This is a genomic window from Halomonas sp. NyZ770 (assembly GCF_020616575.1).
Taxonomy (GTDB): domain Bacteria; phylum Pseudomonadota; class Gammaproteobacteria; order Pseudomonadales; family Halomonadaceae; genus Vreelandella; species Vreelandella hamiltonii.
Genome location: NZ_CP085143.1, coordinates 3,267,353 through 3,497,082, shown reverse-complemented (window position 1 = coordinate 3,497,082; position 229,730 = coordinate 3,267,353). Strand labels below are relative to the sequence as shown.

Annotated in this window: 211 protein-coding genes (2 of these 211 running past the window's edge); 104 read left to right on the top strand and 107 right to left on the bottom strand. The window is 61.1% G+C overall.

Annotated elements, in window-relative coordinates:
* Window positions 1-2,600, top strand: the 3' portion of a protein-coding gene (locus LG409_RS16140) for a bifunctional diguanylate cyclase/phosphodiesterase (RefSeq protein ID WP_227407128.1). It extends 481 nt beyond the left edge of the window; the window shows 2,600 of its 3,081 coding nt (coding positions 482-3,081); its start codon lies off the left edge, out of view; it ends in the stop codon at window positions 2,598-2,600.
* Here the strand turns inward: LG409_RS16140 and LG409_RS16135 are convergent.
* From LG409_RS16135 to LG409_RS16115, 5 genes are read right to left on the bottom strand one after another with little or no spacing between them, the layout of a single operon-like run.
* Window positions 2,574-3,575, bottom strand: coding sequence for a CobW family GTP-binding protein (locus tag LG409_RS16135; protein WP_264477611.1), 1,002 nt, complete (start codon window positions 3,573-3,575; stop codon window positions 2,574-2,576). The genes LG409_RS16140 and LG409_RS16135 overlap by 27 nt on opposite strands.
* A gap of 28 nt (window positions 3,576-3,603) precedes the next feature.
* Window positions 3,604-4,596, bottom strand: coding sequence for a GTP 3',8-cyclase MoaA (gene moaA, locus LG409_RS16130; RefSeq protein WP_039175137.1), 993 nt, complete (start codon window positions 4,594-4,596; stop codon window positions 3,604-3,606).
* Window positions 4,593-5,846 (bottom strand): molybdopterin molybdotransferase MoeA, encoded by a 1,254-nt coding sequence (moeA, locus tag LG409_RS16125; RefSeq protein ID WP_227407126.1) that lies wholly within the window; start codon window positions 5,844-5,846, stop codon window positions 4,593-4,595. The genes moaA and moeA overlap by 4 nt, the downstream gene beginning before the upstream one ends.
* On the bottom strand, window positions 5,843-6,463 hold the full coding sequence (gene mobA / locus LG409_RS16120; RefSeq protein WP_227407125.1) for a molybdenum cofactor guanylyltransferase MobA: 621 nt from the start codon (window positions 6,461-6,463) through the stop codon (window positions 5,843-5,845). The genes moeA and mobA overlap by 4 nt, the downstream gene beginning before the upstream one ends.
* The gene (locus LG409_RS16115; protein WP_039175140.1) at window positions 6,460-7,317 is read right to left on the bottom strand and encodes a formate dehydrogenase accessory sulfurtransferase FdhD; all 858 of its coding nucleotides are present in this window, start codon (window positions 7,315-7,317) and stop codon (window positions 6,460-6,462) included. Before LG409_RS16115 ends, mobA begins: the two co-directional genes overlap by 4 nt.
* A 144-nt stretch (window positions 7,318-7,461) precedes the next feature.
* Here LG409_RS16115 and LG409_RS16110 point away from each other — a divergent pair, with 144 nt between their 5' ends.
* The 11 genes from LG409_RS16110 (at window position 7,462) to LG409_RS16060 (ending at window position 18,182) form a co-directional block, all read left to right on the top strand.
* Window positions 7,462-7,893 (top strand): DUF3305 domain-containing protein, encoded by a 432-nt coding sequence (locus LG409_RS16110; protein ID WP_227407124.1) that lies wholly within the window; start codon window positions 7,462-7,464, stop codon window positions 7,891-7,893.
* Between the two features lie 4 nt (window positions 7,894-7,897).
* Window positions 7,898-8,488, top strand: a complete 591-nt coding sequence (locus tag LG409_RS16105; RefSeq protein WP_227407123.1) for a DUF3306 domain-containing protein — start codon at window positions 7,898-7,900, stop codon at window positions 8,486-8,488.
* A gap of 198 nt (window positions 8,489-8,686) precedes the next feature.
* Window positions 8,687-10,402: a 4Fe-4S dicluster domain-containing protein gene (locus LG409_RS16100; protein ID WP_227407122.1), complete on the top strand. Its 1,716-nt coding sequence runs from the start codon at window positions 8,687-8,689 to the stop codon at window positions 10,400-10,402.
* A gap of 4 nt (window positions 10,403-10,406) precedes the next feature.
* Window positions 10,407-11,018 carry a TorD/DmsD family molecular chaperone gene (locus tag LG409_RS16095; RefSeq protein ID WP_039175144.1) on the top strand — a complete coding sequence of 204 codons (612 nt, stop codon included), beginning with the start codon at window positions 10,407-10,409 and terminating at the stop codon, window positions 11,016-11,018.
* Between the two features lie 70 nt (window positions 11,019-11,088).
* On the top strand, window positions 11,089-11,292 hold the full coding sequence (locus LG409_RS16090) for a twin-arginine translocation signal domain-containing protein (RefSeq protein ID WP_052196293.1): 204 nt from the start codon (window positions 11,089-11,091) through the stop codon (window positions 11,290-11,292).
* 23 nt (window positions 11,293-11,315) lie between these two features.
* Window positions 11,316-14,168 carry a molybdopterin-dependent oxidoreductase gene (locus LG409_RS16085; protein WP_039175146.1) on the top strand — a complete coding sequence of 951 codons (2,853 nt, stop codon included), beginning with the start codon at window positions 11,316-11,318 and terminating at the stop codon, window positions 14,166-14,168.
* Between the two features lie 71 nt (window positions 14,169-14,239).
* Window positions 14,240-14,854 (top strand): formate dehydrogenase FDH3 subunit beta, encoded by a 615-nt coding sequence (gene fdh3B / locus LG409_RS16080; protein WP_016915147.1) that lies wholly within the window; start codon window positions 14,240-14,242, stop codon window positions 14,852-14,854.
* A gap of 20 nt (window positions 14,855-14,874) precedes the next feature.
* Window positions 14,875-15,969 (top strand): formate dehydrogenase subunit gamma, encoded by a 1,095-nt coding sequence (locus LG409_RS16075; protein WP_039175321.1) that lies wholly within the window; start codon window positions 14,875-14,877, stop codon window positions 15,967-15,969.
* Between the two features lie 101 nt (window positions 15,970-16,070).
* Complete coding sequence (locus LG409_RS16070) at window positions 16,071-16,433, top strand: DUF1244 domain-containing protein (RefSeq protein ID WP_227407121.1); 363 nt, start codon at window positions 16,071-16,073, stop codon at window positions 16,431-16,433.
* Window positions 16,434-16,438: 5 nt separating this feature from the next.
* On the top strand, window positions 16,439-16,957 hold the full coding sequence (gene moaB / locus LG409_RS16065) for a molybdenum cofactor biosynthesis protein B (RefSeq protein ID WP_044630039.1): 519 nt from the start codon (window positions 16,439-16,441) through the stop codon (window positions 16,955-16,957).
* Complete coding sequence (locus LG409_RS16060) at window positions 16,950-18,182, top strand: molybdopterin molybdotransferase MoeA (protein ID WP_227407120.1); 1,233 nt, start codon at window positions 16,950-16,952, stop codon at window positions 18,180-18,182. Before moaB ends, LG409_RS16060 begins: the two co-directional genes overlap by 8 nt.
* Here LG409_RS16060 and LG409_RS16055 read toward each other — a convergent pair.
* From LG409_RS16055 to LG409_RS16020, 8 genes are read right to left on the bottom strand one after another with little or no spacing between them, the layout of a single operon-like run.
* On the bottom strand, window positions 18,165-18,563 hold the full coding sequence (locus tag LG409_RS16055) for a hypothetical protein (protein ID WP_052196295.1): 399 nt from the start codon (window positions 18,561-18,563) through the stop codon (window positions 18,165-18,167). The two genes, LG409_RS16060 and LG409_RS16055, sit on opposite strands and share 18 nt — an antisense overlap.
* A 3-nt stretch (window positions 18,564-18,566) precedes the next feature.
* Entirely contained in the window at window positions 18,567-19,103 is a 537-nt protein-coding gene (locus LG409_RS16050) for a chemotaxis protein CheW (protein WP_144980705.1), read from the bottom strand.
* On the bottom strand, window positions 19,075-20,754 hold the full coding sequence (locus tag LG409_RS16045; protein ID WP_227407119.1) for a diguanylate cyclase: 1,680 nt from the start codon (window positions 20,752-20,754) through the stop codon (window positions 19,075-19,077). The genes LG409_RS16050 and LG409_RS16045 overlap by 29 nt, the downstream gene beginning before the upstream one ends.
* Before the next feature lie 4 nt (window positions 20,755-20,758).
* Entirely contained in the window at window positions 20,759-21,115 is a 357-nt protein-coding gene (locus LG409_RS16040) for a response regulator (RefSeq protein WP_096922032.1), read from the bottom strand.
* 26 nt (window positions 21,116-21,141) lie between these two features.
* Entirely contained in the window at window positions 21,142-23,313 is a 2,172-nt protein-coding gene (locus LG409_RS16035; protein ID WP_227407118.1) for a hybrid sensor histidine kinase/response regulator, read from the bottom strand.
* Window positions 23,313-24,686 carry a CheR family methyltransferase gene (locus LG409_RS16030; RefSeq protein WP_227407117.1) on the bottom strand — a complete coding sequence of 458 codons (1,374 nt, stop codon included), beginning with the start codon at window positions 24,684-24,686 and terminating at the stop codon, window positions 23,313-23,315. Before LG409_RS16030 ends, LG409_RS16035 begins: the two co-directional genes overlap by 1 nt.
* Entirely contained in the window at window positions 24,683-25,747 is a 1,065-nt protein-coding gene (gene cheB, locus LG409_RS16025; protein ID WP_144980695.1) for a chemotaxis-specific protein-glutamate methyltransferase CheB, read from the bottom strand. Before cheB ends, LG409_RS16030 begins: the two co-directional genes overlap by 4 nt.
* Window positions 25,748-25,769: 22 nt before the next feature.
* Window positions 25,770-27,800 (bottom strand): methyl-accepting chemotaxis protein, encoded by a 2,031-nt coding sequence (locus LG409_RS16020; RefSeq protein ID WP_227407116.1) that lies wholly within the window; start codon window positions 27,798-27,800, stop codon window positions 25,770-25,772.
* Window positions 27,801-28,105: 305 nt separating this feature from the next.
* On the opposite strand from LG409_RS16020, the gene LG409_RS16015 reads away from it, so the two are divergent.
* Complete coding sequence (locus LG409_RS16015; RefSeq protein WP_227407115.1) at window positions 28,106-29,053, top strand: hypothetical protein; 948 nt, start codon at window positions 28,106-28,108, stop codon at window positions 29,051-29,053.
* Between the two features lie 27 nt (window positions 29,054-29,080).
* On the opposite strand, the gene LG409_RS16010 is transcribed toward LG409_RS16015, so the two are convergent.
* From LG409_RS16010 to LG409_RS16000, 3 genes are read right to left on the bottom strand one after another with little or no spacing between them, the layout of a single operon-like run.
* Window positions 29,081-30,247, bottom strand: coding sequence for a glutathionylspermidine synthase family protein (locus LG409_RS16010; protein WP_227407114.1), 1,167 nt, complete (start codon window positions 30,245-30,247; stop codon window positions 29,081-29,083).
* Window positions 30,248-30,265: 18 nt separating this feature from the next.
* Window positions 30,266-30,856 (bottom strand): DUF1190 domain-containing protein, encoded by a 591-nt coding sequence (locus LG409_RS16005; protein WP_039175157.1) that lies wholly within the window; start codon window positions 30,854-30,856, stop codon window positions 30,266-30,268.
* Between the two features lie 10 nt (window positions 30,857-30,866).
* The gene (locus tag LG409_RS16000) at window positions 30,867-31,280 is read right to left on the bottom strand and encodes a DUF350 domain-containing protein (RefSeq protein WP_016915131.1); all 414 of its coding nucleotides are present in this window, start codon (window positions 31,278-31,280) and stop codon (window positions 30,867-30,869) included.
* Window positions 31,281-31,581: 301 nt separating this feature from the next.
* On the opposite strand from LG409_RS16000, the gene LG409_RS15995 reads away from it, so the two are divergent.
* Window positions 31,582-33,189: a solute:sodium symporter family transporter gene (locus LG409_RS15995; RefSeq protein WP_227407113.1), complete on the top strand. Its 1,608-nt coding sequence runs from the start codon at window positions 31,582-31,584 to the stop codon at window positions 33,187-33,189.
* Window positions 33,190-33,280: 91 nt separating this feature from the next.
* Here LG409_RS15995 and LG409_RS15990 read toward each other — a convergent pair whose 3' ends face one another.
* The 6 genes from LG409_RS15990 to LG409_RS15965 all read right to left on the bottom strand — a co-directional run bounded on the left by LG409_RS15990 (window position 33,281) and on the right by LG409_RS15965 (window position 38,991).
* A complete protein-coding gene (locus LG409_RS15990) occupies window positions 33,281-33,664 on the bottom strand; it encodes a hypothetical protein (RefSeq protein ID WP_189463478.1) in 384 nt (127 codons plus the stop codon).
* Between the two features lie 75 nt (window positions 33,665-33,739).
* Window positions 33,740-34,186: a phosphatase domain-containing protein gene (locus LG409_RS15985; protein ID WP_016915127.1), complete on the bottom strand. Its 447-nt coding sequence runs from the start codon at window positions 34,184-34,186 to the stop codon at window positions 33,740-33,742.
* Window positions 34,183-35,280, bottom strand: a complete 1,098-nt coding sequence (locus LG409_RS15980; protein WP_227407112.1) for an MBL fold metallo-hydrolase — start codon at window positions 35,278-35,280, stop codon at window positions 34,183-34,185. Before LG409_RS15980 ends, LG409_RS15985 begins: the two co-directional genes overlap by 4 nt.
* Complete coding sequence (locus tag LG409_RS15975; RefSeq protein ID WP_193461440.1) at window positions 35,277-36,323, bottom strand: ABC transporter ATP-binding protein; 1,047 nt, start codon at window positions 36,321-36,323, stop codon at window positions 35,277-35,279. The genes LG409_RS15980 and LG409_RS15975 overlap by 4 nt, the downstream gene beginning before the upstream one ends.
* Window positions 36,311-38,011 (bottom strand): ABC transporter permease, encoded by a 1,701-nt coding sequence (locus tag LG409_RS15970; RefSeq protein WP_227407111.1) that lies wholly within the window; start codon window positions 38,009-38,011, stop codon window positions 36,311-36,313. Before LG409_RS15970 ends, LG409_RS15975 begins: the two co-directional genes overlap by 13 nt.
* Window positions 38,012-38,013: 2 nt before the next feature.
* Window positions 38,014-38,991 carry an ABC transporter substrate-binding protein gene (locus LG409_RS15965; protein ID WP_096922042.1) on the bottom strand — a complete coding sequence of 326 codons (978 nt, stop codon included), beginning with the start codon at window positions 38,989-38,991 and terminating at the stop codon, window positions 38,014-38,016.
* Window positions 38,992-39,149: 158 nt separating this feature from the next.
* Here LG409_RS15965 and LG409_RS15960 point away from each other — a divergent pair, with 158 nt between their 5' ends.
* Complete coding sequence (locus LG409_RS15960) at window positions 39,150-39,902, top strand: DeoR/GlpR family DNA-binding transcription regulator (protein ID WP_227407110.1); 753 nt, start codon at window positions 39,150-39,152, stop codon at window positions 39,900-39,902.
* 3 nt (window positions 39,903-39,905) lie between these two features.
* On the opposite strand, the gene LG409_RS15955 is transcribed toward LG409_RS15960, so the two are convergent.
* Window positions 39,906-40,364 carry a DMT family transporter gene (locus LG409_RS15955; protein WP_039175164.1) on the bottom strand — a complete coding sequence of 153 codons (459 nt, stop codon included), beginning with the start codon at window positions 40,362-40,364 and terminating at the stop codon, window positions 39,906-39,908.
* 13 nt (window positions 40,365-40,377) lie between these two features.
* Window positions 40,378-40,716: a DMT family transporter gene (locus tag LG409_RS15950; protein ID WP_227407109.1), complete on the bottom strand. Its 339-nt coding sequence runs from the start codon at window positions 40,714-40,716 to the stop codon at window positions 40,378-40,380.
* A 178-nt stretch (window positions 40,717-40,894) separates the two neighbouring features.
* Here LG409_RS15950 and LG409_RS15945 point away from each other — a divergent pair, with 178 nt between their 5' ends.
* Window positions 40,895-41,836 (top strand): LysR family transcriptional regulator, encoded by a 942-nt coding sequence (locus LG409_RS15945; protein ID WP_144980667.1) that lies wholly within the window; start codon window positions 40,895-40,897, stop codon window positions 41,834-41,836.
* On the opposite strand, the gene rimO is transcribed toward LG409_RS15945, so the two are convergent.
* Window positions 41,823-43,190 (bottom strand): 30S ribosomal protein S12 methylthiotransferase RimO, encoded by a 1,368-nt coding sequence (gene rimO, locus LG409_RS15940; protein WP_039175167.1) that lies wholly within the window; start codon window positions 43,188-43,190, stop codon window positions 41,823-41,825. The two genes, LG409_RS15945 and rimO, sit on opposite strands and share 14 nt — an antisense overlap.
* Window positions 43,191-43,451: 261 nt before the next feature.
* Between rimO and LG409_RS15935 the strand changes: the two genes are divergently transcribed.
* Window positions 43,452-44,651, top strand: a complete 1,200-nt coding sequence (locus LG409_RS15935) for a GGDEF domain-containing protein (protein WP_227407108.1) — start codon at window positions 43,452-43,454, stop codon at window positions 44,649-44,651.
* A gap of 4 nt (window positions 44,652-44,655) precedes the next feature.
* On the opposite strand, the gene LG409_RS15930 is transcribed toward LG409_RS15935, so the two are convergent.
* The gene (locus tag LG409_RS15930) at window positions 44,656-46,347 is read right to left on the bottom strand and encodes a methyl-accepting chemotaxis protein (RefSeq protein ID WP_096922046.1); all 1,692 of its coding nucleotides are present in this window, start codon (window positions 46,345-46,347) and stop codon (window positions 44,656-44,658) included.
* 198 nt (window positions 46,348-46,545) lie between these two features.
* Here LG409_RS15930 and mtnK point away from each other — a divergent pair, with 198 nt between their 5' ends.
* Window positions 46,546-47,808 carry an S-methyl-5-thioribose kinase gene (gene mtnK, locus LG409_RS15925; RefSeq protein ID WP_193461433.1) on the top strand — a complete coding sequence of 421 codons (1,263 nt, stop codon included), beginning with the start codon at window positions 46,546-46,548 and terminating at the stop codon, window positions 47,806-47,808.
* A 501-nt stretch (window positions 47,809-48,309) separates the two neighbouring features.
* Here the strand turns inward: mtnK and LG409_RS15920 are convergent.
* Genes LG409_RS15920 through mtnB form a run of 3 tightly spaced genes read right to left on the bottom strand, consistent with a single transcriptional unit; the run spans window position 48,310 to window position 50,170 of the window.
* Window positions 48,310-48,858 (bottom strand): 1,2-dihydroxy-3-keto-5-methylthiopentene dioxygenase, encoded by a 549-nt coding sequence (locus LG409_RS15920; protein WP_193461432.1) that lies wholly within the window; start codon window positions 48,856-48,858, stop codon window positions 48,310-48,312.
* Between the two features lie 38 nt (window positions 48,859-48,896).
* Window positions 48,897-49,583, bottom strand: a complete 687-nt coding sequence (mtnC, locus tag LG409_RS15915) for an acireductone synthase (protein ID WP_096922047.1) — start codon at window positions 49,581-49,583, stop codon at window positions 48,897-48,899.
* Complete coding sequence (gene mtnB, locus LG409_RS15910; RefSeq protein ID WP_096922048.1) at window positions 49,580-50,170, bottom strand: methylthioribulose 1-phosphate dehydratase; 591 nt, start codon at window positions 50,168-50,170, stop codon at window positions 49,580-49,582. Before mtnB ends, mtnC begins: the two co-directional genes overlap by 4 nt.
* Before the next feature lie 105 nt (window positions 50,171-50,275).
* Here mtnB and mtnA point away from each other — a divergent pair, with 105 nt between their 5' ends.
* The gene (gene mtnA, locus LG409_RS15905) at window positions 50,276-51,295 is read left to right on the top strand and encodes an S-methyl-5-thioribose-1-phosphate isomerase (protein ID WP_144980649.1); all 1,020 of its coding nucleotides are present in this window, start codon (window positions 50,276-50,278) and stop codon (window positions 51,293-51,295) included.
* Between the two features lie 13 nt (window positions 51,296-51,308).
* Here the strand turns inward: mtnA and LG409_RS15900 are convergent, their stop codons facing one another.
* The 8 genes from LG409_RS15900 to LG409_RS15865 all read right to left on the bottom strand — a co-directional run bounded on the left by LG409_RS15900 (window position 51,309) and on the right by LG409_RS15865 (window position 60,411).
* Window positions 51,309-51,989, bottom strand: a complete 681-nt coding sequence (locus LG409_RS15900; RefSeq protein ID WP_188640496.1) for an RES family NAD+ phosphorylase — start codon at window positions 51,987-51,989, stop codon at window positions 51,309-51,311.
* The gene (locus tag LG409_RS15895) at window positions 51,986-52,387 is read right to left on the bottom strand and encodes an MbcA/ParS/Xre antitoxin family protein (protein ID WP_144980646.1); all 402 of its coding nucleotides are present in this window, start codon (window positions 52,385-52,387) and stop codon (window positions 51,986-51,988) included. Before LG409_RS15895 ends, LG409_RS15900 begins: the two co-directional genes overlap by 4 nt.
* Window positions 52,388-52,461: 74 nt before the next feature.
* The gene (recQ, locus tag LG409_RS15890) at window positions 52,462-54,582 is read right to left on the bottom strand and encodes a DNA helicase RecQ (protein ID WP_227407107.1); all 2,121 of its coding nucleotides are present in this window, start codon (window positions 54,580-54,582) and stop codon (window positions 52,462-52,464) included.
* A gap of 62 nt (window positions 54,583-54,644) precedes the next feature.
* Window positions 54,645-55,487, bottom strand: coding sequence for a carbohydrate ABC transporter permease (locus LG409_RS15885; protein WP_227407106.1), 843 nt, complete (start codon window positions 55,485-55,487; stop codon window positions 54,645-54,647).
* Window positions 55,484-56,368 (bottom strand): carbohydrate ABC transporter permease, encoded by an 885-nt coding sequence (locus tag LG409_RS15880; RefSeq protein ID WP_096922054.1) that lies wholly within the window; start codon window positions 56,366-56,368, stop codon window positions 55,484-55,486. The genes LG409_RS15885 and LG409_RS15880 overlap by 4 nt, the downstream gene beginning before the upstream one ends.
* A 68-nt stretch (window positions 56,369-56,436) precedes the next feature.
* Window positions 56,437-57,696 carry an ABC transporter substrate-binding protein gene (locus LG409_RS15875; protein WP_446719103.1) on the bottom strand — a complete coding sequence of 420 codons (1,260 nt, stop codon included), beginning with the start codon at window positions 57,694-57,696 and terminating at the stop codon, window positions 56,437-56,439.
* 77 nt (window positions 57,697-57,773) lie between these two features.
* Window positions 57,774-58,898: an ABC transporter ATP-binding protein gene (locus tag LG409_RS15870; protein WP_227407104.1), complete on the bottom strand. Its 1,125-nt coding sequence runs from the start codon at window positions 58,896-58,898 to the stop codon at window positions 57,774-57,776.
* A gap of 94 nt (window positions 58,899-58,992) precedes the next feature.
* The gene (locus LG409_RS15865; protein ID WP_227407103.1) at window positions 58,993-60,411 is read right to left on the bottom strand and encodes a sigma-54 interaction domain-containing protein; all 1,419 of its coding nucleotides are present in this window, start codon (window positions 60,409-60,411) and stop codon (window positions 58,993-58,995) included.
* Window positions 60,412-60,698: 287 nt separating this feature from the next.
* Here LG409_RS15865 and speB point away from each other — a divergent pair, with 287 nt between their 5' ends.
* The 4 genes from speB to LG409_RS15845 all read left to right on the top strand — a co-directional run bounded on the left by speB (window position 60,699) and on the right by LG409_RS15845 (window position 66,263).
* Entirely contained in the window at window positions 60,699-61,649 is a 951-nt protein-coding gene (gene speB / locus LG409_RS15860) for an agmatinase (RefSeq protein WP_227407102.1), read from the top strand.
* 137 nt (window positions 61,650-61,786) lie between these two features.
* A complete protein-coding gene (locus tag LG409_RS15855) occupies window positions 61,787-63,169 on the top strand; it encodes a YjiH family protein (RefSeq protein ID WP_227407101.1) in 1,383 nt (460 codons plus the stop codon).
* Between the two features lie 10 nt (window positions 63,170-63,179).
* Window positions 63,180-64,808 (top strand): 5-guanidino-2-oxopentanoate decarboxylase, encoded by a 1,629-nt coding sequence (locus tag LG409_RS15850; RefSeq protein WP_227407100.1) that lies wholly within the window; start codon window positions 63,180-63,182, stop codon window positions 64,806-64,808.
* Between the two features lie 9 nt (window positions 64,809-64,817).
* On the top strand, window positions 64,818-66,263 hold the full coding sequence (locus tag LG409_RS15845; protein ID WP_227407099.1) for an aldehyde dehydrogenase family protein: 1,446 nt from the start codon (window positions 64,818-64,820) through the stop codon (window positions 66,261-66,263).
* 16 nt (window positions 66,264-66,279) lie between these two features.
* Here the strand turns inward: LG409_RS15845 and LG409_RS15840 are convergent, their stop codons facing one another.
* Window positions 66,280-67,053: an SDR family NAD(P)-dependent oxidoreductase gene (locus LG409_RS15840; protein WP_039175184.1), complete on the bottom strand. Its 774-nt coding sequence runs from the start codon at window positions 67,051-67,053 to the stop codon at window positions 66,280-66,282.
* Between the two features lie 256 nt (window positions 67,054-67,309).
* On the opposite strand from LG409_RS15840, the gene LG409_RS15835 reads away from it, so the two are divergent.
* From LG409_RS15835 to LG409_RS15825, 3 genes are all read left to right on the top strand, one after another.
* Window positions 67,310-68,290: a TRAP transporter substrate-binding protein gene (locus tag LG409_RS15835; protein WP_039175185.1), complete on the top strand. Its 981-nt coding sequence runs from the start codon at window positions 67,310-67,312 to the stop codon at window positions 68,288-68,290.
* 89 nt (window positions 68,291-68,379) lie between these two features.
* Window positions 68,380-68,934 (top strand): TRAP transporter small permease, encoded by a 555-nt coding sequence (locus tag LG409_RS15830; protein WP_227407098.1) that lies wholly within the window; start codon window positions 68,380-68,382, stop codon window positions 68,932-68,934.
* Window positions 68,931-70,226 (top strand): TRAP transporter large permease, encoded by a 1,296-nt coding sequence (locus tag LG409_RS15825; RefSeq protein WP_227407097.1) that lies wholly within the window; start codon window positions 68,931-68,933, stop codon window positions 70,224-70,226. Before LG409_RS15830 ends, LG409_RS15825 begins: the two co-directional genes overlap by 4 nt.
* A 104-nt stretch (window positions 70,227-70,330) precedes the next feature.
* Here the strand turns inward: LG409_RS15825 and LG409_RS15820 are convergent, their stop codons facing one another.
* On the bottom strand, window positions 70,331-71,272 hold the full coding sequence (locus tag LG409_RS15820; RefSeq protein ID WP_227407096.1) for an exopolyphosphatase: 942 nt from the start codon (window positions 71,270-71,272) through the stop codon (window positions 70,331-70,333).
* A 431-nt stretch (window positions 71,273-71,703) separates the two neighbouring features.
* Between LG409_RS15820 and LG409_RS15815 the strand changes: the two genes are divergently transcribed.
* The 9 genes from LG409_RS15815 to LG409_RS15775 all read left to right on the top strand — a co-directional run bounded on the left by LG409_RS15815 (window position 71,704) and on the right by LG409_RS15775 (window position 78,715).
* Window positions 71,704-72,000, top strand: a complete 297-nt coding sequence (locus tag LG409_RS15815; RefSeq protein WP_039175189.1) for a hypothetical protein — start codon at window positions 71,704-71,706, stop codon at window positions 71,998-72,000.
* A 147-nt stretch (window positions 72,001-72,147) separates the two neighbouring features.
* Window positions 72,148-73,332 carry a heparan-alpha-glucosaminide N-acetyltransferase domain-containing protein gene (locus LG409_RS15810; RefSeq protein ID WP_227407095.1) on the top strand — a complete coding sequence of 395 codons (1,185 nt, stop codon included), beginning with the start codon at window positions 72,148-72,150 and terminating at the stop codon, window positions 73,330-73,332.
* 106 nt (window positions 73,333-73,438) lie between these two features.
* On the top strand, window positions 73,439-74,512 hold the full coding sequence (locus tag LG409_RS15805; RefSeq protein WP_446719102.1) for a serine hydrolase: 1,074 nt from the start codon (window positions 73,439-73,441) through the stop codon (window positions 74,510-74,512).
* Window positions 74,513-74,563: 51 nt separating this feature from the next.
* Window positions 74,564-74,842 carry a peptidylprolyl isomerase gene (locus LG409_RS15800; protein WP_039175191.1) on the top strand — a complete coding sequence of 93 codons (279 nt, stop codon included), beginning with the start codon at window positions 74,564-74,566 and terminating at the stop codon, window positions 74,840-74,842.
* 58 nt (window positions 74,843-74,900) lie between these two features.
* A complete protein-coding gene (locus LG409_RS15795) occupies window positions 74,901-75,845 on the top strand; it encodes an ABC transporter ATP-binding protein (RefSeq protein ID WP_227407094.1) in 945 nt (314 codons plus the stop codon).
* Window positions 75,842-76,603 (top strand): ABC transporter permease, encoded by a 762-nt coding sequence (locus LG409_RS15790; protein ID WP_016915096.1) that lies wholly within the window; start codon window positions 75,842-75,844, stop codon window positions 76,601-76,603. Before LG409_RS15795 ends, LG409_RS15790 begins: the two co-directional genes overlap by 4 nt.
* 35 nt (window positions 76,604-76,638) lie before the next feature.
* Window positions 76,639-77,661 carry a nucleoid-associated protein gene (locus tag LG409_RS15785; RefSeq protein ID WP_016915095.1) on the top strand — a complete coding sequence of 341 codons (1,023 nt, stop codon included), beginning with the start codon at window positions 76,639-76,641 and terminating at the stop codon, window positions 77,659-77,661.
* A 5-nt stretch (window positions 77,662-77,666) separates the two neighbouring features.
* Window positions 77,667-78,125 carry a tellurite resistance TerB family protein gene (locus tag LG409_RS15780; protein ID WP_096922064.1) on the top strand — a complete coding sequence of 153 codons (459 nt, stop codon included), beginning with the start codon at window positions 77,667-77,669 and terminating at the stop codon, window positions 78,123-78,125.
* A gap of 26 nt (window positions 78,126-78,151) precedes the next feature.
* On the top strand, window positions 78,152-78,715 hold the full coding sequence (locus LG409_RS15775) for a YqhA family protein (protein ID WP_084123705.1): 564 nt from the start codon (window positions 78,152-78,154) through the stop codon (window positions 78,713-78,715).
* A 31-nt stretch (window positions 78,716-78,746) separates the two neighbouring features.
* Here LG409_RS15775 and LG409_RS15770 read toward each other — a convergent pair whose 3' ends face one another.
* A complete protein-coding gene (locus LG409_RS15770; RefSeq protein WP_227407093.1) occupies window positions 78,747-79,760 on the bottom strand; it encodes a serine hydrolase domain-containing protein in 1,014 nt (337 codons plus the stop codon).
* A gap of 689 nt (window positions 79,761-80,449) precedes the next feature.
* Window positions 80,450-80,770 (bottom strand): hypothetical protein, encoded by a 321-nt coding sequence (locus tag LG409_RS15765; protein WP_039175200.1) that lies wholly within the window; start codon window positions 80,768-80,770, stop codon window positions 80,450-80,452.
* Window positions 80,771-81,240: 470 nt separating this feature from the next.
* Here LG409_RS15765 and fliD (LG409_RS15760) point away from each other — a divergent pair, with 470 nt between their 5' ends.
* From fliD (LG409_RS15760) to LG409_RS15735, 6 genes are all read left to right on the top strand, one after another.
* Window positions 81,241-82,596: a flagellar filament capping protein FliD gene (fliD, locus tag LG409_RS15760; protein WP_227407092.1), complete on the top strand. Its 1,356-nt coding sequence runs from the start codon at window positions 81,241-81,243 to the stop codon at window positions 82,594-82,596.
* Between the two features lie 159 nt (window positions 82,597-82,755).
* Window positions 82,756-84,147, top strand: coding sequence for a flagellar filament capping protein FliD (gene fliD / locus LG409_RS15755; protein WP_227407091.1), 1,392 nt, complete (start codon window positions 82,756-82,758; stop codon window positions 84,145-84,147).
* A gap of 140 nt (window positions 84,148-84,287) precedes the next feature.
* Window positions 84,288-85,121 (top strand): flagellin N-terminal helical domain-containing protein, encoded by an 834-nt coding sequence (locus LG409_RS15750; RefSeq protein ID WP_227407090.1) that lies wholly within the window; start codon window positions 84,288-84,290, stop codon window positions 85,119-85,121.
* 124 nt (window positions 85,122-85,245) lie between these two features.
* Window positions 85,246-90,324, top strand: a complete 5,079-nt coding sequence (locus LG409_RS15745; RefSeq protein ID WP_227407089.1) for an O-linked N-acetylglucosamine transferase, SPINDLY family protein — start codon at window positions 85,246-85,248, stop codon at window positions 90,322-90,324.
* Window positions 90,325-90,459: 135 nt separating this feature from the next.
* The gene (locus LG409_RS15740; RefSeq protein WP_227407088.1) at window positions 90,460-91,017 is read left to right on the top strand and encodes a hypothetical protein; all 558 of its coding nucleotides are present in this window, start codon (window positions 90,460-90,462) and stop codon (window positions 91,015-91,017) included.
* A gap of 103 nt (window positions 91,018-91,120) precedes the next feature.
* Window positions 91,121-91,714 (top strand): hypothetical protein, encoded by a 594-nt coding sequence (locus LG409_RS15735; RefSeq protein ID WP_227407087.1) that lies wholly within the window; start codon window positions 91,121-91,123, stop codon window positions 91,712-91,714.
* Between the two features lie 140 nt (window positions 91,715-91,854).
* On the opposite strand, the gene slmA is transcribed toward LG409_RS15735, so the two are convergent.
* The 5 genes from slmA to coaBC all read right to left on the bottom strand — a co-directional run bounded on the left by slmA (window position 91,855) and on the right by coaBC (window position 96,672).
* Window positions 91,855-92,463, bottom strand: coding sequence for a nucleoid occlusion factor SlmA (slmA, locus tag LG409_RS15730; protein WP_039175213.1), 609 nt, complete (start codon window positions 92,461-92,463; stop codon window positions 91,855-91,857).
* A gap of 21 nt (window positions 92,464-92,484) precedes the next feature.
* Window positions 92,485-93,384 carry an acetylglutamate kinase gene (gene argB, locus LG409_RS15725; protein ID WP_193461738.1) on the bottom strand — a complete coding sequence of 300 codons (900 nt, stop codon included), beginning with the start codon at window positions 93,382-93,384 and terminating at the stop codon, window positions 92,485-92,487.
* A gap of 82 nt (window positions 93,385-93,466) precedes the next feature.
* Complete coding sequence (locus LG409_RS15720; RefSeq protein ID WP_227407086.1) at window positions 93,467-94,855, bottom strand: phosphomannomutase/phosphoglucomutase; 1,389 nt, start codon at window positions 94,853-94,855, stop codon at window positions 93,467-93,469.
* 33 nt (window positions 94,856-94,888) lie between these two features.
* Complete coding sequence (gene dut, locus LG409_RS15715) at window positions 94,889-95,344, bottom strand: dUTP diphosphatase (protein ID WP_081136753.1); 456 nt, start codon at window positions 95,342-95,344, stop codon at window positions 94,889-94,891.
* Window positions 95,341-96,672: a bifunctional phosphopantothenoylcysteine decarboxylase/phosphopantothenate--cysteine ligase CoaBC gene (gene coaBC, locus LG409_RS15710; protein WP_227407085.1), complete on the bottom strand. Its 1,332-nt coding sequence runs from the start codon at window positions 96,670-96,672 to the stop codon at window positions 95,341-95,343. The genes dut and coaBC overlap by 4 nt, the downstream gene beginning before the upstream one ends.
* A gap of 157 nt (window positions 96,673-96,829) precedes the next feature.
* On the opposite strand from coaBC, the gene radC reads away from it, so the two are divergent.
* The 7 genes from radC (at window position 96,830) to ald (ending at window position 102,206) form a co-directional block, all read left to right on the top strand.
* On the top strand, window positions 96,830-97,504 hold the full coding sequence (gene radC / locus LG409_RS15705; protein ID WP_227407084.1) for a RadC family protein: 675 nt from the start codon (window positions 96,830-96,832) through the stop codon (window positions 97,502-97,504).
* 280 nt (window positions 97,505-97,784) lie between these two features.
* Window positions 97,785-98,021: a 50S ribosomal protein L28 gene (rpmB, locus tag LG409_RS15700; protein ID WP_016915065.1), complete on the top strand. Its 237-nt coding sequence runs from the start codon at window positions 97,785-97,787 to the stop codon at window positions 98,019-98,021.
* A 38-nt stretch (window positions 98,022-98,059) separates the two neighbouring features.
* On the top strand, window positions 98,060-98,215 hold the full coding sequence (gene rpmG / locus LG409_RS15695; RefSeq protein WP_009098622.1) for a 50S ribosomal protein L33: 156 nt from the start codon (window positions 98,060-98,062) through the stop codon (window positions 98,213-98,215).
* A 140-nt stretch (window positions 98,216-98,355) separates the two neighbouring features.
* Window positions 98,356-99,183 (top strand): bifunctional DNA-formamidopyrimidine glycosylase/DNA-(apurinic or apyrimidinic site) lyase, encoded by an 828-nt coding sequence (mutM, locus tag LG409_RS15690; RefSeq protein ID WP_100731437.1) that lies wholly within the window; start codon window positions 98,356-98,358, stop codon window positions 99,181-99,183.
* Between the two features lie 45 nt (window positions 99,184-99,228).
* Window positions 99,229-100,419: a class I SAM-dependent rRNA methyltransferase gene (locus LG409_RS15685; RefSeq protein ID WP_227407083.1), complete on the top strand. Its 1,191-nt coding sequence runs from the start codon at window positions 99,229-99,231 to the stop codon at window positions 100,417-100,419.
* A gap of 48 nt (window positions 100,420-100,467) precedes the next feature.
* Window positions 100,468-100,911, top strand: coding sequence for an acyl-CoA thioesterase (locus tag LG409_RS15680; protein WP_096922075.1), 444 nt, complete (start codon window positions 100,468-100,470; stop codon window positions 100,909-100,911).
* 179 nt (window positions 100,912-101,090) lie between these two features.
* Window positions 101,091-102,206 (top strand): alanine dehydrogenase, encoded by a 1,116-nt coding sequence (gene ald, locus LG409_RS15675; RefSeq protein WP_189462667.1) that lies wholly within the window; start codon window positions 101,091-101,093, stop codon window positions 102,204-102,206.
* 24 nt (window positions 102,207-102,230) lie between these two features.
* On the opposite strand, the gene LG409_RS15670 is transcribed toward ald, so the two are convergent.
* Window positions 102,231-102,479, bottom strand: coding sequence for a SlyX family protein (locus LG409_RS15670; protein WP_039175223.1), 249 nt, complete (start codon window positions 102,477-102,479; stop codon window positions 102,231-102,233).
* Window positions 102,480-102,589: 110 nt separating this feature from the next.
* Here LG409_RS15670 and LG409_RS18685 point away from each other — a divergent pair, with 110 nt between their 5' ends.
* Entirely contained in the window at window positions 102,590-103,117 is a 528-nt protein-coding gene (locus LG409_RS18685) for a cold-shock protein (protein WP_039175224.1), read from the top strand.
* 57 nt (window positions 103,118-103,174) lie between these two features.
* Here the strand turns inward: LG409_RS18685 and LG409_RS15660 are convergent, their stop codons facing one another.
* From LG409_RS15660 to map, 7 genes are all read right to left on the bottom strand, one after another.
* The gene (locus tag LG409_RS15660) at window positions 103,175-103,564 is read right to left on the bottom strand and encodes a hypothetical protein (RefSeq protein ID WP_039175225.1); all 390 of its coding nucleotides are present in this window, start codon (window positions 103,562-103,564) and stop codon (window positions 103,175-103,177) included.
* Window positions 103,561-104,733, bottom strand: a complete 1,173-nt coding sequence (gene dapE / locus LG409_RS15655; RefSeq protein WP_227407082.1) for a succinyl-diaminopimelate desuccinylase — start codon at window positions 104,731-104,733, stop codon at window positions 103,561-103,563. Before dapE ends, LG409_RS15660 begins: the two co-directional genes overlap by 4 nt.
* Entirely contained in the window at window positions 104,720-105,745 is a 1,026-nt protein-coding gene (gene dapD / locus LG409_RS15650) for a 2,3,4,5-tetrahydropyridine-2,6-dicarboxylate N-succinyltransferase (RefSeq protein ID WP_227407081.1), read from the bottom strand. The genes dapE and dapD overlap by 14 nt, the downstream gene beginning before the upstream one ends.
* A gap of 41 nt (window positions 105,746-105,786) precedes the next feature.
* Window positions 105,787-106,134: a Spx/MgsR family RNA polymerase-binding regulatory protein gene (locus LG409_RS15645; RefSeq protein WP_016915053.1), complete on the bottom strand. Its 348-nt coding sequence runs from the start codon at window positions 106,132-106,134 to the stop codon at window positions 105,787-105,789.
* A gap of 33 nt (window positions 106,135-106,167) precedes the next feature.
* The gene (dapC, locus tag LG409_RS15640) at window positions 106,168-107,364 is read right to left on the bottom strand and encodes a succinyldiaminopimelate transaminase (protein WP_227407080.1); all 1,197 of its coding nucleotides are present in this window, start codon (window positions 107,362-107,364) and stop codon (window positions 106,168-106,170) included.
* A 96-nt stretch (window positions 107,365-107,460) separates the two neighbouring features.
* Window positions 107,461-110,136, bottom strand: coding sequence for a [protein-PII] uridylyltransferase (locus tag LG409_RS15635; protein WP_227407079.1), 2,676 nt, complete (start codon window positions 110,134-110,136; stop codon window positions 107,461-107,463).
* Window positions 110,136-110,927 carry a type I methionyl aminopeptidase gene (map, locus tag LG409_RS15630; protein ID WP_039175230.1) on the bottom strand — a complete coding sequence of 264 codons (792 nt, stop codon included), beginning with the start codon at window positions 110,925-110,927 and terminating at the stop codon, window positions 110,136-110,138. The genes LG409_RS15635 and map overlap by 1 nt, the downstream gene beginning before the upstream one ends.
* A 322-nt stretch (window positions 110,928-111,249) precedes the next feature.
* Here map and rpsB point away from each other — a divergent pair, with 322 nt between their 5' ends.
* The 18 genes from rpsB (at window position 111,250) to tilS (ending at window position 131,923) form a co-directional block, all read left to right on the top strand.
* Complete coding sequence (gene rpsB, locus LG409_RS15625) at window positions 111,250-111,999, top strand: 30S ribosomal protein S2 (RefSeq protein WP_039175231.1); 750 nt, start codon at window positions 111,250-111,252, stop codon at window positions 111,997-111,999.
* Between the two features lie 216 nt (window positions 112,000-112,215).
* Window positions 112,216-113,085, top strand: coding sequence for a translation elongation factor Ts (gene tsf, locus LG409_RS15620; protein WP_039175232.1), 870 nt, complete (start codon window positions 112,216-112,218; stop codon window positions 113,083-113,085).
* Between the two features lie 122 nt (window positions 113,086-113,207).
* Entirely contained in the window at window positions 113,208-113,975 is a 768-nt protein-coding gene (gene pyrH, locus LG409_RS15615; protein ID WP_039175233.1) for a UMP kinase, read from the top strand.
* Window positions 113,976-113,979: 4 nt separating this feature from the next.
* Window positions 113,980-114,537 carry a ribosome recycling factor gene (gene frr, locus LG409_RS15610; RefSeq protein ID WP_039175234.1) on the top strand — a complete coding sequence of 186 codons (558 nt, stop codon included), beginning with the start codon at window positions 113,980-113,982 and terminating at the stop codon, window positions 114,535-114,537.
* Between the two features lie 105 nt (window positions 114,538-114,642).
* A complete protein-coding gene (gene uppS, locus LG409_RS15605) occupies window positions 114,643-115,428 on the top strand; it encodes a polyprenyl diphosphate synthase (RefSeq protein ID WP_039175235.1) in 786 nt (261 codons plus the stop codon).
* Entirely contained in the window at window positions 115,421-116,242 is an 822-nt protein-coding gene (locus LG409_RS15600) for a phosphatidate cytidylyltransferase (protein ID WP_227407078.1), read from the top strand. The genes uppS and LG409_RS15600 overlap by 8 nt, the downstream gene beginning before the upstream one ends.
* Window positions 116,239-117,450, top strand: coding sequence for a 1-deoxy-D-xylulose-5-phosphate reductoisomerase (ispC, locus tag LG409_RS15595; RefSeq protein WP_189462673.1), 1,212 nt, complete (start codon window positions 116,239-116,241; stop codon window positions 117,448-117,450). Before LG409_RS15600 ends, ispC begins: the two co-directional genes overlap by 4 nt.
* A gap of 26 nt (window positions 117,451-117,476) precedes the next feature.
* Window positions 117,477-118,835 (top strand): RIP metalloprotease RseP, encoded by a 1,359-nt coding sequence (rseP, locus tag LG409_RS15590; RefSeq protein WP_227407077.1) that lies wholly within the window; start codon window positions 117,477-117,479, stop codon window positions 118,833-118,835.
* A gap of 98 nt (window positions 118,836-118,933) precedes the next feature.
* A complete protein-coding gene (gene bamA / locus LG409_RS15585; protein WP_373294982.1) occupies window positions 118,934-121,285 on the top strand; it encodes an outer membrane protein assembly factor BamA in 2,352 nt (783 codons plus the stop codon).
* 19 nt (window positions 121,286-121,304) lie between these two features.
* Window positions 121,305-121,805: an OmpH family outer membrane protein gene (locus LG409_RS15580; protein ID WP_039175240.1), complete on the top strand. Its 501-nt coding sequence runs from the start codon at window positions 121,305-121,307 to the stop codon at window positions 121,803-121,805.
* Between the two features lie 55 nt (window positions 121,806-121,860).
* Window positions 121,861-122,898 (top strand): UDP-3-O-(3-hydroxymyristoyl)glucosamine N-acyltransferase, encoded by a 1,038-nt coding sequence (lpxD, locus tag LG409_RS15575; RefSeq protein WP_227407076.1) that lies wholly within the window; start codon window positions 121,861-121,863, stop codon window positions 122,896-122,898.
* Between the two features lie 136 nt (window positions 122,899-123,034).
* Window positions 123,035-123,478, top strand: a complete 444-nt coding sequence (fabZ, locus tag LG409_RS15570; protein WP_026001844.1) for a 3-hydroxyacyl-ACP dehydratase FabZ — start codon at window positions 123,035-123,037, stop codon at window positions 123,476-123,478.
* Window positions 123,475-124,242 (top strand): acyl-ACP--UDP-N-acetylglucosamine O-acyltransferase, encoded by a 768-nt coding sequence (gene lpxA / locus LG409_RS15565; RefSeq protein ID WP_096922082.1) that lies wholly within the window; start codon window positions 123,475-123,477, stop codon window positions 124,240-124,242. Before fabZ ends, lpxA begins: the two co-directional genes overlap by 4 nt.
* A gap of 27 nt (window positions 124,243-124,269) precedes the next feature.
* On the top strand, window positions 124,270-125,445 hold the full coding sequence (gene lpxB / locus LG409_RS15560; protein ID WP_227407075.1) for a lipid-A-disaccharide synthase: 1,176 nt from the start codon (window positions 124,270-124,272) through the stop codon (window positions 125,443-125,445).
* A complete protein-coding gene (rnhB, locus tag LG409_RS15555; RefSeq protein WP_193461746.1) occupies window positions 125,435-126,052 on the top strand; it encodes a ribonuclease HII in 618 nt (205 codons plus the stop codon). Before lpxB ends, rnhB begins: the two co-directional genes overlap by 11 nt.
* Before the next feature lie 39 nt (window positions 126,053-126,091).
* The gene (gene dnaE, locus LG409_RS15550) at window positions 126,092-129,595 is read left to right on the top strand and encodes a DNA polymerase III subunit alpha (RefSeq protein WP_227407074.1); all 3,504 of its coding nucleotides are present in this window, start codon (window positions 126,092-126,094) and stop codon (window positions 129,593-129,595) included.
* A 95-nt stretch (window positions 129,596-129,690) separates the two neighbouring features.
* Entirely contained in the window at window positions 129,691-130,647 is a 957-nt protein-coding gene (accA, locus tag LG409_RS15545; protein WP_039175245.1) for an acetyl-CoA carboxylase carboxyl transferase subunit alpha, read from the top strand.
* Window positions 130,628-131,923: a tRNA lysidine(34) synthetase TilS gene (tilS, locus tag LG409_RS15540; protein ID WP_227407073.1), complete on the top strand. Its 1,296-nt coding sequence runs from the start codon at window positions 130,628-130,630 to the stop codon at window positions 131,921-131,923. The genes accA and tilS overlap by 20 nt, the downstream gene beginning before the upstream one ends.
* Here tilS and ppx read toward each other — a convergent pair.
* A complete protein-coding gene (gene ppx / locus LG409_RS15535; protein ID WP_227407072.1) occupies window positions 131,920-133,464 on the bottom strand; it encodes an exopolyphosphatase in 1,545 nt (514 codons plus the stop codon). The two genes, tilS and ppx, sit on opposite strands and share 4 nt — an antisense overlap.
* 415 nt (window positions 133,465-133,879) lie before the next feature.
* Between ppx and rho the strand changes: the two genes are divergently transcribed.
* From rho to LG409_RS15505, 7 genes are all read left to right on the top strand, one after another.
* A complete protein-coding gene (gene rho, locus LG409_RS15530) occupies window positions 133,880-135,139 on the top strand; it encodes a transcription termination factor Rho (RefSeq protein ID WP_016915030.1) in 1,260 nt (419 codons plus the stop codon).
* 61 nt (window positions 135,140-135,200) lie between these two features.
* Window positions 135,201-136,694 carry a 4-hydroxy-3-polyprenylbenzoate decarboxylase gene (gene ubiD / locus LG409_RS15525; RefSeq protein WP_039175248.1) on the top strand — a complete coding sequence of 498 codons (1,494 nt, stop codon included), beginning with the start codon at window positions 135,201-135,203 and terminating at the stop codon, window positions 136,692-136,694.
* 41 nt (window positions 136,695-136,735) lie between these two features.
* Window positions 136,736-137,515: an FAD-binding oxidoreductase gene (locus LG409_RS15520; protein WP_144980459.1), complete on the top strand. Its 780-nt coding sequence runs from the start codon at window positions 136,736-136,738 to the stop codon at window positions 137,513-137,515.
* 66 nt (window positions 137,516-137,581) lie between these two features.
* The gene (locus LG409_RS18660; RefSeq protein WP_016915027.1) at window positions 137,582-137,710 is read left to right on the top strand and encodes a hypothetical protein; all 129 of its coding nucleotides are present in this window, start codon (window positions 137,582-137,584) and stop codon (window positions 137,708-137,710) included.
* 636 nt (window positions 137,711-138,346) lie between these two features.
* A complete protein-coding gene (locus LG409_RS15515) occupies window positions 138,347-139,411 on the top strand; it encodes a 3-deoxy-7-phosphoheptulonate synthase (protein WP_144980453.1) in 1,065 nt (354 codons plus the stop codon).
* A gap of 63 nt (window positions 139,412-139,474) precedes the next feature.
* Complete coding sequence (locus tag LG409_RS15510) at window positions 139,475-139,987, top strand: DUF3087 family protein (RefSeq protein WP_016915024.1); 513 nt, start codon at window positions 139,475-139,477, stop codon at window positions 139,985-139,987.
* 14 nt (window positions 139,988-140,001) lie between these two features.
* Window positions 140,002-140,730 (top strand): MliC family protein, encoded by a 729-nt coding sequence (locus tag LG409_RS15505; protein WP_189462681.1) that lies wholly within the window; start codon window positions 140,002-140,004, stop codon window positions 140,728-140,730.
* 30 nt (window positions 140,731-140,760) lie between these two features.
* Here the strand turns inward: LG409_RS15505 and LG409_RS15500 are convergent, their stop codons facing one another.
* Window positions 140,761-141,840 carry a metal-dependent hydrolase gene (locus tag LG409_RS15500; protein ID WP_227407071.1) on the bottom strand — a complete coding sequence of 360 codons (1,080 nt, stop codon included), beginning with the start codon at window positions 141,838-141,840 and terminating at the stop codon, window positions 140,761-140,763.
* A 75-nt stretch (window positions 141,841-141,915) separates the two neighbouring features.
* Here LG409_RS15500 and LG409_RS15495 point away from each other — a divergent pair, with 75 nt between their 5' ends.
* Together LG409_RS15495 and gloA are read left to right on the top strand one after the other, a co-directional pair.
* Window positions 141,916-142,371 (top strand): DUF411 domain-containing protein, encoded by a 456-nt coding sequence (locus LG409_RS15495; protein ID WP_026001843.1) that lies wholly within the window; start codon window positions 141,916-141,918, stop codon window positions 142,369-142,371.
* A gap of 55 nt (window positions 142,372-142,426) precedes the next feature.
* The gene (gene gloA / locus LG409_RS15490; protein WP_016915020.1) at window positions 142,427-142,867 is read left to right on the top strand and encodes a lactoylglutathione lyase; all 441 of its coding nucleotides are present in this window, start codon (window positions 142,427-142,429) and stop codon (window positions 142,865-142,867) included.
* Window position 142,868: 1 nt separating this feature from the next.
* Here gloA and LG409_RS15485 read toward each other — a convergent pair whose 3' ends face one another.
* The gene (locus tag LG409_RS15485; protein WP_227407070.1) at window positions 142,869-143,531 is read right to left on the bottom strand and encodes a hypothetical protein; all 663 of its coding nucleotides are present in this window, start codon (window positions 143,529-143,531) and stop codon (window positions 142,869-142,871) included.
* A gap of 117 nt (window positions 143,532-143,648) precedes the next feature.
* On the opposite strand from LG409_RS15485, the gene LG409_RS15480 reads away from it, so the two are divergent.
* The 3 genes from LG409_RS15480 to LG409_RS15470 are packed head-to-tail and all read left to right on the top strand — an operon-like array spanning window position 143,649 to window position 145,996.
* Window positions 143,649-143,981: a PepSY domain-containing protein gene (locus LG409_RS15480; RefSeq protein ID WP_052196303.1), complete on the top strand. Its 333-nt coding sequence runs from the start codon at window positions 143,649-143,651 to the stop codon at window positions 143,979-143,981.
* A gap of 3 nt (window positions 143,982-143,984) precedes the next feature.
* Complete coding sequence (locus LG409_RS15475) at window positions 143,985-144,647, top strand: response regulator transcription factor (protein WP_096922094.1); 663 nt, start codon at window positions 143,985-143,987, stop codon at window positions 144,645-144,647.
* On the top strand, window positions 144,632-145,996 hold the full coding sequence (locus tag LG409_RS15470) for an ATP-binding protein (protein WP_227407069.1): 1,365 nt from the start codon (window positions 144,632-144,634) through the stop codon (window positions 145,994-145,996). Before LG409_RS15475 ends, LG409_RS15470 begins: the two co-directional genes overlap by 16 nt.
* Here the strand turns inward: LG409_RS15470 and LG409_RS15465 are convergent.
* Complete coding sequence (locus LG409_RS15465) at window positions 145,993-146,769, bottom strand: hypothetical protein (protein WP_227407068.1); 777 nt, start codon at window positions 146,767-146,769, stop codon at window positions 145,993-145,995. The two genes, LG409_RS15470 and LG409_RS15465, sit on opposite strands and share 4 nt — an antisense overlap.
* Before the next feature lie 47 nt (window positions 146,770-146,816).
* A complete protein-coding gene (locus LG409_RS15460; protein WP_039175254.1) occupies window positions 146,817-147,530 on the bottom strand; it encodes a hypothetical protein in 714 nt (237 codons plus the stop codon).
* A 154-nt stretch (window positions 147,531-147,684) separates the two neighbouring features.
* Here LG409_RS15460 and LG409_RS15455 point away from each other — a divergent pair, with 154 nt between their 5' ends.
* Entirely contained in the window at window positions 147,685-148,137 is a 453-nt protein-coding gene (locus LG409_RS15455) for an META domain-containing protein (RefSeq protein ID WP_039175255.1), read from the top strand.
* A 17-nt stretch (window positions 148,138-148,154) separates the two neighbouring features.
* Here the strand turns inward: LG409_RS15455 and LG409_RS15450 are convergent, their stop codons facing one another.
* Together LG409_RS15450 and LG409_RS15445 are read right to left on the bottom strand one after the other, a co-directional pair.
* A complete protein-coding gene (locus LG409_RS15450) occupies window positions 148,155-149,315 on the bottom strand; it encodes an FAD-dependent oxidoreductase (RefSeq protein ID WP_227407067.1) in 1,161 nt (386 codons plus the stop codon).
* 36 nt (window positions 149,316-149,351) lie between these two features.
* Window positions 149,352-150,743 carry a GGDEF domain-containing protein gene (locus LG409_RS15445; RefSeq protein ID WP_227407066.1) on the bottom strand — a complete coding sequence of 464 codons (1,392 nt, stop codon included), beginning with the start codon at window positions 150,741-150,743 and terminating at the stop codon, window positions 149,352-149,354.
* Between the two features lie 173 nt (window positions 150,744-150,916).
* On the opposite strand from LG409_RS15445, the gene LG409_RS15440 reads away from it, so the two are divergent.
* Window positions 150,917-151,297 (top strand): transcriptional regulator, encoded by a 381-nt coding sequence (locus LG409_RS15440; RefSeq protein ID WP_227407065.1) that lies wholly within the window; start codon window positions 150,917-150,919, stop codon window positions 151,295-151,297.
* A gap of 33 nt (window positions 151,298-151,330) precedes the next feature.
* Here the strand turns inward: LG409_RS15440 and LG409_RS15435 are convergent, their stop codons facing one another.
* The 16 genes from LG409_RS15435 to LG409_RS15360 form a co-directional block, all read right to left on the bottom strand.
* Window positions 151,331-153,469 (bottom strand): FAD-dependent oxidoreductase, encoded by a 2,139-nt coding sequence (locus LG409_RS15435; protein ID WP_227407064.1) that lies wholly within the window; start codon window positions 153,467-153,469, stop codon window positions 151,331-151,333.
* A gap of 54 nt (window positions 153,470-153,523) precedes the next feature.
* Window positions 153,524-154,150, bottom strand: coding sequence for a TIGR04282 family arsenosugar biosynthesis glycosyltransferase (locus tag LG409_RS15430; protein ID WP_227407063.1), 627 nt, complete (start codon window positions 154,148-154,150; stop codon window positions 153,524-153,526).
* Window positions 154,140-154,859, bottom strand: a complete 720-nt coding sequence (locus LG409_RS15425) for a TIGR04283 family arsenosugar biosynthesis glycosyltransferase (protein WP_227407062.1) — start codon at window positions 154,857-154,859, stop codon at window positions 154,140-154,142. The genes LG409_RS15430 and LG409_RS15425 overlap by 11 nt, the downstream gene beginning before the upstream one ends.
* Entirely contained in the window at window positions 154,846-155,481 is a 636-nt protein-coding gene (locus tag LG409_RS15420; RefSeq protein ID WP_227407061.1) for an ATP-binding cassette domain-containing protein, read from the bottom strand. Before LG409_RS15420 ends, LG409_RS15425 begins: the two co-directional genes overlap by 14 nt.
* Window positions 155,481-157,169, bottom strand: coding sequence for an ABC transporter permease (locus tag LG409_RS15415; protein ID WP_227407060.1), 1,689 nt, complete (start codon window positions 157,167-157,169; stop codon window positions 155,481-155,483). The genes LG409_RS15420 and LG409_RS15415 overlap by 1 nt, the downstream gene beginning before the upstream one ends.
* Before the next feature lie 16 nt (window positions 157,170-157,185).
* Complete coding sequence (locus LG409_RS15410) at window positions 157,186-158,409, bottom strand: ABC transporter substrate-binding protein (RefSeq protein ID WP_189462690.1); 1,224 nt, start codon at window positions 158,407-158,409, stop codon at window positions 157,186-157,188.
* A 22-nt stretch (window positions 158,410-158,431) separates the two neighbouring features.
* Window positions 158,432-159,481, bottom strand: coding sequence for an aminoglycoside phosphotransferase family protein (locus LG409_RS15405; protein WP_227407059.1), 1,050 nt, complete (start codon window positions 159,479-159,481; stop codon window positions 158,432-158,434).
* 200 nt (window positions 159,482-159,681) lie between these two features.
* A complete protein-coding gene (locus tag LG409_RS15400) occupies window positions 159,682-162,576 on the bottom strand; it encodes a valine--tRNA ligase (protein ID WP_227407058.1) in 2,895 nt (964 codons plus the stop codon).
* A gap of 130 nt (window positions 162,577-162,706) precedes the next feature.
* A complete protein-coding gene (locus LG409_RS15395) occupies window positions 162,707-164,023 on the bottom strand; it encodes an HlyD family type I secretion periplasmic adaptor subunit (RefSeq protein ID WP_039175272.1) in 1,317 nt (438 codons plus the stop codon).
* Window positions 164,020-166,158 carry a type I secretion system permease/ATPase gene (locus tag LG409_RS15390; protein ID WP_227407057.1) on the bottom strand — a complete coding sequence of 713 codons (2,139 nt, stop codon included), beginning with the start codon at window positions 166,156-166,158 and terminating at the stop codon, window positions 164,020-164,022. The genes LG409_RS15395 and LG409_RS15390 overlap by 4 nt, the downstream gene beginning before the upstream one ends.
* On the bottom strand, window positions 166,145-167,596 hold the full coding sequence (locus LG409_RS15385) for a TolC family protein (RefSeq protein WP_039175276.1): 1,452 nt from the start codon (window positions 167,594-167,596) through the stop codon (window positions 166,145-166,147). Before LG409_RS15385 ends, LG409_RS15390 begins: the two co-directional genes overlap by 14 nt.
* Window positions 167,597-167,627: 31 nt before the next feature.
* Complete coding sequence (locus LG409_RS15380; protein ID WP_227407056.1) at window positions 167,628-168,419, bottom strand: SapC family protein; 792 nt, start codon at window positions 168,417-168,419, stop codon at window positions 167,628-167,630.
* 53 nt (window positions 168,420-168,472) lie between these two features.
* Window positions 168,473-169,648, bottom strand: coding sequence for an MFS transporter (locus LG409_RS15375; RefSeq protein ID WP_227407055.1), 1,176 nt, complete (start codon window positions 169,646-169,648; stop codon window positions 168,473-168,475).
* 82 nt (window positions 169,649-169,730) lie between these two features.
* A complete protein-coding gene (locus tag LG409_RS15370) occupies window positions 169,731-170,162 on the bottom strand; it encodes a DNA polymerase III subunit chi (RefSeq protein ID WP_039175280.1) in 432 nt (143 codons plus the stop codon).
* A gap of 70 nt (window positions 170,163-170,232) precedes the next feature.
* Window positions 170,233-171,354, bottom strand: coding sequence for a branched-chain amino acid aminotransferase (locus LG409_RS15365; protein ID WP_227407054.1), 1,122 nt, complete (start codon window positions 171,352-171,354; stop codon window positions 170,233-170,235).
* 151 nt (window positions 171,355-171,505) lie between these two features.
* Window positions 171,506-173,026: a leucyl aminopeptidase gene (locus LG409_RS15360; protein WP_227407053.1), complete on the bottom strand. Its 1,521-nt coding sequence runs from the start codon at window positions 173,024-173,026 to the stop codon at window positions 171,506-171,508.
* 148 nt (window positions 173,027-173,174) lie between these two features.
* Here LG409_RS15360 and lptF point away from each other — a divergent pair, with 148 nt between their 5' ends.
* From lptF to bfr, 5 genes are all read left to right on the top strand, one after another.
* Window positions 173,175-174,254, top strand: a complete 1,080-nt coding sequence (gene lptF / locus LG409_RS15355) for an LPS export ABC transporter permease LptF (RefSeq protein ID WP_084123716.1) — start codon at window positions 173,175-173,177, stop codon at window positions 174,252-174,254.
* A complete protein-coding gene (gene lptG / locus LG409_RS15350) occupies window positions 174,254-175,333 on the top strand; it encodes an LPS export ABC transporter permease LptG (protein WP_446719084.1) in 1,080 nt (359 codons plus the stop codon). Before lptF ends, lptG begins: the two co-directional genes overlap by 1 nt.
* Window positions 175,334-175,358: 25 nt before the next feature.
* Window positions 175,359-175,844, top strand: a complete 486-nt coding sequence (locus LG409_RS15345; RefSeq protein WP_039180489.1) for an RDD family protein — start codon at window positions 175,359-175,361, stop codon at window positions 175,842-175,844.
* A gap of 178 nt (window positions 175,845-176,022) precedes the next feature.
* Window positions 176,023-176,229: a (2Fe-2S)-binding protein gene (locus tag LG409_RS15340; protein WP_016914996.1), complete on the top strand. Its 207-nt coding sequence runs from the start codon at window positions 176,023-176,025 to the stop codon at window positions 176,227-176,229.
* A 170-nt stretch (window positions 176,230-176,399) separates the two neighbouring features.
* Entirely contained in the window at window positions 176,400-176,885 is a 486-nt protein-coding gene (gene bfr / locus LG409_RS15335; protein ID WP_016914994.1) for a bacterioferritin, read from the top strand.
* Between the two features lie 97 nt (window positions 176,886-176,982).
* On the opposite strand, the gene LG409_RS15330 is transcribed toward bfr, so the two are convergent.
* The 12 genes from LG409_RS15330 to phnC form a co-directional block, all read right to left on the bottom strand.
* Window positions 176,983-178,455 carry a carbon starvation CstA family protein gene (locus tag LG409_RS15330; RefSeq protein WP_227407052.1) on the bottom strand — a complete coding sequence of 491 codons (1,473 nt, stop codon included), beginning with the start codon at window positions 178,453-178,455 and terminating at the stop codon, window positions 176,983-176,985.
* Window positions 178,456-178,583: 128 nt separating this feature from the next.
* A complete protein-coding gene (gene sodC, locus LG409_RS15325; protein WP_227407051.1) occupies window positions 178,584-179,117 on the bottom strand; it encodes a superoxide dismutase family protein in 534 nt (177 codons plus the stop codon).
* A gap of 46 nt (window positions 179,118-179,163) precedes the next feature.
* Window positions 179,164-180,369 carry a M20 family metallopeptidase gene (locus LG409_RS15320; RefSeq protein ID WP_227407050.1) on the bottom strand — a complete coding sequence of 402 codons (1,206 nt, stop codon included), beginning with the start codon at window positions 180,367-180,369 and terminating at the stop codon, window positions 179,164-179,166.
* Window positions 180,354-181,775, bottom strand: a complete 1,422-nt coding sequence (locus LG409_RS15315) for a M20 family metallopeptidase (RefSeq protein ID WP_227407049.1) — start codon at window positions 181,773-181,775, stop codon at window positions 180,354-180,356. The genes LG409_RS15320 and LG409_RS15315 overlap by 16 nt, the downstream gene beginning before the upstream one ends.
* Before the next feature lie 13 nt (window positions 181,776-181,788).
* The gene (locus LG409_RS15310; RefSeq protein WP_227407048.1) at window positions 181,789-182,808 is read right to left on the bottom strand and encodes an ABC transporter ATP-binding protein; all 1,020 of its coding nucleotides are present in this window, start codon (window positions 182,806-182,808) and stop codon (window positions 181,789-181,791) included.
* Window positions 182,805-183,815 (bottom strand): ABC transporter ATP-binding protein, encoded by a 1,011-nt coding sequence (locus LG409_RS15305; RefSeq protein ID WP_039180475.1) that lies wholly within the window; start codon window positions 183,813-183,815, stop codon window positions 182,805-182,807. Before LG409_RS15305 ends, LG409_RS15310 begins: the two co-directional genes overlap by 4 nt.
* On the bottom strand, window positions 183,808-184,716 hold the full coding sequence (locus tag LG409_RS15300) for an ABC transporter permease (protein WP_227407047.1): 909 nt from the start codon (window positions 184,714-184,716) through the stop codon (window positions 183,808-183,810). The genes LG409_RS15305 and LG409_RS15300 overlap by 8 nt, the downstream gene beginning before the upstream one ends.
* Window positions 184,717-184,727: 11 nt before the next feature.
* Window positions 184,728-185,648, bottom strand: a complete 921-nt coding sequence (locus tag LG409_RS15295) for an ABC transporter permease (protein ID WP_227408135.1) — start codon at window positions 185,646-185,648, stop codon at window positions 184,728-184,730.
* Window positions 185,649-185,737: 89 nt separating this feature from the next.
* Window positions 185,738-186,733, bottom strand: a complete 996-nt coding sequence (locus LG409_RS15290; protein ID WP_086511882.1) for an NAD(P)-dependent oxidoreductase — start codon at window positions 186,731-186,733, stop codon at window positions 185,738-185,740.
* A gap of 2 nt (window positions 186,734-186,735) precedes the next feature.
* On the bottom strand, window positions 186,736-187,545 hold the full coding sequence (gene phnE / locus LG409_RS15285; RefSeq protein WP_086511883.1) for a phosphonate ABC transporter, permease protein PhnE: 810 nt from the start codon (window positions 187,543-187,545) through the stop codon (window positions 186,736-186,738).
* Entirely contained in the window at window positions 187,545-188,411 is an 867-nt protein-coding gene (gene phnD, locus LG409_RS15280; protein ID WP_086511898.1) for a phosphate/phosphite/phosphonate ABC transporter substrate-binding protein, read from the bottom strand. The genes phnE and phnD overlap by 1 nt, the downstream gene beginning before the upstream one ends.
* Before the next feature lie 19 nt (window positions 188,412-188,430).
* Window positions 188,431-189,306, bottom strand: a complete 876-nt coding sequence (phnC, locus tag LG409_RS15275; RefSeq protein ID WP_086511884.1) for a phosphonate ABC transporter ATP-binding protein — start codon at window positions 189,304-189,306, stop codon at window positions 188,431-188,433.
* A gap of 126 nt (window positions 189,307-189,432) precedes the next feature.
* Between phnC and LG409_RS15270 the strand changes: the two genes are divergently transcribed.
* Entirely contained in the window at window positions 189,433-190,314 is an 882-nt protein-coding gene (locus tag LG409_RS15270) for a LysR substrate-binding domain-containing protein (RefSeq protein WP_086511885.1), read from the top strand.
* Window positions 190,315-190,449: 135 nt separating this feature from the next.
* Here the strand turns inward: LG409_RS15270 and LG409_RS15265 are convergent, their stop codons facing one another.
* On the bottom strand, window positions 190,450-191,982 hold the full coding sequence (locus LG409_RS15265; protein WP_227407046.1) for an ABC transporter substrate-binding protein: 1,533 nt from the start codon (window positions 191,980-191,982) through the stop codon (window positions 190,450-190,452).
* A 193-nt stretch (window positions 191,983-192,175) separates the two neighbouring features.
* Here LG409_RS15265 and LG409_RS15260 point away from each other — a divergent pair, with 193 nt between their 5' ends.
* Entirely contained in the window at window positions 192,176-193,108 is a 933-nt protein-coding gene (locus LG409_RS15260) for a LysR family transcriptional regulator (protein WP_039180463.1), read from the top strand.
* Here the strand turns inward: LG409_RS15260 and LG409_RS15255 are convergent.
* From LG409_RS15255 to LG409_RS15240, 4 genes are read right to left on the bottom strand one after another with little or no spacing between them, the layout of a single operon-like run.
* A complete protein-coding gene (locus tag LG409_RS15255) occupies window positions 193,095-194,513 on the bottom strand; it encodes an ABC transporter ATP-binding protein (RefSeq protein WP_227407045.1) in 1,419 nt (472 codons plus the stop codon). The two genes, LG409_RS15260 and LG409_RS15255, sit on opposite strands and share 14 nt — an antisense overlap.
* Window positions 194,510-195,340: an ABC transporter permease gene (locus tag LG409_RS15250; RefSeq protein WP_227407044.1), complete on the bottom strand. Its 831-nt coding sequence runs from the start codon at window positions 195,338-195,340 to the stop codon at window positions 194,510-194,512. Before LG409_RS15250 ends, LG409_RS15255 begins: the two co-directional genes overlap by 4 nt.
* Complete coding sequence (locus LG409_RS15245) at window positions 195,337-196,272, bottom strand: ABC transporter permease (protein WP_096922117.1); 936 nt, start codon at window positions 196,270-196,272, stop codon at window positions 195,337-195,339. The genes LG409_RS15250 and LG409_RS15245 overlap by 4 nt, the downstream gene beginning before the upstream one ends.
* A gap of 20 nt (window positions 196,273-196,292) precedes the next feature.
* Window positions 196,293-197,828 carry an ABC transporter substrate-binding protein gene (locus LG409_RS15240; RefSeq protein WP_227407043.1) on the bottom strand — a complete coding sequence of 512 codons (1,536 nt, stop codon included), beginning with the start codon at window positions 197,826-197,828 and terminating at the stop codon, window positions 196,293-196,295.
* A 167-nt stretch (window positions 197,829-197,995) separates the two neighbouring features.
* Here LG409_RS15240 and LG409_RS15235 point away from each other — a divergent pair, with 167 nt between their 5' ends.
* Genes LG409_RS15235 through LG409_RS15225 form a run of 3 tightly spaced genes read left to right on the top strand, consistent with a single transcriptional unit; the run spans window position 197,996 to window position 199,841 of the window.
* The gene (locus tag LG409_RS15235) at window positions 197,996-198,769 is read left to right on the top strand and encodes a pseudouridine synthase (RefSeq protein WP_016914986.1); all 774 of its coding nucleotides are present in this window, start codon (window positions 197,996-197,998) and stop codon (window positions 198,767-198,769) included.
* A gap of 8 nt (window positions 198,770-198,777) precedes the next feature.
* On the top strand, window positions 198,778-199,626 hold the full coding sequence (gene tcdA, locus LG409_RS15230) for a tRNA cyclic N6-threonylcarbamoyladenosine(37) synthase TcdA (RefSeq protein ID WP_227407042.1): 849 nt from the start codon (window positions 198,778-198,780) through the stop codon (window positions 199,624-199,626).
* Window positions 199,623-199,841: a DUF1653 domain-containing protein gene (locus tag LG409_RS15225; RefSeq protein WP_039180446.1), complete on the top strand. Its 219-nt coding sequence runs from the start codon at window positions 199,623-199,625 to the stop codon at window positions 199,839-199,841. Before tcdA ends, LG409_RS15225 begins: the two co-directional genes overlap by 4 nt.
* Before the next feature lie 60 nt (window positions 199,842-199,901).
* Here the strand turns inward: LG409_RS15225 and chrA are convergent, their stop codons facing one another.
* Entirely contained in the window at window positions 199,902-201,368 is a 1,467-nt protein-coding gene (gene chrA, locus LG409_RS15220; protein WP_227407041.1) for a chromate efflux transporter, read from the bottom strand.
* On the opposite strand from chrA, the gene LG409_RS15215 reads away from it, so the two are divergent.
* Complete coding sequence (locus tag LG409_RS15215; protein ID WP_218313845.1) at window positions 201,357-202,319, top strand: chromate resistance protein ChrB domain-containing protein; 963 nt, start codon at window positions 201,357-201,359, stop codon at window positions 202,317-202,319. The two genes, chrA and LG409_RS15215, sit on opposite strands and share 12 nt — an antisense overlap.
* 107 nt (window positions 202,320-202,426) lie before the next feature.
* Here LG409_RS15215 and LG409_RS15210 read toward each other — a convergent pair whose 3' ends face one another.
* From LG409_RS15210 to LG409_RS15185, 6 genes are all read right to left on the bottom strand, one after another.
* A complete protein-coding gene (locus LG409_RS15210; RefSeq protein WP_227407040.1) occupies window positions 202,427-203,848 on the bottom strand; it encodes an FAD-dependent oxidoreductase in 1,422 nt (473 codons plus the stop codon).
* Complete coding sequence (locus tag LG409_RS15205; protein WP_227407039.1) at window positions 203,848-204,795, bottom strand: polysaccharide deacetylase family protein; 948 nt, start codon at window positions 204,793-204,795, stop codon at window positions 203,848-203,850. Before LG409_RS15205 ends, LG409_RS15210 begins: the two co-directional genes overlap by 1 nt.
* Window positions 204,796-204,799: 4 nt before the next feature.
* Complete coding sequence (locus tag LG409_RS15200) at window positions 204,800-205,753, bottom strand: polysaccharide deacetylase family protein (RefSeq protein ID WP_218313843.1); 954 nt, start codon at window positions 205,751-205,753, stop codon at window positions 204,800-204,802.
* 15 nt (window positions 205,754-205,768) lie between these two features.
* Window positions 205,769-206,434 carry an isochorismatase family protein gene (locus tag LG409_RS15195; RefSeq protein WP_039180438.1) on the bottom strand — a complete coding sequence of 222 codons (666 nt, stop codon included), beginning with the start codon at window positions 206,432-206,434 and terminating at the stop codon, window positions 205,769-205,771.
* A gap of 68 nt (window positions 206,435-206,502) precedes the next feature.
* Window positions 206,503-207,420, bottom strand: a complete 918-nt coding sequence (locus LG409_RS15190) for an isocitrate lyase/PEP mutase family protein (protein WP_096922121.1) — start codon at window positions 207,418-207,420, stop codon at window positions 206,503-206,505.
* Window positions 207,417-207,836, bottom strand: coding sequence for a nuclear transport factor 2 family protein (locus tag LG409_RS15185; RefSeq protein ID WP_016914976.1), 420 nt, complete (start codon window positions 207,834-207,836; stop codon window positions 207,417-207,419). The genes LG409_RS15190 and LG409_RS15185 overlap by 4 nt, the downstream gene beginning before the upstream one ends.
* Window positions 207,837-207,983: 147 nt before the next feature.
* Here LG409_RS15185 and LG409_RS15180 point away from each other — a divergent pair, with 147 nt between their 5' ends.
* From LG409_RS15180 to LG409_RS15155, 6 genes are all read left to right on the top strand, one after another.
* Window positions 207,984-208,787, top strand: coding sequence for a GntR family transcriptional regulator (locus tag LG409_RS15180; protein ID WP_039180436.1), 804 nt, complete (start codon window positions 207,984-207,986; stop codon window positions 208,785-208,787).
* Window positions 208,788-208,940: 153 nt separating this feature from the next.
* Window positions 208,941-210,374, top strand: a complete 1,434-nt coding sequence (leuC, locus tag LG409_RS15175) for a 3-isopropylmalate dehydratase large subunit (protein WP_096922122.1) — start codon at window positions 208,941-208,943, stop codon at window positions 210,372-210,374.
* On the top strand, window positions 210,371-211,009 hold the full coding sequence (gene leuD, locus LG409_RS15170; RefSeq protein WP_144980372.1) for a 3-isopropylmalate dehydratase small subunit: 639 nt from the start codon (window positions 210,371-210,373) through the stop codon (window positions 211,007-211,009). Before leuC ends, leuD begins: the two co-directional genes overlap by 4 nt.
* 212 nt (window positions 211,010-211,221) lie before the next feature.
* A complete protein-coding gene (gene dctP, locus LG409_RS15165) occupies window positions 211,222-212,157 on the top strand; it encodes a TRAP transporter substrate-binding protein DctP (RefSeq protein ID WP_227407038.1) in 936 nt (311 codons plus the stop codon).
* Between the two features lie 73 nt (window positions 212,158-212,230).
* Window positions 212,231-212,737 carry a TRAP transporter small permease gene (locus tag LG409_RS15160; RefSeq protein WP_016914971.1) on the top strand — a complete coding sequence of 169 codons (507 nt, stop codon included), beginning with the start codon at window positions 212,231-212,233 and terminating at the stop codon, window positions 212,735-212,737.
* Complete coding sequence (locus LG409_RS15155) at window positions 212,737-214,050, top strand: TRAP transporter large permease (RefSeq protein ID WP_081195190.1); 1,314 nt, start codon at window positions 212,737-212,739, stop codon at window positions 214,048-214,050. Before LG409_RS15160 ends, LG409_RS15155 begins: the two co-directional genes overlap by 1 nt.
* Before the next feature lie 87 nt (window positions 214,051-214,137).
* Here the strand turns inward: LG409_RS15155 and zigA are convergent, their stop codons facing one another.
* The 4 genes from zigA to LG409_RS15135 form a co-directional block, all read right to left on the bottom strand.
* A complete protein-coding gene (gene zigA / locus LG409_RS15150) occupies window positions 214,138-215,364 on the bottom strand; it encodes a zinc metallochaperone GTPase ZigA (protein ID WP_189462701.1) in 1,227 nt (408 codons plus the stop codon).
* Between the two features lie 97 nt (window positions 215,365-215,461).
* Complete coding sequence (locus LG409_RS15145; protein ID WP_016914964.1) at window positions 215,462-215,737, bottom strand: TIGR03643 family protein; 276 nt, start codon at window positions 215,735-215,737, stop codon at window positions 215,462-215,464.
* 41 nt (window positions 215,738-215,778) lie between these two features.
* A complete protein-coding gene (locus LG409_RS15140) occupies window positions 215,779-216,426 on the bottom strand; it encodes a class I SAM-dependent methyltransferase (protein ID WP_039180414.1) in 648 nt (215 codons plus the stop codon).
* A 181-nt stretch (window positions 216,427-216,607) separates the two neighbouring features.
* Window positions 216,608-216,970 carry a helix-turn-helix domain-containing protein gene (locus tag LG409_RS15135; RefSeq protein ID WP_026001833.1) on the bottom strand — a complete coding sequence of 121 codons (363 nt, stop codon included), beginning with the start codon at window positions 216,968-216,970 and terminating at the stop codon, window positions 216,608-216,610.
* A 476-nt stretch (window positions 216,971-217,446) separates the two neighbouring features.
* On the opposite strand from LG409_RS15135, the gene LG409_RS15130 reads away from it, so the two are divergent.
* A complete protein-coding gene (locus LG409_RS15130; RefSeq protein WP_227407037.1) occupies window positions 217,447-220,260 on the top strand; it encodes a putative bifunctional diguanylate cyclase/phosphodiesterase in 2,814 nt (937 codons plus the stop codon).
* Window positions 220,261-220,337: 77 nt separating this feature from the next.
* Here the strand turns inward: LG409_RS15130 and LG409_RS15125 are convergent, their stop codons facing one another.
* Window positions 220,338-222,008: a methyl-accepting chemotaxis protein gene (locus LG409_RS15125; protein WP_227407036.1), complete on the bottom strand. Its 1,671-nt coding sequence runs from the start codon at window positions 222,006-222,008 to the stop codon at window positions 220,338-220,340.
* A gap of 274 nt (window positions 222,009-222,282) precedes the next feature.
* The gene (locus LG409_RS15120) at window positions 222,283-223,230 is read right to left on the bottom strand and encodes a helix-turn-helix domain-containing protein (RefSeq protein ID WP_144980360.1); all 948 of its coding nucleotides are present in this window, start codon (window positions 223,228-223,230) and stop codon (window positions 222,283-222,285) included.
* A 212-nt stretch (window positions 223,231-223,442) separates the two neighbouring features.
* Here LG409_RS15120 and LG409_RS15115 point away from each other — a divergent pair, with 212 nt between their 5' ends.
* The 5 genes from LG409_RS15115 to aceK all read left to right on the top strand — a co-directional run.
* A complete protein-coding gene (locus LG409_RS15115; protein ID WP_016914958.1) occupies window positions 223,443-224,846 on the top strand; it encodes an ethanolamine ammonia-lyase subunit EutB in 1,404 nt (467 codons plus the stop codon).
* 1 nt (window position 224,847) lies between these two features.
* Entirely contained in the window at window positions 224,848-225,687 is an 840-nt protein-coding gene (gene eutC / locus LG409_RS15110; protein ID WP_039180406.1) for an ethanolamine ammonia-lyase subunit EutC, read from the top strand.
* A gap of 152 nt (window positions 225,688-225,839) precedes the next feature.
* Entirely contained in the window at window positions 225,840-227,273 is a 1,434-nt protein-coding gene (gene eat, locus LG409_RS15105) for an ethanolamine permease (RefSeq protein ID WP_039180404.1), read from the top strand.
* Window positions 227,274-227,369: 96 nt separating this feature from the next.
* Window positions 227,370-227,882 (top strand): CIA30 family protein, encoded by a 513-nt coding sequence (locus tag LG409_RS15100; protein ID WP_227407035.1) that lies wholly within the window; start codon window positions 227,370-227,372, stop codon window positions 227,880-227,882.
* Between the two features lie 97 nt (window positions 227,883-227,979).
* On the top strand, window positions 227,980-229,730 hold the 5' portion of the coding sequence (gene aceK, locus LG409_RS15095) for a bifunctional isocitrate dehydrogenase kinase/phosphatase (protein ID WP_227407034.1). 16 nt of this gene lie beyond the right edge of the window; the window shows 1,751 of its 1,767 coding nt (coding positions 1-1,751); it begins with the start codon at window positions 227,980-227,982; its stop codon lies beyond the right edge, outside the window.

Below are 229,730 nucleotides of genomic sequence, written 5' to 3'. Positions count from 1 at the left end.
TCACGCCGCTTTATTGGTCGGCCCTGGATCAGCGCTTCTATCTGTACCATGCGCGGCGGCTAGGCCCTGCCGAGGGGGCGTTCAATGGTGTGGTGGTTGCTCGGCTGTTGCCCGAGATGTTCAGCGCTGCGTTGAGCCACATGGGGGTCGAGGAGGGCGAGAGTGTTGCGCTGGTCGATGCCAGCCTGAAACTGATTGCGCGCCATCCGGAACCTGCCCAAGGCGTGGCGCTGGGGCGTGAGATCGATGCAACGGCCTATCGGGACTGGCTGGTCAGCGATGATCGCCTGCACGTCTTCACCATGCTGTCACCGCTGGATGACAAAGAGCGCTTGTTTCACGTCAAACGTGTGGCCGACTACCCGGTTATGGTAGTGGTGGGGGTCGATGTTCAGCGCCTGTTGGCCAGCTGGCGTCAGCGTGCCTGGTTGCTGTCGGGTGTCATGGCTTTGCTGGGGGCGTTGGGGGCGTGGGTGGCTCGGCATTACCTGCACCGCTTGGCGCTGGGCTATCAGCTTCAGGCTCGACAGGTTCGCCTGGATGCGTTGATTCATTCCGTCCAGGACATGATTTTCGTCTTCGATGGCCAGGGGCGGTTTACCTATATCCACGCCCTGGATGCCGATAAGCTGCTGCTGGACAGTGCCCAGGCCTTGGGTAAATCCTACGCCGAGGTACTGCCCATGCCGTTGGCACAGGCCTTTGATGACGTGTTCCAGCAGGTGCAGCGCACTCGTCAGGTGGCCACGTTCGAGTATTCGCTGCCATTGGGCCAGCAGTCGCGCGATTTTCATGCCACCTTGAGCCCTCTGGTGAGCAGTACCCAACAACCGGACGAATTGGAAGGAGTGCTTTCCGTGACCCGTGAGGTAACTGACGCAAAACGCGCCGAAGTGGAGCTGCAAATTGCTGCCGCTGCATTTCAGGCACATTTGGGCATCATGGTGACCGATGCACGGGGCACGATCCTGAAAGTGAACGACACTTTCAAGCGCATCACCGGCTACAGTGATGCAGAGGTCGTGGGCAGGAACCCACGCATGTTCAGCTCTGGGCGCCACAATGCCGCCTTCTACCGACGCTTATGGCGCAGCGTACTCTCCACGGGAAGCTGGGAGGGAGAAATCTGGAACCAGCGCAAGAACGGCGAGCTGTTTCCCGAGTGGCTGACCATCAGTGCCGTGCACGACCGCAACGGCAGCTTGACCCACTATGTGGCCACCATGAGTGACATCAGCGAACGCAAGGCGGCCGAGCAGGAAATTCATCAGTTGGCGTTCTACGATCCGCTGACCGGCTTTGCCAACCGTCGCCTGTTCATCGACCGAATCGGCGTGGCCCTCAAGGAGCTGAATCGCCACCAGCGCTGTGGAGCGCTGATTCTGCTGGACCTGGATAGCTTCAATCATGTCAACGATACCCTGGGGCATCATATCGGTGACCGGCTGTTGCAGAACGTGGCACGCCGTTTTGGCCAGATGCTGCGCGATACGGATACTCTGGCGCGACTGGGCGGCGACGAATTTGCCGTGTTGGTCGAGGGAGTGGACGGCAGCCCGCGTAAAACGCAGGCGCTGGCCGAGCATATCGCCAGCAAGCTGATGGCAGCGCTGGATACCCCGATCCAGGTGGGGGATGAGCAGGCGTCGGTCACGGCCAGCGTGGGCATCACCGTCATGGCCGACAGCCAGCGCAGTGCTGATGATTATCTGCAGCAGGCGGACATGGCACTTTCCCAGGCCAAGGCCAGTGGTCGACGCACGTTACGCTTTTTCGACCCCTCCATGCAGGCCGCGCTGCTGGCCAGAGTCAGGCTGGAGGCTGACCTGCGTCTGGCGCTGGATCATCAGCAGTGGCTGTTGCACTATCAGCCCCAGGTGGATGAACAGGGGCGCATCGTGGGCGTCGAAGCGCTGTTACGCTGGCACCATCCTGAACGCGGGCTGGTGTCGCCCGGTGAGTTCATTCCGCTACTGGAAAGCACTGGCTTGATCAACGACGTAGGTGAGTGGGTGCTGGAGGCAGCCTGCCATCAGTTGGCTGCGTGGCAGCACCAGCCGGGGTTCGAGCAGCTGACCATTTCAGTCAACATCAGCCCTCTGCAGTTCCGCGAGAGCGATTTTCTACATCGAGTGGAGCAGGTGTTCCAGCGCACCCGAGCCCCGCTCGAGCGGTTGAAGCTGGAAGTCACCGAAACGCTGTTCGTCGACGCCCGAGACGATGCCCGTGACAAGATGCTAAGCCTGAAGGCGCGCGGCGTTCGCTTCTCGCTGGACGACTTCGGCACCGGCTACTCGTCGCTGGCGTATCTGGCACAGCTCCCGTTGGATCAGTTGAAGATCGACCAGTCTTTCGTGCAGCAGGTGCTCGAGAGCAGTGCCAATGCTGCCATCGTCGAAAGTACCATTGCCTTGGCCAAGAGCCTGAATCTGGATGTCATCGCCGAGGGGGTCGAAACTTGGGCGCATCAGGCATGGCTCATGGCCCACGGATGCCATGCGTTTCAGGGGTACTTGTTCGGGCGGCCCCTGCCGGTGGAGGAAATGGAGCAGGCCGTACGCGCGCAACGTCCCTCACCGCCAGGCGCCCAGGGCGCGTAGCTGATCAGGAAGCGTAGCATCAGCCAGGGGCAGCGTGCCGTCAGGGGTAATCACTTCCAGCCGGGAGTCTTGTCGCCAGGCACTGGCGGCCACGCGCTGGGTGCCTTCGGCGCGGTTGAGCTGCTTCCAGCCATCGTCTGTATGAAAGACGCCCTTCACCCTGGCGGTGGCGGGTAGCTCGCTCATCCATAGCGCCAAACGGTCCAGGTCGAAACGCTCGGCGGGGTGCCAGCGCACGCCGGTGCTGGTATAGCCCAGGGCGCTGGCGGCCTGCTGCTGCGCTTTGCCTGGGGGCGGTGGGAAGTCGAAGAACGCCCCTTCGAGGCTGGGCCCCTGAGCAACCAGTGCCTGGTGCGCGGCGGGCATGGCGGCTGGCGCCGCAGCCCGAGGGGCCGAGGGGCTCAGCAGGCGGGCAATGGGCAAGGGGCCTTGCCGAGTGCTATGTACCCATTTGCGCGGCGGCCAGAGCGTGTCGATGAACTGCTCGGCCCGTGCATGCTGTTCGTCGCTGGCCATGTCGGCCAGAGTGATGACCACGGCATCGGCCATGGTCAACTGGTCTTGAAAAGTCTCATGCGCTCGCACGCGGGCTTCGTCCAGCCGACGCGGGTCGAGGGTGGCGATGATGTCCTGCACCGTTACCACGTCCTGGAAAGCCTCACCCTGCAGCAAATCCATCAGCCCGGCGGGGTGCCCAAGCCCCGAGGGCTCGATGATCACCCGGTCGGGTCTCTGGCGTGCCAGCAGATTGACCAGCGCCGCCTGCAGCACGAACGCCAGCTGGCAGCACAGGCAGCCGCCAGGCAAGCCCTTGACCACCACGTCATCACGGGCAGCGAACATGGTCTGGTCGATGCCGATCTGACCGAACTCGTTGACCAGAATGGCCCATTTTTCATGGGCGGGTTTCTGCTCGATCAGCTGATGAATCAGCGTGGTTTTCCCGCTGCCCAAAAAGCCGGTCACGATATGCACGGGTACGAGTGCCTCAAGCGCCAACGGCTCAACCTCCGGTCATGTTCATGAAGCGCACCACCTGAATATCACCATCGGTGGTGAAGTGGTGGCGCTCGGGTTTCAATGGCAGGGCGTCGATGATGGCCTGCTTGAGCGGCGCGATCTCGCCGGGATGACGGCGCAGCACCGCGCGCAGGTCCACCGAGTGTTCATTGCCCAGACACAGCAGCAGGCGGCCCTCCACGGTGACGCGTACCCGGTTGCAGCTGTCGCAGAAGTTATGGCTGTGGGGGGAGATGAAGCCCACGCGGCTGTCGCTGTCGGCCATCCTGAAGTAGCGTGAAGGCCCTGGCGTGCTTTCGGTGGTGGGGGTCAGCGGGTAGCGGGTTTCGATCAGCGCCTGCACGTCATCGCTGGAGTAGAAGGTCTCTGCTCGAGAGTGGTCCGATACATCCCCCAGCGGCATCTCCTCGATGAAGCTGATGTCCAGCTGCTCGCGGCGGGCAAAGCTCACCAGGTCGAGCACCTCGTCTTCGTTGCGCCCTTTCAGGATCACCGCGTTGAGCTTGATCCGAGTGAAACCAGCCTCTTTGGCAGCCTGAATGCCGTCCAGCACGCGGGCCAGCTCGCCCGTGCGGGTCAACTGCTTGAAGCGTTCGGGGTGCAGCGAGTCGAGGCTGATGTTGAGCCTGCGCAAGCCGCCGGCGTAAAGCCGCTTGGCATGCTTGCGCAGGCTCGCGCCGTTGGTGGTCATGGTGAAGTCATCCAGACCCGGCAGCGCGCCAATGTCGTCCACCAGCTGTTCGATGCCCTTGCGCACCAGCGGCTCACCGCCTGTCAGGCGAATTTTCTCCACGCCCAGTTCGGTAAACGCGCGGGCCACCAGGGCCAGCTCCTCCAGAGTGAGCACCTGGGCGCGCGGCAGAAAGGTCATCTCTTCGCTCATGCAGTAGACACAGCGAAAATCACAGCGGTCGGTCACCGATAGCCGCACATAGCGAACTCGGCGGCCAAAATCGTCGATCAGTTGTTCGGTCATTGCCAGCTCGTTATCGGTTGTATGCAGACCACCTCGCCTGGCTGGGCGCCTGCCTGGTCATCGCCAAGTTCGATCAGGCAGTTGGCGGCCACCATGGAGGTCAGAATCCCCGAGCCCTGGGCTCCGGTACTGCGCACATGCAGCGTACCCTGCGCATCGCAGTGGTAAACACCGCGGATGAAGTCAGTGCGTTGCAAGCGGCTCTTCAGCGTGGTTTGGGCAATTGCCTCAAGCCGGGGCGGCGGCGCCGGGGGCAGGCCCTGCAACTGCCGCAGCAGCGGTACCACGAATTGCAGGAACGTCACCATGACCGCTACCGGGTTGCCCGGCAGGCCGATCAGGGGCGTTTGTGTAGCGCCCAGCTGTCCGCAGGCCATGGGCCGTCCGGGGCGTAGCGCTACCCGCCAGAAGGCCAGGCGGCCAAGCTTTTCCAGCGCCGCCCGAGTGTAGTCGGCATTGCCCACGGAAACCCCACCGCTGGTGATCACCAGATCGCTCTGGGTGGCGGCGCTGGCCAGTGCGGTTTCGATGGCGTCGAGGTCGTCGGGGAGAATGCCCAGATCCAGCACCTCGGCCCCCTGCTCGGCGAGCAGGCCCATCAGGGTAAATCGGTTGGTGTCGTAGACGCCTGCGCTGGGGAGTGGGCCGCCCGGTGGCGTCACCTCGTTGCCGGTAGAGAAAATCGCCACCCGGGGGCGCCGATACACCGTGACGACGGCATGGCCCAGCGAGGCCACCAGCCCCATGCGAGCGGCGTCCAGTCGCGCGCCTGCGGCAAGGGCTACGCTGCCTTTGGCAATGTCTTCCCCGGCTTGGCGCACGTGTTGCCCGGCCGTCACCCGTTCGGGCGCATCGACGGTGGCGCTGGCGCCATCGTCGATCAGCTGTTCACGCATGATCACCGTATCGGCACCGCGGGGGATCGGCGCACCGGTGGTGATGCGCACGCACTGGCCCGCAGGCACCTCGCCGGCAAACGCCTGCCCGGCGAAGGCGTCCCCCACGATGGGGAAATGGGTGGTGTAGGGAGGCGCTTTGGGCCAGGCCAGGGCCACGCCATCCATGGCGGCGTTGGTGTTTTGCGGTACATCGATGGGCGCAATGATGTCCTCTGCCAGCCGACGACCAAAAGCGCTGCTCAAGGCGACCTGCTCGGTGGCCACCGGCGACGCCACCAGCGTCATCAGCGCCTCGCGGGCAGCATCGACGCTGAGCATCTGCTCGCCCAGCTCGAAACACGACAGGCTCATGTGGTCTCCCGTGAGGACGTTGCCAGCGCCTGTTCCAGACGGGCTTTTTCCTCTTCGGTATTGAGGTTGGCGAACGCCTCAGGGCAGTCGGACATGTCCACGCGGCACCAGGTGTGGCGAGCGTACCAGCGGTCGATCTTGCGTTCGCCCTCGGCCAGGGTGGCGGCCAGGTCGTCGGCCAGCGAGGTGCGCAGCAGCGCCACCACGGGGTGCAGGCGCTCGCCGTCGAAGGCCACGGCGATATCGTGCTCGCCATCCTGCGTGACGATGCCTGCCACCATGCGCGCCACCAGGTCATGGGGCAGCGCGGGGGAGTCGCAGGGGGCGACCAGCAGCCACGGCGTGCGGGCGGCGCGCAGGCCGCTGTAAATGCCCATCAACGGGCCCTTGAAGCCGCCTTCGGCATCGGCGATCACTCGATCGGCAAACAGTGCGTATGCATCGCCATTGCGGTTGGCGTTGATCATCAGCTCATGGACGTGGCCGTCGAAGCGCTTGACGGTATGCACCACCAGCGGCAGGCCTGCGAAGGGCTCGAGGCCCTTGTCACGGCCGCCCATGCGGCGGCCCTCACCCCCCGCGAGAATCATGCCGGTCAGGTCGTGTGTCGCGATCATATGCCTGCCTCCTTGGACGAGCGAGCGCTCGGCGGTTTGGGGGGAATGGCATCCAGCGTCAAGCGCCCTTCGGCGTTGATGGCCTGGAAGCTTTTGCCCTTGGCGCGGGCAATCAGCATCACGCCGAAGCGTTCGGCCAGTTCGACACCCTTCTGGGTCACCCCCGAGCGTGATACCAGCACGCTGATGCCCATTTGCGCCACTTTCAGCACCATCTCGGAGGTCAGCCTGCCGGTGGTGTAGAAGATGTCGGCCTGCTGGCTGTTGGCCTGATTCAGCCACTGGCGACCTGCCAGGGTATCCACGGCGTTGTGCCGCCCTACGTCCTCGACGAAATCGAGCACCTGGGCCTGCTGGCACAGCGCGCAGCCGTGCACGGCGCCTGCGCTACGATACGTCTCGTTATAGTGGTTCAGGTTGGTCAGCAACTGATAGAGGGTCGACTGGGCCAGCGGCGTGGCGGGCAGCGCCGTGAGCGATGTCTGCTCCAGCAGCTTGCCAAACACCGTGCCCTGCCCGCATCCCGTGGTCACCGTGCGGGTCCCCAGGCGTGCTTCCAGGTCGTCGGGCAGATGGCGCGTGACCACGGCGGCAGCCTCTACCTCCCAATCCACCTGCACCGCCGTGAGGTCTTCTGCCCGGTACAACAGCCCCTGGTTGCGCAGGTAGCCGACCACCAGCGCTTCGGGGTCATCGCCCAGGGTCATCAGCGTCACGATTTCACGCTTGTTGAGGTAGACCGTCAGGGCGCGTTCGGCGGCAATGGCCTGTTGGCAGGTCGCCCCGTAGGCATCCATCACGCTGATGGTGGTGGTGGCTGGCAGCCGGGCACGGCTTAACTGAAGGGCGGGCATGCGCAATCCTCACTGCTCCGCGTCACTGCCTCGCCCGATGGGCGCGGCGTTTAACGTAATAGTTGAGTAAAATAGTCTGAGTTGACGATGATGGCGCTCAAAAGGCTTACTTGTCTACCCGTTCAAGGTCTAAAGGGGCAACTCATGAGTGATAATCTGCGTGCCATTAGTGCCACCCTGGTGGCCGAACAAAAGACCATGGGGGCGTTTACCGTCACCCAGTGGCGTATCACCGAGCTGGTGCCCGGTGATCAGGGCGACCATGTGCTGCGTCTGCAGCTCTCCATGACCGAACGCGCGGCTTACCGCTTCAATCTGACCTCCGCTACCCCGCGGCTCTTCGTGCGCGCCGGGTTTACCGGGCAGCCAGCCAGGCCGGATGCCATTACCGCGAGCCAGGATGTGGCGGCGGGCTGGCTGGATGGCGAACAGCAGGTGCTGGAGGCACCCATGCCGCTGGCCATTCAGGTATGGATCGAACGCTATCTGGCCCGTCATGGAGAAGCCCCCGTGGAGCAGCGCAAGAAAAAACGCAAAGGGGCAGGCCGCGCCCAGACGCTGCCCGACAAGGAGTGATCCGATGAGCCGATTAGAGCGTTGGTCGCGCAAAAAGCGTGGCCTCGAGAGCGATGCCGTCATGGCACCCGAGCCTGCCCAGGCAAGCGAGGAAGCGTCTGTGCTGCCTGAAGCACACCAGCAGCAGGAAGCCCCGGCCGACCCCGCTGAGCCCCCGGCACCCGCGCCCGGCAGCCTGGACGATACGCTCCCCGACCCTGATACCTTGCCTGCAGGAAGCGACTTCAGTGTCTTCATGGCGGCGGGGGTCAGTTCGACGCTGCGCCGCCGTGCCCTGCGCCGACTGTGGGCCACCGGCAACTACAACGTGCGTGACGGACTGGATGATTACGATGCCGACTACACGCAGCAGTTGAAACCCATGGCCAGCGAGTTGGCAGGCAAGCTCAGGCGGTGGGCTCACCAAGCGGAAGAGGCCATCGAGGCGCCCCAGGAAGACGAGGCGCGCGCAGCAGAACCGCAAGAAACGCAAGCGACGTCCCTTGCCCAGGAGGAGACGACTTGCACAAGTGATGACAGTTTTGTACAAAGACCCGATCTAGACGACCAGTCTGATTTGCATCATCACGCTCACAGTGAGCGTCCTGAACGATAGTTGTCTTGTTTATCATAGAGTTAGCGTTGGCCTGGCGGGCCACCGTTGACAGTGATACGACCAATGAAAGTGGCAAAAGGCGGCATAGCACCATACGCTGAAGGCATAAGGGAGGTGGCGTTACACCGCACTTGTGTCAAAATGCCCATTAAAACGACCATTCAAATAATAAGAACGACCCATTGACCGTGAGCGTGCATGAATCAACGAATCCAACTGGCGTCGATTGACGACCAGCGCAACGCGGCCGCTCGTGAAGCGGTGCGTCGGCGTATCTCTTGGCCAGTCAATCTGACCCCCGCCAACGTTACCTACCATAGTCGTGGACATGTGGTGCTGATCGGTGCCGTTCAACCTGTGATAGCCGCCGCTCGCGCGCTGCAGCATCAGGGGCTGGCATCGCTGACGCTACTGACCCTGAACGACGCCGCCGAGCTGCCGGCGGGCAGTGAGCCCGTCATCGAGCAGCCCTTGAGTGCCGAGCAGCTGGCGCAGCTCACTATCACCGGGCATCTGGGCGCGTTTCATCTTCAGGTGCCGTTTTCACAGGGTGAAACGCTGGATCTGGCACAAGTGCTGGTCGAGCGTGACGCCTTCGATGTCGTGCTGGACCTGACGGCCCCCGACATGCTGCCCGCGATGCCATGGGAACTGCCGCCGCCTGGCTATTTACGACTCGCTCCCGAGGCTGCCGATGAGCAGCGCCAGCAAGTGCTGGAGAGTGCCGTCGAGCTGGTAGGCGAGTTCGACAAGCCTCGTTACTTTCAGGTCAATACCGACCTGTGCGCGCATTCGGCCAGTGGCAACGTCGGGTGTACTCGCTGCCTGGACGTCTGCCCGGCGGATGCCATCACCAGCATCAAGGGGCGTATCGAGTCCCGCATCGAGATAGACCCCTTTCTGTGCCAGGGCGTCGGTAGTTGCACCAGTGCCTGCCCCACCGGTGCCATCGAGTTCAGGCTGCCCGAAACGCGCCGTCAGCAGGATACGCTGGCAGCGTGGCTCGACGCCTACCGCGAAGCGGGGGGTGACGTGCCCGTGCTGCGCTTCGTCACCCACGATACCCTGGAGCAAGAGCGCCAAGCGGGCGTGGTCACGCCAGGCCATCTCATCGATGTGCCGCTGGAAGAGTTGGGCGCGGCTGGCCACGACCAGTGGCTGACGGCCTTGGCCAGCGGCGCCTCTGAAGTACGTATTCAGCTTCACGAGGGCATGCCGCCCCGTTTGAGCACCTTTCTGAACCATCAGGTAGCGCTGGCCCATGGGTTGCTGGCAGCGCTTGGCCACGCCGTCGAACGTATCCAGCTGGTGGCGGCCAATGCCACTGACGCGCGCGATGCTCTGCCCAGCCTGCTGCCGTTGAGTGACACTGCCGTCAGCTTCCGCGAGCCCAACAAGCGCACGCGATTGAATCAGGTACTGGCACGCCTGGCCGCGCTGGGAACCCCCAGCGGCGAGCGTCAAGCGCTGCCGGAGGGCGCGGCCTACGGCGGCATCGACGTGGATAGCAGCGCCTGTACGTTGTGCTATGCCTGCGTCAGCAACTGCCCGACACCCGCGTTGCAGGCAGGCGGCGATACGCCGGTGCTCAGCTTCCTGGAAGCCGACTGCGTGCAGTGTGGCCTGTGCGAACAGGCGTGCCCGGAAAATGCCATCACGCTGGCGCCTGGTTTTCTGGCCGCGCCTGCCCGTGAAACGCGCCACGTGTGCCATGAAGAGCCTGCCTTTGAGTGTATCGGCTGTGGCAAACCGTTCGCGACGGTCAGTACGGTGGCCGCCATGAAAACCAAGCTGGCCAATCACCCCTATTTTGCCGGCGATGCGCTGGCGCGTCTGGAAATGTGTGAAGACTGCCGCGTGAAAGACGTCTGGAAAACCATGATGCGCGACCCTGACGCGCAGTTGAAGGTGTAACGCCATGAGTGAAACCGAGGCGATGCTCAGCGAGGTCGATGCGCTGCGCGGGGATATCTACCAGCTGCTGGCACGGCTGTTGCGCCAGTCGCCCGACGTCGAGCTCCTGGCTTGGCTGGCCGAGCTGGAAATAGAACAGGACGGCACTCGCTTGGCCGAGTGCTGGGCCGACCTTGCCAAGGCAGCCGCTCAGGCCGACCCCGAGCGACTGCAGCGCGCCCACTTTCGCCATCTGGTGGGCGTCATTCAGGGCGATATCGTGCCCTATGCCTCCTGGTATCAGCAGGGTGAGCTCATGGAAGCCGCGCTGGTGGCGCTGCGCCGTGACCTGAGGGTGCTGGGCTTCGAGCGCAGTGAACGCACCCATGAGCCCGAGGATCACCTTGCCGCCGTGTGTGAAGTCATGGGCATGCTGGTAGAAGCCCAGGCACATGAGCAGGTAGCTTTTTTTCAGCAGCATCTTGCCCCCTGGGCAAAGCGCTGCTTCGACGATGTGGCTGACGTGGAGACTGCCTTCTATGCCGCGCTGGGCGCGCTAGGCAGTGCCTTCATGGAGAGCGAGCAGGCGCGTATCAGCGACCGAGCCGCCCATCAGCCAGTACGACTCGTGACCTGACCCTGGTTCGCGGTCAGTGAATAGCCGGGCCAGCGGCCCACGCATAACAAGCATGACAGTGGAGAACCCTATGCACACGTCACATAACCCTGAACGGCGTCGGTTCATGAAGACCGTTGGCCTGGGCACCGCAGCAGCAGGCGCGGCAGCGGCGGTCGGTCACGTTACCCTCGTACAGGCGAGCGACAAGACGCCCAGCCAACGTGAAGCCAAGTCGGTGAATTACCGCGAGACGGATCACGTTCGTGCCTACTACGCCTCGCTGCGTGACTGACGGCGACCATCAGGAGATTTGCCATGCGCTTAACTCGTAAAACTCAAGCTCCGGCCGCGTCTGGGCTGGGTATCTCTCGTCGTCAGTTCCTCAAGCGTACCGGCGCGGGTACGGCCGGTGTTGCGGCGGTCGGCTTCATGGGCGCGCCCATGATGCAGCGCACCGAAGCGGCGAACAAGACCCCGGTGCTCGACTCCCCCGTCGAAACCAAACGCACCATCTGCTCCCACTGTTCAGTGGGTTGTGGCGTGTATGCAGAAGTGCAGGAGGGCATCTGGACCAAGCAGGAGCCAGCCTTCGACCACCCGATCAACCGTGGCGCCCACTGTGCGAAAGGCGCCTCTCTGCGCCAGCACGGCCACTCCACGCGCCGCCTGAAGTACCCGATGAAGCTGGTCGCGGGTGAATGGCAGCGCCTGAGCTGGGACGACGCCGTCAATGAGATCGGCGACAAGCTGCTGGAGCTGCGGGAAGCCTACGGCCCCGATAGCGTCTACTGGCTGGGGTCGGCCAAGTTCAACAACGAGCAGGCGTATCTGATGCGCAAGCTCGCCTCCATGTGGGGCACCAACAACACCGACCACCAGGCGCGTATCTGCCACTCCACCACGGTAGCGGGTGTGGCCAATACCTGGGGCTACGGGGCGATGACCAACTCGCTCAACGATATGCACAACAGCCGCTCCATGCTGTTCATCGGCTCCAACCCCAGTGAAGCCCACCCGGTAGCGATGCAGCACATCCTGATTGCCAAAGAGCGCAACAACTGCGACATCATCGTTGCCGATCCGCGCTTCACGCGTACGGCCGCCAAGGCCAACAAGTACGTGCGCATCCGCCCTGGCTCCGATGTGGCCTACATCTGGGGTCTGTTGTGGCACATTTTCGAAAACGGCTGGGAAGACCGCGAATACATCAACCAGCGCGTCTACGGCATGGATGAAGTGCGTGCCGAAGTCGCCCAGTTCCCGCCCAGCGTCGTGGAAGACATCACCGGCGTCTCGGAAGCGGACATGTTCGAGGTGGCCAAGCGGCTTTCCGACAACCGTCCGGGCTGTGTGGTCTGGTGCATGGGCGGTACTCAGCACACCACCGGCAATAACAACACCCGCGCCTACTGCATCCTGGAGCTGGCACTGGGCAACATCGGCAAGTCTGGCGGCGGTGCCAACATCCTGCGTGGTCACGACAACGTACAGGGTGCCACCGATTTGGGCCTGGGGTCTGATTCACTGCCGGGTTATTACGGTTTGGCCGAAGAAGCATGGCAGCATTGGGCCACCGTATGGGATGTAGAGTACGAGTGGCTGAAAGGGCGTTTCGACGATACCGAGTACGCCGACGGCAAACCCATGTACACCAACGGCATCACCGTGTCGCGCTGGGTGGACGGCGTACTGGAAGAGGACGAGAACATCTCCCAGCGCACCGCGCTGAAAGCGATGTTCTACTGGGGCCACGCGGTCAACTCGCAAACCCGCGGCGTTGAAATGCAAAAGGCCATGCAGAAGCTCGAGATGATGGTCATCGTCGACCCGTATCCCACCGTCGCGGCCGTCATGCACGACCGCACCGACGGCGTCTACCTGCTGCCTGCCGCCACCCAGTTCGAAACCACTGGTAGCGTCACCGCCACCAATCGCTCGATCCAGTGGCGTGACCAGGTCATCGAGCCGCTGTTCGAGTCCAAGCCCGACCATGAAATCATGTACCTGTTTGCCCGCAAGCTGGGCTTCGGTAATGAGCTGGTCAAGAACTATGAAATGAACGGCGACGAGCCGCTGATCGAAGATATTCTGCGTGAAATCAACAGCGGCATGTGGACGGTGGGTTACACCGGCCAAAGCCCGGAGCGCCTGAAAGAGCACCAGCAAAACTGGCACACCTTCAGCTTTGAAAATCTGCGTGCCCAGGGTGGCCCCTCGGATGGCGACTACTACGGTTTGCCGTGGCCCTGCTGGGGCACCCCGGAATTCCGTCACCCGGGTTCACCGAACCTCTACGACACCAGTATTCCGGTCATGGAAGGCGGCATGGGCTTCCGCGCCCGCTTTGGCATCGAGCGTAACGGCGTCAACCTGCTGGCCGAAGGCTCGGCCCCGGTAGGTGGCGACATCGACGACGGCTATCCGGAGTTCAACGACCAGTTGCTGAAAGACCTGGGCTGGTGGGATGACCTGACGGCCGAAGAGAAAGAGGCTGCTGAAGGTAAAAACTGGAAAACCGACTTCTCCGGCGGTATCCAGCGCGTTGCTATCGAACACGGCTGTGCCCCTTACGGTAATGCCAAGGCCCGGGCCGTGGTGTGGACCTTCCCGGATGCCGTGCCCAAGCACCGCGAGCCGCTCTACACCACGCGGCGTGATCTGGTCGAGCGTTATCCCACGTGGGACGACTTCGACTCCATCATGCGCCTGCCCACGCTCTACAAGACCATTCAGGATCGTGACAACAGCGCGGACTACCCGATCATTCTGACGTCTGGCCGCCTGGTCGAGTACGAAGGTGGGGGTGAAGAAACCCGCTCGATGTCCTGGCTGGCGGAGCTGCAGCAGGAAATGTTCGTCGAGATGAACCCTGCCGATGCCAACGATATCGGCGTACGTGACGGTGACGATGTCTGGGTCGAAGGCGCCGAGGGCGGCCGCGTCAAGGTGAAAGCCCTGGTCACCCCCAGGGTGGATCGCAAGGTGGCCTTCATGCCGTTCCACTTTGGCGGCATCTTCCAGGGCGAGAACCTGCATGATCGCTACCCGGAAGGCACGGCGCCCTATGTTCAGGGCGAGGCAGCCAACACGGCGACCACTTACGGCTACGACCCGGTGACACTGATGCAAGAGACCAAGTGCACCATTTGTCGTATTGAGCGCGCTTGAACCGATAACGCGCGACCCGACCAGATAGCAGGCCGATGCGGCAACGTCCGCATCGGCAAGAGGAGAACACCATGGCTCAAATGAAATTCATGTGTGATGCCGAGCGCTGCATCGAATGCAACGGCTGCGTCACCGCCTGTAAAAATGCCAACGACGTCGAGTGGGGCATTCAGCGCCGCCGCGTGGTCACGCTGAACGACGGTGAAGCCAGCGAAATGTCGATTTCGGTGGCCTGCATGCACTGTGACGACGCCCCTTGCATGGCTGTCTGTCCCACCGACTGCTTCTACAAGACCGACGACGGTATCGTGCTGCACGACAAGGACCTGTGCATCGGCTGCGGCTACTGCCTGTATGCCTGCCCCTTCGGCGCACCCCAGTTCCCCAAGCAGAATGCCTTTGGCGAGCGCGGCAAGATGGACAAGTGCACCTTCTGCGCAGGCGGCCCGGCAGAGAGCAAGGAAGAGGAGTACCAGAAGTACGGTTCCAACCGTATTGCCGAAGGCAAGCTGCCGCTGTGCGCCGAGATGTGCTCGACCAAAGCGCTGCTGGCAGGTGATGCGCAGGACGTCGCCGACATCTTCCGTCAGCGTGTCGTCCATCGTGGCCACCCAGATGGAGCGTGGTCGAACAATCCCCAGGCCAGCACCGACAACCTTGCCTACGATGCTGCCCGTAAAGGCTAAGGAGGCGTGTCATGACCACAATGACCATGACCACCGTTGAAATGCCTGCATCGGCCAACGGGCATGCCGCCCGTGGGTTGAAGCGTATCTGGCACCTGTGCCTGATGCTGCTACTGCTGGTGGCCAGCCTCGGTGTGAGCCAGCTGGCCGTGGCCCAGGCGGACCCGCAACGGGAAATGTCCACCGCCGCCCCTGGCATTACGGCCGAGCAGTGGCGCCAGGTACGCAGCGGTGAAACCGGCCCGAACTATCGTGATTCGCGTCACGACAGCAACTACAACCTGATCAACGCCAGCGGTGAAACGTGGCGGATTCTGCGCAATCGCTGGGTCTCGCCATTTGGCCTGATTGCCATTCTGGGCATGGCCAGCGTGATCACGCTGTTCTACCTGGTGATTGGCCGCAAGCATCTGGACGAGCCGCGTACCGGCCGCAAGCTGCTGCGCTGGCCGCTGTTCATGCGCGCGCTGCACTGGACGGTGGCGACGCTGTTCATCACCCTGGCGCTGACCGGTCTCAACCTGCTGTATGGCAAGTTCGTCTTCCGCTCGCTGTTTGGCGACGCGGTATGGGCCTGGATGATTGCGGCCTCCAAGGTGCTCCACAACTACCTGGGGCCACTGTTCGGCATCCTGCTGATCGTGCTGCTGGTCAAGCTGCTGAAGGACAATATCCCCAAGAAGCATGACCTGCAGTGGTTCAAGCAGGGCGGCGGCCTGGTCGGTAAAGGCCACCCGGATGCAGGCTTTGCCAACGGCGGTGAAAAAGCCTGGTACTGGCTGCTGGCTACCGCAGGGCTGTTGGTCGTGGCCAGTGGCTTCGTGCTCGACTTCCCGAACTACGGGCAGAGCCGCGATACCATGCAGTGGGCCAACATCATCCATGCCGTGGGCGCGCTGGGCTTGACTGCCGTGGCGCTGGGGCACATCTACATCGGTACGGTAGGGACCGAAGGGTCGCTGGAGGGCATGACCACCGGCTACGTGGACGAAACCTGGGCCAAGGAGCACCACAACTTGTGGTACGAAGAGGTCAAGGGACAGTCGCTGAGCGAGGAAGAGGTGGCTGCTCAGAAGGCGGGCGACAGCAGCGAGCCATCGACAAGGCCGAGCTGACACCTCTGCCTGTCATTGCAAGAGAACGCCCCATGACACCGCCCTCGGGCGGTGTCTTTTGTTATGCTGCATATCAACCCTGTTTTGAAAAAGGAATCCGCATGGCTACGTTCGATGAACTGGATACCGCAACCCGCACGGAGCTGGAAGCCGCTGCATTTCGTCGCTTGCTCAAGCACCTGGATGACAACAAGGACGTGCAGAACATCGACCTGATGATTCTGGCGGACTTCTGCCGTAACTGTCTCTCCAAGTGGCTGGTCAGCGCAGCCGATGAGCGCGGCACGCCTCTGGAAATGGACGCTGCCCGCGAGTATGTCTATGGCATGCCCTACAGTGAATGGAAAGCCAACCACCAGGGCGAGGCCACTCCGGAGCAGTTGGCGGCACTCGACGCTCGCCAGGCGCGCAAGAAGGCCCCTTCACAGAACGAGCCCCCTTCACAGAACGAGCCCCAGGAGTAGCGCCAATGGATGCCATGGAAGCCCTGAATATTGCGGTGCTCACCGTCTCGGACACCCGCACCGAAGAGACCGACCGCTCGGGTCAGTCGCTGGTTCAGCGGCTGACCGAGGCCGGGCATACGCTGGCCGACAAGCGTATCGTGCCGGACGACGTGTACCAGATTCGTGCCGTAGTGGCCCAGTGGATCGCCGACCCCGGCGTGCAGGTGGTGCTGACCACCGGTGGCACCGGCTTCACCGGTCGTGACTCCACTCCAGAAGCGGTCTCGGTGCTGTTGGACAAGCGCATCGAGGGATTCGGCGAGCGCTTTCGCCAGCTGAGTGGCGACGAAATCGGCAGCTCCACCATTCAAAGCCGCGCCTTGGGCGGTTTTGCCAACGCCACGGTGGTGTTTTGTCTGCCGGGCTCCACCGGTGCCTGCCGCACCGGGTGGGACGGCATTCTGGCCGAGCAGCTGGATAGCCGCCACAAGCCCTGCAACTTTGCCAACCTGGTCATTCCCGGCCGGGGGCAGCATGGCTGAGCAACGCGCACAACATCAGCCACCGCCACTGCAACCTATCAGCGCCGCTCTCGATGCGCTGCTGGCGGGGCTGGTACCGCTGACCGCCGAGCAGGTGCCGCTTGAAGAGGCGGCGGGTCGGGTGCTGGCCGAGCCGGTGATGGCAACGCTGGACGTGCCGCCATTCGATAACAGCGCCATGGATGGTTACGCGCTGCGCGCCAGCGACGCGGGCAAGCGGCTGCCGGTCAGTCAGCGGATTGCTGCCGGAAGCCTGGCCCAACCGCTGGCAGAAGGCAGCTGCGCGCGGATCTTTACCGGGGGCCAGATCCCGGCAGGCGCGGATTGCGTGGTCATGCAGGAGCGCGTCACCCTGGACGACGGCCACGCGGTGATTCCCCATGACGTACCCGCGGGTGACAACGTCAGGCTCAAGGGGCGTGACGTGCAGCGTGGAGACGTGCTGCTCAAGGCGGGACAGCGCCTGGAAGCGGCTGCGCTGGGGCACTTGGCGGGGCAAGGGGTGACCGAGGTCAGCGTGCGCCGTCGTCCCCGGGTGGCGCTGCTCTCCACCGGCGACGAGATCGTCGACCCGGGCACGCCCTTGCAGCCTGGCCAGCTCTATAACTCCAATCGCCCGATGCTGACGCGTTTGCTGGAGCGCTTTGGTGCCGAGGTAGTGCAGCGGGTCAGCGTTCCCGACGACTATGCCCGCACCGTCGAGATTCTCGAACAGGCAGCCGCCGTGGCCGATGTGGTGGTCAGCACCGGTGGTGTCAGCGTGGGGGAAGAGGATCACGTCAAGGCAGCGCTGGAGTCGCTGGGGCAGCTGGATATGTGGAAACTGGCCATCCGCCCAGGCAAGCCGCTGGCGCTGGGACGCCTGCCGGCCGAGGCAGGGCGCGAGGCGCGCTTTGTCGGCCTGCCGGGCAACCCGGTGTCGGGGTTCGTCGGCGCCTGGCTCTTTTTACGCCCGCTGATGGGAGCGTTGTCGGGGTGCCCTGCGCTTGCGTCACTGCCAGAGATCACCGCGAAGGCGCAGTTCACCACCGAGACAGGGCCACGGCAACACTACATGCGCGTGGCGCTGCGCTTTGGCGTTCAGGGAATCGAGGCGGTGGCGTTTGAAGACCAGAACTCGGCGGTGCTCTCCTCGTGTATCGAGGCCGATGCGCTGGCCGTCATCGATGCTCACCAGCAGATAGCCCCAGGGGAGGCCGTGCGCTGCCTATGGCTGGAGCACTGACGGCGACAGCCGTTGGCCATCCAGCAGCAAGGTCAGACGTTGCTGTTCCAGCATCAGCCCGCACAGCGCGGGCATGCGCGTGCGAGCCGCCACCAGCGCGGGCAGTGGATGCAGCTGGACGACCGGCAGGCGTGCCAGCCGACTCTCCGAGCCAATGCCCAGTTGCCATGGGCCTGCGGCGTCGCGCAGGGTCAGCCAGCGGCTTGGGGAGCTGGCAAGCTGGAATAACAGCATGTCGGCATTGGCGTGACGCGGCTGACAACAGTGGCTATCGATGCGCTGAACGTAGCGCGCGTCGATGGCCACCTGATAACCGCCTGCCTGAAAGACCACGCAGGTCACGGTTCGAGTGCCATCGTGGCCTGTTTGCTCGCTGTTCACGGCTCAGCCCAGCCCCTGCTGGTAGGCTTTCAGCAGGGCATCGGGGTCGAGCAGGGCCGTGGCCACACGGGCCTCTTCGGGCTGCCAAAGCGCGCTGACGAAAGGGCGCAGTGCGTCAGGCAGCGTTTCGGGGGGCGCTTTGAAGGCGCTGAGGGGCAAGTCGCACACGTCGTTCAACTGGTCGATACGCACGGCGGTGCGTATTCCTGCACTGCGTACCATCAGCAGCATGCCTTCGGCGTTGCTCTCGGTCAGCCCCAGGAGCGGCTGTAGCCGAACCAGCGACTCGATGGTGCCACGCAGATGAATGACGCCTTCGGTAGAGGAGGGCAGGCCAGGCACGAAATAGACCGGCGTGTCGCCTTTGAGGATCTCCGTCACGGCCGTACCCGGCAACGCATAGGGTTGGCCGGACAGCGTGAACAGCACCACCTGCTGGCAGGGCTCTTCCACATCGACGATACCGCCATCCTCGGCATGGATGGCATCTTCAAGGGATATGCTTGCTTCGTCATGCCCCGCGGGGCGCGAATCCGTCATGATCCTGCTCCGTGCTGATGACCACCTGGTTGCGCCCTTGGTGCTTGGCACGGTACAGCGCCTGGTCGGCGCTGAGGCGCAACGATTCGGTAGAAGGGTGTTCGGGGAAGCTGCTGATGCCCGCGCTGAAAGTGCAGCGGAAGCGTTTGCCACCCGCGTGAAAGTCCACCTGTTCGAAGTCACGGCGCAGCTCGTCGATCAGTTCTCCTGCCCGCTGGTCGTCGACCCCTTTGAGCAGTACCACGAACTCCTCGCCGCCATAACGGCCAATGATGTCCGACATGCGCAAGCGTGTTTTCAGCAGCCGTGCCAGGGTGATGATGACTTGGTCCCCTGCCAGATGGCCGTGGGTATCGTTGACCGCCTTGAAGTGATCGATGTCGATCATGGCCATGGCATGCTGGGTCTTTTCTCGGTAAGCCTGAGCCAGTGCCTTGCTGATCATCTCGGTGGTGGTGCTGTGATTGTAGAGGCCGGTCATGCTGTCCCGGGTCATCAGAGAGCGTAGCAGCCGCAGGCGTTCGGCGCGCAGTTTCACCGCCGAGACAAGCTCGTCGGGCACCACGGGCTTGGTGATGAACGCCTCGACGCCAGCCGTCATGGCGGACAGCTGTTTCTGGCTGTCGGTCTCGCTGGAGAGATAGATGATCGGCAGGCCGACGTACTCGGGCTGCTGGCGGATGATGTTGGCCAGCTCTTCACCGGAGCACACCGGCATATAGACATCCACCAGCAGCAGGTCGGGGCTGAAGCGTTCGAGCGCGCTCAGTGCGTCGGCGGGGTGGTTCACCTGTTGCACCACCATGCCCGCTTCTTCCAGCAGCAGCGCATGATACGCGGCAACCTCCGGCTCGTCGTCTACCACCATGACACGTAGCGGCTCGTCTTCGGTGGGGGTGGTCAGCTCGTCCACGGCCAGCATCAGGTCAAGGGGCTTCACGGGCTTGGTGAAATAGCCGTTACAACCGGCGCGCACGGCGCTCAGACGCGACAGAAAATCGCCATGAGCCGACAGCACGATGGAGGGTAGCCGTTCGCCGGTGAGCTTGTTCAAGCTGGTGAGCGTTTCCGTGCCAGCCGTGTGGCCCTGGGGAAACTGCACATCCATGATGATGGCATCCGGACGACGCGTGATCACGGCGTTGAAGAACGCATCGGTCGTCTCGAAGTGCACCACTTCGTGGCCGAAGCAGCGCAAATGATGCAGCAGTTGACTGACCTGGTCAGGTTCGTCGTCGCACAGGTAAATCAGCCGTTGGCGTTTGCTGCGGGTTTGCGCTGGCGTCGGCGAGAACTCCACGCTCTGCTGCGCGGCCAGCGCTCGCTGCTGCCCCGGCATTGACTGCAAACGCTGCTGCTCTTCGGCCAGCTGTTCGAGTATCTGGACGATCAGCTCTTCCTGCGGTGACGCCTCGCTGAGTGCGGCTTCACCCTGGTCGGCCAGTACCGCAATACGCTCGAACCCCAGTGAACGCCCGGTCCCTTTCAAACTATGGAAGAAACGGTGCAGCTCGGGGGCCAGGCGTGCTTCCGCTTCTGCCGAGATGCGGCTTTGCTGCCACTGTTCGGCGGTTTGCTGAAGGCGGCCAGGCAGCTGGGCAATGAACCGTTGGCGCAACTGGTTGAGCTTGTCGTGCAGCGAAGAAGACATTGGGCTACCTGTTGAAGGCCTGGGCAACGGCCTGCCCTAGCGTCGTCTCTAGCTCGGCGTCCTTCTGCAGACAGGCGCTCAGGCCAGGTGTCTGCATCAGGGCTGCCGTCGGAGTATCGCCGGTGAGCAGGATGAACGGCAGGTCCACCTGCTGCTCGCGAAGCATGTCCAGGAGCTCGACGCCGCTCACCAGCGGCATGTGCATGTCGCTGACGATCAGTGCCACGTCCTCATGCGCTTCCAACTGACGAATGGCCTCCATGGCGTCCTCGGCCAGCACCGTCTCATGGCCTTGAAACTCCAGCAGTGCAGCGGTCATTTCCCCAGCTAGTGGGTCGTCGTCTACGACCAGTATTCGCATGATCACTCTCTGTCTTGTGGGGAAACCTAGCCCAACAGGGCTCGCAGGGTTTCCACTAAATTGTTTTGGTCAAAGCTGCCCTTGACGATATAGGCATCAGCGCCCACTTCGATTCCGCGCCGCCGGTCGGCCTCTTTTTCGCGGGACGTGATGATGATGATCGGCTTGTGACGATAAAGCTCATTTTCGCGCAGACTGGCAGTCAGCGCAAAGCCGTCCATGACGGGCATTTCAACGTCCGTCAAGACTGCGTCGAAGGAGTCGGCCAGCGCCTTGTTCAAGCCATCGCGCCCGTTTTCGGCCAGGGTGACCTGATACCCCCAGGCTTCCAGCACGTCCTTTTCGATTTCACGGGTGTTCAGCGAGTCATCGACCACCAGGATACGGTGACGTGGTGCATCCGTGGGTATCGGTGCCGTCTGGCGCAGCCCTGTCTGGCGGGAGCGCTCCAGCAGCGCAGGCACATGCAGAAGGCTGGCCAAGGTGTTGCGCCCCAGCGACACCATTCCCGACACCAGCGGCAGGTAGCGCAGGTGGTTGGGCAGCGGCTTGATGACCATGTCTCGCTCGTCCACCAGCACATCGATGATCAGTGCCAGCTTCTGCTGACGCTGATGTACCACCAGCAGCAGAACCTTGTCTGCGGCAGGTGGCACGACGGGCAGGTCGAGCAACGTGGCCAGGGCGACCACCGGTACGAACTCATTGCGTAGAATCAACGTGGTCTGGCCCGCCGCGTCGATGAACTCCTCGGGAGAGCGCTCCACCAGTTCGGCCACGTGAGGGGCCGTCACGCCTAGCGTCACGCCGCTGACTTCCACCAGCAACACCCGCATCAGCGCCAATGAAAGGGGCAGGCGCAGCGAAAAGTGCGTGCCCTTGCCGGGCGAGCTGGTGAGGTGAAGGTCGCCGCTCAGCTCATCCACCACCGTGCGCTTGACCACGTCCATGCCGACGCCCCGGCCAGAAAAGTCGGTGATCAGGCTCTTGGTGGAAAAGCCGGGCAGCAGGATCAGCTCCAGCGTTTCCTGCTCGCTCAGCAAGGCCAGCTGGCCTTCATCGAGCAGCTGCCGGGATAACGCTTTCTGGCGAACGGCTGCCAGGTCGATACCGGCGCCGTCATCGCGCATCTCCACCACGACCCAGCCGCCATCCTGCCATGCTTCCAGCGTGAGCTGTCCTCTGGGGGCTTTACCTGCCGCCTGACGCTGTGCCGGGGCCTCCAGACCGTGATCCAGAGCGTTGCGCAGCAGATGAATCAGCGGGTCGGAGAGACGGTCGATCATCTGTCGATCCAGCTCGATCTCGCTCCCACGGACACGGCAGTCCACCTGCTTGCCCAGCGACTGGGCCAACTCACGTGTCATCTGCGCCAAGGGGTCGAACACGACGCTCAGTGGCAGCATGCGCATTTGCAGGGCGCGGTCATGAAGATCGCTCATCAGGGCGTCGTGGCTCAGCACGCTGTCTTTGAACTCGCGCTGAAAATCGTGAAACTCGGCCTGATGCTGGGCGGGCAGCGACAGGCCGAGCTGGCGCGCCTGTTCGACCAGACCATGCAGGTGGTGATGGCCCGACAGCACTTCACCCATCAGGCGAATCACATCGTCCAGCCGGTCGAGGCGAACCCGCACCGTATCGCTCAAGGCCAAGGCCGCTGCCGATGATGGTGCAACAGGTGGCGCCTTCGTGGACGATGGGGAAGGCACTGCCGTGGGCCCGGTGGAGGCGTCAGAAAGTGGGGTGCCAGAAAGTGGGGGAGCAGAAAGAGGGGCTTCCGGTAACGAGCCCGCCGCCGACTCCAGCGCCTGGCACAGCGCGGGCTCAGCGGCCGCCAGGGCCTCGGGGGCTGCCCCTTGGGCCAATTGGCCGACATAGTCGTCCAGCGCGTCGATGGCCTGATTCAACAGCCCCAAGGACGCGGCGGAAGGTAGCGTGCTGCCTTCGCGAAAAGCGCTCAGCAGCTCTTCCATGCTATGGGCGAGCGCCGTGATCGGCGCCAGCTTGAGCATTCGGGATGAGCCCTTGAGCGTGTGCGCCGACCGAAACAGCTCATTGATATGCTCTTTGCTGGCCGTGCCAGCAGCGCTGCCGGTGGCGTCTTGCTCCAGGGTATGGACGCCCTCACGCAATCGCGGCAGGTGGTCGGCGGCTTCTTCCACGAAGCGCTGTATGAAACGACGAATATCCAGTGCCATTAGCCCACTCCCTGTATGGCGATCGGCTCATCCAGGTAGCGCTTGGCCAGGAAACAGGCATCTCCTGGGGGCAGCGGCGGTTGGATGGCCTGCAGTGCACCACTGGCCTGTGGCGTGGTTTCCAGCAGGCGTACCACGGCGGCATAGCCTCGCTGGCGCTGAACGGGGTTGTCCGGGAGTTCACCCTGGCGCAGCAGCTCTGCCTGATAGAAGTGCGCAGGCCAGCACTCCGGGGCGACATACACGGCCCGTTTGAAGAACTCGTAGGCCTGCTGTGGTTGTTGCAGCCAGCGTACCGCCAGCCCGGCAAGCAGCAAGGCATCCACGCACCATGGGTCTTGCTCCAGGAGTGGGCTGATGAGCTGAAGGGCCGCGTCGAAGTGATTGTTGTCGAGCAGTTCATGTGCTTGCTTCAGCACTTTCTCACGCGGGATAGGCGGTGGAGGTGCCGACGGCTCGGGTGGCGCTTCAGGCAAAGGCCGTACCTCGGCGGCTTCACATGGCGCTGTTTCCAGCATGGTGGGTGCCGTGACGGTGGCAGCAGGAGGGGGCAGAGGGGGGCGAGAGGGCTCGGGGGCCGCATGCTGAAAGTAAAACACCCCTTGCTCTTCTTGCAGCGATAGAACTCCCAGATCATTGCCCAGCGTTTCCGTGACGCCACACAGCAGTATGCCCTGTGGCGCCAACAGCGGCTTCAAGCGCTGCTGTATGTCTCGGCGTGTGGCTTCATCGAAATAGATCGATACGTTACGGAACAGGATCACGTCGAAAGGACCGCCCAGCGCCGGGTGGTCTGTGGCAAGCAGGTTGAAGGGGCAGAACCTGACCCATTCGGTCAATGCGGGCACCAGTTGATGAGCGCGCCCCACCGGGGTGAAGTAGCGGGCCTTGAGGGCGGGGTGCAGCGCGCGAAATGCCATGCCGCTGTAAATCCCGGCTCTGGCCTTGTGCAGCACCTGTTGATCCACGTCGCCACCGGTGATGCGGAACAGTGACTTGGCGCGTTCGCCATACGTTTCCATCAACAGCATGGCCAGGCTGTAGGGTTCTTCTCCCGAGGAGCATCCCGCACTCAGTAGCCGCAGTGGCCCTCCCTGCTTGGCCAACTGGCGGGGCAGGTGTTCATCGGCGAGCCACTGCAGGGCCTCTACCTCACGGAAGAAGTAAGTTTCATTGACGGTGAGCTGGCTGATGAACTGATCGAACAGCGCTGCATCTTTGGCCAGCTTGTCGAGTAGCGTTGCATGATCCTGGGTGGCCTGGGCTTGGCAAAGCTGTTCGATGGCACGCTCCAGGCGCGCTTCTGCCATGCCTTCCAGAGAGAGCCCGCAGCGTTGGTGTACCAGCTGTTTGAATGGAGTGAGGATGGTCATGGAGAAAGATGCCGTGGTGCCGCCATGCCCACCAAGCGCATCAAGCGCGGGGGCAGATCGTCGAGGCTGATGATGTGTTGTACGACGCCAGTATTGATGGCTTCCTGGTTCATGCCGTAAATCACGGAACTGGCTTCGTCCTGAGCCAAGGTGGTGCCACCTGCTTGCTGGATGGCGCGCATACCGCTGACGCCGTCTCTGCCCATGCCCGTCATGATCACACCGATGGCATCCGCGCCGTAGACTTCCGCGGCGCTGTGCATCAGCACGTCGCAGCTTGGGTGATACAAGGCATCGGGTGGGCTCTGCACCAGTCGCACGCAGTGCTCAGGCGTCACGCACAGGTTGCGCTCCGAGGGCGACAGGTAAACATGGCCGGGTTCGAGACGCTCACCTTGTGTGGCCACGCTCACGGGCAGGGGGCACAGCGAGCCAAGCCAGGTGGCCATGCCTTCGATAAACCCATGGCTGATATGCTGCGCAATCAGGATTGGGGCAGGAAAGCCGCTGGGCAGCTTGCTGAGCAGGCGTGCCAATGCCTGGGGGCCACCCGTGGAACAGGCGATGACGATGACACGTTGAAAGACTCGTGGCGAGAAGGTGGGCGCGGCCGTCGGTGCGAGAACAGGGGGCTGCTCCGGGAGTGGTGCAATGAGACGGCGGCGTAGCCGCGTAATGACCGCCACCCCCGCCAACAAGCGTACCCTGGCGCGTAGCCACTCCCCGGTCTCTTCGTCCAGGGTGGGCTTGGGCAATACTTCCAGCGCGCCCACTTCCAGTGCCTTGTAGGCGCTCTGGGCATCGGCGCGGTCACTGATGACGAGGATCGGCACGCCCTTGGTGTGCATGATCTCTTCGATGGCGCTCAAGCCATCCATGACCGGCATGTTGAGATCCATGGTGATCAGCTGAGGGGCCAGCCGCTTGGCCAGCTCGACGGCCTCCTTGCCGTTGCTGGCTTCGCCCACGATGTCGATATCGCCCTCACAGGTGAGAAGGTCGCGCAGTATCTCCCTGGCGAGCGGGCTGTCGTCGGCCATGACCACCCGGATTACACTCATGAAGCGCCTCCCATGCCGGTGATCATGGTTGCGTCTGGCGGCGGCTGTCGGGTTGCGCTGCCAGCGTGAACTCCTGCACCAGACTGTTCAGCTCGGCGGACATCTGAATCATGTCCTGGCTGATCTCGGTGATGCTGCGCACGGACTGCGCATTGCGTGCGCTGGCGGTATCGATATCGCGCAGGGCAATGACCACCTGATTGCTGGCGGTTTTCTGTTGCTGTGTCGACAGCGAGATCTGCTGGGCGGCACTGCTGGTCTGGCTGGCTGCCTTGAGCAGGGCTTCGAGGTCCTGAGCGGTACTCTGGCTGGCTTCGACACCCTGTTCGATGGACGTGGCCCCTTTCTCCGAGGCGACCACCAGCCGGTTGATGGCCTGCTGAATGTCGTCGGTGTGGCCTTCTATTTCATGGGTGGAGTCGGTGACGCTATCGGCCAGACGGCGTATCTCGTTGGCAACCACGGAAAACCGGCGGCCAGACTCCCCTGCGCTGGAGGCTTCCAGGGCCGCATTGAACGCGATCAGCTTGGTTTGCGCGGCCAGCGTGTTGATCAGCTCCATGACCTTGCTGATCTGCTTCGATTTGGCGCCCAACGCCATGATTTCTGCCAAGCTCTGCTCGCTATCGCTGCGGATATCGTACATGCGCGCCTGCAGGAGTTGCATGGCCGTGCTGCCTTTGCGGCTGCGCTCCAGCGTCTGGTTGGCCACGTCCACCACCGACTGCGAATGGTCGGCGATCTGGGTCGAGGAAGTCGACAGCTCCTCCATGGTCGACGTGATTTCGGCCACGGACGACGCCATTTCCTCCACGGCGGCCGCCATGGTCTGATTGGCCTCATGGCGTATATCGCCCCCCTGAACGCCAGAAAGCCCGGCGGTTTGGGCCAAACGGTCTGCGACCTGGGTCAGGGCAAGGGCATTGTTCGACACGGCTTGAATCGCGCGGGATAGTCTGGCCAACAGTTCGTTGGTCTGAGCGGCCAGGTCGCCAAGCTCGGCACGGTCATCGGTTTCTACCCGCTTGGAGAGATCCAGGCTGTGGGTGATCTCCTTGAGCTGACGCTGAAAACGGGTCAATGGCCGAATCAGGCTACCGGTCAGGGGGTAAAGCAGCACCAGTCCCGCCAGTAGAATCAACAGGCCCAGCTTGATGGAGTTGAAGAAACGCTCCCTGACGGTAGTGGTGTACTCGTCCTTGGCGACTTCGACCATCAAGTAGCGCTGCACCTCGGGAAGCCAGCGGGTCACCACAAAAAAGGCGCGCCCATCGCGTTCGATTTCATGCACTCTGAGTTCGCTGTCGGTGTGCAGCAAACCTGCCGATTCCTGCTCGCGAAGCGCCGAAATCGTGGCCTCCTCGCTGCTCATCAGAAAATCGCCTTCCGCGCTGAGAATGGCCGCGCGGCCGGTTTCACCCAGGCGGTAGTCGTCGATGAACTGGGCCATGCGAGCAAGGTTGAGCCCCGCTCCGGCCACGATCACCGGCAGGCCGTTGGCTGCATTGGCTTGGCTGCGGAAGTTCAAGAAGACAAACGCATCGTCCGGATTGAACGTGTCGCTGTCGAGATTGAGGTTGTAATCGGCACCGCTCTGAGTGAACTCGTGGTACCAGGCGTCACTGCTGTCAGGGCCTTGCAGCGGGCGCTGCTGGAAAGTGCCATCACGATACTGAAAGTAGACCTGCCGGTTGGGTGTCTGCGCTGCCATGAAGAGCAGTTCGGTGTCCAGTTGACCCATCAAGCGTGAAAGATAACGCTCGACTTCGATCTGCTGTTCGACGGGCAAGCCCTCTGTCACCCACTGCTCGATAAAATAGCTATTGGCCAGGCTTTCCGAAACGGCAAGGGCTGGGCTCAAGCCCAAGGTGATGCGAGTGGCCAAGCCTTCGACCTGGGCGGGCAGTTCGCTATCGAGCAAGTGCTCTAACCGCGCTTCGCTATGGGTGCGAGCCTGCAGGTACAGGGCAAGCAGCATGGACAGTGCCAGCACCGTTCCGAACGAGACAAACAGTCGAAGCCGTAACGGCAAGGATTTCCAGCGCGCAGTCATGGGCAGGCTTGCTCCAGGTGAACCCAAAGGCCTCATGATGAGGATAAATCGTCTATGGTATGAATATCGCACGACGCGTACGTCGCTCATCAGCATGATAGCAACGATTAATAGAGCTTTTTGTGATATTTGCGCAGCGCTGAGAAGCCTGACCAACGGTTCGACGTAGCTTACCTGTCCAAGATGGCGTTTTTTCTATACAAAGATTATTTTTTGTATAAGTAGCAGGTGTTTTTTTTGACAAAAGTGATACATGCAGGTAGCCTGTTAACGAAATGGATACGACAAATTGCTAAGGAAGCATCATGTTGTCACTCACCTCTTCCACCGTGCTCGCGGTGCTTCAGGGCATCATGTCCCGCCACGGCATCACGCACTCAGAGATGCTGCCATCGGCAGGCACTGCTGAGCGTGACAGTTTGGTACAGGCTGTTACGCGCTTTTTTGGTCTCTCTGATGGAGAGCTGCTGTCACCTACTTGCATCACGCTTGAAGAGTGGGCCACGGCGCTGAGTGAACAGGGTGATTTTTCTCATCTCCAGCTTTTCGATACCGCTATTGGTGGTGCGTTCAGCCATCAGCTGCAGCGTCAGCATCGTTACGAAGCTGCGTTCTTGCAGCAGGAAGCCATCGCGCTGCAAACGCTGCTGACCGTCGATACTCAACCTCAGCGCTCGCTGGTGAGCTGGCTTTCCAAGCAAACGGTGCCAGGGTTCGTGCTGGGTGCTTTGTTGCCTCAGCAGGCAGGGTGGCAGCCTCGTTCGCTGTTCGACCATGCCAACGCTCTGTGGGAGCTCAAGGCGGGTGATATCATGGTGACCAGCGAAGACCGCTGGCGCCAGCTGGCCCAGCGCCTTCCTTCGCTACCCATGAGCATTACTGCCGTATCGACCGCACCATTGGACAAGAAAACCTATCGCGCGCTGTTGGCCAAAGGCGTGGCTCACATCATCGAGCTGCACTGCCAGCCGGGGCTGGGTGTGCTGGCAGCACGCCGTTCCCAGAATGCGCCGTTCGAGCTGTTGCCGCATTGGCACCCCACCGAAAGCGACAATTTTCTGCTCAAGCTGATCAAGGGCGGCGTGCCCGAAGAAGTGAAACTGGCGCAGCCGCTGCGTTGGGTCGGGGCGCGCCACTTTCGCCCGCAAGAGAATACTTGGGCCGAAACGGTCCGTGTGGATCGCGCAGCTCTTCGAGTGGCGCCCGCGTGGCAGCCTGCAGCCGAGCATCACCAAGGCAGCAGCGCCGCCTGATCGCGACGTGCGCTCACAAACGCACGCTTACACGATCGCGTGAGGTACGAAGCAGGACGTATCCTTGGTAATTCTGCCCACGTCTTCGCGAATGCCGATACCACAGGCGCGGTCGCCCACCACCCAACTGCCGACCAAGGCATGCCGCTCCCCAAACCTGGGGAGCGGATGGTACGCCTGACGAATCCACGGGCTATCGGTGTAAGGCCCACCGACGTTTTCCGACACTCCATCGGGGGTGGTCAGGCTGACGTTGCTGCCTTCCCGAGAGAAAAACGGTTTGCGAACCCAGCCCGGCGCAGGCGAGGCGTGCTCGGTTGGCTCGAAATAGGCGGGCAGCAGATTGGGGTGGCCTTCGAACTGTTCCCACAGCAGCGGCAGGATACCTTTGTTGGACAGAATCGTCTTCCAGGGCGGCTCGAACCAGTGGGTGTCCAGCTGGGTGATCTGCTGGCTGAACGCTTCCACCGCCATCTCTTCCCACGGGTACAGCTTGAAAACCGCCGCCATCGGCTGGTCTTCCAGGTCCACGAAGTGGGACTGCCCCGGCGTCACGCCAATATCCTCGATGTAGACGAACGGCGCATGAAGCCCCGCTTGCAGCGCGATGTCCTGCAGGTAGCGGACGGTAGCCCGCTCCTCGTCGCTGCCTTTCACACAAGAGAAATGCAGCGTGCGGTCGGGGAGCCGGTCGCCCAGATGTGCCAGGGCGTTCAGCAGGCGCTCCTGGATGGAGTTGTACTGGTCGGCATGGCGAGGCAGGATGCCCTGGGCAATGGCCTGTTCCAGCCATACCCATTGGAAGAACCCTGCCTCGTAAAGCGAGGTGGGCGTATCGTAATTCAGCTCCAGCAGTTTGGCCGGGCCGTCCCCTGAGTAGGCAAAATCCATGCGCCCATACAGCGGCGGTTGGCCGGAGGTCCAGGAGCGATGGATGGTCTCCCACATGGGTGCGGGGATCGCCAGCCGCTGCAGCAGGGCCTCCGAGCGGCATACGCGGTCGACCAGCGCCATGCACATCTCGTGCAGCGTTTCGGTGGGTGTTTCTATGTCGTGCTCGACCTGCTCCAGCGTGAACTGGTAGTAAGCGCTCTCTTTCCAGTAGGGCTCGCCGTCGATGGTGTGAAAGTGGAAGCCCAGCTGCTGTGCCAGGGCTTGCCACTGGGGTCGTTCAGGAACGGTGATCCTTAGCATGAGGGCTCCGAGTGTAGGTCAGGAGCCCCAGGAGGCAGAGCGCGTGCCCAGGCCACGGCGCGTGGTGGTTTGACGGCTTTGGACCACCGAGTTGCGCATGGCGTCGTTGCGTTGATTGACCCGCTGGGTCGCCTGGCTGGCGGCGGCATTCCAGTTGCCCTGGTTGTCACGGTTGCGATAGACCGGCTCCTGGTAAACCCGCTCGAAGGAACGCCCACGGTTGGTGTTCGACAGCATGCTCCCCATCATGTAGCCCATCATGGCGGGCATGAACCAGCTACCGCCGCCACTGGCCTGGGCCTGCTCTTCATTGGGCGCGGCACAGGCGCCTTCGCCGTGCTCGGCCTCGCAGGCTTCCAGCGTATTGAAGCGCGGTACCGACTCCAGCGCCGCCGTATGGGCCTCCTCACAGGCACTGCGGGTATAGATATTGGCGGCCACACAGTCTTCGACGCTCTGGAAGCTGCGCGGTTCGTCAAAATTCACGTCGGTAATGTGTTCGTCCTGGGCGGGTTCGGTACAGGCGGTCAGGCCAAAGGCGCCGGTACCCATCATGGCCAGCGACAGCCGTGCACTGCGCTTGCGGCGAGGAAGATGTTGATCTGCCATGTCGAACTCCTTACCAGGTCATGGAAGCGGCGTTGATGAGGCCGACCGCGATGGAAACGCTGCCCACCAGCGTGCCATAAGCCTGGTGCCCCTCGGTAATGTGCTGGGAAAGGCTCTCGCCCTGGCGGCGCAGCATCAGCTTCAAGCCGAAGAACGTGGCGATCTGCACCCCGAAGGCCACAATGCCCCACAGAATGAAATCGAGGTAGCTGATGGAGTTGGCCATGGCGCTGTAGAGCGGCAGCGTGAAGCCGAGGATGGAACCGCCGTAGGCCCGTGCGGCAGCGGCATTGCCTTCACGGATCAGTGTCCATTCGTGATGCGGCGTGAGTCGGCTGTAGCAATACATGAACGCGACCAGCATCCCCAGCGCGCTGAGCAGATAGGCAAAGAAGTGCGGTAATCCCTGCAGGTAGTGCAACATGGTGATGTGCTTCCCTTGTGATCCTTGAGGGTCGGTATTGTGACATAGCTGGGCGTGGCTGCGTTACCCGCGACGTGATTTCCCGATCGAGGGGCAGGCAGTACGTAGAATGACGTAAATAAACAGCGTTTGCGCCACTTGAGTAAGACTAAAGACTAATAGATGAATCGTGTCACCTCCTTAGAATCCCGCGAAGCCTGGTATTTTTACCAACATCCACCGTGTCGTATCGTGTAGAGACTGCGCCTCGTGCCCGCACAGGGTACTGCCCAAGACGCGACCGCTTCGAAGGACCTCCCTCATGCATGCCCTTACCCTGGCATCGTTTCTATTTTTTACGGGCCTGGTGGCCTTCGTCACCTGGCGTATTACACGCCGCGATGACCATCGCAGCACCAACGGCTATTTTCTGGCGGGGCGCACCCTGACGTTTCCGTTGATTGCCGCATCGATGCTGATGACCAACCTCTCTACCGAGCAGATGGTTGGGTTGAACGGCTCGGCGTTTACCGACGGCCTGAGCGTCATGGCCTGGGAAGTCATCGCCGTGATTGCGCTGGTTGCTCTGGCGCTGTTTTTCCTGCCGCGCTTCTTGAAAAGCGGGATTGCCACGCTGCCGCAGCTGCTGGCGATTCGCTTCGATGCCGGTACCCAGCTCATTGCCAACGTCATCTTCCTGATTGCCTACGCGGTGGTGCTGCTGCCCATCATTCTCTATTCCGGCGCCATTGGCTTGCAGGGCATGCTGGACTTGCAGGGCTTGACCGGCATCGAGTCCAGCACGGCTCTGCTGTGGGCAACCGTCTGGGTCGTGGGCCTGATTGGCGCCGTCTATGCGCTGTTCGGTGGCCTGCGCACGGTGGCGGTGTCCGATACCCTCAACGGCGTGGGGCTACTGATTGGCGGGTTCGTGATCGTTTACTTCGGCCTTCAGGCGGTGAGTGGCGGCACAGGCGTCATGGAAGGCTGGAGCATCCTGAAGGAGAGCGACCCCAGCAAGTTCAACTCCATGGGTGGCCCCGACCAGCAGGTGCCGTTCTCGACCATCTTTACCGGCGTACTGCTGCTGCACCTTTTCTACTGGACCACCAACCAGCAAATCATCCAGCGCACCTTCGCAGCGAAAAATCTGGCGGAAGGCCAAAAAGGGGTGCTGTTGACCGGCTTCTTCAAGCTGCTGGGGCCGCTCTATCTGGTGCTTCCGGGCATCATTGCCTACCACTTGTATGCCGACCAGGGCGTGCGCGCCGATGAAGCCTATGGGCACCTGGTATTCAACGTGCTGCCGCCGTATCTGACGGGCTTTTTTGCGGCGGTGATGGTGGGTGCGATTCTCTCCTCGTTCAATTCGGCGCTGAACAGCACCACCACGATCTTCAGCCTGGGGATCTATAAAGGCGTGCTGAAAAAGGACGCCACGGAAGAGCAGGTAGTGAAATCCGGCAAGGTGTTTGGCTGGATCATGGCCATCAGCACCATGATCATCGCGCCGCTGCTGGCGGGGCAGGATAGCCTGTTCGGCTACCTGCAGCGCATGAACGCCATCTATTTCATTCCGATTCTGGCCGTGGTACTGGTAGGACTGTTGACCAAGCGTGTGCCGCCCATGGCCGCAAAAGTGGCCCTGGTGGGCGGTTGCTTGTTGATCGCGGCAGGCTACTTCGTGCCGCCGTTCAACAAACTGCCGCTGGTCATGCACGAGTTCCACTTCGTCGCCGCGGTGTTCGTGCTGCTGGTCGCGGTGATGCTGGTGATCGGCAAGCTGCGCCCCCGCGCCACGGACTGGGTCCAGGAAGCCTCGGGCGATGTCGACCTCACCCCGTGGAAAGGTGCCGTGCCCACCGGCATCGTGCTGGTGGTGCTGGTGGTGCTGGTGGTGATCATGTACGCCTCGTTTGCAGGCGGTTGATCATCGGCCACGTGTAGTAACGCCAACGCCAACGCCAACGCCAACGCCAACGCCCCGCTTTGCGGGGCGTTGGCGTTTGTCAGCGGTGGTTTTAAGAGTCGCAGCGATATAGCGTGATGGGTGATGTCTCGCGATCCAGATAGCGCAAGGTCAGCGTCTCCTGAGTGTTCAGGGTGAGCTGGAGCTGTTCTTCGCTGGTCACTCCTTCTCCATGGCAGTGCAGTGTCGCCTCCCATGCGTTCGGCGTGCTGCTCGCTTCCAGCCCCATTTCGCAGTGATTTTCCAGCCCTTCGAAGCGGCCAGCTGCCAGGCGGATTGGGGCGCCTTCCTGCCCTGCGTGACACCACTCGGGCTCTGCTGCCCAATCGCCATAAAGCGTTTCCTGGGACATGGGCTCGGCCACGGGGGTTTGGTCATCGCTACAGGCAGCCAGCAGCACCACCACGGCAGGTAACAGCAAACGGTGTAATGGCATAGGTCACTTCCTTGTGTGGTCAGACTCACCATGCGTCAGCTTAGAGCAGCTCGTTGAGAGCTGCTACAGGCTAGGCTAAAAATCCCCCGGTGCGCACTGCAGGCAGGTAAGCCCCAGGGCGCGCCACTGGGCGACCACGGCGTCGCGGTCGTCCAGTACCAGCCAGGGCGCAAAGCCGTCGCTGCGCATTTGATCGAGTAGCGCGGCTTTTACCTCTTCATCGTCCACATGGTCATCGCCCTCGGGGCGCAGGTACATGGCATCGAAGGGGATGGCATGGCGGTCTAACCAGGCCTGGGTATGCTCGCGGTGGCTGTCCGGGCGGCCGCTGCAAATGACGATTTGCTGGCCCTGGGCCTTCAGCAGCTTGACCAGTTTGGCCACGGGTTCGATGACCGGCGCTTGGGCCATATGGGCAAAGAAGGGGTCCCACTGTTTGGCGGGGCCCAGCACCCACTCGTGGACTTGCTGGGGGTGAAATTCGGCAAGCGTGCCGTCGACGTCAACGATGACTGCGGTCATGACATGGATTCCTGAGATGCAAAGAGTGAAACGGCCGAACCTTGAGAACGGCTGCTGAGGGCAAGCCGTGCCTGGGTCGTCAGCCGCGTGCCTAGACGTTCGCGCCAGTGATCAATGGCTTCATCGTCCAGTCGCGTAAACAGAGGCACGACCTGAGCAGCCTGGAGCTGATGGGCCAGCGCCACCAGATGCGAGGCGCGCAGATGGACGTTCCAGCGTTGCCAAAGCACCTCGTTGGCAGCCAGCTGCGCACAGCGCTGTGGCGTCAGGTAGCCGGTGTGCAGCAGGCGGTGGTCGGGCCAGTCGGCGGGCTGGTCGTCACGGTCGCTGACCAGCCAGAGTGCCGGATGGCTGGCGTTGGGCCGCTGGAGCAGGGTGCCGATGGCGTCGTCCAGCCCATCACGCCGCAAACCGCGTGGCAGCGCCAGCAGAGCGGCAAGGTTGTCGCGGATGATGGGGTCGATGGCCAGGGGGAGCTGTCGGCGATCTGCTTCCTCTGCCAACCATAGCGCCATTTCCAGCGCCCGTCCCGTTTCCGGTACCGGCAGCACCAGTGGCGTATCCAGGGCGCTGCCCAGGGTATCGATGCAGTGTGCCTGGGGCTGGTCGTAGCTGCCGTAGGAGGCGTCCAGCAGCGCCGTACAGGCAGGTGGCGGCGTATCGAAGGGAAACAGCCGCGACTCGAAACAGGCATCACCGCTATAGAAAAGTCCGCCCGCCACGTCGAGGTGCAGCCAGACACCCCCCAGCGAGTGGCCCGCCTGGCCGGTGGTGACGGTAATGCCTTCCACTTCGAGACGGCCGCGATAGGGCAGTGGCTGCCACGCTCTGTGGGGCGGCAGCGCCTTGGCGACCAGCGGCGTGCAGTAGAGCGGCAGCTGCTCGGGCAGCTCGGCCACCCCGCCAATATGATCGATATGATCGTGGCTGATCAGCACGGCGTCTACCGCGAGCCCCGCCGCCCAGGTGATCGCCTCACCGGGGTGCAGTGCGCCGCCCGCATCCAGCAGCAGGCGCTTGCCCTGGGCCTCGACCACGATGGCGGCCGGGCCCTTGTCGCCCAGCCCGCTGAGGATCTCCACCAAGGGGCTCATTGGTCGGGCTCCAGGCACCAGCCTTCCAGCAGGCGCACCGCGACCTGCTGGCCTTCGCCAAGGGCGTGGGGATGATACGCCAGCAGGGCATCGCCGGTGCTCAGGCGCAGGTGTAGCTCGTAGCGCTCACCGCGGAACGTCAGCCGTTCAACGCGGGCGGTCAGGTCGTGGGGGTTGGGGGCCGTGGCATCCAGATGCACGTGCTCCGGGCGCACCAACACGGGCTGCGAACGCGCGGTGAGCGGCGCGGCCAGCCCGCTCATCAAAGCGCTTTCGGTGAGACGCTGGCCAGGCGCGCCGCTGGCAATGTGAAGCAGGCTACCCTGGCCGATGAACCTCGCGACCCATTCGCTGCGCGGCGCTCGGTAGAGCGTTTCGGGCGTGGCCCACTGCACCAGCTCGCCCTCCCGCATGACGGCAATGCGGTCTGCCATGGCCATGGCTTCGCTTTGGTCATGGGTGACGTAGACCATGGTGGCCTGGGTCCGCCGGTGGAAATCCACGAAGCTGTGCTCCATGGCGGCCCGCAGGTTGCGGTCCAGGTTGGCGAGCGGTTCGTCCAGCAGCACCACGTCGGGGTCGGTGACCAGGCAGCGGGCCAGGGCCACCCGCTGGCGCTGGCCGCCGCTGAGGGCCTGGGGCGAGCGCTGGGCATAGGGGGTCAACGCCACCTGCTCCAGCGCCTGGGCGACTCGGCGCTGGTAGTCGCTGCCTTGAATGCGGCGCAGCTTCAGCGGGTAGCCCACGTTGTCGGCCACGCTCATATGGGGCCATAGCGCGTAGGACTGAAACACCATGGCCATGTTGCGCTGCTCGGGGGGCACATGGTGGTGGGCGCTGGCCAGCAGCGTCTCACCGAGCGTCATGGTGCCGTTACTCACCTGCTCGAACCCTGCCAGCATGCGGAGCATGGTGGTTTTGCCGCAGCCGCTGGGGCCCAGCAGCGCCACGAATTCGCCGGGAGAGATATCGAGGGTGACGCCATTGACCGCGGTGTGTTGGCCAAACTGTTTGGTAACGCGGTCGAGCATTAGCCTTGCCATGGCACGACTCCTTTGGGTAAGCGAGGGGCCATCAGGCTCAGCAGCAGCATCAAGGTAGCCACCATGGCCACGACCAGCACGGCCACCGCCGATGCCAGCACGCTTTCGCCCCCTTCGTCCAGGTTGAAGATCAATACGCCCAGGGTTTCGTTGCCTGCGCTCCAGAGCAGCGCCGACACGGTGAGCTCGTTGACGGCCAGCAGAAATACCAGCAGCCCACCGGCAAACAGGGAGGGCGCGATCAGCGGCATCACGATGGTGGCCAGCCGCCGCCAGGGGCCAGCACCGGCCAGCTGGGCGGCTTCTTCCAGCGAGGGGTCGAGCTGCGCAAGGCTGGCGCTGACCGGCTTCAGGCAGACCACCAGAAAGCGCGCCAGGTAGGCCACGAAAATCAGCCCAAGGGTGCCGTACAGCGCCAGATTGATCAGTGGCAGCGGCCGCACGAATAGCAGAATGCAGGCAATCGCCAGCACCACGCCAGGCAGGGCATAGGGCAGCTCGATGACGCTGAGAGTGAGCTGCTGTAGCCGAGGCGGCAGGCGCTGAAGACGGTACGCCAGGGGCAGGCTGCACAGCATCAGCACCAGCGCGGCACCGCCTGCCAGCCAGACACTGTTGCGCACGGCCCGCCAGGTGGCGCCCTGTCGGCCGATGACCTCGTGGTAGGCGTTGAGGGTGATGGTATCCAGGCTCAGGGGAACGCCCATGGCCGGGACCAGCGAGCTCACCACCAGCGCGAGCAGCGGCGCCACCAGGATCAAGAGCAGCACCATGACCAGCAGTGTCGTCACGCCGGTACGCCAGCGCCCCAGTGAAAAGTCGTGGGCGCGTCCGCCGTGCCCTCCCAGGCCAAAGCGGCTGCGATTCATCCAGTACTGCTGCAGGGCCACCCCGGCCAGGGCCAGCACACCGATCAACAGAGAAAGCGCCGCCATTTCTGCCAGCACGCCGGTGCCAAAGTTGGCCATGCGCTGGTAGATCAAGGTGGGCAGCACGTAATAGCCTGCGGGAATGCCCAGCATGGCGGGAATGCCAAAATTGCCCAGGCTGGAGATGAAGGCCATGGCCGCTCCGGCGATCAGGCCGTGTCGGGTCACGGGCAGAATGATATGCCCCCAGACCTGACCCTGGCGGGCGCCGCTGATCCGGGCGGCTTCGACCAGCTCACGGGGGAGCGACATGAGTGAAGTGCGCAGCGCCAGAAATACCAGCGGTGCACTTTGAATGCCGAGCAACAGCGCAATGCCTTCGGCGGAATAGAGCGGCTGGGGGCTGCCCAGCGGCGGTGCCATGCCGAGGCTTTTCAGTAAAGGGCTGGCCGGGCCGAACAGCTGTAGCCAGCTCAGCGCAGTGACCTGGGGCGGGATCATCATGGGCAGCATGAAGCAGAACACCAGCCAGGCCTTGCCGCGAATGTCCGTCAGGGTGATCACGAAGGCGAACAGGCTGCCCAGCACCAGGGCAATCAGCATGCCCAGGCCCGAGGTGTACAGGCTGTGCCACAAGGCGCGCCAGGTGCTGGCCGCGTTGAGCACTTTCCACAGCGGGGCACTGCTGCCCTGGCCCAGGTCGCTGAGGGCTTCCATCAAAAGCCGCAGGCTGGGTGCCAGGCTGAGCAACACCACCAACAGCGTGAGCAGGGTAAGCAGCCAGCGATGCTGGCTGCCAACGTTCAGCGAAGGGGTCATCATCAACCGCCAAACAGCTCATTGAAGCGCTGCTTGAGCGCCTCTTCCTCGGACAGCGCTTGCTCGATATCGACCGGCATCAGCTGAATCGAGTCGCGTTCGGGAAAGCCTTCCGGCGGAGCAACGTCCGGGTGCGCGGGCAGGTAACCCTGCTGGCTCACCAATTCCTGCCCGGCTTGGGAGAGCACGAAATCGACGAACTTCTGGGCAGCATCCGGGTGTTGGGCTTCCGCCATGATGGCGACGGGCTCGGTCACGGCGCTGACACCTTCCTCAGGGAAGACGAACGCCACGGGGGAACCCTTGGCCGCTTCACGGATAGGCAGGAAATCCACCACGATGCCGTACGGCTTGGTGCCTGCTGCCACGGCGTTGAAGACGCCACCGTTACCGCTTTGGGCTTCCGTGCGGTTGGCGTGCAGGGCGTCGTAATACTCCAGGCCCAGCGACGTTTCACCGATGGCGGCCATGTGGATCAGCGCTGCGCCGGAGTAGAGGGGGCTGGGCATGGTGACCAGGCCTTCGTATTCCGGGCCAATCAGGTCGGCCCAGCGTTGCGGCTGGTGCTCGGCACCCGTGTTGTAAACGATCCCGGTGGTAATGAGCTTGGTGCCGTAGAAGTAGCCGTCGGCGTCGTAGAGCGCCTCATCGTAGGCGTCGCGCTCGGGGCTCAGGTAGGGTTGCAGATGGCCCTCCTGCTTCAGCGACTCCATGGTCATGCTGTCCGCGATCAGCAGCACGTCGGGGTTGCTCACCCCTGCGGCCAGCTCCGAACGCAGGCGAGTCATCAGGCGCGTCGTGCCGTCGCGCACCCACTCCACCTCGATCTCCGGATAGGCCGCCTGGAAGGCATCCACGGTTTGCTGGGCGTCGCTGTTGGGCTGGCTGGTATAGAGCACCAGCGTTTGGTTGGCCAACAGAGGCGTGGACAGGGCAAGGCTTGCAAGGGTCACGGCACGACACAACGAACGCTTCAACATCGGGGAAACCTCCAGTAGGTGAACAGTGATCACACTACTGTCATCGCCTTACAACATCGTGACACTACGCTTTCGTTTGAAAGCGAATGACTTTCGCCGAGCAGAAAATGGTTTTCGTTTTGCTGGCGTCAACCTTGAAGGGAAAACCGGGAGGAAGCATGGACGTCAATCAACGTCGGCGGGCGGTGCTGGCCTGCGTGCGGGACGAGGGGCGGCAGACCCTGGAAGCATTGGCGCGACGGTTTGGTGTCTCGGTGCAAACCGTGCGCAGCGACATACGCTCGTTGGCCGAGCAAGGGCTGCTGCTGCGCCGGCACGGTGAGGTGATGGCGTTTCCTGACCAGGAGAATGTCGGCTATGACCAGCGCCAGATCGTCAATCAGGCAGGCAAGCGGCACATTGCCCGTCAGGCAGCCTCGCTGATTGCCGATCACCAGTCGCTGTTTTTAGGCACCGGCACCACGGTGGAGCAGCTGGCCGATGCGCTGCACGGCAAGCAGGGCCTGCAGATCATGACCAACAACCTGCATGCGCTGATCAAACTGTGTGCCCTGGAGTGCGAGCTGGTCGTGGCGGGTGGTCGCGTGCGACGTCGCGACCAGGACGTGATAGGCGGTGATGCCTGGCGCTTCTTTCAGCGTTATCGGGTCGATGTGGGCATCGTCTCGGTGGGCGGGATGGATAGCCAGGGCCTGCTGTACGACTACAACGATGACGAAGTCATGGCCCGGGAGGCGCTGCTGGCCCACGCGGCGTACCGTATTCTGGTACTGGACAAGACCAAGTTCGACCTGCCGCTGCGCTGCGCCGCCGGATCGCTGGCCGACTATCATGCAGTGATCACCGACAGCCCCTTGCCCGACCGGCTCAGAAGCCCCCTGGCGGCCCAGGGGGTGAGATTTCTATGTTGAGCGTCAGTCGCGTTGCTGCTGCCGGTGGCTCAGGTAGATCAGGACGATCGCCACGAGCAACAGTGCCATGGCCAGGTAGCGTGAGCCATCCAGTTCACGCTGAGCGTTATCGAGCCAGCCAAAGTGGTCAATCAGCAGGCTCATCAGCAGCTGGCCCGAAATCACCGATACCGTGGCAGCAGCCGTCCCGACACGCGGTACTGCAAAGACGATGGCCAGCATGTAGACCACCCCGAAGAGCGCCCCGGTCAGTTGCCACTTGGGCACGCTCATGAGCGTTGCTTCCTGAGGGGGCTCGAAAAAGAGCACCAGCAAAAAGGTCAGCACGGCACCCACGGCGAACGTCAGCCAAGCACTCTCCATGACGCCAGTATGAGCGCCCAGACGGCCATTGATGGAGGATTGGGCGGCCAGGACTGCACCGCCCGCCAGAAGCAGGGCAAAGACAATGGGTAATAGCATGGTGGGTCTCCTGTTACATCAACCAAAGGGCAGCAAGAATCATGGCCAGTGCCGCCAGGCGATAGCCATCGACGCGACGCCGTTCGCTACCCAGCCAGCCAAAGTGGTCAATGGCCAGACTGGCCGCGACCTGGCCGCACAAGATACCCACCATGGTCATGCCCACACCCACCAGCGGCGTGGCGAGGGTCAACACAATGACGTAGATCGGCCCCAGCAAGCCGCCCGTCAATAGCCAGCGAGGCTGCTGAAACAGCGCACCCAGCTGGCGTTTGGGCGCGAATAGCAGCGCAAGCGACAGTAACAGGGCACCTACCAGGAAGATGGAGAGCGTGGCAGAAAAGTACCCCACCTGTTCCCCAGAGGCCCTAGCAGCCCTGCCTCCACCGATAACCCCATCCCGGCGATCAATACGCCGAGCAGTATCAACGCGTGTTGCATGTGTCGTTCCCCGATTCAGAAAGAGGCCGCACTCTAAAGAGACACGCTTGTTGCTACAATGCGTTAAACGGGCAAAGGACTATTGCATTTTGGACAACTCGATTCGCCTGCTGGCACTGCGGCTGTTTGTTCGCGTGGCTACCAGCGGCAGTTTTTCAGAGGCTGCACGCTACTATGGGTTGCCGACGTCCTCGGCGTCGCGGCATATCGCCAGTCTGGAGCAAGCGCTGGGCCAGCGTTTGCTTTATCGCCATACGCGAGCCGTCAAGCTGACGGAGGCAGGGGAACGTTACTTCCATGAAGTGCACGAGGCGCTGGCGCGACTGGAGCTTGCCACCGAGGAAGTCATGGGAGGGGCTCGGCACCCTCGCGGGGTGCTTCGAATCAATGCGCCCGTGGCGTTCGGTCGGCGCCATATCGCCCCCCATTTGGCCCGGTTTCAGCAGCGCTACCCTGAAATCGAAGTCGATTTGACGCTGGAAGATCGCTTCATCGATCCCGTGCAGGAGGGGGCCGATGTGGTCATTCGCGTGGGAGCCTTGGCTGACTCCAGCCTGGTGGCTCGTGGCATTGCTCGCCAGCGTTTCATCGTGTGTGCTGCGCCGAGCTATCTGGCGGAGAAGGGCGTGCCAACGACACCCCATGCGCTCGGGCAGCATAACTGCCTGCTTTACAAAGGCAGCAAAGGGACGCAGTCATGGCATTTTCGGGCGTTTGAAGAGGCGCGTGCGGTGCGCCATGTTTTGGCGGGAAATCTGGTGGCCAACAATGCCGAAAGCCTGGTGGAAGCGGCCATCGCCGGGCAGGGCGTGGTGATGTTTCCCTCGTGGCTGCTGTTTGAGCCACTGCGTCAGCAAACGCTGGTGCCTTTGCTGACGCAGTGGGAAGCCTCCGACGACGGTCATCTGGACAATATCTATGCGATTTATCCAGACAACCGTCTTCGCTCGTCAAAGGTCTCGGTGTTCATGACCCATCTGGAGCAGGTCATTGGGAGCCCGCCCTACTGGGATAGCATCAGCCCGCGTTGACGATGTTATTGACAAAGTTCAGCGGCTGGGGGGTATCGATCACCTCGGCCCACAGGTCGTACTCGTCGGCATGGGTGACGCGTGCTCTGACCAGGTCGCCGGCGCGCAGCGCATGGCGGCTTTCCAGATAGACCATGCCATCAATTTCCGGGGCGTCGGCTTCGCTGCGGCCAATGGCGCCTTCGTCGTCCACTTCATCGACCAGCACTTCGATCTCACGGCCGATCTTGGCCTGCAGGCGAGCTGCCGAGATCTCCTGCTGGTGGGCCATGAAGCGCTCCCAACGGTCCTGCTTCACGTCATCGGGTACCTGCGCCAGGCCCAGCTCATTGGCGGGGGCACCCTCTACCGGGGAGTACTGGAAGCAGCCCACCCGATCCAGCTGCGCTTCGCTCAGCCAGTCCAGCAGGTACTGGAAATCTTCTTCGGTTTCACCGGGGAAGCCGACGATGAAGGTCGAGCGGATGGTCAGTTCGGGGCACTGCTCGCGCCAGCGTTTGATGCGCTCCAGGGTACGGTCTTCGAAGGCGGGGCGTTTCATCGCCTTGAGCACCTTGGGGCTGGCGTGCTGGAAAGGAATATCCAGGTACGGCAGGATCTTGCCCTCGGCCATCAGCGGAATCAGCTCATCCACGTGAGGGTAAGGGTAGACGTAGTGCAGGCGCACGCGAATGCCCAGCTCGGACAGCGCATCGCACAGTTCGGTCAGGCGCGTTTTGACCTGGCGCCCGTGCCACTCGTTCTCCACGTAGCGCACATCGACGCCATAGGCGCTGGTGTCCTGGGAGATCACCAGCAGCTCTTTCACTCCGGCCCGCGCCAGGGCTTCGGCTTCGCGCAGTACCTCACCCACGGGGCGGCTGACCAGCTTGCCCCGCATGGAGGGAATGATGCAGAAGCTGCAGGTATGGTTGCAGCCTTCGGAAATCTTCAGGTAGGCATAGTGGCGCGGCGTCAGCTTGATGCCCTGGGCGGGCACCAGGTCGATGCGGTGGTCGTACTCGCTGACGAAGGGCACCGCGCTATGCACGGCGTTCACCACCTGCTCGTACTGCTGTGGGCCCGTCACCGCCAGAACGTTGGGATGCACGTCGCGAATCACGGACTCATCCACCCCCATGCAGCCAGTCACGATCACCTTGCCGTTTTCGGCAATGGCTTCGCCAATGGCGTCCAGGGACTCGGCCTTGGCGCTGTCGATGAAACCGCAGGTATTGACGACCACCACATCGGCATCGTCGTAGGTGGGTACGATCTCGTAACCATCGGTACGAAGCTGCGTCAGGATGCGCTCGGAATCGACCAGTGCCTTAGGGCAGCCTAGCGAAACAAAACCGACCTTGGGTGTGGACATAATGGGCCTCGAGGAAGAGAGCTGAGGGGCGATCACCTTGAGCAGAGGCCCCAAAAAGAACATGGCGAGAAGATAAGGGGCGGCATTTTAGCGCCCTTGACCAGCGGGGGGAACCTCTACGCGTTGGATTCGCCAACGTGTTCGGCAGGCGACGACGCCGTCAAGAGGTGGCAAACTAAATTGAAGGCTCGACAAGTGTATGAAACGAACGCCTAACCGAAATGGCAACGATTGCCCTTGGGCAGCGCAGGAGCAAGGACAATGAAGAGTGATAGGTTGCTGAACGCCATCGAGCATGAGCTCAGACCACGCTGCCGCTTACGGTTCAGGCAGGAGTTAGAGGCGCTCTTCGAACAGGAAACGCACCAGACACGCCAACGCCATCTGGTGATCATGGGCCTGATCACCGCTCTTCTTTATGTCCTGTTCCTGATCAACGACTACAGCTTTCGACCCGAAGCGTTTCTGGCCTCCGTGATGATTCGCGGCGTCATCTTGCTACCCATGGCGCTGGCGATTTTCTGGTGGGTCTACCGTGGGGTGCCGCCATGGCTGCGTGAAACGCTGATGGCAGGACTGGTCGTGATGGCCATGATCGGCTCCAGCACCATTTTCTACATTTCCAGCTCGCCGCACTCTTATCTGGATGTCTTTTCGTTTGGTCTGATCCTGGTGGCTGGAAACATCGTTTTTTCGTTGCGTTTTCCTTATGCCTTGATGTCCACGGTGATCAGTATCGGGGTCATGAGTGTCTTCGTATTTTATTACGAGCCTATGCCAATCGAGGCCAAACGTTTGGCTATGTTCGCTATTCTGGTCAAGGCGGTGTTTACGTTGATGGCCAACTACCGCCTGGAGTACAGCGAACGAACCTCCTTTCTGCTGCTGATGCGTGAAAAAATTCAGGCAGGCCATATGCAGAGTGCCAATCACCAGTTGACGCGGCTCTCGGTGACCGACCCACTGACGGACATTGCCAACCGCCGCCAGTTCGACACCTTTTTTCCCGCGCATTGGCAGGTGGCTCGGTTGGAGCAGAGTCATTTGGCCATCATGGTGATCGATATCGACCACTTCAAAGCCTACAACGACTATTACGGCCACCTTCAAGGAGACCTTTGCCTTCGTCAGGTGGCCGCCGCGTTACAAGCCAACAGCCGATCCGACGATCTGGTGGTGCGCTATGGCGGTGAGGAGTTCGTGATTCTGATGCCTCGCACCGAACCTCATACGGCGCATCAAACCGCAGAGCGTATTCGCGAGAGTGTCGAAGCGCTGGCCATTGCCCATGGCGGGTGCGGTGCTTCCTCCGTGGTGACGGTCAGTATTGGGGTGGCTGCCATGCAGCCGACCTTGGGGCAGGAAGACGCCATACTCTTCACGACCGCCGATCAGGCGCTTTACGAGGCCAAGCGCCAGGGGCGTAATCGCGTCTGCATGACGCCCCTGGCAGAAAGCTGACCGTCTAGAACGACGCCGCGCTGGCGAGTGGGCTGTGTACGGGCTTGCGCGACGGCAGTGCCAGCACGTTATCCTGGCGTGGCTGTGCGCCTTGCCGCATCGTCACCGGATGCTGGCGTTCGCCGATGGGCATGAACGCGTGGGCGCTGTGGGACAAGTGAGCCACTTCTCTGGAGAGGAGGTCGACGGCACTGATGTAGGCATCCATGCTGGTCGCGCTCTCCTGGGTGCCCTGGTCGATCTGGGCGATGGCCTGGCTGATCTGAGCAATGCCCTCGCTCTGTTCGCGGGCGGCGGCGCGGATCTCCTCCATCAGGTCGTTGACGTTGTGGCTCGCCTGACGAATGCGGCTCATGGCATCCCCGGCGGAGCCTGCCTTGTGCTGGCCTGCCTCGATGCGCTGGCGGGCCGTTTCGATCAGTGTCTGTACCTGATGGGCTGCCTCGGCTGATTGGCGGGCCAGGCGGCGTACTTCTTCGGCCACTACCGCAAAGCCTCGGCCATGTTCACCGGCCCTGGCAGCTTCGACGGAGGCGTTCAGGGCCAGAATATTGGTCTGGAAGGCAATATGGTCGATGGTCTTGACGATGCCTGCCATGTCCTGGGACGTGCTGGTAATGCCCTCCATGGCATCATCCAGTTCCTGCATGATGGCCACGGCCTTGTCCACTTCGCCCACGTTACCCACCGACGCCTGGCTGGCCAGTTGGGCATTCTCCGAACTTTGCCGCACGGTAGACGCGATCTGCTCGGCGCTGGCAGCCGTTTGCTGCACCGCAGAGGCTTGTTGATCCACTCGATGGCCCATGGCCTGGTTATGCCGAGATAACTCCTCCACCGAGGGCATGACCTGGGCAATCCGCTGGTCCAGGTCGCCAATCAATGCATCCAGCGAGCGACGCATGAAATTCATGGTGGCCAGGGTGTTGTCCATGGCTTTGTTGCCCACGGTAGGGACCTGAGCGTTCAGGTCGCCTGCCGCGATTTGCAGTGCAAAGTCGTTGGCCTTGTGCAAGAAGCGGCGCAACCGGCGCGCCTGGCGCCACTGCAGCGCGCTCAGCAGCAGCCCGCTGGCCAGCACCATCATCACCAGCGGCAGGGTCACCGAGGTGGTCACGTGGCCCTTTAGCCACCAGGCGCATCCCGCCATCAGTAGCCCAGTGGTGAACAGCGTCATCAGTACGCCGGAAATGCTGGCCAGTCGCGGCGCCCACCAGGCGGCACTTGCCAAGCGCTTCAGCGGGTTACGCGCCATGATCTCACCGTGCTTGACCGTGTAGCGGCCCTGCTGCTCACGAATGTCCTGATAAATACGCTCCGCCTCGGCCACTTCTGCCTGTTCCGGTTTTACCCGAATGGACACGAATCCGGTGATTTGATTGTTTTCACGGATGGGCACCACGTTGGCACGCACCCAGTAGTGGTCACCGTTCTTGCGCCGGTTCTTGACCAGCCCGGTCCAGTACTGGCCCGCCTTGAGGTCGCTCCACATATCGGCAAACACCGGGGCAGGCATGTCAGGGTGGCGCACCATGTTGTGAGGCGAACCCACCAGCTCCTCATAGTCGAAGCCACTGATCTCGACAAAGCGATGGTTGGCATAGGCGATGTGGCTGCTTCGGTCGGTTTTGGAAATCAGCACATCATCATCGCGTAGAGGGTGTTCCACTTGGGTAACAGGGCCGTTGTTTTTCATGATGGAGTACCTGTGGGAGGAATACCTGATTGGGTTGGTCAGGTATTACTATAAATCTGCTACAAGAGTTATCCAGAGACGTTGCATTGTTTAACATTTTCCTGGCTGGACAGTCGGTCATGGCAAGAAGCCGCCATGAATTTGACAACCACCGCGCGGTATGACAAACACACAACCATTTCAGGTGAGGGATTGAACGTGGCAGACGAGCAAAGCTATCAGGCGTTGGCAGTGGACACCCTTGGCCAGCGGCTGGGGGGAGTAGAAGCGGTCGCCCGCCGCGTGGGCGGCGACCCGGCACAGTGGCAGATCCGTGAAGTGGGCGATGGCAACCTCAATCTGGTATTCATCGTCACCGGCAGTACCGGTAGCGTGGTGGTCAAGCAGGCGCTGCCCTACGTGCGCATGGTCGGCGAGAGCTGGCCGCTGCCGCTCTATCGCGCCCATTTCGAATACTACGCGCTGGTACGCCAAGCTACGCGTGCGCCTGGCGTGGCCCCAGAGGTGTACCATTTCGACAAGCCCCAGGCGCTGATCGTGATGGAGTATCTTCACCCGCACGTGATTTTGCGGCGCAAGCTGATCAGCGGCGAGCGGGTGGCTCGGCTAGGGGAGGCCATCGGTGAATTCTGCGCCCGCACGGCGTTTCGCGGCTCGGAGCTTTCCATGGCGAGCCCAGAGAAAAAAGCCGATGTGGGCCTGTTCTCGGGCAATGTCGCGATCCCCGCGATTACCGAATCACTGGTGTTCACCGACCCCTACTACGGCGCCGAGATGAACCGCCACACGCCCGAGCTCTCGCCCGTGGTGGACGCACTACGCCGCAACGCGCCTTTGAAAGCCAAAGTGCAGCGGCTGTTGATGAAGTTCACCGCCAACACCGAAACCATGCTGCACGGTGATTTGCACTCCGGCTCCATCATGGCCACCGACACCAGCGTGCGGGTCATCGACCCCGAGTTTTCCCAGTATGGCCCCCTGGCGTTCGACCTGGGCATGGCCGTGGCCAATTTCTTCATGGCCTACTTCAGCCAGCCAGCCCACCGCCAGGCAGACGAGCTGGAAGCGTATCAAGCCTGGATTCTCTCGGTGATCAGCGACTGCTTTACCCGCTTCGATGAGGAGTTTCGTCACCTCTGGCAAACCGAGCGGACCGGTATTCTGTTCCCCAGGTCGCTATTCGAAGAGCAGGGCAACAGCGCCGACGACGCCTGCGATGCCCTGCTGGATGAGATTCGTGAAGATGCGCTGGCCTACTGCGGCATCGAAATGCATCGCCGCGTACTGTCGCTGGCCCACAACGCCGATTTCGAAGAGATCGAAGACACCGCCTTGCGAGCTGAGTTGGAAGCACGCAACGTGCTGATGGGCCAAACGCTGATCATGGAACCGCAAGCCTACCGAGACCTCGACGCGCTGACGGAACTCGCCAAAACGTTCAATCAGAAAACGGTGTTGTAAGCGTCTTTCCATTGATTCAGTGGCATCTTCGGCACCGCTGTGCGGTGCTTCGCGGGTGCGCTTCGCTTACGCCGCGCTACGGGTGCCCATCTTGAGCTTGGAGAAACGCCGTAGCGCGGCGTAACGAATCTTGCTCGGCACGAGCAAATGAGGCACCCGCGAGGGCGGCGGCAGCCGCCTGGGTGGGGCTGCTGTGGAGGATCAACGCTCGGTGGCACCTTCGGCACCGCTGTGTGGTGCTTCGCGGGTGCGCTTCGCTTACGCCGCGCTACGGGTGCTCTGCTTGAGTTTTGAGAAGCCTTGTAGCGCGGCGTAACGAATCTTGCTCGGCACGAGCAAATGAGGCACCCGCGGGGGCGGCGGTAGCCGCCTGGATAGGCCAGAATGAACGATCAACTCTCGGTGGCACCTTCGGCACCGATGTGCGGTGCTTCGCGGGTGCGCTCCGCTTACGCCGCGCTACGGTTTATCCTTCACCCTTCACCCTTCACCCTTCATCGCTCAAAGCTGATCTAAACGATCGAATTTTCCGGCGATGTCGCTTTCGGTCCAGTGGGGGACCCAGCCTTCCACGTTGTCGAAGAAGCGCAGCGCGGTGAATGCCGGCTCGGGGCCCATGTCGAACCAGTGCGGGGTGTTGGCGGGCACGCTGATCAGGTCGTTGCGGGTGCAGAGCACTTGGTAGACCTTGTCGTCGATGTGCAGGCAGAACAGCCCCTGGCCTTTGACGAAGAAGCGAACTTCGTCTTCATGGTGGCGGTGCTCGTTCAGGAACTTCTGGCGCATCGCTTCCTTGTCCGGGTGGGTGGGCACCATGTGCAGCACGTCGACGGTCTGGTAGCCACCCTTGGCTTTGACCCGGTCGATATCTTCCTGATAGAGCGCCAGGATCTCTTCCTGGGTGGCATCGTCGGCAATCTCGCCCGGCGCTGCCCAGCGTTCGAACAGAACGCCCACGCGGTTCAGTTCGGCGGCGATTTGCGCGCCGTCCGTGGTATCCAGAAGCGCATCGTTAGGGTTTTGATCGGCAAAGACTTTCAGTTGTGACATCAATGACTCCTGAAATAAGCAATGGTCAACCGTTGCCGCTAGACGGCAATCTCGTCGAAGCGTGCGACGCAGGTGTGGTGTGTACCCGGCTGGGTGCCTTCACGTACCAGCTGCCGGGTTTGCATGCCCGCCTGTTCAGCGGCATCCAGCTCTTCGACGACATCTGACAAGAACAGCACCGTTGCGGGCGGCAGGTCAAGGGTGTCGAGGATACGCTGATACGAGGCGGCTTCGCGCTTATGGCCAACATGGGTGTCGAAGTAGCCGCTGAACAGCGGGGTCAAATCTCCCTCGTCACTGTAGCCAAACAGCAGCTTCTGCGCCTGCACCGAGCCTGACGAGTACACGTACAGCGCCTTGCCCTCCGCCTGCCACTGGCGCAGCGCCGGAGCCACATCGGCGTATAAGTGGCCGGTGAAGTCGCCACGCTGGTAGCCGTCGGCCCATACCATGCCCTGCAGGGCTTTCAGCGGCGTCACTTTCTGGTCGGTATCGATCCAGTGCAGCAGCGTCGCAATCACCGCTTCCAGCGTGGCCTCAGGGGCCTGCATGTCGCTGCGCACGGCGTCGATTTGCTCGGCCACGGCAGGCGTGGCTGCGTTCTCGCGCAGAAAATCAGGCAGCTTGGCGTAGGCGTAAGGGAACAGCACTTTATGAACGAAATTGATATCGGTGGTGGTGCCTTCGATATCGGTCACGATAGCGCGAATGGTTGATTGACTCATTGGGACCACCGGCTCTCTTCCAGTACACAGGCAAGTAAGAATTCGATGGCTTCCAGGTGGCGGCGGCAGCTGGCAATGCTGTCGCCCACGGCATAGATGCCGTGTCCCGCCACGAGAAAGCCCCAGGGCATTGGCCAGCCCTGGCGAACGTGCCTGGCCAGCTCCTCCATGTCCTGGGAGTTGGGCACCACCGGCAGGCGAATCGTTGCATCATGCGTCGCGTTACCCGCCAACGCCTTTTGCATCTCGAAACCGCTCAGTTCGATGCCGTCGGGAAAGCGTCGCGACAGCACGGTGCTGGCCACGGTGTGGGTGTGCAGAACGCAGTGAATGTTCGGGTCTAGCCGGTACAGCGCGGCGTGCAGGTCGCTTTCGGCGCTGGGTTTGCCGCTACCTTCCAGCACGCGGCCTTCCAGGTCGCAGAGCAGCAGGTCATCGGCCTGGATGCGGGTTTTATCCCGCCCGGACGCCGTGACCCAGTAACCAGCCTCGGTACGCGCGGAAAAATTGCCGCCGGTGGCGGGGGTCCAGCCTTGCTGCGCTGCCCAGCCAATGGCGTCCAGCAGTTCGGTGTGTAAGGTAGTCATAAGGCCTGCATCGTCTCATCCAATGGGCATCATTCTATATGATAAGCTTCGCGCCTGATAAGCCGCGCGCCGAGTTCACCGGTTCAAGACCTCAAGGAGCCCTTCATGGTTACGTTACAGTCACGCAGTTTACGAGTGCATGCCGACGCCCTCGAATACCTGGACCAGACCCGGCTCCCCCAGGCCGAAGAGTGGGTGCGCTGCGACTCTCCCGAGGCGTGGCAGCACGCCGTCAAGCATCTTGCCATTCGCGGGGCGCCGTTGATTGGCTTGAGCGCGGCGTTCGTACTGGCCCAGTATGCGGCTCGCCATCCGCAAAGTGAGTGGCAGTGGGTGAGTGATCGCTTGCGGGCGACGCGCCCCACGGCGGTGAACCTGATGTACTGCCTGGACGCCATGGAAGCCTGCTTTGCCCAAGGCGCGCACGCCCTGGCCGAGCGTGCCCAAGCGCTGTTCGAAGAGGACCGCGCGCTGTGTCAGCGCATGGCCGAGCGGGGCGCTGACCTGTTGGCCTCCGGCGACCGGGTGCTGACCCACTGCAACACCGGCGCGCTGGCCACGGCGGGCGTAGGCACCGCGATCGGCGCGCTGGCCATCGCCAAACAGCGCGGCGTGGCGCTGCAGGTCTACGTGGATGAAACCCGTCCGCTGCTCCAGGGCGGCCGTTTGACCGCCTGGGAAATGGCCGATTTAGGCATTCCCTACCAGCTGATCACCGACAGCATGGCGGCCAGCCTGATGGCGGCGGGCAAGGTGGATAAGGTGATGGTGGGGGCGGATCGCATCTGCGCCAACGGCGACTTTGCGAACAAAGTGGGCACTTACATGCTGGCGGTGGCGGCACACTACCATCAGGTACCGTTCTACGTGGTGGCCCCCTACACCACGGTCGACCCCGCCTGCGCGACCGGCGCGGCGATTCCCATCGAGCAGCGCGATGGCGCGGAGGTGCGCGGTGCCGCCGGCGCGTTTGGCGAGGTGGTGTGGGCGCCCAGCGATGCACCAGTGTGGAACCCGGCGTTTGATGTAACCCCGGCCTCACTGGTCACCGCCTGGATTCTGGATACCGGCGTGTTCGACGCCGCCGCTATTGCCCAGGGCGAGCATCTGCGAGGATGGCGTTAACGTTCCGGCAGGCTCATTCCAGCAGCGTCAGCTCGTACACATGGCGAATTCGCTGGCCGTCCCAATCGTACCCGAGATGACGGCCTTGCCGAGTGGCGGAGAGTACCGGGGGCCTTAGCACGGCCGCGCACTGGCCGCCGGGGTCGCGAACGCTGGGGTACACGATGCCATCTGCCTGTTGATCCCAGGCGTTTCTACCCAGAGCTTGCCCGGCAGACCAGCTATCTGGGGCGAGCAGGGGCGCTGCGTCGCGGTGGCCCCGCAAGTCAATCAGTTGGCCCATCACATCGGAGAGATAGACGCGCTGCTGCAGCATCATGGGCGGCTCGTTGGACTCTCCCATGAAGCGCTCTGCGTGGTACAGGGTTTCCGCAATGGCGGTGGCTTCGGTGAGTGCGCAGTAGTAGGCACCAAAGGTGCCATCGCTGAACCGCGAACCGGAGGCAGAGAAATGGCAAAACGCCGCCATGACGGGAGACCAGCCTGGCCCATAACGGCGGTCGCCGTCGCGCACTAGGTGAATCGCGCCCGCCTCTTCACGAAGCCTGGCAGAGGTCTCGCCTTCCAGTTCGTTGAGCAAATCCCAGTCGTCCGTGTGGCTGTTGACGCCTTCGAACAGGTCGATCGGTGGGAAACGTGAAGGGATAACGCGATAGCTTGGCCGCCATGTGACGTTGCTGAGCGGGAAGTTCATACATGGCCCCCTCCACGTGCGGCATCCAGGTGCTGGCGAACGACATAGAGGTCGGAAACGTGACCACTCAACAGGCGCTCCATGGGCGTGTGGCCAGCAAACAGGGGATTGCTGTTGGCTCGTTTTAGCCAGCTATCGGCGGCCTCCTGGTTGGGGAGCAGGATATGCAGCGCCTTGTAGATGCCCAGAATCAGCGACATGCGCTCAAGATGGTTGGCATCCAGGCGGGCTTGCTCGGGGGCTTGCTTCCAGCGTCGGTAAGTCGAGTCGGGCACGCCGAGTAACAAGGCGGCTTCGCTCTCTTTCAGGCCCCAGTGGCGGGATATGTTGGGATACGTGCGCATGGCAGCAGCTCCCATGTCGCGGCGCTTGGTAGCGGTGTTGTGCTGAATGGCCATATCGCGTCTCCTCTCTTGTATAGAGAGTACACCAATTGAGCGGTTTTATAAAAAAAGCGCTCAATTGGTGGCGACTAACGTCGGGCAGCCATGGAAGCCCGTACGCAATGCAGTATCGGATAATCCACACGCCCCTCCAGCGCCTCGAACACCACTTTCAGCCCCTGGCCTGGAAACTGCTCGAAGGCGGCGTGAATCTGGGCCAGGGTCGCCGGGTCCAGGTTGACCACCTCTTCCAGGGCCAGTTCGCCGCCTTGAATGGCATCGCTCAAATGGCGGTAGACCGTGTTGGCGGCCAGCCCGCGCTGCTCGGCGACTTGTTCGGGGGTTAGCCCCTGGCGCAGCAGCGTGGCGGATTCCATGGCGCTATTGCCGATGTCGGTAGGCGCTTCGGGCTCATTGGGGTGCGCCAGTACCACCGCCAGAAATCCTTCGCCGTAATCGGCCAGCTTGCGCGCGCCGATGCCCGAGATGGCGCCCAGCGCCTGCAGCGTTTGCGGTTTTTGCGCTACCAGCTCGGCCAGGGTGGCGTCGTTGAAGATCACGTAGGCGGGTACGCCCTGGGCATCGGCTAGCGCTTTGCGATGCTGGCGCAGCGCTTCCCACAGTACGCCATGGCCCTTGGCGGCGGATGCCCCTTTGGCTCCGCGCCGCGCAGGCTTGCTGGGTTTGCGCAGGGTGAGACTTTGCTCGCCGCGCAGTATGGGCCTGGCGTTGGCGGTGAGCTTGATCGCGCCATGGCCCTCCATGTCCACGCTCAGATAGCCGCTGGCGATCAGCTGACGAAACAGCGCTTTCCACTCGCTGGCGGTGAGCTCCTGGCCGATGCCGAAGGTGCTCAGGCTGTCGTGGCCAAAGCGGCTGATACGCTCGTTGCGCTTGCCGAGCAGCACCTCCACCAGATAAGTGACGCCAAAGCGCTGTTCGGTGCGGTAGACACACGACAGCGCCTTCTGCGCGGCCACGGTGGCCTCCCAGGTGTCAGGCGGGGTGAGGCAGTTATCGCAGTTGCCGCAGGGTTCGTCTAGCGAATCGCCAAAGTAGTGGAGCAGCGCCTGACGGCGGCAGCTGATGATCTCGCAGAGCCCCAGCATGGCATCGAGCTTCTGTTGTTCGATGCGCTTCTGCTGGTCGGCGGCACTGGAGTCCTGCTGCATCTGGCGCAGGGTGATCACGTCCTGAAGGCCGTAGGCCATCCAGGCATCGGCGGGCAGCCCATCGCGTCCGGCGCGGCCGGTCTCCTGGTAGTAGGCTTCGATGCTTTTGGGCAGATTGAGGTGCGCCACGAAGCGCACGTCGGGTTTGTCGATGCCCATGCCGAAGGCAATGGTGGCGACGATCACCACGCCATCTTCGCGCAGAAAACGGGTTTGATGCTGCTGGCGCTGCTCGGCGGGCAGCCCGGCATGGTAGGGCAGCGCGGTGAGTCCCTGGCGCGCCAGCCAGGCGGCGGTTTCTTCCACCTTGCGCCGAGAGAGGCAGTAGACGATGCCTGCTTCGCCGTCGTGGTGCTCGCGTATGAAACTCAGCAGCTGCTCTTTGGCATTGCCCTGATTTTCTGCGATGTGGTAGCGAATATTGGGGCGGTCGAAACCGTTGTTGTAGAGCGCGGCTTCTTGAAGCTGCAGGTGCTCCATGATGTCGTGCCGGGTGGGCACGTCGGCGGTGGCGGTGAGCGCGATGCGCGGCACGTCGGGAAAACGCTGGTGCAGGTGGGAGAGCTGGCGATACTCGGGGCGGAAATCGTGCCCCCACTGGGAAACGCAGTGGGCCTCGTCAATGGCGAACAGCGCGATACGCGTCTGCTCCAGCAGCATCTGCATGCGCGCCGTGGCCAGCCGCTCGGGCGCGATGTAGAGCAGGTCCAGCTCGCCTGCGCGCAGGCGGTTCTCCACCTCCATCGCCTCATGCATCTCGAGGCTGGAGTTGAGGTAGGCGGCGCGCACCCCGTTCTGGATTAGCGCGGCCACCTGGTCCTGCATCAGCGCGATGAGCGGCGAGACCACGATGGCGGTGCCGGCGCGCAGCAGCGCCGGGATCTGATAGCACAGCGATTTGCCGCCGCCGGTGGGCATCAGCACCAGCGCGTCTCCGCCGCCCGTCACGTGCTCGATGATGGCCTGCTGGGGGCCACGAAAGCGCTCAAAGCCAAAGACTTCTTGCAGTACCTTGAGGGCTGCCGGGTCGCCGTGCATCGCTGCTCTCCTTGTCGTGTGCGTGAAGGCGAATTGTCGCACGAAAACCCGAGTGAGTTGGGTTAGCGAATCCCCGCCCGTAAAAACGACTGCACGAACTGGCGCTGGAACAGCAGAAAAGCCACCAGCAGCGGCGCAATACTCAGCAGCGTGGCAGCGCTGACGGTGGCCCAGTTGACGCCGGTTTCTGGCGCGGAGAACACGCCCAATCCCACCGTCAACGGGCGGCTCTCCACGGAGTTGGTCACCACCAGCGGCCACAGGAAGTTGTTCCAGTGGTGGCTGATCGACACCAGCCCGTAGGCCAGATAGGTGGGCTTGGCCAGCGGCACGTAGACCTTCCACAGAATTTCCAGCCAGCCACAGCCCTCGATACGGGCGGCGTCCTCCAGCTCTCGGGGGATGGTCTTGAAGGTCTGACGCAGCAGGAAAATGCCGAAGGCGCTGGCCACGTAGGGCAGGCCAATGCCGGTGATGGTATTGATCAGCCCCAGCTCGCTGGCGATACGGTAGTTTTCGACGATCAACACTTCGGGAAACACGAACAGCTGAATCAGTACCAGCATGAACAGCAGGTTCTTGCCGGGGATCGGAAAGCGGGCAAAGGCAAAGGCGGCCAGCGTGCAGACCACGAACTGGGCCAGTACCACGCCGGTCACCAGCGCGAAGGTGTTCAGGTAGTAACGTGCAAAGGGGGCCTGGGCCCAGGCGTTCGTGAAGTTGTCCAGCGTCAAAGGCGCCAGCAGGTCGAAACGTACCATGTAGGCGGGCGGGTGAATCGCGGCCCACACCGCGTAAAGCAGCGGAAAGATCCAGATCACGGCCAGCAGCCAGGCCGCCAGGGTTTCCAGGCGGGGCAGCGCCAGGGTGCGCCGTGGCGTCACCGGAAGAGAGGAGGTGCTCATTGGTAGTGCGTCCTGCGGTCCAGAATCGTGAACTTCAGCGTGGCCACCACCGCCAACACCAGCAGAATGACCACGGTGATGGTGGCCGCCATGGTGCGGTCGAAGAACGAAAAGGCGTTCTCGTAGACGTAATAAAGCAGCAGGTTGGTGGCGTTATTGGGCCCGCCCTTGGTCAGAATGAACAGGTGGTCGACCACCCGCACCGCATTGATCAGCGCGTTGATCAGTACGAACAGCGTGGTGGGCATCAGCAGGGGAAACGTCACTCGCCAAAAGAAGCTCCAGCGGCTCGTGCCCTCCAGGTCAGCGGCTTCCTTGAGCTCCGGGGGGATGGCCTGTAGCGCGGCCAGGTAGAAGATCATGAAAAAGCCCGCTTCTTTCCACACCGACATGACGATGACCGACCCCAGCGCCACGCCGGGGTCGCCCAGCCAGTTCACCCCGGCAAACCCCAGGGCGCCGAGCAGCTTGTTGAATAGCCCTATCTGCGGGGCGTAGAAAAACATCCAGATATTGGCGGCGGCGATCATGGGCAGAATGGTGGGCGTGAAATAGGCCATGCGAACCAGCCCGCGCCCAGGTAGGCGGGCATTGACCAGCAGCGCCATGCCCAGTGCCAGCGCCATGGAAGTGGGAACCGTGCCCAGCGCGTACAGCAGGTTGTTGCGGGCGACTTTCCAGAACGTCGGGTCGTCCATCAGCACGCGATAGTTGTCGAGCCCGACGAAGGCGGCGGGCTCGCCGCGAAAGCCGGGCAGAAAAAGGCTGTTGATCACGGTGGTGACCGTGGGCAAGTAGGCAAACGCAGTGAGCAGCAGCGCCGCGGGCAGAAGCAGCAGGGCGCCGTAAAGCTGCATCGTTCGATGGGCGTTCAGATTCATGGGGCCGCCGTGATGAGAAAAAGCCGGGGCGAACCCCGGCGAGCATGGAAACGTCCGCCTATCGGCACTTACCGGGCATAGCGGCGCAGCGCCGCATCGGCCTCACGCTGGGCCTGGCTCAGCGCGTCGGCAGGGCTCATTTGCCCTGTCAGTGCGGCTTGCACGGCGTTATCCAGGGCACGGCGCACGCGGCCACCCTGGTAGGTAGAGAGTTCGGCAGTGCCGTGTTCGAGCTGGTCCCGTGCCACGGCGGCAGGGGCGAATTCTTCCACGTAATGCTGCAATGCCTCGGTGTCATAGGCGGCGGGGCTGACGCCCATGTAGCCGGTTTCGATGGACCAGGCGGCGGCACGCTCGGGGGCGGTCATCCAGCGGATGAAGGTCATCGCTGCGCGCTGCTCCTCTTCACTGGCATCTTCGAAGATGTAGAAGTTGCCGCCACCGGTGGGGCTGCCGCGCTGGGTCTTCATGGGCAGCATGGCGACGCCAAACTCGAAATTGGCCTCGTTGCGTACCGCGGTCAGGTTACCCGTGGTGTGCCACATCATGGCGGTGGACTGCTCGAGGAAGTTCTGGCGCAGGGTACCCCACTCGATGGTGCCACTGGGCATGGCGTCATGCTCGGTGGCCAGCGACACCCAGTATTCGAGGGCTTCGATGGCGGCCGGGTCGTCAAAATAGACCTCGGTGCCATCGTCGTTCATCAGGCGATGGCCGTTCTGGAAGGCAAAGGCCTGGAACATCCAGTAGGGGTAGCCGGTGGATGGCACCATCACGCCCCACTGCTCACCGTTCGAGGCTTCGCGTACGGCGGCGGCCATCTCGGCCATCTCTTCCCAGTTTTCCGGCGGCGTTTCCGGGTCCAGGCCAGCGGCTGCAAAGGCGTCCTTGTTCCAGAACAGCACGATGGTGGAGCGCTGGAAGGGAATGCCGTAGGTCTTGCCATCCAACTGACCGTTCTCCATCAGGCCGGGGTAGAAGCCATCCAGCCACGCTTGCTCTTCCTCGGTGTCGATGAGGTCATCAAAGGCCACGATGGCGTTCTGCTCGATCAGCTCGTACAGGTCGATGGAGAACAGCACCGAGAGCTGAGGCGCATCCCCTGCTTCCATGGCGGACATGGCGCGCACGCGGGTGTCGTCGTAGTTGCCTGCGTAGATGGCTTCCACGTTGATGTCCGGATATTCGCTTTCGAATTCAGCCACCAGGCCATCGATCACGTCGGTCAGTGCGCCCCCCACCGACACCGGGTAGTACATCGTCAAATCGATGGTATCCGCCTGAACCTGAGCGGCGCCCAGTGCGCTGGCAAGCAGGGCGCCGGACATCAAGGGATGAGAAACTCGCATGGCTGACTCCTCGAAGAGTGGGTGATGTCGCAAGGGTTGTGGGGTGGTGAGCAAACTCAGTGCTGAAAAGAGCCCACCGTCGGCGGGCGCGGAATGGTGCGATACGGCGTGAGTTCCAGCGCCGACAGGTCGTCCCGGCGTGTGCCGGAGGGGTCGAACAGGTGGGCCTTGTCTGCCGACCAGAACAGTCGGCAGGGCTGGCCCGTCAGGCGGTGTTTGCCGCCCAGCCGCACACGCAGGGTGTGCTGCCCGACGCTCACATGGGCAATGGTGTCGGCGCCCAGATACTCTTCGCTTTCCACCTGGCCGGGCAGGCCAGCCGCCGAGGCCCCGCGCAGTTCGATATCCTCGGGGCGAATGCCCAACTGGCCGCCTGCCGCGGGCAACGGGGCAACGGGGGTGGTGGGTTCGCCTTCGATCACCGCTCCCTGTGCCCCGGCCACCAGCGGCAGCAGGTTCATGGCCGGGCTGCCGATGAAGCTGGCCGCGAAGGCGCTGGCGGGCTGGTTGTAAAGCTCGTCGGGTGTGCCGTCCTGCACGATATGTCCTTGTTGCATCAAGATCACACGGTCTCCCATGCTCATGGCCTCTACCTGGTCGTGAGTGACGTAAACCACCGTCATATCGAGTCGTGATTGCAGGGCTTTGATCTCCCTGCGCATATCGCTGCGCAGCCGCGCATCCAGGTTGGACAGCGGCTCGTCCATCAAACAGATGGGGTGTTCGGAAATGATGGCGCGCGCCAACGCCACCCGCTGGCGCTGACCGCCGGAAAGCTGTGCCGGTTTGCGGTGCAGATAATCCGTCAGGTCCACCAGCTCGGCCACCTGGGCCAGGCGCTGCTGCCGTTCTGCCTTCGCTACCTTGCGGCTGCGCAGGCCAAAGACGATATTGTCGGCCACGCTCAAGTGCGGAAATAGCGCATAGGACTGAAACACCATGCTCAGACCACGGTCGCCGGGCGGCAGGTGGGTCACGTCCCGTTCGCCGATATGGATGCGGCCACTGCTGGCGTCGTCCAGCCCTGCCAGCATGCGCAGGGTGGTGGATTTTCCACAGCCTGACGGCCCCAGCAGAATGACGAACTGCCCGGGCTGAATATCGAAGGAAATGTCGTTGACTGCCGTGGTCGCGCCCCAGTGCTTGGAGACGCCTGCCAGGCGAATGCGCGATTGGTTCATGGCTCTCATCCGTCATGCGTGGCGACGATCTAGAGTGAGAGCAAGGTGTTGCGTTTGTATGACGCCTGGATGTCAGGTTGATGTCGTGAGGCGGTCACGGGGTGATCTTGATGCCGTAACGCTGCAGGCGGCGCACGACGCTGGATTGGCTGATGCCCAAACGTTTGGCGATGGCATACGTGCTGGGCAGAGTGCTGCACAGTTGGCTCAAGGTCTCGCGCTCGATGCGCGCCAGGTACTCCTTCAGGCTTTCGTCCTGTTGCAGAGACGCTGCTGGGGACGTCAGCCACGCAGTGGGCAGCGGTGTGTCGGGTGGCTCAGAGGCCGAAGGTGCCGCGGGCGCTTCGATCTGGTCGCCGGGGCTTGAGAGCCAGGCTCTTTCCAGCCAGTTTTCCAGCTCCCGCACGTTGCCGGGCCAGTCGCTGCCCATCAGCGTCGACCAGGCCGGGTTACTGATGATTTTTTGGCGGCCATAGCGGTGGTTCAGCCGGGTCAGGCAGGCTTCCACCAGCACGGGAATGTCTTCGCGGCGCTCGCGTAGCGGGGGCAGCGTGATGGGGATGACGTTCAGACGATAGTAGAGGTCCAGCCTGAACAGGCCGGTTTCGACGCGTTTGGCCAAGTCCTGATTGGTCGCCACGACCAGCCGGAAGTTGACGCGACGAGCCCGCGTGTCGCCCAACCGGGTCAGGCTGCCATCCTGAATCACTTTCAGCAGTTTGGTCTGCATCAGCAGCGGCAGCTCGCCAATTTCATCCAGAAAGAGCGTACCCCCTTCGGCCTGCTCCAGCAGTCCGGCCTTGCCTTGCCGCGCGGCACCGCTGAAGGCGCCGGGCTGGTAGCCGAACATTTCCGACTCGAACAGGTTTTCCGGGATCGCTGCGCAGTTGACCTCGATGAACGGGCCATGATGGCGCTCGCTCCAGCGGTGGAGCTGCTTGGCAAAGGCCGTCTTGCCCACGCCAGACTCCCCCAGCATCAGCACGTTGGCATCCGATGGTGCCACGCGCTTGAGCAACAGGGCGATTTCCCGCATCACATGGCTTCTGACCTGAAGGTGGTCCAGCGCAGCATCCAGCGCTTGCTCTTCGGCATCGGGGGCGGCCTGGCTGCGCTTCAAGTGTTCACTAAAACGTTTTTGCAGCAGAGCGTATTCGTCCTGCAGCAGCTGAAGGTCGGTCAAATCCCGTGAGCGGCTGACAATGCGCTCCAGCTTGCCGTTGACGAACACGGGGTAGGCTTCGGCAATGACGCGGCGGCCCGTGCCGGTGATTTGCATTAGCTGAGCGGGCTGGCGAGTGCGGATGACTTCCATGGTGATGGACGGTTTCAGAACACCGGCGGCCTGGAGCTGTTGAACGCTGCTGGAAAGCAGCTCCTCCCGTGATACGCCGTATACCGCCTCGGCGCCGGGGCTGATATCCATAATCTGACCGTCGCCGCTGACGATAAAGAAGTGGTCATTGGCGGTTTCCACGATGGTTTGCAGTACGCGCCTGTCGATTTCACTCATGCGTTCCTCCTTATCTACCGCAGCCGCTTTTGTCTCGTTGGATGAACAGGGCGATGCAAATATGACTCATTGATTCATTTTTGCATCGTTTCATTGGCATTGCGATTCATTTTTGCATCGATGGGGCGGTAATCCTCCCTATTTATCAGCGCAGGTGACTTGGCATGGTCTGTGCAGTGGTCTGTGTATTGATCTGTGCATAAACGATGCATGAGCGATATGAGCTGGATAAATCGCTGAAGCGCCAGGCCCGTCAGGCTGGCCACAATAAATCCAAGGAGAGAACGATGTCGGAATTCAATCAGCCGCTGGGCGGCAACACCATGCCGCGCTTTGCAGGCCCTGCCACCATGATGCGCCTGCCCATGCAACAGAGCGCAGCAGGGTTGGACGCTGCGTTCATCGGCATTCCCATGGATATCGGCACCTCCAATCGCCCGGGTACCCGCCTGGGGCCACGCCAGATTCGCGATGAGTCGCGCATGTTGCGCCCCTACAACATGGCCACGGGGGCGGCTCCCTTCGAGCGGCTTCAGGTCGCCGATATCGGTGACGTGCCCATCAACACCTTTCATCTGCCGAAAAGCGTCGACATCATCACCGCCTTCTACGACGACGTGCTGAAGCACGACTGCATTCCTCTCACGCTGGGGGGCGAGCACACGCTGACGCTGCCGATTCTACGCGCCATGGCCAAAAAGCACGGTCCGGTGGGCTTGATTCATATCGATGCCCATGCGGATGTGAACGAGCACATGTTCGGTGAGCCCATTGCCCATGGCACGCCGTTCCGCCGTGCCCAGGAGGAAGGGCTGCTGGCCCGTGACAAGGTCGTGCAAATCGGCCTGCGTGGAACCGGCTATGCCCCGGAAGATTTCGACTGGTGCCGCAAGCAGGGTTTCCGCGTAGTGCCCGCCGAAGAGTGCTGGTACCGCTCGCTGGCGCCACTGATGGCCGAAGTGCGTGAGCAAATGGGCGATACCCCGGTGTACATCAGTTTCGACATCGATGGTCTGGACCCTTCGGTCGCCCCCGGTACCGGCACGGTGGAAATGGGAGGGCTGACCTCTGCTCAAGGGCTGGAAATCGTGCGCGGTGCCGCTGGCTTGAACATCGTGGGCGGGGACCTGGTCGAGGTGTCGCCGCCGTACGACCCCAGCGGCAACACGGCGCTGATGGGCGCCACGCTGCTGTATGAAATGCTTTGCGTACTGCCCGCAGCGCAACGCCGCCCGTAAGCGCTGCCTGCAAAAGTGCCTTGCACCAAGCGCCGACCTGACAAGGCGCGGATGACAATACACATGAAGGGGAGCGGTGCTCCCCTTCAGGACGCCGCCAGCCCACCTCCAATAATCACATCCAATAGGTGAACCGTATGTCACACTCTAAAGCGACGCCGGAAGCATCCGCTTCGTCCACGTCGATACCCCGCGTGCATCTGCTGAAGTTTCTGATTCCTTCGCTGATCGGCGTGCTGCTGTTTCTGATCCCTTTTCAGTTTGGTGAGACCGTCAATATCGGCATGGGGCTGATGGCCGATGGCCTGCAGACCCTGCTGGGTGGGGCGCTGCCTGCCATTGCGCTAGGCGTGCTGTGCGTTTCCGTGATGGTGACGCTGTACGTCAAGCTGGCAAAGCCCGCCTGGGCACGGCAAGGCCACTTCAAGGAGATGTTCGATGTGGGCCCCGTATGGATTGCCATGCGCGTTCTGGGGGCCGTCTTCGTCATCATGACCTTTTTTCAGGTCGGCCCTGAGTTCGTGACGGCGTCCTTTACCGGCGGCGTAATGCTGAACGATCTGGCACCGGTGCTGCTGACGTTCTTCTTTTTCGCTGCGCTGCTGCTGCCGTTTCTGGTCGAGTTTGGTTTCATGGAGTTTATTGGCACCATGGTGCGCAAGCCGTTTCGCGTCATCTTCAACCTGCCGGGTCGCAGTGCCATCGATGCCACCGCTTCCTGGATGGGTTCGGGCACGGTGGGCGTGCTGATCACCTCGCAGCAGTACGAACAGGGCTTTTACAACGGCCGTGAAGCCTCGGTCATTGCCACCAACTTTTCGGTAGCGTCGATTGCGTTCAGTCTGCTGGTGGTCAATTTCGTCAATCTCAATCACCTGTTCATACCGTTCTACTTTACCGTCGTCGTATCCGGGTTGATCGCGGCGGTGATTGTGTCGCGTATCCCGCCGCTGTCGCGTAAATCCGATGACTACCACGAGCCGGTGGGCTGCCAGCTGAGCGAAGAGCGCACTGACAACGTGGGGTTGCTGCGTTACAGCCTGCTGCAGGCCACCCGCCGTGCGGCGGGCGCACCCGGGCCAAAAGCGCTGGCCCGGCTGGCGCTGCTCAACGTCATCGACATCTTCCTGACGCTGTTGCCGCTGGTATTCGCGATTGGCACCGTGGCGCTGATTCTGGCCGAGTTCACGCCGCTGTTTACCTGGCTCTCGTACCCCATGGTGCCGGTGCTGGAGCTGCTGCGCATTCCTGAAGCCCAGGCGGCTGCACCTGCCACGCTGGTAGGCTTCGCGGACATGTTCCTGCCTGCGGTGCTGGCTACCAACATCGAAAGCGAGCTGACCCGCTTCGTGATTGCCTGCCTTTCCATGACCCAGTTGGTCTATATGTCCGAGATCGGTGCGCTGCTGCTCAAGTCGAAGATTCCCATCAAGTTCTGGGAACTGGCCGTGGTGTTCCTGCTGCGTACGGCCATTACGCTGCCGATCATTGCCTTCATGGCCCACACGTTTTTCTTCTAAGGGGCGATGCATGAACGAGTCGAAGACGATGTCCTGCGCCGACCTGTTGATCCACCTGCTGCGCGATACCTACGGCGTGCGGGCGCTGTTTGGCATTCCCGGCGTGCATACCGTGGAGCTGTACCGTGGCCTGGAGGGCAGCGAGGTGGCGCACATCACCCCGCGCCATGAGCAAGGGGCGGGGTTCATGGCCGATGGTTATGCCCGCGCCAGTGGCCAGCCCGGTGTTTGCCTGATCATTACCGGGCCGGGGATGACCAATATGGCCACCGCCATGGGCCAAGCCCTGGCAGACTCCATCCCCATGCTGGTGATCTCCAGCGTCAATCGTCGCGATACGCTGGGCCTGGGCCAAGGGCGGCTGCACGAACTGCCCAGCCAACAGCAGATGATCAGCGGCGTGGCGCGGTTCAGCCACACCCTGCTGGATGCCAGCACGCTGCCGGAGGTACTTGCCCGCGCCTTTGCCGTGTTCAACGGTGCTCGCCCAGGCCCGGTGCACATCGAAATACCCATCGACCTGTTCAATGCACCCGTACCCGTGCCGACCAGTTGGCAAGCGCCAACGCTATACCGAGCGGCCCCCGACCCGGAAGGCGTGGCCGAAGCGGCTCGCCTGCTCCAGGCGGCGAAGCAGCCCCTGGTGCTGCTGGGGGGTGGCTGTGTGTCAGCGCCAGAAGCCGCGCGAGCGCTGGTTGGGCAACTGGATGCGCCCACGGTGACGACCATCAACGCCAAGGGGCTGCTGGGGCGTGATCACCCGCTGGACCTGGGGGCCAATGCCGCGCTGCCTGCCGTCAGGGAGCTGGCTGCCAGTGCCGATGTGATTCTTGCCATAGGCACCGAGCTGGGCGAAACCGACTATGACGTCGTTTTTGACGACGGTTTTCACCTCAACGGCACGCTGATTCGAATCGACCTGGACCCCGAGCAACTGGTGCGCAATCAGCGCACCACGCTGGGTTTGGTGGGTGATGCCGGGCGCAGTTTGGAGCTTCTGCTTGAGCACTTTTCAGCGCCGCTGAAACATCAGGGCGCCGAGCGAACGGCCGCTGCGCTAAACGCATTGGATTTGGCCAATGATCCTGCGTTTCGCGATTTCGTACCGCTTTATGCCGCGCTGGCCGACCACCTGCCTGGGGCCATCCTGGTCGGCGATTCCACCGCACCGGTGTATGCCGGTAACCATCTGGTCAGTCAGCCTGCGCCCAGGCGCTACTTCAATGCCTCTACCGGCTACGGCACCCTGGGCTATGGGCTGCCTGCGGCACTAGGAGCACAGCTAGCCCGGCCTGATCTCCCCGTCGTCGCGCTGGTGGGAGACGGCGGGGTGATGTTTACGCTCTCGGAGCTTGCCACTGCGGTGGAAGCCCGCCTGCCAGTGGTCATCGTGCTATGGCACAACGCCGGTTATGAAGAGATTCGCCGCTACATGGATGCCAACGGCGTGGCCCGCCTGGGGGTCGATATTCAAGCGCCCAATTTTCTCACCCTGGCCGAAGGCTTCGGCTGCCCCGGCTTGCTGGTAGAGAGCCCCGACGAGCTTTCCAGAGCGCTTGCTCAGCGCGTGCCCAGCGGCCCGCTACTGATCGAAATCGACGCCGCTGCCTGGCAGCGGGCGTGCTCACTTCCCGACTAGGACGTTCCCATGCAGACTCTCGACCAGCAGTTCATCAATAATCAATGGGTCGCCTCGGCGGGCACTCGCCTGCTCGATGTGATGAACCCTTACCGCGAAGAGCGTATTGCGCGAGTGACCGGTGGCGATGCGGCAGACGTCGATGCGGCGGTGGCCGCTGCCCGGCAGGCACAGCCCGAGTGGCAGGCGTTGGGCGGGGCAGCGCGGGCCGAGTATCTGACCAGGTTGGCCGAGGCGCTACAGGCACGGCGTGAGGCCTTGATGCAGCTGTCGGCGACCAACAACGGCAAACCGCTGGCCGAGGCAGGGATCGATCTGGACGATGCGATTGCCTGTTACCGCTATTACGCCGCCCAGGCCAAAGCGCTGGATGCGCGCCAGGGAGAGCGCGTCAGTCTCGAAATGGAAGGCGTAGAAGCCCGCACCTATCATGACCCTGTCGGCGTCGTGGGGCTGATTGCGCCCTGGAACTTCCCGCTGGTGACCAGCGCCTGGAAGCTGGCGCCCGCGCTGGCCGCAGGCTGTACGGTGGTGTTCAAACCCTCGGAAGTCACCCCTCTGCCCGAGCGGGTGCTGGCGGAGATCGCGCTGGACATTGGCCTGCCCGCAGGCGTACTGAATCTGCTCAATGGCGACGGTGAAGGCATTGGCGCGCCGCTCACTCACCATGCAGGTGTGGATAAAATCTCCTTTACCGGCAGTAACCGCGTGGGCGAGGCCGTCATGCAGGCCGCCAGCGCGCGCACTGCGAGCGTATCGCTGGAGCTGGGCGGCAAATCCCCCATCCTGGTGATGGACGATGCCGACCCCGCCCAGGCCGCTGACTGGGTGATGGCGGGTATCTACTTCAACGCCGGGCAGATTTGCTCTGCCACCTCGCGACTGCTGGTGCACGAAGACGTTGCCGAGGCGCTCTACGCGGCGCTTGCCGAGCGTATGGACGCGCTGACGCTGGGAGACCCGCTCGCTGAAGGCACCGGCCTGGGGCCGTTGACCAGCGCCAGGCAGCGCGATGCCGTACAGCGCTATCTCGATATTGCCGAGCAGGAAGGGCTGACGGTAGTGCGCGATGTGCGGCATCGCACGCTACCCACCCAAGGCTATTTTCTGGCACCCACGCTTTACCGCGATGTGCCGGTAGAGAGCCGTCTGTGGAAAGAAGAGATCTTCGGCCCCGTGCTTTGCGGTCGCAGCGTGGCAAGCGAGGCCGAAGCCATTCGGCTTGCCAATGACAGTGACTTTGGCCTCGCCGCCACGGTGATCAGCGGTGATCCAGAACGCGCCAAGCGGATTGGCCGCCAGCTGAAAGCGGGCAGTATCTGGTACAACAGCGAGCAGCTCGTGCTGCCCGAAACCGCCTGGGGTGGCTTCAAGCGCAGTGGCATCGGGCGCGAGCTGGGCCCTTGGGGGTTGAGTGCCTACCTGGAAGTGAAGCATGTGGTTGGCCCGGCGTGAGTCGCCGGGCCAACGCTCACGTCTGGTGGCGCAAAATGGTCGGCGCTGACCACTGCTGACACACGGGCATGACTTCCAGGCGGGTGATGTTGACGTGGGCAGGCAGGGAGGCCACATGCAGCGCCTGCGCGGCCACGTCTTCTGGCTGGAGCGGCTGGGCGCCTTCGTAGTAGCGGTCTGCAACGCCCTGGTCGCCCTTCATGCGCACCAGGGTGAACTCGCTGGCCGTCATGCCGGGGGCCAGGTCCGTGACGCGAATGCCCAGCGGGCCCACGTCACAGCGCAGGTTATAGCTGAACTGCTCCACGAAGGCCTTGGTGGCGCCGTAAACATGGCCGCCCGGGTAGGGCGTATTGGCGGCAATGGAGCCCAGGTTGATGATCGTGGCCCCTGGGGTGGAAGCGCTCAGCAGCGGCAGCAGGTGCTTGGTGACGTTGACCAGCCCCTTGATATTGGTGTCGATCATGCGATGCCAGTCTTCCAGCGATGCTTGCGGCGCCGGGTCCTTGCCCAGCGCCAGCCCGGCATTGTTGATCAGCGTATGCACGCGCTGAAAACGCTCGGGCAAGGCCGCCACGACCTCGGCCACCGCCTCGGCGTCGCTGACGTCCAAAGCCGCCGTATGGGTAGGCACGCGCTGTTCGAAGGTGGCCTGCAGCTGCGCCAGGCGGTCCTGGCGCCGCCCGGTCAATACCAGTGCCCAACCCGCGTCGGCAAAAAGATGCGCGCATGCCAGCCCGATGCCGGACGTCGCACCGGTGATGAACACGACCTGCTCGGTTTCGTGCATGGAGAATACTCCCACATTGAATTGTCATGGAACCTCTCGGGGTAGCGCCATTGGGTAACGAACCCGAGCCCTTGAGTATCCATCTTTAGTCGCAGCCTTTCGCAGCGTCCCGGAAAAAGTGCCGCTATGGGGGACATTGCAGCCATCGTCATTGACGAAGCCTGCCTTCTCGAACGCCGATTTGAGCCGTTTGGCGGCTTGTTTCAAGATCGAATCAGTACCACACCCAATAACGACAACCGTAGAGAGCCTTCCCATGCGGAAACAACTGCTTGCCACGCTGGCGACCCTGGGCATGCTGACGACAGCACCGTTCGTTCTGGCTAACCCGATCGAAATCCAAGTCAACAACACCATGAGCGAAGGCGGTTCCGAAAGCGCCGCCGTGGAGCGCTTTGCGGAGTACCTGGAAGAGCAGGCGCCGGGCCGCTTCAACGTTCGCCCTTTCCTGGCGGGCTCGCTGGGAGGCGAGGATGCCATTCTTGAATTGCTCAACCTGGGGCAGACCCAGCTTTCCATTACCGGCGGGAACTGGCGCCAGCAGTATGCGCCTGAGTACGACGCCATTACCGTGCCATTCGTGTTTGCCACCTGGGAAGAGGTGGATGCGTACATGGAGAGCCCCTCTGGGCAGGCGCTGATCGCGCAGGCCGAAAGCCAGGGCGGGCTCAAGTACTTCGGCACCCAGCATCGTGGGCCGCGCCACATGACGGCCAACAAGGCCATCGAAACCCCTGAAGACCTGCGCGGTTTCCGCATGCGCCTACCTTCGTTGCCGGTGTGGCTGGCGGTATGGGAAGAGATAGGTGCCCAGGTGGTCAACGTGCCTGCTCCGGAGATCTACCTGGCCATGCAGACGCGCCAGGTAGACGGCCATGAAAACTCGCTCTCTTCGCCGTATACCCGGCGCTTATGGGAAGTGCAGGACCACATCATTCTGACCAGCCACGTGCAGTTCCCGTGGAACTGGGTGGCCAGTTCGCGGTGGTGGAACGGCCTGGAAGAAGACGATCAAGCGCTGATCGAAGAGGCCATTCACGTGGCGCGTGCCCATGGCTCCGAGCGTGAGCGCGAGCTGGACGAGTACTACCTCGGCGCGCTGGAAGAGCAGGGCATGACCATCATCGAACCGGATATCGAGGCGTTCAGAACCGCTGCGTTGCCTGCCATCGAGCGGGTCATGGCCGATATGGCCGATGGCGTGAGCGAGGACGCCCTCGGGCATCAGGGAGAATGACGCACTAGCGCCAACGCGTCGGGTTCAGCCACGGGGGTGCCCGACACCCCCGTGGCCGTGGATTGCGAGATCACCTCAGGAAATTATCGATGAATGCTCCCTCGGAAGAGAAAGCGGCACCCGTGCAGGGGCTGGATAGAGCCGCCCAAAGTGTGCTGCGTGTCATTACGAACCTGTGCGATGTGGTGGGCGTGACCTTGATGGTGGCCATTCTGGTGCTGCTGGTGGCCGCCGTGGTGGCTCGTGACCTGCTGGGGCTGGGAATGCCCTGGACAGAAGAAGTCGCGTCGCTGCTGGCCATTTATGCAATTGGTTTTGGCTCCATTTCGGCGTGGGTGCGTAGTGAGCATCTGGTCGTGGACCTGTTTAGTCACCGGCTCTCCAACGTGGGCAGGCATCTTCAGTATCGCTTGACGGCCATGATCTCCTGCGGATTTTTCGTGCTGGCGGCCTGGGGCGCCTGGATCATGTCCGACATGAGTGCCAACAACAAGACCGTATCGCTGAGTATCAGCTTCAGTTTTCTCTATTACGGCGTATTGCTCAGTTTCTCGGGCATGGCGCTGATCGCCGCGTGGCAGACCCTGCGTGGCCCCGTGGCCTGGTTGGAAGCGCCCCGTGAAGAGGAGCCCGCGCAGCCATGATGGAATTGCTCGTATTCGTAGGGGGCTTGCTGGCCCTGATGGCCATTGGATTGCCCGTGGTGGTGGCCATTGGCGTGACCTCGTTCATTGCCCTGGCGGTAACCGGGGCGGGGGGCCTGCCGGTGGAGCTGCTGCCGCTGCGCATGGTGCAAACCCTAAACAACTTCACGCTGCTGGCCATCCCGCTGTTCATTCTGGCGGCCAACATCATGAACGTGGGCTCCACGACCACCCGTATCTTCGACTTCGCCACGGCGCTGGTGGGATTCACCAAAGGCGGACTGGGGCACGCCAATGTCGTGGCCAGCTCGATTTTTGCCACCATGTCGGGTACCGCAGTCGCCGATGCCGCCGGGCTTGGCAGCATCGAAATCAAGGCCATGAAGGAGCGCGGCTACGAGCTGGGCTATTCCACCGGTATTACGGCGGCCTCCAGCGTCATCGGCCCTATCCTGCCGCCCAGCATTGCGCTGGTGGTGTATGGCTGGTTGGCCAATGTCAGTATCGGTGGGCTGTTCATGGCGGGGTTGCTGCCGGGCATCCTGATGGCGCTGTTACTGATGGGCATGACGGTGGTGCTGGGCATGACTGGCCGGGTGGTGATGCCCACACCGACCGCGTTCGATGCCTGTGAAGTCGTGCGCACGGGCAAGCGGGCCATCCTACCTCTGATGATGCCCGCCATTATCGTAGGCGGTATTTGGGGAGGCTTTTTCACCCCCACGGAAGCGGGTGCGATTGCCTCGCTGTACGCGGTGATCCTGGGTGGGGTGATCTACCGTGACCTGAACGGATGGGATTTATTCCAGGCGTTTCGTAGAACCCTGATGTTCAGCGCGGTCATTCTGCTGATCATCGCGGTATCGAGCTTCTACGGATGGATTCTGGTCCGTATGGGTATCCCCCAGGCGCTGGCAGGCCAGGTCGCCAGCATCGATATGCCCACCATCGTGCTGCTGCTCTGTTTTGCGCTGTTTTTCCTGCTGATCGGCTGCTTCATGTCGGTGATCGAGAGCATCCTGATTTTCACGCCCATCGTCGTACCGGCCGCCCTCAGCGCGGGGTTGGACCCCGTTCACTTCGGTATCGTGATGGTCATCACGCTCTCGGTGGGCGTCATCACGCCGCCCTTCGGCACGGTACTGTTCCTGATGGTCGGGATTACCCGGTTGAGGTACGGCCAGGTGGTCAAAGCCGTATTGCCGTTCCTGCTGCCCATTCTGGCCACGATCCTGCTGTTGATCGCCGTGCCTGGACTGGCGACCTGGCTGCCGAGCATGATGGGGTATTGAGCCTGGTCGCGAATGCTTCGCCTCTGGATGATTCGAACCCAGGGGCGAAGTAACGCATTCAGTGCGGAGGAGATGCAGCGGGTGATTACCCGTGCAGCCGCTCTTTAGCCATCGGCATTGATCTTCTCAACAATCTCCGCCAGCGCGCTTTCCGCCTGGTCATTATCGACTTGGCAGGTGCCCGCATTCAGGTGGCCGCCGCCGCCGTAGCTCAAGCACAGCTCGCCCACATTGGTGTTGCTGGAGCGGTTGAGGATCGACTTGCCAATGGCCAGCACGGTGTTCTGCTGCTTGAGGCCCCACATCACATGGATCGAGATGTTGCACTCGGGGTACATGGCGTAGATCACGAAGCGGTTGGTGGCATAGATGGTCTCTTCGTTGCGCAGGTCCAGCACCACCAGATTGCCGTGTACGCTGGCGCAGCGTTCGATCTGCTGTTTGGCCAGTTGCGCGTGTTCACGGTACAGCGCGGTGCGCTCGTGAACGTCTTCCAAAGCCAGGATTTCGTCGATGGTGTGCTCACGGCAGTAATCGATCAGCTTCATCATCAACTGGTAGTTGGAAATACGGAAGTCGCGGAAGCGCCCCAGCCCCGTGCGCGCGTCCATGATGAAGTTCAGCAGCACCCAGCCTTGCGGGTCGAGAATCTCGTCGCGATCGAACTGTGCCGAATCACCTTTATCGACCGCCTCCATCATGTCGTCCCAGCGGGCGGGGAAGACCTCGTGGCCACCGTAATATTCCCACACGACGCGTGCCGCAGAAGGGGCGTCGGCATTGATGATGTGGTTGTCGGCCCGCTCGACGTTACGCACGGTTTCGCTCAGGTGGTGATCGAAGGCCAGATGGCAGCCGGGCACATAAGGCAGGTTGGTGGTGATGTCGTTGGCATCGATCTCGATCTTGCCATCCTGCATGTCTTTGGGGTGCACGAAGGTGATCTCATCGATCAGCCCCAGATGCTTGAGCAGTGCGCCGCATACCAACCCATCAAAATCGCTGCGGGTAACCAAACGAAACGTGGATGTCTGTTGCGTAGGCATTTGTAGTCTCTTCACGGTGATCGGTATCTGAACGATACCAGCAGTGAACGCGGGTTAAAATAAACCTTTCCGCTCTTGCAACCCCGGTTACCAACGCTTCGGCGAGGCGTAGCACTGGCTAGTTAAAGTGAGCAGTGTTGCAGCGGGGCGTGAGCATCAGGGGCTCATGTGTCAGAGGTAAACAATAAAAAACTAATTAAATATTATAGAAGAGACTTGTTGGCATGCAGGAATTTTTTATAAGTAACTGAAATTTATTAATTTAAAAATTTTCTGGCGCGGACTGGCATGGGGGGTGCAATGTTCTAGGCAAGAACGGCAAGCATGAACGTCAGGACGACACGCCGCTCTTATCGATCGTGAAGATGAAACGTTGTTAGATGCGTAACACGCCGAACTGAACGAAAGAAACGCCATTAGGAGGCACGACCATGAAAAAGGAAGCTCTGAAGAAACTCGGTATTCTGGGTGTATCATTTGGCCTGGTAGCCAGCCCGCTGGCATTCGCAATGGAGGAGCATGAAGAGCACCCCACTGCGCCGCAGGAAGAAACCATGCAGGATGATCAAGGCTCATTCAACTCTTTCGATGCTGATCAAGAGCAGGGTGCCACCAACGACGGTGTGACCACCGAGTATGAAGAGGAAGAGCAAGAATTCACTTATGAAGAGGAAGAAGAAGAGCAGGATCAGTGGGAGACTGAAGAGGAAGACGATTCTGGCTGGTAATCCCACGGCCGCTTAAGGGAGTAACTTCTACTTCGGCTCAAGGATGAGCCACGCAGCGCCCCGCCAATTGCGGGGCGCTGTTGCGTTTGGGCTATCGTGTCATAGGGGCTGTCATAGGGGCGAAGCGTGGAAGGGAAATGCGCGTGAATGCGCTATGGTAAGAGACGCATCTTCATAAAATTCCTCCGCTATGACCCTGACCACGATAACAAGGACGTGCCCAACGTGTTGAATTGGAAAGAGCTTCCCCAGCTGCCTCGCGCCGAAGGGCGTATCGAAGCCATCGACCTGGCACGAGGTATCGCCATCGGGCTGATGATCGTCAGCCATGCGGTGAGTGGTTTGGTCGGCATACGTAACGTACCGGACTGGGGCATGGTCCCCGTTCACTTCATCACCAAGTTTTCATCGTCGCTGTTCATTCTGGTGTTCGGCATTGCCCTGGCGGTGGCCTTTTTGGCCCATACCCAAAGCGAGGATTGGCCCAAAAGGCGCCTCAAGCTTTGGGTGCGCGCCTTGGAAGTGTGGTTCTGGTACAAGGCCCTGACCATCGTCGAGATGCTGCCTTACTACTCCCCCGCCGACATCGTCGATACTCTGCTGTATGGCCGATTTGCCATCTGGGTCGAAATCCTCGGATTTTATGCCATTGCCCTGTTATGGGTGCCGCTGTTGCTCCCCCTGTGGGCACGAACGCCTCTGTGGGCACGACTCGGAGCCATTGTGGGGCTGACCGCGCTCTCGGCCTGGCTTCAAGGGCTGAGCTTCGGCGGAAACGATATTCTCAAGGCGCTGCTGGTGGATCATGAAGACCACTACACTTGGGGCCAACTGAGCCGGGCACCGCTGGTGCTGGCGGGGTTGCTGATGGGTGAGGCCCTGCTGCGCTGCTACTTCGATGTGGCGCTGCGCCGCCGTTTGGTCGGCGTATTGGTCGTGGTAGGGGCGCTGATGGTGGCCGGTTTTTATGGCCTGGCCATCAGCGCTGGAGATGTCGATGCCGCCATGCTGGCGATTGCCAACAATGCGGGCAAGCACCCGCCAGGACTGCAGTTCATGCTGTTCAGCGTGGGAGGGGCGCTGGTGCTACTGGGCCTGGCATTGGCAGGCGGCGCCATGGCAGCCAAGGTGCTGTTGCCGCTGACCGTGGTGGGCAGCGATGCCCTCAAGGCCTTCATATTTCACATCGTGATGATTTTTCTGGTGCTGCGCTTTTTGCTGGGGGCCGAAAATGTCCTCTCTTATCCACAGGTGCTCGGCGTGGGCGGGCTGTTGATTCTGGGTGCTGCCTTGTGGATAGGGCTGACCCGCTGGGTGGTCCGACATAAATAGCCTGTACGAGAATAGGCAGTGCAACGGTAAGCCGTAGATGGGGAGGCAAGGTTTGAGACGTTTCAAACGCTGGTGGTTGAGTATGGTGCTGGGCGTGCTGCTGCCGATGGGGCCGGTCGTTCTGGCAGACACTCACGGGCAGGCGCATGGTTATGAGACGAACTGGTACTACGAAGTCGACAAGCAGAGCCCTTGGCAGGGCAGCCTGGATGCCCGGATCGCGGCCATCGAAGAGGCATTCGGTGGCGAGCTGGGCGTCTACGTGCAACAGCTGACGAGCGGCGAAGCGTACTCATGGCGTGCCGATGGCCCCTGGTATCTTGCGTCGTTGGTGAAAGTCCCGGTGGCTGCGGAAGTATTGGCGCAGCGCCAGGCGGGCACGCTGTCGCTGGATGAGCGGATCACGCTCTCGCGCAGCGACTTCGTGGATGGCGCCGGGCCGGTCAACTGGCACGACCCTGGCACGCCCATTTCCATCCGCTACCTGTTGGAGCAGATGGTGACGGTCAGCGATAACACGGCCACGGACATGCTGATCAACCGCGTGGGGCTTGCCGACGTCAACGCCCGTGCTCGGGCCATGGTCGCGGCCAGCGGCGGGCACCCCGAGCAGTTGGGGCCCATCAGCCTGCTGGTGGGTGTGCGCCAGGGCGTGTACGGCCAGCTGCACCCGCAGGCCCGCCAGCTGGGCGGGCTCGATTTCATGGCGCTTCGCCAGCACAGGCTTGGCCAGCGCCCCGCGGCGCTGGCCTGGACGCTCGGGGTATCGCCCAGCAGTTTCGCGCAGCCAGACTACGACAGCGCCTTCGATGCCTACGAAGCCAGTGGTGAAAACGTCGGCACGCTGCGTGCCTACGGCGACCTGCTGGCCAGCCTGCACCACGGAGGCATGGACGACCTCGACCGCGAGCAGCGGCAAACCCTGCTGGAGGTCATGCAGCGCACCCGCTCTGGCGAACAGCGGCTCAAGCGTGGCATGGGCCGCGAGGTGACCTTTGCCCACAAGACCGGCACCCAGCACCGCCGAAGCTGCGATGCGGGCATCGCCACCCGCGATGGCGCACCCCCGCAGCACTGGGTCATCGTGGCCTGTAGCCGTGGCCCGCTGGCGCTGAGTGCCCACGAGCAGGCGTTGACCCGCGTAGGTGAAGCATTACACGACAGCGGCGTGATAAACTGACCAGCCGTTTTGGGTTGAACCGTTATCAGGTTGAATATTAAGGAGTTGACCATGGCCCGCGCTAGCGCACGTCATATTCTGGTAAGCAGTGAAGAGCAGTGCAACGCACTGAAACAAGAGATCGAAAACGGCCGTGACTTTGCCGACGTGGCCAAGCAGCACTCCAGCTGCCCCTCTGGCCGTCAGGGCGGCGACCTGGGCAGCTTTGGCCCCGGCCAGATGGTGCCTGAATTCGACAAGGTGGTGTTCAGCGGTGAATTGAATACCGTGCATGGCCCGGTACAGACCCAGTTTGGCTACCACCTGCTCGAAATCACCAGCCGCAGCTAAGGGCGCCCAGCGCCCGTAAAGCACCGCGGCGTCCCCGCCGCGGTGTGAGGAGCACGCCTTGAACGACCCAATCATTGCCATCGAAGGCCTGAACAAAACCTACTCAGGAGGCTTTCAAGCGCTTAGCCGTGTCGATCTGACCATCGCGCGCGGTGAAATCTTTGCCTTGTTGGGCCCCAACGGCGCCGGCAAGACCACCTTGATCAGCGTGGTGTGCGGGCTGGTGAATCCCAGTGAAGGCCGTGTGTTGGTGGATGGCTTCGATAGCGTTCGGCACTATCGGCAAGCCCGCGAGCGTATCGGCCTGGTGCCCCAGGAACTCACCAACGAAGCCTTCGAAACCGTCTGGAACACCGTCAGCTTTAGCCGAGGCCTGTTCGGCAAGGCGCCGCACCCGGCGCATATCGAAAAGGTGCTCAAGTCACTCGCCCTCTGGGACAAGCGCCATAATCGGCTGATGACCCTCTCGGGGGGCATGAAGCGCCGCGTGCTGATTGCCAAAGCGCTGTCTCACGAACCGCGTATTCTTTTTCTGGATGAGCCCACCGCAGGCGTCGATGTCGAGCTGCGGCGCGACATGTGGCAAGTGGTACGCGGGCTGCGCGATGACGGCGTCACGATCATCCTCACCACCCACTACATCGAAGAAGCCGAAGAGATGGCCGACCGTATCGGGGTCATCAATCGTGGTCAGATCGTGCTGGTGGAAGAGAAAGCCGCGCTGATGAAAAAGCTCGGCAGCAAGCAGCTGACCCTGCACTTGCACACTCCCTTGCAAGCGCTGCCGGAAGCACTGGCCAATGAAGCACTGAGCCTGGCGGCCGACGGGCACGAGCTGGTGTACACCTACGATGGTCGCCAGGAAGAGCATCAGGCCGAGGGGCGCAGCATTTCGTCACTGCTGGCGCAGCTGGAAAAAGAGGGCATTACCTACAAGGACCTGCACACTCGGCAGAGCTCTCTGGAAGACATCTTCGTGGATCTGGTCAAGGAGCGCGCATGAACCTCTATCCGATTCGGGCCATCTACATGGCAGAAATGGCGCGTACTCGGCGAACCCTGCTCCAGAGCATCGTCTCGCCGGTCATCTCCACGTCGCTCTACTTCGTGGTCTTCGGGGCTGCGATTGGTTCGCGCATCAGCGAGATCGGCGGGGTGAGCTATGGCGCCTTCATCGTACCGGGCCTGATCATGCTGATGCTGCTCACCCAGAGCGTCTCCAACGCCTCCTTCGGCATCTTCTTTCCCAAATTCTCCGGCAGTATCTACGAGATATTGTCGGCCCCGGTGTCGTATCTGGAAATCGTCATCGGCTACGTGGGGGCGGCGGCGTCCAAATCGATTCTGCTGGGCTTGATCATCCTGGCCACCTCTGGCTTGTTCGTGCCGCTGGAGATTGCCCATCCCTTCTGGATGCTCACCTTCCTGGTGCTCACCGCCGTCACGTTCAGCCTGCTGGGGTTCATCATCGGTATCTGGGCCGACGGGTTCGATAAACTGCAGCTGGTGCCGCTGCTGGTGATTACGCCGCTGACGTTTCTGGGGGGCAGCTTCTACTCCATCGATATGCTGCCTCCGTTCTGGCAAACCGTGACCCTGGCCAACCCCGTGGTGTACCTGGTGAGCGGATTTCGCTGGAGCTTTTATGGCATCAGTGATGTCAGTGTGGGCGCCAGTATTGCGATGATCCTGTTCTTTTTAGCCGTCAGCCTGGCCACCATTGCCTGGATTTTCCGCACCGGATACCGGCTGAAGCCCTGACGTTTCACGTTTTTCTGCAAAGGTAACGCCTGCTTATGCCGCTACTGCAAAGTGCCGTGCACCGCCTGGAGCCCTCTTTGGATGGCGAGCGCCTGACCGTGACGCCGCCCCCGGCACCCGCCGAGGCCGACAACCCCGTCATGGCCAGCCTGGTCAACACCCTCAACGATACCTACAACACCAAGGCCAAGGGGTGGGGGCGGTTTGCCGAGCAGGGGGAGCAGGCAGGGCCGCTGGTGGCCTGGCTGAGCGCCTACCTGGCGGCCGACCCTTCGGGCACCGAACAAGGTTTTGCCGAACTGGCCAACGCCCTGGCCGAGCGCCTTGCGCAAACGCTGCAGGAGCAGCTGTCGGTCAGTGGTTATCTGGTGACGGCGCACCTTCGCCAGGGGGATACGGATACCCTGTTCTTCGGCTTGATCCATCAGCGGGAAGGGATCGGCTTCAATGAGGCTCATCAGGCCGTGCCAGCCGCTCAGTTGAACGCCAGCCAGCTGACGCTGGCGGCCAGGGTGAACCTCACCCAGTGGCAACGGGCGGATGCCACGACGCAGTACGTCTCGTTCCTCAAGGACCGTGGTGCCAAAAAGCTCTCCGATGGGCTGGTGGCGCTGCTGGGCATGGAAGAGGGCATCGATGCCCCGGCAGAAACCCGCACCCTGCTCAAGGCCTTCAGCGACTACGTCGAAAAAGAGGACCTGGACGACGACGCCAGCCGTGAAAAAACCGACACCCTGGTGGATTACGCCAACGAGCAGCTGCGCCGTGGCGAACCCATGACGCTGGAAGCACTTTCCGAGCTGGTGGACGAGAAGCAGCCACAGGCGTTTTACGACCATATCCGCAACGCCGATTACGGCCTCTCTCCGGAGATTCCGCCGGACAAGCGCACCATCAACCAGTTCCGCCGGTTTACCGGCCGAGCGGGTGGGGTTTCGATCAGCTTCGACTCGCACCTGCTGGGTTCCAGCATCGAGTACGATGCCGCGCAGGACCGTCTTATCATCAAGCAGGTGCCCAAACAGCTCAAAGAGCAGTTGGCCAAACGCAAGGAGTAATTGCCGTGCTGGACGCGATTCAAAGCTTCTTTCAGCGGACGCTGTCGGCCCCGGAGCAGCGCGACGATCAGGCCCTGACCCTGGAGCTCGCCTGTGCTGCGCTATTGTGCGAAGTGATGCGGGCCGACTATGAACAGAGCGAGGCCGAGCGCGCCGCCATGCAGCGCATGCTGATGACGCGCTATCGCCTCGATGAGCAGGCAGTGAGCGAACTGATGCGCCTGGCCGAGGCAGAAGTGGACGACGCCGTGGACCACTACCAGTTCGTCAGCCTGATCAAACAGCACTACGGCTATGAGCAGCGCCTGGAAGTAGTGGCCATGATGTGGCAGGTGGCCTGGGCCGATGGCTCGCTGGACCCGCTGGAAGAGCACCGCATTCGCCGCCTGGCCGACCTCCTGCACGTCAGCCACAGTGATTTCATTCGCAGCAAGCTCAGCCAACGCCCGGATTCCGCCTCTTAAACGCTTCAAGGAGCGCTTCGACCGCCATGAACAACAATGCTCTTCCTCCTCCTGCGCCCAAGCCGCCCCATGAACAGTCGCCCTGGGAGCGGTGGATAGAGACCGCGCTATGGAACTCCCGTTTTCTCGTCATGCTGGCGGTGGTGCCGAGCCTGATGGGGTCGCTGTTGCTGTTCATCGTCGGCACGCTGGATATTTTGAGTGTGGGGGGTGATGTACTGCATTACTACTTTATCGATGACTCGCGCAATATCCACGACACCCTCGTGCCGAATATCATCATGGCCGTGGATATTTATCTGATTGCCATCGTGCTGCTGATTTTCGGGCTGGGGGTGTATCGGCTATTCGTGTCTCGCATCGACCAAGCCGAAGTACGCTACCCTACGCACCCCTTCAACGTTGCCTCTCTGGATCAACTCAAGGACAAGATTGCCCGCGTCGTCATATTGGCCGTCATTATCGAGTTCTTTCGCGCCGTGGTGGATATCCGCTTCAGCACACCGTTGGAGGCCATTTATCTGGCCCTTTCCGTACTGGCGCTTGCAGCCGCGCTCTACTTGATGAGCCTGGCGCACAAGGGCGAGTAGCTCGCCCTTCCCGTGAATAGCCCGTGGCGGGCTACGGAGAGCTCTCCGTTTCCAACAGGCCCGCCACCAGCGCATTCAACTGCTGCTGAAACTGGCCGCCGGGGGAGGGTGGGTTGGGATCGGACGTTATCACGACCGTCATCGCCCGCTCAGGCACCACGAATAGCGCTTGGCCACCGTAGCCTCGGCCATACATCACTGGTGTGTCGGCCAGGGTAGTGATGAACCAGCCATAGCCGTAGCCATCGCCTGTCCAGGGCGAGCTGCCCCGAGGTGTCCAGGAAGCCTCCACCCAGCCTTCGGGCAAGACCCGCTGGCCGTTCACTACGCCATCGTTGCGGTACAGCTCGCCAATCTCGACCAGGGCTCGGGGCGATAGCAGCATATCGTTGCCACCAAAGTAAATGCCTTGCGGGTCCCGTGGCCATGCAGGAATGGTGATGTTCAAAGGCTCGCCCAGCAGCCGTTGGGCGAGCGCCAAAGTGCTTTCACCGCTGGCATGGGTGAGGGCCGCCGAGAGCACATGGCTCGTGCCCGTGGAGTAGAGCATGCGCCCGCCGGGGGTATCGACGAACGGACGGCTAAGCGCATCGTTGACCCAGTTGGCGCTGGCCACCCAGGCGCCGTAGTGGCTTCCCGAGGTGCGCTCCAATCCTGCCTGCTGGGCAAGCAAGTGGGCCACGGTGATCTCGTTGACCCGTGGGTCGGCATCGCTGGGCAGGCTGTTCAGCAGGCTCGCCAACGGCTGATCCACCGAGTCGATCACGCCCGCTTCGATAGCCGCCCCCGTAATGGCCGCCAGCACGGTTTTGGATAACGACTTCACGTTGGCAGGCGCCGCCACCCCAGGCCCACCCTGATGAATTTCGTGCACGATCTCTCCATCATGAGCGACCACCACCGCATGCACTCGGGGCAGCGCAGCGGTGCGTTCGTCGAGCGCTTGAAGCCGTGCGGCATCAGGCGCGTTGGCAGAGGCCATCGGCAGAGAAAACGAGACGAAGGAGAGCGCACAACAGCAGGACACCAGCAGAGGAAAACGCATCGCAGAACCTTGGCAGAGCCTTGAAAAGGGGAGGCCAAACTTCGAGGCAGTGCCTGGCCAAAGGTTCCCCAGCGGCCCCGGATCAGCCAAATTCCAGGAAATTACGCAAACATCAAAAAAGCCTGCTACGCTAGAAGGGCCTGTTAAGGGAGAAGCAACCCTTTGATTTTCATGAAACGCTAAAGCAAGGAGTGCCGTTATGCGTAGCATTATCTATATCGTGGGTCTGGTTGTCGTGGTGTTGTTCATCCTTTCGCTGCTGGGCTTACGTTAAGCAGCCTGGGGCCACCATCCCCGTTAGCACGCCAAGCGCCCGCTTCCCCCAGCGGGCGTTTTTTTAAGCTCTTCGCATTCTGGCGTGACAGCGAAGCAACTCCCAGTAAAGTGCCATGAACATCAGCACGTCATGGATCCATTGGGCGACTGCCTGGGCAAGCACCGGTGCCACCATCATCGCGGGCTAAAGCCCTCCTCCCACAACAGCAAAGTGGCGGGAGTGAGGCCAGTGGATTCAGGATAGCTTGAGTAGCCACTTTAGCCTGCCTGTGGGAGGCCAATTCATTGGGCGACTGCTTGGGCAAGCACCGGTGCCGCCATCATCGCGGGCTAAAGCCCCCCTCCCGCCGGGTCATTGCCCAACTCACTTGTGGGAGGCCAATTGATTCACGCCAGAATGCAATGAACCTTTTTTATGCGCAGTCGGCGGCGCCTTGGCCAAACATATCGAACATCAGCTCGCGGCCCATGCCCGTCAACACCCAACGGCCATAGCTGTTATACGTCGCGGCACCGCTCTCTTCCAGCACCTGCTGGCACATGGCCCAGCCAGTTTGCTGGTGGCGCAGCGTGTTCAGCTCATGACGGGACAAGCCCCGTTGGGGCAAGGTGATGGTTTCAAGGACATGGCCGCTTTCATAAAGCAGCTCGGCAGCACGGGAAAGGCAGTGACGCAGGCTGCGTTGCAGATGAAAGGCAGCGCTGGAGGCCTGAGGTAACGCTTCTGCGGGCATGGATGGCTCCTGCAATCGCACGGGATAGGGGATGTGCTGCAGTGCATTATAAATGAGCAAAGGCATTAGACCAAGGTCTATGTTTGCATGCCATGGTGGAGCGAGCATGTCCACCATGAGAGCGTTGAAAAGGGCGTAGGTGATTATGTTACTGTCAAAAAAGTGCAGTGTTGGCGCGCTACTCTAATCGTGCAAAGACAGCTGCTGTGATCGCCACTGTATTTGCAAGGTTTCTAATTGTTACTCGTTTTTACGTATAAAAACGAAAAAAAGAGCCATATTGTTCAAGTTATTAGTACACAAGCCGACGGTTTTAAGTAACGGCAATATAAATGCCCCGTTTTTGACAGGAACATAATGCGGGGTTTGGCCATCGTACTGCTCAGGAGCGAATAAACGCATCATCACTTCGAGCGATTGACACTAGACACGCAGCGTTCAAGACGCGCAGAAATAAGGCATTGATAGTTATGGCTTCCATCACATCGTTAGGTATTGGTTCAGGGTTGGATCTCAACGGTCTGCTCACTCAGCTTCAACAGGCCGAGCGTGCCAAGCTGGAACCCATTCAACAGCAAATCGACAGCCAGCAGGCGCAGATTTCTGCCTACGGGCAGCTGCAAAGCGCGCTGTCTGCTTTTCAAGCATCTGCGAAAAGCCTGAATGAGCCAGGAACCTTTGAAAGTCTTTCGACCAATGTGGAAGGCAGTGCTGTCAGTGCCGCCAGCAGCAATGATGCCCAGCCTGGTCAGTACGAGGTTCAGGTAGAGCAATTGGCCACGGCGGGCAGCTTGGTCACCGAACGCCTGGCGTCTGCTGATACCGCGATTACCAGTGGCGAGCAAACGCTCAGCTTCAACCTTGCGGAAGGCGAGATGGCGCCCATCACCATTGCCGATGGCAGCACACTCGAAGACATGCGTGATGCCATCAACAGCCAGAGTGACGGGCGGTTGAGTGCCTCCATCATCAATGATGGTTTGGGCTACCGTCTTTCGGTCAACGCCACGGAAACAGGTGCAGACGCCAGCATCGAAAGCACCAACTTTTCGCAGTTGCTCAACGCCGATGCCGAGACCAGTGACACGCAGGTAGTACAAGCCGGGCAGGATGCGCGCTTCAGCGTAAACGGTATCGATATCGTGAGCTCCACCAACCAGGTGGAAGGCGCGGTACAGGGCGTGACATTGACGCTGACAGAAGCGAATTCCACCAGTACCGTCAGTGTTGCCCAAGACAGCGATGCCATTCGTGAGCAAATCACTGCGTTCGTGGAAGATTACAACGCGCTGAAAAACACCATCAATAGTTTGACCGCCTATAACCCGGATAGCGGTACCGCGGGCGAGCTAAATGGCGACAGCGCCACGCGGGCGGTAGAGTCGGCATTACGCATGGCATTGAGCAGCCGCGTGGAGGGGGATGGCTTCAGTGTGCTTTCCGATATCGGTATCTCTTTACAGCTCAATGGCACGCTCGCCATCGATGATGACAAGCTGGATAGCGTGATTGCCAACCAGCCTGACCAATTAGCAGCTTTTTTCTCCGGTGAATCGAGTGAGGGCGGTATGGCAGGGCAGATCACATCAGCCATCGAACAGTTGGTGGGCCCCTCTGGGCGGTTGGAAAATGCCGTCAGCAGCTCTGAAAGCCGGGTGGCCTCTCTCAACGACCGTTTTGCCACCATGGAAAACCGTATTGACCAGTCCATCGAACGCTATCGTGCCCAGTTCGTGGCCATGGACAGCATGGTAGGGCAAATGAACCAGACCAGTGCCTACCTGACGCAACAGCTGGCCATGCTGGGGCAAATGAACCAGAACTGAGTGTCCAGGGAGGAATCGTTGCCGAAGTATTAGACAAAAGCCTGGGATTGCCCCCAGGCTTTTTTGATAGCCAGCCCCTTACCCTTGGGCTAAAGTTTTTTTCCCCCCAGCCGATAACCTACCCAGTCTATTTTTAAATTCACAAGGAGCTGAGCCACCATGGCGACGATTACCTCTCTTGGCGTTGGTTCAGGTTTGGATCTTAATGGCCTGTTGAATCAGCTCCAAGCGGCTGAGCGGCAAAAACTGGCCCCGCTCACCCAGCAGCAAAATACCCAGCAAAGCAAGATTTCGGCCCTGGGCCGTTTGGAATCGGCCATGGGGCGCTTGCAGGATTCGATCGTAGCGCTGAACGATACCTCTACGTTTCGCCAGCAAACCAGCACGGTGAATGGCAACGGAGTGAGCGCTACTGCCGGTGAAACGGCCAATGCAGGCCGCTATGACATCAATGTCACGCAGTTGGCGCGTGCGGGAAGTGTGGCTTCCAGCAGTGTGACGATGGATCAAGTGCTGGCAGCCACTGAAACTACCCTGACACTCGATTTTGGTGCCACCTACACCAATGGAGTGTTTGACCCCACTGCCCCCCCTGCCAGCAGCAAAACCATTACCATTGCGGCGGGCAGTACATTGGCGAGCGTGCGTGATCAAATCAACGCCGATGCCGAGTCGGGTGTCATGGCGTCTATCGTGAACGACGGCACGGGCTTTCGGTTGGCGTTGAGCTCCAAAGAAACCGGTAAAGATGCCTCGGTCATCGGTTTTTCGGGCCTGGATGGCCTGGCCATGGATACCAACACCCGCCGCGCTGGGCAAGATGCCGCGCTGGAAGTGAACGGCATTGCCATTACCAGCAGCAAAAATCGCGTGGAAGGAGCCATTCAAGGCGTCACCTTGGACTTGACCGCGACGTCTCAAGAGCCAGTGAGCCTGGTGATCGAGCGTGACTCTGAATTGCTTCGCGAAGCCATCGACAAGTTTGTCAGTACCTACAATGAAGTAAGATCCACCATGGGCCGTATGACGGCGTTCAACGGGGAAGGTGAAACGTCGGGTGAGCTGTTGGGTGACCGTTCGGTGCGCACTATCCAGACACGGTTGAGTCGCGATATTACCGACCCGCTGGCCGATACTGGCGATTTTAGCCGTCTTTCCCAGTTCGGTATTGCCATTGATCAACGTGGCCGTCTCACCGTCGATGACACCAAACTGACCGAAGCCATCGCGAGCAATCCGGAAGGTCTGGCAGCGTTCTTCGCTGGTGAAAAGGCAGAAGAAGGCTTTGCTGGGCGCTTGAGCTCCACGCTCAAAGCCATTACTGGCGATGATGGCTTGATTCAAACGTCGGTGAACGGCGCCGAGCAGCGTATCGATAGCCTCAAGGAGCGCAAAGAGCGCATGGAGCTGATGATCGAGCGCAACATTGCCCGCTACCGCACCCAGTTTGCCCAGCTGGATGGCATGATTGCACAAATGAACTCCACCAGTTCCTACTTATCTCAGCAGTTCAGCATGCTCAATGCCATGCAGAGCAGCAACCGCCGTTAAGCCTTGAGTGTTACGTTCCATTACAAAAAAAGTGGTGTTTTGGGTTAAAGATCTGGCTGGGCCTGCCGTTATTTAAAGTAACGGCGGTCAACCGCCGCAAAGCAGGCCTCGTGGCCAGTTAATCTTCAAGGAGCACTTCCATGTCTGTGATCAATACCAACATCACTGCCCTGATCGGTCAGAATAACCTGTCCAACTCTCAGGCCATGCTGGCCAAAGCTCAAGAGCGTCTGTCTTCTGGCCTGCGCATCAACAGCGCTGCCGACGACGCTGCTGGTCAAGCCATCGCCAACCGCATGAGCGCTCAGATCAGCGGTATGCAGCAGGCGCAGCGTAACACCAACGACGGTATTTCTCTGGCGCAAACCATGGAAGGTGGTCTGAACCAGATCAGCGACAACCTGCAGCGTATTCGTGAGCTGGCCGTACAAGCAGCGAACGACACCAACACTGCAGAAGACCGTTCATCTATCGCACTGGAAATTGAAGAGCGCATCTCTGAAATTACCCGGGTTGCCGACGCCACCAGCTTTAATGGTATCTCACTGCTGAATGGCACTGGATCCGATACTCTTAACATCCAAGTTGGGGCTAACACAACTGTGGGTGTCGATACTCTAACTATTGATACTGTAAACGTTACTGCTGGTGCCAGCGGTTTGAATATTGCTGATATCGATGTAACAAATGCGTCCTCTGCCCGTGACGCAATTGATTCTATTGATGCCGCCCTGCAAATCGTTGACGATGAGCGTGCTACCTTGGGTGCGACCATCAACCGCTTCGAGTCTGTACTCGAAAACCTGACGACTGACATCACCAATCTGACCGATGCGCGCTCACGTATCCAGGATGCGGATTACGCGGTAGAGGTCTCCAACCTGACGCGTGCCAACATTCTGCAGCAGGCGGGTACCTCCATGCTGGCCCAGGCCAACCAGACGCCGCAGTCTGTTCTGTCCCTGCTGGGCTAATTGCCTCGCGGTTAAAGCAAGAAATAGCAGCGAAGGCTGGCCATTGGCCAGCCTTTTTCGTGCTTGCAGCTACGCTACAATGCAGTGAATGGTTGGCAACACTCCCACACAAGGGCTACAGGAAATGGCACGCAAAGGTAAGCAAAAGCAGTTTGGTAAACCAAAAGCACACAAAACGTCGGGTAATGCTGCCCAGCTGGCGGCACTACAAAAAATACAAGATGCCCTGGATAAATCAGAATTAAGCACTGCCTATCAGCTTGCCGAAGTGTTTACCCAGCAACATGCTACGAGCCCCCATGGTTGGGAAATGCTGGCCAATGTGCAGGCTAGGCAACAGTACTTGAAAGATGCCTGCCGCTCCATGCGAAAAGCCATCGAACTGGCCAATGGCGACAACCCGCTGTCTGAGCTAAAATTAGCGCAGTATGAATTCTTTGGGGGTGATGCGCACCAGAGTATCAAGCGTTTGACCTCTTTGAGCGAAAGGATTCCATCAGAAAAGCGTGTATGGGTTTGGCTAAGCAGGGCTTACCATGTTGTAGGCTTGAATAATGAAGCGTTGGCAGCAAATGATAAAGCGTATGCGCTAGATGAAAAATATCAAGATACGCTCGTGTGGCGTAGCCGCATTCTTGATCAGTTGAAAAGGCATAGTGAAGCGTATGCAGCGTCCATGATGCTGAAAAAGCTAAGTCCAAAAAAAGTGGGCGTCAGTAATCATTTGGCTAGCCTTAGTTTGCGTGAGGGTGACTATGAGACAGCAGAACAACATTTCAAAGACGAGCTGGCTATTGGTCCAAATGGGGCAGCAGCCTATAACTCTTTTATTGCTAAGCACTATAATCCTGACTATAGTGCTGAAGAGCTTTTTGAGTTAGCCAAGCAGTTTGAGTCAGGTTATGTGAAAGAAAAAAAAGTCGTTCGCGCGAGCACAGAGAAAAGAAAAGGTAAGCGTGTCCGGATTGGGCTTTTGTCAGGCAGTTTTAGGACGCACCCCGTAGGCCAAATGATTTTGCCTGCTCTTAGAGCCGTAGATAAAAACGAAGTAGAGTTGTTTTTTTATACAACTAATCAGATTGTAGATAAGCTGACGCTTGAAGTCCAAAAAGTAGCGGATAGTTGGGTCTCTGTGGTTGAGCTAGGCGATGAACAGTTGAGCCAAAAAATTCGCCACGATAAGATTGATATTCTTATTGATATGAACGGGGGTGGTGAAGGCTCGAAGTTCATGGCGCTAGCCAAAGAGCCCGCGCCGCTAATTGTGAAATGGGTTGGTATACTGATTAACACTACGGGGCTTAAATGCTTTGATTATCTATTGAGTGATAGTATTGAAACACCCAGAAATGTTGACCATTTATACACTGAAAAACTGATTCGTTTGCCAGATGACTATGTTTGTTATCATCTGCCAGACTATGTGCCTGAAGTAACGAGTCTGCCTGCGCTGAAAAATGGCTTTGTCACGTTTGGCTGCTTGAATAACCCGGCCAAGCTTTCACGTGAGCTGATCCAAGAGTGGTCGACGTTGATGCACGAAGTGCCAAACAGCAAGCTTCTGCTGAGAGGCATTCAGTTCGAGGGCGAGGCCTTTTGCCAACATAAGATGGCGCGCTTTGCGGAGTTTGGTATTGGTGCAGAGCGCTTGTTATTGGAAGGCCCTGCGCAGCATAAAGAGTTTTTGGAAACCTATCAGCGCATTGATATCGCACTCGATACCTGGCCCTATTCTGGTGGCTTGACCACCTGCGAAGCCTTGGCCATGGGTGTGCCTGTCGTCACTTGTGTAGGCCCTACGTTTGCAGGCCGTCATAGCGCGACCCATCTTGCCAACGCTGGTTTGCCTGAACTGGTCACCGATAATTGGGATGACTTCCGCAAACGTGCAAAAGAGCTGGCAGCGGATTTACCCAGCTTGGCAGTTATACGCGCCGCGTTGCGCACGATTTTGAAAGAGTCCCCTGTGTGTGATGGTAAACGCTTTGCCAAACATTTTACCTACGCCATGCGTGCCATCTGGCAGCGTCACTGTGAAGGTAAGGCACCCGAGGCTCTCACTTTTAACAAAGAGGGTGATGCCTGGTTTGCCGGTGAGTCAGAGCCGGTAGCTCTGATAGAGGTAGAAAGCGTACCTGTGCCTCAAGAGGCATCTTTCGAGTGGGATCTGGATAGCCCTGTCATGGTGATGGATAACGGGGCTCGTTTCGCCCGTCACCCACGCTTTGCAGAATGGATGCAAACAGGCAACTTTAACGTTATAACTTTTGACCCTGGTAGCTTGCTGACTAAACAAGCAGAAACACTGAAAGAGCTAGGAGAATGGCACCATTACCCTCATGCAACTTTGGGAGATGGTAGTGATAAGGTATTGTATGCAACATTGGACCCAGAGTTAACAGGCACATTGGAGCCAATAAAAGAACTTCAGACTGGCGAAGAAAGCGATCCTCTGAGGGTTCTGTCCAAGTTGCCGATAAGTAGTGTCTCGATAAATGCTATTGAGGGGCTGCCTGCCATTGATCTTCTGTTTCTTGATGGATTGAACAGTGCTATTGAGATTTTATATAATGGTAGTGATTACTTAAAAGATGCATTGTGTATTCAAGCCAAGGCCTTTTTTAGGCCTAGCTTTCACAAGCAGGTTAGGTTTTCTGAATTAGAGTCTTGGGGAGAGAAATCTGGTTTTGAAGTATATCGATTATTGAATGCCAAGTATACAAGAGCGCACGATCACGTGTGTGATGAACTTTCTGATAAAAATGGCTCAATAGTAGAAGTAGATGTTGTTTTAATTCCAGCTTGTCATAGGCGAGAAAAGTTAAGTGAAGAAAGACTGAAGAAGTTAAAATACCTTGTTTTTCTTCTTGATGAAGGAGAGGGTGGTTCTGGGATTTTATCTCTGAATTCCAAAAACAGTGAAATAAAAAAGGGTTTTTTGGATAAGCACAAGGGTTTTATTGATATTTTGGATGTGAGTGATGTTGCCTCATATAGCTATTTTGACCCTGCAGGAATAGCTGTAATAATGCCTTGTATCAATAAAGAGTTGGGTCTTAAAACTGCTGATATATTAATAAAGCGCGCTGCTATGCCCCTGAAGGTCATAATAGCTATTGACACGTTGCGCAAAGGCTTTATAAATACTCTTAACGAAGTCTCGGCGCGGTGTGATGTTAAATATGTTGTTTACTTGGCCCAAGATGCCTTTCCAGGAATGGGGTGGCTAAGAGCTGCTTATAATTCCCTAGAAACATCAGGTAAAGGGATGCTTGCGTTTAATGATGGTAAATGGCAGGGAAAGATAGCCTCTTTTGGTATGGTTAGAAAGAGCTGGGTCAAGCCTGTTTATGGGGGTAATGTTTTTTATTCTGGTTATAATTCTCATTGCGCTGACGATGAGTTGACTTATATTGCAAAAGCTGCTGGTAATTTGGTTTATAACCCAGATTCTGTTTTGGTTGAAGTTGATTATGAAAAAGGGATGACGGGTGGTGGTAATAAGCCTGATAGAGCCCTTTTGAATAAACGCATTTCTGAAGGTGAAATACAACGTTTGTCAAAGCGGGCTGGACTATCATTAGAAGGAGTTTTAATTTCTAATGGGTTTGAGTCGGAAGTGCATATTTTTAAAGATGAGGTTTTTAAGTATTATAATGAGAAATATCATGTTTTGAATCATGAGTATAACCGCATTGGAGAGCGCTGCTTTTTGATGAAATATTCTTCAGATTATTTTATCAAGTATATTAAAGACTGTGAGGGAGGTATCGTTCTTGAGCGCTGGGGTGAAACTGTTGGCGAACGAAATAATGCTATTCCTGAAGGCCGTTCTTTAAAAAAAGAAACTACGTTCGAGCCAGAGAGTTTTATTGACTGGCTATATGGTCTAAAAGAAGAACTAAGAAAGTTGGGTGTGCAGCATAGAGATATTCACCCATTAAATATTTTGTATAATGAAGAAAAACAGGGTTTTAAACTTATAGACTTTACATGGGCGGTTGAAAGTAGAGAGCAATCTTATGCTTATGGAAATAAAGCCCCAGGGTTGAATCCGTATGCGCGTTATGATAATGAAGCAATATTCAAAATGATTTCTCAGGTTAAAAGAAATGCCGTGATGGCTAGAGAGCATCATTTAATAATTATATGGGGAAGCGGCGATAATAATAGAAAAGTTCTTGAAGAGATCATGGCTGGTCAGTTTCATATCGTAGATGCTTTTTATTGTGACTGGGGTGTTGGAGATGAGTTTAACGCGAACATGAAGCTTTTTTACGGCCAAAATCTGCCGCGCGGCTGTAAAAAGGAAAATGATATAGGCGTCCTTCCATTTCATGCTTATGTAGTAGAAGACCAAAGCCCAGAATATGGTTATGTCGACCATTGGGGGGTGAGTACATACGTTAATAAAAATATTTATTACTTTAAAATGTCGAATCGAAAAAGTAATGGACAATATTATAATTTTATTCACGCTACGAACGACCAAAAAGAATTTTATCGAGATGTCAGTCTTCTTTTGGGTAAAGGCTACCTTCAGCATATTTTTTACCGAAAGGCTTGGCAGGGCACATATATTCAAAACACTGGTGGCATTAAGGAAGAAAATCGTGGCTGGAGAAGCATTAGAGAATTTTTCCTAACCTTGGAAAAAAATACCCGTTATGTTGTGATTAGAAATTTCGAAGGTTTGCCTGAAGTATATACGTACGGTGCGCACGGAGATATTGACCTATATGTCGAGGATGTTGAACTGGCATTGAAGGTTGTTGGTGCAGAATATGTTAAAAACGAAGTGCACTATAAAGTTCTTATTGACGGTCAGTATGTTTATTTTGATTTTAGAAGTCTAGGAGATGGGTACTATGATGACAGGTGGGGTGAAGTTATTTTGTCAAAAAGTATACTTAAAGATGGGTTTAGATCTCCAGATTTAGAAAATTATTTCTACTCTTTGATTTATCATTGTCTAATTCATAAAAATACAATCAAGGAGGACTATTTAATTAGGTTAAAAGATTACTCAAAAATGCTTGGTATACATGGCTTTAGTCAAAGTGGAATGTTGCGCTTGCTGAGTTCTTATATGAAAAAGAAAGGTTATGAAGTGACTATTCCACATGATAAATCTGTCTTTTTTAATCAGAGGGCCTCTGAAAAGCTAGGGTTTTTGTTTCCATTGGATGAGGTGACTAGGTAGTCGAGTTTTAGCTCTTTCTTAGACCCCACCTACATTTTTGTAAGTGGGGTTTTAGTGGTTTTTAGTAGTTGTGGCTTGGCAGTCGATAACGAAAGAGCACAATGGAACACAGATGTATAAATGTGGGCTCGTAATGTGATTGAGGTACTGAGTCGTTTGCGTTATCAATTCGACACGATGGAGCAGTCTAAGGCTGTCGAGGTGTCTAGTGAGCTATCGTTGCAGCTCTCGATACTGATTGATCAGGGTAGGTTATATTTTCCAAATGTCATGCGTGAATGCCATGGGCAACATAAGCAGCCATCCCGTCAGGGTTATAGAAGTTTTGTTTTAGATCCCTTGGTGGCTGCCTTTAAAATTTCCAAAGGAACAGCTTTGTATTTTGATGTGTCTGGCGGTAATGCACGATACGGCAATAATATGTACTCTAGGGCGTTGCAGGTCTATCAAAATGCTTTTTTATCGTTTATTGAGACAGTGCTTTTGATACAGAAGACTCATGACAGCCTGATAAAGCGGCTTGATGAGACAGGGGATAGTATCAATGCCAGTAAGCTAAAAAGTATTCTATCGCCTGAGAATAAGAAAGATCCTAGTCCAAGAGGGGCTGAGTACTGGCTAGGTGAACACGGAGGAATACCAAATGAAGCAGACATTATTGGAGCTACAACTAAGCCAGGTAAGCCTTCCTGATTAGTGCCCTAGACCAAATGTTAGCTTGCAAACCGCCTGCCCTGAACTATGGTCTGTTCTGGTAAGCAGTTTGGTGCTTGGCTAACAAAACGAGAACAGGGCGATGGATACCCAAACGTTGGTGTTGGTGGTGGCGATTGGTACGCTTTGGTTGAGCGTGACTTGCGGGTGTGTGGCGGGATACATGATGCTGGTACGGCGGGCAAGCGCGGTACCGGTGGCAGTCGGGGCGTTGGGTGGGGCGCCGCCCGTCGTGGTGCCAGAAGGCCCGGCCTTACTGAATGCAGAAAGTGCGGCCTGGGAGGTAAAGGTGCTGTTCGAGGAGCCGTCGCCTGCGCTGAACGACCGCTTGAGTGCGGTATTGAGTTCGGCAGGTGCCGTTTATGAACAGCGCACCAAGACCTTTGCCGTGGCGGGGGATTCTTCTCGCACGCCGATTCTGATCGAAAATGCGCTGGGGTCGGGCCAGTTGCCACCCTTGACGGAATCCCAGGCCAGTCATCCGCCGGTGAAGGGCGTCAGCATCAAGATTGCCAAGACCCAGCGCATGCTGGCTCCCAGCAAGCTGCAGCTGGCCAAGCTGGTGTCGCTTTCCAAGAAGCTGGCCAAGTTGGGGGGCACCGCGTTGGATGCCGAGAAGCAACCGATTACGCCCGCTGGGTTCGAGGCGGTGATTCAAGGGCAAGCGAGGGTGTAACGCTTCGTGGCGATGCCTGGCCCAGTGTGGCTGAGGCATGGCAACCACCACGACACACGCCCCCAGGGGTAGCTGATGGCTACCCCTGGGGGCGTGTACGTTGTATGCGTAGGCTGTACGTGTATGAAGCGCGCCCGTAGTCAGGCGAGCTGTGGGCTGGGTTGCAGCAGTTGGCTGGAAAGTAGCGCCCACTGGTCTTCCCAGTGCTCGGTGGGCAGCCGTTTGAAGTCGCTGCGCACGTACTGGGCGATGCGCCCTTCGGCTTGCGCGATCAGCAGGTTGGCAGCGGCGGAGGCGGGAATGCTGGGGCGCAACCCTTCACGCAGCTCGGCTTCGCGGAGGATTTGTTTCAGTTGGGTCTCCAAACGTTCGAACAGCTGGTGAACGCGCAGGCGCAGGCGTGCCGTTTCGCCGGTGAGTACGTCACCGCCCAGTACCCGGGCCAGGCCGGGGTTCTTTTCGGCAAAGCCCAACAGCAGTGAGAGTATCGTGCTGCAGCGGGTGGTGGCGTCTGGAATGTCTTCCAGTATCCGCGTAATGCGCGCGAAGATGCTCTCTTCGATGAAGTCGATCAAGCCTTCGAACATGCGTGCCTTGCTGGGGAAGTGGCGGTACAGCGCCGCTTCGGAAACCCCCACCTGGCGGGCCAGAGCGGCGGTGGTGATCCGCTTGCCGCTGTCCTCTTCCAGCATGATGGCCAAGGCCTGCAGTATTTGCTCGCGACGGCGAGGCTTGCGGTCGTCACTCATGACTCTTGCCCTCCGTCGCAGTTAGCCTGCGTTGGTGATCAGGGTGCCTACCCCAGCGTTGGTGAAAATTTCCAGCAGCACGGCATGCGGCACCCGGCCATCGATGATGTGGGCGCTGTTGACGCCTCCCTTGACGGCGTCCAGGGCGCAGCGAATCTTCGGCAGCATGCCGCCGTAGATGGTGCCATCGGCAATCAGGGCGTCTACCTGGGCCGTGGTCAGGCCGGTCATGACCTGGCCTTCGCTGTTCATCAGGCCCGCCACGTTGGTCAGCAGCATCAGCTTTTCGGCGTTCAGCGCTTCCGCCAGCTTACCGGCCACCAGGTCGGCGTTGATGTTGTAGCTGTTGCCTTTGGCGTCCACGCCGATAGGGGCGATGACCGGAATGAAGTCGCGGGCCGCGAGCATCTCGATCAGGTCGGTGGAGATCGCTTCCACTTCCCCCACGTGGCCGATGTCGATGATCTCCGGGGCGGTCATTTCCGGGCTTTGATGCTCCACCTTCAGCTGGCGGGCGCGAATCTGGGCGCCATCCTTGCCGGTCAGGCCAATTGCCTTGCCGCCGCTCTGGTTGATCAGGTTGACGATGCTCTTGTTGACCAAGCCGCCCAGCACCATTTCCACCACGTCCATGGTTTGCGAGTCGGTGACCCGCATGCCGTTGACGAAGCGCGATTCGATATTGAGCTTTTCCAGCAGGCTGCCAATTTGCGGGCCGCCGCCGTGCACCACCACGGGGTTGATGCCGACTTCTTTCATCAGCACGATGTTACGAGCAAAGGAGTCGATCAGCGTATCTTCGGTCATGGCGTTGCCGCCGTACTTCACGACCACGGTCTTGCCGGAAAACTGCTGAATGTAGGGAAGGGCTTCGGATAGCACCTCCACAACGACCTTGGGGTCGCGGCTAGCTGAACTCATGAGATTGTCCCTTTGCTCTATTAATATCTGCTTTTAATGTCTGCTTCATCGTAGCGCGGGTGGTGTGCGCTTCGCGGCATGATCATGTGATGGGGGTGTCTGGTATCGTCAACGTAGGTGAAACACCTTGCAGGGCGAGTGCGAAGCGCTCGCGTATCCGTTCCAGGGCCGCGCTGTCTTCCCCCTCGAAGCGCAGCACCAGCGCGGGCGTCGTGTTGGACGCTCGGCACAATCCCCAGCCATCGGGGTAGTCAACGCGAATACCATCCAGCGTGGTTTTGATACCTTCGCCGAAGTCGCCCTCTCTGGCAAGCGTCTCGACCATGGCAAATTTGTCGGCATCCGCCACGGTGATGTTGATTTCGGGCGTGCTCACTGCCTGGGGAAACTGGTCGAAGAAGGCATCCGCATCGCCTGGGTAGCGGGCCAGTATTTCCAGTAGCCGGGCGGCAGCATACAGGCCGTCATCGAAACCGTACCAGCGTTCCTTGAAGAAGATGTGACCGCTCATCTCGCCCCCCAGCAAGGCGCCGGTTTCCTTCATGCGCGCCTTGATGAGCGAGTGGCCGGTGCGCCACATCTCCGGCTCGCCGCCTGCCTCGCTCACCACCCGTGCCAGGTGCCCGGTACACTTGATGTCGAACACCACTTTGGCACCAGGGTTGCGGGAGAGCATGTCGGTGGCGAACAGCATCATCAGGTGGTCGGGAAAGATCATTCGCCCGCGCGGCGTGACCACGCCCAGGCGGTCGCCGTCGCCGTCGAAGGCCAGGCCGATGTCTGCGCCTACCTGCTGCACCTTGCGCATCAGGTCCTGCAGGTTCTCCGGTTTGCCGGGGTCGGGGTGGTGGTTGGGGAAGCGGCCATCGATCTCGGCGAACAGCGCCGTGGTGGCCACCCCCAACCGTTCGACCAGCTGAGGGCCAAGTTCGCCCGCCACGCCGTTGCCGCAATCCACCACCGCACTGAGCGGCCTTGCGAGCTGCACATCCTCAAGAATCCGCGCCAGATACGTGGCCCGCAGGTCGTGGGCGTGCACACGGCCATGGCCCTCGGTGAAGTCGCCTGACTGAATGCGCTCATACAGGGCGGTGATCGCTTCGCTGGCCAGGGTTTCTCCGGCCAGCACGATCTTGAAGCCGTTGTAGTCGGGTGGGTTGTGGCTGCCGGTCAGCATCACCCCCGAGCAACTTTCGGGCAGGGTGTGTGTGGCAAAGTAGAGTACCGGCGTGGGCACCATGCCAAGGTCGATCACATCGCGCCCGGCGGCCTGGAGCCCTTTGATGAGCGCCGCTTGCAGGCGTGGCCCCGAGACTCTGCCGTCCCGTGCGACGATCACGGTGTGTTCACCGCGGGCGGCGGCTTCCGAGCCCACTGCCCGGCCAATCAGCTCGGCGGTGGCTTCGCTGAGAGTGTCATCCACGATGCCGCGAATATCGTAGGCGCGAAAAATCGAAGCGGGTACGGTCATGGTCAATCCCTGAAAGAGCGCGCTAGTGAGTGCTTACTGGCGGCCAGTGCTGCCAAAGCCGCCACTGCCACGGGTAGAATCGGTGAAGCTGTCGACGAGGGTCAGTTCGGCCTGCACCACCGGCACCAGCACGTATTGTGCCAGGCGCTCGAACGGCGTGACCGTGAAGCTGGCCTGCCCGCGGTTCCATACCGAGACCATCAATTCGCCCTGGTAGTCGGAGTCGATCAGCCCCACCAGGTTGCCCAGCACGATGCCGTGCTTATGCCCCAGCCCCGAACGCGGCAGGATCATGCCGGCAAGGTTGGGGTCTTCGATGTAGATGGCCAGGCCGGTACGCACCAGCTGGCATTCGCCTGGGGCCAGCGTCAGCGGTTCGTCCAGCAGGGCGCGCAGGTCCATGCCCGCCGAGCCAGCGGTGGCGTAAGAGGGCAGATAGTCGCGCAAGCGCTCGTCCAATACCTTGCACTGCAGGCGAGGGCGGTTCATGAGGAAGCTCCGTGAGAAGTGTGAGGCAGCAGGGAGAGCGCCTGCTGCACGATCAGGGTGGCCAGCGAGGTCTTGGGTTGGGGGGGCGCGCTGTGCTGCTGCGTGCCGCCAGGCGTACGCCAGAGCAGCAGGGCGGCGTTGTCGTCGCTGCCAAAGCCCAACCCTTGCTGGGCCACGTCGTTGGCCACGATCATGTCCAGGCCCTTGCGGTCGAGCTTGTGGCGGGCGTAGCGTTCGACCTCCTGGGTTTCGGCGGCAAAGCCGACCACGAAGGGGCGTTGCCCGTTGGGCAAGGCCGCCACGTCGGCAATGATGTCCGGGTTTTTCACCAGCGTCAGGGTCAGTGTGTCCTGATCGTCGGTTTTCTTGAGCTTGTGCTCGGCGGCGCTGGCGGCGCGGTAGTCGGCCACGGCGGCACAGCCAATGAACAGCGCGGCCTGGGGGGCCAGCTGCAGCGCGGCCTGGTGCATCTCCCGGGCGGTTTCCACGTTTTGGCGCTCGACCCCGGCTGGGGTGGGTAAATTGACCGGGCCGCTGATCAGGGTTACGCGAGCCCCTTGCGCCACGGCGGCGGCGGCCAGAGCGAAGCCCATCTTGCCCGAGCTGTGGTTGGACAGGTAACGCACCGGGTCCAGGGCTTCACGGGTGGGGCCTGCAGTGATCACCACGTGAGGGCGCGCTGCGCCCTGAGCGGGCGGCGCAACCTTGGCTGCTTTGGCGAAGTGCTGTTGAAGGGCTGCGAAGATCTCTTCGGGTTCGCTCATTCGCCCTGGGCCAACGTCGCCACAGGCCTGCTCGCCCGCGGCAGGGCCGATCAACTGCCAGCCGTCGGCGGCCAGCTGTGCCTGGTTACGCTGCGTGGCGGGATGGCGCCACATGGCCTGGTTCATGGCGGGGGCCATCAGCCGTGGCGCTTCCGAAGCAAGGCACAGGGTGGTCAGCAGGTCGTCGGCCATGCCGTGTGCCAGGCGCGCCATCACATCGGCCGTGGCCGGGGCCACCAGCAGGGCATCCGCCCAGCGGGCCAGTTCGATGTGCCCCATCCCGGCTTCTGCCTCGGGGTCCAGCAGCGATGTGCGCACGGGCTCGCCAGAGAGGGCCTGCAGCGTCAGGGGGGTGATGAAGGCTTGAGCACCCTCGGTCATCACCACGCGCACCTCACAGCCTGCCTGCTTCAGCAGCCTCACGATCAGTGCGCTTTTATACGCGGCAATGCCTGCGCTGACGCCCAGCAGCACGCGCTTGCCTGCGAGCAGTGCGGTCAACGATGGCGCTGATAGTGATGACTCGGATAGTGATGGCTCGGAAGTGTGCGAGAGTGATGCCATGGTAGGCGGTCCCGTATGACGGTCGTAAGGAGGCTTACCATACCATTTGGCGGTTTATTTTGGCATGCTCGGTGGAAGTGTTATAACGCTAGGTATAGTGAGGATGAGGGCGTGGGCCACACGCCATGGGACTGGGTAGCATGGACAGGGGGCATGGATGGGCATCAATCATTGGCCAGAAGGCGAGCGACCCCGTGAAAAACTGCTGACCATGGGGGCGCAGTCGTTGTCGGATGCCGAGCTGCTGGCGATTTTTCTGCGGGTGGGGGTCCAGGGGCGGTCGGCAGTAGACCTGGCGCGTGACCTGCTGGTGAGCTTTGGCGGGTTGCGGCAGCTGCTGGAGGCAGACAGAGAGCAGTTTTGTGCCGCCCGTGGGTTGGGCGATGCCAAGTTTTCCCAGTTGCAGGCCACGCTGGAGCTATCGCGGCGGCATTTGGCCAGCCAGCTGGCACGCGGCAACGCGTTGACCTCGCCTGCCCTGGTGCGCCACTACCTGAGTTCGCAGCTGCGCCACCTGGGGCATGAGGAGTTTGCGGTACTTTTTTTGGATACTCAGCACCGAATCATTCGCTATGAATCCCTGTTTCGCGGTACCCTAGACAGCGCATCCGTTTACCCCCGCGAAGTTGCCAAGCGTGCGTTGGAACTCCACGCTGGCGCTGTCATCCTGGCCCACAATCACCCTTCGGGTGTGGCTGAGCCCAGCGACGCTGATCGACGTATCACCGAACGCTTGAAAGATGCCCTTGCGCTCTTTGACGTGCGAGTGCTGGATCATTTTGTGGTGGGAGACGGAGACGTGGTGTCCTTTGCCGAGCGCGGCTGGCTCTAGCGGGCAGCTCATGCGCACGCACTCCGGCAGTATCGAAAAGGCAGGCTGGCCCGCTCGATGCTGCGGCTGTCGTGACGAAAATTGTCCCAAAACGTGCTTTTTTGGCCTTTTTGGGCGGTTTCGCTTGCTGGTGGCCGGGTGCTCTGGTATAAAGTGCCACCTTTGAACTTGGGTTGAATAACGGATTTGGGTACAGCTAGGCGGTTAACTGCGTCGACTCCCTCCCTGCTCCGGTTTGCCCGACAGTTTTGAACAACTCGCCAAGCGGTTGGAGGCTCTCATGTCCAAAGTATGTCAGGTTACCGGCAAGCGTCCGGTAACTGGTAATAACGTTTCTCACTCCCAGCGCAAGACTCGTCGTCGTTTCTTGCCGAACCTGCACACCCATCGCTTCTGGGTGGAGTCTGAAAACCGCTTCGTCAAGCTGCGCGTTTCCTCTAAAGGCATGCGCATCATCGACAAGAAAGGTATCGACTCGGTTCTGGCCGACATCCGCAAACGCGGCGACGCTATCTAAGCCAGTTTCTGGCTCAGCATTTTTGGGAGAGTTAAACCATGCGCGATAAGATCAAGCTGGTGTCTAGTGCCGGTACTGGCCACTTCTACACCACTGACAAGAACAAGCGGAACACCCCGGATAAGTTCGAATTCAAGAAATACGACCCGGTCGTCCGTAAGCACGTCATCTACAAGGAAGCCAAGATCAAGTAACCTCGGTTACGATGATCGGCTTTCACCGCAGGCGAGCGCCTGTTGAAAAACCCGGCCCCAAGCCGGGTTTTTGCATGTCTAACGTTCGCGTTTCGCGTGTTAGCATCGCTGTCACTGTGCTGTCATCATAGGCTTTCATCATGCCCGAATTGCCTGAAGTGGAAACCACGCGGCGTGGTATCGCGCCCTACCTGGAAGGGCAGGAGATTACCGAAGTGCTGGTACGCCAGCCGCGCCTGCGCGTTCCCGTGCCGGATGATCTGGCCGAGCGACTGGTCGGGGCTCGCGTGGGTGAGCTTGCCCGGCGCGCCAAATACCTGCAGATCCCGCTGGCCACGCCTACCGGCCACGCCACGCTGCTGTGGCACCTGGGCATGTCGGGTAGCCTGCGGATTGCCCGGCTGGGTGATCTGCCCAAAAAGCATGACCATGTGGATATCGTCACCGCCAGCGGTCATATATTGCGCTATCACGACCCGCGCCGTTTTGGCTTCGTCGATTGGCAGCACGCCGATGCACAGTTCGATACGCGGCTGGCACACCTGGGCCCGGAACCCCTCGACGATGCCTTCACGGGCCGATGGCTCCACGCACTGTCGCGCGGCAAGCGCGTCGCCGTGAAGCCTTTCCTGATGGATAACCGCGTGGTCGTGGGAGCGGGCAACATCTATGCCGCCGAGGCGCTGTTCATGGCGGGCATCGACCCGCGCCGGGCCGCCGGACGCATTTCACTGGCGCGCTACGAAGCGCTGGCCCAGGCGGTCAAGGAAGTATTGGCGGCGGCCATTACCCAAGGTGGCACCACGCTGCGCGATTTCGTCAGCGGCCAGGGGGAGCCGGGCTACTTTGCCCAGCAATTGAATGTCTATGGTCGCCATGGCCAGCCTTGCCTGCGCTGTGGCAGCGAACTCAAGCGCATTACCCTGGGGCAACGGGCCAGCGTATTCTGCCCCGGTTGCCAGCGCTGAGCGCCGCCTTGGGCGGCTAACTGTTTTGTTTATCTGGAGAATGTTGTGACTCAACGCCTGCGCCTGAATAAGAATGCCGATCGCCGCTTGAAGGCTGGCCATCTGTGGATCTACTCCAACGAAGTCGATATCAAGGAAACGCCGCTGAAGACCTTCGAGGCGGGCGAGCCTGCCTTGGTAGAGGCCTCCAACGGCAAGACCCTGGGCGTGGCCTACGTGAACCCGCACTCGTTGATCTGTGCGCGTATCATGTCCCGCGACCCGGAAATGCGCCTGGACCGCTCGCTGTTCGTGCACCGTTTCAATCAGGCGCTGGCGCTGCGCCAGCGTCTGTTCGATCAGCCCTTTTACCGTCTGATCCATGGCGAGGGCGACCTGCTGCCAGGACTGATCATCGACCGCTTTGGCGATGTGCTGGTCGTGCAGCTCAATACCGCCGGCATGCAGGCCTTGGCCGACGAGATCGTCGATGCGCTGGAAAAGGTCATCAAGCCTGAGGTCATCGTATTCCGTAACGATACCGGGGGCCGCCGCCAGGAAGGCTTGGAAGCCCACGTGGAAGTGGTCAAGGGCAGCCTGCCCGACGAAGTGCTGCTGGTAGAAAACGGCGTGACCTTTGCGGTGCCGGTACTCAACGGCCAGAAGACCGGCTGGTTCTTCGACCACCGCGTCAACCGGGCCTGGTTGAACAGTCAGGTTGCTGGAAAGCGCGTGCTGGACGTATTCAGCTATGTGGGTGGCTGGGGCGTTCAGGCTGCCGCCAGCGGCGCCTCCGAAGTGCTGTGTGTGGATGCCTCCGGCGTTGCCCTGGAGCAAGTGGCGCGCAATGCCGAGCTGAACGGTGTGCAGGAGCAGGTGGCCGTGGGTGAAGGCGACGCCTTCGAAGCGCTGGCCGCATTGAAAGCCGACGGCGAGCAGTTCGACGTGGTGATTCTCGACCCGCCTGCGTTCATCAAGAAGCGCAAGGATATCCCCAACGGTGAGCGCGCCTATGCACGACTCAACCGCGAGGCAATGCGCCTGCTGGGTCGCGATGGCCTGCTGCTGTCTGCGTCCTGCTCCATGCATCTGGCCCACGAGCGGCTGGTGGATGTGGTGCGCGGTGCCGTGCGCCATCAGGACCGCCATGGCCAGGTGATTTTCCAGGGCCATCAGGGGCCGGATCACCCCGTGCACCCGGCGATTCCCGAAACTGCTTATTTGAAAGCGCTGGGCGTGCGGGTCTTCCGCGACTGAGCATCGCCCGCTGTCGAGCGCCGTCGTCATAGGAAAGGAGGTGGCCACATGGAGTGGGCGTTGCCAGAGCCGTTCGTACTCACGCTGCAGGTCGCGCCGGAAGCCATCGACGCTTACCGGCACGTCAATAACAGCGAGTACCTGCGCTGGGTAGAGCAGATCAGCTGGGCCCACTCCGAGGCGTTGGGGCTGTCGCTGGAACGCTATCGGGCGCTGGACCGGGCGATGGTGGTCCACCGCCACGAGCTGGACTACCTCGCCCCTGCTTTTCAAGACGACACGCTCTGCCTGGCCACCTGGATCGTCGACTGCGACGGCCGCTTCAGCCTGACGCGCCGCTTTCAACTGATACGGCCAGCAGACGGCAAGACGCTGCTGAAGGCGCGCACGCGGTTTGCCTGTGTCGCGCTTTCCAGCGGTCGCCCCAAGCGCTTGCCGGAGGAGTACCAGCGCATTTATGGCGCTGCGGTGGTGCCCGAGCCCGCCGAGTGATGAATCGACGGTGCGGCGTGGATTTTTTCGTCGCGGCCCGTCAAACGCTGAATTTTGCTGTTGAAAAACGCCTTTACCGGCGTTTTTTTCGTTTTGCTCCCTTGGGCTGGTGGTTCACGCCTGCTGTGCTGTAATGCATTGAGCACCCAGTGATGTTGATGACCCAAGGAGAGTCCGCCATGCACATTGCCGTTCCCAAAGAGATCAAGAACCACGAGTATCGCGTTGCGCTTACGCCCACGGGGGTGCGTGAGCTGGTCGGGCGTGGTCACTCCGTCAGTGTCCAGGTAGGCGCGGGCGAAGGCGCTGGCTTTCAGGATGACGCCTACCAAAGCGCGGGCGCGACATTGGAGGCCGACGTCGAGGCGCTGTGGCAACGCGCCGAGCTGATTCTGAAGGTCAAGGAGCCCCAGCCGGAAGAGGTGGCACGCCTGACGCCAGCGCACACGCTGTTTACCTATCTGCATCTGGCCGCCGAGCGGGCACTGACCGAAGGGCTGATGAAAAGCGGAGCCACCTGCATCGCCTATGAAACCATCACCGATGCTCGCGGCGGGTTGCCGCTGCTGGCCCCCATGAGCACCGTGGCGGGGCGCATGGCCATACAGGCCGGTGCCCATGGGTTGGAGAAGGCCCAGGGGGGCTCGGGGGTGCTGCTGCCCGGCGTGCCCGGTGTGGCACCGGGGCAGGTAACGGTCATTGGGGGTGGCGTGGTGGGGGAAAACGCAGCGCGGATGGCGCTGGGGCTAGGGGCAGAGGTGACGATTCTCGATACCTCGGTGGCCCGGCTGGAAGCGTTGGATGCGCGCTACCAGGGGCGTATCAAAACCGTCTACTCCACCGCCGATGCGCTGGACCATGCGGCACGCACTGCCGACATGATCGTGGGCGCGGTGCTGATCCCCGGCGCGGCAGCTCCCAAATTGATCACCCGTGCCATGCTGGCCGAGATGAAACCCGGCAGTGTGCTGGTGGACGTGGCCATCGACCAGGGCGGCTGTTTCGAAACCAGCAAGCCCACGACCCACGCCGAGCCCACCTATCTCGTGGATGGCATCGTGCACTACTGTGTGGCCAACATGCCCGGCGCCGTGGCACGTACGTCTACCCTGGGGCTCACCAACGCGACGCTGCCGTTCGTGCTGGCGCTTGCCGACAAGGGGTGGCGCCAGGCGCTGGCAGACGATACCCATTTTCTGCCTGGGCTGAACGTCCACGATGGCCAGATTACCTACCGGGCCGTCGCCCAGGCGTTTGGCCTGGAAAGCGTCGAGCCGGCCAGCGTGGTGAAGTGACCCGCGCGCCAGGCGGTGGGTCCATTAGTAGTGGGGCGGGATGTCGTCTTCGGGGCGAAAACCGCCCTGTGAGTCGCTGGCTTGCAGCGCCTGATGCTGTTCGCGGAGCCGTTCACGCATCAGGGCGCTCAGCTGTTCCAGCTTTTCGAGGCGGCGCTCCTGCTGGGCGACGGCCTGGTCCAGGGTGTCCAGCCAATGTTCCTGATAAGCCAGCCGACTTTCCAACGATTCAATACGTTGAGTGAGCTCGGCAGGCGTTAATTCGTTTGTCATGATAACATCGTCACCGTATGTAGTATGCTCGGTACTGTTAGGAAAGGGCCTGGTAGGCCGAGTATTGTCTTGCTTCTGTTACCCATACAACAAGAGAGCTTTTATCATCCATGAACCCAAAAGTTGTTTTTCGCTGTTTCTTTATCAGTATCTTACTGGCCGCCCCCACGCCGCTTCTTCTGGCGGGGATTGTTCATTTAACCAATGCACCTCTGGCTGAACAGTGGTTGGCCGAGGCTGCTTTCAGTGTGTATGCCGCTGTGGCACTTGGCTGTTTTGCAATGTTGTTCGTCGGTACGCTGGCGGCTGCGGCCCTGGCACCACCGATGGTGGTAAAGGCCGATGTGGCCAGGGTCAAACCTGCCCCGCGTCAGCCCCAGGCAGCACCCGTGGTGGACGATGAAGAAGAGGATATCATCGACCCCAACGATGGCCGTGAAGAGGGCGAGGTCAAGTGGTTCAACACCAACAAGGGCTACGGCTTCATCACCCGGGACAATGGCGAAGATGTCTTCGTGCATTTTCGGGCGATACGCGGTCGTGGCCCACGCATGCTGGCCGAAGGCCAGATCGTGCGTTACCACGTGATCAAGAACGACCGTGGCCTTCAGGCCGATGATGTCAGCATTATCGAATAAGCGCTCCGGCGCGGTTGCTGACAGGAAAACCCCCGCCTTGTGCGGGGGTTTTTACGTTTAGCGCCCGGAATCTGGCCATTCGATGGCTTTTTCCTGGCCACCGGGCAGCACTTGCCAGAAGCGGTCCGGGTCATCGCCAGGGTGCCAGCCGCCCAGCGAACAGCGGACTTCCACGTTGAGCGCTTCGGCCGCGTGCTGCGCGCACTCTTGGTCGGTGTGCCAGGGGGTGTGGGCGCTGTCGAACCACAGGCTGGCAAAGCCGTCGGCGGCGTTGTCCACCAGCAGCACCGGGACGCTTTCCCCCTGATGCTGGCCACGGGTTTTCCACTTGCCCTTGCCCGCCGGGCCCAAGGGTGGGGCATCGAGGGTCTCGCTGAGCCAGGCGTTGAGATCGTCCAGCGACACGCGGGCCAGGTACACTTCGATATCCGGAAACCGCTCCATCATACGCATACCTCATCAGTGGTGAGCAGCGCCTGCAGGGTGGCTTCGTAGATGCGGCTGAGCGCATCGAGGTCGCTGGCCAGCACACGCTCGTTCACCTTGTGAATGGTGTCGTTGAGCGGACCCAGCTCCACCACCTGTGCCCCCAGGGTGGCAATGAAGCGGCCATCGGAGGTGCCGCCGCTGGTCGACAGCTGCGGGCGCTCACCGGTGACGGCTTCCACGCCGCGAATGGCCGCATCGACCAGTTCGCCTTCGGCGGTCAGGAAGGGCTCGCCGTTCAGGGTCCAGTCCACATGGTACTCAAGGCCATGGCGATCCAGAATCGCTTCGGTGCGAGCTTTCAGCGCTTCGTGGGTCACTTCCGTGGAGTAGCGGAAGTTGAACACCACTTCGATGTCGCCAGGGATCACGTTGGTCGCCCCGGTACCCGCGCGCACGTTGGAAATCTGGAAGCTGGTAGCGGGAAAGAAGTCGTTGCCGGCATCCCAGTGCTCGCCTGCCAGGGCATCGAGCGCAGGCAGCGCCTGGTGAATGGGGTTGCGTGCCAGGTGGGGGTAAGCCACGTGCCCCTGCACCCCTTTGACATGCAGCACGCCGCCCAGCGAGCCGCGTCGGCCGTTCTTGATCACATCCCCCAGCCGCGCCGTGGAAGAGGGCTCGCCGACGATGCAGTAGTCCAGCCGTTCGTTGCGCTCGCGCAGGTGCTCCACCACGGCTCGGGTGCCGTCCACGGCGGGGCCTTCCTCATCGGAGGTGATCAGGAAGGCGATACGGCCGTCGTGGTCGGGGTAACGGGCCACGAAGCGCTCCACGGCGGTCAGCATGGCGGCCAGGCTGCCTTTCATGTCGGCCGCACCGCGCCCGCAGAGCATGCCCTGCTCGTCGATGCATGGCTCGAAGGGCGGAAACTCCCAGCTGGTATGCGGCCCGCTGGGCACCACGTCGGTATGCCCGGCGAAGGCCAGCACCGGGCCATGATGGCCGCGCACGGCCCAGAAGTTTTTCACATCGCCGAACGGCAGCTGCTCGACATGGAAACCGAGCGCCGTGAGGCGCTCGATCATCAGGTCCTGGCAGCCCTCGTCGTCCGGGGTCACCGACGCACGACCCAGCAGGTCAAAGGCCAGGGTGAGCGTCGGTGACAGGGCAGCAGACTCAGTTGTGGGCATGCAGCGCCTCGTTCAGCGCAATGGCACTCTTGTTGGTGAGGCACTCGATGCGGCCATTTTGCGAGTTGCGGCGCAGCAGCAGGTCGTCCTGGCCAGCCAGCTCACGGGCGGCCACGGTGTTGACTTCCTGACCCTGGTCGTCGAGGACGGTCACCTTGGAGCCAGCGGTGATGTACAGGCCTGCTTCCACGGTGCAGCGGTCGCCCAGCGGAATGCCGATACCGGCGTTGGCGCCGATCAGGCAGCCTTCACCCACCTTGATGATGATGTTGCCACCACCGGAGAGGGTGCCCATGGTGGAGCAGCCGCCGCCCAGGTCGGAGCCTTTGCCGACCATGACGCCCGCTGAAATGCGGCCTTCGATCATGCCCGGGCCTTCGGTGCCCGCGTTGAAGTTGACGAAGCCTTCGTGCATGACCGTGGTGCCTTCGCCCAGGTAGGCGCCCAGGCGTACGCGGGCGGTGTCGCCAATGCGGATGCCGGTGGGCACGACGTAGTCGGTCATCTTGGGGAACTTGTCGACGCAGTCGACGGACAGCGCGCGGCCTGCCAGGCGTGCCTTGAGGCGGCGAGCCGGCAGCTCCTCGATGTCGATGGCGCCTTCGTTCGTCCAGGCGATGTTGCGCAGCAGGCCGAACATGCCGGTCAGGTCCATACCGTGGGGCTTTACCAGACGGTGGGACAGCAGGTGCAGCTTGAGGTAGACCTCCGGCACGGTTTGCGGCGCCTGGTCGGTGTCCAGGAACATCGCTACCAGCGGGCGCTGGCTAGTGGCGAAAGACTCGGCCAGCGCTGCCTGCTCGGAATGACCCGCGGCTTCCAGTGCTTTGGCCAGGCGGGTGCAGTCTTCCGGCAGGAAGCTGACAGGGCTGTTCTCGGCAGCGGCGCCCAGCGCTTCCTTGGCGGCGGTCACCAAGCTCTCGTCGGGGTTCAGCAGCGGGGCCGGGTAGTAGATTTCCAGCCAGTCACCCTGGGTGTTTTGGGTACCAATTCCAAGCGCAAAGCTCAGCATAACGGGGCTTCCTTCAAGGTTGTGTGTCTAAGAGGGGGCGTTCAGCCGCTCAGTTTGTCGTAATCGCCGTCGCGGTAGCCGACCAGGATGGTGCTGTTGTCGACTTCGAGTAGCGGACGCTTGAGCAGCGTGGGTTGTTCCAGCAGCAGCCGACGGGCCGACGTGGCGTCCAGCTGATCCTTTTCCTCCTGGGGCAGGTTGCGCCAGGTGGTGCTGCGCTTATTGATGGCTTCCAGCAGCGGCACCCGCTCGAGAATATGCTCCAGCAGGCTGGCCGACAGGCCATCCTTGCGCAGGTCATGGGTCTTGAAGGGAATGCCGCTTTCCTCCAGCGCCTTGCGGGCTTTGCGGCAGGTGTCGCAGGTGTTGATGATATATAGCGTCAGCATGGAAAAGCCTCCTTGTCGTGGGGTGTCGCGGCGTTAGCTGCGCTCGATCAGCTGGCGCAGTCGCTTGGCTGCTTCCAGGGTCGGTTCGAGCTCTGCCACCAAGGCTAAGCGTAGTCGACCTGCGCCCGGGTTATGGCCATCCTTGCCAGGGCGGCCCATCAGGCTGCCGGGCAACACGCTGACATGCTGTTCGCTGAACAGCCGCTGGGTAAAGGCGATATCGTCGCCCCCCGGCACGGCGGGCCACAGGTAGAAGCTGGCTTCGGGCGTCGGGAACGACATGACCGGCGCAAGGACGTCGGTGACGGCGCTGAATTTCTCGCGGTAGGCGTCACGGTTGGCGCGCACGTGGGCTTCGTCCTGCCAGGCAGCGATGGAGGCGTGCTGCAGCGGCAGTGACATCGCGCAACCGTGGTAGGTGCGGTAGCGCTTGAACGGGGCGAGGAGATCGGCGTCGCCCGCCACGAAACCCGAGCGCAGCCCTGGCAGGTTGGAGCGTTTGGAGAGCGAATGAAACACCACGCAGCGGCGGTAGTCATCGCGGCCCAGCTCGGCGCAAGCCTGCAGCAGCCCGGGCGGCGGAGTGGCTTCGTCCAGGTAGAGCTCGGAGTAGCACTCGTCGGAGGCAATGATGAAGTCGTGTTCGTCGGCCAGGGCAATGAGCTGCTTGAACTCGGCCAGCGGTGTGACTACGCCGGTGGGGTTGCCCGGTGAGCAGAGAAAGACGATCTGCACGTCGCGCCAGGTGTCGGCGCTGACGGCTGAAAAGTCCGGGCGAAAGCCGTTGTCGGCGGTACAGTCCAGGTAGAGTGGCTCGCCGCCTGCCAGCAGCGTGGCACCTTCGTAGATCTGATAAAACGGGTTGGGTACCGCTACCTTGGCGGGGCGGGTGCGGTCCAGCGCCGCCTGCACGAAAGCGAAGATGGCTTCACGGGTGCCGTTCACCGGCAGCACCTGACGTTCGGCGTCCAGCCCCGACAGGCCAAAGCGCTGGGTGGCCCAGGCGGCAATGGTCTCGCGCAGGGCGGGCAGGCCGTTGGTGGCCGGGTAGCGCGCCATCTCCAGCTGGTGGGCAATGAGGGCGTCCAGTGCGCCCTGGTAAGGGGCATGCTGGGGCTCGCCAATGGTCAGCGGAATATGCGCAAGCCCCGCCGGAGGCGTGAGCGTTGCCTTGAGGGCAGCCAGCTTTTCAAACGGATAGGGGTGCAGGGCATTCAGGTCTGAGTTCATGGCGAGTCCGTACCGTTTATCGAACCGCCGATTATAGGCAACCCCTGGTGCAGGCTCAAACCCAACGACCAGGGGTTGTTCGGCCAGGCATCTGGGCTAGACGCTCAATACGTCGATCAGCCGCTCACGAAGCTGCTGTTGACGGGCGGGGTCGGTGAGTGGCTCACCGGCCTTGGTGGTGATGAAAAAGACGTCCTCGACGCGCTCGCCCAGGGTGGCGATCTTGGCCGCCGACAGGGCGATATCCTGCTCCATGAAGATACGCCCCACCCGGGCCAGCAGGCCAGGACGGTCGGGGGCGGTCAGCTCCAGCAGCGTGCGCTCATTGGCCGGGTCCTGCTCGATGACGACCTCCGTGGGCACCTTGAAGTGCTTCAATTGGCGCGGCGTGTGCCGGGTGACGATTTCGGGGTAGTCGTCCGGGTCGTCCAGCTCTTCCACCAGGTGGCTACGCATCTCTTCGATGCGCAGCGGGTCACGGATCGGCTGGCTGTGGCTATCCAGCACGATGAAGGTGTTCAGCGTCCAGTCGTTGTGGGACGTGGCAATCCGCGCATCGTGGATGGACAGCCCCAACTGCTCCATGGCGGCGGCCGTGGCGGCAAACAGGTCATCCGCAGAGCGGGTGTGGATGAACACCTTGGTGCCACCTTCGGCCATGTCGGCGGTGGGGGCGCTGATCAGCACCAGCGGCAGAGGAGATGGCTGGTGGGCCAGAATGCCTTGGGTCTGCCAGACGATCTCGCTGGGGGCGTACTGCAGGAAGTAGTCTTCCCCAAGGGAGTCCCATAGCGAGTCGATCTGGCTGCTGTCCACCCCGACGGCTTGCAGCAGCGAACGCGCCTCGGTGCGGGTTTCTCTGACCCAGTCGTCTCTGTCCGGCGGGTTTTTCAGCCCTCGCCGCAGAGCGCGCTTGGTCTCCGCATGAAGCTGGCGCAACAGAGAGGCCCGCCAGCCGTTCCACAGCGTGGGGTTGGTGGCATTGATGTCGGCCACGGTGAGCACGTAGAGGTAGTCCAGGCGAGTTTCGTCGCGCACGATCAGTGCAAAGTCGCGGATCACGTCCGGGTCGCTGATGTCGCGCTTCTGGGCGGTCATCGACATCAGCAGGTGATGCTCGACCAGCCAGCTGACCAGGTTCGTATCGTGCTGCGAAACGTGATGACGACGACAGAACTGCTCGACGTCACGGGCGCCGATTTCAGAGTGGTCTCCGCCGCGCCCTTTGCCGATGTCGTGGAACAGCCCGGCGATCCACAGCAGGTCCAGCTTGGGTAGCTGGTGGATCAGGTTGGCGGCCACCGGGAAGTCGTCCTTTGCCTCGGGCTTGCGGAAGCCGTGCAGAAATTTCAGCAGGCGCAGGGTGTGGGCGTCCACGGTATAGATATGAAACAGGTCGTGCTGCATCAGCCCGACCGCTCGGCCGAACTCCGGCAGGTACTTGCCCAGAATGCCGTAACGGTTCATGCGCCGGAGCTGGCGAGGCACGTTGCCCGGCGCCCGCATGAGCGCCATGAAGAGCCGCTGGTGGCGCGGGTCTTCCCGGTAGTGGTCATCGATCTGATGGCGATGGTCACGGATCAGGCGAATGGTGTCGGCGCGCACGCCTTCGATTTCCGGGTGCTTGGCCATCAGCAGGAACAGCTCCAGCATGGCCGCCGGGCGTTCGCGAAACAGGCTGCGCGAGCGGGCCTGGATATAGCCCCCCTTGATCTCGAAGCGGTCGTTGAGCTTGATGGTGGCCAGCGACTCCTTGCCGCGCAGGATCACTTCGTCGAAGTGCTGCAAGAGCATGTCGTTGAGGCCTGCCAGCGCCGTTACATGGCGGTAGTAGCGCTTCATGAACTGTTCGACGGCCAGCCGCTCGGGCGTATCCTTGAAGCCGAACATGTCGGCGATGGTGCGCTGGTGATCGAACAGCAGGCGGTCTTCGGCGCGCCCGGTGAGCATGTGCAGGGCGTAGCGAACCTGCCACAGGAACGACTGCCCCTGGCTGAGGATGCGCAGCTCGGCGTCGTTCATGAACCCGTTGGCGACGATGTCGGTGTACTGCTCGGTGCCGAAGTGCCGCTTGGCGACCCAGCCGATCATCTGAATGTCTCGCAGGCCGCCGGGCGAGCTTTTCAGGTTGGGCTCCAGGTGGTACTCGGAGTTGTTGTAGCGATAGTGGCGGGAGATCTGCTCTTGCCACTTGGCCTCGAAAAAGCGGTCGGCGGGCCATACGTGGGGCGCGCTCAGGCGCTCACGCATCTGTTCACGCAGGCGCTCGGGACCTGCGATCAAGCGCGACTCCAGCAGGTTGGTGATGACCGTCACGTCGGCTTCGGCCTCCCGCTCGCAGTCGTTGAGCGAGCGCACGCTATGGCCGATCTCCAGACCGATGTCCCACAGGAACGTCACGAAGGCGCTCAGCGGCTCCCGGTAGGGGGTGTCGTCATCGTGTTCGAGCAGCAGCAGCAGGTCGATGTCCGAGTGGGGGTGCAGCTCTCCGCGCCCGTAGCCGCCCACCGCCACCAGGGCAATGCCGGTGTCGGGCCAGGCGTGGCGCTGCCAGGCAATCGCCAGCAGCTGGTCGAGATACCATGCGCGGCCACGTACCAGGTCACGAATGTCCGCACCCGCGCGAAACTGCTCGTCGAGGCGCGCCTGAATCTCCTTGAGCGCCGCCTTGAACGGGGCGATGGGAGAGCGTGCCCCGGCCAGCTCGGTGCGAAACAGCGCCAGATCGAACAGCGACGTATCCGGCTCGAACCGGTAGTGGTGTAGTAGCATCAGGCGTTCAGGAAGCCGAAGTCTTCGTCGCTGCGCGCGGTGAGCACTTCCACGCCGGTCTCGGTGACCAGTAGCGTGTGCTCCCACTGTGCCGACAGGCTGCGGTCCTTGGTCACCGCGGTCCAGCCGTCGCGCAGCACTTTGGTCTTGTAGCCGCCCACGTTGATCATCGGCTCGATGGTGAAGCACATGCCCGCGTCGAGGCGAATGTCGGCATCCGGGGCGTAGCCATCGTAGTGCAGGAACTGAGGGTCTTCGTGGAAGTCGGCACCGATGCCGTGGCCGCAGAAGTCACGCACCACCGAGTAGCCATGGGCTTCGGCATGCTGCTGAATCACGCGGGCCAGCTCGGAAAGACGCACGCCGGGTTTGACCAGGGCAATGCTCTTGTACAGACACTCCTGGGTGATGCGGCACAGCCGCTCGCCCTGGATGGTCTCGCCGATCACGAACATCACGCTGGAATCGCCGTGGTACCCGTCGGGGGTGCGCACGGTAATGTCCAGGTTCATGATGTCGCCGCTTTTCAGCTTTTTGGCGTCATCCGGGATGCCGTGGCATACCACGTGGTTGATCGAGGTGCAGGTGGCCTTGGGGAAACCGTGATAGTTCAGCGGTGCCGGGACCGAGCCCAGTTCGTTGACGATGTACTCGTGGCACAGGCGGTCGATCTCGCCGGTGCTGATGCCTGCCTGGATGTGCGGCGTGATCATTTCGATGACGCTGGCGGCCTGGCGTCCGGCTTCGCGCATTTTCTCGATTTCAGAAGGCGTCTTGATAGGAACGTTCATGAATTCTCGATGTGGCTTCAGAGTAGGTGATGAGTAGCATTTTCGGCGGGTAAACGCAGCGGCGACTTCATCTTGGCAATGATCTATGGTATAAAGCCGCGCGCTTTCCTGCAATCGCCATCCGCAGCTTCTTTTGCTGGCGCAGGCGGCAGGCAAGGGCAACAAGAGCGCAACTCAGCATGGCTGGGTTGCAAGATAGCAAGCCTTGAAAACACACATGCACCGGCACATGGTCCCGGGTGCCTTTAGCAACGCCTGGCGGTGCTACTGGTCGGATCCATGGGGTGCGTGGAGGCCTAACCCGAGTTTCAGGAGTTTTACCATGTCTCACGTCAATATGCGTGACCTGCTGAAGGCAGGCGCTCACTTCGGTCACCAGACCAAGTACTGGAATCCGAAGATGGGCAAATACATCTTCGGCGCGCGCAACAAGATCCACATCATCAACCTTGAGCACACTCTGCCGGCGCTGAACGAAGCGATCGACGTGATCGAGAAGATGGCGTCTTCCAACAACAAGATCCTGTTTGTTGGTACCAAGCGCAGCGCGAGCAAGATCATCAAGGAAGAAGCCAACCGTGTTGGCCAGCCGTTCGTCAACCATCGCTGGTTGGGCGGCATGCTGACCAACTTCAAGACCATTCGTCAGTCCATCAAGCGTCTGCGTGACCTGGAAGTCATGCGCGAAGACGGCACGTTCGACAAGCTGACCAAGAAAGAAGTCTTGATGGCCACGCGTGAGCAAGAGAAGCTCGAGCGTTCTATCGGTGGTATCAAGAACATGGGCGGCCTGCCGGACGCACTGTTCGTTATCGACGTTGACCACGAGCGCATCGCGATCAACGAAGCCAACAAGCTGGGTATCCCGGTCATTGGCGTGGTAGATACCAACTCTAACCCGGATGGCGTTGATTACGTGATCCCGGGTAACGATGACTCCATCCGCGCGATCCAGATCTACGTGAAGGCGATTGCCGACGCGTGCACCCGTGCGAAAGAAGGTCGTCCCGAAGAGTTTGTCGAAGTGACGGAAGAAGCCGCTTCTGCCGACGCTGACGCTGCTGCCGAGTAACACTGGCAGTGGGTGCGGCGGGCAGTTGAGCCGCATCGTCAAGAGGGGGCCTTATGCCCCCTTTTTCCCGCTTTGGGCACGCCCAGGCGGGCCGATCACGCCGAGCACCAGGTGCCGGCAAGCGCTCTGCAGCGTGATACGCAACGGTCATCTATCGTGCGTATACTCTGTAGCGCGTTTAACTCTCAGTTAGAACCATTTCCGAGGTGAAATCTCATGGCAGCTATCAGCGCCTCTCAGGTTAAGGAACTGCGCGAACGTACCGGTCTTGGCATGATGGAGTGCAAAAAAGCACTCACCGAAGCCGGCGGCGACATTGACGTGGCGATCGAAAACCTGCGTAAAAGCTCTGGCCTAAAAGCCGCTAAGAAAGCGGGTCGTACCGCTGCAGAAGGCGCCGTGGTAACGCGTGTTGCCGAAGACGGCAGCTACGGCGTCATGGTCGAAATCAACTCTGAAACCGATTTCGTTGCCCGCGACGACAACTTCATCGCTTTCTCCAACAAGATCGCTGATGCGTTCTTCGCTGCCAAGAGCGAAGACGTGGCTGCCGTGATGGCGGGCGACCTGGAGTCTGCGCGTGAGCAGCTGGTTCAGAAAATCGGCGAGAACATCGGCGTGCGTCGTGCCGTCGTGGTAGACGCAGTGGACGCTGGCCTGGTTGGCGAGTACGTTCACGGTGGCCGTATTGGCGTATTGACCGTGCTGAAAGGCGGCAATGCCGAGGTTGCCAAGGACGTTGCCATGCACGTTGCTGCCATCAATCCGGCCGTGGCTCATCCGGCCGACATGCCCCAGGAAGAGCTGGACAAAGAAAAAGCCATCATCCTGGCGCAGCCGGACATGGCAGGCAAGCCCGAGCAGATCGCCGAGAAGATGGTCGAAGGCCGTCTGAAGAAGTATCTGGCCGAGAACAGCCTGACCGAGCAGCCCTTCGTCAAAGACCCGAACCAGACCGTTGCCGAATTCGTCAAGGCAGCTGGCGGTGAAGTAGTCAGCTTCACTCGTTTCGAAGTGGGCGAAGGCATCGAGAAAGAAGAAGTCGACTTTGCCAAAGAAGTTATGGAACAGGCTGGCCGTCGCTAAGGTCGAATGTTTCTGTAAGATGATGGCGTGCGCGCGAGCGCACGCCTTCGTGTATCCGGCCCCTGTGAAATACAGGTGCTGTCTCGCCCACCTGTGTCCAGGTCTGCCTCAGGAGAGATGCCATGTCACGTGAGATTCAAGAGTCTGCCCCCGCTGCCACGAAACTCGACAAGTCGAAATCGAAATACAAGCGTATTTTGCTGAAGCTGTCGGGCGAAGCACTGATGGGAGAGCACGATTTTGGTATCGACCCCAAAGTGCTGGACCGAATGGCACTGGAAATCGGCCAGCTGGTCGGGATCGGTGTGCAGGTGGGTATCGTGATTGGAGGTGGTAACTTGTTCCGTGGCGCTGCGTTGAACGAAGCGGGCATGGATCGAGTGACGGGTGACCACATGGGAATGCTGGCCACCGTGATGAATGCCCTGGCCATGCGCGATGCGCTGGAGCGCTCGAATATTCGTTCACGGGTGATGTCGGCGATTCCCATGAGCGGTGTGGTGGAACACTATGACCGCCGTACTGCCATTCGCTACCTGACTTCCGGTGACGTGGTGCTGTTTTCTGCAGGCACCGGCAACCCTTTCTTTACCACGGACTCGGCCGCCTGCTTGCGCGGTATCGAAGTGGACGTGGACGTCGTCATCAAAGCCACCAAGGTGGACGGCGTGTACAATAAGGACCCGGTGAAGTACCCCGACGCCGTAAAATACGACCAGCTCTCCTACGACGATGCTCTGGAGCAGAAGCTGGGCGTGATGGATTTGACCGCAATCTGCCTGGTACGTGACCATGATATGCCGGTGCGGGTATTCGATATGAACAAGCCTGGTGCCCTGCTGAATCTGGTAGTAGGGGGCAAGGAAGGCACGCTGATAGACAGAGGGTAACAACGTGATCAACGACATCAAGAAAGATGCAGAATCTCGCATGAAGAAGAGCGTCGAGGCGCTGCACGTCAACTTTAACAAGATTCGTACCGGGCGTGCGCATCCCAGCATCCTGGATGCCGTGACCGTTGAGTACTACGGTGGCCAAGTGCCGTTGAATCAGGTGGCCTCGGTCAGCGTCGAAGACGCGCGTACCTTGGCCGTTGCTCCTTGGGAGCAGGGTATGGTGCCGAAGATCGAAAAAGCGATCATGACCTCTGACCTGGGGCTCAACCCCTCCAGTGCGGGTAACGTGATTCGCGTGCCCATGCCGATGCTCACCGAAGAAACGCGCAAGGGCTACATCAAGCAGGCGCGTGGCGAGGCCGAGACGGCCCGTGTGGCGGTGCGTAACGTGCGTCGTGACGCCAACGGTGACTTCAAGTCGCTGTTGAAAGAGAAAGAGATCACTGAAGATGATCAGCGCCAGGGCGAAGACGAGATCCAGAAGCTGACCGACAAGTACATCGCCGAGATCGACAAGGCGTTGGCCGCAAAAGAGCAGGATCTCATGCAGGTATAACGATGTCGTCGACATCGCAGACTGCGTTCACTTCACCACGGGCAGCCTGGCTGCCCGTGGGCCATCGCTTGGCTTTAATATGATTGATCTTTGGTGCGAGACCCCATGACCTCCCCCCAGCTTCCCCCACAGCAGCCGGGCGGCACGGAGCCTTCTCGATCCGAGGGGGTGATGCCGTCCCATGTTGCGATCATCATGGATGGTAACAATCGCTGGGCTCGGGCGCGTGGGCTGTCAGGTGCGCGGGGCCATCGAGCGGGCGTCGAAGCCGTGCGTGCCGTCATCGAGCGTGCCGCCGAGCGGGGCGTTGGAACCCTCAGCCTGTTTGCGTTCTCCAGTGAAAACTGGAAGCGTCCAGCGGCCGAGGTCAACGCGCTGATGGAGCTTTTTCTGATGGCCTTGAAACGCGAGGTCAAGAAGCTTCACGAGCGCAATATACGGCTTTCCATCATTGGCGAGCAGCGTGGCTTTTCCCACGCCATCCAGAAACACATTCAGCGTGCTCAGGCACTGACTGCCGACAATACGGGCATGCACCTGGTGATTGCCGCCAACTACGGCGGCCAGTGGGATATCACTCGCGCCGCACGCCAGTTGGCCGAGCAGGTCGCCGCAGGCGAGTTGAGCCCCGACGCCATTGACGAAGCGCGGATGGATGCCGCCATGGGGGTCGAGCAGGTGCCGCCGGTGGATCTGTGTATCCGCACCAGCGGCGAGCAGCGCCTGTCCAATTTCCTGCTTTGGCAGTTGGCTTATGCAGAACTGCATTTTTCACCCTTGCTGTGGCCCGACTTCAACGGGGCGGCTTTCGACAAGGCGGTCGACGATTTCTGCTTGAGACGTCGCCGTTTTGGCATGACCGACGAACAAATAGAGGCGCAAGGTGCTTAAACAGCGAATCATCACCGCTGCCTGGCTGGCACCCCTGGTGCTGGCCGGGCTGTTTGGATTACAGGGCGGCGCGTTTGCGCTGTTTACCGCCGTCGTGGTGCTTCTGGGTGCCTGGGAGTGGACCAATCTCGCAGGCGTGACGCAACCGAGCCAGCGGCTCGGTTGCGTCGTCGGAATGGCAATACTCATGGCGCTGCTGTGGTTCAGTGGGGCGGCTTATGCCGTCTGGCCGCTATGGCTGGCTGCCGCCGGTTGGCTGCTGAACCTGTACTGGGTGACCCAGTACCCGGCGGCGGGCCAGCAGTGGCAGAGCACCACCCGGCGGCTGTCGATGGGCGCCTGGGTGCTGCTGCCTTGCTGGGTGGGGTTCAACGTCCTGCGTGATAGCGGCGCCGTGTGGCTGCTGTTCGTGCTGCTGTTGGTGTGGAGCGCGGACATCGGCGCGTACTTTGCTGGCCGCCGTTGGGGCAAGCGCAAGCTGGCCCCGCGGGTCAGCCCCGGCAAGTCCTGGGAAGGCGTGCTGGGCGGGCTTGCCGCTACGAGCTTGCTGGCGCTGCTGTTCGCCCTGTGGCAGCCCTTGGGCGTCGCTGGTGGCATCGCGCTGCTGTTGGTCACGGCCGTCGTCACGCTGATCTCGGTGCTGGGTGACCTGCTGGAAAGCATGCTCAAGCGTTACCGTGACATCAAGGATTCCAGCCAGCTGCTGCCCGGCCATGGGGGCGTGCTGGACCGTATCGATAGCCTGACCGCCGCCATACCGATCTTTGCCTTGTTCTACCTGCTGGTACTACAGGCCCAGGTGAGTGCGCTATGAGTACCGTGCCTGTTCAGCAAGTGACGGTGCTCGGGGCCACGGGCTCGATAGGCACCAGTACTCTGGATGTGATCGCCCGCCACCCTGACCGCTATCGCGTTTATGCGCTGACGGCCCATACCTCAAAAGAAGCCCTGCTGGCGCAGTGTCGGGAACATCGGCCCCGGTTTGCGGTGCTGGATGATGCGAACGATGCCGAGTGGCTTCAGCAGGCACTCGCACCAACGGGCATCGATACCAAGGTGCTCTCTGGCCCCGAGGCGCTATGCGATGTCGCCAGTGCGCCAGAGGTCGATACCGTCATGGCCGCCATCGTGGGGGCCGCTGGCCTTCTGCCAGCGCTGGCGGCGGCAGAGGCAGGCAAACGCGTGCTGCTGGCCAATAAAGAGGCGCTGGTCATGAGTGGCGCGCTGTTCATGGAGGCGGTCGAGCGCTCTGGTGCCATCCTGCTGCCGATCGATTCTGAACACAATGCCATCTATCAGTGTCTACCCAGCGAGCATCGTGGTGGGCTGGCCAAGCATGGCGTGCGTCAACTGCTGTTGACCGCGTCGGGCGGTCCCTTCCGGGGCTGGGCGGCGGCCGACATCGCCAAGGTGACGCCTGAACAGGCGTGTGCACATCCGAACTGGTCCATGGGACGCAAGATCTCCGTCGACAGCGCTACGCTGATGAACAAAGGGCTGGAGCTGATCGAGGCCTGCTGGCTGTTCGACGCCGCGCCTGAGCAGGTACAGGTGGTCGTACACCCGCAAAGCGTCATCCACTCGATGGCAGCCTATGACGATGGCTCGGTGATTGCCCAACTGGGCAACCCCGATATGCGTACCCCGATTGCTTACGGCCTGGCGTGGCCGGAGCGCATCGATGCTGGCGTCGAAGCGCTGGATCTGTTCCAGGTGGCACGACTGGATTTCGAGGCGCCTGACGAGGCACTGTTTCCCTGTTTGCGGCTGGCGCGGGAAGCGATTCAAAAGGGTGGCGCGGCGCCAGCCATTCTCAATGCGGCCAACGAAGTGGCGGTGGATGCCTTTCTGACCGAAACCATCGGCTTCAGCGAGATTGCCGAGGTGGTGGCAGCGGTCATGGCACAGCCTTATCAGGGCGATGCCGCGTCTCTCGAGCAAGTATTGAATGCGGATCGCTGGGCGCGTGAGCAGGCGGAAATCATCGTGCGCCAGCGAATGGCTGAGCACTCTCCACTTTAACGGCGGGTCATGTAAAGGAGCACGGCGTGGGCCTGATACAGAATATTCTAGCGGTTATCGTGGTATTGGGCCTGCTGGTCACGTTTCACGAGTTTGGCCACTTTTGGGTGGCGCGCCGGTGCGGTGTGAAGGTGCTGAGGTTCTCGGTCGGTTTTGGCAAGCCGCTGTGGTCGACGGTGGACCGCCACGGGACCGAATTTGCGGTGGCCGCCATTCCTTTGGGTGGCTACGTGAAAATGCTCGACGAGCGCGAAGCGCCGGTCCCTGAAGATCAGCTGGACCAGGCGTTCAATCGCAAGACCGTCTGGCAGCGTATCGCCATCGTGGCGGCAGGCCCCATCGCCAATTTCCTGCTGGCCATCGTGGCTTATTGGGCACTGTTCGTGGCCGGTACCACCACGGTGGCGCCGATTGTCGGGCCGGTCACGCCCAACTCGCCAGCGGCCGAGGCTGGCTTGCCTCAGGGCAGTGAAATTACCGCCATCCAGGGCGATGTCATGCGCTCCTGGGAAGAGATCAATTTGAAGCTGGTGTCGATGATCGGCTTCAATGGCGAGCTGGAGATCGAAGCGCGTCCGGAAGGCAGCAGTGCCTCGCGTGCGTATCAACTGCCGATCAGCCGCTACATGGTTCGCCAAGACCCGCCGCAACCGCTGGAAACGCTGGGCTTCGTGCCGTGGCGGCCTGATGTCCCAGCCGTGCTTGGGCAGGTGCTGGAGGGGCAGGCAGCGGCCGAGGCTGGCCTCCAGCCGGGAGATCGTATTACGTCGTTGAACGGTGAGCCGGTTCGCGACTGGATGCAGTTCGTCGAGATCATCCGTGACAGCGCAGGCGAAGCCCTTCGCGTGGATTACCAGCGCAACGGTGAATCCGGCACGCTCACCATGACCCCAGGTCGCAATACGCTGGAGAGTGGCGTCGAGGTTGGGTACATTGGGGCAGGTGCCGAGCCGGTCAACTGGCCTGACGAGCTGCTGCGCGACATTCGCTATGGACCCATCGAGGCATTGGGCCAAGCGTTGTCACGTACCGGTGACATGGTCGTGCTCACGGTAGATGCCATTCGTAAAATGCTGGTGGGGCTGATTTCGCCCTCCAACCTGTCGGGGCCCATCACCATCGCGCAAATCTCCGGAGATTCGGCGCGTGCGGGCACCGAAGCCTTCGTCAGCTTTCTGGCGTATCTGTCGATCAGCCTGGGTGTGCTAAATTTGCTGCCTATCCCCGTGCTCGACGGTGGTCATTTGCTTTACTATTTTGTCGAGGTGCTGCGCGGGCGACCGGTATCCGAGCAGACACAAGCAATAGGTCTTCGCATAGGGCTGGCCATGGTAGGCACCCTGATGCTGATGGCGCTCTATTTTGACTTGATGCGCCTGTGGTAATAACGCGTGTAGCGCGTGGATGGCTTGTCATCTGCCTGCACAAATGTATATGGTGCCTGTCTCAACGACAGGCAGACCAACGCGAGCGAACTGACTGCATGAAAATCAAGACCCTTGGAATGGCGGCACTCTTGCTGGCGGGCGCCAGCGGCGCCCAGGCACAATCCTTTGATGTTTCGGACATTCGTGTGGAAGGACTACAGCGGGTATCCGCCGCCTCGGTCTTTAATGCGTTTCCTGTCAGTGCCAATGACCGCGTCGATGAGCAGCAGCTGGCCGCCGCCGCGCGTGACCTTTTCGCCACCGGCCTGTTCGAGGACGTCTCGCTGGCCCGCGAAGGCGATGTTCTGGTCATCCAGGTCGTCGAGCGTCCCACCATTGCTCGCCTGAACATTACCGGCAACCGTCAGATTTCCGATGACGACCTGCGTAATGGCCTGCGCCAGTCCGGCCTTTCCGAAGGGCAAGTGCTGCAGCTCTCTACCCTGGACGACATCGAGCGTGAACTGGAAGGGGTGTACCAGGCGCAGGGCCGCTACAGTGCCAGCATCAATGTCGCCGTGGATGAAATCGATGAAGGCCGAGTTCAGGTCAACATCGATATCAACGAAGGTGAAGTGGCCAAGATTCGCCAGATCAATATCGTGGGCAACCGTGACTTCGATGACGACACGCTGCGTAGCGTCTTCGAGCTGAACGACCGCCCAGGACGTTTCTTTGGCTGGTTCTCGCGGGACGAGTACTCCCGAGAAGCGCTCTCGGGGGACATCGAGCGCCTGCGCTCTTTCTACCTCGACCGTGGCTATGTCAACTTCGACGTGACCTCCACGCAAGTCTCGATTGGGCCTGAAAAGTCCGAGATCTTCGTGACGCTGAACATCGACGAAGGCACCCAGTATCGGGTCGGCAACATTCGGTTTGCCGGAGACCTGCAAATCAGCGAAAGCGAAGCGCGCAACCTGCTGCAGGTCAGCAGTGGCGAGATTTTCTCCCGTGGCGACGTCAACGCCTCTACGGAAGCCCTGCGTCAGCGCCTGGGAGCCGAAGGCTTTGCCTTTGCCGAGGTGCGCGGTATCCCTGAAATGGCCGGTGACGGTGAAACGGTCGATCTGGTGATCGCCGTCGACCCAGGCCAGCGTACTTACGTGCGTCGTATCGAATTCTTTGGTAACACCACCACGCAGGATGAAGTGTTGCGCCGTGAAATGATTCAGTTGGAGGGCGCGCCTGCCTCCACGGAATCCATCACCCAGTCGCGCCAGCGTCTGGAGCGTCTTGGCTTCTTCAGCCAGGTGGAAGTCGACACTCAGCCCGTGCCAGGGCAGCCTGATCTGCTGGACGTGACCTACAACGTCGAAGAGCAGCCGTCTGGTTCGGTCTCCGCCAGCGTCGGTTTCTCGCAGAGCGCCGGGGTGATCTACGGCGTCGGTCTGGCCCAGAACAACTTCCTGGGTACCGGTAACCGCGTCAACATCGGTGCTCAGCGCAGTGACACGTTCACCAGCGTGAACTTTGCCTTTACCGACCCGTACTGGACCCTGGACGGTATTTCACGGGGCTATAACGTTTTCTATCGCGAGACGGACTACGCCGACTCCGATATTTCCACGTTCTCCACCGACGCCTACGGCGCGGGCATCAACTTCGGTTACCCCATCAGTGAGCTGTCGCGGCTCAACTTCGGGGCGAGCATCGAAGACATCACCGTCAAGACCTACTTCGATACGGCCTCTGAAATTCGCCGTTACGTAGAAGACGAAGGTGACAACGCTCAGAGCCTGAAGCTGACCGCCAGCTGGACCCGCAACAACCTGAACCGCGGTATCATGCCGACGGCAGGTAATTACCAGCGTCTCTCGCTGGAAACCGGTGTGCCGGGCAGCGATGCGGAGTACTACAAGGTTCAGGCCCGCGCGCAGCAGCTCTTCCCGATCAACGACGATGAGACCTGGGCATTCAAGTTCAGCGGTAACCTGGGCTATGCCGATACTCTGGCCAGCAATGACCCTTACCCCTTCTACGAGAACTTCTATGCAGGGGGCCTGGGCTCGGTGCGTGGCTTCACGTCCAATACTCTGGGGCAGCGCACCACGCCCGCCCGCGAGGGTGCACGTGACCGTACCCTCGGGGGTAACGTGCTGGTTCAAGGCAGCGCAGAAGTCCTCTTCCCGATGCCGTTCGTCGAGAACCAGCGCTCGGTACAGCCTTCGCTGTTCCTGGATGCCGGTAATACCTTCCTGAGCTCCTGCTATGACGTGCTGGAAGAAGACGCGGGCCGCCAGCGTTGCAGTTCCGGCGTGGATCTGGGCGATTTACGCTACAGTGTGGGTATTGGCCTTTCCTGGCTGACGCCCGTGGGTCCCTTGACCTTCAGCATCGCAGAGCCGTTAAACGATGAAAGTGGCGATGATACGCAGTTCTTCCAGTTCTCGCTTGGCCAAACGTTCTAATTCAAGGAGTGTCATGATAATGCGTAAACTGACCGCCGCTGTGTGCCTGTTCGGGGCCATGACGCTACCCGCCTACGCGGCTGAAGTCGCTGTACTGGATTGGCGCGCAGCGCTGATGAACACCCAGTCGGCACAATCCTCGCTGAGCCAGTTGGAAAGCCAGATTGGTGGCCAGCAGCGCGAAGCTCAGTCGCTGGGTAACGAGCTGCAGCAGCTGCAAACTCGCTTGCAGCAGCAGGGCGAGACCATGTCGCAATCCGAGCGCGATGCGCTGATTGCCGAGCTGCAGCAGAAGGGCAGCCGTTTCGAGCAGCTTCGTCGTGAAGTGATGCAGGCGCAGCAAACCTCCGAGCAGCAGTTCCTCGAAAGCGCCGAGTCGAAGCTTGAGCGTGCCGTCGAGCAGGTGCTGGAGCGTCACAACATCGACGTGCTGGTAGAGCCGCAGGGAGTGCTGCACTCTTCGACGGATCTTCCCAACGTGACCAACGAGGTCACGCAGATTTTTGATTCGCTGAACTAATTCATGACCGTGGGTGCGGCGCTCGTTGGCCGCACCGCTGCTTTCCTGGGCTCCCATGACGCACGCTTCTCAACACCTCACCCTAGCCGATATCGCACGTCACTTGGACGTTGATTTCGAGGGCGACGCCGACCAGCCAATTCGTGGCCTGGCCACCCTCAAGGAAGCAACGCCCGATCAGGTGGCGTTTCTTGCCAATCGTGCGTATCTCAAAGACCTGGCCACCACGCGTGCAGCCGCCGTTCTGCTGCATCCAGAGCACGGCAAGAATTGCCCCGTGCAGCGGCTGGAAATGAGCAACCCCTATCTTGGCTATGCCAAGCTGTCGCAGCTGTTTGACCCGTTGCCTGCGCGTGATGTCCCGGGTATCCACCCGAGTGCCATCGTGGCGGAAGATGCCACCTTGGGCGAGGGTATCTCGATTCAGGCCAATGCGGTGATCGAGTCTGGCGTGGTGCTGGGGGATCGCGTGGTGATTGGCGCAGGCAGCGTGGTGGGTGCCGACAGCCGATTGGGCGACGATACTCGGCTGCACGCCAACGTGACGGTGTGCCACGGTGTCATCGTCGGGAAGCGCGCCATTTTGCAAAGCGGCTGTGTGATCGGTGGCGATGGTTTCGGCTTCGCTCATGATGGTGCCGGTTGGCACAAGATCGCTCAGTTGGGCGGCGTGATTCTCGGCGATGATGTCGAGGTCGGCAGCTGTTCGAGTATCGACCGTGGTGCGTTGGGTGATACGGTCATTGGCAATGACGTCAAGATCGACAGCCAGGTGCAGATCGCCCATAACGTCACGATTGGCGACCACAGCGCCCTGGCGGGCTGTGTAGGCATTGCGGGCTCCACCAAAGTGGGCAAGCACTGCATGCTGGGTGGCGGCGTTGGCCTGTCGGGTCACCTGACCCTGTGCGACGGGGTGCAGGTAACGGGCATGAGTCTGGTCACCAACTCGATTCATGAGCCAGGTGTCTACTCCTCCGGCACGGGCGCCATGAGCAACACTCAATGGCGCAAGAACGCAGTGCGCTTCAAACAGCTGGATGATATTGCCAAACGATTGGCGCGATTGGAAAAAAGCCAGCGAGAATCGTGAAGCAAACAAGGAATTCAAGGACGAGTGGCTTGAGGCTTGATAACAGCAAGTTATAATCCTCTGCCTTTTGGCCAGCAGGAGTGCTGGTACCTGCCTGACAGGGTTCAGGCGCTATGTCTATTTAGAGGTCGTTACGATGGTTATGGATATCAACGAAATTCGCGAATACTTGCCCCACCGCTATCCCTTCCTGCTGGTGGATCGAGTCACGGAACTGACCGTGGGCGAAGCCATCGTGGCGTACAAGAACGTAAGCATCAATGAGCCATTCTTCAATGGTCATTTTCCGCATCACCCCATCATGCCGGGCGTGCTGGTCGTCGAAGCACTGGCGCAAGTGTGTGGCATTCTGGGCTTCAAGACGGTCAACAAGCTCCCGGCAGATGGCTATGTCTACTATCTGGTCGGCAGCGATAACGTACGTTTCAAGCGCCCGGTCATGCCGGGTGACAAGCTGACGCTGGAAGCCAACGTCATTCGTGGCAAGCGCGGCATCTGGAAATTTGCCTGTCGCGCCACGGTGGACGGCGAGCTGGCGTGTGAAGCAGAAATCATTTGTGCCGAGAGGAAGGTGGCTTGATACATCCTACTGCACTGGTCGACCCCACGGCACGACTGGCCGATGACGTCGAGGTCGGCCCTTTTAGCGTGATCGGGCCCGATGTCACCATCGGCGCCGGTTCCGTCATCGGCCCCCACGTGGTGATCAAGGGGCCTACCGTGCTCGGCGAGCGCACGCGTATTTTCCAGTTTGCCTCGGTGGGTGAAGATTGCCAGGACAAGAAGTACGCCGGTGAGCCGACGCGGCTGGTCATGGGCGACGATAACGTGATCCGTGAAGGGGTGACGCTGCACCGTGGTACGGTGCAGGATCGCAGCGAAACCACCATCGGGTCGCGCAACCTGTTCATGGCATACGTGCACGTTGGCCATGACTGCGTGATCGGCAACGACTGCATCCTGGCCAACCAGGTCACCCTGGCAGGGCACGTGACGCTGGGCAACCATGCTATTCTGGGCGGGCTCTCGGCGGTGCATCAGTTCTGCCACTTTGGGGACCATGCCATGGCGGGCGGTGGCTCGATCATCACCAAGGATACCCCGGCGTTCGTCATGATCAACGGCAACCCTGCCGAAGCGCGTGGCCTGAATCTGGTCGGCCTCAAGCGCCGTGGCTTCAGCCGCGAGGCGATTGCCGCCCTGACCACTGCTTACAAGCTGGTCTACCGCCAAGGGCTGACCGTCGAACAAGCTGTCAGCGATATGCGCAGCCGCTTCGACCTGCCGGAAGTCGTGCAGTTTGCCGACTCCATCGAGCGCTCCACGCGCGGTATCGTGCGCTAATACACCTCAACTGGCTGTCTTGTCTCCATGACACTGCAACGCGTATACCTTGTGGCAGGCGAACTCTCTGGCGATATTCTGGGCGCGGGGCTCATGCGTGAGCTACGCGCCCGGTTTCCTGACGTGGAGTTTCGCGGGATGGGCGGGCCACGCATGGAAGCGCAGGGCCTGCAAAGCCGCTTTCCACTGGAAACGCTATCGGTGATGGGGCTGGTCGAGGTGCTCAAGCACCTTCCCGAGCTGATTCGCGTACGCCGTACTCTGCGGGAAGACGCGCTGGCCTGGCAGCCGGACATCATGATTGGCATCGATGCGCCCGATTTCAACACGGGGCTGGAGAAACAGCTGCGGAAAGCGGGCGTGACCACGGCCCATTACGTCAGCCCTTCGGTATGGGCCTGGCGCCAGGGGCGGGTCAAGAACATTGCCAAGGCCGTGGATGGCATGCTGACGCTGCTGCCCTTCGAGGCCGACTTCTACCGCCAGCATCGCGTGCCGGTGGCGTTCGTGGGCCACCCCCTGGCGGATGAGCTGCCCTTGGTCAACGACCGTCAGGCGGCCCGTGAAGCGTTGGGCTTAAAGCTCGACGGGTCGGTATTGGCGCTGCTGCCGGGCTCCCGTGGCAATGAAATCCGCTTCATGGGAGCGACCTTCCTGGCGGCGGTCACGCTGCTTTGCCAGCGCCACCCTGGCCTGCAGGTCGTGATCCCTGCGGCGACAGCCCAGCGGCATCGGGAGCTTGCCGAGCTGCTGTCCGGCTACCCCGCGCTGCATCCGTCGGTAACGCTGCTGGACGGCCAGGCAAGAGAGGCCATGGTGGCCAGCGATGCCGTGCTCCTCACCTCAGGTACGGCCGCTCTTGAAGCGATGCTGTGCCACCGGGCCATGGTGGTGGCCTACAAGATGGCGCCCGCAACCCATTGGCTTGCCCAGCGGCTGGTCAAGACGGCCTGGATCTCGTTGCCCAACTTGATCGCCCAGGAGAGTGTGGTTCCCGAGCTGATTCAGCACGCCGCCTCGCCGGAGGCCATTGCCCTGCAGGTGGGCGAGCTGCTGGAGGAAGCTTCCACCCGTCAGGCGCTGGAAGAGCGCTTTGCCGCCATGCACGCCGCGCTACAGCGCAATGCCAGCCAGCGTGCTGCCCAGGCCGTGGCGGCGCTGGCGGCGGGGCAGCCGCTGGAGGCCGTCACGGATGGCCATTGATGCGGGTGATTATCCCCCGCTGGTAGTGGCCTATACCGGCCCCTACCTGGCCGGTGTGGATGAAGTGGGGCGTGGCCCGCTGATCGGCAGCGTGGTGGCGGCGGCGGTGATACTCGACCCCCTGGCGCCCATCGAAGGGTTGACCGATTCGAAAAAGCTGACGGCCCGCAAGCGGGAGCAGCTGGACGTGCAGATACGGGAGCGGGCATTGGCCTTTGCGTTGGCCGAGGCCAGCGCCGCCGAAATCGACACGCTCAACATCTATCATGCCACGCACCTGGCCATGCGGCGCGCCATCGATGCCCTGATGCCCGCCGCCGAATACCTGCTGGTGGATGGCAACCGGCTGCCGGGGCACGCCTTGCCGGGGCAGGCCGTCGTCAAAGGCGATGCGCGCCACCCTGCGATTGCCGCCGCCTCGATTCTGGCCAAGGTGGCCAGGGACGCACAGATGGCCGCGCTGGATTTACGCTATCCTGAGTATGGTTTTGCGCGCCACAAGGGCTATCCGACCAAAGAGCACCTGGCGGCTCTGGAAGCCCATGGCCCGCTGGCCGAACACCGTAAAAGCTTTGCGCCGGTACAGCGTCAGTTAGCGCTGCTGTAGCGCTGCCTTTTTTCATTTGCGCTTTATGCTGAGAGTCTCATGACGGTTCCGTTCGTTCATCTTCGTTTGCACAGTGAATACTCCCTGGTCGATGGTCTGGTCAAGCTCAAGCCGCTGGTCAGTACCACCGCTGAACGGGGGATGCCCGCGCTGGCGCTGACGGACGAGACCAACCTGTTTGGCCTGGTGAAGTTCTACAAGGCGGCGCAAGGAGCGGGGCTCAAGCCCATCATCGGCAGCGACCTGTGGCTGGCCAATCCTCACGATGAAGCGCACCCGTACCGCATTACGCTGCTGGCCATGAACCAGGACGGCTATCGCAACCTCACCGAGCTGATCTCCAAGGGGTGGACCCACGGGCAGCGCCAGGGGCGGGCGATTCTCGACAAACAGTGGGTACTGGCTCAGAGCGACGGACTGATTGCGCTGTCCGGCGGCCGCGATGGCGACATTGGCCGTCATTTGCTGTCGGAACACGAGCGTGAAGCGCGCCAACTGCTGGAGGAGTGGCAACAGGCCTTCCCCGACCGTTTCTACCTGGAGCTGGTGCGCACAGGGCGGCCGCTGGAGGAAGCCTGCGTGCATGCCAGCGTCAAGCTGGCCATCGAGACCAACACGCCGGTGGTGGCCACCAACGACGTACGCTTTCTGGCCCGCGACGATTACTGGGCCCATGAAACCCGTGTCGCCATCGGGGAAGGCAAGGCGCTGGACGATCCGCGCCGCGAGCGCCGCTATACCGAAGAGCAGTACCTGAAAAGCCCGGAAGAGATGGCGGCCCTGTTTGCCGATATTCCGGAAGCGCTGGAAAACAGCGTGATGATTGCCGAGCGCTGCAGCGTGGATGTGCGCCTGGGCGAGATATTCCTGCCGGAATTCGGCATCCCCGAGGGCATGACCCAGGATGAGTTCTTCCGCAAGGTCTCCCATGACGGCCTGACCGAGCGGCTCGACTTTCTGTTTCCCGCCGAGGAGTACCCCCGCGACGGCGACGCCTTCCGTGAGATCGAGCAGCGCTACCGTGACCGCCTGGAGTTCGAGCTCAACGTCATCATCCAGATGGGGTTTCCAGGCTACTTCCTGATCGTCATGGACTTCATCCAGTGGGCCAAGGACAACGGCGTGCCCGTTGGCCCTGGGCGGGGTTCCGGCGCGGGCTCGCTGGTGGCCTACGCCCAGAAGATCACCGACCTGGACCCGATTGGCTACGACCTGCTTTTCGAGCGCTTCCTCAACCCCGAGCGTGTCTCGATGCCCGACTTCGACGTCGACTTCTGCATGGAGAAGCGCGACCGGGTCATCGACTATGTTGCCGACCGCTATGGCCGCAACGCGGTCTCCCAGATCGTCACTTTCGGCACCATGGCCGCCAAGGCCGTGGTGCGTGACGTGGCCCGTGCCCAGGGCAAGCCGTACTCGCTGGGGGACAAGCTCTCCAAGCTGATCCCGTTCGAAGTGGGCATGACGCTGGCCAAGGCCATCGAGCAGGAGCCCGCCCTCAAGGAGTTCATCGACAACGATGAAGAGGCGGAAGAGATCTGGGAAATGGCCCTGAAGCTGGAGGGCACCACCCGGGGCACCGGCAAGCACGCGGGGGGCGTGGTCATCGCGCCCACCAAGCTGACCGATTTTTCGCCGCTGCTGTGTGACGAGGATGGCGCCGGGCTGGTGGTTCAGTTCGACAAGAACGACATTGAAGACGCTGGGCTGGTGAAGTTCGACTTCCTGGGGCTGCGGACCCTCACCATCATCGACTGGGCGCTGGAGATGGTGGACAAGGTGCGCGATGCAGCAGGCCAGGGCCCGCTCAATATCGATGCCATCCCGCTGGACGACGGCAAGACCTTCGAAATGCTCAAGCGGGCAGAGACCACGGCGGTGTTCCAGCTCGAATCCCGCGGCATGAAGGAGCTGATCAAGCGGCTGCTGCCCGACTCCCTGGACGACATGATCGCCCTGGTGGCCCTGTTCCGTCCGGGCCCGCTGCAGTCGGGCATGGTGGATGACTTCATCAACCGTAAGCATGGCCGGGCGGAAGTATCTTATCCACACCCGGATTACCAGCATGAGCTGTTGAAACCGGTACTGACGCCGACCTACGGCATCATCCTGTACCAGGAACAGGTCATGCAGATTGCCCAGGTGATGGCGGGCTACACCCTGGGCCAGGCGGACATGCTGCGCCGAGCCATGGGCAAGAAAAAGCCCGAAGAGATGGCCAAGCAGCGCTCCGGTTTCATGGAAGGCTGTGCCGCCAACGGTATCGACAAGGACCTGGCGGGCAACATCTTCGACCTGGTGGAGAAATTCGCCGGTTATGGCTTCAACAAGTCGCACTCGGCGGCCTACGCACTGGTTTCTTACCAAACTGCATGGCTGAAGGCCCACTACCCAGGCCCGTTCATGGCGGCGGTCATGTCCACCGAGATGGACAACCTGGACAAGGTGGTGCCGCTGATCGAAGAGTGCCGCCACCTGAAGCTCACCGTGACACCACCGGATGTCAACGTGGGTGGCTACAAGTTCACCGTGGATACGGAAGGCCGCGTAGTGTACGGCCTGGGGGCCATCCGGGGCGTGGGCGAAGGCCCGATTGGTGCCATCGTCGAGGCGCGCAATGCCGATGGCCCCTTCAAGGACCTGTTCGATTTCTGCCGCCGTATCGACCCCAAGCGCATGAACAAGCGCACCCTCGAAGCGCTGATTCGCTCCGGGGCGCTGGACACCCTGGGCCCCAACCGTGCCGTGCTGGCTGCCGCCATGGAAGACGCCCTCAAGGCCGCCGCCCAGAACCATGCCAACCAGAATCTGGGCATGCTGGACATGTTCGGGGACGCGTTTGCTGCCGAAGAAGAGGCCGGGGATGTGTACGCCGAGTACCGCCATGCCCGGGAGTGGACCGACCGCGAGCGTCTTTCAGGGGAAAAAGACACCCTGGGGCTTTACCTTACCGGCCACCCCATCGATGAGTACGAGCGCGAGCTCAAGCGCTTCGTCTCTACGCGCATCAGCGACCTCAAGCCGTCCCGCGAGCCCCAGCGGGTGGCAGGGCTGGTAGTGGCCATGCGCACCATGAAGTCCAAGCGTGGCGACACCATGGCCTTCATCACGCTGGACGACCGCACCGGGCGTATCGAAGCGTCGCTGTTCGGTGAGCTGTTCGATCAGTTGCGCGGTCAGATCGAGTCGGATCAGGTCATCATCGTCGAGGGAGAAGTCTCCAGCGATGACTTCTCGGGTGGGCTGCGCCTACGCGGCAAGGACGTCACCCCGATGGTCACCGCCCGCGTGCGCTATGGCCAGGCCGTGGAACTGGCGCTGGATGCAGGGCAGATCAATGGCCGCCTGGTGGATAGCCTGCGCGACAGCCTCTCGCCTTACCGGGATAGCGAAGGCCTGCCGGTGAGGTTGCAGTATCGCCATCCGGACGCCGTAGGGTGGCTGGAGCTGGCCGATGAGTGGAAAGTGGCCCCCAGCGACGACCTGCTGCTGGCCCTGCGTGACGTTCAGGGCCAGGTGGGGGTTCAGCTACGCTATCGCTGAGCCCTTGCGTGGTGGGGTCAGGGTGCGATAATGGCCCCAACCGAGATGCGTTTTGACAATGCCTTTTTATGACAGGCAGCTTACAGGCAGAGCCGATGAATCCAAATTATCTTGATTTTGAACAGCCCGTTGCCGAGCTCCAGGCAAAGATCGAAGAGCTGCGTCTGGTCAGCTCCGACAGCCAGGTGAACCTCTCTGACGAGATTGCTCGGCTGGAAGAGAAAAGCCGCAAGCTGACGGAGTCGATCTTCAAGGACTTGACCCCTTGGCAGGTTTCCCAGCTATCACGGCACCCGCAGCGCCCCTATACGCTGGATTACCTGGAGTACATCTTTACCGACTTCGACGAGTTGCACGGTGATCGCAACTTCGCCGACGACGCGGCGCTGGTCGGTGGCGTTGCTCGTCTGAACGATGCGCCGGTGATGGTCATTGGCCATCAGAAGGGCCGCGACGTCAAAGAGAAAGTGCGCCGCAACTTCGGCATGCCGCGTCCGGAAGGCTACCGCAAAGCGTGCCGGTTGATGGAGATGGCCGAGCGCTTCAAGATGCCCATTCTCACCTTCATCGACACTCCTGGCGCCTACCCCGGCATCGATGCCGAAGAGCGTGGCCAGTCGGAAGCCATCGCCTATAACCTGGCCGTCATGTCCCGGCTGAAAACACCGATCATCTCCACGGTGGTCGGGGAGGGTGGCTCCGGTGGTGCCCTGGCGATTGGGGTGTGTGACGAGCTGCACATGCTGCAGTACTCCACCTACTCGGTCATCTCTCCGGAAGGCTGCGCCTCCATTTTGTGGAAGAGTGCCGAGAAGGCCTCCGATGCGGCTCAGGCCATGGGCATCACGGCCGAGCGCCTCAAGGAGCTGGGGTTCGTGGACTCGTTGATCAAGGAGCCGCTGGGCGGCGCCCACCGTCATCCCGTCACCACCGCAGAGCGGGTCAAGGAAGCGCTGACGGCAAGCCTCGATCGACTCCAGGCGCTGGACCATGAGGCGCTGCTGGAGCGCCGCTACGCACGCCTGATGAGCTATGGCGCCCCTGCCGCCTGACGCACTGCTTGAGCTGCTCGACGACGCCCTGGCGGAGACCCCGCCGGGGCGTTGCGTTTGGGTGGCACTCTCGGGCGGGCTGGACTCCTCGCTGCTGCTGACTCTGGCCGCAAGGGCCTGCCAGCGGCGTGGCCGCAGCCTGCGTGCGCTGCACGTTCACCATGGTTTGCAGCCTGCCGCCGCCGACTTCGAAGCCCACTGTGCAGCGCTTTGCCAGCGACTTGGCGTCCCGCTCAGCGTGGCGCGGGTCAGCGTCGAACCGCAGGGGGAGGGTATCGAAGGCGCTGCCCGGCGGGCGCGCTATCAGGCCTTTCTCGAGTACCTCGCCCCCGGCGACACGCTATGGTTGGGCCAGCATCAGGATGATCAGGCAGAGACCTGGCTGCTGGCAGCGCTGCGCGGAAGCGGTATTCGTGGGTTGGCTGGCATGCCTTGGCGCCGTGAGTGGCAGGGGCGTGTACTGCTGCGTCCGTGGCTGAGCGTTCGGCGAGACCAACTGCGCGAGGCTGCCCGGCACGAGGGGCTGGCGTGGTGCGAAGACCCTACCAATCAGGATACCTATTACGATCGCAACTACCTGCGTCACGCCGTGCTGCCCGTGCTCGGCCAGCGTTGGCCCGGGGCCGCCCAGGCGTTGGCCCGCAGTGCCGCCTGGGCGGGAGAGGCCGATGGGTTACTGGCCAGCTATGCCGCCGAGGAGCTGGCCGGTTTGGCGCTGTCGCCCGGGTGTATCGACGCCCATGCCCTGGCCGCGCTGCCACTTCCTCGCCAACGGCTGCTGGTGCGGACGCTGTGCCAGCAACACGGGTTACCGACGCCGCCACAGGCGCGGTTGGCCAGCCTGCTGGACCAGTTGCGTGCTGCCGCTCAGGCGCGTGTACACATCACATGGCCCGGGGCAGAAGCGCGGGTATGGCGGGGCGGGCTTTACGTGATGGCCCCGCAGGCACCGCTGGATGGCTGGCAGGCGGTGTGGGATGGCCGGGCAGGCCTGGCGACGCCGCTGGGCACGCTGGCGCTCGAGGTGGAAACGGGAGCACAAGATGCGGATAGCGCCTCATTCGTGCTGCGTGGGCGTCAGGGCGGAGAAGCGCTGGTGCTGCCGGGGCGTGGCCGTCGTGACCTGAAACGCTGGTTGCAGGAGCAGTCGATCCCCCCTTGGGAGCGTCAGCGGCTGCTGCTGGTGATGGAAGGAGAATGCTGCCTGGCCATCTTGCAGCCGCCTGCCAGAGTGCTCTGGCAGGCGGCGGGGGTGGCGGTGCGGTATCCTGACTAGCTGACGAGCGTCAGCACGAAACCCGCCCCCGCAATATGCCCCTGCTCCTGCTCCAGGTCGGTGCTCAGCAGGGTAGGCTCATCGCTCTGGGGGAGCGTGATCACCAAACCTTCGCCGCTGTCATCGACCACGATGTGTGGCAGCGCCGGAGGGCTTTCGGGCCGAGAGTGATTGAGCAGAACCGCCAGACGCAGCAGGCGAGCCAGCTTGCCCGCCGTGGGCTGTTGGGATGCGGGCAGTGCCTGCCACTCCTTGAGCGGAAACTTGCGTCGATGGGCGCGCACCAGAAAAGCCAGCAAGCGCTGTTCCGGGCGTGAAAACCCGGCCAGGTCCGAATGCTCCAGTAAGTAAGCGCCGTGACGATGGAACTGGCTATGGGAAATGGCGAGCCCGATCTCGTGGACATGGCTGGCCCAGTTCAGGAAATGTCCCTGTTCGTTGCTCAACCCCCAGGAGGGCTGGAGTCGTTTGAACAGCCGCCCAGCGGTGTCGGCCACGTTCTCGGCTTGCCGGGTATCCACATCGTAGGTGCGCTTGAGCAGCTCCAGGGTACGCGAGCGAGTGTCTTCGGCACTGTTGCGCCCGGCCATGTCATACAGCACGCCTTCCCGCAGCGCGCCATCGGCAAAACGCATCTGGTGCAGGTCGAAGGCTTCGAAAACGGCATTGAGAATGGCGATGCCCGCCGGGAATACCCGGGCGCGGTCTGCCTTCAGGCCATCCAGCTCGACCTTGTCCAGGTGCTTGCACTTTACCAGCCGCTCTCTGAGCTTTTGCAGGCCGCTGCGGGTAATCACCCCTTCCTGGGGCGCATCGCCGTAGGCGAACAGAACGCTGGCGGCAGCCTTGATCGTGCCGCTGGAGCCCACCGGGTCATCCCAGCCCAGGCGCTGGTAAGGCCGCTGGATATTGGCCAGTTCCGAGAGTGCCGCCAGCTCGGCGCGGCGCATGCGCTTTTCGGTAATCTCGCCATCGGCAAAAAAGCGCTGGCTGAACGTCACGCAGCCCATGCGCAGGCTCTCCAGCGCCTTGGGCTCGAAGGCTTCACCAATGATGAATTCCGTGGAGCCCCCGCCAATGTCGACGATCAGGCGGCGGCCGTTCTCGGCCAGGGCATGGGCGGCACCCAGATAGATCAGTCGGGCCTCTTCACGCCCCGCAATGATTTCAATGGCGTGGCCAAGCTGGGCTTCGGCGCGTTCGATGAAGTCCTGGCTATTGTGGGCGTCGCGCAGCGCGTTGGTGCCCACCACCCGCAGGTTGGCACTCTCTATGTCGGTCAGGAAGGGCGCAAAGCGGCACAGGCAATCCAGCGCCCGCTGCATGGCGGCTTCGCTGAGGTAGCCATTAGCATCCAGGCCTGCAGCAAGCTGCACCTTCTCACCCTGCCGGGCAACGACTTGCAGCCGCTCGTTCTGGTAGTTGGCAACCAGCAAGTGAAAGCTGTTGGAGCCCAGGTCAATGGCGGCCAGGCGCTGAGGGGCAGCGCTGTCTACTTCGCTGTTAGGCGCATCGGTGGGGAGCGAAATGTCCTTGGGCATGAGCTATCCTTCAAGTTGGCTATGCCAAGGTTGCGGCGCCCTCTGGCTATTGTCAATTGCCAAAGGCTTGCGTTTGTCGCGGGGCTTGACTACCATCGGGTAACTGGCCTGATCCGAGTTGGCTTGTACGTCCAGACAAGCGTGTTGACTCGGCACCCCGAGCAAGACGTATTCCGATGGCATCAGCCAGATGTCCAAGTCGTCAGATAACCTACCCTCACGCCCAGCGGTCACCAATTACGGCTAATGGCTACATCATGGCCGACGCGACTGCCCATACTTATCAATCGAGCGTGTGCCTGGATGGAGTCTGAACGCATCACTCGGCGCTTTGCCCTAATGACTTAGGCCTCGCCTCCTGTCTTATTCCCGGCGCTCGTCGCCCAGCTTTCATGAGCAATTTTCTAACACACCGATGAATCTCACTGAACTTAAGCAAAAAACCGTTCCCGAGCTGCTCGATATTGCCCGCGAGATGGGTATCGACAACCTCGCCCGTTCGCGCAAGCAGGACATCATTTTCGCCATCCTCAAGAAACACGCCAAAAGTGGCGAGGACATCTATGGCGACGGTGTACTGGAAATTCTTCAGGACGGCTTTGGCTTCCTGCGTAGCGCGGATAGCTCGTACCTCGCCGGACCGGACGACATCTACGTCTCGCCTTCACAGATTCGTCGTTTCAATCTGCGCAAGGGCGACTCCATTTCTGGCAAGATCCGTCCGCCGAAAGAGGGTGAGCGTTACTTTGCCCTGTTGAAGGTGAGTCAGATCAACTTTGACCGCCCGGAAAACGCCAAGCACAAGATTCTCTTCGAGAACCTGACGCCGCTGTTTCCCACCGAGCGTCTGCGCATGGAGATCGGCAACGGCTCCACCGAAGACCTCACCGCACGTATCATCGACCTGACCGCGCCCATCGGCAAAGGGCAGCGTGGTTTGCTGGTGTCGCCCCCCAAGGCGGGTAAGACACTGATGCTGCAGAACATCGCCACTTCCATCACGCGTAACAACCCCGAGTGTCATCTGATCGTACTGCTGATCGATGAGCGCCCGGAGGAAGTCACCGAGATGTCGCGCACCGTGCGTGGCGAAGTCGTGGCCTCGACGTTCGATGAGCCGCCTGCGCGTCACGTTCAGGTCGCCGAAATGGTCATCGAGAAGGCCAAGCGGCTGGTCGAGCACAAGAAAGACGTGGTGATTCTGCTCGACTCCATCACCCGTCTGGCGCGGGCCTACAACACCGTGGTGCCCAGCTCTGGCAAGGTACTGACCGGTGGTGTCGATGCCCACGCGCTGGAGAAGCCCAAGCGGTTCTTTGGTGCGGCGCGTAACATCGAAGAGGGCGGCAGCCTGACGATCATCGCCACGGCGCTGGTCGACACCGGCTCCAAGATGGACGAGGTCATCTTCGAAGAGTTCAAGGGTACCGGCAACATGGAAGCCCACCTGGACCGCAAGCTGGCCGAAAAGCGCGTCTTCCCGGCCATCAACATTCGTCGCAGCGGCACGCGTCGCGAAGACCTGCTGGCGTCGGAAGACGAAATGCAGCGCATGTGGATTCTGCGCAAGCTGCTCAACCCGATGGAAGATACGGCCGCGACCGAGTTCCTGATCGACCGTCTGAAAGATACCAAGACGAATCTGGAATTCTTCGAGGCAATGAAGCGCCGTTAAGGCGCTGCATTGTGGCGCCACCCGCTACGCGGCGACTGATATCCGGGTTGAGGAGAGGACCTTGAAGTACAACGACTTGCGCGATTTCATAGCAGCGCTGGAAGCTCAAGGTGAGCTCAAGCGCATTACCGCCGAAGTTGACCCCTACCTTGAAATTACCGAAATCTGTGACCGTACGCTGCGTGCCGGTGGCCCGGCACTGCTGTTCGAAAATGTCAAAGGTCACGACATGTCCCTGTTGGGCAACCTGTTTGGTACGCCCAAGCGTGTTGCGCTGGGCATGGGGCAGGAGTCGGTAGAAGCCCTGCGGGAAGTCGGCAAACTGCTGGCGTTTCTGAAGGAGCCTGACCCGCCCAAAGGGCTGAAAGATGCCTGGGAGAAGCTGCCGATCTTTAAGCAGGTGCTCAGCATGGGGCCGAAGAACGTCAAACGCGCCCCGGTCCAGGAAGTGGTCTACGAAGGTGACGACGTAGACCTGGACCGTCTGCCCATTCAGCACTGCTGGCCGGGTGATGCAGCGCCGCTGGTGACCTGGCCGCTGGTGATCACCAAAGGGCCGCACAAGAAACGTCAGAACCTGGGGATCTACCGCCAGCAAAAGATCGGCAAGAACCGGCTGATCATGCGTTGGTTGTCTCATCGTGGGGGCGCGCTGGACTTTCTGGAATTCCAGAAGGCGCATCCTGGCGAGCCCTTCCCCGTGGCCGTGGCCCTGGGGGCAGACCCCGCCACGATCCTGGGGGCGGTCACCCCGGTGCCCGATTCGCTCTCGGAGTACGCGTTTGCCGGGCTGTTGCGCGGGTCGCGCACCGAGCTGGTCAAGTGCGGCCATGCCGAGCTGGACGTGCCTGCCTCCGCTGAAATCATGCTGGAAGGGTTTATCTACCCCGACGACATGGCCCCGGAAGGCCCCTTCGGCGACCACACCGGCTACTACAACGAAGTAGACCGGTTCCCGGTGTTTACCGTGACGCGCATGACCATGCGCCGCGACGCGATCTACCACTCTACGTACACGGGGCGTCCTCCCGATGAGCCCGCCATTCTAGGCGTGGCGCTCAACGAGGTGTTCGTGCCGATCCTGTGCAAGCAGTTCCCCGAAATCGTCGATTTCTACCTGCCGCCGGAAGGCTGCTCCTACCGCATGGCAGTGGTCACCATGAAGAAGCAGTATCCGGGCCATGCCAAGCGGGTGATGATGGGGGTGTGGAGCTTTTTGCGTCAGTTCATGTACACCAAATTCGTGATCGTGCTGGACGACGATGTCGATGCCCGTAACTGGGAAGACGTCATGTGGGCAATCACCACCCGCATGGACCCGGCCCGGGACACGGTGATGGTCGAGAACACCCCCATCGATTACCTGGACTTTGCCTCGCCGGTTTCCGGGCTGGGCTCCAAGATGGGCCTGGACGCCACCAACAAGTGGCCCGGGGAAACCGACCGAGAGTGGGGAACGCCCATCGTGATGGACGATGCCATCAAGACCCGCGTCGACCAGCGTTGGGAAGAGCTGGGTATCGATATTCCCCTGCCCGCACCGCGACACGGCTAGTGCTGCCGTGGGACTGAACGATTTGCCAAAAAGAGGCTTTCATGAGCGTTAATACGTCAACGTGTAAAACGCTGACCTGCCAGGTGACCGCCGTTGAAGATCTCACTCCCGATGTCTTCAGGGTGGCGCTTGCCGGACGCGCAGAGGCAATGCAGCATGCGCCCGGCCAGTACCTGGAACTCAAGCTGGACGACGATACCTGGGTGCCTTTCTCGATTGCCAGCGCCGACCGCGGCGACGGCACCCTGGAGCTGCAGATCCAGCACTGGCCCGAGCGCGAGAACTCCCGCCGGTTACGCCAGTTGCTACAGGTGGCCAACCAGTTGACCGTACGCCTGCCCAGCGGTGTCTGTGTGCTGGATGGGCAGAGTGAGCGCCCCTTGCTGCTGATCGCCGCAGGAACCGGGTTCGCGCAGATGAAAGCCATCGTCGAGGCGGCCCTGCGTGACCAGCCACAGCGGCCGATATCGCTGTGGTGGGCAAACCGCGAGCACCGCGACCTGTATGCCGAAGACCTGGCATGCCAGTGGGCTCAGCAGGCCGAGCAGCTGTCGTTTCATGCGGTGACCGAGTTTCCGCTGACCGAACCTCTCGCTGCTGGCGAGCGTATTCACCACCACCAGGGGCGGGTAGACCTGGTGCTGGAGAGCCAGTTGGTGAAGGCGCTGGAAAAAACGCTGGGCACGCCGGAAAGCTGTGATATTTACCTCTCTGGTTCGCCGGGCATGGTGTACGCCTGCGTCGATGTGCTGGAGCGGCTGGGCGCGAGCAGTGAGCGTATGTTCTCGGATGTGTTTGCCTACGCTCCACGCCCTCACTAGAATGATCCACCGACGTAAGCAATAGAGCGGCAAGAGCCGCCTGTAGACCCTTGACGAGGAGGCTATATGGCCCATCATGATGAAGACTTCAAAGATGAATCCGGACTGCTGCCTATCGTGCTGGGCATCGTCGTGCTGGTCAGCATGAGTGCGCTGCCCGCCACCATCGGCTGGATTCAGGCCTTCAGTAACTGAGGCTGCCGCTGGCCTGGCGGGCAGGCCAGCCCCTTGAACGGAAAATCTTGCATGAAGAACCTCGAATGGCGGGTTGCCATTTGGCGTTTTGGCAGGCAGGATTAAGCAGTATCGTCGTTATGACTTTTCATGAGGAAGCCGCCATGCATCATGCTGCGTGTTCAGACCGCCGCCAGCGCCAACCGGAAACGGTTGCGAGCGCGTGGGCGAATACGTCGCTGAGCGTCGCGTCTTCCCAGTCCGTTTGTTATGCAGCGTATTGGTTTAGCCAGGGTGTGCCGCTGGCCGACGCCTGATGTCGGGCCGGCAGGCACACCGCACAGGTGACCTGCCGCATGCAAAAAAGCCTCGGTGGGTTACCCCACCGAGGCTTTTTTCGTTTTACGCTGCGGTCAGCCAAGCTGGCCTGAACGGGCCACAGGTTTTCATTCAATGCAACACAGGAGCTGCACCATGTCTTACCGCAACCGCGCAATCGTTAGCCCCCAGGCCTTCCGTCATATCGGCTATGGCTATGGCTGGCGATTTAGTGACGCGCGGTCGGTGCAAGCTGCCACCTCCGATCGTGCTTGCCTGGGTGGCAAGGAAGGATTGCGATGTTTAGCGCTGTGTCCCACGATCTCGGAGAGTTGACCCATGAATGCCCCTATTGCCCCCCAACGTGCCCCGCTGGCAGACGACCACGTCTCCTTGTCCTCCACGCCCTTGCCGTTGCCCGCTGAGCTGCGCCAGCGCATTGCCATCAGTGCCCCCTTGGCCGCACAGATTGCCGAGCAGCAGCGTGCAGTGCAGCGTATTTTGAATGGCCAGGATGACCGCCTGCTGGTGGTGGTCGGGCCTTGCTCCATCCACGACCCGGATGCCGCACTGGAGTATGCCGACCGCCTGGCGGCGCTCAGCGACGACATTGGCCAGCATATCCTGCCGGTCATGCGTGTCTACGTGGAGAAGCCGCGTACCACGGTGGGCTGGAAGGGGCTGGCCTACGACCCGCACCTGGATGGCAGTGGCGACATGCCTCATGGGATTGCCCTGTCGCGGGAGTTGATGCATGCGGTGGCCTCGCGCGGCTTGCCGGTAGCGACCGAGCTGCTGCAGCCCATGCTGGCGCCTTACCTGGATGACCTGCTGAGCTGGGTGGCGATTGGCGCGCGGACCACGGAGTCCCAGCTGCACCGGGAGCTGGCCAGTGACCTGACCGCCGCAGTGGGTTTCAAGAATGCCACCAGTGGCGATGTGCAGGTGGCCATCGACGCCATGCAGGCCGCGGCGCACGCCCATCAGCGGTTTGCCATGGACCGCCAGGGGCGCCCCATCATGCAGGAAACCGCCGGTAACCCGCACACCCATGTGGTGTTGCGCGGCGGGCACGGCGAGCCCAATTACCAGGCCCACCACGTGCAGGCGGCCATCGACACGCTGCAGCGTGCGGGGCAGAACCCGCGCCTGATGGTGGACTGCAGCCATGCCAACGCTCGCAAGGATCATCGTCGGCAAAGCGAGGTCATGCGGGAGGTGCTGGCGCAGCGCCAGGCAGGCGAGGCCCGCCTGGTCGCGCTGATGCTGGAGAGCCATCTGTTCGAAGGCAAGCAGCCGCTGAGCCCGGGCCAACTGCGCTATGGCGTCTCGGTCACCGATGCCTGCGTGGGTTGGGAGACCACCGAGCGGCTGCTGAAGAGCGCCGCCGAACAGCTGGCCTGAGCGCGTTGACTGACCTGGTCAGCCCCGTATCATAAGAGGTTCCTTTCGATAACGAGGTTGGCCATGGCCTTTACCCTTGAGCACCACGATCCAGATACCTATCGGCGCAAGGCGCGCATCATCAGCATCATCATGGCAGGGCAGCTGGTGGTGTTCGGCCTGCTGTTCTCCATGCTGCTGACCGCGACTTTCGGCAGCAGCTTCTGGCTGAATGCCCTCGGGGTGCTGCTGGGCCTGTTGGCGACCAGCGCCATGTTTGCCGCCCTGCGTGAGCGGCCCTGGATGGTGGAGATGCGCTATGTCTGGCAGCTCAAGCACCACCTGTCGCGCATCAGCAGCTATCTGCAGCCGCTGCGTCGTGGGGTAGAAGAGGACAATCGTCTGGCGCTGGATATCCTGACCTTTTATCACCAGGGCATGTCGCAACTGGCCGAACTGAACGGCCGCACCACCGATGACGATGCCGAACGGCTGGCCGAAAAGATGCAGGTCAAGGTCCGGCGCGAAGCGCTCGGCTTGCCCGCAGAGGTAACGTCTTTCGATCCGCACGATCTCAGCGCCTTCAAACCGTCATAACGGGAACCTGCCTCATGATCGCTAAGCCCATTACCTTTCGTCCGCTGTTGGCCATGGCCTCGGTGGCCCTGCTGGCAGGCTGTGCCAGTGCCCCACCTGCGGCAGAAACCCCCACCCGCACCACGGTGCATAGCACCGCGCCCTTGTTGCCTTCTGCACTGTTTCCCGGCAGTGCGGAGCAGTTCCAGGCCTGGCATTGCCAGCCTGCTCATCAGGATCTGGTCACCGCCTTGAATGGCGACGAATTACGCTTGTGGTCGCTGCACGGTGCCTGGCGTTTGCCGCAGGCCGTGGTGGCCAGTGGTGCGCGTTATCAGGATGGCGAGATCAGCTTCTGGAACCGTGGCGAGCAGGCCCAGGTAGAGACGCCGCGTGGCCAGTTGCAGTGCCAGCAGGGGTTGGCACGCGCTGCGGCCACCCGTTCGGCACATCCGGGCGTCATGTTCCTGGCGCGAGGCAACGAGCCCGGCTGGAGTATCGAGCTGGCCCATGACGCACCGGTCATGACCTGGACCACGCAGTACGGCAGTGAAACGACCACGCTGCCTTATATGGTCAGCGTCATGGATAACGCCGCGGGTCGTGTGGTGATCGAAAACGCCGATGCCGAGTCGTTTTTCCGGGTAAGGATCGAATCAGGGGCCTGTTTTGACGACATGAAAGGCCAGCCGTACCCAGCCCGTGTCACGGTCAGTATCGGCGGCGAGCAGTACAAGGGGTGTGGCCAGGGCATTGCGCCCTGACCACAACTCTGCTTTTCCCTTCATGCGGGGTCAGCAGCGGTAGAGGAAGGGCTCTGCTCGCCATTGAGGATCGACGAAGTCAGTGGCGCAGAGTGCCGAAATATCGCCGCCTGCCCGTGACGCCAGACGCGCCAGCGTTTCCAGCTCCAGCCCGCGAGGGGTGCTGACCTGTTCGCTGCTCTCCAGCGGTACCCAGCGCTCATCTTCCCGGGTGGCCAGGGTGAAGTTGAAGGGGTGAAAGCCGGGGAACCCGAGGCGAATGTCGGTGGCGATTAGCGTATCGACGCCATCGATCTGGCGGATCTCGTAGCGCAGGAATGGCCCCGTGAACCAGGCCAGGCGCTCCCCTTTGGGGTTGCCAAGGGCCGCGCTTTCCAGTGCCACGTTACGCCGCAAGGGCTCAAGCGTAGGTGTGCGCTGGCGGTCGAACACGCTGATCAGACTCTCGTAGTAGTGATCGTCGTCAATGATCGTGGCGCGCCATAGGGCAATATTGAAGGGGGTGGGCTGCACCATTACCGGCGCCTGCTGCAGGTTGGCCTCGGCCAGGGCGGGGGCCAGGCGCTGCTCGACGTGCCACTTGGCGCCCGCGGCCAGCAGCAGGTAGGCGCTGGACACCGCCAGACCCACGCGACACGCTTTTTGCACCTTGTGGGTCGAGGCGCCAATCAGCAGGGCCAGCAATAGCGGCAGCGTATAAAGCGGGTCGATGATGAACACGATCGGCCAGGCAGCCGGGGGCACGTCCAGCGGCCAGAACAGCTGAGTGCCGTAGGTGGTCAGGGCGTCCAGCAGCGGGTGGGTGGTGAGGCAGAGGACGTAAAACCACCACCAGTGGCGCAGGTGAACGGGGCGCTGCCGCGTGGCGGGCCAGCGGTAGGCGGTCAGGAGGGCCAGCAGCGTACCCAGCCCCGTCAGCACGAACAGCGAATGGCTGAAGCCACGGTGCTCGGTCACATTGGCCACCGCATCGCCGTAGTCCAGCACCACGTCCAGGTCGGGCAGTGTGCCCAGTAGCGCGCCCACCACGATGGCCTTGCGGCCCCAGCGGCGCCCCAATATCGCGCCGCCCACAGCGGCGCCCAATGCCGCCTGTGTAATCGAATCCACTGATGCCTCCCGGGGTCGTCCCGTCTATCGCGTGATGGTGTTAGTATTATACAGATCTTTAGTGATGGTGATGAAATGTCAAAAAAACGTCTAATAATGCCGCTGTTGATGATAGCAGGGCTGGCCGTATCGTTGTCGTCTGCACAGGCCGCTCCCGTGATCGAGGTACACAGTGACCCACACTGCGGCTGTTGCAGCGACTGGGTCAGCCATCTGGAAGAGGCTGGCTTCGAGGTCGACCACCACCGCCATGATGGGGTGCGCGCCATCAAGATAGAGCATGGCGTTACCCCTGAGCTGGCGTCCTGTCATACGGCGCTGGTAGAGGGCTATGTCATTGAGGGCCACGTGCCAGCGGGTGACATTCAGCGCTTGCTGGAGGAGCGCCCGGCTATTGCTGGCCTGGCCGTACCCGGTATGCCGCATGGTTCACCGGGCATGGAAACCGGCAGGGTAGACGACTACGCGGTGCTAGGATTCACCCGCGATGCGCGTCCGCCTGCTATCTTTAGCGAGTATCTTCAACCATAGCAAAGGGTTAGCGCTGACCTACTGGCGCTGCACTTGACCAGAGAGAGACGACTCAATGCAATTTCTACATACCATGGTTCGCGTCCATGACCTGGACGCTTCGCTTCACTTCTATTGCGACCTGCTAGGTCTCAAGGAAGTACGCCGTAAAGAGAACGAGAAAGGGCGTTTTACGCTGATATTCCTGGCTGCGCCGGACGATGAAGAGCGCTCAGCGCGCCTGACGGCGCCCGAGCTGGAACTGACCTACAACTGGGACCCCGAGGAGTACACCGGCGGGCGCAATTTCGGTCACCTGGCTTACCGTGTCGAGAACATCTACGACCTGTGCCAGAAGCTCCAGGACAATGGCGTCACCATCAATCGTCCGCCTCGGGATGGCCATATGGCGTTCGTGAAGTCGCCGGATGGCATCTCCATCGAACTGCTGCAAAAAGGCGATGCCCTGGCACCGCAAGAGCCCTGGGCGTCCATGGAGAACAGCGGCAGCTGGTGATTCAGTCGCGGTGGCGCTCCTTGTAGATGTCACCGCTGAATTCCATGTGGAGCTCTACGGTTTCACCGAAGGGGTTGATGGCGCGTAGCTCCACGTGGCGTGACTTGTACTCCACACCGCCCAGCGGCTGATACCCCGCCTGGCTTGCCTGCTCTCGGAAAAAATCATCATCGTTGCGTGGTTCGGCCAGCGAGGCGCGCGCTACGGGTGCCGAGCGGTCCAGCCGGTTTCCTGCCAGGGGGGGCGATGTCATTGGCTCGTCTACTTCTATCAGCGCGTTACCGATCACCAGCCAGCGTGCCTGCATGCGCTGGCCGTCCGGCAGGCCGAAAACCCCGACCTCGTCACCCGGTTGCACCTCGGTGTTGGCACTGCCTTCGGGCCAGGTGTCGATCAACAGTCGCCCGCTGGCATCTTCCAGCACGAAACTGGTGCCGAAACGCTCGCTGACCACGCCTTCGACGTACAGCCCCGCACTTTGTGCCGTGGCAATGGGCGTTGCGGGGGTGTCCAGGTCCGGTTGAGCCTGTGCCGGCAGGGCCAGGAGAGCCAGACACAGCGCCCCCAGGCGCATGAGCGGGGCGATGATGGCCGTCGCCTTCGCTTGCCAATGGTATAGCAGCATAGTGGTTACCCATGTTATTAACGCAATACGTTCGGCCATTATAGGCCCTGCAAGCTGACGGTAACCTGAACGGCAGCGCTGTTCAGTCAGGGTTAAGGCGATGCTGGCTATAGTAGCAAGCCCCATTTCAGAGTGGTCTTGCAAGGAGTCGCGACGATGATTAAACGCTTCAATCACATACGAGCCCTCATGCTGGGCGCCAGCTGGCTGTTGCTCGGGTTGCCTGCCATGGCCATGGCCCAATTGACCGCCAACGAGGCCATCGACATCGTTCAGCAGCGTTATCAGGGCGAGCTGCTGGATATCGAGGTCAAAAGTGGCCGAGGGTGGGAGAACAGCGACCAGGTATACGAGCTGCGCTTGTTGACCGAGCAGGGCAACGTGCTGAAGATTCGCATCGCCCGTGAGAATGGCCGTTTTCTGGAAATCGATGGCCGGGGTCAAATAGAGGCTCGTCTGCTGCCTGCCTCCGCCTCGGAGGGAACCTGACCCATGCGTATCCTGGTGGTGGAAGACGAGACGCATCTGGCCGAGCAAATGCGTACGGCCCTTGAAGGCAGTGGTTTCGTGGTGGATGTGGTCGGCGACGGCAACGAAGCGGTCTACATGGGCAATCAGGAAAGCTACGATGCGGCAGTGCTCGACCTTGGCCTGCCGGGGCGTGATGGGCTCAGCGTACTGCACGATTGGCGGCACCACGGCCGCACCCTGCCCGTCGTGATTCTGACTGCACGGGATGGCTGGAGTGAAAAGGTCCAGGGGTTTCGCGCAGGCGCGGATGACTATGTCACCAAGCCCTTTCGCATGGAAGAGATCATCATGCGGCTGCGTGCGCTGATCCGCCGGGCGTCAGGTCATGCCGATGTGGTGCTGCGCTGTGGTGAGCTGGAGTATGACTCCCAGCTGGGGGTCTTCAGCTTGTCGGGTCTGCCTCTGAAACTGACGGCCTTCGAAACGCAACTGCTGGTATACCTGATTCATCACGCCGAGAAGGTGGTGAGTCGCACCGAGCTCTCCGAGCATTTGTACTCCTATGACAGTGACCGAGATTACAACTCGCTGGAAGTGATCATCAGTCGGCTGCGCCGCAAGGTCGGGGCCGGGCGTATCGAAACCCTGCGTGGCCAGGGGTATCGGCTGTGTCGTCAGCCATGAATCTCTCCTTGCGGGCTCGTCTGCTGGGGTCTGCGGGGCTATGGAGCGCTCTGGCGCTGATAGCGGTAGGCATCTTCATCTATTGGCTGTTCAAGGCGCATGCCGAACGCACCTTCGATGCACGCCTGGAAGCCAACTTGCTGGGGCTGATGGCGTCGGTGGAGTTCAACGAGCAGGGGCAACTGGTCAAGACGCGCGATGTTGGTGGGCCTCAGTTCGACCGTATCTATTCGGGCTGGTACTGGCAGATTGCCCACGAGGGGGAGGTGCTGATTGCCTCGCGCTCCTTGCTGGATGCCAGCCTGGCCGTGCCGCCCGTCTCGGCAGGTGCCTTTAGTCTGGCTGGGCCCGATGAGGAGCCTTTGCGCGCCAGGGCACGCCAGTTTTCGGCGCCGGGCAGTGGGCCTGGGCTCACCATTACCGTGGCAGGCCCTCAACAGGATATCGACCATGCACTCTCCCAGATCATTCTGCCCTTGGGGGCGTCGCTGGGGGCGCTGGGCATCGGGCTTGGCCTGGCGGTATGGTGGCAAGTGCGCTGGGGATTGACGCCGCTGACGCGGCTGCGGCGCGATCTGTTGGCGGTGCGACAGGGGCGTCGTGATCGACTCGCCCTTGCCACGGTAGAGGAACTCAAGCCGCTGGTGGAGGAGATCAATGCCCTGGTACAGCACAACCGCGAGGTGATTGCCCGCAGCCGACAGCACGTAGGCAACTTGGCCCATGGGCTCAAGACGCCCCTGGCCATGCTGGTCAATACCCTGACCAAAGCGCAGGTCAACGACCCTGTGGTCAGTGAAGCGCTGACCCGTCTTCAGCGGCTGGTAGACCACCATCTGCGTCGCGCTCGTGCGGTAGGCGCCGGTTATCATCTGGGCGAGCGTACCTCTGTGGCCGATACCCTGGAGGGCCTGGTGGTGGTAATGCGCCATGTCTATCCGCAGGTGGCAATCGACGTCCGCTGCGATCCTGAGCTGGCCTTTCGCGGGGAGTCCCAGGACCTGGACGAACTGCTGGGCAATCTGTTGGACAACGCCTGTAAATGGGCGCAGCGCCAGGTAACGGTGGAGGCCCATCTGGAAACCCCCAACACCCTGCATCTGGTCATCTCGGACGACGGCCCCGGTATGTCGGAGCAACAGCGTGTGAAGGCCGTAGAGCGAGGTGAGCGTTTCGATGAGTCGACGCCTGGCGATGGTCTGGGGTTGGCCATCGTGCAGGACCTGGCTCAGCTCTATGGCGGTCAACTGATCCTGGCTGAGGGCTCGGCGGGGGGACTGAGTGTTCAACTGGTGCTCCCGGCTGCGGAAAGACCGCCCGAAGGCGGCCCTGATGGGGTGAAGCGTTAGTTGAAGAAGCCCATGGTGTAGTGGCGTTTTTCACGGTAGACCTGGCCCGCATAATCGACGTGCAGTTCCACGGCTTCACCGCGACTGTTTTGGGCCAGTACTTCCAGGTGGCGGCCCTTGCTGTCGACGATTCTGGGGCTGGTGTAACCCTGCTGTGCGACCAGCTGGCTGACTTGCGCCATGGGCACCGTGCCCCACTCACCGGCACGCGGCCGCGACTTGCCTGGGCGATGGATGCGCCACTCACGGAAGCTGCCGTCATGTTCGAAGCGTACTTCTACCGGCATGCCATTGGCGGTGGTCTGTACACGAACATGGCTACTCTTGGGCTCTACCCGATAGATTTCACCAAAGCCACGTTCCTGCAACTGAGCCTGCAAGGCGGCGATATTGGCTTGTGGCGCATGCCACTGGCCTCGCGCTCCCTGTGCCATGTGGGGCGCGGGAGAGAACGCAGATGCGCTGCTGAGGGAAGTGCCATCACTGTTGAGCACTTCCTGTGCCTGCAGAGTGCCCTCGAAGCGCTGCCCGGTAACCGTGACGGTGTCTCCTTGGGTCACGTTGGCGCTGGCATGCGGAGATTGGCGAACCAGAACCCGCTCGCCGTTGGCTTCGATGACGAAGTCATGGCCGAAGTGCTCCTGTACTTCGCCCTCCAGGGTGCTGAACCCTGGGGTTTGGGCCACGCTGCTCAAGGCCGTGGCGCTGAGTAACAGTGCAAGCGTGGGGGTGATGACGCGACGCGTAAGACGTGTTTTGAGTGCTGTGTTCATGAGATATCCTCTCTATTGGTCAGCAAGTCTGGTCGGCATGTGCCGGGTTATTGGGCGGGCCACTCGGGAAGACGTTTTTCCCGGTAAACATCGCCGCGGTAGTCCACGTGCAGCAATACCGTCTGCTCATCGGCATTGCTGGCGACCCACTCCATGTGTCGGCCTTTGAACTCCAGCAGCGTGGCATCGAGGTAGCCCTGCTCTGCCAGTGAATCGATCACGCTCTCTTGCGCCAGGCTGTCCAGCGTTTCGTCACGGTGGGGGCGGTCATGGCCTGGGCGCTTGATATGCCAGCTCAACAGTTCGCCCTGTTCATCGATGTCGCTGCGCACCTCGAAGCCATCGCTGTTGATGCTGGTGATACGGAATGTGGCGTCGCGGCGCTTCAGCTCCACCATGTCGCCGAACGCTCGCTCTGCCAGCAGTTGCTGGATGGCAGCCACGTCTGGCGCACGCACCGATGGGCGCTGAGGTTCGGCGTCCTGGTCACGCTGCTGTGGCGAGCCCACCACGGCCTCGGTGATGGTGTCGCCTTCCAGGCGGCCTTCGATGCGGATTTCGTCACCTACCTGAAAGGTCTGTTCAAGCGCTTCGGCAGGGCGAACCAGCAAACGGCGGTCGCCCTCGTCAATGATGAACAGATCATCGAAGCGCTCGACGATTTCGGCGTTGAGTTCCACGTTCTCCTGCGCGGCCAAGGGGGTGGCGAGCGCCAGGGTGCAGACGGCGGTCAATAGGGTTTTTAAAGGCAGTTGTGGCATGTCGATATCCTCTGATGGTGAAGTGAGGCATGCTTGTGGTGCGCTAGCCCCTCAGGTAACAATGTGAACTTTAAGCAATAGGGGCTGAACCCTGACTAAATCGCTGGTTCAAGTTTGATTCAGGTTAGGCATATCCCATGGAGAGACAGCAGATATGAAATACGATGGCGTGAAGTGGGTACTGGCTGCCTTGGGGGCAGCCGTGTTGGTAGGGTGCAGCAGCGCGCCTGAGCAGGAACGAATCGAAGCGCCGCAATCCACGCTGTCGGGGCCGGTCGTCGAGCAGCGCTGGAACCTGCTGCTGGTGGGGACCGATGAGCGTTTGTCGATGCCCAGTACGCCATTTTTCCGCATTGGGCGTGACGGCAAGGTGAGTGGTTCGGATGGCTGCAACCAGTTTACCGGTACGGTCAGCCTGGGAGAGAGTCAGCGCATCGAGTTCGGTGGGCTGGCGTCGACCCGCATGGCCTGCCCGAACATGGAAGATGCCAAGCGGGTCACGGACATGCTGGATAACGCCTACCGCTACCTGATCGACCATGATCGGCTGGTATTCTTCGGCCCGGATAGCCGGGTGCTGGGCGGCTGGCGCAAAGCCAACGGCTAGCAGCGGCAGGGGCGGTGTTAATGCGTGAAGGGCGGATTGAAGCGGGCAATGAAGCGCGCATCGATCCGCTTTTTCCATTCCCATACCCAGCGGCCTGAAAAACCGATGGCGCCTCGACTGGCAATGGCGCGACCGTCCCCTGTGCCAATCAGTGCCAGCACACGCCTGGGGGGCTTCCAGGTGGCCAGCGGGGCGCCGTGGCAAGCGGCTCGCAGGTTGTCGGCCAGCACGGGCCCCATGTGCACTGCGTATACGCCGGCCTTGGGCAGTGGCGGCGTGTGCTGGGCCAGCGCTGCACAGTCTCCCGCCGCAAATATCCCCGAGTGGCCTGTGACTTCGAGGGTCGTGTCCACGCTGATGAACCCCCGTTCGTTGCGGGGCAGCGCGGTTTTCTCGAGCCAAGGCTGGCCCACGGCGCCGGTGGCCCAGAGCACGATATCGGCGTCGATACGCTGGCCTGCTTGCGTATGCACGCCGCCCGCCACCAGGGCGCTGCCCCGTAATCCCGCGTGTACGGCAATATCGGCCCGTTGAAGTGCGCGCAGCACCAGTCTGCGCGGTAGCCAGCCAGCGCCAGGCAGCAGCGAGGGGGACGCGCTGATGATGGCGCCTTTCCATGCTACGTCGGGACGCCGCTGGCGCAGCTGTGCCAGTACGCTCATCAGGGTTTCACAGCCCGCCGCACCGCCCCCCACGCTCACCACGTTCTGCCGTGTGCCGGGAGGCAGCCGGTCGACATCCTCCAGCAGCGCCTGCCAGCGATGGTGCAGGGAACCGAGTGGCCGCATGGCCAGCAGGGCGGGCAGCGTGCGCTCAGCGTTTTCGGCGTGCTGAGGCTGCTGGAGAGTTGCGCCCACGTTGAGCGAGGCCACGTCGAAGGCCACCACATGGCCGTCCTGCAGAGTGACCTGGTGTTTCGTGGAGCACAGGGCCACGGCCGGTGAGGTGATGAGACGAGCCCCCGCCCGCTGGCAGAGCGCGGCGATATCCAGCTGGGTGTCGCGCAGCGTGCACTCCCCCGCAAGCCAGGCAGGCACGCCACCGGAATAGGCGGCAAGTGGACTATCGCTGACCACCGTGAGCGATATCGTCGGGTCCGGGCGCTGGGCAAACGCTTCCAGCACGAAGGCGTGGGCGTGGCCTGCGCCGATGAGTAGCAGCCGCTTGGGTGGGGGCATCGGGAGTGCTCTCTTGTCGAGGGCTGCAGGGCAGCATCAAGGGCAAAGAACGCACCGGTTCTTGCCAGCCTGCTTGGCAAGATAGAGGCCCTGGTCGGCGCGTTCAAGCCATTGCCGAGGCGATTCATGGGCGTGTACCAGCGTGGCTCCCATACTGATCGAGACCGGCGCAGCCACGGCGAAGCGGGCGCTTGCGACGGCTAGCCGTACGCGGTTGGCAAACTGCAAGGTGCCCTCATGGTCGAGCTCCCTGGCCAGAATCATGAACTCTTCGCCGCCCCAGCGGCCAAGGTGGTCTCCCTGACGCAAGGTGCCCTGCACCACTGCGACCAGATCGCGCAACACATCATCGCCTACCGCATGTCCATGAGTGTCATTGATGCACTTGAAATCGTCGATGTCGAACAGAATGAGCGCCATGGTGGTGTGGGTAGGGTCGATACTGTCGAGCACCAGTTCGGTATAGTAACGGTTCCAGCACTGGGTAAGGGCGTCCTTGTGCGCCAGGGTTTCCAGCCATTGATTCGTGGCGACGAGCTGCTGGTTGAGATTGGCGATTTCGATGGCCGTGATGACCGAGGTCAAGTCATCGGCCAGCTCGGCAAGGCTGTTGATCTCGGACGCGAGCCAGTAGCCGACAGGAGTATGCGGGCAGCTCAGTTCGGGCAGCAGTGGCACGGCGTGACGACGACGAAACAGCATCAGCCACGCTGGCTGTGCGTCGGCAACATGAACACTGACGGCAATCCCGCCCGCGCACTCGCCATCGAGCTCGATGGTCTCCGTGTCATCCAGCGGTGCTGCCAGGGACGCGATGGCCGCTAGAAGCTGGCACTCAGGGGGGCACTGGCCAAAGCAGGCCAGCTCTTCCTGATAATAGAGCGCTATGCCGACCGCTTGAAAGATGCGACACCAGCTTTGTCCGTGACGTTGAACGAGATGGTCGATACTGCATGTGTGCTGCATGTCTTTGAGAATGGAGCGTCTTCGCCGCCTCAGGCGTATACGCCGCTCTGTTGCATTGGCGGCCTTCAAAAGACGCAGGCGCTGGCTGGCAAGGTCGATGAAGAGCGTGATCCACTGGGTTTGCTCATGAGTATCCGGCGTTGGATAAGCCACATAGCCCCAGGTGTCGAACTCACCTTGGATATCGCGATAGTCCAGCCCGAGCGTGGACAAAGAGGCAAGCGAGGTGATGAGCCGCAGCGCATGGGGGGCTGCCTGTTGGCCAGCAGGCGAAAGATAGTAGGTCAGGTGCAGTGCTTTGGCGTCGTGAAGACGGTACAGGGCGATGGGCTGCTGACGGTTGATATGGTAAAGCGTGCTGGCCAGCCCCTTCAGCAGCGTATCCGGGTCAGGGGCCGAACCAAGGGTCGATAACGCACGGTGCAGATAACTCGGTTCAGGAAGATAAGGCGTCTGGCTCATCCTGGCAGACTCCTGGCGCGCTAGTGGCCGTCTTGCGTATCTGTGGGGTGCGTGGGGGTGCATGCACGGTGTAGTTTAATTCGGAATTGAAGTAATGATTCAATCAGAAGGTTAACCGTTATTCAACTCTTATTGAAGAATCACTTCACATTGGCGGCATGAATGAAAAAAGCATGTTTGCCGAGCGTTTGATAGCCGCCATGCAAGCGGCAGGGTACGAAGCCCGACCCTCCGTTCTGGAGCGTGAATTCAATCTGCGCTATTGGGGAAAACCCATCACCTTCCAGGCGGTCAGGCGCTGGTTGCGGGGAGACTCGTTTCCAAGCCAGGAAAAGCTGCTGGTCCTGGCCCAGTGGTTGTCCGTCTCTCCGCACTATTTGCGTTACGGCGCGGCTGAGGTGGCGGGTGTCAAGGAGCCCGCCGCCGCCTGGCAGGTATCCCCCGATGCCGATGAGCTGAGGCTGTTGGCCCTGTATCGCCAGTTACCCCAGGCACAGCGGAAACTGGTGCGCGACATCATGGAAAACTTCGTAAACGACCCTCAGCACCCCTGACCCATCGCATCCAGGCGCCCCTGCCCACGTTGGTCATTCGCCACGGCGCCAGTGAAAGTAGCGGTTCAACCAGGCCAGCACACGCTCGGGTTTGTGCGCGTTCTTCCATACGCCTGCGGTGGCCTTGGCCGCTTCGCCCAGGGTGGGGTAGGGGTGAATGGTGCCGAGCAGCTTGTTCAGCCCCAACCCGTGTTTCATGGCCAGGGTGAATTCGCCCAGCCACTCGCCAGCGTTTTCCGCCACGATGGTGGCGCCCAGAATCTTGTCCTTGCCGGGCACGGTCAACACCTTGATGAAGCCTTCGGTGGCACCTTCGGCAATGGCGCGGTCGCTGTCGCGCATGGCGTAGCGGGTCACTTCGTAGGCAATGCCTTTGGCGGTGGCCTCTTTTTCATTCAGCCCCACCCGCGCCACTTCCGGCTGTACGTAGGTCACGGCGGGCATGAAACGGTAATCCACGGCGAAGCTTTTCAGCTCGCCAAACAGGGCGTTGACGGCGGCGTGCCAGGCCTGATGCGCTGCCGCATGGGTCAGCTGATAGGGGCCTGCCAGGTCGCCGCAGGCCCAGATGTTGGGCACCCGGGTTTGCAGCCGCTCGTTGAGGGCCAGGGTGCCGGCCTGGGTCGTACTGATGCCCAGTGTTTCCAGCCCCAGGCCTTCCACGTTGGCCTGACGCCCCGCGCTGACCAGCAGATAATCGAACGCCAGCGTCAAACGCTCCCCCTGGTGCTCGATGACGAGCTGGTGCGCACCGTCTGCCTGGCTGACTTCCAGCGCAGTGGCGCCCGTCATCACCGTCACGCCTTCCCCGGAGAGCGTGCCTGCCACATGCTCGCCTACCTCGCTATCTTCCCGGCCCAACAGCTGGGGCGCACCTTCAACCAGGGTGACCTGACTGCCCAGCCGGGCAAAGCTTTGGCTGAGCTCGCAGCCAATGGCGCCGCCGCCCAGCACCACCAGGCGCTTGGGCAGCTCGGTGAGCGCCCACAGGTTTTCCGAGGTGAGCAGCGGCGCGTGCTCGATGCCGGGCAGCGGCGGCACCCGTGGACGAGCCCCCGTGGCCAGCACGATATGGCGCGCGGTGAGCGTGGTATCCCCCACGCGAACTTGCCAGGGCGTGACGAGCTGGGCGTGGTCCTGATACACCGTGACCCCCAGCCCGGTATAGCGCTCGACGCTGTCGTGGGGCTCGATGTCGGCAATGGCTTGATGGACATGGCCCATCACTTTGGCAAAGTCCACCTCGGGGGCACTGGCGCTGACGCCAAACCGATGGGCGGTGCGAATCTCGTGGGCCGCCCGTGCCGCCCGTATCAACGCTTTGGAAGGCACGCAGCCGGTATTCAGGCAGTCGCCGCCCATCTTGTGCTTTTCAACGAGGGCTACCTTGGCGTTGACGGCGCTGGCGATGTAGCTGGTGACCAGTCCCGCCGAGCCACCGCCGATCACCACAATGTCGTAGTCGAAGCGCTCAGGCCGGGTAAAGCCCTTATAAGCCTTTCGCGTTTGCACGGCAGCGGCAATACGCCGGGCCAGCCAGGGAAACACCGCCAGCAGTGCAAACGAAGCCAGCAGCCCCGGCGAGACGATTCCCCCCAGGCTCTCCAGCTCACCTAGCTGGCCGCCCGCGTTCACATAGACGGCCGTGCCCGGCAGCATGCCCAGCTGGCTCACCCAGTAAAACGTGGTGAGCTTGATTCGCGTGAGTCCCATGACCAGATTGATCATGAAAAACGGGAAGATCGGCACCAGGCGCAGCGTGAACAGATAGAACGCGCCGTCTTTCTCCACGCCTCGGTTGACCGTCTCGAACTGGCGGGGAAAGCGCTTTTCAATCGGCCCACGAAACAAGAAGCGCGAGAGCAGGAACGCCAGGGTGGCCCCCAGGGTGCTGGCAAAGGAGATGATCAGCAGCCCCCAGCCCAGGCCAAACAGTGCCCCGCCCAGTAGCGTCAACAAGGCTGCGCCGGGCAAGGAGAGCGCCGTCATCACCACATACACCGCGAAGAACAGACCCGCCACTTGCCAGGGAGACTGCTGGAACGCTGCCTGAAACTGGCTGCGATAGGCCTGCAAGGTCTCCAGGGTAAAGAAGGTGTGGGCGCCACTGACGTAAAAGCCCAGTATGGCCAACAGCAGCAGGGTGATGAGCAGCAGGCGCTGACGATTCATGGCAGGCTCCGGCAGAGGAAGAGGTGATGGTCAGTGACGATAAGCGAGAGTGCCTTACACACTCGCTTGATGAAGCTGTTGCCAGCGAAACCAGTCTTCGGGGCGGTCGATGTCCCACATGGTGTCGGGGTAGGCGGCCTCCAGGCCCAGCGCGGCAAGGCGTTCGCGGGTCACGCTCAGCACCTGCTCGGTGCCCCAGGGAATCGCCATGAACAGCTCGGGGTAGTCCTGTTGGCTGCCAATCAGCCCGTAGCCGCCATCTTCGGCGGGCAGAATGACCACATCGAAGGTGGCCAGGGCTGCTCGGCAGCGTCGCAGCATGGCCACGCTGATGCTGGGGCAGTCGGTGCCCATGACCATGGCCGGGTAGCCTGACGTGTGATTCAGTGCCCGACGAACGCGCATGCCCACGTCGCCAGGCTGCTGGGCAGCCAGGGCAATGCCATGCTGCGCCTGCAGCTCCAGAAACAGCGGGTGATTATGCTCCAGCGAGGTCCAAAGCGTGACCTGGCTCGCCCCCAGGGCCTCGCAGGCCGTGGCCACACAGTGGCGCACCATGGTGGCATGGGCATCGGCGGCCCCCTGAGGGCCCAAAGCGGGGATCAACCGGGTCTTGGCGTGGCCGGGCAGTGGGGCCTTGGCCAACAGGTGCAAGTGGGCAGGCAGCGAGTCAACGGGCATCACGGTACTCCTTGGCCAGTTGCGTGGCACTGACGCCACGCCAGTAGCGGTAGCGCAGCCGCCACATCAGGCAGATGGTTGTCCAGGCGCCCTGCTGGTCCCAGCGCCTGCCCGAGCTTACCACTTTATGGGGCAGACAGGCGGGCGGTGAGTACGCCTTCAGGCGCTTGCTGAGTTCGATATCTTCCATCAGCGGCTGGTCGGGAAAGCCGCCCAGCGCAAAAAACGTCTCACGACGCACGAACAGCCCCTGGTCGCCGGTGGCGATGCCGCTGAGCCGAGAGCGTCGGTTCATCAGCGCGGCGACGAGCGGCAGCCAGCGGCTTTGCCCTGCCAGACGAATGTCAAAGCGCCCCCAGTGGCGGTGCAGCAGCGCCTGGCAAAGCGCATCGATGGCCCGGGGTTCATGGCCCTGGGGCAGGTGGGTGTCGGCGTGCAGGAACAGTAGCAGGGGCGCTTGCGCCTGCCGGGCGCCCAGGTTCATTTGCCGCGCTCTGCCCGGCGGGCTTTCGAGCACCGCGTCGGCCAGCGGGGTGGCGAGTGCCACGCTGGCGTCGCGACTGCCGCCATCCACCACCAGCACTTCGACGCCTTGCGAGCGTAGCGGTTGCAGGCGCATCAGCGTGGCGTGAATGCTCGCCGCTTCATTGAGCACCGGGATGATGAGCGTCACCCTGGGAAGCCCAGGGCCGTGGTCAGTCGAGGACAAGCACGTCGCCTCCTGCTGCCGAGGCGTCGGCCTCGTCGTGGGTGACCAGCAGGGTCGGCAGCCCGGCGTCGCGGAGCTGCCCGAACACCAGCGCACGCATTTCCTGGCGCAGCGCCGTGTCCAGTTTGGAAAACGGCTCGTCCAGCAATACGGCCCGGGGCTGGGAGAGCAGCAAGCGCATCAGCGCGACCCGGGCTTGCTGCCCGCCGGAAAGGGTGGTCGGGTCACGCGCTTCGTAACCGGCCAGCCCGACCTGAGCCAGCGCATGGGTCACCTGTGCCTGGGGGTGCGGGCTACGCCTGGGCAGGCCAAAGCGCAGGTTGCCCGCCACGCTAAGGTGGGGGAACAGCAGCGGGTCCTGAAACAGCAGGCCGATACCACGCCGCTCTGCTGGCAGGGGGGAGAGCTCGCGCTCGCCCAGCCATAGACGGCCTTCGGCACGAAAGGGGGCGGCGAGAAAACCGGCCAGCAAGGCCAGCAGGGTCGATTTTCCCGAGCCGGAAGGCCCCATGACGGTCAGCACGTCGCCGGGGGCGATGGTGGCTTCGACGTGGAGCAGTTCGCGCTCGGCCAGGAAAATGCGCACCTGTTCCAGGGTCAGGGCATGTCGAGCGGTGTTCATTACCGGGCTCCTTCATTGGACGAGACGCTGCGGGGCACTCCCAGCCAGCGGGGGATCGCCAGCGCCAGCATGAAACCCGCCAGCGGCAGAACGGCCTGCACCAGCGCCCAGACGCCAATCAAGCGTCGATTGCCGCCGGAGGCGAGGGCGACCGCCTCGGTGGTCACGGTGGAAACCCTGCCCGCCCCCAGCAGCTGCGTGGGCAGGTACTGGCTGATGCTCACGGCCAACCCGACGGCCAGCGACGTCAGCAGCGGGGCAAGCAGCAGCGGCAACCGCACCCGCCAAAACGCGCGGTTGGGCGTGACACCCAGCGACTGTGCCATGTGAATCCAGCGCGGGTCGAGCTGGCGATAGGCTTCCGCCAACGACAGGTAAAGATAGGGCAACACGAACAGCAAATGGCCTGCCATCACCAGCGCCAGCTGCGGGCGAATCCCGAGGCTTTCCGCCGCCACGATCAAGCCAAACAGAAACGCAATCTGCGGCACCAGTAACGGCAGGTACAGCAGCCATAGGGCACGGGAAGGACGAATCTGCTGGCGCTGCTCATGCTCCAGCGCCGCGACTACCAGTAGCGCCGCCACCCCCGTGGAGACCACCGCAATGGCCAGGGTCGTCCGCAGGGGGCCTGCGAGTTGAGGGGCGCTGCGCTGCCAGTGGTCCAGGGTCAACGCTTGCGGGAACAGCTCAGGAAAGCGCCAGAAACTGGCCACCGAAAACAGCGCCAGCCCCGCCAGGGCCGCCAGGGCGGCGACGGTTACCAGGGTCAGGCCGCCTCGGCCCGCTATCTTCACTGCCGTGGCACCGCGCTGGCGGCTGCCGTTGACGAGCCAGCCCCGGCTTGACCAGCGCACACCCTGCTCCATGAGCCACCAGAGCAGCAGGGCCAGCACCGTGACGCCCAGTTGCAGCACGGCCGCTGCAGAGGCCATCAGGCGGCGGGTGATGTCCGGGTCGTTGAACCAGCCCAGAATCGACACGCTGAGGGTCGGCGGTAGGCGCGGGCCCAGAATCAGCGCCATATCCACCACCGAGGTAGCGTAGGCGATCACCGCGTAGACCGGCAGCCGAATCAGCGGGTAGAGCGAGGGCAGCACCACCTTCAGCCAGCCGATCACCGGGGTATAGCCCAGCGACCGGGCAAGCCGAAGCCGCTTTTCGGGCTGCAGCTGGGGCAGCGCTGCCAGGCTCATCAGCAGGAGGAAGGGCGCTTCCTTGAGCACCAGGCCAAGGGTCAAGGCCACCCCCCAGGGGTCATTGACCACCAGCGCGTCAGGCGGGCTCTCCCAGCCGGTCAACCAGGGCGAGAAGAGCCGCGCCGTCAGGCCGGACGGGGCGATCAGGAAGGCAAAGCCAAAGGCCACCGCCGCATGGGGAATCGACAGCAGCGGCGACACCCATCGCCGCAGGCTGCGGTCAAGCCAGGTGCCCTGGCTGGCGGCCAGAAACAGCACCACCACCAGCAGCGCCAGGACAGTGCTGGCCAGGCCGCTGAACAGGCTGACCAGCACCGAGCGGCCCAGCCCCGGCTGGGCCATTAGCTGTTGCCAGGGGGCGAGGCTCAGCTGCTCGCGACCAATGACTGGCAGATAGCCAAAGGCGGGCAGCAGCACCATGGCCAGCCCTGCCGTCACCGGCAGGACCAGCAGCGCCACGAGGGTGATGGGCGCCAGCCGCAGCATCATGAACGAAAGGCCATGCTTAGTTGACGCCGTAGCGCTCGAGCCAGGCGGCTTGCAGGGCGGTCATCCAGCTGGGGTGGGGCTCGGCGAGGGTATTGGAGAGAGCGTCGGCAGGCAGGGCCGAAGGATGGTGGTCGCCCTCTTGGAACAGTGCCTGTTGCGCGTCGCTGAGCTGGTCGATGGCCAGCACGCTGCGGTCGCCCCACATGCTCAGCGACTGCTTCTGCGCTTGCGCCTCCGGCGAGAGCAGGAAGTTGGCCAGCGCCATGGCGCCCGCCTTGTGGGGCGAGTTATAGGGAATCGCCACAAAGTGGACGTTGCCCAGGGTGCCCCCTTCCAGTACATAGCTGCGCACGCTGTCCGGCAACTCGTACTCCATCACGGCCACGGCGGCATCGGTGGGGTAAAAGGAGAAGGCCAGGCTGATCTCGCCATCGCTCATCAGCGTGCGCAGGTTGGGGCCGGATGCAGGGAAGCTGCGGCCGCTGCGCCACAGGTGGGGGTGCAGCGCATCCAGGTAGGCCCATAGCGGGGCCGTGATGGCCTCGAAATCCGCGTTTTCGACAGGCTGATAGAGCGCCTCGTCTTGTTCCGTCAGTTCGATCAGCGCCTGCTTCAGGAAGGTACTGCCGGTGAAGTCGGGGATGCGCGGATAGCTGAACTGGCCGGGGTTCTGCTGCGCCCAATCCAGCAAAGCTTCGATGCTCTGGGGAGGCGTGTCGATGTGGGCGCTGTCGTAGAAGAAGGTGATTTGTGCCTTGCCCCAGGGGGACTCATAGCCTTCGGTGGGCAGCGTGAAGTCCGTCACTACCTCGGGGTTGTCGTCGGGGTGGGTGAGGGCGAAATGGGGCAGCGAGTCGGCAAAGGGGCCGAACAGCAGGTCCTGGGCGCGCATGGCGGCAAAGTTCTCACCGTTGATCCAGATCAGGTCGATGCTGCCATCGTCGTGATTTCCCGCCTGCTTTTCCCCCAGTACCCGAGCCACGGCGCTGCTGGTGTCATCGAGCTTGACGTGCTCGATGCGCACGCCGTAGGTGGTACGCATCTGCCCGGCGACCCAGTCGATGTAGCGATTGGTGCGGTCATCGCCACCCCAGGCGTTCCAGTACACGGTCTGGCCTTCGGCATCGGCCAGGACGCTTTCCCAGTCCTGAGCATGCGGCTGAGCGTTCAAGGGCAGAGCCAGCGAGGCGATGGCGAGCGTGGTGGCGAACAGTGCGCCGTGAGATACGCGTAATGACATTATTCACCTCTTAATCAATATTTTACAAAGCTGTTTGCAGACGTTGTAGCTCGCCATGGACATGATCGATGATCGGCAATGAAAGATAATGGTTCACGCGTTCGCGGACATGCTCGATGACTGCGGGATTGGTCAACTCTGCCGACCAGTCCTCTCCCTGACGGGAGCCATCCTGACGCTTCAGGTGCTGCCCACGCCACTTGGCACACCAGGTCAGTGACCAGAGCCAGGTCGCTCGACGGCAGGCGATCAAATGGGTGGCGCTGAGCCCTGTCTGGCCATGGGTATGGTGCATCTGCTGGCGCCAGCGTCGATAAAAGGCGACCACGTCACCCAGTTCCAGTACCGCATGGCTGTGGATGTCCCACGTGGTGGAGGTATACAGCGAAGTGTGGGCCAGGTCGATGCCGGGCAGTCCGTAGCGGCACTTTTCCAGGTCGACCAGGACTGCCTTGCCCGTCTCCGTCACGATGAAATTGCCAGGGTGGGTATCGAAACTGATCAACGTGGGGGTGGCGTCCTCCAGGGCTTTGGGCAGCAAATCCAGCTCCTGCTGAATACGCAGATGAACACTACGGGAGAGCTGTGCCTCGTCCAGCCAGGCTGCCTGCTGGTGAACTTCATCAATCATGGCTTGCCAGGGCGATGCCGGGGCAAGCAGAGGCGCGTGCTGCTGAGGCTGCGGCTGGCAGTGCAGGCTGGCCAGCGCATCGGCAATGGCGGGCAAGTCGTGAGGTAACGTCGCCAGCTTCCCTGCAATGGCATCCACCAGTAAGGCGCCTCGGGGCAGTGCCTGGGTTGGTGGCAGCACATGGTGCAGGCGAGGTGTATGGCCACCCTGGCTGGCACGCTCATAGCAGGCGGCCTGGTAGTCCAGGTTTTCCTGGGGCGGCAAGTTCATCTGGCTCTGCTTGGGCAGCCTGGCGACCCAGTCGCCCCCCGCGCGGTGAATCCAGACATGGTCATGGGCCAGGCCGGTGTCGGCCATGGGGGAGAGCGACCGATAGTCGATCCCTTCGCGCTGCAAGGTCGCTGCCAACGCTTGCAGGCGTGGCTCTGAAAGAGTGGACATAGTCGTCATTCTGCCTGGTTGAGGCCATGGTGAAGCCGATGGATGAAGTGGTCACCGATGACGCTTGGTGTTTGTCATGGTGAATACCTTACACTGTTCATCCTGAAAAAAGATGACGACCGTGATGATGAATTTTCAGAGACGCTGACCAAAACGGCACCCCAGGGGGTGCCGTCGTGTCGTGCATCAGCGGTGCAGCGTTACATGGCCGCAATCTTGGCCTGCTGCTCTTCCAGCAGTTGCCGGGTGGCCTGGAACTCGGCGAGTTTTGCCCGCTCCTTTTCCACTACCGCCACGGGGGCCTTGGCAATGAAGCCATCGTTGCCCAGCTTCTTCTCGATGCCGCCAATCAGCTTGTCCTGCTTGTCGATCTCTTTGGCAAGGCGGGCAAGCTCGGCGTCCTTGTCGATCAGGTCGGCCATGGGCACCAGCACTTCCATATCACCGACGAGCTGGGTAGCCGAGAGCGGCGCTTCATCCGGGTTGGCCAGCCACGTGACGCTTTCCAGTTTGGCCAGCTTGGCCAGGAAACGACGGTTCTGATCCAGGCGCTCGGCGTCTTCCGGCTGGCCCTTGGTCAGCAGCACGTCCAGTGGCTTGCCGGGGGCAATGTTCATTTCGGCGCGGATGTTGCGCACCGCGATGATCACGCCCTTCAGCCACTCGATATCCCGGGTGGCCTGCTCGTCGATCTTGCTCTCGTCGGCTTCTGGCCATGCCTGGTGCATGATGGACGCGCCCTCGCCCATGTAGGTGCCCGCCAGAGGGGCGACCCGCTGCCAGATCTCTTCCGAGATGTAAGGCATCATCGGATGGGCCAGGCGCAGGATGGTTTCGAGTACCCGCACCAGGGTGCGGCGCGTGCCGCGCTTCCGCTTCACTAGCGCTTCCGCTTCCGGCGTCCTGTCTCCCGCAGCATTGGTACTTCCCTGTACGTCATCCTCCCACAGCACCGGCTTGGAAAGCTCGAGGTACCAATCGCAGTACTCGTTCCAGACGAACTCGTAAAGCGCCTGGGAGGCGTGGTCGAAGCGGTACTCGTCCATCGCCCTGGTGACCTGCGCTTCGGTTTTCTGCAGCTGGGAAATGATCCAGCGGTCGGCCAGCGAGAGCTCCACTTCCTCGCCCAGGGTGCCGCAGTCTTCGCCTTCGGCGTTCATCAGCACGTAGCGCGAGGCGTTCCACAGCTTGTTGCAGAAGTTGCGGTAGCCATCCAGGCGGTTCATGTCGAACTTGATATCGCGCCCGGTGGTGGCCTGTGAAAGGAAGGTAAAGCGCAGCGCATCGGTGCCGTGAGGCTCGATGCCGTCTTTAAATTCCTCTTTGGTGGCTTTGGCAATCGCCTTGGCTTTCTGAGGCTGCATCATGTTGCCGGTGCGTTTTTCCAGCAGCGCCTCCAGGGTGATGCCGTCGATCAGGTCGATGGGGTCGAGCACGTTGCCCTTGGACTTGGACATCTTCTGGCCCTGGCCGTCGCGCACCAGGCCATGAACGTAGACGGTCTTGAAGGGGACTTCGCCGGTGAATTTCAGCGTCATCATGATCATCCGGGCGACCCAGAAGAAGATGATGTCGAAACCGGTGACCAGCACGCTGGAGGGGTGGAAGGTGTCCAGCTCCGGGGTTTTTTCCGGCCAGCCCAGGGTGCCGAAAGTCCACAGGCCCGAGCTGAACCAGGTGTCCAGCACGTCTTCGTCCTGGGTCAGTACGACGTCAGCGCCGAGACCATGCTTCTCGCGGGCTTCCTCTTCAGTTCGAGCCACGTACACATTGCCGTCGGCGTCGTACCAGGCAGGAATGCGGTGGCCCCACCACAGCTGGCGGGAGATACACCAGTCCTGCAGGTCGCGCATCCAGGCGAAATACATGTTTTCGTAGTTTTTGGGCACGAACTGGATGTCGCCATTCTCTACCGCCGCGATAGCGGGCTTGGCCAGGCTGTCCACCGCCACGAACCACTGGTCAGTAAGCAGCGGCTCGATGACATCGCCGGAGCGGTCGCCGTAGGGCAGCGTGTTGTTGACGCTTTCCACTTGCTCCAGCAGGCCGAGCGCGTCCATGTCCGCAACGATCTGCTTGCGTGCCTCGAAACGGTCCAGGCCCGCGTATTTGGCCGGCAGGCTGGCGTCTTCATCGGGCTGTGGTTGACCTTTCAGGTTGAAAATTTCTGCCTGCTCCAGAATCGTCGCATCTTTGGTGAAGACGTTGATCAGCAGGTGGTTCTGGCGCTTGCCGACTTCGTAGTCGTTGAAGTCGTGGGCCGGGGTGATCTTCACGCAGCCAGAGCCTTTCTCCATGTCGGCATGCTCGTCGGCCACGATGGGAATGCGGCGACCCACCAGAGGCAGCTCGATGAACTGGCCGACCAGCGATGCATAGCGCGGGTCTTCCGGGTTCACGGCCACGCCGGTGTCGCCCAGCAGGGTTTCCGGGCGGGTAGTGGCGACCACCACGTAATCCTTGCCGTCGTCGGTTTTGACACCATCGGCCAGCGGGTAGCGGAAGTGCCAGAAGCTGCCCTGCTGCTCCTTGTTTTCGACTTCCAGGTCGGAAATGGCGGTGTGCAGGGTGGGGTCCCAGTTCACCAGCCGCTTGCCGCGATAGATCAGGCCCTCTTCGTGCAGGCGCACGAAGACTTCCTGAACCGCCTTGTAGAAGCCGTCGTCCATGGTGAAGCGCTCACGGCTCCAGTCGACGCTGGCGCCCATGCGGCGCAGCTGGCGGGTGATGTGGCCGCCAGACTCTTCCTTCCATTCCCACACCTTGTCGATGAAGGCATCCCGGCCCAGGTCATGGCGGGTCTTGCCTTCTTCTACGGCGATCTTGCGCTCCACCAGCATCTGCGTGGCGATACCCGCGTGATCGGTGCCTACCTGCCACAGGGTGTTGTTGCCCTGCATTCGTTTCCAGCGCGTCAGGGTATCCATGATGGTGTCCTGGAACGCGTGGCCCATGTGCAGGCTGCCGGTGACGTTGGGCGGCGGAATCATGATCGAGAATGGTTGGCCATGACCCGATGGCGCGAAGCGATTGTCGGCTTCCCAGCGCTCGTACCAGCGGGTTTCGATCTGTTCGGGTTGGTAGGTCTTATCCATGGAGTCACTCACAGCAGAGACGCCCCGCCTGGCGAGGTATCGAATTCATAGGTCAAGGATGCAAAATGGCGACAAGTATAGCGCGACTCGCCTGGGGGCGTCAGGGGGAGGGTCGTCTCCTCCCGCTGGTTTAATCCCTCAGCGCACGATCACGGACCTTGACGACGGGCTCCATCAGGTAGTCCAGCACGCTGCGCTTGCCGCTGAGAATGTCGATTTCGGCCACCATGCCCGGAATGATCGACAGCGGCTGGTTGTCGGCATCGTACAGATAGCCTTCGGTGCGCACTTCGACCGGGTACATCAGCTCCCCCGTTTCCGGCATTTGCACGGCATCGGCAGCAATGGTCACCAGCTCGCCGTCGAGACCGCCGTAGCGGGCGAAGTCATAGGCAGTGAGCTTCACCTTGACCGGCTGCCCGGGGTAGAGAAAGGCGATATCGGAAGGCCTGATGTGGGCCTCCACCAACAGCGCATCGTCGGCAGGGACGACCTCGATGAGCGGCTCGCCGGGGCGGGCTACGCCGCCAACCGTGCTGATGTGCACCTGATTGACCACACCGGCCACCGGCGAGCGTATCGTGGTGCGTGCCACCTGGTCGGCACGGCCGGGCAGCGTTTTTTCCAGCTCGGCGACCTGCGAGGTGGCTTCGGCCAGTTGCGCCAGCGCATCGGCTTCGAACGCGTTGCGCGCCGCTACCTTGCGGTCCTCGATTTCGGCAATGGAGGCTTCGGCCCTGGCCACGGCGCTCTGCTGGCGAGCCACGTCACCGCGCAGCTCGTTGAGGGTTTGTCTTACCCGCAACAGGGAGGTCTCAGGCTCGATGCCGCGCTGGGCCAGTGGCTGAATGATCGCCAGCTCCTGCTCGGCGAGCTGGACACCGGCTCGGGCCGTGCTGAGGGCCGCTTCCAGCTCGGCTTTTTCCTGGCGGCGCTGATAGCCTTGTTGTTCCAGTACCTGCAACTCGGCCCCCAGCTCGAGCTGGCGACCGTGGAACAGGCGCGTTTCGCTGGCCGCGACGCTGGGCGCGCCTTGGCTCAATGCCTCATCCAGTGCCAGCGGCACCTGATTGATTTCGGCTTCGAGCCTTTGCAGGCGCAGCTGCAGCGACCGCAGGCGCTGCAGGCTCTCTTCGTAGTCCCCTTCCAGCGTGCCGCCGCTCAGGGTCATGAGCGTATCTCCCTGGGCCACCACATCGCCACGGCGTACGTTGATTTCCGTGACGACCCCGCCTTCCAGGCTTTCGACGACCTGCAGGCTGCGCGAGGGCACGACCTTGCCTTGACCCCGCGTGACCTCGTCGACCTCCGTGAGGTAGGCCCAGATGAAGCCCACCAGCAAAAAGCCGATGATGGTCATCAGCAACAGGCTGCTGGCCATGGGCCGCCTGGCGCGGCCGTGACGCACGAAATGCTCGAAATCCAACGGAGAGTGCGACTGGCTCACGGGGCTGTTCCTTCACGCGTACGAGTGGGGGAGGCTTCTACCGGGCGCATCACGCTGGCTTTGGGGCCGTCGGCGATGATGCGGCCCTGGTCGAGAATCACCACGCGGTCGACCAGCTCCAGCAAGCTTGTCCGGTGGGTCACCACCACCAGCGTCTGATGCGTGCTGGCGGCCTTGAGCCGTGCGATGACCTCTTTTTCGGTCTGGATATCCATGGCGCTGGTAGGCTCGTCCATCAGCAGGATAGGCGGCGCGCCCAGCAGCGCGCGCGCCAGGCAGATCAGCTGCCGCTGGCCGCCGGATAACCCCTCGCCGCGTTCGCCAATGGGCATGTCATAGCCCTTCGGGTGACGGGCAATGAAGTCGTGAGCTCCCGCCAGCTTGGCAGCGTTCAGGATCTGTTCGTCGGTCGGGTGGTGTGCACCGATGGCGATGTTCTGACGTACCGTGCCGGAAAAGAGCCAGGCTTCCTGCAGGACACTGCCGATGTTGTGGCGCAGGTCCGCAGGATCGATTTGCCGCAGGTCCGTGTCGTCCACCAGAACGGCGCCCTGCTCAGGCGGATAAATTCCCAGCAGCAGTCGCGCCAGGGTGCTTTTTCCAGAACCGACACGACCCAGCAAGGCGACCTTTTCGCCGGGATGGATGGTCAGGTTGATATTAGCCAGCGCGGCGGTGGTCTGTTCGGGGTAGCGAAAGCTGACATCCTGCAGGCACAGCTTGCCGTCAAGCGAGGGGCGGCTCAAATAGTGGCGCCCGGCGGGGCGCTCGGATGGCATGCTCATGAGCTGGTCGAGGGCTCGGTACGAGGTGCGAGCCTGATTGATGCGCGTCATGGTCTGGGCCAGCTGGGCCAGCGGCGCGAGGGCACGGCCGGTGAGAATGACACAGGCAATCATGGCGCCCATGGAAATCACCCCATCCCCGACCAGGAACACGCCATAGACGACGATGCTTACCTGGGCGGCCTGCTGCGCCAGGGCCGTGGCGTTGAGCGCAAACTGCTGAATGGCGCGACCTTGGCGGCCCACCTTCGATTGCTGCTGAACGCTCTCTTCCCAGCGCTGGCGAATCATCGGGGCCGCACCGCTGGCCTTGATGGTTTCAAGACCCGCCACGGCTTCGATCAATACCCCCTGCTTGGAGCGGCTCTCTTCGAAGGCCTGCCCGGACAGCCGCTTGAGGAAGGGCTGCACGGCCACGCCAATCAGCAGCACCAGCGGGACCGCCACCAGTGGCACGATGGCCAAGGGGCCGCCAATCAAGTAGATGACGCCGACGAAGAGCAGTATGAACGGCAGGTCCACCACCGCCACGAGGGAGGCAGAGGCGAAGAAATCGCGCAGGGTTTCGAACTCCCGCAACGTATTGGCAAAGCCACCGGTGGAGCCCCGCTTGGCGCTCATCTGCAGGTTGAGGACGTGATCGAAGATACGTCGCCCCATGCGCAGGTCCGCTTCCTGGCCTGCCCGCTCGATGAACAGCTGGCGCAAGGTCTTGACGGCAAAGTCGAAGACCAGCGCAATGCTCACCCCTATGGTGAGCGCGACAAGCGATTCGATGGCCTCGTTGGGCAGCACGCGGTCGTACACCACCATGATGAACAGTGAGGTCGCCAGGCCGAGAAGGTTGGTCAGGGCGGCGGCGATCACCACTTGGGTGTACACCCAGCGGTTGTTCGTGAGGGCGCTCCAGAACCAGTGGCCGCCCTGTATCTCGGGGGCCTGATTGAGCGCGACGGGACGATAGCGGGCGCGCACGGCGATCACATGACCGATATATTCGGCCTGCAGTGCTGCCAGGGTGGTCTCCACCGGCTGGTCACCCAGGGCCGGGTCGTAAAGCGCAAACCGCTGCTGATCGATACGCCCGATGATCACCACGGCGCGGCCATGCTGGAGCAGGGCAACGGCTGGCAGCAGCGAGTTACCCAGCGTTTCCAGGCCGTGCTCGCCCAGCGCCGCCACCATGCCATGGCGCTCGGCGGCGTCGATGAAGCCATCGGGGGTCATGGCGGTCTCGTTGCCAACGCGATGCGCCCGTACGGCTGCTGCCGACACCGGCAGTTCCAGATGCGAAGCGACAAACGTCAGGCATTGTTCAAGGGCGTCGGAGCGCGAATCAGCGGCGTTCAATATGTATCTCCAGGGCGTCCAGCAGTTCGCCGGTCACGGCCAGCTGTTGAAAGCTGGCCTGTTCCCAGCGTACTCGGCGATTGACCAGCTCGACGGCGGCTTGGAACAGGTCTCGTTGGGCATCCAGCAGGTCGTTGATGCTGCTGCGGCCGACGGCAAATTGATCACGGTATGCCAGCAAGGCCTCCTCTTCGGCGGCCAGTGTAGCGGTCTGGGCTGCCAGTTCGGCACGCCGGGTATCGGTATCGGTCAGCGCAGAGCGGACTTCGCGCTCCAGCTCGCGGCGCAGCGCCTGCTGCTCGTACTGGCTTTGCTGCTGGCGCTCGACGGCCTGGGCCACGCGCGCTGAAGTGGCGCCGCCGCTGTAGGGGGTGTAATCCACATTGAACAGCAGGGCCACGTCGTTATCGGACTCATTGAAATCGTTGACATCGAATTGGCGACCCTCGACGGCGACACTGACGCTGGGTAGACGCGCATTGCGGGTGGCCTGCGCTTCGGCGCCGCTGGCTTCGCTGGCCAGGGTGCGGCTGCGTAACGCGGCATTGCGGCTGAGGGCGCTGTCCAGCAGCTGGTCGGCGTTGACATCGCGTAGCATGGCGGCGCTTTCAGGCAGCGCCAGGGTGTCCGGTGTCGTGAAGAAGGCTTCCTGATAGACATTGATGGCACGAGCCAGCTCGCCTTCCAGGGAGATCAGTCGAGACTCGGCATCGCTCAAGCGACTTTGTGCGCGCAGAACGTCCGCTCGCGAGCCCGCCCCGGCATCGCGCCGCAGGCTGACATCCGTGAAAATGCGCTGGTGCTGCTGGAGATTGTGCTCTGCCAACTGGCGCTGCGTGGTCAAGCGCGCTACCTCCAGGTAGGCATTGATGGCGTAGAGGACTTCCTCTTCGATGCTGACCTGGGATTGCCAGAATGCCGCTTCCGCGCTGAGGTCGGCGGCGCGCAAGCGCTCACCGCTGGCACCAAAGTCCAGCAGCAGTTGGCTGAGGGTGACCACGGCGTCCATTCGCGAACCGCGGTCGGGCAGCGCCTCGGTGCGCTGGAGATCATTGCGATACTCGAGGCCTGCGTTGACTTGCGGGCGACGTACGGCGCGTACTTCATCGATCTGCAGCACCGACTCACGCTCTCGGGAGCGCTGAGCAAGAATTCTCGGCTGCTGTTCCAGCGCGCTCTGGAGGCGGTAGCGCAAGTCATCGAGGCCCTGGTGCCGTTGAGCAGAGCGACCTTCCTGCCAGCGGAACGCGTCCAGCTGCTGGCGCAGTTCGGGCGTAAACACCGGGCCTTCCAGTGACGAGGCGGGCAGGGGGAGCAGTTCCTCCTGAGCTTCAGATACAGGCTGTGCCACCAGCGGCGGGCAGGTCAGCAACAGCATGGCCCCCAGGCAACAACCCAGGCGTACTCGGCGAGGCAGCGCCATCACATTTACGTTCATACACTTTCCTGATCTAGGTGGTGCCGAGCACTCACTTACGAGGGTCTTGCCAGTGGTATTGCTCTTCATCGTTCAGCGCTTCCTGCCACTGTGCCAGGGTGGAAGACGTGTCGGCAGGCGAGGCGGCCGGCGCGGGGGGAGTGCGGCGCTGTCGATAGGCCAGCAGTCGCCCCATCTGGTGCTGCGATTGCAGCTGAGCGTACACCAAAGGCACGGCTCCCAATTGCCAGAAAAGCCCCAGTTGTGTGTCGGTAAGTGATTGCCAGGCGCTTTCGTCCACCTGATGCAGCGTCACGCTCCCCTGGTAGGCCTTTGGCGCCCAAGGGGTGAGCAGCCTGGCCTGGTCGAGGGCGGAGAGCGCCTTTGCAACACGCTGGCAGCCTTGCGCTCGCTGGGTCAAAAAGCGCAGCACCTGTTGTGGAAAGTGGGCCAGGCCACCCTGTTGCTGAAACAACGGCTCGCCATCGAGGGCCTCGACCACACAGGGGGAGTGGGTGTCGATGCAGAGTTGCCCCGGCGCGTCGGGATGCAAGCCAAAGGGGTGGCTGCGCAGGGCCGAAGGAACGTAAGCGGCTTGCCAGCGGCCGTCGGCATCGACCAACAGGTTGTGGGTATCATCGAGGCTCAGCAGCGCCACCGCTTGCCACCCTTCATCACCGTTCACGAAGGCCATTGGAAAACAGGCAGCCGCATGCCGCAGCTCCGCATCGGCCAGGGGCGTCATGAGGGTGTGGCGGGCAAAGTGGTAACGGGTAAAACGTCGCCACATCAACGCGCCGTGGCGTTTTGGGTCCAGCGGTTCCCAGTGGGCTGCAAGGGTCATGGGGCACACCTTATATCGTCAAGCGCGCACCTTACCAAATCCAGCTCGGTGCGTCAGCGCAAGATCAGCCTGCGCATGGTCAACAGGCCAATCACGGGGCCGGGCAGTAGCCACCAGGTCACCCAGGGCCCCTGGCTTTCCCATAGCGACGTTACCAGCGCGATGGACGGGATGGTCAGCGCAAAGCCGATGGCATTCATCATGGCCAGGGCGGCACCCAGCCGCTCGGGGGGCGCGCTGGCCGACGCCAGGGCCGAAAACTGCGCCGAGTCGGCAATCACGCTGATGCCCCAAAGCGCCAGCAGGGCCAGCAGGAACCCTGGGGAAAGGCCCGCCAGCAGCGGGTATAGAAGGCAGAGGGTGCCGGATACTGCCAGCGCTACGAAGGCCACCTTTGCGCTGCCTATGCGACGGCTCCAGCGACCTGCCAGCACACACCCGGGCAGGCCCAGCGCGATCACGGCAAAGCTGAGCCACGGCTGAAGGCTGGCGGCGGCGCTGAGCCGTTCCAGCTCTCTGGCCACCAGCAAGGGGACCAGCGCCCACAGGGCGTAGAGTTCCCAGCAGTGGCCAAAATAGCCCAGCGACGCGGCGCGGAAAGCTTTCTGTTTGAAGGCGGCAAGCCCTGCCCAGGGGCGGCCTGCCGAGGCCTTGGCAGGCAGGTGAGGCCCTGTGCCCAGCCGCAGAATCAACAGCGCGGCCAGCAGCGCCAGTACCGAGGAGAGCAGCAGCGGCCACTGCCAGGGCAGGTGCAGCGTGACGCCCCGCAGCAGGTGCGGCGAGGCAATGCCGAGGGTCAGCATGCCGACCAGCCAACCCAGTGCCGAGCCTGCATGGCGGGGTGTCCAGCTGACCACCAGCTTCATGCCCAGCGGGTAGATGCCTGCCAGGCAAAGCCCCACCATGAAACGTGCCATGGCTGCCAGCGAGAGGCTCTCCACCACGTCAATGAAGGCGGCATTGAGCACGGCGCCCAGCACGGCCGAGACGGCAAACAGCTGGCTGGCCCGTACGCGGTCCGCCAGGCCCGTGGTGGCGATGGCCAGCGTGCCGGTAATGAAGCCCGCTTGAACGGCCATGGTCAGCAGCCCCAGGTCGCGCTCGCTGAGCCCCGCCGCTTCCTGCAGCGCCAGGCCAACGCCGTTGATGCTGAACCAGAGCGAGGTACCAAAGAGCTGAGCAATGACAATGACGGCAAGCGGCCAGCGGGCCAGGACAGTTGACGGCATGGGGTGTCCCATCCTTGGAGTTGTTGTTATTGAATGATGCTTGGAGGACGGCAGGGGGTGAGTTGCTCGGAGCGCCTGGCCCTCAGCCTAATTTGTGCGGCACCACCTCGTGCCCCAGCTCCTTGTAGCGCTGCCAGCAGGCGCGCTTGGCCAGCAGCACCTGCTGGTGCTGGTTGATGATTTCCGCGACTCGGGCGTAGTGCTCGAAACCCTCGGGGATCTCAGGGTGCAGATTAAGTAGCGCGGTCGCTTCCGTGGGCACCGGCAACCGCTGCCAGCCCAGAGTGATGGGCACGCTGGCTGCCAGCTCGCTGTCTTCCAGCGCATGGGGCAGGTAGGCGTCGTCGCGAAAGTGCCACAGGGCGTCGTCGGCCTGCTCGGCCAGCGCCTTGTCTTCGCAGTGCAGGTGCAGGCGGTAGCCTTTGCGATGGATGGTCTCTGCCAGTTTACAGGCGAACTGCAGGCGGGCGTCGAGGGTGGTGTCGGGAAGAATATAGAAATCGATACGCGCCATCGGATGGCTCCAGCAGTCTGGCGGTGCTCCCCCCGGCCGAGCAGCGGCCGGGGGGCAAAGCCCGGTGTGATTAGACCAGGCGGGTCAGCCAGCCGTACTTGTCTTCGCTGCGGCCATACTGAAGGTCGAGCAGCGTCTTGCGGATGCGCTTGGCTACTTCGTTGTTGCCGTCACCCTGCAGGCGGATACGCTCGTTTTCGGTCACCAGTTCCCCCACTGGCGTGATCACGGCGGCGGTGCCACAAGCAAAGACTTCGGTGATCTCGCCGGAGGCCGCGCCTTCGCGCCATTCGTCGATGCTGATGGCGCGCTCTTCGGGCGTCAGGCCCGCATCCTTGGCCAGGGTCAGGATAGAGTTGCGGGTCACGCCTTCGAGAATGGTGTCGGTCAGGCGCGGTGTGACGATGCGGCCATCCTTGTAAACGAAGAACAGGTTCATGCCGCCCAGCTCTTCGATCCACTTGTTCTCGGCCGCATCCAGAAACGCCACCTGGCTACAGCCATTGGCAGCCGCTTCTTTTTGAGCTGCCAGGGAGGCCGCGTAGTTGCCGCCACACTTGGCAAAGCCGGTGCCGCCGGGGGCCGCGCGCTTGTAGTGGGAAGAGAGCCAGATGGAGACCGGCTCGATGCCGCCTTTGAAGTAGGCCGCCGCGGGCGACGCAATCACGTAGTAATCGACTTCGTGGGCCGGACGCACGCCCAGGAACGCTTCCGAAGCGATCATGAACGGACGCAGGTAGAGGCTGCACTCGTCGGCGTCGTTGGCGGGGGTGGGTACCCAGACGTGATCCTGGGCCAGCAGCGCTTTCAGCGAGCCGAGGAAGTCTTCATCGGAGAGTTCCGGCAGGGCCAGGCGGCGAGCACTGCGGCGGAAACGCTCGGCGTTCTTCTCGGGACGGAAGGTCCACACCGAGCCATCCGCGTGACAGTACGCCTTGATGCCTTCGAAGATTTCCTGGCCGTAGTGCAGCACAGAGGCGGCAGGGTCCAGGGTCAGCGGGCCGTAGGGGCGCACCTGATGGCCGTGCCAGTCGGCATCGATGGTCCAGCGCACGTGGGCCATGTGGTCGGTGAAGTGCTTACCGAACCCTGGGTTTTGCAGAATATTGTCACGAATCGCATCGGCCACCGGCTGGTTGGAGGGCAGCGTTTCAAAACGTGAGTCGAACTGAGCATCTGAAGCTGTGGGCACGGCGTGTTCTCTCCGCTAGAGCCAGGCCCCGAAGGGCGTAAAAGCGTTGTATGGGGTATCGCGTGTGCCGAGGTAGCCCCGGCACACGCTTATGCTGTCAGGTTTAACGGTTGCGCTACGGAAAGGCAACCATTGTTGGCCTGTTTTGGCGTCAGTCGCCGCTGTTTTCCACTTGGGCGTCGGCTTCACGGTCCAGCAGGTACTGGGTCAGCAGACCCACCGGGCGACCCGTGGCGCCTTTCTGCTTGCCGGAGTGCCAGGCTGTGCCCGCGATGTCCAGGTGCGCCCAGGGGAAGTGGTCGGCGAAGCGCGACAGGAAGCAGGCCGCCGTGATGGTGCCCGCTGGGCGGCCACCAATGTTGGCCAGGTCGGCAAAGTTGGAGTCCAGCTGCTCTTGGTACTCGTCCCACAGCGGCAGGTGCCAGGCGCGGTCCCAAGCGGTTTCACCGGCGTCCAGCAGGTCGAGGGCCAGGTCGTCGTCATTGGCCAGCAGGCCGGTGGCGTGATGGCCCAGGGCAACGATGCAGGCACCGGTCAGCGTGGCGATATCCACGACGCTGGCCGGCGTGAAACGCTCGGCGTAGGTGAGTGCATCGCACAGCACCAGCCGGCCCTCGGCGTCGGTGTTGAGCACTTCGACGCTCAAGCCCTTCAGGGTCTTGATGATATCGCCCGGCTTGGTGGCAGCGCCGTCGGGCATGTTTTCGGCCGCAGCGATGATGAACACCGCATTGAGCTTGGGCTTGATGGCCAGCACGGCCTTGACGGTGCCGAACACGCTGGCGGCGCCGCCCATGTCGAACTTCATCTCGTCCATGCCTTCGCCGGGCTTGAGCGAGATGCCGCCGGTATCGAAGGTAATGCCTTTGCCGATCAGCACGTGGGGCGCTTCGTCGGCATCCTCGGCGCCTTGATACTTCATCACGATCAGGCGCGAGGGTTCGCGGCTGCCGCGACCCACGGAAAGTAGCGAGTGAGCGCCCAGCGCTTCCAGCGCTTCCTCGTCCAGGATGTCGACGGCCAGCGCACCTTGTGAATCGCGCCCCAGCGCTTCGGCCTGTTCGGCTAGGTAGCGGGGCGTGCAGACGTTGCCGGGCAGGTTGCCCAAGGTGCGAGTGAAGTTGATGCCTTGCCCAATCGCACAGCCCAGCGCGGCGCCTTGTTTGGCCAGCAGGCCTTCGGCGGCGTCCGTCACGATCAGGTGAAGCTTGGCCAGGGTGGGCGGTTTGGCGGGCGCGAACTTGAAGTGATCGAAGCGGTAGAGGGCACGCTCGGCAGCTTCGAGGGTCTTGCGCGCTTTCCAGCTGGCATCGCGGCCTTCCAGCGGCACGTCGGTGAAGGTGGCGCTGGCTTCATCGATGGGTAGCTTGACCAGCGCTGTCATGGCCGCATCCAGTGCCTTGAGGAAAGCGGCTTCCTGGCATTTGCCGCGCTCTCCCAGCCCGACCAGCAGCAGGCGCTCGGCGCCGAGCCCCGGCGCAAAGGGAATCATCTGCACATTGCCCAGGGCGGCGTCGAAGTCACCGCGGCTCAGCAGTTGGCCGATCAGCCGCTCGCTGGCATCGTCGAGTTTGGCGACAGCGGGGAGTAAGTCGCTATCCTTGTAGACAGGCAGAACGAGGCAAGCCGTTTCGGCTTTGGCTGGGTTTGCGGTCTGAACGGAAAATTCCATGACGTCTCCAACAAGACAAGCAACGAGTGATTCGGGATAATGCCCCGTCATTTACGACCAGTGTGATCAGTGTATCCAGTTCAATGAATAGTGTACCCAAGCCACGGGCGCATTGCATGGCAACCTGCACCGCTAGCCGGAGAGTACGTTGATATTATTTCGGTACTTAACTCGTGAAGTATTACTGACCATGTCTGCGGTGGCAGGCATTCTGCTGCTGGTGATCATGGGTAGCCGGTTCATCCGCTATTTCTCGGATGCGGCCGAGGGCGATTTTCCCGTGACGATTCTGGGCAGCCTGATGGTGTTCCATCTGCCTGGGTTCATGGAGCTGATTCTGCCGCTGTCGTTTTTCCTCGGCATTCTGCTGGCGTATGGCCAGCTCTACATGAACAGTGAAATCACCGTCATGGTGGCCTGTGGCATGAGCCCGACCCGGCTGCTGCGGGTGACGCTGCTGCCCGCTTCCGTGGTGGCCGTGCTGGTGGGGCTGTGCAGCCTGTGGCTGACGCCTGCCGGGGCCTTGCAAACCGAAGCCACGCTGGAAGAGCAGCGTAGCCGCCTGGACGTCTCGGTACTGGCCCCCGGACGTTTTCAGGATTTTGGCGGTGGGCGTACCGCGTACATCACCGATTTCAGCAGCGATGGCCGACAGATGCAGGAAGTGCTGGTGCACGAACAGGCGCGACCAGGGGCCGAACAGCCGCACAGCTACGTGACCCGGGCCGGGTCGGGCTACCAGGAAACCAGCGTCGAGACAGGCAGTCGCTTCCTGGTGCTGGAAAACGGTGAGCGCTACGGCGTCACCCCAGGACTTCTGAATGCCGAACGTCTGACCTTCGAACGCTATACCCTGCGGCTGGGTTTGAGTCGAGACCGTCAGGAACTGGATTCTCTTGAGTATGCCAGTACCCTTGAGCTTTGGAACGACGCCAGCCCCCGCGCCCAGGCGCAGTTTCAGTGGCGAGTAGGCCTGCCGCTGATGGTCTTCGTGCTGGCCCTGCTGGCACAGCCGCTCTCTCGGGTGAACCCGCGCCAGGGGCGCTTTGCCAAGCTGCTGCCTGCGGTGTTTCTGTATGTCGCGTATCTGAGCCTGCTGCTGGCGGCGGTGGATGCCATCGGCGGTGGCTCGCTGCCTGCGGCTATCGGCGTATGGCCGGTGCATGGCCTGTTCCTGGGGCTGGGCTGTTTGCTGCTGTGGCACTCGCAACGGAAAGGAATGCGCTAATGCTGAATGGGTTGATGGGGGCTGACCGCCTGGATCGCTATATCGCCCGCAACGTGCTGGCGGCCATTATCGTCGTGCAGTGTGTCTTGCTGGGGCTGGACATCACGATTGCCTACATCGGTGACTTGAGCGACACCCAGGGCGACTACACCGCTCTGGATGTGCTGTTGTACCTGATCATGCGCCTGCCCTGGCGGTTCTATCAGTATGCGCCAGTGGCGGTGCTGATTGGCGCGCTGATTGGCCTGGGCAGCATGGCCTCCAGTAACGAGCTGACCGTGATGCGGGCAGCGGGTCGCTCGCTGGCGCGTATCGTATGGGGCGTCATGAAACCGGTGCTGCTGGTCGTCGTCGTGGTGCTGCTGGTGGCCGAGTTCGTGACTCCGCGCACCGAACAGTACGCCGAAGCCTGGCGGCTGGAGCAGCGCCAGGGCGAAGGCGCGATGCTGACCAGTCGCAGCGGCTGGCAGTTCGAAGGCGACAGCGTTTACCGTTTTGGCGCCATCCGTGCCGACAACGTGGTGCTGGATTTGACCCGTTACCGCTTCGACGAACGGCGGCTGGTGGAAGCGACCCATGCGCAGCGCGCGCACTGGGAAGAGGGCGCGTGGGTGCTGGAAGAGGTCACCACGACTCGAATATACGATGCTCGGACCGAATCGGATTACCAGCAAACGACTGCTTGGGACACGGATCTGACGCCGACGCAGCTGGAACGCTTGCTGCGCGATATCCAGAGCCAGGCACCCAGCGAACTCTGGGCCTATGCCCAATTCCTCAAGAGCCAAGGGCTACAGGCGGACCAGCCGCTGCTCTACTTCTGGCAGAAGGTGCTGCTGCCGCTCACCATGGGCTCGCTGGTGCTGATCGCGGCGTCCTTCGTGTTTGGCCCGCTACGTACCGTGGCGGCGGGGACGCGGGTCTTCTATGGCGTGGTTACCGGGCTGCTGTTCAAGTACGTACAGGACCTGCTGGCCCCAGCCTCCACGCTGTTCGGGTTTTCGCCGGTCTGGGCCGTTCTGGTGCCTACCCTGGCCTGTGCGGCGGTGGGCATCTACTTCCTGCGCCGTAACGGTTGAGCGGGGCATATGCATTGAAAAGAGGATGGAAAGAGTGACCCATACAAGACGCTTCACCCAGTTAGACAGCGTGTGGCCTGCGGGGCTGGGACGTCGTCTGGGCGCCATGATTTACGACGGCTTTCTGGTGCTGGCCATCTGGATTGCGGCCACCGTCGCCCATCTGGCGTTCTTTCGTTTCGTACTGGGCCAGACGGCAGATGAAATCGGCACGACGGCGCTGGACATCTGGAGCTTGCGACTGATGCTGGTGTTCTTCGTGACGCTGTTTTTCGTTTATGCCTGGCGACGTGGCGGCATGACGCTGGGGATGCAGGCCTGGCGGCTTCGCGTGCAAACGCTGGACGGGCACGCCATCTCCTTGCAGCAGGGCCTGATTCGCTGTGCGGTGGCCTGGGTGTCGCTGGCAGCCTTGGGGCTGGGCTATTGGTGGGTGCTGTTCGACCGGCAGCGCAGAAGCTGGCCCGACATCGTATCGCGCACGGAAACCGTGGTGCTGCCCAAGAAGTGATAAAAAATAATGAAAAAATTCGAGCGACGAAAAGGATGAAAAATAGCTTTTCGTCAATCGGTTAGCTATCCATTAGCAGAGCCTCAAGAAGAATCGCTACTAAAGAGTAGTGTTTTCTACTTGAAAAGATGTATGCGAATCATTTACATTCGCCTCATGTCCTTTATGAGGTGCCGCCATGTACGTATGCGTGTGCAAAGGAGTAACCGACCATCAGATTCGCCAGCAAGTGAGCGACGGAGCGCGCAGCTGGCGAGAAGTGCGTGAAGCCACCGGCTGCGGCACGCAGTGTGGCAAATGCGCCTGCTATGCCAAGTCGCTGACCCGAGAAGCGGTTCAGGTGGCCCGCGCCGAAGCCGACATGAGTCTCGCTTACGCTGTATGACGCGAATCATTCTTGTTGGTTTTATATTTAGCAAATAGCTGATTTCCTTGAATTTTTTGTGTGCCCGCCTATACTCCCGACAACGTTGGGAGTAAGCCTTTTTATGGCCTATACTCCTTGTTTGACGCAGCTGTAATCAACAGCACTGTACGCTAAAAGAAGGTGACGGCATGAAAGGTGATCCGAAGGTCATTCAGCATCTCAACATCGCACTCGGCAACGAACTGGTCGCCATCAACCAGTACTTCCTGCACGCCAAGATGTACAAGGATTGGGGTCTGAAAACCCTGGCCAAGTGGGAGTACGACGAGTCCATCGAAGAGATGCAGCACGCTGACAAGCTGATCGAGCGCATCCTGTTCCTGGAAGGCATCCCCAACCTGCAAGACCTCGGCAAGCTGCACATCGGCGAGAACGTCAAGGAAATGCTGGAAGCCGATCTCAAGATCGAGCACGATGGCCGCAACGACTACATCGAAGCCATCACCTACTGCGAAAGCGTCAAGGATTACGTGACCCGCGACCTGCTGCGCGACCTGCTGGCCGATGAAGAGGGTCACATCGACCACATCGAAACTCAGCTGAAGCTGATCGAGCAGGTCGGTATTCAGAACTATCTGCAAAAGCACATGGCGCTGGCGACCGACGAAGAGTAACGCGTCAAGCCGGGCATGCACTGCATCGCCCCGCCAACCAAAACGGGCAGCCCCAAGGGGCTGCCCGTTTTTTATGCGCTTCGGAATGAATGGCGGGTCACTGGCCCTGAGGCGCCAGCTGGCCCTCCGGATTCGCTGGGGCCTCGAGAACGGGTTCATCGACGCTGAAGGTCGTCCGGCTCAGGCGACGTACCCGCTTCATGAACAGCGCGATGCACACCAGCGTACCGCACGCGGCAACTACGTAGCTGACCTGCAGCGGCAGGTTGAAGCCAATGGGGGCGTAGGCGAGGTAGGTGAACGTTGCCATGGTCATGAAGACCGCCGGGATGGAGGTGATCAGGTAGGGCTTGCGTGAGAGTACCAGGTACATCGTCGCAGTCCACAGGGCGATGACGGCGGTGGTCTGGTTGGCCCAGGAGAAGTAGCGCCACAGCAGCGTGAAGTCCATGTGGGTGAGCGCATAAGAGGCCACGAACAGCGGCAGCGCGATCATGATGCGCTTGGCGATCGGTTTCTGGCCCACTTTCAGATAGTCGGCAATGATCATGCGCGCACTGCGGAAAGCGGTGTCGCCGGACGTGATGGGCAGCACGATGACACCCAGTACCGCCAGTGTGCCACCGACGGCGCCCAGCATGGTGGTAGAGACTTCGCTGACCACGGCGGCCGGGCCACCGGACGCCAGCACGTCGGACAGGGTCTGGTCGCCGTAGAACAGGCTCATGGCGGCGGCGGCCCAGATCATGGCAATCACGCCTTCGGCAATCATCATGCCGTAGAAGATCTTGCGGCCGTTGGTTTCGTTTTCAGTGGTCCGCGAGATGATCGGTGTCTGGGTGGCATGAAAGCCGGAAAGCGCACCACAGGAAATGGTCAGAAACAGCAGCGGGAAAATGGGCGCATTGTCCGGGTGCATGTTCTGGAAAGAGAGTTCGGGGATGGGCGCACCAGTGACTATCAGGCCGATACCGATACCGGCGGCGCTGAACAGCAGCAGCGCTCCAAAGTAGGGGTAGATACGGCCAATCACCTTGTCGATGGGCAGCAGCGTGGCCACCAGGTAATAGGCAAAGATGGCCAGGATGATCAGCGTGACCGAGAAAGAGGTCATGTTGGCCAGCAGGGCAGCGGGCGACGTCACGAACACCGTACCCACCAGCAACAGCAGCAAAATGGCAAAGCCGTTGACCACGTGCTTCATGGCTTTGCCCAGAAACTTGCCAGCCAGTTGGGGCAAGTGCGCGCCGTGATTGCGAATCGAGATCATGCCGGTCAGGTAGTCGTGAACGGCACCGGCGAAAATACAGCCAATGACGATCCAGACGAACGCCACCGGGCCGTACAGCGCTCCCAGGATCGGGCCGAAAATAGGGCCTACGCCTGCAATGTTAAGCAGCTGGATCAAGGAGTTGCGCGTCGTATTCATCGGCACGTAGTCGATGTCGTCGCGCATGCTGAAAGCGGGAGTCTGGCGCTTACGATCAGCGACAAACACGCGCTCGACGAACTTTCCGTAGGTAAAGTAACCCACGATCAGCAGCAGTATCGAGAGAATGAAGGTAATCATGTAAAGCACTCAACAGGTCTGGGGGAGTGCGTGGCCCTTGATGGGCCACGCTTATTTAGCCGGAAGGAATGTACAGAGACCTGTCAGGTCATGCCTTACAACTTTAGTGGTTGACGACTTTAGTGGAATTACGAGCTGATCACGCCACACGCCATGCGAGCACCGCCGCCGCCCAGGTGAGGTTCGTCATCGTAGGTGTCGCCGCCTTCATGAATGATCAGGCTGCGACCCAGCACGTCTTCCATGCTCAGGCGCGGTGCCAGCACCGGCAGGGTGGCTTCTCCGTCCTCATTGACGGTCAGCACCGGCAAATCACCCAGGTGGCCATCGCCATAGGGGCCCTGGTGGGTGTCGGTCTCTTCGGGGTCGTGGTGGCCACCAGCCGCTTGCGCTGCGGTCATCTCGCCATCTTCGTTTTCAGCCGGGTCGCAGCTGGCATTTTCATGCATGTGAAAGCCATAAACACCTGGCTCCAGGTCACTCAAGGAGGGCGTGAAGAGCACGCCGTGATCGGTATGCTCGATGGCGATGGCACCAATCGACTCTTCGATACCTTCAGCGCTCACCTTGTGTATCTCGACGTCCAATGCTTCATTGGCCTGTGCCGCGCCTGCCAACAGCAGGGCCGCAGCGATACCGGTCAGCGGTAATGAATAGCGCATGTGATGTTCTCCCGAATCCTTGGAAAGAGTGTAGAGCCTTGCCCATTCAAGGTAGCTGGCTAAGGGGGACTTTGCCAGCCTGACGCCCATGGGGAGTTTTAATATCTTTTAAATTCAATAGTGTAGCGGTTAGTGCTTGGGTGCGAGGCACCAGCGTGTCGAGTAAGCAGTACTCCTCATCAGTATGCATTTTCGCGCCAACCGGCCCGAGACCACACAGGGTGGGAACGCCCAGGCTGGCCGTCCAGCCTGCATCGGAACAGCCGCCGGTAAATTCACCATCAACAGCAAAGCCAACGTTGTTAGCCTGAGCCTGGTAAAGAGCAAACAGTTCGCTGCTCATACGCTCTTCAAGCGGGTAGAACTCCGATGTCTGCTCAAGGGTGGCCATCGTACCGGGAATCTCGGATTCGGCGATGATCGCTTCAATGGCTTGATAAAGCTGGTCACGCTGAGCGGTGGTGACAAAGCGGATATCCAACTCGGCAGACGCAAAAGGAGCCACGGTATTGCGTGATACGCCGCCGGTGATGGTGCCCACATTGGTAGTAATGCCTGCCTCGTAATCGGTCAAGGCGTGCAGCTTGATGATTTTTTGAGCCAGTGCTTCGATGGCGTTGGCGCCATCGGCATGGCTCACGCCGGAGTGGGCGGCTTTGCCGGTGATCTTGATCAAAAAACCAGCGCCTCCTTTTCGGCCAGTGACCACATTGCCGCTGACGCGCCCAGGCTCGACGTTCAAGACGGCCCGTGCTCCCTGGGCGGCGGCCTCGATGAACGACCTCCCATCTGGCGAGCCTATCTCCTCATCGGCGGTAAACAGGGCACGCACGGGCAGTGGGCAGTGGGGTAGGCGGCTAAGCGCGCGTAGCACAAAGCAGTTCATCACTAGGCCGCTTTTCATATCGGCCACACCAGGGCCAAAGCCGAGGTTGCCTTGCTGGGTATAACCTCGGCTCGCCACGGTGCCGGTGGGGAAAACCGTATCCCGATGGCCCATTAACAGCGCATGGCCTTGGTCAGTTCCCCCCAGCTGTGCTTCTAAAATATCCCCTGAGTCAGGGCGCGAGTGGCGTGTGACCGTGATGCCATCCTGCTCAAGCCACTGGGTGATCAGGTTGGCCACCGCATCGTTACCGGATTTGTCGTAGCTGTTGGAGTCGATATTGACCAGGGCCTCCAGGCAGTCAATCATCGCCTGCTGTTGTCCCTCTAGCCAATCGCACGCCTGTTGTATCAGCAGCTCTTGCATGACGCTCGCTCCTTATGAATCTCTGCACCTTGGGCACCCAAATCCCAGAATAACCCCGCCATCAATATAAGCGCTTCTGAGGCAATGCTACCCAACAGATGTTCGTCTGGGGCGTGTTGCGAACAGGAAGGGTAGGAGTGGGGAACCCATAGAGTGGGTAAGCCAAGCGTCTCGGCAAATACGTCGTTAGGCAATGACCCGCCCAGGTTAGGCAGTAGTGTGGGCGTTTTATTGGTCGATAGCTGCATCGATGTTAATGCCCAGCTCACCCAGGGGTCTTCAGGATCAAGCCGCGTAGCATTCATTTGCGACATACGCGCAGCACTGACATCAATATCGTCAAAACCATGCTGGTCAAGGTGGCGGCGCAAATGGGCCAGAAAGTTATCCTGGTCGCTGCCCACCACATAGCGCAACTGACAGTGGGCGTAGGCGTGGGGTGGAATCGCATTGGCGGGGGCGTCCGGGTTGCCTGCCTTCATGGCAAGAACCTCTAACGTGTTCCATCCAAACAGCCGCTCGGCGGGAGATAACCCAGGCTCGCCCCAGCCGGTATCGATGGCTGGGGCATTGTCGCCGACGCCTACCTCAAGCAAGGCAAGCGCTTGGCGCACGGCGTCGGGTATTGGCGCTGGGCGTAACCCTTCAATCTGGATCACTCCATTGGCGTCTACCAATGTGGCAATCGCATTGGTTAACCGTACGGCAGGGTTCTTGAGTACGCCGCCCCAGTTGCCCGAGTGGTGAGCGCCTTCACGGGCCTGCAGTTTAAGGTCAAAGTTGAACGACCCCCGTGAGCCTAAAAACAGCGTCGGTGAATCGGCATTTAAACGCGGCCCGTCCGAGCCAATAAACACATCGGCGGCGAGGCGGTCACGGTAGCGGTGGCAGACCTCTTTCAAGCCGGGTGAGCCCGTCTCTTCACCCATTTCCAGGACTATTTTGACGTTATAGCCCAAGCGCCCATTTCGGGCTTTTAACACGCAGCCCAGTGCGGCCAGATTGATGGTGTGCTGGCCTTTATTATCCGCCGTGCCGCGGCCATACCAGCGATCCCCTTGTTGGGTGATTTTCCAGGGCGAAAGGCCTTCCGCCCACTGATCATCATAGCCGCGGATGACATCACCGTGGCCGTAGGTCAAGACGCTGAAGGTCGCTTCTGGCTCCACTCGCTCCGCCAGTAAGAAGGGCCCAAAACCGGCGACAGGGTTATCGATGATTTCCCAGCTAAAACCGAGCTGCTCGATGTCGGGAATGATGTGTTCGGTGAGGTAATCGTGCAGCTCTTCAAGCCGGTTGGGCTCTTGGCTTTCACTGCGAACGGCGATCCGCGGCGCGAGCTGATGATAAAACGCTCCGCTGTCAAAATAGGCTTTAGCATTGTCTAGGGCGTGTTGGCGTGTCATGAGCATTCCTTCTTCAGGCAAAGTGGCAGGCGACACGCGCCTGGTTTTTCTGGGCAATGGCACTCAGGGTTGGCGCTTGCTGGCCACACGTCGGCTGCGCCATGGGGCAGCGTGGGTGAAAGGCACAGCCAGAGGGCGGACGGCTGGGGTCGGGTTGGCCCGCGCCCAAGCCAATGTCCGGCACGCCCAAGCCTGGCTCTGGGGTTAGTGCTGATGCGAGCAGCGCTTGGGTATAGGGGTGGCGGGGAGAAGTGAAAATTTGCTCGCGGGTGCCTTCTTCCACTATTCGGCCCAGATACATCACCGCGAGCCGGTCGGCCAAATGTTCGACCACGGCAAGGTCATGGCTGATAAACAGGTAGGTAAGGCCAAACTCATCTTTCAGGTCGAGGAGCAAGTTGAGGATCTGGGCCTGAACCGACACATCCAGGGCGGAAGTGGGTTCGTCACAAATCACCAGATCCGGGCGCATGATCAGTGCCCGGGCAATGGCCACCCGCTGGCGCTGGCCGCCAGACATTTGCCCTGGGTATTGCTGGGCAGCGCGCTTGGGCAGCCCGACCATGTCGAGCATCTCGTCCACTTTGGCCGCCTGCTCCTTGGGGGTACCAATGGCGTGAATGCGTAGCGGCAAACCGACGATCTGGGCAATACGTTGGCGTGGGTTCAGCGATGAGTAGGGGTCTTGAAAAATCGGCTGAATATGGCGGGCGAGTGCTTTTTGGTTTGCGTTTACAATCGCCTTGCCGTTGATCAGCACATCGCCTCCGCTCGGCTTGGTGAGCCCCAGCAGCATTTTGGCCAAGGTGCTTTTACCACAGCCTGATTCCCCCACCAGCCCCATCACCTGTCTGCGGGGAACGCGTAGCGACACCTCATTCACTGCCTGTAAGGTTCGCCCCTGGCGCAACATGCCACCGCCGAGCGTGAAGGTCTTTGACAGCGAACAGAGTTCAAGGGCATGGGGGGCACTGGCACTGGTGGAAAGTACATTGGTGAAAATGGCAGGGGTCGAGAGCGCGGGACTATTCATGACACTACCTCCGGCGCGTTTGATGAGGTGGCGCTGGCCAAGGAGTGTGCAAAATGGCAGCGGGCGGCGTGACCGCTAGCAATCTTGTGGAAAGAGGGCGCGGTGTGGCACATCGGGTCAGCTTTGTCGCAGCGATTGCAGAAGGCGCAGCCCTCGACTTTGCCGACAAGGCTGGGCACCACGCCAGGAATGGCCTTGAGGCGGCTGCCGGGCGGTGTTTTGCCTGGCGCCGGTATACTGCGCAACAACCCCTGCGTATAGGGGTGGCTGGGGGCCTCGAAGAGCGCTTGGGCGGAAGCCGTTTCAATCACTTCACCGGCATACATCACCGCGACCCGGTCGGCGATGCGGGCGACAACACCCAGGTCGTGGGTGATGAAAATAACCGCAGTGCCAAACTCCTGTTGAAGGTCGCGTAGCAGGTGGAGAATTTGCGCCTGAATCGTCACGTCCAGGGCGGTGGTGGGCTCATCGGCGATAATCAGGTCGGGCTCGCACATTAACGCCATGGCGATCATCACCCGCTGACGCAACCCACCCGAGAGCTGATGGGGATATTGGTGCATGCGTTCGGCGGCAGCGCTGATTCCCACGCGCTCTAATAAATAAATCGCACGGTCTTGGGCGGCTTTGCGTGATACCCGCTGGTGACGGCGCAGCGCCTCGCATAGCTGGTTGCCCAGGGTGTAAGCAGGATTGAGCGCTGTCATGGGCTCCTGAAAAATCATCGCCATGCGGGCTCCTCGTAAATTGCTGCGCTCACGCTCCGTCATATTGATCAAATCAATGCCGTCGAAGTCGAGGCAGTCGGCGCTGATTTGCGCTTTGCGCGGTAGCAGGCCCATCAAGGCCAGCGAGGTCATCGATTTACCGCACCCCGACTCGCCCACCAGGCAGAGCATTTCACCGCGCTCGACGTGAAAGTCGATACCCCGCACGGCGTGAAGGGTGCCCTTGGCGACCGGTAAATCAACACGCAGCTGTTTCACTGTTAACAGATTACTCATGGCGGCCTCCCGAGGTAGTCATGTCGCGCAGGCCGTCACCCAGCAAATTAATCGCCAGCACAAGAATGAAGAGTGCGCTGCCGGGGATGGCAATGACCCATGGTTGGAAGAACATATAGGCTTTGCCTTCGGCGATCATCAGCCCCCAGGAGGGCGAGGGTGGTTGCACGCCCATGCCCAGAAATGACAGCGTCGCTTCGAGCAAAATGGCGTTGGCGACTTCCAGGGTAGCCACCACGATGAGGGCTCCGGCGATATTGGGCAGCACTTCGCGTAGCAGAATGTAGGGAAGTGGGCAGCCCAACGCGCGGGCGGCTTGCACATACTCCGCATCGCGCAGCTGCAACGTGGCCGAACGGGCAACCACCGCAAAACGATCCCAAAGCAGCAGCCCCAGCAGTAGCGTGACGGTGAGCATCGATCCACCAATCAGCGAGGCCATGGCCAGCGCCACCAGTACCACCGGCATCGCCAGTCGCGTGGTGAGCAGGTAGCTGACCACTGCATCCACACGGCCACCAAAGTAGCCAGCCAACACGCCCAAGGTGGTGCCAATCAAACCGGAAATCAGTGCGACCACGATGCCGATGAACAGTGAAATGCGGGTGCCAAAAATCAACCGGCTAAGATAGTCGCGGCCGAGTCGGTCGGTGCCCAAGGGGTGTGTCCAGCTGCCGTTGTCGTGCCAAACAGGGGGCACCATACGATTCGCGGTGTTCTGCAAATAGGGATCGTGGGGGGCTAGCCAGGGGGCCAGCAGTGCCACCATGCAGAGCGAGGTAATGATCAACAGCCCAATGGCTAAACTGCGGTTTTTTAGCATGCTGCGTAACAGGCGAGACTGCCAGGTAGCCACCAAGTGCGGCTCTGACGCCAGCTGTGGGGAAAGGATCTGTGCCATGGTGTTCTCCGTTAGCGCGCGCGCAAGCGTGGGTCGAGGACTGCGTTGAGAATGTCGGCCAGCAGCGTCAACACGATATAAAACAGCGCAATGATCAGCACGATGGCCTGAACGACGGGGTAGTCATTGCGGGAGATGGCATTCCACGCCAGCTGCCCCAAACCGCGTAACGAAAACACGGTTTCGATGACCACCGAGCCACCCAGCATAAAGCCCAGCTCTACGGCGGCGAGCGCCACTACCGGAATCACCGCATTGCGCAGTGCGTGTTTGAAGATGACCGTGCCGGTACGCAGCCCTTTGGCGCGGGCGGTGCGAATGTAATCCGCCTCCAGCACTTCCAGCATGCCGCTGCGTGTAAGGCGCATCATGGCGGGGGTGGCGTAATAGCCCAGCGCAATAGCGGGAAGCACAAAGCCTTGCCAGCTATCGCTGCCAGCGGCAGGCAGCCACTGCAGGTTGACTGCAAACACGATAATCAGCGTCAAACCAAACCAGAAGTTCGGCATCGCCTGGCCAGTCACCGCAATGGTCATGGCCACACGGTCTATCCAGCTGCCCCGTTTAAGGGCGGCCACGACACCTAGCGGGATCGAAACGCCCAGCGCGATTGCCAGCGACATGATCCCCAGCGTCATGGTCACCGGAAGGCGTTCCACGACCAGGTCCATGACATCGCTCTGGTAGTAGTAGGAGCGGCCAAAATCGAGCTGTACGGCACCCCAAAGCCAACTGGTAAATTGCTGAATCACTGGACGATCCAGGCCATAATCAACGCGGATTTGCTCAACCTGCTCCGCAGTAGCCTCGGGCCCGCCGATAGAGAGAGCCAAGTCACCTGAGAGCTGTAGCAGGCTAAAACAGAGAACCGAAATGGTTAGGGCGACGCTAAGCGCTATTAGCGTGCGCTTGAAAACAAGGGTATCCGGAATAGCTGGTTGATCTCCCCAAATCAGCAGGTTGGGGCGAGAGGTAAGCTGGGAGACTGGGCCTGGCCCCGCCTCCCCGGCTGACGATGGTGTTATGGGCAGACGGCTAGGCGTATCTCAGCCTCGGCGACCGCGTCTTCGGGCGCGCGTCCGGCGAGCACGGCCAGAATGTTGTCCGCAGCCCGGTGTTCTATGGCGCGTCGGGCACTGTGTACAGCCGAACCCAAATGGGGAGTGAACAGGGTGTTTTCGGCCAGCAACAAAGCGTCCGGAATTTTTCGCAAACGCTCCAGATAAGCCCAATCTTCGCAACTGAACACGTCGGCGGCGTAGCCCCCCAGGCGGCCTTCCGCTAGCACGTCGGCTACCGCCAATTCATCCACCACAGAGCCGCGTCCCACATTGATCAGCAGTTGGCCCGGCTTACAGGCACGCAAGTGCGCGGCATCCAGAAGGTGCCAGGTTTCTTCGGACAACGGCAACAAAGAAAACACAAAGTCCGCTTGCGCCAGCGCGTCCTGAAGCGAGCAATTCACCACCCCCGGTAAGCTGGCGTGAGTGTCCACACCCAGTATTCGGGCGCACCCAAACCCCTGCAAGCGCTCCACCAGGGCGCTGCCCAAACGGCCAAGCCCCAGTACGGCGACGGTGGAATTGTGCAATCCGTAGCCGTAAAAGTGCGGACGCCAACCACGGTAATTGCCTTGCCGGACAAAGGCATCACCTGCGCGCACATGACGGGCGAGACCCAGCGCCAGCGCCACGGCCAGTTCAGCCGTGGGGGCGGTGAGCAGGTCCGGCACAATGCTGAGCCACACCCCGGCTTGGGCGCAGGCCTCGGCATCGTAGTTGTCGTAGCCTTTCAGCGCGCAGGCGATGATTTTTAACCGCGGTGCGTTGGTCAGTAATTCGGTGTCCACTCGGTCCGTCATAAAACCCATGATGGCGGTAGCGTCGGCGGCGCGGCGGCACACTTCAGCGTAGGGCCAGGGTTCCAGATCGGGGTTCATGTCCACCTCGGCTACGGCAGCCAATCGGTGGTATACATCCTCGTGTACCGGGTGGGTGATCAAAATCTTGTCTGTCATAGTTATCGAAGCCTTTTTCGCAAAGCGGCACCTATGCCGTCTACCACAACAACGCAGGCCAGAATTGCCAGCAATATGGCCGATACTTCGGCGTAGTTAATCAGGCGCAGAGCGGCCATTAATTCAAAACCGATACCACCGGCACCGACGATGCCCAACACCGCCGAGGCACGGAAGTGATATTCCCAGCGGTAGATGGTGATGTCCGCCAATTGCGGTAGCACTTGGGGCATTACCGAGTGGGTAATCACCTGCATGCGGCTAGCCCCGGCGGCACTGGCCGCCTCCAGGGGTTTGGGGTCTACATGCTCTATGGCTTCGGCGTAGAACTTGCCCACCATGCCCACCGAGTGCAGCGCCAGAGCCAGCACACCGGGCAATGCGCCAAAACCCACCGCAGCCACGAACAGTATGCCCAATATGATTTCGGGTACGGAGCGCAGCGCCGCCAACAGCGTTCGTGCACTGTGGTACACCCAGGGGTTGGGCGAGGTGTTCGCCGCCGCCAGCAATGCCAGTGGCAGTGACAACAGCACCGCCAGCACCGTGCCCGCAATGGACATGGCTAAAGTATCCAATAGCGGTTTAAGCCAGTGCTGCCAACGGCTAAAGTTGGGTGGCACCATTTCCGAAGCCAGCTGTGCGATGGCCGGGCCGCCCTCAATGAAGCGCGCCGGGTCAAAAAAGCCGGTGATTGCGAGAGCCGCCAGACATACCGCCAAAATCACGGCCACCAAACGTGCCTTGCGCACCGCTTGGGTCCGGGCTTGGCCCAGGAGGTGGTCGTAGGATGGTGTTGCCACCGAGCTCATTACATTTCTCCCAGGTTTATGTTCAGAATGCGGGCGGTATCACGCAGCACGTCATAGGCCGAATCGTCGGTGGCGGCAAAGCCTTCAACCCGAAACGCCGCCAGTACTTCGGGGCTCGACATGTTCAAAAACGCATCGCGAATGGACTGCTTCAGCGCCGGAGCCAAGTCGCCCTGCATGACAATGGGATAGTTGGGAATCGGTGCAGTTAGCTCCAGCTCTACCAATTTGCTGGCGTCCACCGTACCGCGAGCCACCAACATATCGTAGATGGGTTTGGACAGAGCGCCGGCCGGAATCTGCCCCGCCTGAACCGCCCGGGCTACCGCATCGTGAGTCCCCAGGTGTACCGGTCGATAGTCTTTATCGCCATCCAGTCCGACTTGGTTGAACAGGTGTGCTCTCGGAACCAAATGACTGGAAGTGGACGCTTGGTCACCATAACCAAAAGACTGACCGCGTACATCCGCCAAAGATTTCACCGGGCCGGCGGCGTTGGCGATGATGACGGAGTGGTAGGTGGGAGTACCGTCTTCAACGCCTACAGCGAACGGCTCCAGACCGGGCGCGAGGGACTTGGCTAACACATAGGACAAGGGGCCAAAGTAAGCCACTTCAATACGGCCGAAACGCATGGCTTCAATCATGGAGGAGTAATCCGTGGTGACCACAATTTCGATGCGTTTGCCCAGGGTTTTTTCCAAATATTGTTTTAGTGGCTGAGCGTTTTGAATCAGAGTGGAGGCGTTTTCATCGGGAAGCAGGGCGACACGCAGGCGCGAAGGGTCTTTCCCTTCGGCAAATGCCGGTGTGCAAACCAGGGTCAATAAGCTTAAGCAGGCAACAAATAGCCAATGCAGTTTCATAATAATCTCCGAGAGTAATTTACAGGGCTGAAGGAAGTGGAGCATCGCGGAATGGCTCATTCCGCAAGGCCTGTTGAGGTTGTTCTTGCGTGGATTTGGCTTTGTCCGGTCGTTGATAAAGTCCATGGGCGGCGGCCTCGGTGAGCGCGCCGGGCAGGCCGTCGAATACCACGGCACCGCTACGCAGACCGACAATGCGGTCGGCAAAACGCCGGGCGAAATTCACTTGGTGCAAACTGACGATAGCGGTCAGTCCATCGCTCTTACAGATGCTGTGAATCAGGGTCAGCAGTTGCTCCGCCGTGGCGGGGTCGAGACTGGCCACAGGTTCGTCTGCCAGCAAAATGGAAGGCTGCTGAATCAGCGCCCGGGCCACACCAACACGCTGCTGTTGCCCGCCGGACAATTGGTCGGCCCGCTGCAGGGCATAGTCCAACAGACCCACACGATCAATGGCCGCCAGCGCCATGCGCTTCTCATCTTTGGACCAGGGCAACAGGGTGCGCCAGCTGTTGTGGTAGCCAATACGCCCAAGCAACACATTGTCCAAAACGGACAGCCGCCCAATCAGGTGATGTTGCTGAAAAATCATGCCCGTTTGGCGGCGGTGGGCTCGCCGTGCTTCGGCCGTAGCGATATCCCCACAAGCCGAAGACAGGACTTTGCCTTGTGAAGGCTTTACGAGCCCGTTCAAACAACGCAGCAACGTGGACTTACCGGCACCGGAAGCGCCCAATAGAACCACAAACTCGCCTTGCGCAAAGGCCAGGGAGTTGGGCTGTAACGCTTGATGACCGTTGCTGTAGGTCACACTCAATTGTTCGGTTTGAAGTTGTGCCGGTTGGCTCGGGGATGCAGTATCCCGGGCGGCGGCCTCGGTGTTGGTGCTCGACATAATCTTGGCTCCTCTCCAGGGGTTGGAGCCGACAGTATGCCGAGCCTTGATGACGTGCCTATTAATTAAATCGACATATTTACCGCTTAGGGTATAGGTGGAGTCTATAGTCTCGCGGAGTGAGTAATGACAAATTCATCCAGCGCCGAACTTCGAGCCTTCGAAGCGGTTGCCCGCTGTGGCAGCCTGTCCGCCGCCGCCCGCTTTTTGGGATTGCGCCAGCCTACGGTTTCCGCCCACTTGAGCCGCCTGGAAACCCGCTACGGTGTGGAGTTATTGCACCGCACGCCGCGCGGTGCCGAGCTGACGGACTTTGGCAAACTGCTGCACGAAACCACCAGCCGCCTTTATCAGACCGAACAGCAAGCCATGTTGCTACTGCTCAGTGCCCGTTGCCAGTATCAGGGCCATTTGAAAGTCGGGGCCATAGGGCCCTACAACGTGACGCCGATGATCAAACGATTCCGCGAGCAGTACCCGCAGGTGCGAGTGTCTGTCTGCATGGGCGATTCGCGCCTGATCACCCGACGCGTCCTGGATCAGGAAGATGATGTGGGTGTGGTGTTGCATCACGTGGATGACCCCAATGTGTGGTGTATGCCGTTCAAGCGGCAACTGTTGGTCGTGTTCGCCGCCGTGGGCCATCCGCTGGCCCGTAAAAGTTCATTGACTCTGCATGACCTGCAGGATCAGGAATTTGTGATGCGCGAAGATGGTTCACGCACGCGCACCGTGTTCGAGCTCGGCCTGGCCGCCGCGGGGGTGAGAGTGCGCACATCCGTGGAGATGGGCAGCCGGGAAGCCGTTCGCGAAGCTGTGGCTCAGGGCTTGGGGTTGGGCGTCGTCGCGCAAACGGCTTTTACGCCCAGTAAGCGATTGGTGGCCTTACCCGTGGCAGGGTTGGAGCTCTATACACACGCGCACGTCATCTGTCTCAAGGACCGGGCAGAAGCCTCATTAATCAGTAAGTTTTTGGCCGTGGCGGAGGCGTCACGAGTTGGAGGGTGAAGGTGCCCCATCAACCATTAAATCCGTATACCCGAAAACAAATGCCCACATAAAGCATCACTCCCGCACTGTGATAAGCGAGCCGTGGCGAGCGCCACGGCTGCCGTTGAGTCGATCAGAACGCCATGCGCAACGTTACTTCCAGCTCGCCTCATAGAAGCGGGGGAGTTCATCAGGGTAAGCGGTAAAGTCCAGATCAGCGGTGTGAGCGTAATAGGTGGAGTAGGAGAACAGCGGCGCCCAGTAAGCCTGCTCAGAGATACGTGCCAGCACTTGCTGGTAGTAGTCGAGGCGTAAGTCAGGGTCTACCGAGGTATCGGCGATTTGCAGCCACTCCTGTACCTGGCTGTCCTGCCAGAGATCATCTATACCGCCCGAGAAGTAAACGCTGACAAAAGCTGAAACATCGTTAATCGAGAAGGAGCCCCAGGCTTTGAACGACATGTCCGTCCGCCCGTTACGCTGAAGCTCCAACAGCGCGGGGGAGGTCATGAAACGCAGATTGGCATTGATGCCTACGGCGCGCAGATCGCCAATCATCGCCTCCGCGTAGTCGCGTTCCCGGTAGGCATGAAGGTCGATATCAAAGCCATCGGCGTAACCGGCCTCTGCGAGCAGTTCACGGGCTTTTGCAGGATCATATTCATACTCAATGACGCTTTGGGTTTCGCAGCCGAACTGTGTGGGGAAGCAGGGAGCATAGAGGGGCTGGCTTCCGCCACGCACCAGATCATTAGCGAGGCCTTCCCGATTCATGGCGTGGTTAATGGCTTGGCGTACGCGAATATCATGCAAGGGCGAATCTTCTCGGGTGGCTGCATCAAGACCGATATAAGCGACCCGCATGGTTTCACCACCGAGCACGCTCAACTGGGGCATACCGCCCAAGGACTCCGCTTGATCAGCGGGTACTCGCCAGATCCAATCAACCTGCCCTGACATCAATTGCGCCATGCGTGAGTCTTCATCGGCGATGGCTTTGAATTCAATGTTACCTATCGCTGGCTGACCAATCGGGCTGTCTTCAAAGTAGTCATCAAAGCGCGTCAGGCTTACGCCGTCCCCTGGGCGAACGTTGGTAATCCGGTAAGGGCCGGTACCCACTGGCTGACGGCTAAAGCCTTCGATGCCGACTTCCTGGAAATACTCATCGGGGTAAATCGGCATCGGGCCGGAAAGGTACTCAAGGGCTGCTGGGAAAGGCTCCTTGAGATGAATGCGAACCTGATAGTCATCAAGCTTCTCGACGCTTTCAATCCAATCCACATTCTGGCGTGTCACCACCCGGGATTCGGGTGATACCGCGTAGTTGAAGGTAAATACTACGTCGTCGGCGTCGAACGCCTCGCCGTTGTGAAAGGTAACGCCTTCACGAAGCACCAGATCCAGGGTTGATTCATCGGCCCACTCCCACTCGGTCGCCAAGCGAGGCTCATATTCGTTGGTTTCGGGGTTGCGATAGATCAGCGTGTCCCAGGCCAGATGGGCGAGGATAACCCCTTCACGCAGGTTGTTGTGATAGGGGCTAACGTTTTCCGGTTCGCTGTCAGAGGCATAGACCAGCGTGTCATTGGCCTTGCCCGCCATGGCCGACGTCGCACAGCCGAGTAAGGTAATGGAAGTTGCCCAAGCGGACACAGCCCGAGCGAGTTTGCGTTGTGGATGCATGTCATACCTCGTCATATGGAAAAAACGGATATGAGCGTTTGGCGTACCGTCGGCGCTGTTGTTTTGGAATGCCTTGCTGGGAGTGTCTGTCGCCTTGAATCTAAATTAAGCGATTGATTAGACGTGTCACAAGTGCAATGTTTAGAATTTATCATTGCCGTTTTGGCAATACTTGGATGGCGAGGGTGAGGGTATGAATCCACGGGTACTTCAGGAGACGGCGTTGCGCTACTTCCTCGAGGTGGTGCGCTGCGGCTCCATTAGTGAAGCATCGCTCAAGCTGAATGTGGCTCCCTCAGCGATTAGCCGACAGATCGCGCGACTAGAGAGCGAGTTGGATACGCTGTTGTTCGAGCGGCGAGCGCGTGGAATGGTACCCAGTGCTGCCGGTGAGCTATTGGCCGTGCATGCTCGCCATATGCAATTGGAGTCGGAACGGGTGGGCAGTGACATCCTGGCCTTGCGTGGATTGCAGCGAGGCAAGGTACGCCTGGCAAGCTCGGAAGGTTTCGCCGTGGATTTCTTGCCGGCCGCGATTACCGCTTTTCGTCGGCGTTACAGCGGTATTCATTTCCACTTGATGGTGGGGTCCCCCTCGGAGGCGACGCGTCATGTCAAAGAAGGGGAAGCGGACATAGGCATCACTTTCAGCCTGAAGCCGGAAGCTGATATTCAAATTGCCTTTCGGCAGCCTGCTCCCATCATGGCGCTAGTGGCACCAAGCCATGAGCTGGCCGGTAAAAAGAGTGTGTCATTGGCTCAGTTGCAGAAGTATCCGTTGGCGTTGCCGTCACCCGAAACCACCCTGCGCCAGCTCTTCGATATCTGTTGTAGCCGCCAGAATCTGGCGTTTGAGTCGATTTTTAGCAGCGACTACACCGAAGCGTTGATCAACTTTGCCATGCTGGGAGGCGGGGTGGCACTTGCCGGAGAGATCTCCGTTCGTTACCGCATTCATCAACAGCGCGTGGTGGCGATACCGATCAGAGACCAGGGCATGGACTCCCGTTTTATAGAAGTCCAGACCCTGGCTAAACGAACGTTGCCGAGTGCTACACAGGCATTTCTAGAGTTTTTGAAAGCACAGCTTCCTCCAGGCAACTTGCCCCTTCCTATTGCCCGTTGAGGGCCATCTGACGATCACACACTTTCTCGATCAAGGCCGGGTCATGGCTGACCAGCATCACCGCACAGCCCTGTTCCCGGGCCAGCTCGATGAGCAGGCTGAGGGTGTGCTGCTGAGTGACGGGGTCGAGCCTGGACGTGGGTTCGTCGGCGAACAGAAAGCGTGGCTCGAGCAGCAACACGCGCAGCATCGCGAAGCGCTGCAGTTCGCCGCCGGAAATCTCCCCCGGCCGGCGGGCCAGCAGGTGGTCGTCGAGCCCCAGGCGCTGCAGCAGCGGTGCTACCCGTGCCGGGTCGAAGCGGTGACGGCGCTGCAGGTCGGCCAGCAGCTGCGCCAGTGTCCAGTGGGGCGAAAAGGCGGCCGGAGGGTCTTGGTAGAGCTTCTGGCGGCCCAGTACGGGAATACTTTGATGGTAGTCGACGCGCCCCTGATTGGGCCGCGTGACGCCCAGCAGAATATCGCCCAGCGTGCTCTTTCCGCAGCCGGAAGGGCCCACCACGCCGACGATTTCGCCGGGGCGCAGGCTGACCTCCAGCTGGGAGAAGAGCTCTCGACCGCCGCGCGTCATGGCAAGCCCCTGGGCGCTGACCACGGGGGCCTCGGCGTGGCCACGAAACACGGGGGGATCGGGCCAGCGGCTGGGTTCGGCGGCCAGCAGGCGTTGGGCATACTCGGTATTCGGGTGGTTCAGCAGCACCTCGGCAGGGCCGCGTTCGACCACCTGCCCCTTGCGCAGAATGATCACTTCGCCCCCCAGTCGCCGGGCGACTTCGATATCGTGCGTGATGGTCAGCAGGGCGCCGCCACGCTCGGGGGTGCTGGCCAGTAATTCGACCACTTCATCCCGGCGCGGGGCATCCAGCCCTTTGGTGGGCTCATCGGCAATCACCATGGCAGCCCCCGCAGCGCTGGCGGCCGCGAAGGCCACCCGCTGGGCCATGCCGCCGGAAAGCTCCCCCGGCAGTTTATGCAGCGCATGGGCAAGACCCAGGCGGCTCAACTCGGCCTTGGCGGCGGCTTGGGCGTCTGCTGCTGTCTTGCCAGCGACGAAACGATGGGTTTCTGCCACTTGTGGCAGGGCGCGCATGGTGGGGTCCAGCGCGTTCCAGGGCTCCTGGGGCAGCAGCGCCAGGGTGCGGCCCCACAGCGCCTGCCGGCTTTGCGGGGCGTCGGCAGGGTAAGTCACACCGGCAATTTCCAGCGAACCTTGCGCCGCCAGACCCGGCGGTAGCGTGCCCATGATGGCCTGGGCAATCAGGCTCTTGCCCGAACCGGTTTCCCCCAGCAGGGTCAGGCGCTGGCCAGCGGCCAGACGAAAGCTGATCGGGGCGATGGAGACGCCGTCGCCAGTGATCTCCAGATCACTGACATCCAGCAGTTGCGTGGTGAGCGTCATGGAGGTCATCGTGGGTCCTTCCCTGCCAGCAGGTTCAAGCTCAAGACCACCACGAACAGCACGAAAATCGGCTGCGCCATGGCCCAGGGAGCTTCGTGGTAGTAGGGCAACAGCTCGATCATCATCAAGCCCAGTTCCGCCGTGGGCGGCCGCAGGCCAACGCTGACAAAGCCCAGCGCGGCCATGGCGAGAATCGCGCTGGCGGCACCGAAGGCGGCCAGCGTAAACACCTGGGGCGCCAGCTCCGGCCATAAGTGGCGACGAAACAGCATCACCGGGCCAAAGCCCAGCAGTCGGCTGGCTCCGATCTGTGGCGAAGTGACCAGCGCTTGGGTGCGCGCTCGTACTACCCGGAAATACTCGATCCACAGCACCAGCGAGATCCCCACGTAGAGGGTCCAGAAGTTGCCGGGGGCGATGGCGGCCAGCAGCAGCACCAGCAACAGGCCCGGCAGCGCCAGGCAGGCATCGGCAACGCTACCCAGCAGGCGGTCGGTCCAGCCGCCCCGCCAGCCCGCCACGACGCCCAGCAGTACGCCGGGAATGGCGGCGGTGGCTACGCTGAGCAGTGCCATGCCCAATGAGAGCCGAATGGCTGCCGCCATACGCGCCAGCATGCTGCGGCCAAGGTGGTCGGTACCGAAGGGCTCGGCCAGCGAGGGTGCCTGCAGGATGCGGCTGAGCTGCTGGCGGGCGGGGTCTGCGTCGACCAGCCAGGCAAAGGCGAGCAGCAGGGCCAGCAGGCCCGCGCCCCACCATTGGCGCGCCGATAGCAGTGTCGTATGGCCATGCAGGGGGCGGGAGGCAGATAGCCGTGACGAGGTAGTGCCCATCATGCTTGGCGTCTCCTTGGGTCGAGTAGGTGGCAGGCGATATCCACCGCCGTATTCAGCAGCACGAACAGCAGGCCCATGACCAGCGCCGTGCCCTGAATCATCGGCACGTCTCGGGCCACGATGGCGTGCACCAGGGCGTGGCCGATGCCGGGCCAGGCGAACAGGGTTTCGACCACCACGACACCTTCGATCAGGTAGACGAACTGGACGCCCAGATAGGCCACCACGGGCACCGATGCGTTGCGCAGACCGTGGCGCAGGAAGCTGCGCCGTGGCCCAAGGCCCTTGGTATGAGAAAAGGCGTAGTAGGCCGACTGGGAAACCTCGGCCATGGCGTTGCGAGCCACGCGGCTGGAGACCGCCGCCAGGCCCAGCGCCAGCGTCAGGGCCGGTAGCACGGTATGCATCGGCCCACCGTGGCCTGCCACCGGCAGCCAGCCCAGGGTGACGGCAAACAGCATGATCAGCAGTAGCCCGACGGCAAAGGCGGGCAGCGCGCGCAACACGCTGGCGGCGACTTCGCTGGTGCGATCCAGCAGGCCGCCGGGGCGGCGCCCGGCCGCCAGCCCCAGCGGGGGCCCAATCAGCAGCGAGAGCAACACCGCCACCACGGCCAGGCTCAAGGAGTGGCCCAACTGGTGGGAAAGCTCTTCCAGCACCGGCCGCCCGCTCACCAGCGAGCGGCCCAGGTCGAACTGGACGAGATCCCATAGCCAGCCCAGGTAGGCGCCCAGGCCCGACTGGTCCAGCGCCAGCTCGGCCCGCACGGCCTCGGCGGCGGCGCCATCCACCATGTCATGCCCATAGCGACCGGCGGCAATGCGGTAGGCCATATCGCCTGGCAGGGTGCGGGTAATGATGAACGTCAGCGTGCCCACCAGCCAGGCCACCAGCCCTGCCTGCAACAGCCGCGACCACAGTAGTCGGCCCAATCCATGGTTCCAGCGTGATATCACTCTGCCCACCCCATTTGGTCGATGCGGTAACTGCGCTCCAGCGGATCGATGGAGAACCCTTCCAGGGCGCTGTTGACCGCTGCGGTTTGCTGATACCAGGCCACGGGAATCAGCGGCATCTGCTGGTGAAGGCGCTCTGCGACCAGCGGTGCCAGGTCATCGAGGGTTTGCTCGTCGGTGGCTTGACGCAGCGCGTCCAGCCACTGAGCCACCTCTTCGTCACGCCAGTTCATGGTGCCCCAGTCGCCGCCCATCGAGTTGGCGTCACTGCCGATATCGTCCATCAGCGAGCCCAGCGGGTTGGGCACCAGACCGTAGTTGCGGCCTACCAGGCCGACTTCCAGGCTGTTGTCGTGGTGGCCGGAAGGGATCTCGCTGGCGTTACCCACGGCGACTTCCAGCGCGACACCAATATCGCGCCACTGATCCTGCAGGGCAGTGGCCACGACCGGAAGCTCGGGGCGATCCGCATAGGTGCGCAGGGTCAAGGCAAACGGCTGGCCATCGCGCTCCAGCATGCCATCACGCCCTGCTTCCCAGCCCAGTTCGGCCAGCAGCGCCTTGGCGGCCTCGATATCCTGGGCATCCGCAGGGTCAAGCCCCAGGTGCCAGGGGCCAAGGCTATCCGGGAAGAGTTCGGCGGCCGCGGCTTCCGGGGTGCGCAGCAGGCCCGCCGCAATGCCCTGCCGGTCGATGGCCATGCTCAGCGCCTGACGAGCGCGCGTATCTTCCAGCAGCGCATGGCCTGCATTCAGTTTCAACATGATGGTGCGTGGCAGCGGCTCGGCATGCAGCGCTAGCCGTGCGTTACGCGCCAGGCGTGCCTGGCTGGCAGGGTCCAGGGTGTACACGATATCGGCGTCACCGCTTTCGGCCATCAGGGCGCGGGTTTCGCCTCGGCTAACGGCCAGGTAGCTGGCGCTGGCAATGTTGGCGGGCTCTCCCCAGTAATCCTCGAACCGCGTGACGGTCATGCGCTGCGGTGGCGAGAGCGCCTCCACCTGATAAGGGCCGCTACCGATCATCGCCACGACGTCGCCATTATCGGCAAACGCCGCATCGGCAAGAATCAGCGCGGTGGAGTGTGCCAACAGGGCCGGCAGGGGCGAGAAGGGGCTTTCCAGCTCGATGACCACGGCACCCTGGTCGGCCCGCATCTGCTGAATCGGGGCGCTGTCGAGTATGCCCGGTTTGGCACGGGCGACTTCCAGGCTGTGGAGCGCTGCCTCGGCGGTCACGGCGCTGCCGTCATGAAAGGTGGCTCCCTCCCGCAGCGTGAAACGCCATGTCAGGCCGTCTTCGGAGACCTCCCAGGCGCTGGCGAGTCCTGGGGCAAGCTGCCCGTTCGAGTCGGTGTCCACCAGGGTCTCGGCCACGCGCATGCGGCCAAATACATAGCCCGAGATGGCCGGGTCTGGCCCCTTGATTTCCCACGGGGCGACGATATCCAGGCGCTGTTCGTTCGCCCATGCAGCAGGCGTTACGGGTAAAGCCAGTAGGAGGGTGACTCCCGCAGCAAAGGCGTGCTTCATAAGAAACTCCTGATGGAACAAAAGAGTTATTTTATAACATATCAGGTTAGGTATGAAAGTCATTCTCGTCTGTGCAACGGATGACATTCACCTCTGTAGCCGCGACAATAGCCCGCCGGGCATATCGCCACCCGGGTCGTCGTTTCATGCCGTTAGTAGGGAATTCCATGCCGCCACTCAACATCCTCTATCAGGATGAGCACCTCGTTGCCGTGCATAAGCCTTCCGGGCTGCTGGTGCACCGCTCCGCCCTGGCGCGGGGAGAAACCGAATTTCTGCTCCAGCGCCTGCGCGACCAGCTGGGCAAGCGGGTATATCCCGTGCATCGGCTGGACCGCCCCACCTCCGGGGTCATGGTGCTGGGACTCTCGTCGGAAGCGGCGGCGCTGCTGGCCGAAGCGTTCAGCGAACGCCAGGTGGAGAAGCGTTACCTGGCCGTGGTGCGCGGCAAGGCGCCTGAGCAGGAGCGGCTGGACTACCCGCTCAGGGAGGAGGACGGCACCCGACCCAAGGCGGAAATGCCCGCCATGCCCGCGATGACCGACATTCGCCGCCTGGACAGCGTCGAGCTACCCGTGCAGGTAGACCGCTACCCGGTGGCGCGTTACTCGCTGGTGGAGGCGCGCCCCCTGACCGGGCGACGGCACCAGATACGCCGCCACTTGTCCCGTCGCGGCTACCCGATCATCGGCGACGCCAAGCACGGCAAGAGTGTCCACAACCGTTTTTTTGCCGAACAGCTGGCAGCGCCACGCCTGCTGCTGGCAGCGACTTACCTGGCCTTCGATCATCCGCTGCTGGATAAGCGCATTCAGCTTGGCTGTGCCGTGGACGACACCATGAAGCACCTGTTCGAGCAGTTTGGCTGGCAGGGGCATTTACCCCTGGATAGCGTGCGAACGCCGCCCATTGCCAAGCCTTCTGTCCTGCAAGCCCTGTGAGTCAGCCCATGTCATTGAATGAATCCACGCCCTCTTCCAGCGATTATGACTTCCGCTTTGGCGGTATTCGGCGCCTTTACGGCCAGCGTGCGGCGCAGGCATTTCGCCGTGCCCACGTGGTGGTCGTCGGGGTCGGTGGTGTGGGCAGCTGGACGGTCGAGGCGCTAGCCCGCTCAGGCATCGGCAAGCTCACGCTGATCGATCTGGACGACGTGTGCGTCTCCAACGTCAACCGCCAGCTTCACGCGCTGGATGGCACGATTGGCCAGCCCAAAGTAGACGTTTTGGCCCAGCGCTGCCGCCTGATTGCCCCCGAGATCGAGATCATCGCGGATACCGCCTTCGTCACGCCCACCAACTTGGCCGAGCGCATTCCTGAGGATGCCGACCATGTGGTGGATGCCATTGATAGCGTAATTGCCAAAGCGGCGCTAATCGCCTGGTGCAAGCGGCGCAAGATTCCGATTACCGTCACCGGTGCGGCAGGCGGGCAGACCGACCCCACGCGCATTCAAGTGGCGGATTTGACCCGCACCGAGCACGACCCGCTGCTTTCCAAAGTGCGCTCAAGATTGCGCCGGGATTACGGTTTCTCCCGCAACCCCAAGCGGCGCTTCTCGGTGGAGTGCGTCTACTCCGACGAGCAGTTGATCTACCCCAGTGCCGACGGCGAAGTGTGCCTGCAAAAGCCCGGCAGCAACGAGGCTACACGGCTGGACTGCGCTTCCGGCTTTGGCGCCGCGACGTTTCTCACCGGCACCTTTGGCTTCGTGGCTGCCTCCAAAGTGCTGGAGCGGCTGGCCAAAAAAGCGCAGCAGCCCGCCGCCACACACACAACCGAAGAGGAAAGCGAATGACCACCCCCACCCCTGGCATTTACCGCCACTACAAAGGCAACCTTTACGAAGTGATGGGCACCGCTCAGCACAGCGAAAGCGAAGAACCGCTGGTGGTCTACCGCGCCCTCTACGGCGACTACGGCCTTTGGGTGCGTCCGCTGGCGATGTTTACCGAAAGCGTTACCAAAGAGGGCCACACCCAGCCGCGCTTTGCGTTAGAGAAGGCGTTTTAGGAGCTGGCTCAAGTAACACACCATCGCACAATGAGTGAGTGATGGTGTATCTCTGATCGTTTAAAAGCCTGCTAAAGATGTCAAAACACCAAAAATAGCGCAGCTAGCCAGCACTGTGAGCATGCCTACGTTGAAACGAAAAATTGCGATCATGGCGCTTGCCGACAGCAATAGCGCCAACAGGTTCAGAGTGGCTACGTCAGGTATCAGCAAACGAGCGCCCATGATGTGCCATTCACCTACGTCAGCGAAGATGACGTGAAGCCCGAACCAGATGGCCAGGTTGAGAATTACCCCGACGACTGCAGCGGTAATGGCGGACAGCGCAGCGCTCAGGGCGCGATTGTCGCGTAGGCGCTCTACATGGGGAGCGCCCAGAAATATCCAGAGAAAACAGGGAACGAACGTTACCCAAGTGGTCAGCAATGCCGCCAGCATTGCCGCTACCATGGGATCAAGGCCTGTGGCCTCACGAAAAGCGCCCATAAATCCGACAAACTGCACGACTTGAATCAGTGGGCCTGGGGTTGTTTCCGCCATGCCCAGGCCATCCAGCATTTCACCCGGCGCTAACCACCCGTAATGTTGCACCGCTTCTTGAGTGACGTAGCCCAGTACCGCGTAAGCGCCGCCAAACGTCACTACCGCCATTTTACTGAAGAAGAGCGCAATCTGGCTGAATACATTGTCGCTACCGAATAGAGCCAGGAGCAGTACTACGGGGGTCAGCCATAACAGGAGCAACGTACCTGACATGCGCAGAGACCATTGGCGACTGGGGCGTGCATGTGCAGGCAGCCCTTCGCCAAGTAGAGAATCCCGGTCGCTCAGTACCGAGGCGTCGGCATTGCCATGGCCGCCTCCTGCTTGAAAGGCCGCGATGCCATGTTTTCCTCCCCAATAACCGAGTAGAGCGGCGCTCAGAATGATCAGTGGGAATGCCACCTCGAAAAAGAAGATGGCAATAAACGCGGCCGCAGCAAGGCTGAGCATGACCCGGTTTTTCAAGGCTCGCTTACCGATGCGCACGACGGCATTGAGTACGACGGCCAGCACGGCGGCCTTGAGCCCAAAGAAGAGCCCTTCAACGGCACCCACGTTGCCCAAGGTGGCATAAAGGTAGCTCAAGGCAAGAATAGCGATGAAGCCAGGCAACACAAAAAGACTGCCCGCGACCAAGCCGCCTTTGGTGCGATGCATCAGCCACCCGATATAAATAGCCAGCTGTTGCGCTTCTGGTCCCGGAAGCATCATGCAATAGTTCAGTGCGTGAAGAAAACGGCGCTCTCCAATCCATTTTTTTTCTTCAACAAGAATGCGATGCATCACCGCTATTTGCCCTGCGGGGCCACCAAAGCTCAATAGCGCTATTCTCAACCATACTTTGACGGCCTCGCGAAATGGGACGTGGTGGGGCGACTCATTGATGGGATGCATGGAACACTCTTTGGTGAAGTGAGGGGGTTTTTGTAAAATGTATAACAAGTTAGTCATACGTACAACGAAGGAGCTGGTATGGCTGATCATGCACAGCGTTGGTTAATACTGATCATGCGTCTTGCGGGACGGGCGGGTACCCCACGGATGAGGATTTGGCGGGCACTGCGTGGTTTGGGTGCTGCGGTGCTCAGAGATGGCGTGTATCTGCTGCCTGCCAGCCACTCGCGCAGGAAAGCGCTGGAGGAGCAAATGGTCGCTGTTCGGGAATTGAAAGGAAACGCACTGCTAATCGAAGTGGCCGAATCCGCCATCGATAGTGCTGATGTGCTGGCTTCACTTTTTGATCGCACATCAGATTTTCAAGCGTTGCAGGCGGATGTACTCGTCTGGCAGCAAGCATGTTCTCAATTGGAGGCGCGAGAAGCACAGCGCCAACTGACCCAGTTGCAACGCCGTTTACATAGTATTGTGGAGATCGACTTTTTTCCTGGACCAGAAGGCGAACAAACTGTCCAGGAATTGGCAAACGCTGAGACCCTCTTCAATCGCTGTTTTGTACCAGACGAGCCACGGTCAATTCAGGCCGACATCCCTCGGCTTGAGCGTGCCAAATTTTGCGCCAAAGTGTGGGCAACGCGTCGTCGCCCTTGGGTGGATAGGCTCGCTTCTGCCTGGCTGATACGGCGTTTCATCGATCCAGAGGCCCACTTTGTCTGGCTTGCACATCCAAGCCAATGCCCAGTCGGTGCGCTTGGGTTTGACTTTGATGGCGCAGATTTCACTCATGTTGGTGAAAAGGTGACCTTTGAAGTACTGATCGCAAGCTTTGGCCTTGAGCAAGATATGGGTTTGCAAAGGATGGCAGCGCTTGTTCACTATCTGGATGTAGGTGGCGCACCTGTCGCAGAGGCTGTGGGATTAAAGCTTATGCTAGCCGGGGCCAGGGAGCGCTGTGACAACGATGATGTCTTGCTGCAGCACACAGATAGCTTGTTTGACGACCTCTATCAGGGGTATTTGGCGGGGAGTGCAGGTTAAATTAACGTTGGCTGCCCAATGGCAATGGGTGTGCCTTTTGCTGGATATTGCGAGTGGATTAAGCACACCACCTGACCATGGGGTGGTGTGCTACCAATCTATGAATATCAAGGAAGCGCGGCAGAACTGAGCTTCAAGTGCAACAGCTCGGCGGCGCTTTTGCCTGCTACCGCTCCCAGCACCACGGCGCTCAGCAGCCCGTTGCCGGACAGGTAGCCGCTGTCGTTGGAGCCCGACACCCCGCGCGCCGCGCCGCCTGCGGCAAACAGGTTGGGCAGCGCTTGGTCCTGGGTATCGAGCACGCGGGCCTTGCGGTTCACTTCCAGGCCGCCCTGGGTATGGAACAGCGCCCCGGTGACGCGAATGGCGTAGTAGGGTGCTTTCAGCAGGTTGGCAGGTTCGAAGCGGCGGCCAAATGCATCGGCCGTTTGCTGCTCGGCATGCTGCTGCATCTGGGTGAAGGTGGCTTGCAGTGCGCCCAGGGGGAGCTTCAGGCCCGTGGCCATCTCTTCCAGGTTTGAGAAACTGCGTACCGCGCCGCTCTCCTCGGCATTACGATAATCTTCGAACGCCTGCGCAGACTCATGAATGCGCGCGTCATACAGGTTCCAGGCCACTTGCTCCGGCTGCGCCAGCACCTTGGCCGCCTGTTCGGAGTAGCCGCCATGCTCATTGGAAAAGCGCTCGCCCTTGATATTGACCTGAATACCCCCTTGCATCATCAGCGCCCAGCTGATCAGCGTTTGGTGCGGCGTGGCGAGGGAGCCATGGCCCTGGCAGGCGCCCAGATCCTTGGTGCTCGCGCCCATTGCCTGGCCCCACAGCAAGGCATCGCCCTGGTTGCCTTCGTGGCCGTAATACAGTGCGTGTTTCAGCGTGGGCAGGTAGCGCTCGACCAGCTCAGGGTTACCGCCATAGCCGTTGCAGGCCAGAATCAGCGCGTCGCAACCAATGCTTTCGCGGCTGCCGTCTAGGCGCTCCAGGGTGACGCCACGCACGCGCTGGGAGCTGTCCACGTGCAGATCCACTACCCGGGCCTGGGTCAGGATGTCGATGCCTGCGGCTTCGGCGGCGTTGAGCAGCGCGCCCATCAACTCTTCCCCGGTGCGCCGAGGCGTGGCGTGCATGCGCAGGTGGCGGTGGCCAGGGTAGAGAAAGCCTTCCACCAGTTCGAAAGGCACACCGTGCCGGTCTGCCAGCCACTCGATGGTGGGGCCGGACTGGCTGGCCAGCAGGTCGACGATGGCCGGGTCCGCCTCGAAGCCATTCTTCTTTTGAATATCTTCTGCCATGGCCTCGGCGGAGTCGGTGACGCCCAGCTCATGCTGAAAGCGCGTATTGGCGGCAGGAATAAAGCCCGAAGACATCGCCGTGCTGCCACGGGGCAGGGCATCGCGCTCTAGCACCGCAAGCTCGATACCCGCTTCCTGTGCTGCCAGGGCGGCCACTAGCCCGCAGGCACCCGCACCGATGATCAGCAGCGGCAGGTGGGCATCGAAACCACCGGGTGAATAAGGAAGTATCGCCATTACGCTTGCTCCGCAGCTTGGTGGAAGGCATCCAGAATCTCGCCCGCCGGGGCCTGCCATACGTCGGCATGCCCGCTGATGTGTGCCAGCACCTCTTCCAGGCAGGCGATGCGGTGAGGCTGGCCCACCAGCCAGGGGTGCAGGTTCAGCGCAAACAGCCGCCCACCCTGTTCGCGGGACTCTTCCAGCAGGAAGTCGAAGGCGTCCTTTACCTGCGTCGCCCATGAGTCTTCCGAGTGCAGGTTCTGGCTCATCACGAACTGATCTTCGATCTCGGTGGCCAGTGGCATCATGGTCAAGTGGCCGGTGTGGGTGGCACAGGCATAAGGCAGGTCGTCGTTCACCCAGTCGGCGCAGTACTCGAGGCCATTTTCTGCCAGCAGGTCCAGGGTGTTGAAGCTCTGGTGCTTGGCGGGGCTGAGCCAGCCGCGTACCGGTTGGCCGGTCACCCGCCGCAGGGTGTCTACGGAGCGCTTGACCAGCTCGGCCTCTTCTTCAATGGGCTGGCCGCCGTAGTGCAGGTGATCCATGTTCCAGCCGTGGGCAATGAACTCGCCGCCGTGCTCTTTCAAGCGCTGCACCAGATAGGGCGTCTGCTCGGCAAGCTGGGCGTTGATCGCAAAGGTCGGTGTGATGTCGTGCGCGGCCAGCGCTTTCAGCACACGATAGATGCCCACGCGGTTGCCGTAATCCCGCAGCGAGAAGTGGCGCAGGTCCGGGTAGGGCATGGTCATGCCGTTGGGTACCTTGAACGGTACGCCGCGCTGGTCGAGCGGGTAGAACTGCAGCGATATGTTGATCCACACCGCCAATGTCTTGCCGCCGGGCCAGGTAACGGGGGCGCGCTCGCCCAGCATCGACCATGCATAGCGGTCGTGGTCGTAGCCGTGGCGGCGCAAGGGGTAATCGAGATAGTCGTCGTTGAGCGCCATGTCGTTGGATGCCATGGGGTTAGCCCTCCCTGCGTGCGGTGGCGGCCTGGGCCTGGATGCTGTCGAGGGCGGCATCGTAATAGTGGGCCAGGTAGTAATCGGCAATCTCGCGGCCCGTGGCGACCCACACATCCGGGTGGCCGGTGATGTACTCCAGCGCTTCTTCGAATGCCTTGATGCGGTGGGGGCAGCTCACCTGATAGTTGTGGGTGGGAATGCACATCACCGTGCCGGACTCTGCGCCCTCCAGGTACAGGCGGTCAAAGTGGCGCTTGAGCATAGTGGCGTACTGGCGCGGCTCGACCTTGTTCACCGCGTAGACGATGGTGTCGTTCATCTCCAGCGAGTAGGGCATCGAGATGAACCGCTTGCCGGAACGCACGCTGACCGGCGTGGGTTGGTCATCGTGGAACAGGTCGCAGGTGTAAACACCGCCTTGCTCGCCGAATAGCTCCTCGCCCACTTCGGCAAACAGGTCCAGGGTGCGCTCCGAATGGGAGAGCGCAGGCGCCAGATACCCGGCGCAGGCCTGGCCGGTGTGGCGATGGATGGTCTCCATGCTGTCGCGGATCATCGCCCGCTCCTGGGCTTCGCTCAGCCCATAGGTGTAGCGGGTGTTGTAGATGCCGTGGCTGAAGAACTCCCAGTCGCGCTCCTGGCACATCTGGATGATTTCGGGATGATGCTCGCAGAGTGCCGTGGATAGCGATACCGAGCCGCGGATGCCGTACTTGTCCAGCAGGGCCATTTGGCGTTGGTGGCCCACCCGGTTGCCGTAGTCGCGAATGCTGTAGCCGGGCACCGACGGGTGGGGGTGCGGCCACGGTTTGCGGCTCGGGTTCTGCGGCGGGTCGATCTCGTAATACTCGATATTGGGGGCCACCCAGAAGGCTACCTTCGCGCCGCCGGGCCAGGTGATTTTCGGGCGCTGGTCGTAGGCCCAGTAGTCGTAAACGCCAAGTGACTCTTTCATCGTGGGCTCCTCGCCTTATGCATCGCCCTCGAGCCACGCCAGCACGTCAGCCACGGGCATGACATCGGCGTACTTGAGGTGCAGGTCGGTCAGGTTGGCGTAGTGGTAGCTCTCGTGCTTGTCGGCCACGCACTCCATGGGCACGATGGTGCGGTAGCCGCGGGACAGGCTCTCCACGGCAGTGGCGCGGATGCAGCCCGACGTGGAGCCACCGGTGATGATCACCGTGTCGACCTGGTGCCATACCAGCAGTGACTGCAGCGGCGTTTCAAAAAATGCCGAGGGCATGCGCTTGGTGTAGATTACGTCGCGGCTGCGGTCGATCTCGCAGCGCTCGTCGAACTCGGCACGCTCGGAGCCGTACTTGATGTTTTGCAGCGAGTCGGGGGTGTCGGTACGGGTGCCCCACACGCCTGCATCTTCGGCGGAGTCCAGAAAGGCAACATGGGTCCAGACCACCGGCCAGCCCTTCTCCCGAAAGCCACGCGCCAACTGGTTCGTATACTCCAGCTGTTTGGGGTCGGTTTCGTAGGCGGTCTTGAAGAGGTCGGTGCGGGTGTAGGCCTTTTGCGGGTCCACATTGACCAGCACCGCTTTCTTGCCAAAGCCGAAGGGCACTCGCTGCGGGTTGGCCATCACCTCGTGAAAGATCTCTTTTGCCGTTTTGTCGGTGGTCTGCATTATCGTCTCCTGAGTCGTTATTGGTTGGCGGCACGGGTCACTAATCGCAACGTACCGATGAACGAGCGCTAGCGATTGTCGTACTGTTCGCCCAGCTCCAGCATCGCCTGGGTGCCCAGGTAGTCGTTGAGCTGTTTGAAATCGAGCATCTGCCCGCGGAACGCATCGGTGGTGCCATCCTCTTTCAGCGTGGCAAAAAAGCGGCTGGCCATGTGGGTGATGGCCCGGACCAGGGCGCCTGGGAAAATCACCATCGAAAAGCCCAGCGCTTCCAGGGCCTTGGCATTTTTCAGCGGGGTGTCGCCGCCTTCCACCATGTTGGCCATGATGGGCACCTTGCCTTTGAACTGTGCCATGATCTTGCCGATATCTTCGTCGCTGCGAATGCCTTCGATGAACAGCATATCGACGCCCGCTTCATAGTAGGCCTGGGCGCGCTCGATGGCGCTGTCGGTGCCTTCGACACCCAGTGCGTCGGTGCGGCCGATGATCAGCGTACTGTCGCTTTCCCGAGCGTCCAATGCGGCATGCAATTTGCCGACCATCTCACCTTTGGAGACCAGCGTTTTGCCACGCAGGTGGCCGCAGCGTTTAGGATAGGTCTGGTCTTCCAGCTGAATGGCATTGGCGCCTGCGCGCTCCAGCAAACGTACGCTGCGCATGACGTTCATGGCGTTGCCGAAGCCGGTATCGCAGTCCACCACCACCGAAAGCTGCGTGCGCTCGCGAATGTGCGACATGGCGGTGCAAATTTCGGTAATGCTGAGCAGGCCAATGTCTGGGCGGCCCAACTGGGTGTAGGCCAGGCTGGCACCCGACAGGTAGACGGTGTCGAAGCCTGCTTGCTCGGCAAGCGATGCGCCGAGGGCATCGAAGACGCCGGGGGCCACGACGATCCTGCTGTCGTTCAAGTGCTGCTTCAGTTGGGCTGGCTGGTGCGCCAGGGAAGAGGAAGCCTGATGGGAAATATTGTGTTGGCGTGTCATAGCGGTCTCGTCATGTGGGGGGCGGGTTGCGCCAGCGCCAGGTCATTCCAGACATCCTGGCGGGTAATCAGTCCATCGGTTAATTCGAAGCGGTCAATGAAGCGCACGCTGGCGCTGGTGCTGCCGTCCAACCACTCGACGGCCAGCTCGCCGTGGCACACGACGATGCTCTGGCGAGGTGTCAAACAGTGGTTCACGGCATGAAAGGTTTTACTGACGCGGCGATAACGGTGTCGGGCCCACGCCACCACGTCGTCGAGATGATGCATGGCGGGCGCCCCCGGAAACTGCATGACGACATGCTCGGCCAGACAGCGCTGGGCAAGCGGTAGATCGCGTGCTTCCATGGCGTCCAGAAACGTCAGCACCTGCTGCACGTCATGGGGGTGAACATCGAGGCATTGCGTATTCTTCACGGCGCATTACTCTTGTTGATATGGCAAATGCGGTATGCTGATACGGTGTTTTATATGTATTATATTTAATACATTTTTATGTCTATTGTTGTTCTCGCGTCAAGCCCGATGTGAATATTTTTTGAAGCATACCCTGGAGGGGCGTGAATGAGTGATGCACAGTCCTCGGCGGTGGGTGGGACTAAATCGCACCGGATATACCTGCTGCTGAAAGATGCCATTCTCAGCGGCAGGCTGCCCGCCGACAGCAAGCTGCCGGGCGAAAACAAGCTGGCCGAGCAGCACGGCGTTTCCCGCGTGACCGTTCGGCGCGCCATGGAGGCGCTGCAGTCTGCCGGGCTGGTCGATCGCAGGGCGGGGGTGGGCACCGTGGTGCTGGAGCAGCCGCTGGATGCCACGGTGATGACGGCCAGCGTCTCCAACCTGATGCCCAACATGGTCAAGATGAGCCAGGCGTCCCAGGTGCGACTGCTGGAGTTTGCCTACATTCCGCCCCCGGAGATGATTCGCGAGCGGCTGGGCATGGCCAAGGGCGGCAAGGTGCAGCGTTCGGTGCGGGTGCGGATGGTCGATGGCAAGCCGTTTTCGCATCTGATTACCCACGTGCCGGAAGCCATCGCGCTGCACTACAACGAGATGGATCTGGCCAATACGCCGCTGTTCGTGCTGCTGGAGCGCAGCGGCGTGAAGGTGGACCACGCGTCGCAATCCATTTCGGCCACCTTGGCGAGCCATGACGTGGCCCAGGCGCTGGATGTCACTGTGGGCTCGCCGCTGATCTCCCTGACCCGCGTGGTGTTCGATGAACAGGGGCGAGGAGTGGAGCATCTGGAGGCGCTGTACCGGCCCGATCGCTATCGTTTTCAGATCGATCTGGAGCGCAACGGCAATGGCGATGCGCGGTACTGGGAGCCCCGTGTGGGCGGTGGGCCCACCCAAGGCGAGGGGTAAGTAGGCATTTTTGCTCTGCTTTTAATGTATTAAATTTAATACAGATTTAAAATTTTAAAAAATACATTTGACCTGTGCTGGATAACTGCGCTAGTTGTATTGGGGTAACAATGACAAGCCTGGCAAGGCGCACTGAGGCAGCGAGTGACGACAATGAGTTCCCCCAAGACGCTATTCGACAAGGTATGGCAAACCCACGAAGTGCATCGCAGCGAAAGCGGCCAAAGCCTGCTGTGGGTAGATCGTCACTTTGTCCATGAAGGGTCGTTCCACGCCTTCAACAAGTTGAGCGAAAGGCAGCTACCCGTCGCCCGGCCAGACCTGACCTTTGGTATTGCCGACCACTATGTGCCCACCCAAGCACGCGACCTTGCCGACGTGGCAGACGCCAAGGTGCGCTCGATGATCGAGCAGCTCAGCCATAACACGCAACAGCACGGGGTGACGCTGTTTGGCCTGGAGGATCCTCGCCAGGGGATCGTGCATGTATTGGGCCCCGAGCAGGGGCTTACTCAGCCCGGTATGGTGATGGTGTGCGGCGACAGCCATACCGCCACCCACGGGGCGTTCGGCAGTATTGCTTTCGGGATTGGCGCGTCAGAAGTGGCCCATGTGCTGGCCACCCAAACCCTGTGGCAGAGCAAGCCCAAAGTGATGCGTATTACGGTGGATGGCCAGCTGGCGGCAGGTATCACCGCCAAGGATATCGCCCTGACCTGGATTGCCAAGCTGGGGGCCGACGGCGCTCGCGGCTATGCCATCGAGTATGCGGGCGAGGCGATTCGGGCGCTCTCCATGGAAGCGCGGCTGACGCTATGCAACCTCTCCATCGAAGGTGGCGGGCGCTGCGGCATGATCGCCCCGGATCAAACGACGTTCGACTACCTGCGTGGACGCCCCTGGTGCCCGAAGGGTGAGGCGTTCGAGCAGGCCTGTGCGCACTGGGCGACGCTATGCAGCGACCCTGATGCGGAGTTCGATCTGGAAGTGGTGCTGAATGCCGACGAAATCGCCCCCACGGTGACCTGGGGCGTCTCGCCTGAAGAAGCGCTGCCCATTGATCAGCACGTGCCCGATCCTGCGCAATTGGATGACCCCGCCAAAGCGCGCCAGGCCCGGGAGAGCCTGGCCTACATGGGATTGACGGCAGGGCAAAAGCTCACCGATATCACCATCGACCGCGTCTTCATCGGTTCCTGCACCAATGCCCGGATCGAAGACTTGCGTGCCGCCGCCGCTGTGCTGGCAGGCCATGAAAGCCGCGTGCCGGGCATGGTGTCTCCGGGCTCGACCCTGGTAAAAGCCCAGGCCGAAGCCGAGGGGCTTGACCGTGTTTTCAAGGCCGCAGGACTGGAGTGGCGCCACTCCGGCTGTTCCATGTGTGTGGGCATGAACGGGGATCTGGTGGCCAGCGGCGAGCGCTGTGCATCCACCACCAACCGTAACTTCAAAGGGCGCCAAGGCCCGGGAGCGCGTACCCATTTGATGTCGCCCGCCATGGTGGCCGCCGCGGCCATCAACGGGCGGCTGACCGACGTGCGCCAGCTCGCTTCCTCCTCACCCCGCGCCTCGGGAGAGCCGTCATGAAACCCATCACCATCCTGGACACTCTGGGGGTGGCGTTACCCGCCGCGAACGTCGATACCGACCAGCTGATTCCTGCCCGCTTCATGAAGGAGCCACGCAGCGTGGGGTACGGGCAGTTTCTGCTGCATGACGTGCGCCATGACGAACAGGGCCAGCGGGTGCCGAACGTCATGCTCAATCATCCCATGGCGAGCCAGGCGGAAGTCATGGTCAGTCGACGCAACTTTGGCGCTGGCTCTTCCCGCGAGGCGGCAGTCTATGCGCTGGTGGACGATGGCTTCCGCTGCATCGTGGCGCCGAGCTTTGGCGATATCTTCGCCTCCAACGCCGTCAACAATGGCTTGCTGCCCGCCGTGGTGACGGAGGAGGCCGCAGAACAGCTGCTGCAGGCGCTGTCCGAGGCCCCTGCGCCTATCGTGGTGGACCTGGAAGCGCAGCATATTCGCGTCGGCGAGCTGTGCGTATCCTTTAGCGTCTCGGCCGTGTGGCGCACCAAGCTGCTGAACGGTTGGGACGATATCGATATGACCCGGCAGCATCTTGAAGAGATCGATACTTTCGCCGCGCACTACGAACAGCAGTTTCCATGGGTGGCGCCCGTGCCGCCCAGTGCCGCGATCATCAGCAAAGGATAAAGCGGCCCGGGCCAAGCGGCCGTCAGAGCAGCCACCCCGCGCCGAACATGATGGACCGATAACAACACGACGCACGCTTGCAACAATGGTTTTAGGCAGTAGATCAACACAATAACCGCTACAAAAGATCACCTTGTGCAGGAGACACACATGAAAAAAGTAACCCTTACGTTGGGCATGCTCACGGCGTTGGGTCTACCCATGCCTTGGCGGTGGATCAAATCACCGCCGTCCATGCTTTTCCTCCTTCGCTGATCTACACCCAGAGCTTTCTGGAGTTCGTCGACAAGGTCAACGAGCGCGGTGAGGGCGTGGTGCAGATCAACGTGCGCGGCGGCCCTGAGGTCATCGGTCTTTCCGAGCAACCCGACGCGGTGCGCAACGGCGTGGTGGACATGGCCTACACCGCCGCCAGCTTCTATGCGGGCACAGTGCCTGAGCGTGATGCCATGGTGGCGTCCAATACCAACGCTATCTTTGCCCGTGACAATGGCGGTATCGATCTGCTCAACGAGATCCATCAAGCGAAGATGGGCACCTATTATCTGGGCTGGTTCGATAGTGGCGTGAGCTACAACCTCTACACCATCAACGAGCCTACCATCGATGCAGAGGGCAACCTCAGTGTCTCGGGGCTGCGCCTGCGCAGCAACCCTGTCTATGATGCGTTCTTCCAGGACTATCTGGGCGCCCAGCCCATCAGCTTGCCGACCACCGATGTTTACGCGGCCCTCGAGCGTAGCGTGGTCAATGCCACCGGCTGGACGCAAATCGGCCTGAAAGACCTCAACTGGGATCGCTTCCTCAACTACCGGGTAGATCCCGCGTTCTTTTCCACGGACATGGGCGTGATCGTCAACCTCGACAAATGGAATCAGCTCAGCCCCGAGGCCCAGGAAATCCTTCAGGAAGTGGCCATCGAGCACGAGCGTGACAGCGCCGAGAAGCTGGCAGCCCTTTCCGAAGAGCAGCAGGCCGCTCTGGAGGCCGATGGCATGCAGGTGATCACCCTGGAGGGTGAGGCCGGCGAGCGTTATGCCGAAGCTGCCCGTGAAGCCACTTGGGAACGTATGCGTCGCCAAATGGAGCGCCATCCCATGGGGCTGGAGCACTACGACACGCTGCTTGAGAAGTTCAACGACTTATAAGTAAGCGACCCTGGTGGGCGCTGCCCTGCTTGGGCAGCGCCCATCGGTTTCCAGGCGACTTCCAGGACTTCCTATGCGTTACGCACAACGTGGCTATTTGCTGCTGCTGAACGGCATGGCGCTACTGGCAGCCATCATGCTGGTATGGCTGATGGTGGCCGTGGTGCTCTCGGTCGTGATTCGTAATTTGGGGCTGCAACCTTCGGCGTGGTTCTTTCTCTCCACCGAGTACGCCATGTTCTATCTCACCCTGCTGGGCGCGCCCTGGCTGGTGCGACAGAAAGGGCATGTGCACATCGAGCTGTTGACCTCCATCCTGCCGCTGCCCGCGCTGAATATTCTCAGCCGGGGTGTCTCGCTGCTGTGTGTGGTGGTGTGTGCCGTGCTGGCGTGGAAAGGGCTGGATCTGGTGATGCTGAATATCGAACGCAGCGACTATGACGTACGCGCGTTCTTCGTTCCCAAATGGCTATTGACCATCGTATTTCCCATCAGCTTTACGCTGATGGCCATCGAGTTTGCTCGCTTTGTGGTGGGCCATGAACTCCTTCACAGCGGCGAAGCGGGGATTAAAGAATAATGGAATGGTACTTTGCGCTCGCTTTTCTACTGTCGCTGATCCTCATCTTCATGGCGATCGGTACGCCGATTGCACTGGCCTTCCTGGCAGCCAACGTGATTGGGGCCTGGCACTTCATGGGCGGGCAGGCAGGCATCATGCAGATGCTGAACAATGGCTTTGGCGCGCTTTCAAGCTTCAATCTGGTGCCCATCCCGCTGTTTCTGCTGATGGGTGAACTCTTCTTTCGCACCGGGCTGGGCATGAAAATGTTCAACGCGGTCGATCAGCTGCTGGGCAAGGTGCCGGGGCGCTTGTCCTACGTCACCGTGGTAGGTGGCACGGCTTTCTCCACGTTAAGCGGCTCTTCCATGGGCTCTACGGCATTGATGGGGTCGTTGCTGGTGCCCGAGATGGAACGCCGAGGCTACAAGAAGAAGATGGCCATTGGCCCCATTCTGGGAACCGGCGGTCTGGCGATCATCATTCCTCCGTCAGCGCTGGCGGTGCTGCTGGCGACGCTGGCAAAAGTGGATATTGGCGCACTGCTGATTGCCGGTATTCTGCCTGGCCTGACGTTGGCGGGTTTTTATATCGTGACCATCTTCATCCAGACCCGGCTGGATCCGCAGGCGGCGCCCGCCTATGAACTGGAGCCCGTGCCGCTGAGGGCCAAACTCAAGCTGATCGTGACCGATATTCTGCCCATGCTGAGCGTCATGATTATCATCGTGGGCATGATGTTGATGGGCTTTGCCACGCCCTCCGAGGCGGCTGCCTTCGGGGCCCTGGGCGTCATCATTCTGGCGTTCATTTTCCGCTGCATGACCTGGGAGTCTTTTAAACTCTCGGTCACGGGGGCGCTGAAAGTGACGCTGATGGCTTACCTGATCGTGTTTGGCTCTGCCACGTTCAGCCAGCTGCTGGGCTTTTCCGGAGCGTCAGGCGGCTTGATTGGCTGGGCCACCAGCTTTGAGCTATCACCGATCTTCATGCTGCTGGCCATGTTTGCCGTACTGCTGGTGCTGGGTACCTTCATGGAGCAGATTTCCATCATGATGCTGACCGTGCCAATTTTCTTCCCGTTGGCGCAGGCGCTGGGATTCGACCTGATATGGTTTGGTATCGTGGTGCTGCTGGCGCTGGAGATCAGCTTCTCGACACCGCCGCTTGGGCTGTTGCTGTTCGTGATGAAAGGCGTGGCGCCAGCGGGGACGACCATGCGTGAAATCTACTCGGCGGCAATCCCTTATATTCTCTGTTCGATGCTGCTGGTTGCCGTGCTGATCGTGTTTCCGGGGCTGGCGACCTGGCTACCCAGCATGTTGCAGTGAACGATATTAGGGGCGCGTAAGAACATCGCAAAAGAGAGGCAGCTGCCTCTCTTTTGCTTGGGATGACGTTGGGTGGGCGGCGTGTGCTTATTCCCAGGCAGGGAAGGGGTCCGGGAGCTGCTTCCACGCTTCCATGCCTTCCAGCAACTCTGCTTCGCTCAGCAGGCACTCATCCAGCGCAGCACGCATGCGGGATTGATCCATGTTCTGGCCAATGAACACCAGCTCCTGGCGCATGTCGCCAAACGGCTCTTGCCATTTCTCCAGGATGAACTGGCGGTATTCCGGGTCTTCCGGCCAGTTGGCTTCCGGAATGGCTTTCCAGAACACCCCGGCGGGGCCGTGATGGGCAATACCGCCTGCCTGGCTCCACTGGCCCGCGTAGCGGGGGCGAGTGGCCAGCCAGAAAAAGCCTTTGGAGCGCAGCAGACCCTTGCCGAACCACTCGGCATTCAGCAGGTCGTGAAATTTTTGCGGGTGGAAGGGGCGGCGGGCGTGGTAGGCGAAGCTGCCAATGCCGTACTCTTCGGTTTCCGGCACGTGCTCTCCGCGCATCTCCTTGAGCCAGCCGGGCGCCTGCTGGGCGCGCTCGAAATCGAACTTGCCGGTATCCAGCACCTTGTCCAGCGGGACGCCGCCTTGGGTGATGGGCACCAGCTCGGCCTCCGGGTTGAGCGAGCGCAGGATCGCTTTCAGTGACGCCAGTTCGGTCTCACTGATCAAGTCCGTCTTGCTGATCAGCAGCACATCGCAAAACTCGATCTGGTCCACCAGCAGGTCGGCGACGTTGCGCTCATCGTCCTCGCCCAGGCTTTCTCCCGCCTCGGCCAGGCTCTGCGCTTCTTGGTACTGAGCCAGGAAGTTGGCGCCATCGACCACGGTGACCAGCGTGTCCAGTCTTGCGACCTGGGAAAGGCTCTGGCCGCTTTCGTCTTCGAAGGTAAAGGTTTCTGCCACGGGCAGCGGCTCGGAGATGCCGGTGGACTCGATGACCAGGTAATCGAATTTGCCCTCGCGAGCCAGTTGGCTCACCTCTACCAGCAGATCTTCGCGTAGCGTGCAGCAGATGCAGCCGTTGCTCATTTCGACCAGCCGCTCTTCCGAACGATTCAGTGCGACGTCACTGTCCAGCATCGGCTCGCCGGGGCCGCCGCGTACCAGTGCACCATCGATATTGACCTCGCTCATGTCGTTGACGATCACCGCCACGCGACGACCCTCGCGATTGGCGAGAATATGATTGAGCACGGTGGTTTTCCCCGCGCCCAGAAAGCCGGAAAGCACGGTCACGGGTAAAGGAGCGAACGCAGACATTGCCAGTACCTCTAAACGGGTTTATGTTATGTGATAATATAACATTTATTTGCCGATGAAAACGATACCTTGAATACTGGCTGATCAGGACGTGAGCTTACCGCTTGTATTGGGTTGGGCAGTAACCGCGCAGAACCTCTGGGGAGCGCAGTGCAGCATGCTTGGTGGTTCTACCTGATACCCGTTGGCGCCATAGGCGAAAAGAGGTCGGTTTGAGCTGGTGACGCATGATGGCGATCACCTCAGGCTCGCCTAGCCCGAACAGTGATGCAATTGCCTCGAAAGGAGTACGATCCTCCCAAGCCATCTCGATGATGCGAGACTGCTCGTCGAGTGGCAAACGATGAAAGCGTTTTACAGCAGCATGGGGCATGGCGGGGTCAATGGCGCAAAGAGTGGTACGTTCATTGTACGCTATGAGCAACTTGTATTGGTACTGTCTGGTTTGTCTTTGGCTGCCAGCAGGGCTCGAAAAAGCCCGTTCATCAGCACTGGCCGATCATGACGAATCCGAAAACCTGCCTGCGTCAGCAGTGGGGTTGCTTGGCGAGTGATGTCGGTAGCGATAAAAGAGGTCAGCAGATTCAACGCCCGTCGCCCCCTTCCCGCTGCGTGGGTGTCAGGCTGAAACTTGTCCAGGACGCACAGCTGCCCGCCGGGCTTCAAGACGCGAAACGCTTCTGCCAGCCCTTTTTCGGGTTGGGGCATGACCGCCAGGATCAGATGCATGACCACCACATCGAAATGCCCATCGGCATAATCCAGTGCCGCAGCATCCATGATCTTGCACAGCACGTCTCGCTGGTGGCGGTTGGCCCTGGCGTCGGCGCGCTTCAACATGGCGGGCGTCACATCGGTCAAGTGCACTTCCAGCTCACGGGGGAGAAAGTGAAGGTCCAGCCCCGTACCGGCTCCTACCACCAATACGCGCATGCCCGGTTCCCAATCCACGTGGCTTAGCGCCACCTGGCGCGGTTTACGCAGTGCTCGTGAGATCAGAACGTCATAAACAGGTGCATACAGGCTATAGCGCAGACGATTCCAGGCGGTGGTATTCAGCATGAGCGTTACCTTGTGATGCGCATTGGGCAGTCGGGCGTGTTGGCGCGGAAGGCATGAACATCTATAGCATGAATATCGAAAGGCTACCAAGCAGTACGATTTATTCTTGGATACACTTTGAATCCATTTTGTTACTTATGGATACATTTTGTGGTGGTTTGACGTGGTGCGGAGGGGCAGATTACTCACCCAAAGAGGCCTGTTGCTGTAAGCGGTGGGCAAGACTTTCGGTAATGTCCAGTATCAGTTGTCGATCTTGTTGCTTTAATGGCGCTAATAAGAGTTTGATTCTTTGCGTCTGGTCATCGATATGTACACTGGCTTCTCCGAGTAATTCCGCGGCCTCACAATTGAAAATCTCGGCTAATTCAAGTAAGCGCACAATATTGGGTATGACGCGCCCTCTCTCAATACGTGATACCGCTTCGTTGCCTACCCCCAACCGCTCGGCAACCTCTTCTTGAGTGAGTTGGCAGCGTATTCGCTGCTTGGCAATGGCTCGTCCGATATTTCCAGCTAGCCGTTTCTGTTCAATTTTGTTCACACTTTCCTCCATATAGCCCTGAATGGTTGGGGAACGGCCTATTGACATGAAGGACTGTTTAGGTTGAATATCATCCTGATGGGTTGAGTGATGATGAGGTCCCAAGCTTTTTTTTCACGCCAGCGCGCACGCGCAGCGTTAAACCGATTAACTTTTTTTAAATTAGTCATTTGATTAAATGTTGATGCTGGTGGGGAGAAAGTGAAGTGAGTTTCATTAGGTTTTGAAACCCAGTCATGAATCGTTTTTAAGATGACGAAAAAAGAGTCTTGTTGAGTGCGTTAAAACAGCAAGATAGTGAATGCAGGTGAGCAGTACAGAAACTCGAATCAAGTCAGTGAGCCCGCTAAAGGGTTGACTACTCATACCATCACTGTATGGCTCAGGGATGATCACACAGCGGTCAATAAGGCTTATTAAAAAGCATTTGGCTTGCCATCGTGGCTGACCTATAGAACCCGAAGGCGCTAAATATCATGGCTTCCACGACGGCTCCAGAAATTTTTCAGCAACTCGCCGCCAGCTTGACGCGTGTCAGCCAGGGTGATTTTTTTTGTCACGTTGCTGAGTCCCTTGCTGCTCTGCTCGATATCGACCATGTCATGATTGCGCGTATCGAGCCTCGCAAGAAAAGAGCGCTGCCACTGGCCACATGGTCGTGCAGCGGCTTTGTCGATGCGCCGAGTTACGATTTGAAGCATACCCCGTGTGCCCAAGTGTCGTCAGACACCTGTTTCCACATGCCATCCCAGGTAGCTGCTCGCTTTCCTCATGACCCCAAGCTGGCGGTGTATGATGCCGAAGGATATCTTGGTGTGCCCATGTCGGACGCGTCTGGGCAGTGTCAGGGCATCATTGCCATGATGCACTCGGCCCCTCTCGAATTGCCTGACTATGCCACTGAAGTGCTGCGTATCGTGGCTTCCCTGGCAGGGTTCGAGTTGTCTCGACGTCAGGTTGGCGCGAGAGCCGATGAACAAATCGCCAGCAAGCAGCGTGCCCTGAGGCTGTTGAATCGCGTCAACGAAGCACGTTTTCACGCCACGGACGAGCAGGGGTTGCTCCAGGCAGCCTGCCGAGCCATGGTCGAAGTCGGTGGCTACAGTGCTGCCTGGGTGCACGAGCGCCCGCCGTCGTTTGCCCAATGTGAGCTGGGGCCGGTCACGGCCAGCGTTGATGAAGAAAGTGGCGACCTGGCGTGGTTGAGCCCCAGGCAGTTGTTGATCGAAGGGGGCAGCCGTGCTCTGGCGCTGACGGCGCTGGAAACCCAAGAAGCCGTGGTCTGGGCCCCGTCGCTGGCGGGTGAATATTCTGAACAGGCCTTCATGCTACGAGAGCTTGGTGTCAATGCCTTCGTTGCACTGCCGCTGATCTACCGAGGGCAACGGCAGGGTGTCATGTGCCTTTACCAGGCAGAAGACGCGACGATAACCACAAGAGAGCTGCGGCTATTGAGTGAGCTGGCTGACGATGTTGCCTTCGGGGTCGACAACCTCTTGCATCGGCGATCCGAAGCGCGTATCCAGCACGCAGTGGCGCAGGTGGCGACAGCCGTTTCGGCTCAGCATGGGCAGGCCTTTCTGACCCAACTGACGGATCACATGGCCAATGCGTTGGCGGCCGAAGTAGGCTTCATTGCCACACTAGATGAGCGTGACCCCAATCTCGCCAACGTCTTGTCGCTGTTCGTGAACGGTCAGCCACAGGCACCTTTCAGTTACCATCTGGCCGGGGTGCCGTGTCAGGATGTGCTCATCGAGCAGGAGTGCGTCGTTCTTGAAGGAGCAGGTATCCGCTTGCCCAAGGAAGCCAACGGCGCATTGGAATGGGTCAATGCTTATGTGGGGCGTCGGCTGGACGATGTCGAAGGACGGCCCGTGGGCATCATCGGGGTCATGTTCAAGGCACCTTTGGAGGATGCCCATATCGTCTGCACCGTGCTGCAAATCTTCGCGGCGCGGGCTGCCTCGGAGTTGGGACGTCAAAAAGATGAAGCGCGCATTCGACAGCTGGCATTCTGCGATGCCGATACCCAACTCCCCAATCGGGCAGATTTCATTCAACACCTCGAAGAGCGAGTGATTCGCAAGACGAGTTCGCGCTTTGCATTGCTGCTCCTGGATCTCAATCACTTCAAGGAGATCAATGATACCGCGGGACATGACATTGGCGATCTGGTGTTGAAAAAAGTCGCCCAGCGCTTTCGTCATGCATTGCCTGCCGGGGAGTACCTGGCAAGGCTGGGAGGAGATGAATTTGTCGTGGTGTGTGACAACGCCAACGATAAAGGCCGTGCCTTGATAACCGCCGAGCGGCTATGCAACAGTTTAGAGAATCCTATTGTTATAGAGCAGCACTCTTGCGAATTATCGGTCAGCGTGGGCATTTCGCTCTATCCGGTACACGGGCAAACAGCGCAGGCGTTATTAAAGCATGCGGATATCGCCATGTACCAAGCGAAACGTCACAAGCTGTCTGCTCGTACGTTCGAACACTGGATGGGCCGCGCCGTGGCCGATCAACTACGCATTGCCAAGCGCCTGGCAGTGGCGCTGTCCAACCACTCCCTTTATCTCCACTTTCAACCTCAGGTCGACATGCGTACCGGCGAACTGATCGGTGCCGAGGCGCTGTGTCGCTGGCGGGACGATGAGCTTGGCGAAGTCCCGCCCAGTCAGTTCGTGCCTATTGCGGAAGATCGAGGGATGATCGTGGCACTGGGCAATTGTGTCATCGAACAGGCGTGCCAGCAGTTGGCTGCCTGGCAGCGTCAAGGGTGTCAATTGAGCGGCCAGCTCTCCATCAATATTGCCGCAGACCAGTTTGAAGATAGCGAACTGGTGGCCACCTTACTGAATAGCTGCCGACAGCATAGTATCGCCCCCGACCAGCTGAGCGTCGAGATCACGGAAAGTGGCATCATGACTCACCCTGAGGACGCCATTGCAACCACCGAGATCTTGAAGGGTCATGGCCTGGGCTTATCCATCGACGATTTCGGCACGGGCTATTCGTCGTTGGCCTACCTGAAGCGTTTTGCCGCCGACCGGATCAAAATCGATATTTCGTTCATCCGTGACATGCTGGTCAGTGATAGCGACCGCACCATCGTGGCCACGATCATCGCCATGGCCGACACATTGGGGCTGCAAACCATCGCCGAGGGCATCGAGTGTCAGGCCCAGGCAGAAGCGCTGCTGGAAATGGGCTGTTATCAGGCGCAGGGCTATTTTTACGACGCACCGCTCGACCCGCAGCAGTTTGCCCAACGCTGGCTGCTACCTGGCTGAGACGAAGGCATGGCGGCAACGATGTGCCGCCATGCATTGACCAACGATCATCTTGGCGCGTTGATCATCGGTAACGTCTAGAACTCGCTCCACTCAGGTTCCAGAGGTTGCCGAGCGGTGGCGTTGCGAAGGCCCGCTTGAAGCTTGGCAGGCAGAGTGTTCAAGACGGTGGCGGGCTTGGCAGTGAAGCTGGCGCTTTTCTGCTGGCCATTGATCTTGAAGGTCGCAATCAGCTCGGCCAGCCGGTTCGCTTCGTCCTGCAAAGAAGCGGCGGCGGTGCTGGTTTCAGAGACGAGCGAGACGTTTTGCTGAGTGGCCGAGTCCATCTGAGTAATGGCCGTGCTCACTTGGCTGATGCCACTCTCCTGCTCATTGACTGCCAGCGCAATCTCCTGCATCAGTTCATTGACCTGCTTGACTGCCGTGACCGTACTGGCCATCCCTTCGGCACTGCGTTCGGATTGACGGGCCCCTTCCTTGATGCGCGCGGCAATGTCATCGATGATCGTGCGAATCTGTGCAGAAGATTCGGAGGTCTTGGTCGCCAGCTTGCGAACCTCGCCTGCCACGACGGCGAAGCCCCGTCCGTGAGCGCCTGCCCGTGCGGCTTCTACCGATGCATTGAGCGCGAGAATACTGGTTTGAAACGCGATTCCTTCGATCACTTGAATGATGTCTTGCACTCGCTGTGAATGACGCTCCATATCTTTCATCAACGCCGTGGTTTGTTCGACTTCTTGCCGAGCAGCGCTGGCCTTGGCAGAGGCAGTGACCGTCAATTCACTGGCCGTACTGGAGGTCTGGTTATTTTGGCTCACCGTCGATGACATCTGCTCCATGCTGGCGGCGGTTTCTTGCAAGGCGCTGGCCTGCTCTTCGGTGCGCGACGCCAGGTCTTCGCTGCCGCTGGCAATATCACGAGCATTTTGCGCCACCATCTGGCTGGTCTGAGAGAGTGTCAGCATCATCTCCGTAAGCCGGGTTTGCATCGCCGCCATCGCCTGGTAGAGCTTGCCGATTTCATTGCTTCCCTGATCGTTGATAGGGCGGGTCAAATCACCTTGGGCAATGTGGTCGCAAATTTCCACGGCTTGTCCAAGAGGTGACACGATGTACCTTCTCAGAACGACCTGCAGCGTCACCAACAGTATCAAGGAGGCGAACAAGACCCCCGCCACGGTCCACACGATGTGCTGGTTCGTTGCTTTGGCCTCGCTCTGCATCTCGTCGGCAATCGTGTTGGCAAAGCGTGAAAACTCACGGGTGGCTAGCGTAAAGGCAGTCGCCGCGCTTTCCATACGTCTCGATTCACTCTCGATGAGGGAGACATTGCCAGCAGCTACTGCTTGACGAAGCGTTGGAGTGATCATCTCGTTGTAACGCTGAATGACCTCCATGTAATAGGGGTAGCGCTGTTGCTGCTCTGTGACGTTATAGCCGTTGAGCTCTTCGAAGCGTTGGGTGGTACGCTCCAGGCTTTCACGCATCAGCGACTGTGCCTGGCTCATGTCGGGATGATTGTCTCGGGCCAGGTCCGTGTAGCGCGCCATGCGCAGTCGCAGTTCCATCAAATTGACGTCCATACGGTTCGACGCATTGACCTGTTTCGCCGTCAATTCATTCAGTTCACTCATGTCTCTGACATTTTTGCGTGCTGCGGTAATGGCAAATGCACCTACCAGCAGTATGAGTATGGTGAGAAGCACCATAGAGGCGGTCAGGCTATGCTGAATTCTAATGTTCTTCATGGGGTGTACCGTCGAGGAGTGAGTCAAGCAAGTGGGAGTAAGTTGTCAACGGCATAAATGAGGGAGGCAAACCGCCTTCGGCATTTTGTTCATCATGTGGAATTTAGTGCGCCTTATAAATGCCCGCAATTTTTTTTGTACGGTTATGCTTAAGCTGTATGGGCCTTGTACTGCTTTTTGCTGCCTACCAAAGGACGAAATTTAAAATGCTGTTTCTTATACAAGGTTTTACAATTGGGGAAGATTCTTAACATTTTAATTTTAATAATGATAATCATTTGCTTTTTATATGCAGCGTATGTGATGGGCACTCGCCAAATTGACGCCGATAGTCGTGGGCAAACTGCCCCAAATGGCAAAACCCCCAGTACGTGGCAATCTCGGTGACCGTCTGGGGCGGCACGGCGGCGCGCAGGGCGCGTCGCACATGGTTCAGCCGCGATAGGCGTAAAAACTGAAGTGGGCTGATCCCCAGAATGGAGGTAAAGCTGTATTGCAGCGTGCGTCGGCTGACATGGGTCAGATCGCATAGCGCTTCCATGGTCATGGGCCCTTCGTGATGCTCTTCGACGTAGCGTTTGACGCTGTCCACCACTGCCTTGCGGTGTGCATGGCTGGGGGGCAGCTCCTCATTGGGTTGCCAGGTCCCCAACAGCTCCAGAAGGCCCATCATGACGATGTCCTGGTGCAGCCGTTCGGCAACGGGGGCTCCTTGTTCTCCCAATAGCCGCTCCAGAACGAACATCAAGGCGTGCCGTGTCGATGGGTGAACCATGCGTCTTGGTTCCCGCCTCCAGCGTTCATCCAAAGCAATACCCTGCTGCTGAGCGGCAGCGTAGAGTGCAGGCAGTCGCACGACCAGCCCGTAGATATCGAAGTGGCCTGGGGTCACCAGCTCGAAAGCCTGGCCACCCGGGCGGCACATGATCTGGTTGCTTGCCAAGGGTTGCCCATTGATGCGTGAGCCGTGGGGGCGAACGGGAATCCCCAGCCACAGCGAATCCTCCCACACCTGGCAATCCTGGCGCAGCGCCTGTTCGGTGTGCTCCTTGAAGAGCTGGACGGCGGGCAGCGCGATTTCATCCAGCCGCCCGTAAAAGCGGCCTGGGCTGAGCTGGTCGTACTGCTGCTGCCAGTGCGTCAGGTTCTGGGCGTGCTCGTCGGCATCGCAGGCTTCTCGTGTGCACTTTTGTGGTGCGTTATTCGACAACGTCATCTCCATGACCTGCTCCTGAAGGTGTCGCCATGTGTCTGTTCTGCGATGGGGTTTTTGGCAAGATTTTGTTTTCGTTTGTTTTTCGAGCCTGTCAGGTGGTTTGCCAAAACTCGATACTCCCCGTTAAGTGATAGCGCTATTGTGACAACAAGCAAGTTTTGTTCCGTTTACAAGCACGAAACAGCACCGCCCAATACGAGGCAGGGCAGGAGAGGCCTATGGCGCACTATCACTCGACGGTGGGCAGCCGCCATTATCGATTCAAGGGGCTGGCCGAACTGATGGCCAAAGCCACGCCGCCGCGTTCGGGAGATCGACTGGCCGGCGTCATGGCAGACACTGCCGAAGAGCGGGTGGTGGCCCAGATGGTACTGGCGGAGCTGCCGCTCACGACCTTCTTGAACGAAGCGCTGATTCCCTACGAGCAGGATGAAATCACTCGCCTGATCATCGATGACCACGATGCCCAGGCCTTTGCACCGCTGCAGCATCTCACCGTGGGCGACTTCCGCAACTGGCTGCTCTCTGATCACGCCACCAGCGAGGCCCTGGCCGCTGCCCGCCCTGGCATCACACCGGAAATGGCCGCAGCAGTGAGTAAGCTGATGCGCAACCAGGACCTGATGCTGGTGGCGAAGAAGTGTCAGGTGACCACGGCGTTTCGTAACACCATCGGCCTGCCGGGACGGCTTTCCACTCGCCTGCAGCCCAATCACCCCACCGATGACGTGACCGGTATCGCGGCCAGCATTCTCGATGGCCTGCTGTATGGCAGTGGCGACGCGGTGATCGGCATCAACCCCGCCACCGATAACGTCGCCCAAAGCATCAAGCTGATGCGCCTGATGGATGAGGTGATTCAGAAATACGAGATTCCTACCCAATCCTGCGTGCTCACTCACGTCACCAATACCCTGGAAGCCATCGAGCAGGGCGCGCCGGTGGACCTGGTGTTTCAATCCATCGGCGGCACCGAAGCCACCAACCGCAGCTTCGGGTTCGATTTGAGCACCCTAGCCGAAGCTGAAGCCGCCGCACAAACTCTGAACCGGGGCAGCGTAGGTCGCAACGTGATGTATTTCGAAACCGGCCAGGGCAGCTCGCTCTCGGCCGACGCTCATCACGGGCTGGACCAGCAAACCTGCGAAGCCCGCGCCTACGCCGTGGCGCGCAAGTTCAACCCGCTGCTGGTCAATACGGTGGTCGGGTTCATCGGCCCTGAATATCTGTACGACGGAAAGGAGATCACCCGCGCGGGACTCGAGGATCACTTCTGCGGCAAGCTGTTGGGCGTGCCGATGGGGTGTGACGTGTGCTACACCAACCACGCCAACGCCGATCAGAACGATATGGATAACCTGCTGACGCTGCTGGGCGTGGCGGGCTGCAATTTCGTGATGGGTATCCCCGGCTCCGACGACATCATGCTCAACTATCAAACCACCTCGTTTCACGACGCGCTCTATGCCCGCCGGGTGCTGGGGCTGAAAGCCGCGCCGGAGTTCGAACAGTGGCTGGCCAGAATGCAGATCTTCCAGGATGTGAGCACCCATCGCCTGAACGACCAGCTTCCCGCCGCCTTTGCCAATAGCCTGCGTCACTTGCCGAAAGGGAGCGACTAAGATGCCGAAGCCACCCTCGCAGGACACCAGGGCGCCCATCGTCATCGAAAACCCTTGGGAGCGCTTGCGCGCTTTTACCGATGCGCGCATCGGGCTGGGGCGTGCCGGGGTGAGCCTGCCCACCCATCAACTGCTTGCATTTCAACTGGCCCATGCCCAAGCCCAGGACGCAGTGCACTGCCCGCTCGCGTGCGAGGCACTGGCCGATGAGCTCACTCGGCAACTGGCGTTGGCCAGCGCGCCGCTGGTGGTACACAGCCGCGCTGAACACCGTGCCATGTACCTGCAGCGCCCCGACTACGGCCGACGGCTCGACGAGCCATCCCGGCAGGCACTGCAGCAAGCGGCGGAGAGCGGCCAGCGCTATGACCTGGCGGTGGTGGTGGTGGATGGCCTCTCGGCTTTGGCAGTGCAGCAGAACAGCGCCCCGTTTCTGGCCGCCCTTTACGACGCACTGCAGCGCGACCACCACGACTGGCAGCTGGCACCGCTGACCCTCGTCGAGCAGGGGCGCGTAGCCATTGGCGATGAAGTGGGCGCGCTGCTCAATGCCGACGCCGTGCTGGTGATGATTGGTGAGCGCCCCGGCCTCAGCTCGCCGGATAGCCTGGGGCTCTACATGACCTGGGCCCCCGAAGTGGGCTTGAAGGATGACCGACGCAACTGCATCTCCAACGTGCGCCCCGCTGGGCTGGCCTATGCAGAGGCGGCAAGGCGACTACTGCTGCTGTTGCGCGAAGCGCGGGAGCGCAAGCTCTCTGGCGTGAAGCTCAAGGACCGCAGCGAAGACAACGTGCTGGAGGGCAGCCACTCGACCCGGAATTTCCTCGTGGCCGATTGAAAAAACAGGCGACGGCTCAAGACGCGAGATGACTTCTCCGCTCGCGCTCTGAACAGCCATTTCCACACAACAAGAACATCGCCAATCACAACGCAAACAACGCAGCACGCCGCTGACACCCATTGCGTTCCACACTGAAAAAGGGCGAGACCATGACACAACCAACGGTTGATCAGACGTATCTGGCGAAGCGCCAGCTGCGTAAGGGTACGGCAGGCTGGATGCTGCTGGCGGGACTTGGGGTTTCCTACGTTATTTCGGGGGATTTTGCGGGCTGGAACTTTGGTATTGCCGAAGCGGGCTGGGGGGGCTTTGCCATCGCCGCCTGTCTGATGGCCGTGATGTACCTGGCTCTGGTGCTCTCCCTGGCCGAAATGTCCGCAGCGATCCCGGCGGCAGGCGGGGGCTACAGCTTTGCCCGCCAAGCCATGGGGCCGGCGGGAGGCTACTTGACGGGGCTGGCGGTATTGATCGAATACGCGCTGGCGCCTGCAGCCATCGTGATCTTCATCGGTGCGGCGGTCGAGGCCTTGTTGGGTGTCAACGGCCCGCTGGTGTATCTGCTGTTTTATGCGGTGTTCATCGGCATTCACCTCGCCGGGGTGGGCGAAGCGCTGAAGGTGATGATGGTGATCAGCGGCTTGGCGGTCTTTGCGATTCTGGCCACCGCCGTGGCGCTGATCGGTGACTTCGATGCGGCCAACCTGTTCGATATTGCCCCCACCGAGGCGGCGGGGGCGAGTGCCTTCATGCCCTTTGGCTGGTACGGTATCTGGGCGGCACTGCCCTTCGGCATGTGGTTGTTCCTGGCGGTAGAAGGCGTGCCGTTGGCGGCCGAAGAAGCCAAAGACCCCGCCCGCGACATGCCCAAGGGCATCATCGGTGCCATGCTGTTTTTGCTGTTCACGGCACTGCTGGTGGTCGTGCTGCTGGCGGGAGCCACCAGCGCCGAGATGATCGGCCAAAGCGGCGTGCCGCTGGTGGATGCCTTGAATGCTGCAGGCAACCCGACGCTGGCGACCCTGGTCAATGTGCTGGGCCTGGCGGGCTTGATTGCCTCGTTCTTCTCGATCATTTATGGCTACAGCCGCCTGGTGTTTGCGCTCTCCCGGGCGGGCTATCTGCCTAAACGGCTGTCTCTGACCAGCGAACGTAAAGTGCCTTACCTGGCGCTCATCGTGCCGGGGGTGTTTGGCTTCCTGGCCTCGCTGAGCGGGGAGGGTGACCTGATGCTGGGCATGGCCGTCGTGGGGGCGACCATTTCCTATGCGCTGATGGCGTTCAGCCATATCTGGCTGCGCCTCAAACAGCCTGAGCTGCCGCGCCCCTACAGAACGCCGGGTGGTATCGTCACCTCGTCGGTGGCCCTGGTACTGTCGCTGGTGGCCATGACCGGTGTATACGCCTTCGACCCCCGCGCATTCAACTACACCCTCCTGCTGTTTGTGGCGGGGGCGGCTCACTACTTCCTGTACAGTAAAAATCATCTGGTGGCGAAAACGGCCGAGGAGGAGTTCGCGCTGGTCACTGCGGCGCCAGAAGAGATCGAGCCCCCTGCTGCGGGCGTCGCCGCCGCCAAGCTTTAATCAGCGCGGCGAATCACCTAGTCTGAAGCTCGGCAGCCCGCCTCTGGCCCTGGTGCCAAGGCGGGCTCATTGGCCAAGCGACAGAGGGAAACCGTGATGATGCTCGACTTTACCGACCCAGCACTGGGCGATGCCGAACAGGCGCGCTGGTACGCCGTGGACGATGGCGTGATGGGCGGCGTGTCCCACAGCGGCTTTCGTGTGGAAGAGAGGCATGGCTGCTTCTATGGAGAGGTCTCGCTGGAAAATGGCGGCGGCTTTGCCTCGGTGCGCCGTGAGCCCGGCGCGTTTGAGCCAACCCTGGCCCAGGCCAAGGGCATCACGCTGCGGGTGCGCGGCGATGGCCGTCGCTATCAACTGCGCCTCAAAAGCCACGCGCTGGACGATGCAAGTGCCTACCGCGTGGCGTTCACGCCCAGCGCCCAGCAGTGGGAAACGCTGCATTTCAGCTGGGCGCAGTTCGACGCCGTGCGCCGGGGGACGCTGCTGTCCAACGCGCCGCCGCTCGAGCCCGGCACCGTTCACCAGCTGGGCTTTCTGATTGCCGACCGCACCGCCGGACCGTTTCAGCTGGAAATTGCCTTCATCTCGACGTATTCGCAGGACTAATTTTCACAGGACTCATTTTCACAGGACTAAGGTCGTCTCGTATGTAGTTTGCCGTTCGAGGAGTCTGGGAAGCCTTCTATCGACGTGAGCCCGCTTGATGAAACACTCTCCGGCCTACCGCCTGGCGGCGACGGTACTGCATGGGTTCGATGAGTACCGTGCACGCTTCCAGCAGATCACTCAGGACGCCAGCCGCCGCTTTCGCGATGCGGCGTGGCGCGAGGCGCAGCAAGCTTCGGCGGCGCGGATCAATCTCTACGGCGAAAAAGTCCAGGACACGCTGGGGCGCCTGCAGCGTACGTTTCCCCAGGACGTGCTGGCCCACTGCGAGACCTGGCGAGAAGCCCGCCGACACTACGCCAACCTGATCGGCCAGCGGTTGGATTACGAGCTGGCAGAGACCTTTTTCAACTCGCTGTTCTGTTCGGTGTTCGAGCATCGTCATATTCGCAACGACTGGATGTTCGTCTACAGCTCCCGTGAGGACGCCGCGCACCGTTCGGGCATCGAGCTGTGCCGCCGTCATGCGGTCAACGGCGACTGGGCTGGAGCGCTGGCCTGGGCGCTGCAAGAGGCGCCGCTGGAGACGCCCTTTGCCCATCTGGAACGCGATAGCCAGTTGGGGGCGGGCTTGCTGGAAGCCCAGCTGCCCGCCCGCCTCTGGCAGGCGGCAGATGCGCGGGTAGAGCTGCTCAACAGCGTCTTCTACCGCAACAAAGGGGCCTACCTGGTGGGGCGTATACTCGGCGGCGGCGAGCAGGTGCCGTTGGTGCTGCCGATTCTGCATGGCGAAGGGTACGGCGAGCAGCAGGGCGGTGACCCCCGCCTGCATCTGGATACCGTGCTCACCGAAACCGATGAAGTGTCGATCATCTTCTCGTTCACCCGTGCTTACTTTCAGGTCGATGTGCCGGTTCCCGGGGAGTTCGTGGGCTACCTGAAACAGCTCATGCCCCACAAGCCGGAAGGCGAGCTGTACGCTGCCATCGGCTTTTTCAAACACGGCAAAACCGAGTTTTTTCGCGCCCTTAACCAGCAGGTGGCCAAGCGCGAAGAGCGCTTCATCATCGCCCCGGGGGTGCGGGGCATGGTGATGGCAGTGTTCGTGCTGCCCAGCTTTCGCACCGTGTTCAAGATCATCAAGGACAAGTTCGACCCCGCCAAGGAGGTCACGCCAGCCATCGTGCGAGAAAAATATCGGCTGGTGAAGCGTCACGACCGGGTAGGACGCATGGCCGATACCCAGGAGTTTTCCAACTTCATCGTGCGCCAGGATCACTTCGCGCCGGAGTGTCTGGCCCATTTGCTGGAAGTTGCCCCCTCCACGGTATCGCTGAAAGGCGACAAGGTGATCATCAAGCACTGCTACACCGAGCGGATGATGACGCCGTTGAACCTCTATCTGGAGCAGTGCAGCGCCGATGAGCGAGTGATGGTGCTGAAGGATTACGGCAATGCCATCAAACAGATGGCAGCCGCCAATATCTTTCCGGGCGATATGTTGCTGAAGAATTTTGGCGTTACCCGTCACGGACGGGTGATTTTTTACGACTACGACGAAGTGAGCTACCTTACGGAGTGTCGTTTTCGCCACATGCCCAAAGCCCAGCAGGGCGATAGCTACATGGATGGCGGCGCTAGCCTCTCCATCGGCCCTCACGATATCTTCCCCGAGGAGTTCGGCCCGTTCATGTTTGCCAACCCCGAACTTCGCGCGCTGTTCATGGAGCAGCACCCGGAGCTGTTCGACCCGGACTACTGGCTAGGGTTGCAGCAGGCCATTCGCAATGGGCGGGTGATCGATGTCTACCCTTACCGCAACAAGCAACGGTTCTCCGGAACCATCGG

Coding starts and splice junctions, on each gene's coding strand:
- LG409_RS15485 (WP_227407070.1), bottom strand. CDS start 143,531: ATGGCCGAACGTATTGCGTTAATAACATGGGTAACCACTATGCTGCTA.
- fliD (WP_227407092.1), top strand. CDS start 81,241: ATGGCTTCCATCACATCGTTAGGTATTGGTTCAGGGTTGGATCTCAAC.
- LG409_RS15385 (WP_039175276.1), bottom strand. CDS start 167,596: ATGAACGTAAATGTGATGGCGCTGCCTCGCCGAGTACGCCTGGGTTGT.
- LG409_RS15895 (WP_144980646.1), bottom strand. CDS start 52,387: ATGGCCATTCAGCACAACACCGCTACCAAGCGCCGCGACATGGGAGCT.
- LG409_RS15775 (WP_084123705.1), top strand. CDS start 78,152: ATGAACAACAATGCTCTTCCTCCTCCTGCGCCCAAGCCGCCCCATGAA.
- LG409_RS15445 (WP_227407066.1), bottom strand. CDS start 150,743: ATGAGCCAGACGCCTTATCTTCCTGAACCGAGTTATCTGCACCGTGCG.
- moaA (WP_039175137.1), bottom strand. CDS start 4,596: ATGACCGAACAACTGATCGACGATTTTGGCCGCCGAGTTCGCTATGTG.
- LG409_RS15400 (WP_227407058.1), bottom strand. CDS start 162,576: ATGGATAAGACCTACCAACCCGAACAGATCGAAACCCGCTGGTACGAG.
- dut (WP_081136753.1), bottom strand. CDS start 95,344: ATGAACCGCCCTCGCCTGCAGTGCAAGGTATTGGACGAGCGCTTGCGC.
- LG409_RS15880 (WP_096922054.1), bottom strand. CDS start 56,368: ATGAATCTGAACGCCCATCGAACGATGCAGCTTTACGGCGCCCTGCTG.
- LG409_RS16090 (WP_052196293.1), top strand. CDS start 11,089: ATGCACACGTCACATAACCCTGAACGGCGTCGGTTCATGAAGACCGTT.
- LG409_RS16005 (WP_039175157.1), bottom strand. CDS start 30,856: ATGGCAGATCAACATCTTCCTCGCCGCAAGCGCAGTGCACGGCTGTCG.
- LG409_RS15200 (WP_218313843.1), bottom strand. CDS start 205,753: ATGAAAGAGTCACTTGGCGTTTACGACTACTGGGCCTACGACCAGCGC.
- LG409_RS15360 (WP_227407053.1), bottom strand. CDS start 173,026: ATGGAATTTTCCGTTCAGACCGCAAACCCAGCCAAAGCCGAAACGGCT.
- LG409_RS16075 (WP_039175321.1), top strand. CDS start 14,875: ATGACCATGACCACCGTTGAAATGCCTGCATCGGCCAACGGGCATGCC.
- LG409_RS15340 (WP_016914996.1), top strand. CDS start 176,023: ATGTACGTATGCGTGTGCAAAGGAGTAACCGACCATCAGATTCGCCAG.
- LG409_RS15475 (WP_096922094.1), top strand. CDS start 143,985: ATGCGTATCCTGGTGGTGGAAGACGAGACGCATCTGGCCGAGCAAATG.
- LG409_RS15240 (WP_227407043.1), bottom strand. CDS start 197,828: ATGAAGCACGCCTTTGCTGCGGGAGTCACCCTCCTACTGGCTTTACCC.
- eutC (WP_039180406.1), top strand. CDS start 224,848: ATGCCGAAGCCACCCTCGCAGGACACCAGGGCGCCCATCGTCATCGAA.
- rpsB (WP_039175231.1), top strand. CDS start 111,250: ATGTCTCACGTCAATATGCGTGACCTGCTGAAGGCAGGCGCTCACTTC.
- LG409_RS16105 (WP_227407123.1), top strand. CDS start 7,898: ATGAGCCGATTAGAGCGTTGGTCGCGCAAAAAGCGTGGCCTCGAGAGC.
- dapC (WP_227407080.1), bottom strand. CDS start 107,364: ATGAACTCAGACCTGAATGCCCTGCACCCCTATCCGTTTGAAAAGCTG.
- LG409_RS15670 (WP_039175223.1), bottom strand. CDS start 102,479: ATGACAAACGAATTAACGCCTGCCGAGCTCACTCAACGTATTGAATCG.
- LG409_RS16010 (WP_227407114.1), bottom strand. CDS start 30,247: ATGCTAAGGATCACCGTTCCTGAACGACCCCAGTGGCAAGCCCTGGCA.
- LG409_RS16060 (WP_227407120.1), top strand. CDS start 16,950: ATGGCTGAGCAACGCGCACAACATCAGCCACCGCCACTGCAACCTATC.
- zigA (WP_189462701.1), bottom strand. CDS start 215,364: ATGTCTGCGTTCGCTCCTTTACCCGTGACCGTGCTTTCCGGCTTTCTG.
- fliD (WP_227407091.1), top strand. CDS start 82,756: ATGGCGACGATTACCTCTCTTGGCGTTGGTTCAGGTTTGGATCTTAAT.
- phnE (WP_086511883.1), bottom strand. CDS start 187,545: ATGAGCTCGGTGGCAACACCATCCTACGACCACCTCCTGGGCCAAGCC.
- LG409_RS15830 (WP_227407098.1), top strand. CDS start 68,380: ATGAATGCTCCCTCGGAAGAGAAAGCGGCACCCGTGCAGGGGCTGGAT.
- accA (WP_039175245.1), top strand. CDS start 129,691: ATGAATCCAAATTATCTTGATTTTGAACAGCCCGTTGCCGAGCTCCAG.
- LG409_RS15810 (WP_227407095.1), top strand. CDS start 72,148: ATGCGCTATGGTAAGAGACGCATCTTCATAAAATTCCTCCGCTATGAC.
- rpmB (WP_016915065.1), top strand. CDS start 97,785: ATGTCCAAAGTATGTCAGGTTACCGGCAAGCGTCCGGTAACTGGTAAT.
- LG409_RS15735 (WP_227407087.1), top strand. CDS start 91,121: ATGGATACCCAAACGTTGGTGTTGGTGGTGGCGATTGGTACGCTTTGG.
- eat (WP_039180404.1), top strand. CDS start 225,840: ATGACACAACCAACGGTTGATCAGACGTATCTGGCGAAGCGCCAGCTG.
- LG409_RS15720 (WP_227407086.1), bottom strand. CDS start 94,855: ATGACCGTACCCGCTTCGATTTTTCGCGCCTACGATATTCGCGGCATC.
- ispC (WP_189462673.1), top strand. CDS start 116,239: ATGAGTACCGTGCCTGTTCAGCAAGTGACGGTGCTCGGGGCCACGGGC.
- LG409_RS18660 (WP_016915027.1), top strand. CDS start 137,582: ATGGCCCATCATGATGAAGACTTCAAAGATGAATCCGGACTGCTGCCT.
- slmA (WP_039175213.1), bottom strand. CDS start 92,463: ATGAGTGACGACCGCAAGCCTCGCCGTCGCGAGCAAATACTGCAGGCC.
- LG409_RS15935 (WP_227407108.1), top strand. CDS start 43,452: ATGAAGAGTGATAGGTTGCTGAACGCCATCGAGCATGAGCTCAGACCA.
- LG409_RS15405 (WP_227407059.1), bottom strand. CDS start 159,481: ATGTCCACTCTTTCAGAGCCACGCCTGCAAGCGTTGGCAGCGACCTTG.
- LG409_RS16015 (WP_227407115.1), top strand. CDS start 28,106: ATGTTGTCACTCACCTCTTCCACCGTGCTCGCGGTGCTTCAGGGCATC.
- LG409_RS16045 (WP_227407119.1), bottom strand. CDS start 20,754: ATGTCTTCTTCGCTGCACGACAAGCTCAACCAGTTGCGCCAACGGTTC.
- LG409_RS15790 (WP_016915096.1), top strand. CDS start 75,842: ATGAACCTCTATCCGATTCGGGCCATCTACATGGCAGAAATGGCGCGT.
- LG409_RS15250 (WP_227407044.1), bottom strand. CDS start 195,340: ATGATGGGCACTACCTCGTCACGGCTATCTGCCTCCCGCCCCCTGCAT.
- LG409_RS16095 (WP_039175144.1), top strand. CDS start 10,407: ATGAGTGAAACCGAGGCGATGCTCAGCGAGGTCGATGCGCTGCGCGGG.
- LG409_RS15440 (WP_227407065.1), top strand. CDS start 150,917: ATGTTTGCCGAGCGTTTGATAGCCGCCATGCAAGCGGCAGGGTACGAA.
- sodC (WP_227407051.1), bottom strand. CDS start 179,117: ATGCGCTATTCATTACCGCTGACCGGTATCGCTGCGGCCCTGCTGTTG.
- LG409_RS15130 (WP_227407037.1), top strand. CDS start 217,447: ATGGCTTCCACGACGGCTCCAGAAATTTTTCAGCAACTCGCCGCCAGC.
- LG409_RS15765 (WP_039175200.1), bottom strand. CDS start 80,770: ATGCCCGCAGAAGCGTTACCTCAGGCCTCCAGCGCTGCCTTTCATCTG.
- LG409_RS15305 (WP_039180475.1), bottom strand. CDS start 183,815: ATGAGTAATCTGTTAACAGTGAAACAGCTGCGTGTTGATTTACCGGTC.
- rpmG (WP_009098622.1), top strand. CDS start 98,060: ATGCGCGATAAGATCAAGCTGGTGTCTAGTGCCGGTACTGGCCACTTC.
- mtnB (WP_096922048.1), bottom strand. CDS start 50,170: ATGACTACCTTACACACCGAACTGCTGGACGCCATTGGCTGGGCAGCG.
- LG409_RS15190 (WP_096922121.1), bottom strand. CDS start 207,420: ATGACACGCCAACACAATATTTCCCATCAGGCTTCCTCTTCCCTGGCG.
- tsf (WP_039175232.1), top strand. CDS start 112,216: ATGGCAGCTATCAGCGCCTCTCAGGTTAAGGAACTGCGCGAACGTACC.
- LG409_RS15805 (WP_446719102.1), top strand. CDS start 73,439: ATGGGGCCGGTCGTTCTGGCAGACACTCACGGGCAGGCGCATGGTTAT.
- LG409_RS15430 (WP_227407063.1), bottom strand. CDS start 154,150: ATGCCCGTTGACTCGCTGCCTGCCCACTTGCACCTGTTGGCCAAGGCC.
- LG409_RS15520 (WP_144980459.1), top strand. CDS start 136,736: ATGAGCGTTAATACGTCAACGTGTAAAACGCTGACCTGCCAGGTGACC.
- LG409_RS15290 (WP_086511882.1), bottom strand. CDS start 186,733: ATGACAGACAAGATTTTGATCACCCACCCGGTACACGAGGATGTATAC.
- phnD (WP_086511898.1), bottom strand. CDS start 188,411: ATGAAACTGCATTGGCTATTTGTTGCCTGCTTAAGCTTATTGACCCTG.
- LG409_RS15180 (WP_039180436.1), top strand. CDS start 207,984: ATGAGTGATGCACAGTCCTCGGCGGTGGGTGGGACTAAATCGCACCGG.
- LG409_RS15965 (WP_096922042.1), bottom strand. CDS start 38,991: ATGTTGAAGCGTTCGTTGTGTCGTGCCGTGACCCTTGCAAGCCTTGCC.
- LG409_RS16115 (WP_039175140.1), bottom strand. CDS start 7,317: ATGCCCGCCCTTCAGTTAAGCCGTGCCCGGCTGCCAGCCACCACCACC.
- LG409_RS15300 (WP_227407047.1), bottom strand. CDS start 184,716: ATGGCACAGATCCTTTCCCCACAGCTGGCGTCAGAGCCGCACTTGGTG.
- dnaE (WP_227407074.1), top strand. CDS start 126,092: ATGACGGTTCCGTTCGTTCATCTTCGTTTGCACAGTGAATACTCCCTG.
- LG409_RS15375 (WP_227407055.1), bottom strand. CDS start 169,648: ATGCCGTCAACTGTCCTGGCCCGCTGGCCGCTTGCCGTCATTGTCATT.
- LG409_RS15820 (WP_227407096.1), bottom strand. CDS start 71,272: ATGCCTACGCAACAGACATCCACGTTTCGTTTGGTTACCCGCAGCGAT.
- mtnA (WP_144980649.1), top strand. CDS start 50,276: ATGGTTACGTTACAGTCACGCAGTTTACGAGTGCATGCCGACGCCCTC.
- LG409_RS15415 (WP_227407060.1), bottom strand. CDS start 157,169: ATGATGCTGCGGCTGGCGCCCATCACCCTCGTGGCGCTGCTGGTCCTG.
- rnhB (WP_193461746.1), top strand. CDS start 125,435: ATGGCCATTGATGCGGGTGATTATCCCCCGCTGGTAGTGGCCTATACC.
- LG409_RS15410 (WP_189462690.1), bottom strand. CDS start 158,409: ATGTCATTACGCGTATCTCACGGCGCACTGTTCGCCACCACGCTCGCC.
- LG409_RS15750 (WP_227407090.1), top strand. CDS start 84,288: ATGTCTGTGATCAATACCAACATCACTGCCCTGATCGGTCAGAATAAC.
- LG409_RS15835 (WP_039175185.1), top strand. CDS start 67,310: ATGCGGAAACAACTGCTTGCCACGCTGGCGACCCTGGGCATGCTGACG.
- bamA (WP_373294982.1), top strand. CDS start 118,934: ATGAAAATCAAGACCCTTGGAATGGCGGCACTCTTGCTGGCGGGCGCC.
- LG409_RS15330 (WP_227407052.1), bottom strand. CDS start 178,455: ATGATTACCTTCATTCTCTCGATACTGCTGCTGATCGTGGGTTACTTT.
- uppS (WP_039175235.1), top strand. CDS start 114,643: ATGACCTCCCCCCAGCTTCCCCCACAGCAGCCGGGCGGCACGGAGCCT.
- leuD (WP_144980372.1), top strand. CDS start 210,371: ATGAAACCCATCACCATCCTGGACACTCTGGGGGTGGCGTTACCCGCC.
- gloA (WP_016915020.1), top strand. CDS start 142,427: ATGCAATTTCTACATACCATGGTTCGCGTCCATGACCTGGACGCTTCG.
- LG409_RS15205 (WP_227407039.1), bottom strand. CDS start 204,795: ATGGCATCCAACGACATGGCGCTCAACGACGACTATCTCGATTACCCC.
- LG409_RS15155 (WP_081195190.1), top strand. CDS start 212,737: ATGGAATGGTACTTTGCGCTCGCTTTTCTACTGTCGCTGATCCTCATC.
- LG409_RS15320 (WP_227407050.1), bottom strand. CDS start 180,369: ATGCAAGAGCTGCTGATACAACAGGCGTGCGATTGGCTAGAGGGACAA.
- lptG (WP_446719084.1), top strand. CDS start 174,254: ATGCTGAATGGGTTGATGGGGGCTGACCGCCTGGATCGCTATATCGCC.
- LG409_RS15495 (WP_026001843.1), top strand. CDS start 141,916: ATGTCAAAAAAACGTCTAATAATGCCGCTGTTGATGATAGCAGGGCTG.
- LG409_RS15145 (WP_016914964.1), bottom strand. CDS start 215,737: ATGCCCCATGCTGCTGTAAAACGCTTTCATCGTTTGCCACTCGACGAG.
- LG409_RS15270 (WP_086511885.1), top strand. CDS start 189,433: ATGACAAATTCATCCAGCGCCGAACTTCGAGCCTTCGAAGCGGTTGCC.
- LG409_RS15660 (WP_039175225.1), bottom strand. CDS start 103,564: ATGATGGAGCGGTTTCCGGATATCGAAGTGTACCTGGCCCGCGTGTCG.
- LG409_RS15970 (WP_227407111.1), bottom strand. CDS start 38,011: ATGACCCCTTCGCTGAACGTTGGCAGCCAGCATCGCTGGCTGCTTACC.
- LG409_RS15745 (WP_227407089.1), top strand. CDS start 85,246: ATGGCACGCAAAGGTAAGCAAAAGCAGTTTGGTAAACCAAAAGCACAC.
- LG409_RS15975 (WP_193461440.1), bottom strand. CDS start 36,323: ATGGCAAGGCTAATGCTCGACCGCGTTACCAAACAGTTTGGCCAACAC.
- LG409_RS16110 (WP_227407124.1), top strand. CDS start 7,462: ATGAGTGATAATCTGCGTGCCATTAGTGCCACCCTGGTGGCCGAACAA.
- coaBC (WP_227407085.1), bottom strand. CDS start 96,672: ATGGCATCACTCTCGCACACTTCCGAGCCATCACTATCCGAGTCATCA.
- LG409_RS15840 (WP_039175184.1), bottom strand. CDS start 67,053: ATGCACGAAACCGAGCAGGTCGTGTTCATCACCGGTGCGACGTCCGGC.
- LG409_RS16085 (WP_039175146.1), top strand. CDS start 11,316: ATGCGCTTAACTCGTAAAACTCAAGCTCCGGCCGCGTCTGGGCTGGGT.
- LG409_RS15215 (WP_218313845.1), top strand. CDS start 201,357: ATGGCTGATCATGCACAGCGTTGGTTAATACTGATCATGCGTCTTGCG.
- radC (WP_227407084.1), top strand. CDS start 96,830: ATGGGCATCAATCATTGGCCAGAAGGCGAGCGACCCCGTGAAAAACTG.
- LG409_RS15120 (WP_144980360.1), bottom strand. CDS start 223,230: ATGGAGATGACGTTGTCGAATAACGCACCACAAAAGTGCACACGAGAA.
- LG409_RS15460 (WP_039175254.1), bottom strand. CDS start 147,530: ATGCCACAACTGCCTTTAAAAACCCTATTGACCGCCGTCTGCACCCTG.
- LG409_RS15885 (WP_227407106.1), bottom strand. CDS start 55,487: ATGAGCACCTCCTCTCTTCCGGTGACGCCACGGCGCACCCTGGCGCTG.
- bfr (WP_016914994.1), top strand. CDS start 176,400: ATGAAAGGTGATCCGAAGGTCATTCAGCATCTCAACATCGCACTCGGC.
- LG409_RS15980 (WP_227407112.1), bottom strand. CDS start 35,280: ATGAGCCCCTTGGTGGAGATCCTCAGCGGGCTGGGCGACAAGGGCCCG.
- LG409_RS16020 (WP_227407116.1), bottom strand. CDS start 27,800: ATGACTGCGCGCTGGAAATCCTTGCCGTTACGGCTTCGACTGTTTGTC.
- LG409_RS15435 (WP_227407064.1), bottom strand. CDS start 153,469: ATGAATCGTCAGCGCCTGCTGCTCATCACCCTGCTGCTGTTGGCCATA.
- fdh3B (WP_016915147.1), top strand. CDS start 14,240: ATGGCTCAAATGAAATTCATGTGTGATGCCGAGCGCTGCATCGAATGC.
- ppx (WP_227407072.1), bottom strand. CDS start 133,464: ATGCCCAAGGACATTTCGCTCCCCACCGATGCGCCTAACAGCGAAGTA.
- LG409_RS15985 (WP_016915127.1), bottom strand. CDS start 34,186: ATGACCGCAGTCATCGTTGACGTCGACGGCACGCTTGCCGAATTTCAC.
- LG409_RS15815 (WP_039175189.1), top strand. CDS start 71,704: ATGAAAAAGGAAGCTCTGAAGAAACTCGGTATTCTGGGTGTATCATTT.
- LG409_RS15850 (WP_227407100.1), top strand. CDS start 63,180: ATGAACGAGTCGAAGACGATGTCCTGCGCCGACCTGTTGATCCACCTG.
- LG409_RS15785 (WP_016915095.1), top strand. CDS start 76,639: ATGCCGCTACTGCAAAGTGCCGTGCACCGCCTGGAGCCCTCTTTGGAT.
- tcdA (WP_227407042.1), top strand. CDS start 198,778: ATGTCATTGAATGAATCCACGCCCTCTTCCAGCGATTATGACTTCCGC.
- LG409_RS16035 (WP_227407118.1), bottom strand. CDS start 23,313: ATGGCACTGGATATTCGTCGTTTCATACAGCGCTTCGTGGAAGAAGCC.
- LG409_RS15210 (WP_227407040.1), bottom strand. CDS start 203,848: ATGGCGATACTTCCTTATTCACCCGGTGGTTTCGATGCCCACCTGCCG.
- ald (WP_189462667.1), top strand. CDS start 101,091: ATGCACATTGCCGTTCCCAAAGAGATCAAGAACCACGAGTATCGCGTT.
- LG409_RS15140 (WP_039180414.1), bottom strand. CDS start 216,426: ATGCTGAATACCACCGCCTGGAATCGTCTGCGCTATAGCCTGTATGCA.
- moaB (WP_044630039.1), top strand. CDS start 16,439: ATGGATGCCATGGAAGCCCTGAATATTGCGGTGCTCACCGTCTCGGAC.
- LG409_RS15990 (WP_189463478.1), bottom strand. CDS start 33,664: ATGCCATTACACCGTTTGCTGTTACCTGCCGTGGTGGTGCTGCTGGCT.
- LG409_RS15465 (WP_227407068.1), bottom strand. CDS start 146,769: ATGAACACAGCACTCAAAACACGTCTTACGCGTCGCGTCATCACCCCC.
- dapD (WP_227407081.1), bottom strand. CDS start 105,745: ATGCTGAGCTTTGCGCTTGGAATTGGTACCCAAAACACCCAGGGTGAC.
- LG409_RS15160 (WP_016914971.1), top strand. CDS start 212,231: ATGCGTTACGCACAACGTGGCTATTTGCTGCTGCTGAACGGCATGGCG.
- LG409_RS15195 (WP_039180438.1), bottom strand. CDS start 206,434: ATGCAGACCACCGACAAAACGGCAAAAGAGATCTTTCACGAGGTGATG.
- LG409_RS15870 (WP_227407104.1), bottom strand. CDS start 58,898: ATGAACCAATCGCGCATTCGCCTGGCAGGCGTCTCCAAGCACTGGGGC.
- LG409_RS15855 (WP_227407101.1), top strand. CDS start 61,787: ATGTCACACTCTAAAGCGACGCCGGAAGCATCCGCTTCGTCCACGTCG.
- mutM (WP_100731437.1), top strand. CDS start 98,356: ATGCCCGAATTGCCTGAAGTGGAAACCACGCGGCGTGGTATCGCGCCC.
- LG409_RS15875 (WP_446719103.1), bottom strand. CDS start 57,696: ATGTCCGGCGCCCTGCTTGCCAGCGCACTGGGCGCCGCTCAGGTTCAG.
- LG409_RS15125 (WP_227407036.1), bottom strand. CDS start 222,008: ATGAAGAACATTAGAATTCAGCATAGCCTGACCGCCTCTATGGTGCTT.
- LG409_RS15380 (WP_227407056.1), bottom strand. CDS start 168,419: ATGACCCTTGCAGCCCACTGGGAACCGCTGGACCCAAAACGCCACGGC.
- LG409_RS15995 (WP_227407113.1), top strand. CDS start 31,582: ATGCATGCCCTTACCCTGGCATCGTTTCTATTTTTTACGGGCCTGGTG.
- LG409_RS15455 (WP_039175255.1), top strand. CDS start 147,685: ATGAAATACGATGGCGTGAAGTGGGTACTGGCTGCCTTGGGGGCAGCC.
- LG409_RS15310 (WP_227407048.1), bottom strand. CDS start 182,808: ATGAATAGTCCCGCGCTCTCGACCCCTGCCATTTTCACCAATGTACTT.
- LG409_RS16050 (WP_144980705.1), bottom strand. CDS start 19,103: ATGACGGATTCGCGCCCCGCGGGGCATGACGAAGCAAGCATATCCCTT.
- pyrH (WP_039175233.1), top strand. CDS start 113,208: ATGTCACGTGAGATTCAAGAGTCTGCCCCCGCTGCCACGAAACTCGAC.
- LG409_RS15265 (WP_227407046.1), bottom strand. CDS start 191,982: ATGCATCCACAACGCAAACTCGCTCGGGCTGTGTCCGCTTGGGCAACT.
- tilS (WP_227407073.1), top strand. CDS start 130,628: ATGGCGCCCCTGCCGCCTGACGCACTGCTTGAGCTGCTCGACGACGCC.
- LG409_RS15635 (WP_227407079.1), bottom strand. CDS start 110,136: ATGCTACTACACCACTACCGGTTCGAGCCGGATACGTCGCTGTTCGAT.
- speB (WP_227407102.1), top strand. CDS start 60,699: ATGTCGGAATTCAATCAGCCGCTGGGCGGCAACACCATGCCGCGCTTT.
- LG409_RS15315 (WP_227407049.1), bottom strand. CDS start 181,775: ATGACACGCCAACACGCCCTAGACAATGCTAAAGCCTATTTTGACAGC.
- LG409_RS16000 (WP_016915131.1), bottom strand. CDS start 31,280: ATGTTGCACTACCTGCAGGGATTACCGCACTTCTTTGCCTATCTGCTC.
- mobA (WP_227407125.1), bottom strand. CDS start 6,463: ATGATCGCGACACACGACCTGACCGGCATGATTCTCGCGGGGGGTGAG.
- leuC (WP_096922122.1), top strand. CDS start 208,941: ATGAGTTCCCCCAAGACGCTATTCGACAAGGTATGGCAAACCCACGAA.
- LG409_RS15960 (WP_227407110.1), top strand. CDS start 39,150: ATGGACGTCAATCAACGTCGGCGGGCGGTGCTGGCCTGCGTGCGGGAC.
- LG409_RS15450 (WP_227407067.1), bottom strand. CDS start 149,315: ATGCCCCCACCCAAGCGGCTGCTACTCATCGGCGCAGGCCACGCCCAC.
- LG409_RS15900 (WP_188640496.1), bottom strand. CDS start 51,989: ATGAACTTCCCGCTCAGCAACGTCACATGGCGGCCAAGCTATCGCGTT.
- moeA (WP_227407126.1), bottom strand. CDS start 5,846: ATGAGCCTGTCGTGTTTCGAGCTGGGCGAGCAGATGCTCAGCGTCGAT.
- LG409_RS16100 (WP_227407122.1), top strand. CDS start 8,687: ATGAATCAACGAATCCAACTGGCGTCGATTGACGACCAGCGCAACGCG.
- LG409_RS15515 (WP_144980453.1), top strand. CDS start 138,347: ATGAATGCCCCTATTGCCCCCCAACGTGCCCCGCTGGCAGACGACCAC.
- LG409_RS15480 (WP_052196303.1), top strand. CDS start 143,649: ATGATTAAACGCTTCAATCACATACGAGCCCTCATGCTGGGCGCCAGC.
- LG409_RS15370 (WP_039175280.1), bottom strand. CDS start 170,162: ATGGCGCGTATCGATTTCTATATTCTTCCCGACACCACCCTCGACGCC.
- LG409_RS15580 (WP_039175240.1), top strand. CDS start 121,305: ATGCGTAAACTGACCGCCGCTGTGTGCCTGTTCGGGGCCATGACGCTA.
- fabZ (WP_026001844.1), top strand. CDS start 123,035: ATGGTTATGGATATCAACGAAATTCGCGAATACTTGCCCCACCGCTAT.
- LG409_RS15845 (WP_227407099.1), top strand. CDS start 64,818: ATGCAGACTCTCGACCAGCAGTTCATCAATAATCAATGGGTCGCCTCG.
- LG409_RS15930 (WP_096922046.1), bottom strand. CDS start 46,347: ATGAAAAACAACGGCCCTGTTACCCAAGTGGAACACCCTCTACGCGAT.
- mtnC (WP_096922047.1), bottom strand. CDS start 49,583: ATGAGTCAATCAACCATTCGCGCTATCGTGACCGATATCGAAGGCACC.
- LG409_RS15100 (WP_227407035.1), top strand. CDS start 227,370: ATGATGCTCGACTTTACCGACCCAGCACTGGGCGATGCCGAACAGGCG.
- LG409_RS15235 (WP_016914986.1), top strand. CDS start 197,996: ATGCCGCCACTCAACATCCTCTATCAGGATGAGCACCTCGTTGCCGTG.
- rimO (WP_039175167.1), bottom strand. CDS start 43,190: ATGTCCACACCCAAGGTCGGTTTTGTTTCGCTAGGCTGCCCTAAGGCA.
- lpxD (WP_227407076.1), top strand. CDS start 121,861: ATGACGCACGCTTCTCAACACCTCACCCTAGCCGATATCGCACGTCAC.
- LG409_RS15955 (WP_039175164.1), bottom strand. CDS start 40,364: ATGCTATTACCCATTGTCTTTGCCCTGCTTCTGGCGGGCGGTGCAGTC.
- argB (WP_193461738.1), bottom strand. CDS start 93,384: ATGAGTTCAGCTAGCCGCGACCCCAAGGTCGTTGTGGAGGTGCTATCC.
- map (WP_039175230.1), bottom strand. CDS start 110,927: ATGAACGTTCCTATCAAGACGCCTTCTGAAATCGAGAAAATGCGCGAA.
- cheB (WP_144980695.1), bottom strand. CDS start 25,747: ATGAGTGTAATCCGGGTGGTCATGGCCGACGACAGCCCGCTCGCCAGG.
- LG409_RS15920 (WP_193461432.1), bottom strand. CDS start 48,858: ATGTCACAACTGAAAGTCTTTGCCGATCAAAACCCTAACGATGCGCTT.
- LG409_RS16040 (WP_096922032.1), bottom strand. CDS start 21,115: ATGCGAATACTGGTCGTAGACGACGACCCACTAGCTGGGGAAATGACC.
- LG409_RS15510 (WP_016915024.1), top strand. CDS start 139,475: ATGGCCTTTACCCTTGAGCACCACGATCCAGATACCTATCGGCGCAAG.
- LG409_RS16070 (WP_227407121.1), top strand. CDS start 16,071: ATGGCTACGTTCGATGAACTGGATACCGCAACCCGCACGGAGCTGGAA.
- rho (WP_016915030.1), top strand. CDS start 133,880: ATGAATCTCACTGAACTTAAGCAAAAAACCGTTCCCGAGCTGCTCGAT.
- dapE (WP_227407082.1), bottom strand. CDS start 104,733: ATGCCCACAACTGAGTCTGCTGCCCTGTCACCGACGCTCACCCTGGCC.
- LG409_RS15225 (WP_039180446.1), top strand. CDS start 199,623: ATGACCACCCCCACCCCTGGCATTTACCGCCACTACAAAGGCAACCTT.
- LG409_RS15420 (WP_227407061.1), bottom strand. CDS start 155,481: ATGAACACCGCTCGACATGCCCTGACCCTGGAACAGGTGCGCATTTTC.
- LG409_RS15800 (WP_039175191.1), top strand. CDS start 74,564: ATGGCCCGCGCTAGCGCACGTCATATTCTGGTAAGCAGTGAAGAGCAG.
- LG409_RS15345 (WP_039180489.1), top strand. CDS start 175,359: ATGGAAAGAGTGACCCATACAAGACGCTTCACCCAGTTAGACAGCGTG.
- phnC (WP_086511884.1), bottom strand. CDS start 189,306: ATGTCGAGCACCAACACCGAGGCCGCCGCCCGGGATACTGCATCCCCG.
- LG409_RS15255 (WP_227407045.1), bottom strand. CDS start 194,513: ATGACCTCCATGACGCTCACCACGCAACTGCTGGATGTCAGTGATCTG.
- LG409_RS15505 (WP_189462681.1), top strand. CDS start 140,002: ATGATCGCTAAGCCCATTACCTTTCGTCCGCTGTTGGCCATGGCCTCG.
- LG409_RS15865 (WP_227407103.1), bottom strand. CDS start 60,411: ATGAGTGAAATCGACAGGCGCGTACTGCAAACCATCGTGGAAACCGCC.
- LG409_RS15680 (WP_096922075.1), top strand. CDS start 100,468: ATGGAGTGGGCGTTGCCAGAGCCGTTCGTACTCACGCTGCAGGTCGCG.
- LG409_RS15115 (WP_016914958.1), top strand. CDS start 223,443: ATGGCGCACTATCACTCGACGGTGGGCAGCCGCCATTATCGATTCAAG.
- LG409_RS16030 (WP_227407117.1), bottom strand. CDS start 24,686: ATGACCATCCTCACTCCATTCAAACAGCTGGTACACCAACGCTGCGGG.
- lpxB (WP_227407075.1), top strand. CDS start 124,270: ATGACACTGCAACGCGTATACCTTGTGGCAGGCGAACTCTCTGGCGAT.
- LG409_RS18685 (WP_039175224.1), top strand. CDS start 102,590: ATGAACCCAAAAGTTGTTTTTCGCTGTTTCTTTATCAGTATCTTACTG.
- LG409_RS15770 (WP_227407093.1), bottom strand. CDS start 79,760: ATGCGTTTTCCTCTGCTGGTGTCCTGCTGTTGTGCGCTCTCCTTCGTC.
- chrA (WP_227407041.1), bottom strand. CDS start 201,368: ATGATCAGCCATACCAGCTCCTTCGTTGTACGTATGACTAACTTGTTA.
- LG409_RS15645 (WP_016915053.1), bottom strand. CDS start 106,134: ATGCTGACGCTATATATCATCAACACCTGCGACACCTGCCGCAAAGCC.
- LG409_RS15825 (WP_227407097.1), top strand. CDS start 68,931: ATGATGGAATTGCTCGTATTCGTAGGGGGCTTGCTGGCCCTGATGGCC.
- LG409_RS15260 (WP_039180463.1), top strand. CDS start 192,176: ATGAATCCACGGGTACTTCAGGAGACGGCGTTGCGCTACTTCCTCGAG.
- recQ (WP_227407107.1), bottom strand. CDS start 54,582: ATGCACGGCGACCCGGCAGCCCTCAAGGTACTGCAAGAAGTCTTTGGC.